Below are 230,686 nucleotides of genomic sequence, written 5' to 3'. Positions count from 1 at the left end.
ACCGTTTATAGGAGCTAAAGATTTTGAAACTTCACGTAGGTTTTACCGGGATTTGGGTTTTAATGAAGTTCTGCTTCCGCCTAAAATGGCTGTTTTTTCTTTGGGAGATTTCTCCTTTTATTTGCAGGATGCTTATGTCAAAGACTGGGTAGATAATAGCATGCTCTTTCTGGAAGTTGAAGATCTAGAACAGCACCTGACTGATGTAAAAGCGCTTCAATTACCACAAAAATATCCCGGAGTTCGGGTTTCAGAAATTGTGACTAATGATTGGGGAGCCGAGTTTTTTGTGCACGATCCTTCCGGAATACTCTGGCATATAGGAAGTTTTAAAAATTAAAATTTACCGTATAATCTCGTTTAGACATATTTGGTTAAGGATTAAATTTCCAGCCAAATAATCAAGGTTAAGAAAGGTATAGTATTAGTTTTGTAAACTTCAGTTTTGAGTGAAGCCTGATGTTTAAAGAAGAGTCTTTTTTACGATCTAAAGCTATTGCAATTGCAAGTCTCTTTATGGCGCTTGTTTATGTAGCAGCACCCTTACAAAAAGAGATGCTTACGCTGGTTCACGATCTGGAACATAAATTTGATCACGTAACTTCTAGCGATCACAATCACGATTTTTTAAATGCCGAGCAGCTTCTTGCAGAAGCGGGTCACGACCACCGTACTTTAGAATACATCAAACAGGTTTTAGAGCCTTTTAAAGATGATTTTCAGCAAGAAAAAAAAGAACAGGAGCCGGTTAAAATTGATAAACACCTTCCTGGCACACATTTTAAAACAGACTTAGCGACTCTTCAATTAAGAAAAGAGCTGGTAATCAAATTTATCGCTGCTACACATCAGCAGCTGGCACTCCACACACCATCACCACCTCCTAAACTGTAGTATTTCATATAATTTTTATCGCTAGCCGCTAATTTAAGGGGTTAGCCACGCTATGCTCTTTTTAAATGAAAAAGAAGATACAGCCTTATACAATTATGTTAATACACAAAAATATGAAATACAGTTTTTTACTGCTTTTTACGCTTTGCGCACACCTGAGTTTTGCTCAGAATTTTACTGGAAACATTCTAGATATTCAAAACAATCCTATTGAGAATGTAACTATTTACAACCTCAACACCGGGAAACATACACATACAAACGGCAAGGGCAATTTTATACTTCCTAATGCACATTTAAATGATTCGGTAGTAATCTCAAGACTTGGTTTTCAAACTCAAAAGCATGTTCTCACCAGAGAAATGCTTTTACAATCTCAGATACTCACAATCGTGGAAGCGAGCACTTCGCTAGATCAAATCGTACTTACTTCAAAGGTAAACACGCTAAGCAGCATAGTCGCTGTAGATCTGCAACTCAATCCGGTGAAATCATCACAGGAAATTCTTAGAAAAGTAGCCGGATTATTTATAGGCCAGCACGCCGGAGGAGGGAAAGCAGAACAGATTTTCTTACGCGGGTTTGACGTAGATCACGGTACCGATGTCGCGATAAGTGTAGAAGGGATGCCAGTAAATATGGTGTCTCACGCACACGGTCAAGGCTATGCAGATTTGCACTTTGTGATTCCTGAAACCATTCAAAATATCGATTTTGGTAAAGGCGCTTACTATGCAGATAAAGGGAATTTTAATACAGCCGGCTATGTAGATTTACGTTTAAAAGACCAACTTAACACAAATAGTATTTCGTTAGAAGCGGGCCACTTTAACACCTCCCGATTAACAGGAATGTTTAATCTTATTGATGAAAATGAGCATTCCGCTTACGTAGCTTCTGAGATATACTTAACCGATGGTCCTTTTGATGCGCCGCAAAATTTTAATCGGTTTAATGTAATGGGACGTTACGGGTATACTAATGCAAATAACGACAAGCTTACACTTACCGCGTCTCATTTTCAGAGCAAGTGGGATGCGTCCGGGCAAATTCCGCAGCGCGCGGTCGATCAAGGTTTGATAGGTAGATTTGGAGCAATAGACGCCACAGAAGGCGGGCAAACCAGTAGATCTAATCTTACCCTCAATCACATTAAAAATCTGGAACACGATGCGGTTTTAAAAACCAATGCCTATGTGTCTAATTATGACTTCGAGTTGTTTTCTAATTTCACCTTTTTCTTAGAAGACCCTGTGAATGGCGATCAGATTAAGCAACATGAAGATCGGTTTATTACAGGTTTACAAAGTGTTTATGAGCAGCGGGAGCTTCAGGTTTCTACTGCCACTACACTCGATTATCAAGCCGGTATTGGGTTTAGATATGATAATGTAGATGATGTAGAACTGGCACATACCCTCAACAGACAGATTACTCTAAACCGTCTCGCCTATGGTGATGTAGATGAGTTTAATGCTTTTGCATTTTTAAATACCGAATTTAAAACCGGTAAGTTCACGTTTAATCCTGCAGTACGATTAGACTATTTTAAGTTTGATTATTACAACAAGCTTACCGAAACTTACGATGCACAAAGCGAGTCTAAAGTTGCCTTTAGTCCGAAATTTAATACGGTCTTTTCTGTGAATCGTAATTGGCAGCTTTCTTTAAAAACAGGCATTGGTTTTCATTCTAATGATGCACGTGTAGTCATTGCAAATAGCGGAGAAGATATTTTACCAGCCGCGTACAGTGCAGATCTGGGAACTATTGTGAAGCCTACAGAAAAGCTTGCGCTTAACGCTACGTTATGGACGCTTTTTCTCGATCAGGAGTTTGTGTATGTAGGTGATGCAGGTATCGTAGAACCTAGCGGAAAAACACGACGTATGGGTGTAGAGTTGGGAGCGCGCTATCAGGTTCTCGACTGGTTGTATTTCTATGCAGACGGCAATTATACCCACGCCCGAAGTACCGAAGAGCCAGATGGAGCAGATTATATTCCGCTTGCGCCAAAGTTTACCTCTGCGGGTGGTTTTAGTGTAGAAAATCTAAATAGTTTTTCAGGTTCGTTAGGCTACAGATGGCTGGGCGATCGTGCGGCAAATGTGGATGATTCAATCACTGCGGAAGGCTATTTTGTAACCGATTTTAATGTGAATTACAATTGGAACAAATGGACATTAGGCGTGATTGTCGAAAACCTCTTTGACACCCAATGGAATGAGACCCAGTTTGCTACAGAAAGCCGACTCTTTAATGAGCCTGCGGCTGTAGAAGAGATTCATTTTACGCCGGGAACCCCTTTTTATTTAAGAGGAAAAATCACGTATCGTTTTTAATTCTATTTTAACCGGAGGAAGCCGCAAGGCTTCCTCCGGTTTTATAAACCCGAATGTATTTGACGTTTGGATTACCATTTCAGCAGATAATACTGGCCTATAAAGATTTTTAAGCCTAGATTTTTTTGGTTCGTTTTTTCATCAATGGAAAAAATGAACAAAGCCTCTTTTTAATGAGGTTTTATATTTCAAGTTTAAGATTATTTGATTTTAAACCACATCACTAAAACCAGGATGCGTTTTTGACGTTTGGATTACCATTTCAGCAGATAATACTGGCCTATAAAGATTTATCGTAAAATCTGAAATGCATGAGCGTAAAAATTTTAGACTGTTTGAGCTTAGGTATTTAGTTCTTTAAAAATCAGTTGAGCGAGTTTCTAAAATTTAGCGAGGGAATGATAGATTTAGATAAAGCTCTTTAAGCCTAGATTTTTTTGGTTCGTTTTTTCATCAATGGAAAAAATGAACAAAGCCCCTATTTAATGAGGCTTTATATTTCAAGTTTCAGGTTATTTGATTTTAAACTACATCACTAAAACCGGGATGCGGTTTTGACGTTTGAATTACCATTTATGCAGTTAATACTGGCCTATAAAGATTTATCGTAAAATCTGAAATGCGTGAGCGTAAAATTTTAGACTGTTTGAGATTATATATTTAGTTCTTTAAAAATCAGTTGAGCGAGTTTCTAAAATTTAGCGAGGGAATGATAGATTTAGATAAAGCTTTTTAAGCCTAGATTTTTTTGGTTCGTTTTTTCATCAATGGAAAAAATGAACAAAGCCCCAATTAATGAGGCTCTATATTTCAAATTTATAAGATTACTTGATTTAAAACTACATCACTAAAACCGGGATACGTTTTTGAAGTTTGAATTATCATTTATGCAGTTAATACTGGCCTATAAAGATTTATCGTAAAATCTGAAATGCTTGAGCGTAAAATTTTAGACTGTTTGAGATTATGTATTTAGTTCTTTAAAAATCAGTTGAGCGAGTTTCTAAAATTTAGCGAGTAAATGATAGATTTAGATAAAGCTTTTTAAGCCTAAATTTTTTTTTGTTTTTTCATCAATGGAAAAAATGAACAAATCCCCTGTTTAATCTATATTTCAAATTTGTAAAATTATTTGATTTTAAACTACATCACTAAATCAATAAACAACTGTTCTAAAGTATCTTCTAGATTTTCACTAAAACCGGGATGCGTTTTTGAGGTTTGTATTACTGAGCTTCTGGTAGCAGTAAGCCATCTAAAACGTTCTGAAGCTTCAAGCTGCGCAATAGGACCGCCAGACTTCTCCCCACAACTAATTGCTTTAAAAGCGCTGAGGTTTTTTTGTACCTGCTCGACATCAAGGTCTGGGCAAAAGGCAGCTAGTTTTTGAGTATCCAGCATGTATTTCATATTTACAAACCGCGGACTTTTGCAGTACAGGATTACGCCTACATTTATAAACTCTTCACGCTCTACCTGAGGTACAATGCGTATTACCGCGTACTCATATAAGTGCTTTCCGTGCATCTTGAGCAGTTTTAGTGAATACTTCGGCTTGTGCTAATCGTGCGGTTAAGAATTGAAAGTAGATCGCGCGAATTTCTTCGGCTGTCTGCTCATAACCTTCCCATTCGAGCCATTCTTGCGGGATGAGGTTTACGATATTTTGTAAAACCTGCGGTGTAAGTAGGCTCTTTAGTTTGAGATTTGCAGTATCCAGTTCGCTTGCCTGCGGAAGCAATACGTGATCTTTAACCAGTGCAAATGGAGTTTGTGCTCCTTTCTCCCAATTCGTAAAACTGTGGTGGAAGTACAGCGATGCGCCGTGATCGATTAACCACAATTCGCGGTGCCACATAAGCATATTTGTATTGCGAAAGGTGCGGTCGATGTTTGTCATAAATGCATCAAACCAAACGATTTCAGAAGCCAGTTGCGCATCAATTGTTGTTACTACGGGATCAAAGTTTATGGCACCTGATAAAAAGTGCAATCCGATGTTAAGTCCCTGGCTGCCTTTAAGTAAATCCTGAATTTCCTCATCTGCTTCGGTGCGGCCAAAGGCTTCATCAAGATGTGCAAAAACCACTTCCGGAACTTTAAAACCCAGTACGCGACCTATCTCACAACCTATAAGTTCTGCGATAAGCATTTTTACCCCGTGTCCGGCGCCTTTAAATTTTACGACATACTTAAAACCGTCATCGGCATCTGCGACCGCCGGTAGCGAACCGCCTTCCCGCAAAGGAGTAATGTACCGCGTAACATTGACGTGGCGAATTTCTGGAGTAGGAATCATCTGTTATTTATGAAGAAGCAAAAATAAACTTTTAGCAACGTATAGAAACCAATAAAAAAGAATGATATTTAGTACTTCATATACCTGTGCGAGAGGTAGTGGTATGTTAGAGAACACCATTTAAAAGTCAATCGTATTAGATATTAGAAAATATACTTATTTATGAAACATCTATTTACATTCTTGTTACTTACTATTTCCTTAAGTGGTTTTTCACAAAATCAGTCTGAAATGAATATAACGGCCTATGAGTCGTTACAAAAGGTTGATGACGAACTCAATAAGGTTTATCAAGATATTTTAAAAGAATATAAGCACGACACGCTCTTCATTAAAAACTTAAAAACTGCTCAGAAACTCTGGATACAATTTAGAGATGCAGAACTTGAAATGAAGTATCCCGCGTATGCAGGCAATCACTATGGGAGTATACAGCCAGTATGTAGCGCAAGTTATTTAGAAGCTTTAACCCAGGAACGAGTTGATACATTAAAGATCTGGCTTCAAGGTATAGAAGAAGGTGATGCCTGCGCCGGATCTGTAAAAACAAAATAGCGGATTTATCCCCTTTTTAAGTTATAAATCAGTTGATTATGGAAATCTGTACTGATTAAATTGGGGAATGCGGTAGATTTAGGAGTTAATTTTAAAAAGGTAATATATTATTGTCACTTAAAGATCAATGTAATATGTATTTCTTTGAAATAAAATTAGTTGTGCACGAGCTGAAACCAGCCAAATAAGCCAACGCTAAAAAAAACTAAAAGAGTTGTTTTTTTATCAACGCTCGAGCGCAATAGAAAAATTAAATATTGAATAAAAAAAAGAGTCTATTTTAATAGACTGAAACCAACCGAAAAAAATGGAGATAACCGAAAAGCTACTGATTGAATTACAAAACCGACTAAAAGTTGGTAGCCGAAGAGGAGTTCATTTAAATGCCATCCCAGCACGTTCGAGATATAAATTTGACCTAACGAGGTTATCTCATATAGACGAAAATCTTCCAGCAAATTTCATTAATGCCTTACTAACTGAATTACCACTAAAATTTAAAATTAGTTGGAAAGACAATGTTCCCGATTTGAATTCTCTTTTTGAAGACGACCAAACACAATTAGTAAAAATAACCAAGTCCTTTGAAAATCTAATAAATCAAACAGAGGCAATAGAATCGGAAAAAGGAATAAACACTTTCGGTTTTGGATTTCCCATACTTGTAAGACGAGACCAATCAGACAACAAATTAACGGTTGCACCTATCTTAATTTGGTCGTTAAGAATAAGAAGAACAAAAGAATTTAATACTTGGGAAATACTACGAACAGAAGATGACCCAATTTATATAAATGAGGTTTTAATTAATCATTTGCAAAATGATTCCAAAATTGAGATTAACCAAATTTCAACGGACTTATTAGATGATGGCTTAATTGACAAAAGTGAACTTGTGGATATTTGCGTAAATATCATTGAATCCATAAACAGTTCAATTCCAGGTGACCTTCGTGAAACATTTAAGGAAAAACTAAATAAAATAAAATCTATTCCAGAAAAGAAACATTATGAAAAGCTACCGTTAACATCTAATAATTCATTTATAGATTTTGGAGGACTATTTTCAATTTTTGAGGTTCAGAAGCAAAATATCATTCACGATTATACGAATTTACTAGAATTAAAAGGTGCAACAATTGACCTTGAGGATATGGTAGAACATACGTTTCAACCAATATCATCAGTCGAAACCGATCCTTCACAACAAGGAATTTTGCATTCTTTAAAAACTTCTCGGAATATTTTAATTCAAGGACCACCAGGAACAGGAAAAAGTCAATCGCTTACAGCGATTTTAGTAAATGCTTTAGAGAATCAAAAAAAGACAATTGTTGTCTGTGAAAAACGAACAGCTTTAGAAGTGCTTCACAATGCCCTAAATGAAAAAGGTCTTAATTATCAATGCGTTCTGCTAAAAGACATAGTTAAAGACAGAAAAGTTGCAGTTGATTCTGTAAGAGATAGAGTAGATAATTCCTCATATCGAAGATATAGATACACTCATTCTAAAGAAACTTTAGACAATATAATTGAAAAGTCAAAAAACTTAATTGATTCAATAAATAAGAGACATAAAAAATTAGGAGCAAATTTAGTCGGTAATAAAAATTGGACTCACATTGTTGGTTCATTATTATCAGAATTAAAAGACAATTTAGAAGACTACAATCTTGATTTAGCAAAAGAAACATTCAGTTATGAATCATCTGAACTAAATCAATTACTAGAGCTAATTAGAAAAGGACAAAATTTATATGAAGAATTTAAACCTCATCTAAACCTTTCTTTTATCAACCCTGTAAAATTAGTCGGAGACAATCCATTTATTATAGAACAGCAGATTGAAGAAGATTTTTCAATCTATAAAAAAGAGTTAAAAATAATATTAGATGACATTCCAAGCTATGAATTAGAATATTATAAAATTAGAAATGAACAGTTTAATTTGCAAAAAACTTCAATTTGTGATATTGAAAATTCTATTCAAAATATACTAACAAAGCATCAAGTAAACAACGACTTTTTCGATGAAGAAAAAACAAATGGATTTTTATTTAAAACTATTTCTATCTTCTCGAAAGAAAAGAAAACTACACTTACCGACCAACAAACAATAAATTCACTTTTTGAAGATTATTCCTCTAAAATTAATCATAGCAAAGACTTTGAAAGTATTGTCTTCTCTAATACAATTAAAGGGAATCAAGACATTCTTAAAAAATATAAGCAAATTATTCAGCGAATTAATAATGAATTTCAATCTAAAATTGAAAATGAGTACAAATTCCTAAATTTAATTAAATCAAATGAAAAGGAATTTGAAACAGAATTACTACAAACAATAAAAACAAATATTAGTAGTTTAAAGACGAAAATCAAAGAACAAAATTGGACTAAAAAAGAAATAAATGGAGATTCTCACAATGTTATAATTTCTCAAATTCAGGCTTTATTAGATTCAAAGGAGCAATTTTTCGCAAATGAAAACGACCTTTTTTCAATTGAGTTTAAGTGGTTTCAATTTTACAATTCATTATCAACAGAGAATAGACTAATAATTGACCAATTAAAGGAAAAAACAAATTGGAGAAAAACATTTTTGATTTTCTACCTTAATTCTATGCTTGTAAATTCTGCAAACACAGATTTACCAACTAATGATAACGACCATATTGAATTAGGGAAATCATTATCCGAACTTGAAAAAGAACAGATTAAATATATTAGAGAATATTGGTTTTCAAAACAAATAGATGCAACAAGAGAGTTTGATAATAAGCATCCAAGTTTAGCAGTTGAAAATTTATATAATAAACGAGCAGGTAAAAGACATAAACGACTATCCTTAAGGGAAATTGTAAAATTGGATATGGATTTATTCACTACTTTCTTTCCAATAATTCTAACAACACCAGACGTAGTAAGTAATCTCTTTAAAGGCAAAAATCAATATTTTGATATTGTTATGTTTGATGAGGCAAGTCAATTAAAGTTAGAAGATAATTTACCAGCACTTTTAAAAGGGAAGCAGATTATAATTGCAGGAGATGAACACCAAATGCCACCCTCGAATTATTTTAGCAAAATATTTGATGGTGCAATTGACGATGAGGATGAATTTGAAGATGAAATAGACAAAATTAAAAACGATATAAGTAATTCACTTTCGGATTGTGAGTCACTTCTTGATTTTGCTTCCGAATTAGGTTTTGAGAAAAAGCATTTAGACTTTCATTATCGCTCAAGACATCCTTACCTTATTGATTATTCAAATTATGCCTTTTATAATCAACGATTAAAACCACTTCCAAACAGTTTTGATTATGTTCCAATAAATTATGTTCCCGTTAATGGCACATATTCAGATAATTCTAATGATGCAGAAGCTGAAACAATTCTGTCAATAATTGATAACAATATTTCAAGACTTCCGAACGGAGAATATCCAACAGTTGGAGTAGCAACTTTTAACATCAATCAACGAAATCTAATTTTAGGTAAGATTAATGAAAGAAGAAAATTTGATAAATACAGAGACTTTAACGACAAAGTAATTGAACTCGAAGAGAATGGTTTTTTTGTTAAAAATTTAGAAAATATTCAAGGAGACGAAAGAGATGTAATTATTCTTTCAACCACTTATGGTATTAATAAAGAAGGGAAATTTTCCCAAAGATTTGGTTCAATAAATCATCAAAAAGGGTACAAGCTTTTAAATGTTATTGTTACAAGAGCAAAATACAAAGTTTATGTATGTTCTTCAATCCCTGAAGATATATTTTTAAATTACAAAGAGCACTTAATAAATGAAGGTTCAAATAACCGTAGAGGTGCTTTATACGCTTATTTAGCATATTCAAAAGCTGTTAGTGAACAAGATAACGAAGCAAGAGTTTCAGTTTTAAATACACTAGCAGAAAATTCCACGAAAAGCACTACGATTGAAAATTTAAATGATGATCTTGAATCACCATTTGAAGAGGAAGTTTATGAAGCTCTAATTGAACATTTTGAGGAAAAAAATATTATCCCTCAACTTCAATTTGCAGGTTTCAGAATTGATTTAGTTTACGACACGAAACATATTGGACTTCCAAAAATCGCAATAGAATGTGATGGTGCTGCTTATCATTCTAGCCAAGAAGCATATTTACACGACAGACACAGGCAAAAAATTCTTGAAGGACACGGTTTTGTTTTTCATAGAATATGGAGCACAAATTGGTGGAGAAACCCACAAAAGGAGACAACAAAATTAGTAGAATTTATAAAAAGTATTAAAAGCAGCAGTCCTTCAATTTTTGAAGATAAATCAAAAACAGGTCTAGCATTTACAGATAATATCACGATTATCGAAAATGAGCTTTCTAAGGTTTCCCCAAGCCTTAAAAAAGATTTAAAGGAAACTATTGAAGCGGTCAGTAAAAAAGAAGATGTTCAAACAACATTATTAAAAAAATCCATTACTGTTAATAGTAAAGTGAAAGTAAGATATTTAAATATTGATAAAGATTTGAAAGTTCATTTAGTTGACCAAGCTGTGTCAAAATTTGAAAAATCAAATGGTATTCAAAAAATAAATATTATGACACCTTTGGGTATTGCTTTAAAAGGAAAATCTGTTGGGGATACGGTTAAGATTGGGAACTTGGATAAGTTTGTTAGAATATTAGAAATTATGAATTAAGCCGGCGCTAAAAGGCCATGCACATTTGCAATTCGCACCAGCCAAAAATGTTAAAAAAGTATATCGCACCAATGATGATTGACAAACGGAATAAAAAAAGTATGAAAACGCAACATCTTGAATAAAAAATAAGAACTTGGTGTTGCGTTAAAACTAATTTTTGTTTACTCGTTTTCCGTTATTCTGAATGGGAGTTTATACTACAACCTTACTTTCCATACACAATAATCTCGACTCCGCTCGATGTGACCTTCTAAATTCTACAACGTTTCACTTCTATCAATTAACCATTAACGTATAACCCGCTTCCGCAATTCGCGTCTTTTAAAATACCGTAACGAAAAATAGAGCACTGCTGCCAGCGGTACCGCGATCATTAGATAACGCAAGGACATATCGAATGTCGTGTTTATTTCGCCCGAGGCAGAAATCGCAAAACTCCCTATAGAAGTGATGATGTAGAGCAAACCGCCCATTAGTCCGCCTGCGATACCGGCATTTCCCGGAAAGAAAATCATATTTTGGGTAAAGTAATTGGTAAACAAAAAGCCCGAGCAGATGTGAATAAAAAAGGCAAAACCGATTAGCAGCACCAGATTATCTACAAAGCCGGCGAGCGTGATAAACACCCCAATAATTACCAACTGTATTAGCGAGACCAACCGTATTTTTTTTGCAAAAGCTACCGGTGTAAACTTCTTACTTAGAATACCACCAATCATCCAGGAGAGTCCCAGAACCAGTGTGCAGTACCCAATTATCACCGGACTGTAATTAAAATGGTGTTCTACTACAAATGGCCCTGCGATGTTGAATACCATCACGACCGAATAGGCAAATCCCAAGACTAATATTCCTAAAATAAACCCCGGATTTTTGAGCATTGCCATATACAGTAGCGAGGTTTTCTTGAGGTTGAATTTTTTATAATTGCGTATGGTTTCCCCGCCAAAAGCGAGTTCGGCTCCAAAGAGTATCGCTGCATAAATTGCCAGGAAGTAAAAGTTAGACTGCCAGCCAAATTGCTCTTCGAGAAAACCACCCAGAAACGGAGCGATAATAGGGCCACACGACCAAACAATAGTAAAGAAGCTGAGGTAATGTTTTCTCTCTTTGTCGTCGTAGAGGTCTACAAAATAAGCACGTTTTGCAACCACAATAAACGCGGTAGCAATCCCTTGTACAATACGCAACAAGCTAATAACTGCGACTTCGTGGGTGAAGGTAACCGCAAGGCTGCTCAAGAGTAAAATAACAAGCGAAATCATTACTGGTTTACGCCGCCCAATACTGTCTGCCACAGGACCTACAAAAAGCTGAGCAAAACCATAACTTAGAAAAAAGCAGGTGAGCGTAAACTGGATACTTTGTTCAGAAACGTCAAGGTTACGCGCCATAGACGGAAACGACGGCAAATAGATATCGGTCATAAATCCCGATAAGGGAATAGACAGAAAGGTGATAATCGTAGCGATTTTCTTTCGGGATGCAGAGGCTTCGCGTAAGTGCATAGGAGAAATTTCCTTTTAAATTTTAAATAGCCAAAATTGAGTTGGTACTTATCTAAGGCATACTTTTTTGAAAAACATCACCTTAAATATTCAGAACGACCATACGATTTTCTAAACAGAATTAAAATTAAAGCTCCCCTCTTAAGATAGAGGGGAGCTTTGTTGTGTATTGAATTTAAACTTAAAGTCTTAGTGCTTTCCGTCTTTTATAAGATCTGGAAATTTTGCTTGAAAACGCTCTAATCTCGGGATCGATACGTTTTGAATGTATGGATTCTCCGGGTGTTTTCTTTCGTAATTTTGGTGATACCCTTCGGCTTCCCAGAATTTATCAAAAGGCTTTACTTCGGCAGCAATTTTAGCGTCTAGTTCTTTAGCTAATGCAGCTTTTTTCTCGTCTATAACTTTCTTTTCGGCATCGTTCTGATAGAAAATAATAGAGCGATACTGCGAACCTTTATCTGGCCCCTGACCGTTTACCTGTGTAGGATTCTGTGAACCAAAATACACATCTACGAGTTGGCTAAAACTTACCACACTAGGATCGTAAATAATCTTCACAGCCTCTGCGTGACCCGTTTTACCGGTATTGCTCTCTTCGTAAGTTGGGTTTTTTGTGTGTCCACCAGCATAACCAGAAATTGATTCTTTAACTCCTTTTACGCTTTCGTACACCGCTTCTACACACCAGAAACACCCACTTGCAAAATAAGCAGTCGCTTCTTGTTGTGAAGTAGCCGCTTCAACCTCATCTTTCGGTATAAATTTTAAAGCAGCAGAATTAATGCAGTAACGCAAGCCAGTAGGATCTGGTCCATCGTCAAAAACGTGACCTAAGTGTAAACCCGTTTCTTTCTCGATCACCTCATCGCGAGTCATTCCCAGACTATTGTCTTTTACCCAGATTACGGCATCTTCATTTATAGGTTTGGAGAAAGAAGGCCATCCGGTACCAGAGTCAAATTTAGTTTCAGAACTAAATAAAGGCTGCCCTGTAGCGGCACTTACATAAATACCTTCCTCGTGATTGTTGTAGAATTCATTTTCAAAAGGAGCTTCTGTTCCTTTCTTTACCATAATTTCATACTGCTTCTCGGTAAGTTGTGATTTCCACGCCTCGTCTGCTTTAGCGGCAGGAAACGATTCATTAAGCGCCATATCTGCACTTTCTGTCACTTCATTTTTACCTTGTTTGCCTTCTCCGCACGAAGTAAATAATAAACTCAATGCGATAGTCGCTGCAAGTAATGCTGAAAATAAAATTCTATTTTTCATACTCTTTTTTAATATAAACGATTCTTAATCGTTTTGGGTTTTCTGTTTTGACGTAATGGCTAAAGTGAACTTTCTTAATGGGTTCCTAAAGTTTAGCAAATATCTTACTGAATAATTTTTAGTGCACGTTTAGAGGCTTTTTTATTTCAGCGAATCAAGATAAGATCTAAAGTCTTGTGTGTCGTAATCTGCCATTCCCATATGGGTAAGGGCAAGATTGCCTTGCGCATCTATAAAAATCGTTGTGGGTAAGCTTCCGGTGTTGTACATCTCAGGAAGATCATTTGCAACCCGATAAATGGGAAAAGTGTAGCCTTTTTTTGCTTTAAAATCGCGTGCCTTTTGAAAGTCTGTATCAAATGAGACCAGCACAAAATTTACATCTTTATATTTATCTGCATAGAGATTAGCAATACCTGGCATTTCTGCAATACAGGGTGCACACCAGGTGGCCCAGAAATTCATAAAAATAGGTTTACCACTAAATGTCTTTAAAGAAACAAGTTCGTCTTGCTCGTTGTAAAACTGAACTTCAAAATCTGCTTTTGTGAGTTCGTTTTCTGAAGCATCTGTAGTTTCCTGAGCATACTCAATCTTAGGGTTAAAAATACCGGTTTTAAGCATTCCGCGTTGTACGAGTGCTAGTATTTGATTGTTGAGGCCGGTGCTGTAGAAAATTACAATAGCCCCAATAAACAAGGTGATTTTTAAAATTCGTTTGTGTTGGATTTTCATAAATAGTAGTAACTAAAAACGCAGCACAAGTTATGCGCTGCGTTTTAAAAATGCTCCTTAGGCAGCACTTATTTTTTTGAATAGAAGGTATCTGGTTTTGCTTCTTTACTTAATGAGCTGTTTTTAAAAGATACCGTATTGCGAGGTTCAGTTAATAGATCATTTTCTACCACATACCAAGAAATAGATTGAGGTAAGAGTACATCTTCTACATTTGTCCAGTTGTCATACGCGATATAATTTACGGCATCAGATTTTTCTTCTGCACCAAAAGTTGCTGTATAGCCTAACCAGCGCATTTTATAGGTTTCTGAATCATAGTATAAGTAATACTCATCGTTTGAAGACGAACCCACATTAGCTTCAAAGCTTATTTTAAAACCAGGGTACGCCACATCTTTCACTACCAGATCTGTAGTAGCATCGTAGATGATTCCTTCATCGGCAAGTACAAACGGCATTGCGTAGAAATAGAACATAAGATTGTGGTAGAAGTTAGGATTACCTTTATAAGTCTCTTCAGGATCGGTAAGCCAGGCTTGTGAACCGTCAAAACCCATTGTAGCAGAACCCATTTGAATTTGATCTTTGCGGGTTTCTAAATCTATGGTGTGCGTTTCATCTGTATTAGGTGATTTGTCAATCGTAAACTGAAGCGTTTTATAGGATTTCCAGTTATCTAGCCCGCCGTGAGCTTTCAGTATTTTCTCAAAAGCCACAGGATAACTTCTTGGTTCTTCTGCTGAGTCTTCGATTTCTGTGGTCGTTTCAGGTTGTGTATTGTTTTCTTTTTTTGAATTACAAGCCAGTGTAATGCTAAGAATAAAAAGGAGTAGAGCGTATTTCATTGTATATAGGTTGATTAGAATGTTTAGTCTTCGGTTCTAAAAATGGCTTACAACGACCCACTTATTTTATTTTGAATTTAATTCTGTAAACTGACAAAAGTCATAAAATAGGACGCTGACTACCGGTAATTTTACCCTGTAAATTACTAATAATTAAAATGATCTGGTATGAACGTGTTCTCAAAATTCCATTCTGATTTTACTGATAATGTGCTAGGATACTCTGCACTAGGTATCATTCTAAGTACCTGTTTAGGTTCTGCAGCAGTCTTTAGTGTGCTTCATTTTGGGCACGGAATGACTCAAATGCTAATTGTTATGCTCACGGTAATTTTGTGCAGCACGCATAATGCAGCTATCTTAACTGTACAAAAGCCTGAACTTATTTTTAAGTTACTAGGCGCAAGTATTGTATCGAGTATATTAATAATCGCAGGCAGCTTACTGATGTAACTATTTTATAGACTATTTATTAACCAAACCTCAGGATTTTAGCTTTACTATTCTGAGGTTTTCTTTTTTTACTGAACGCAAACGTGAAGCATCAACCGGCATAAATGATTGAGTTGTTTTGCCTAATTTTGAAGGTATGACAGATCATTCAGAATCCAGATGTGAAAATTGCATAATCAGAGAGTTGAATGCGCTTAAAGCTTTGAAAAAAGAAGAGCTTAAACAAATTTCTGATAGTAAGGTTAGCCGCACTATAAAAAAGGGAGAAGCTATTTTTAGAGAAGGCGAGCAGCTTAATGGGGTCTTTTGTGTACGCAACGGAGTTTCTAAGCTTTCAAAAATAAGTGAAAACGGTAAAGATCAAATTGTCAAAATAGCTACAAAAGGAGAGGTGATGGGGCAGCGTTCTCTTATAGCAGAAGAGGCGACAAACCTAAGCGCCGTAGCTTTAAACGATATGGAAGTCTGTTACATACCTAAAAGCAACATTACTCAGACGCTTACCGACAACCCGGCTTTTGTAGCTGCGATCTTGAAGCATATGGCTCAGGAGCTTAAGCAAGCAGATGATCTAATCGTGAATATGGCTCAGAAATCGGTAAATCAGCGTATAGCAGAAGTGCTTCTATATTTGGAGAAAAATTTTGGGTGTGATGAAGCCGGTTATTTTAATCTTGTTCTTTCTCGGGCAGACATTGCAGCGGTGGTAGGTACGGCTACAGAATTGTGTATACGTACATTAGCAAAAATGAAAAAGCAACAACTCATAGCGACCAAAGGGAAACGCATACGCATTCTTAATAAAGAGGGCTTAGTGCAACTTCAAAACGGAGGCAATTTCTAAACTACCGTGTAACTTCTTACGAATTTCAATTCTATAAAATCTGCCGTATCCCTTAGTGACAAAGAGCTCCCGTAAATACTGGTCAAAATGAATAAATAAAGTCTTTATTTTTATTTGTACTTAATCTAAATAATAATAAGTTTGCAACTCAATAACTATTGATGAAGCAAAAATTACTTTTTTTATTACTTGTTTTTCCGCTTTTGGCGTCTGCACAATATGACATAAGTGGTGTAGTAAAAGATGCAAATGGATATCTGGTTGCAAATACTACGGTTCAACTTAATCACGCAAAATATGGTCAGCGTGCAGTTACAAACGCAGCCGGAATTTATGTTTTGAAGAACATTGCTTCAGGAACTTATACATTAGAAGTTTCTTCAGGAGATTTTATAGGCTTTGAGCAGGTAACGGTAAAAAATGCTCCTTTACGTCATGACATTCAGCTTAAAAATGACAAAGATTACGAGCTTGACGAAGTTGCTATTAAAGGTGAATCGTTAAAAACCAAAATCGAGAAAAAAGGTTTTGCAGTTAACATCATCAATACCGAAGAAGCCAGCCAGCGTAACATACAAACTAACGAGTTACTCAATACCACAGTAGGTGTAAAGATTCGTCAAAATGGAGGGTTAGGTTCTAATGTAGAATATTCCTTAAACGGACTTTCAGGAAGTGCGGTGCGTATTTTTATAGACGGGATTCCTATTTCGACTTTTGGTTCATCTTTTAATTTAAATAGTATTCCACCCTCTTTAATTGAGCAGATCGAAGTGTACAAAGGAGTTGTGCCCGGTTATCTTGCAGATGATGCCTTAGGAGGAGCTATAAATATTGTTCTGGACAAAACTGCCAACACACATTTGAATGCTTCCGTTTCTTATGGATCGTTTAATACCTTTCAAGCAAGTGTAAATGGGTTGTACCGATTTGAAGATTCGGGCTTTACTGTTAAAGCTTCGGGTTTCCATAATTATTCAGATAACGATTATAAAGTTTCCGGTAGAAGTGTTGTAGTTGCAGGATTAGGAGGTGCTCAAACTCCTATCACAGCACGTAGATTTAATGATGCATACCGTTCAACCGGAGGAATGGTGCAATTAGGATTTACCAATGTAAACTGGGCAGATCAATTTTTTGTAGGCTTTACCGGTTCTGACGATTACAAAGAAGTACAGCACGGTGCATTTATGACGATAAGACCGTATAAAGGTCGTTTTCTGGAGTCTGACGCGACGCTTGCAAATCTTACGTACCAAAAGCAAGATTTATTCATAGAAGGTTTAGATCTTAATATAAATGGATACTACGGAAAACGTAACCGTCAGGTTAATGATACGGTAGCTGCAGCATATAGCTGGGCTGGTGAGCGTGCCATTGACTTTAGAGGTGACGAATTTGAATATACTTGGGGTTCTCAACAAGAGCCACCCCCTGGAGAACCAGGTCCTACGCTTTTAAAAATTAAGCGAAACGTAGCGTCTATACGTACGGGATTATCCTACGCGGTAAATGACAATCATCGGTTTTTACTTAATCACGTATATAGTGGGATTGACCGGGAAGATAGCGATGAGCTCTTATCCCTTTTAGAAAATACATTTATAGGTACTAGAGATTTACATAAGAATATTTACTCTTTTACCTATGAATTTAATGCCTTTGATGATAAGCTAGAAGCCAGTTTATTTGGTAAGCACTATCAGCAAAAATCAGTGAGTGTTGATCCTGCAATAGCAACCGATGCAAATGGTGATAGTCAACTTGTAGATGAGGTGGTGAGTAGTAACAAAACCTATGAGGGTTATGGGTTCGCACTTTCTTATGCGATTTTGCCTGAGCTAACCTTGCTTACCTCTGCAGAGAAAGCCATACGCTTGCCTAATGAGACCGAAATTTTTGGTGACGACGGCGATAATGTGGTTGCTAACTCCAGTATAAAGCCCGAGCAAAGTAATAATTACAATCTTGGTTTTAGATTTGGTTCGTTTAACATAAAGAAGCATCAATTTACGGTTTCTACAAACTTATTTACCCGAAATATAAAAGATCGAATTGGACTTCCTATTGAAAACTCATCTAATATAGACGACGAACTAACTGTCTACGTAAATCAGGGAAGCGGAACTTCTAAAGGCTTTGATGCGCAACTAAATTATAGCTATGACAGAAATTTTGGATTCAATTTTAATATATCACAATTTGATCTAAAAATAGAAAATCGCGGATCTCTGGTAGATGTGCCTAACACGCCTTTTCTTACTATGAATGGTAATCTTAGATATTCATTTAAAGATTTTATTCAGAAAGATGCTCGTTTAAATCTGTTTTACACCGTGTATTATACAGACGAGTTTTCTTACCTCGTACCCCAAGGATCAAACACTGTGGGAGACGAATTTTTTAAAGTACCGGAGCAATTACAGCAAGATTTTGGATTGAGCTACAGCTTTCCTAAAAACAACCTGGTAATGAGTTTTGATGTTAAAAACATATTTGACAAGCCGGTGTTTGATAATCTTTCGGTACAAAAACCGGGAAGAGCTTTCTACTTAAAACTAAACTATACAATCAATAAATTTTAATTACTAAAATAGAACTATAATGAAGCGCAATTTTTTCAATATCAAATATGTCGCGGCAGGAGTACTGCTAGCAGGTCTAATGGCATCTTGTAGTACCGATGATACTAACGAAGATACAGATCCCGGTACAGATCCTGTAGCAGAGTCACGATTCATCACCATTGCAGCTGCACGAATGGGTACAGACCCGGGAGATGGTAATGGAGGAACTTCTATTTTCTCGATTACGAGTGAGCAGGCAAAAGATCCTAACTTTTCTGTAGACGCTTTTAACAACGGGTTTACAGTACCTTCTAATAGAACGGCGCGTTTACAATCATCTGAAGATGGTAGCACAATTTTTAATATTAGTTATGCAGGGGATACCGGTGGTAACTATTCAAAATTTAAAGTAGAAGGTGGTCAGGTTTATACTAAGGTAGGTTCTGATATTAGTATAGAACCCTATGTAGGATCTGCACCACGATGGATTAAATTATTTGATGGAGACCAGACCGGAGCTGCGGTATATGTAAATACTGAAAATATTATTGATGACAATGATACGCCAGATATTGTTACAGATGACTTTTATGTGCGTACTGAAGCAACAATGGGTGTTGTAACCCTAGATTTAGAAAACTCGTTAATAAAGAATTTCGAAGAATCTACCCTTCGGTTATCTGCAGAGGAAGAAGCAGAAGGATATTATATCTCTAGAATAGATATGCCTACTTTAAATGCTGCAGGAGACAAACTATATATAGGAGCACGTTTGAGTAAAGTAAATCCTGAGACGACAGAAAGTGAGTCTGACTATGAGATTTTAGGATCTAAAACAATCGTGTTAGATTACCCATCATTATTAAATCCTACTGTTATTACTTCTAATGTAGGATTAGGTAACACAAATGGATACCGAAGTATCAACTCTTTTCTTTATGAAGGAAGTGTTTACCAGGCAAATCAAGGCGATCCTCAAGGTTCGCATATCTTAAAAATAAATGCAGACAATACGTATGATGATTCGTATGTATTTAATTTTGATGATGCATTAGGAATAAATGATGCATACATATTAGCGTGGAGACCAGCAGCTAACGGAAAAGCTGTTGTTGCTTATCGTCACGCAGGTTCTGCAGAAGGTGTTGCAGGAGCTCAGGGATTTTTTGCATTAGTAGATTTAGAAGCTAAAACAGCACAGAAAATTGATGCTATACCATACGATCCTGACTTTTACTTATTTCAATATCAAGGATTTGTAGTAGATGGTAATGATATCTATGTGACTCAGGCTCCCGTAGGTAAAAATGGAAATATTTATGTTATAGATACAGAAACCGGCGCAGTTACAAAAGGAGCTGAATTGGTAAACACTACAGGAAGTCACTTTATAGGTGTATTCTAGTAATAAGCTTTAGAAAAGTTAAAAAACCTCGTAGCAATACGAGGTTTTTTTAGGTCTTACTGAATGTTGAGATTAGTAATTCATAAAAAAAATGCCCGCTTTAGCGGGCATTTTTAGTTATCTAAATATTGAAAACCTTATTTGATTTCAGTAATAAAATCTTCTTTAGGAGTACGCACTTTTTTCATATTTACGAGCCAGTCGTTATCGGCATCGCGATAGCCTAAAGTAAGAAGAAGTGTGCTTTTGTAACCGCTATTCTCAAGATTTAAGAGTTCGTCAACTTTAGGAGGTAAAAAACCTTCAATAGGAGTAGCATCTACTTTTTGTTCGGCAGCTGCAGCAATAGCCATTGCAAAAGAAATATAACTTTGCTTAGCAGCGTGATCTGCCTGCCATTCTTTTCCTAAAGGCTCATATAAACCTAAGATGTTATTTTTATAGTCATCCATAGTAGAGTGTGGAAGACCGCGCTCGTCCATTGTATAATTAAAAACCTCAGAAACACGCTCGTCTGAGTATCCATCCCAGGCTGCAAAAACGAGCAAATGAGAACAATCTATAACCTGGCTTTGACCCCAGGCAACATCTTTAATCTTCGCTAGTAATTCTCGGTTAGATATAACAAACACCTTGTAAGGCTGTAATCCTGAAGATGAAGGAGCCAGTCGTGCAGCTTCTAATATATAGTCTAATTTCTCCTGCGGTATCTGTTCGCCATTCATTTTCTTAGCAGCGTAACGCCATTGAAGGTCTTCTAATAAACTCATTTTTCAGTTTTTTAATTTTTTGTAAAATTAGTGAAGGTAAGTGACATAGAATGATTCATCACAGAAAGTGTGCTGTTAATAATTGCCAATTAAATGGTTGAGGGGATTAAAATAATAAATCTGTCCTGTTCGAAGTTTTTTTGATGCCACATCCTTCAACAGATCTATTAAATTAAGGGTTAAACAATTTAAATTTTTTAATTTTTGAACGTTTGATCACTGTGTGAGGTTCATCTGAGGAGATGTAATCAAACTTTTTATCAATTAGCCAGTCCATCGTAAGAGTATCATTTACTGTACCCGAATTAAGAATTAAACCTTTTTGTTTTGCAAGTTTTATATATTCCGGATGCTTTTGCCATACTGGATATCTAAAATTAGCTCCTTTAATACCATTACGTTCTAGATCTTCAAGGGTTTTATTGTTATTGAGGTATTGCGTGTCTACCAGAGAATCACGTTTTACGAGTGATTTTAAGATTTCATAATCAAAGCTTATAAAAGTCACCATGCGTTGCGCCTTAAGGTTTGTAAAGGTTTTATATACTTTGTCTGCGATGTATAAACCACGTTCTTGACCTTGAGAAGAAGATTTAATCTCACAGAAAAAGCGAGTTGTAGTATTGTTACGTATCCCGGCTATTATAAATTCCCTTAGCGTAGGTAACTTTTCGCCGTTAGGCAAGTTGACTTTTATTAGATCTGCATAAAGTGTTTTTTCAATAGGCATTGAATGGTAATTGGGTCCATGGGTAATGACTAGTGAGTCATCTGCTGTCATATTTACATCAAACTCAGAACCTGCACATTTAAGTCGTATGGCTTCTCGAAATGCAGCTATAGAATTACCTGGTAGTCCTTTAGCCTTCCAAGCTCCCCGATGCGCAACTGCCAAGGTTTGCTTTTGAACACTTTTTAAAGAAGATTTTGTTGCACAATTAGTTAAGAATAGAGAAACCAAATGAATTAGAAATAGTGAAAACACGCATTTAAAAAAATCGGCTTTTAGGGATAGTAATTTTTTCATAGTAATGCGTGTTTACTCTAATTATCAAGTTCTAGAACAAGCTCTGGCTCATTTGTAGTGATATAATCAAAATCATTATTTATGAGCCATTCAATATCTTCAGCCTCATTTACCGTCCAGGTATTGAGGCGTATATTTTTTGCTTTCGCGGAAGCAATCCATTCTGGTTTTTTTCTAAAGACATCTATGTAATAATCCATACCCTCAATACCATCTTCGGCTAAAGCTTCTGGTGATTTTGAACCATCGAGGTACTGTACTTTAGCTTCCGGTCTCAGTTTTTTTATTGTTTTTAGAATGTCATAACTAAAGCTGATGTAGTAACCTATGTAATCTTCGGCATTGAGTTCTGCTACCAGTTCGACAACTTTATGAGCGAGTAATTCATTTTTACCGGCTATTGAAGATGGTTTGATTTCACAGATTAAAGCGGTAGAATCGTTTTGAGTCATTCCGGCTTTAATAAAGTCTTTTAAAAGGGGTAATGATTCCCCATTCTTAAGTTTCTGCTTTGCTAATTCTGAATAGGTGTTTTCTTCAATATTGAGCCCTGCATAGGTATTATCGTGTGTGACGATTAGGGTGCTGTCTGCAGTCATACGTACATCAAATTCAGATCCTGTACAGTTGAGTGCTATTGCGTATTTAAGTGCAGCAATAGAATTTTCGGGCAGGTTTTGAGTTTTCCAGGCGCCGCGGTGTGCAATCGCTCTATTTTCAGCAAAAACAGGTACTGTTGCTTTATTTTGTTGCTGGCAGCTTATTGCAATAAAACTTATCACATAAAAGAGAAATTTATGCATATCTTAATTTTAATAGGCTTGTAAACCCGGGTTTACAAGCCTTGATTTTTGTTCTTTAATTTAATTGTAGCCTTCATTTTGAGGGTAATTAGGACCTAATAAGTCTAAATCTATCTGGGCAATGGGGAAGTTTATAAAATGATCCATCCAGTTGATACGAGGATCTTTTGAGCCATTAAAGTTTGCCGGAAAATATTTACCATCGCCTGCATAGGTACGCATCTGGCGATTTATAACATTTTGTCCCATTCGCTTAAGTGTAAAAAAGCGTTGCCCTTCAAAAGCCAATTCACGTGCACGTTCATCTAAAATTGCTTGCTCGTCAGCAACGGTTAGATCTGCTGCTTTTGCTCTGTTTCTAACGGCGTTTATATATGGTAAAGGATCTCCATTAGAGCGCATAATTGCTTCTGCAGCTATTAAATAGGTCTCTGCAAGACGATAAACTAAAATATTACTGCGTTGTAGATACGATTCAGGATCGTCATCCTCCTGAGCATATTTTAAACACGAAGGATGTAATCTCTGGTAATAGCGCGCATAATCATTTCCTTCTGGGTCTGTGTCTGTAATAGGGCTGTATATGTCTATTTTCTCTCCAATATTATCTCCCGAAGTATAGAAATATTCCAGTCTTAAATAGGTGTCGTCATTACGGGTATCGTTAGGATCTTCATCAAGCAAGCCTAAAAGATATAGGTTAGGCAAGATACGTGAAAAGCCTCTACCGCCTTGTTCTACATTAGCTTCTATGCCGGGAATTTGAAAATACTGGGTTACGAAATTTGCGTTTATCATCGTATTGTCTCCGCCTCCTAAAACATCATTCTGAGACTGAACCACAAATAGTGCTTCAGCGTGATTGCGGTCACCTGCAAATACATCTGCAGTGTTTTCTACAAGGCTGTGTGGCCCTTCTTCAATAAGACTTACAGCTTGATTTTTAGCTTCGGTCCAATCACCCTGCCACATTGCAACTTTTGCTTTTACGTGTTTAGCAGTTCCTTTTGTTACGCGCCCAAAAGTATCTGTCCATTCCAGGTTATCAATGGCAAAAGTTAAATCACTGTTTAACAAAGCAAATACTTCGTCGTCTGTAGATTTTGCATCAATTACATTAAAAGCATTGTCAACAGTTGTAGATTCGGTCGTTACATAAATATTATTGTACATACGGTATAAATAGAAATAAGCCTCTGCTCTAAAAAATTTAGCTTCTGCTATAATCTTATTGCGTATCTCATCATCAACACCTTCAATAACCTCTGCTGCATTAATAATATCTGTCGCCTTATTAGCCAAGTTATAATAGTGCTTCCAAAATAGTGAAGAAGCAAAGTTAGCTCCTAAATCTACAGGAGAAACAGCACGCTCATATCTACCTATAAGCCCTAAATAACCAGATCTGTTAAAGGCAAGATCACTACGAGAAGGTATTAAAACACCACCCATATAATCTTCTATACTATTATCATAACGGTCTCGATTAATTTTATACAAGCTAACAACTCCAGATTTTAATCCTTCTTCAGTTGTGTAAATGTAATTAGAGTCAATTATAGTACTTGGTTGTTCTTCTAAGAACTCTTCACAGGAAACTGCAAAACCCAGAGTCATTATAAGCAACAAACAAAATTTAGTTCTGTTGTAAAAATCTTTAGTAGTCATAGTTCTTATTTTTAAAATTGAGCTTTTAAGCCAAATGTAAAACTGCGTGCGTCAGGGTAGCCAGTATCTGCATTAGAAAATGTATTTCTAATATTTACCTCAGGGCTGTATCCTATATAATCTGTATTTGTAAATACGTTTGTAGCAGTAAAGTAGAGTTTGATCATTTCGATATCTAATTTAGATACAATTGCATCTGGCAAGGTATATCCCAGACTAAGTGTTCTTAAACGTATGTAAGAAGCATCTTTTACAGCCAGCGAATTAAGATATTGCGGAGCGGCATCAAAATTAGGACGCGGATAGGATGTTGAAGGGTTTTCAGGAGTGTAGTAATCTACTTTAACCCCGTTTAATTTACTAGATAGTGTGCCGCCATTATTAAAATCAGATAAAAACGGATTTACCTTTGTAGCTCCTTCTACAGCATAAAAGTCTAATAACAAGTCAAAGCCTTTATAGGATACCGTTGTAGAAAGAGAGCCAAACCAATCTGGATTGCTATCTGTAAATACGCGATCTTCTGGAGTAATTTTACCATCTGGTTGCCCGGTAATATTTCCGTTTTCATCTACACCGTTAGTGTCTTTAATACGAATATCTCCCGGAGCTAGATTTGCTTGTGGGTTGGCAGATTCAGGATTTGCCTGTGGTGCATTTTCAAAATCGTCGCCTTCTTGAAATATACCATCAAAGGCATATTGTCTGATAACATTTGTAGATTGCCCTACATAATAGCCATAGGTATCATCTTGTAAAATATTATCGCCGTTACCATCTGTATATAGTTCTTTTATTTCGTTTTTATTGTTTGACCAGTTTGTTGAAACAGACCACTTAAAGTCTTCGGTGTTTATAAGGTTTGCTGTTAAGCTTAATTCTAAACCACTGTTCGACAGTTCGCCAGCATTAAAGTAGGTGAACTGGTATCCTGTAATAGAAGGAACTCCTCTGCGTAATAACAAATTCTTAGTTGTTGCCTCGTAGTAGTTTGCGCTTCCGTATAGAAATCTATTGAATAAGGAAAAGTCTAAACCAAAGTTAAGCGTGCTAATAGTTTCAAAGTCAAGGTTTGTATTAGGTAAAACTACTGATGGAGAATAACCGGAGAATGTTGTGCCGTCAAAAATATACGGTTGCCCATCTGCTGTAAAAAGAGAAGTGTATGGGCGGCTTAATGCATTTGCTAAAGCACCGTAACTAACCCTTAATTTTAGTTCTTGTATAGCTGTCACGTCTTGTAAAAACTCCTCCTGATGCAGTTTCCATGCAAAGGCACCTGCCGGGTTATACGTCCATTTATACCCATCTGCATTTACCGAAGAACCGTCTGCACGGTAAGTAGCTGTAAAAAGATATTTGTCAAATAAATTATAACGCGCTCTACCCATAAACGAAGCTGTTCTAATAGTAGATTTATCACGCTCAACAGTCACATTACCTATTGCATTTTGTATACCATCATAGCCAAGGCTTTCATTTGTAAAACCTCTTCCCGTTGTGCGGGTTTGGGTGTATTTATTCTCGTCTGCCGCCTGTACAAGGGTTAGGTTAAAATTGTTATTTTCGTTAATCACTTTATCGTAAGTCAAGATATTTTCGACAAAATAAGCCTCCCTAAGTTCATTTTGAACTCGTGCAATCCCGCGATCTGTCTCACCACTAGAATGTAGTGAAGATAAATAACTGTCACGCTCTGTATTTCTTCGGGTTAAAGAAGTTGTTAATTGATATCTCAATTCTGGTGTGATTTGCCAGGATGGAATCACATTGACAACATAATCATTTCCTTTCTCATCGTCGTCAGACTCTCTTAAATTCCATAGTGGGCTAGTAGCTGTACCTTCTTCTCCGCTAGGAAAACGTACAATTTCGCCAGTTTCATCATAAGCTCTACCTAAGGGTGAGATCGTAATAACATTTACATTTGCAGAGCGTTCTGTATCATCATTGAGTAGGTTTAAATCAAAGCGTACCGAAACTTTCTCATTTATTTTCTGATCTACATTTAGGCGTAAATTTTTACGTGTATAACTTGATGTGGGTATAATCCCTTCTTCCTTAAAGTAGTTAAAACTACCGTAGATTTTAGTAAACTCTGTACCCCCGTTAATGCCTATAAACTGGCTATTTACTGTGCCATTTCTCAACAATTCATCTTCCCAGTTTACAAACTCATTGTTGTTTATAGATTGTAATTCGATTTCTGAAAATATAGTTTCATCATCAAGATATTCTCCCGATGCATTATTTGTGCGTCTCGCTTCTCTACGTAGCTGTGCAAATTCCTGACCATTATACACATCAAAGTTGCGCTCTAGTTGACGTACAGTAGTATACCCGTGATAGGATACTGAAACTTTATTAGTCTTACCGCGTTTAGTAGTAATTAAAACCACCCCATTTACCGCTCTTGAACCGTAAATCGCCTGTGCTGAAGCATCTTTTAAAAACTCTATTGATTCTATATCATCTGCATTAATGTCTTCTATACCGCCATTTCTAACAACGCCATCAACTACATAAATACCACTTACATTACCTTCTATAGAACCGCGTCCTCTAAAAATAATTTCTGAAGTACCACCTGGCCTTAGAGAGCCTCCTCCTACATTTACTTCGAGACCGGCAATTCTACCGCGTAGCATCTCATTTACGTCTGAAGTAGGGGTTTGTGTTGCTTTGCTTAAATCTGTTTGGGCAACTGCACTAACAAGATCACTTTTTTTCTGAGTACCATACCCTACAACAATAACCTCGTCTAGCGCGTTATCATCTGGTTGAAGTGAAATATTAATTGTTGCATTTGTGATAGCGACATTCTGTGGTTTAAACCCTAGATACGTAATTACCAGTGTTGTTGCTTCTGCATCTACAGAGAGGCTAAAATTACCATCAAAGTCTGTAGTGGTTCCAGAAGACGTGCCCTGTAAAATAACATTCGCCCCCGGTAACGGCATATTAGTTGAAGCATCTGTTACTGTCCCTGTAATTGTTCTTTGATTTTGCGCGAGCAAGGTTAAAGAAGTAAATAGCATTAAGGAAAAGAACCACTTCACTTGTTGATTGCGAGTAAAATTTCTCATAGTGTTTCGTTTTTCGTTCTATGTTGTAAATGCCTAATTTTTTTTACAACTGATGAAATTGTTTTGGGTTTAAACAAATCTAATGTGAAGTGATTGTGTATTCTTCAAAAAACACCACGATAAAAAACGAACATCGTAAAAAACATCTATTTAATTGAATAATAACTAAGAATTAGAGCACGTATAATGCAGGTTTCTGGGCTAAGGTTAAATTTAGGTTACGTACTTAATATTTAGGTATTTAAAGACTTTGTAGTGGTATTGTCTAGGTGTTATTTCTTGATGTAGGGGTATTAAAATTTTAATATATAATTAACTAGGCTATCATCGTGATCAAGATTAAGTCTTTTACGTAATCTGTAGCGTTTTGTTTCAACACTTTTAGTAGATATGTTGAGTAATGGAGCAATTTCTTTTGAGGTAAGGTTTAAGCGCAAATAGGCACAAAAGCGCAAATCATTAGGGGTAAGATCTGGGTGTGCTTTCTTAATTTTATCTAGAAAGTCTTTATCTGCATTATTAAATGCTTGCTTAAAAAATTTCCAATCCTTATTGTTGTTGAGATGACTGTCAATCAAATCAATTGCGCCTTTAGGATCTGCGGTATCTTTATCTTTAAGTAGTTCTTTTTTAATTTTGCTAAGTACCTCATTCTTTTTAATAATACTCATCGTAGAGATTGCGAGTTCTCTGTTTTTATTATCAATATCCTGATTGAGTTTTTCATTTTGGATTTGCATAATTTTTTGTTGATTCTCGAGTTGCTCACGCTCTAATTTTTTACTGTAATATCTGCGGTAGGTTCTATGAGTAATTACGAGAATTACAATTAGAATCAATACATAAACAGCAAGCATATACCCAGATAATAACCAGGGACGCTCTACCGAAAACGTATAAGAGGCGGTATTTACAGATAATTCATTGCCAATTTTTGCACGTACTAGAAATTCATAATCACCAAAGGGTAAATTTTCAAAACTTACTACGCTATTGTGCGTCCATTCACTCCATTTAGATTGAAATCCCTTAAGTTGATATTGATAGTTTACATCAATGAACTTCTTGTATTGCGGCACGGCATATTTAAAGGTGAGCATGCCGTGTCTAAAATTAAGTACTCCGGGTATTCGTGACGACAGACGTTGTGTATGACCTTCTAAATCTGATGATTGTATGCTATTTATAAACAGTTTATTTGAATGGGTTTGTTCTACTTTTGAAATATCAATGGTTAGATATCCGCCAGAAACGCCTAATAGATATACATCCTGAGCAATTAAATTAATATTCTCATAACCCAGAACACCCTTCCTTAAAAAAGAAGGAATGGGGTACTGTGCAATTCTGGGTAGGTTTGTGAGATTGTCTGTTGAGACAAGACTAATGTTTTCTTTAGAAAATAACCATAAGCGGTCTTTTTTATCACTTATAAGTTTACCTGAGATATAGCCATAATCGTTATAGATAGAAGATAGTAATGAATCTTTTTTAAAACCTTCAGTTTGTGGTGAAAACGTGTAAACACCCTTTTCGGTTGCATAAAGAATTGAATTTTGGTACGATGTTAATGCCGAATTCTTTCCTACAGGTACATTATCTATGAAATTTTGTTCTGTGACAGCTGTTAGTGAATCATTAAGTTTGAGATTAAAGACTCCTTTGTATTCGTGACTTACCAGTAAATGTTGCTCATTTACAAATTCAAAATATCGCGATGAATTATTAAAGCCTTGTATTTTAGATATAAGTTTCCAACCTTGTGCCTCCTTTTTCAGCAAATAAAGACCATTGTAATTTCCTTGTAATAATATGTTTTGACGGTTTGCTATAGGCTTAAAGTCCCAACTTCCTAATTCATTAGCAATACGCGTGGCTTTCTTATTATTTAAGGTAAATGTTCCCAGATGATGCCCGCATAACAAATCTTCATTCTTATAATTATAAAAGCTTAATACCTGGCCGGCAGTGCCGGGTAGAAACTTAAATTGAGTAGCTTTCGAATTTAAGTCTTTGTAAAAAACACCTTGGTTCGTACCTAAATACAGGGTTTCTTTGAAGACAATTGAGGTGTAAACTGTACCTAATACACCTTCAAAATCTGAATATGATCGTACGGGAGAGTTTATATTAATACTATTGATACCATTATCAAGACCCGCCCATAAATTTGAGTCTTTATCTTCAAATAGAGAAAGTACGGTATTATTACCTAAGCCACTTTTTTGCGTGATTTTATATAAAAAATGACCGGTTTTGTCAAAGTATAAGAGACCATTGGAGATGGTACCTAAAACAAGACTACCATCACGTAGCTGCAGTGCAGAAAAGATGTTAATAGTATCTAATGCAGACTCCCCCGGAGTAACCCAGCGCGTTAATTTACTATCTTTAAAGTGAAAAAAACCAGAATTTCTAGTGATTAAGAGTAGCTGATTATTTTGAGACGAAATATTTATAATGCGATCAGAATTGAATTGCGTATCAGGAATAAGTAGTGATGGTTCGCCGCCTACAATTGTGTAGATTCCCTCATTAGCAACGTGATAATAAATAGATTTATTAACGATAAATACTTTATAAATAAGATTTTTACTCGGTATTATCTTAATTGTTTGAGTAGCTTCGTTAAAAAAATACAGCGCTCTGTTTGATTGAAAAACAACCCATTCATTATACTCTAAAATATTCCATACCTGCTCATCTTCTAGCATAGGGTTATTAAGTTTTGATGCAAGTGAGGTATAGGCGAGTGTGCCTAGATTAGTTTTTTCCCAATACCCAAATTCAGCAAAACAACCCGTATATATCTTAGCGTGTATCACATTTACAGAACGCATAATTGTGCTGTTAGGTGAATCGTATTTCGCCCATCGTTCGCCATCAAATTCTAGTAGTCCACCATTATTGGCAGCATAAATAAAACCATCCTTGTTCTGAGAAATCATCCAGTTTTGATTGTCTGCACTATAATCTTCTGTAGAGTAATTTAAAATAGGAGGCAGTTCCTGACTTAGTATTAAAGTCGGTATGCAAAATATAATTAGAAGTAGGAGCCGTTGCATTGTGGTATGTAAATATTGAGATTACATTAATTTAAGTAAATATATAATTATCTAAATGGCTATTTGCTAGATAGATTTTATTATAAAGTGAGTGAAAATGATTGGCGAAGATGAGAAAGTTACACTTCCACCACCAGAAGTGATGATGTGGGTTAACAGTTTAAATTTAAACTCTGCTATTGAACAAAGTATTACTCCTATTTTTCTGTGGATTTTTATTCTCTTGCAGAAAAGATAAAGACGATTATCTAGAGCAGACTATTAAGGATAGTGTATATTTTATTTTAATGAGGCACAGGATAAAATCAGTTCTTAAGCAAACCGAAAAGTAACTACAGAGAAAACACAGCGTGGCAAAATTAGCAACGGTAAAATTTTCTGAAACATTAAATTCTCTAAAGATTGATTATGAAGATAATGGTATAGGAGCCTCAAAAGAAGCATTGATTTTAAAAAATGGGCTCCATAATACAGAAAAGCGTATAAAAGCTATTGATGGAACTATTAATTTTGAATCACAAATAGGAAAAGGTTTTAAAGCCCTGATCCATATACCAAAATAAAAGTTCTGTATTATGTTCAAAAAAGTTCTGATTGCTGAAGACTTTCAAGGTGATAATAAAAGTATTGTTGATACGCTAAAAGAGAAATTAGGGATTCCATATTTGTATGAAGAATTATATTGTGATAAAGCTTACAATAGAATTAGCGTTGCATTACAAGAAAATGATCCCTTTGAGCTTCTTGTAACTGATTTATCTTTTAAAGAAAGTCATCTGGAACAAAAGCTTAATTCTGGGGAAGAGCTTATCGCTGCTGTACGTAAAATACAACCTGATATTAAGATTATTGTTAATTCTATGGAAGATAATCCGTCTAAAGTTCAGGCGCTTTTCAACCAACTAAACATTGATGGTTATGTGTGCAAAGGCAGACAAAGTTTAAACGAACTGGTGATGGCGGTGCAGCATGCAAATGAGAATAAGGCTTATACTTCTCCGCAAATTAATCTAAATGCAAACTCTAATGTTTTTCAGCTTGAAGAGCTAGATCTTATAGTTTTAAAAAGTCTTGCTGATGGTTATAGTAAACGAGAAATTAGAGAGCAGTTAATCAAGCAAAATATTAAGCCAAATTCTGAAAGCGCTATCGATAAACGCGTGAGTAAATTGTTTGTAGAGTTTGGTGTTAAAAACTCTACCGAATTAGTGGCTAAACTTATTCGAAAAGGAATCATTTAGATTAAGGTATTAAACGGAAGAATTACATATTCTTAAACCTAAATTGTACAAATACGGGTAAATGATCAGAAAGAGTACGCGCATTTTCTAGGTTAGAGCACGTCTTTACAAAATCAATAACTCCAGAATTAACGCATTGAATCTCTTTAGAATAGAAGATGTTATCTATAACATAGTTGAGGTAATCAAATTCTTTACATTGCATTTTTAACGTTGTCTTTTGATTATGGAGTGCTGTTAAAAAGCCTCTTTTTTTCAATGGATTGAAAACCTCTTCTTGCGTATTCATATTGAAATCTCCGGCAAGAAATACAGGTTCGTTTTGTGTATTTATTACATACTCTGCTAGTGCTTTTATCTCTCGCGCAGGATTTTGATTATAGGGTCGTGAATGAAAATTGATAATTGTAAATGGTTTATCTGCATAAAAAAACTGAAGTAAAAAGGGCTCCCGATCCACCTCCTCATCTAGCTGTTTAACTAGATTTCCTCTGTTTTTAATTTTGATTTGAGCTGTCTTCCAGATATAGGCATAACGCTCGGTTACATATTTAGGACTATTAGTAGGATCACTAATTACATAATCCCATTTTGCGCCTTTTCGGTTTAATACAGCTGCAAGTTTTGCGACTGCCTGAGCACCACCATAACCGGCAACAACTTCTTGTATCGCTACAATATCTACATCTCTTAAGATTTCTGCAATCTGGTTGAGTTCTTCATTGCTTTTGGTTTTACCAAAATCACGAATATTCCACGAGACTAGCGTAATATCATTTTGCTGTGCAGCAGCAAAAAGCGAGATAAAGAGGAAGTAGAGTACAAATAGTTGTTTGATCAAAATAGCAGTTTTATTCAGGCGAAAATAGAGCATTCTCAAGATTTCACTACGTATTTATATACACAAACGGGATGTAAGGTATAGTGCAGATTTAGCGATCCTGAATTTCTTTCCACTTTTCAAAATCAACTAAAGTTTCAGGGTTTGTAGGCGGATAAAGACCACGAATGCTAGCACCTTGTTTTACTCTTTCCATAACAAAATCTTCAAATAGTGTCATTTCAGCACAGGTCTCCGCAATTTCTTCAATAAGATGCTGAGGAATTACGATTACTCCGTCTCCATCACCTACGAGTAAGTCTCCGGGAAACACAGCAACATCTCCACAACTTATTGGTTCGTTGATTCCTATCGCCTGGTGCAAAGTGAGATTTGTAGGAGCCGATGGTCTACTATGATAAGAAGGAAAATCAAGAGCAGCAATTTCTGCACTGTCTCTAAATCCACCATCGGTTACGATGCCAGAACATCCTCTTTTAAATAGTCTGGTAATTAAGATTGAGCCTGCAGATGCTGCCCGTGCATCTTTGCGACTATCGATCACCAGCACAGAATGCTCGGGACAAGTTTCTACAGCTACCCGTTGTGGGTGATTAGGATCTCTAAAAACTTCTAAACCATTGAGATCTTCACGAGCGGGAATGTAACGCAGCGTAAAGGCGGTACCAATTAATTTCTTTCCCGAATGATGTAATGCACTAACCCCTTGAATACATTGATTTTTTAGACCTCGTTTAAATAATGCAGTCGCCAAAGTTGCAGTACTTATTAATTTAAATTTCTCTTGATAGTTTATTGAATGGTTGCTCATAAAATGGTGATAATTAAAAGAAATCTGCAGTTTTTTGACTAATTTTTTGGGGAACGCGTAAATATACATATATTTGGTAAACCAATTTGGTAAACCAGTATTTATGAATAGATTAATTTACTACATCGTTACCTTAATCCTAGCTATTGGCTATTCTGCTGATAGTCTGGCATTTCAGTCTGAAAAAATAGTTTCATCCATTGAAGAATTTAATACAGCAGTTGACAACGCAGAGCCGGGCTCTGTAATTGTTATGAAGGATGGAAAATGGAAAGACGTGGCCATAAAATTTACAGGAGAAGGAACTTCTAAAAGTCCTATTACCTTAAAAGCGCAAACTAAAGGAGGTGTTACCATCGAAGGTGAATCGTATCTGGAATTAGGAGGTAATTTTCTGATTGTAGAAGATTTATTTTTCACTAATGGTTATACGCCAACTAATACTGTTATTCAATTTAAAAGTGATAAACGTATTGCAAATAACTCTACAGTAAAAAATTGTGTGATCGAAAATTTCACACAGCCAGATAGAGATACAGATGATCATTGGGTAGAGTTTTGGGGTCGTAATAATGCATTAGATCATTGTTATATAGCCGGCAAATCAAACACCGGTCCTACGGTACGTGTTTATCTTAAAGGGAATGAGCATATAAACAACAGGCATCAAATTGTAAATAATTACTTTGGGCCACGTCCCAGAAAAGGCGGACCGCACGGTGAGACCTTACAGATAGGTGATAGTTATACTTCGATGACACCGTCGTATACAAATATTTCTCACAATCTATTTGATAGATGTAACGGAGAAGTAGAAATTATATCGAGTAAGTCTAATTTCAATACATTCTCAAATAACGTATTTTTTGAATCGGAAGGTTCGCTGGTTTTGCGCCACGGTAATTATGCTACTATAGACGCTAACTTATTCATAGGAAACGATAACTCAACAAACATAGGTGGAATTCGTGTTATCAATACCGGTCACTGGATTACCAATAATTATTTTTACAAGTTAACGGGAGAAGAATTTAGAGCACCACTTGCAGTTATGAATGGGATTCCTAAATCACCTCTTAATCGTTACAATCAAGTTACTGATGTGGTGGTTGCCTATAATACCTGGATAGATTGCGGTACACCGTGGAATTTTGGTGTAGGTTCTAATGTAGATCAAAGCGAAGTATTGCCAGCTTCTGAAATTAGATCTGCTCGTGCAGAGCGTATGCTTGTAGCAAATAACGTTATTTATAGTGATCGAGAAAGTGCAATAACCAGACGTTACGATTCTATAGACGGCGTAACTTTTAAAAACAATACCATAGGAGGAGCTGTTGTAAATGACATAAATGATACTGGCGTTTTATCAAACGCGATAACGATTGAGCAAAAAGGAGATATGCTTTTTATTCCTAAAGAAAAATTAGATGAAGTGCATATGGGTTTTGATTTTGAAACAATCAAAACAGATTTATTTGGAGCCTCAAGAGAAAATCAACCACGTGCAGGAGCTGTTGTAATTGCTCCTGAAAAAGGAAGGAAATTAGTAGATTTTTCAAAATATGGGCCTAACTGGTTTAAACCAAAAGAAGAGATTAAAAATATACCGGCTATTACGGTAAGCACTGCTAAAGCTCTTATTGAAGCTATAGAAAAAGGAGAATCTGGAGTTGAAATTTTACTTGAAAAAGGAGATTATGTATTTACAAAGCCATTAGACATTACTAAGAACATCACTTTGAAAGCTAAGAATGTCAAGCAGAAAGTCAAAATGTCTTTCAATACTGAGGATGCTGCATTTAAAATGCATCCAAACGGAAAACTTGCTCTAGAAAATATTAGTATAAATGGTACTAACAAGCAAGATGCTATACGTACGCTGGAAAAGCAAATGTCAAGTGCCTATAATATATTTATCACAAATTCTCAATTTGAAAATTTCAAGTCGATCTTACAGACTTCAAAATCTTCATTTGCAGATACTATTCAAATCAAAAATTCAAAATTCATCAATTTTCAAAATGGGATTCAGTTGGCTAATGAAACTGATGATACCGGAGAGTACAATGCAGAATTCTTAATTATTGAAAATTCAAACTTTGAAAACTTTCAGAATTCAGTGATTGATTATTATCGTGGAGGTTATGATGAATCTACAATAGGAGGAAATATGATTCTTACAGGCAATACTTTCAGTCTTTCAGGATTAGCAGACGATACTAAAATTCTTATCAAGAACAGAGGTATTGTTCACGTAACGGTTTCAGATAACACATTTAAAAATAATTCGGTAGACCTTATTGCTGTTCTGTGGGGAGAGAAAGGGCAAAAGCCGGTGAATAATAAAATTACAAACTCCGGTGAATTTAAGATCGTAGAGAACCTGGAGTTAAAATTAATGTACTAGAGAGTAACTATGAAAAATATCATCTTCTTTACTGCGCTTGTTCTCGTTAATTTTAAAAGTTTAGCACAACAGATTCCAAATAATCGAGTTCTGGATATTACAGAACTTTCTGAGTATTTAAATGAAGATACTAAACAAAAATTACAAGGCGATTCTAAAGTTATTTCTTCGGAAACCTTAGCCGCTTATTTTAGAGAGCAATTTTCTAATGGTTTCTTCTATAATTGGGAAAACAATGATGCACGCTTTGAAGAATATGCCGCGCTCTACGAGGAAAAAGATGGACATACAATACGAGCTTTAGATCATCAAAATAAATATAAGGCTAACACCGTGTGGCAGTTACCTTTTAATTATAAAAATGGAGAAGCGGTTGATGTTTATGCATTACGTCACTTAGCGAGACAACACAAAATGGTTGATGTTGCTATGCAATATTACTATACAGGTAAGGATACGCTGAAGGTAAATTACTTTAAAGAGCAGTTAAAATCATTGAATGCTGCTTTAAAGAACAATAAAGTAGAAACTATAGAAAGCGGCAATGGTATCTATGAAGTATTTAGGTCTGGATATAGAATTTTAAACTGGTTGCAAATACACAATCTATATTTAGGTTCTGAAGCATACTCAGATGAAGACCAGCTTCTTACGATAGCAACGTTACTGCAGCACGCTTCAGATTTATATGAAACGAATGATACATTTCAGGCAGGTAATCACCAGACGCGAGGGATGTCTGCATTAGCAATGTTGTCTATATTATTTAATGATTTTAAGGATGCTGATGCCTGGAGAGAAAGAGCTTTAGATCTATTAGAGCAGCATCTAAACAAGGAGATTAATAAAGACGGTTTTCAGTTTGAGCGCTCGGTACATTACCATATGAGTGATATTGAAAACTATTTTTATGTATATCAATTGGCTCAAAACAACAATGTGAAATTGAGTGCAAATTTTGAAAACAAGCTGCGCAATCTATTTTCAACACTTGTGAAAATTGGATATCCTGATAAATCTGCTCCTGTTTTTTCTGATGACACAGATACGCCTTGGGCAGAAAGTAATGATATATCAGGAACTTTGACCTTAGGTTACTTACTTTTTGAAGATCCTGAAATGGGTTATTTTGCAAAGAGCAATGTCTCCTCAAAGATTTATTGGTTTCTGAAAAAAGAACAACTAGATAAATTAAAAACTATAAAAAGTACTAAGCCATCTTTTGGTTCTCTACAATTACCAGAAACTGGCTATTATGTTATGCGAGGAGGCTGGGATAAAAACGATGCAATGCTTGTTATCTCAGCCGGTCTCGATGCAGAAAAACCAGATCACCAGCATGGTGATATGCTGGGGCTGCAAATTTTTGCGAATGAAAAAGTGATTCTACCAAATTATCAAGTTCGGTATTCCTTAGAGGATTTAGAATTATTTAAAAATTCTCAAGTAAAAAATGTGGCATTAGTAGATACTCTTTTACAAGGTGTAGATTACAAGTCAAATAAAGGAGGTAGTGGCTTCGGAAAATTTGGGAGCTTGCCTCAACCGAAAACATTGTTGTTTGATTCAACAGATTCCCTAGATGTATATATTGGCAAACATTCAGGTTTCGAAGAAAACGGAGTTGAATATTCTAGACAGGTGTTGTTTATTGATACAGATTTCTGGATAGTTAAAGATAATTTCAGTTCGGCTAATACGCATAACTATAAGCAAGTATGGCAGGGTCACTACACATTAGAAGAAGCTCCGCAGTTATTAAGAAGTTCGTTTGACAATGGCAGTGGATTAGACATTTATCAACTTCAAGAAGTGGATACCGTTTCATTAAGTGGAACAAGAGGAAAAGAATGGGCTATGCCAAAAGTGAATGATAGAACCGATTTTAGTTTTGTGACAGCTGTTGTTCCTTTTAAAACCTATCTAAATCGTATAGATGAAACAAGCTCAAAATTAAATATCAAAGACTGGTCTGTTATTTATACTCCAACAGCAAAAGCAGGCATCAAAACAATTCAACTTAATAGAGGAAATAAATCTTATTTTTTCAATGTCATAAACACAACCGTTAGCAACCTTAAATTTAATTTTATTGAACCTGCAGATGTTCTAATTGAAAAGGGTTTGCGGGGTATTACAATAAGATCGTTAAGTACAAAAGAAATTTCATTTACTTACCAAGATTCTGATAGTAATAAAACTGCAGTTATGAAGACTTTAAAAATGGGAGCTTCGATTAAAATCGAAATGAAGAAATAATATAATTATGAGCAAAGTATATATACAACTATTGATTTTCTGTATGTTTTTTAATGCTATAGGGCAATCAAAAAAGCAGGTTTATAATTTTGATAGTAGTTCACATCACGGTTTATTAATTACAAAAAAAGGCTTAGAGTCAATTAAAGAGAATCTGGGAACAATACCCTTGTTTGATAAATCATTAGCACAAACAAAAGCAGAGATAGATGCCATAATTGTTGAAGAGATAGAAGTCCCTATACCTAAAGACATGGCTGGTGGTTACACCCATACACAGCATAAAAAAAATTATGATGTAGTGCAAAAAGCAGGTGTTCTATTTCAAATATATGGAGATGAGAAGTATGCTACTTACATCAAAGATATGTTTATGAAATACGCTCAAATGTATCCAAAACTGCCATTACATCCAGAAACGCGATCTTATTCTAGAGGAAAGCTATTTTGGCAATGTCTGAATGATGCCAACTGGTTAGTGAATATGAGTCAAGGTTATGATGCGATCTATGACTGGTTATCTCCAAAGGACCGAAAGTTTTTAGAAACCAAATTGTTCAAACCTTTTGCATTATTTCTTTCCGTGGAGAATCAACAATTTTTTAACCGTATTCATAATCACAGTACGTGGGGTAATGCAGCTGTGGGTATGATGGGACTTGCAATGCGTGATAATCAATTAATAAATTATGCACTTTATGGCTTGCCAGAAGACAGTATTGATGCAAATGCGGTAGATAATGATGGCGGTCTAATTAAGAAGCCGGGACAAGATGCCGGTTTTATTGCAAATATAGAAGAGGCATTTTCACCAGATGGATATTATACAGAAGGACCCTATTATCAGCGCTATGCGATGTATCCTTTTTTAGCTTTTTCTGTGGCGCTAGAAAACACGGTGCCAGAACTAAAAGTACTTGCCTATAAAGATAGTGTACAAATTAAGGCAGTTTATGCATTAATAGATCTTACAGATTCTAAAGGCGGATTTTTTCCTTTAAATGATGGTCAAAAAGGAATGTCTTATTACAATAATGCCTTGGTCAATAGTGTGGATATTGCATATCATTATGGTTCTAAAGATCCTGAGTTGTTATCAATTGCAGAAATCCAAAATGAGGTAACCTTAGATGACGCCGGATTGGCTGTCGCATTGGGTCTTAAGCGGAATGAGATAGAACCCTATCAAAAAAGGTCTGTTAACTTTACTGACGGTCCTAAAGGTAATCAAGGTGGTCTCACAATACTACGTTCTAAAGAGGATAGTGATTTAGAATTAGTTTTCAAGTACAGTGCTCAGGGTAACAGTCACGGTCATTATGATAAACTTTCCTATTCCATATATGAGAATGGTGACGAGGTGTTACCTGATTATGGCTTAGCACGTTTTGTAAATATAAATTCTAAAAATGGTGGAGGTTATCTAAAAGAAAATACGACTTGGGCAAAACAGACCATCGCGCATAACACTGTTGTGCAAAATGAAACATCTCATTTTAACGGGGATTTCAAAACGGGAAGTTCATTTCATTCCCAACTTCACTTTCAGGATTTGAGTAATGATTTGATACAAATTGTAAGTGCCAGGGAGCATAATGCCTATGAAGGCACAGAAATGCTACGTACAGTAGCAATGCTGTCTCCGAAGGAAGGAATAAAACCAATCATTATTGACATATTTAAATTACAAAGTAAGGACGCTAATCAATATGATTTACCATTTTATTATAAAGGTCAGTTAATGGATTATTCTGTAAATCCTATTTCAGAATCTATACTTAAACCCTTAGGAGCGTCAAACGGCTATCAACATTTATGGAAAGAGGCGTCAGCAGTTACAAATTCAGATTTGAGTAAAGTAACTTGGTTGCATAATAACCTATTTTATACACTAAGCAGTAAGACACGGGTAGGAGACAGTTTATTATTTGTGAGGCAAGGAGCAAATGATCCAGTATTTAATCTAAGACGAGAGCCCGGCATCATTATACGGAAATCAAACGCGAGAGATGTTATCTTTGTTAATATAATAGAATCTCACGGAACCTATGATGCTGTAACTGAACGTGCAGAGAATACAGAATCAATAATTGATAAGATCGACATCATACAAAATACCGACACCTATACCGCTTTAGAAATCACTTATAAAGATGGTAATAGTAACGTATTAATAATATCAAATTTGAAGGCAGATTCTTCAGAAAAACATAGTTTAACCCTTAATGGAACTTCATACTCATGGGAAGGACCATATTATTTTATAAATCGATAAAGAGAATAGCATGAAAACATTTGGAGCAAGTAAAGAGTTTTTAATAGGAGATGAAATTGCCTGGGAAACTGTAGGAGAAGGAGTAAAAAGAAAAATTAAAGGATATGATGATACCATTATGATGGTGCAAGTAGACTTTAAGGAAGGTAGTATTGGGCCTATGCATGAGCATCATCATGCTCAAGTAACTTATGTTGTAAAAGGTCAGTTTGAAGTTACAATAGGAGAAGAGACAAAACTACTTAAAGGTGGCGACTCTTTTTACATACCACCTCACGTAATGCACGGAGCCGTGTGTAAAGAGGATGGGATGCTAATCGATGTATTTAGTCCTATTCGAGAAGATTTTATGTAGATAGTTTGTTTGGTTATTAAAAAACACCTTAGCAATTTTGCTAAGGTGTTTTTTTTTAAGACTATGTCTTTCTAAATATTCCCTATTCAAAATCTTCTTAATGTGAATTTAAATGATCTTTTTTATCAAAAACTAAAAATTTTAACATTAGGAGGTTTTTTTTATGGTTTAATTATATATATATTTGGGAAACCAATTTGGTAAACCACTTTGGAATACCAATGTAAATAAGTGGATATCAGCTTATTTATAAAGTAGTAATAATTTAAAGAATAAACCTTTTCTTATGAATGTTAAAACTATAACTACTGCGTTTATTATGTTTCTCTGTCAATTTGCATTAATTGCCCAAGAGAATTATATGGTACGTGGTACAGTAACTGCCGCCTCGGACAACAGTCCTGTTCCGGGAGTAAACGTATTAGTATTTGGAACAACCTCTGGGGTTGTTACAGATTTTGATGGTAATTATGAGATCTCTGTATCTGATGATTCACAACTTGTATTTTCTTATGTTGGTTTCGCTACGCAAACGTTATCGGTAGATGGAAGAAAGGAAATTAATGTAGCATTGGCAGACGATGCTCAAAATCTCGATGAGGTTGTAGTCGTAGGTTACGGTACCCGTAAAAAGAGTCACTTAACAGGTGCTGTTTCTAGTGTGGTTAACGAAGACCTGGATCAATTACCCGTATCTCGTGTAGATGATGCACTTGTGGGTCAAATTTCTGGGGTAAATGTACAGGCGACACAAGGGGAAGCAGGTTCTGCTCCAACTATTAGAATTAGAGGTACAGGGTCTCTTACCGGAAGCTCAGATCCTTTGATAGTTGTAGATGGTCTTGTTGTCGATAACGATTTCTTAGGGAGTTTAGATATGAGTGAGGTTGCATCATTTGATGTTCTTAAAGATGCTGCATCTGCTGCGATTTATGGTTCTCGTGGAGGTAATGGTGTAATTCTTATTACTACTAAACAAGGTAAAGAAGGTAAAACTGTATTTAGCTATCAAGGCTACACTGGTTTTAAAGAAGCGCGCCAGAGCGATTCTTACTATTTTTCTGTAGCTAAAACTGCCGCTGCAGAACTCGCCGCTACCGGATCGCTTTCCCCCAGAACTCAATATATTCAGCAAATAGGAATCGATCAGGATTGGCAGGATATTATTTTTGATGGAGGAATGATTGAAAATCATTCACTTAGTGCACGAGGAGGAAATGAGAATACAAAGTATAGTATCTCCTTAGGTTACTTACACGATGAAGGTGTTTTATTGACAGATGATTATAAGCGTTATAACTTGCGTTTAAAACTTGATTCTGATGTAAGTGATAAATTTAAGATAGGTGGTAACCTTGCTCCATCATATACAAACACGAGAAGATTTGATGGGTCTACACACGACATCTTACGTCAGCCGCCATGGTTACCAGTTTACCATGATGCAAATACAATTCAATATGTAGATCGTTCAGTTTATCCTGATGTTCAGATAGGAGATTATGCTGTACAAAGACATTTTGACAATTATGACTTATTTGGCGACGGAACATTAATTGATATTAGTGATACTTCAAATACCAATCCTGCTGCTAAAGTAATCGAGCGCGATCGTAATGATTACAAATTTAAGCTTAACGGAAACTTTTACGGAGAATACGAATTATACGATAATTTAAAATTAAGAAGTACTCTTTCTGGGGATTATCAAAGCACAAAACGTGACAGATGGCAAGGTGTCTTATCAAGTAGAAACGGTGCTGCAGACGCTAGTTATGAAGTATCTAATGAGACTCAAATTCACATTGCTTCTGAAACATTTTTAACTTATAACAAAAATTTCGGTGAACATGAATTTGATGCGCTTGCAGGTATCTCTTTTGAAAAGTGGGATTATTCTGGTGAGAGTTCATTAGGAACGGGTTATACTTCAGACTTAATACGTACGCTTACAGCTGCAACTGTATTAACAAATATTGACTCTTATAAATTTGCAGAGCGTTTTCAATCATATTTTGCACGGATAAACTACGCATATGCAGACAAGTATTTAGCTTCTGTAAGTTATAGAAGAGATGGTAGTTCAGTTTTTGGATCAGATAATAAGTATGGTGATTTCCCTGCGGTTTCAGTAGGTTGGGATATTGCTCAAGAAGATTTCTTAAAAGAAAGCAATACATTAAGCTCTCTTAAATTTAGATTTAGTTATGGATTTACAGGGAACAAAGATTTAGATACGGGTAGCGATATTATTGATCTATATCCTTCATTGCCTTTATTAGGACCTTCTTCTGCAACTATAGACGGAAGTTTACAATCTGCTTATATTGCTTTAAATATTGCAAACCCAGATTTACAGTGGGAGCGTTCTAGAGAATATAACCCAGGTCTTGATTTTGGAATCTTAAACAATAGAATTACAGGGTCTGTAGATTACTACAAACGTACCAGTGATCAATTATTACTTTTTAACCCGGTAAGTTCTACTACTGGTTTTAGAAATGCACTTGTTAATATTGGTGAAGTTGTAAATAGTGGTGTTGAATTTGAATTACGTACTCGTAATATTTCAACTCCTAACTTTCAATGGAGCACTACGATTCTTGCATCTATGAATGATAATGAATTAACCGATTTTGCAGATTCTAATGGTCAAATTCAAATTACAGATGATAAGCGTGCTGCAGAATGGATTAACCTTCAAGGCCAGCCAATATCTTCTTTCTACGGTTGGGTTGTAGATGAGGAAATCGCGTTAGAAAATTTACAACAGCCTTATTTTCCAATAGGAGGTGAAGCACAAGATGTATATGTAAAAGATTTAAACGGGGATGGTCTTATCGATGATGATGATAAAACAATATTAGGAAGTCCATATCCAGATTTAGTATGGAGTATATCTAATGATTTTAAAATAGGTAATGTAGATATTAGTTTCCTTTTTCAAGGAAGTCATGGTGCCGAAGTACGTAATATGGGTGACCAGTATATATTTAATCACTTTAATAGCGGTCAGGATTTCAATATTCAGACAACTCCTAATCAAGGATTTATTAAGGAAAAAATCTTTACAAACTCTATAGTGCAAGATGCATCGTACGTAGCATTAAGAAATGTAAACATTGGTTACAATTTCCCAAAAACACTTACTTCGAAAATAGGATTAACCGGAATGAGAGTTTATGCTGCTGGTCAAAACCTTATGTATCTAACTGCAGATGATTATACTGGTTTTAATCCAGAGTCTATAGATGATACATCACCTACAACTTACGGGTATCAGCGTGGTGGTTCTCCTATATTCAGAACAATATCTTTTGGTATTAATGCTGATTTTTAAGAATATAAAAAGCAAAAAGAACACGATTATGAAAAAAATATATCCATTTATTCTGCTAATTTTCACCGGACTCTTAATGTCTTGTGGAGATGATTTTCTGGAGCCACTTCCTGAATCTGCAGTATCTTCAGAAAGTTACTTTTCTAATGATGACGAGATTGAGTCTGGAGTGATAGGTATGTATGATGCAATTCAAGGAATTAATTCTAACAACCTAACAGACAATTTTAGTATTCAGAGAGAATATTATCTTACTGAAATGCGTAGTGATAATACACGTACTAAATCGAGCGAAGGGGAAGCTGCCCAGTTTGAAAGCTATACAGTTACAGCGAGTAACGGTATTGTAAGTAATTATTATATAAGTTTCTATGAGATTATCTACCGAGCAAATCTAGTACTGTCAAGTCTGGATGCCGCTTCACCAGAAATGGCTGCTTCATTTGAAGCTGAAGCAAAATTTGTAAGAGCATATGCATATTTTAACTTAGTTCGTTTATATGGCGATATTCCACTTATAGATCGTTTAATTGGTCCATTAGAACGTGAAATTTCATATACTCGAGTAGCAACTAGCGAAGTCTATAATCTTATTATTTCTGATTTGCAAACTGCTGTTTCTGGTCTTGATAATACATACAAAAACAGAGCGTCAAGAGCAGCTGCACAAACTTTACTTGCTAAAGTGTATTTAACACAAGGAACAAATTATGCGGAAGCACAAACGCTATTAGAAAGTGTAATAGGAAGCGGATTTTCACTTGAGCCCAATTTTAAAGATGTTTTCTATACTGAAAATAATAATGAAGTAATATTTGCAATAGGATATACTTCAGATCTTACTTCAGATAGTCAAAATATTTCTGCAGAATGGTTAAACTCTGTAGGTCGTACAAGTGGTGTAAACTATGTAACTGCAGATGCTCGTGAGGCATTAGATAATCTTGGCGGTAGCAGAACACCATATTCATACAGACAAGATGCAGCGCAGCCTACACAATATCAAGTTGCTAAGTACATCCCGAACGGAGATACAAATTTGGGAATTGCTCCTACAGCAAGTAACCCAGAATTAGCGGGTAATGACTGGATTATTCTGCGCTTTGCAGATGTGCTACTTATGCACGTGGAAGCGATTCTTGCAGATGGTCAACAAACTTCTGCAACTGCGGCAATAAATTCTTTTCAGCGTGTTAGAAATCGTGCAGGTCTAACGACTCCCGTTACTTCAATAACGAAAGAAGATTTACTTGCAGAGCGTCGTGTAGAATTAGCTTTTGAAAATCACCGCTTTTTTGACCTAGTTCGTTTTGGAGCTGCTCAACAAGTTCTTTCAGCATTTTCAGATGCAAACGGCTATAGTTTTAATGCTACAGATTTATTACTGCCTATTCCACAAAGAGAAATTAACCTAAGTAATGGTTTGATGTCTCAAAATCCAGGTTACTAAAATTAAAAAACTTATAAGATGAACACTATAAAACAAATAGCCGGTATAAACTTTTCAAAGTTTCTAGTTGCAGGTTGCATGCTATTCGGTTTAACAGCTTGTGATTTTGAGTACGATTTGCCAGAAGAGGGTTCTATAGAAGATCTTACGCCACCCGAAGCAAGTTTTACTGCTTCTCAAAGTGATGCCGATTTTCTAACCTATAATTTTGCAAATTTCTCAGGAAGTGCAACAACGTATGTCTGGGATTTTGGAGATGGTAATACAGCTACAACAGTAGATGCGGCAAATACATATCCAGATGAAGGCACTTATACGATTACTTTAACAGCATCAGATGCTTTAGGTAAATCAGACACTTTTACTTCAGAAATAACAATAGTAGAGCCAGAGGCGCCTACAGCAATTACACCAGTTATAGGGGCAGCAGATTTTCAAGATGGTCTAGATGTATGTGGTAGTGGTGATAGTAGAGATTGCTGGAGAATAAGTGGTGGAAGCATTCATCAGACAACATCAGATGGTCGCAATGGTACTCGTGGTGCAAAATACACTGCTGCTAGTTCAAACAGTCCTAGAGTTACTTATCAAGCGGTAACAGTTTCTCCAAATACAAAGTATATTTTAACGGCATATTATGCTATACAATCAGACGGAGATACGGTAAGAGGAACTGTCATTGACGGTCAATTATCTAACTATAGTGAATTTTCATCAGCTTCTTTATTGGGGCAGACTGTAGGAGATGTAAATGGAGGTAAAGGAAATTTCAACAGATTAGTTGTAGAATTTGAAACTGGAGCAAGTGGAGAGATCTCTATATTATTTGATTCAGGATCAAATGCAAGTGAATCTTATCTGGATGATGTTTCTATAATTCCTGCGGAATAAATCACTATTCGTTACTATGTACTTATATAAATACATACTTATTTTTGCAATACAGCTAGTAGGTGCCACTGCTTGTTCACAAGAGCATGGGCCTATGGTTGTAGAAGAGGAAGTAGTTTTAGATCAAAATCAAATAGATGAAGATCGTACAAAACTACCCGATATTGATCTCTCGCATTGGAAGGTTACAATTCCTGAAGGATCAGGAAAGGGAGGCGCCATTAGTGTAGAGCCACCAGAAATATTGAACTATGCGACAAATCCTGTCTTAAAACCATTTATGTACAATGATTCTACAGCAGGAGCACTGGTTTTTCACGCCTATCCTTCAAACGCGACAACTGCAAACACTAAATACAGTAGATCAGAATTGAGGGAGCAGATGGTTCCGGGTGATGATAATGTTAACTGGACATTTGCGCAGGGAGGGAAGTTGAAAGCCCGCATCGCCATGGAGGAAGTGACTAAAGATAGTGATGGCAAATACCACCGTGTAATTATTTTACAAATCCACGGGCGTCTTACTAATGAGCAGAAAGAACGTATTGGTCAATCTGATAACAATGCACCTCCAATTCTCAAGATTTATTGGCAGAATGGGAAAATTCGGGTCAAAACAAAAGTCTTAAAAGATTTAAATGCTTCTGATGAGGATATTCTCCATGAAGATGCTTGGGATGACGATGAAGGGCGCACCTTTGATCAGGAAGTTGGTTTTAAAAAATTCAATATTGAAGTAGACGTATCTGACGGAAAAATGATTGTAAGTCTTAATAATACAGAATTTGCCGTTTATGATGACATTCATATGAAGAAGTGGGGGGTGTTTGAAAACTACTTCAAAGCTGGGAATTATTTTCAATCCAGAGATGCGGGATCACATGCTAGTGTAAAATTCTATAAGTTAGAAGTTAGTCACTAAGAATTAAAATTCTAAGTATTTGTTTAAAGTTTGTTTATTAGTTTTTGGAGTCCGGTACCTAGCCTTAACACACCTAAAGTCAAGGCTAGGTTAATGGATTAACTTTTACTTTATAAATCGTTTTATAATACTTAAATTTGATAAACCAATCTGGTAAACCAGTTTAACCTTAAACTTTTTAATGTTTATGAAGATAGAAGCTTTAAATAAAACAGATAATAGAGGGTTACAAAATGATATCATTTCTAAGATAAGAGATCATATCAATTACAAAAATCTGGAGCCTGGTGATAAACTTCCATCAGAGCGCATGTTATCTGAAAAGTTTGAAGTTAGCAGAAGCGCGATTAGAGAGGCGATACAGTCATTAGAGTTTTATGGAATTTTAGAATCTATACCGCAAAGTGGAACATTTGTAGCAAAACTGGGAGTTACTGCATTAAATGGAATGATTAACGAGATTTTAAACCTCGAGAAACCTGATTTTAAATCATTAGTTGAAACCAGGATACTTCTAGAATTAAAGACGGTTAGACTAGCTGCTCAACGACGTACCGAAGAGCAATTAAAGCATATGAAGCAGGCACTTGACGCCTACACTGAAAAGGCCTTGTTAGGTGAGGATGCAGTTCAGGAAGATTTACTTTTTCATCTCGCAATAGCTAAAGCAAGTGGAAATCCAAGTTTAAATACGCTTATGCTAATTATTACTCCTGAAATCATTACAAATTTTGAGAAATATCATGTTTGTGGTGATGATCAAACATTTAAAGGTATTGAAGAGCATAAGTCTATTTTCGAGGCTATTAAGAATAAAGATGTTCAGCGAAGTAAAGAGCTTATGAAGGTTCATTTTAAAAGTCTTTATAAGTATTGCTATAACGTAGATTTATAAGAAGCTTTCAAGTTCTAGTAGTTTAAATACTGCGACTTCAAGCATTTATTTTACAAAATATAAATACTAAATTTTTGAGTATAAAAATTTAGCAAGGAATTTTTTTGCCAAATTATTAGGCAATTGTTATAAAATAATTCAAATATGAAAGTAAAAGGATTACGCTGGTGGGTTATCGGGTTGATCTGTTTAGCCACAGTAATCAATTATATAGACCGTACTGCCTTTGGGGTTATGTGGCCAGAAATGGGTAAGGATTTAGGTATGGACGAGTCTGATTATGCCATTATGCTTAATGTATTTATGATCACGTATGCAGCAGGTAAGTTTCTTTCTGGGAAATTATATGATATGATAGGAACACGTATGGGTTTTGTTGTTTCTATTACCGTGTGGTCTGTAGCTTCGATTTTTCATGCAGTAGCTAGAGGACTAATCTCGTTAACCATATTTAGAGCTTTATTAGGTCTGGGTGAAGCAGGAAACTGGCCGGGTGCTGTAAAGAGTAATGGAGAATGGTTTCCGGTAAAACAACGTGCAGTAGCGCAAGGAATTTTTAATGCTGGGGCTAGTTTAGGAAGTGTGATTGCTCCTGTTTTAATAGCTTTTTTATACGGTAAATTTGGGTGGAGAACTACCTTTATAATAATAGGTTTTCTCGGATTAATCTGGATTATTCCGTGGTTATTCATAAACAAAGCAAAGCCTAGAAAACATCCTTGGATTACAGAGGAAGAAAAGAAATTTATAACTCAGGGAAGTATCGAAAATGTTTTTGATATGGACGATGAGAAAGAAAAAGGCTTAAGTCTTGTTAAGATCCTAAGCTATAAAGAATCTTGGGGGGTTTTATCTGCCCGTTTTTTCATTGAGCCTATATGGTGGCTTTTTGTAGGCTGGATGCCTTTGTATTTACATTCAGAATATGATTTTAGTATTGAGCAAATAGGTTCTACAATCTGGATCTCTTATTTAGGAGGTATGGCCGGTAGTTTATTAGGAGGCTGGTATTGCGGAAAGCTTATGGAAACAAAAACTACAGATGCAGCTAGGAAAATAACAATTACCATAGGGGGTGTATTGATTTTCCTAGGTCTGCTCGGTATTATTTTCTTTGTTCAACCAGATAGTCCTATGTCATTTATTTACATAACAGGAGTGGTATTATTTGGATTCCAGTTTGCAATAGGTAATATTCAGACTTTATCAAGTGATCTTTTTAGAGGGCCATCGGTAGGTACATTAGCTGGATTAGCTGGTAGTGTAGGTGCTGTTTCGGTAATAATTATGAACTGGTTAATCCCTCAAATTACAGTTCAATCTTACGCTCCGGCGTTTATATTAATTGCGGTATTAGCACCGCTGGCAGTTTTATCGATATTGGTTTTAATCCGTAAGGTGAGACCTGTCGAAGTAGAATAATTTTAATACGATAATTAAATTTTAATAAAGATGAGTTTAAAAGAAAAAGTTGCAGTTGTTACAGGAGCTACAGGAGGAATAGGATTTGCCGTGGCAAAAAAACTAGGTGAAGATGGTTTTACAGTAGTTTTAAATGGTATTGATGATGAAGCGGGTTCAGAACGTATTGAAGAATTAAAAGCTTTAGGAATTAATGCTGCTTATTACGGTTTTGATGTAACCAGCGAAGATGCTGTTGCTTCTAATATAAAAGCAATAGGTGAAAAATATGGAAAAATCGATGTTTTAGTTAACAATGCCGGTGGATTAGGTGGTAGATCAAGGTTCGAGGAAATGACTACAGAATTTTATAGATCTGTAATGGCTCTTAACCTTGACTCTGTATTTTTTGCTTCAAGAGCTGCGATACCTTATCTGAAAAAAGGAGATAACGCTTCTATTATAAATTATACATCTAATGCAGCTTGGAATGCAGGAGGACCTGGAGCAGGTATTTATGGCACTTCAAAAGCAGGTGTACACGCAATTACTAGAGCATTAGCAAAAGATCTTGCAGAGTATGGAATTCGCGTAAATGCGGTATCTCCAGGAACTATTGATACACCTTTCCACGCTCAAATAAAATCGACTAAACCAGAGGTATTTGCTTCTTGGAAGAATAATATATTATTAGGTAGATTAGGTCAACCAGAAGATGTAGCATCAGTAGTTGCATTCCTTGCTGGTGATGGAGCTGCGTTTATAACTGCAGAGACAATACAAATCGGAGGTGGTCAAGCTTTAGGTATTTAATACCTGTTTTTTAAAATAAAAACAGAACTTTAGAATCTAAACTTAAAATATTAAAGTCGTCTTATGAAAAAGATAGTGACTTTTGGAGAACTTATGATGCGCCTGGCCACACAAAACAATGAACGGTTTGGTCAGGCGCGTTCTTTAGGTTTAACTTATGGGGGAGGCGAATTTAATGTAGCGGTATCACTCGCTAATTACGGGTTAAATGCACAATTTGTTACGCGCTTACCTAATAATGATTTAGGTAAAAGTGCCTTAGAAGAAGTTAATAGATTTCAAGTAAATACAGATCATATTTTGTTTGGAGGTGATCGTTTAGGTGTTTACTTTTTAGAACAAGGCGCCGGACTTCGCGCTAGTAGTGTTGTTTATGATAGGGCTAATAGTGCTTTAGCAACTGTAGAAACTAACACCTTTGACTGGCAGGCAATTTTTAAGGATGCAGATTGGTTTCATTGGAGCGGGGTAACTCCTGCATTATCTCAAACTGCTGCAGATGTAACTTTAGAAGCTATTAAAGTCGCTAAGTCAATGGGTGTCAAAATATCTTGTGATCTTAATTATAGATCTAAACTTTGGCAATACGGAAAATCACCAAGTGAAGTTATGCCAGAATTACTAGCATACAGTTCAGTGATTTTGGGAGATATCGATACAGCATATTTTATGCTCGGAAAGGAAAAGGTGAATCCAGACTATACAGCAACTAACGAACTTGCAAATTTATACAAGCCCTTATTTGAGCATTGCTCGAATCTCGATTACATTGCAACTAGCCTGCGTAATTCAGTTAATACATCTCATCAGCGCATCGGAGGGATTCTATTTGACGGAGCGCAATTATTTACATCAAAAAGTTACGAAGTATCTTATGTAGTTGACCGCGTAGGTAGTGGAGATGCTTTTATGGGAGGATTGATTTATGGTTTAAATGAATTACCAGCTCAGGAAGCCATTAATTTTGCCACTGCAGCTTGTGTGTTAAAGCATACCATACCAGGCGATTTAAATCGAGTTAGCGTTAACGAAGTAGAAAAATTAACAACTGGCGGTGGAGATGTTCAACGCTAAATTTATAAACTAATGAGTACTCATACACGCATCGAAGTAGCTTTGGCTTTAAAATCTAATGGTTTTGTGCCGTTATTCTATGATGAGAATATAGAAAATTGTAAAAAATTAATTACCGCCTGTTATTCGGGAGGTGCGCGTTTGCTAGAATTTACCGCGAGAGGAAATTTTGCTCATGAAGTATTTAATGAAGTATCAAAGTTTATAAAGTCTAATTATCCAGATATGTATCTTGGAGTAGGATCAATTACAGACGGGGCAGCTGCATCATTGTATATGCAAATGGGAGCAGATTTTATTGTAACTCCGGCATTGCGGGAGGATATAGCAGATGTTTGTAATAGGCGTAAAGTATTATGGTTGCCAGGATGTGGCTCATTAAAGGAAATTAATGATGCCGAAGCCTTAGGTTGTGAGATAATTAAGTTATTCCCGGGATCTATCTATGGACCTGATTTTGTTAAAGCAGTAAGAGGCCCGCAACCCTGGACTTCAATTATGCCAACTGGTGGTGTGACGCCAACTTCAGAAAATTTAAAATCCTGGTTTGATGCGGGGGTTACTTGTGTAGGATTGGGTTCTCAATTAATTGGGAAATCTTCTGAGGGTACTTACGATTATCAGGGTATTGAAACCAAAGTGAAGGAAGTAATTAAAATAATAAGTACACTTAGAAATTAGCTCTATTAATTTCTAAGTTTTTACCGTGATGATCAGTTTGTTTGTAGATCCATTCCTTTAAAATTTATACAGGTATTTCATTTTCTTTATTCGATCACATTTCTCCCTATAAAAAACTGTCAAAGTATTTTTATAACACTTCCCAGAATTTGCATTTTATATTTTTCAGTTTAAACCCAAAGTAAACTTCTACGGCCTTAATTTTAATTTCCGAAGAAAGATTCAAAATGACATTTTAAATGAGTTTTTGCAAGTGGATTTTAGAATTGCAGCTTCTCAATTTTGCATCTTTAAAATTGTTATTTTATATATTAAATTCGGCTACCACAACTATCTGTCAATGAACAGTAGTTTTAAGTGAGAGCGACATGGCATTAAGTGAAATAGCCCATAGACGTTGGTGACGTGTCTAATCCTTAAGACCGATTAATTATTATTTCGCTTTATTTGTTCTATGAAGAAGATAACTAGACTCATTGCTCAGTTAATTTTATGGGGTGTGGTATGGCTTGTTATGTGGCAGGGAGAGGATATTGCCTCCCCTTTTTTAAGAGAGAATTTACCTGCCTACATAATGCAAATTGTGGTACTCTCGCTATTGGTTTACGTGATAGCTCCTAAAGTACTATTCAAAAAAAAATACTTCCTATTCTTCGGTATAACAGTGGGTATTTTATTGCTTACGGCTTATTTGTCAAGTATAGTAGTGGTAGCCCCCAATTTAGACAGAATGCCACCACCACCGGGACGTGGGGGATTTCCTCAGTTTCATGAGCCACCATCTCAATTTTTTATTCATAGTTTAATGATTGCAATAGCCTATAGCATTGCTACCAGTATCGAGTTATTTATTTATGTTAACGAGAGGGAAAAGGAAACAATAAAACGTAAAAACGAGAGTCTTCAAACGGAACTAAAACTCCTTAAGTCGCAAATTAATCCGCACTTTTTATTTAATGCACTTAACAATATTTATTCAATGTCTATAATGCAATCTTCAAAAACATCTGAAAGCATTCTGGATCTTTCAAATATGTTACGTTATGTACTTTATGAATGTGAGCAACCTGAAGTTTTCTTAGAAAAAGAGATTGCGTATATTAAGGATTACATTAGACTTTTCACACTTAAAAGTAGTCAAGAATTTGATATCAAGCTGGATATAAATATTCAAAATCACAATTTAAAAATTGCGCCGATGATTTTGATACCGTTTATTGAAAATGCATTTAAGCACGGAAATATTGAAGCTCGAGCAGGTTCTTATATAATTATAGAAATTAATTCAGAATCAAACAAGATCAATTTTAAAGTTGAGAATAGCCTTCCTAAATCACCTAAACAAAAAGATAGCGTTGGCGGAATAGGATTAATAAATGTCAAGAAACGGCTAAATATTTTATATCCTAATACCCACGAGCTGAACATTGAAACTACCAATTCTAGTTATTCAGTACAATTAAATATTGAAGTGCATGAAAACAATTAGTTGTATTATAATTGATGATGAGGAGCTTGCTCGCACTCTATTGGCTACTTACGTTGCTAAACTGAGTCATCTCAAAATAAAAGGATCTTATGAAAATGCACTAGATGCTCTTCCCATTATAAAAAACGAACACGTGGATCTTGTGTTTCTTGATATACAGATGCCAGAAATACGTGGTACAGATTTCGCAAAATTACTTCCTGCCTCAACACAGGTTATATTTACAACTGCGTATTCAGACTATGCAATTGAGGGTTTTGAATTAAAGGCACTCGATTATTTACTTAAACCTATTCGGTTTGAGCGATTTGTTGATGCTGTTAATAGACTGGAAGTGTCTAAAACTTCTGAAGAAACAGATTTTATAACTATTAAATCTGGATATGATTTAAACAAAGTAAAACTCTCAGATATTCTGTATATAGAAAGTGAAAGTGAATACGTCATGTTTTATTTAAAAAACCGGAAGATTTTGAGTTACCTATCTCTCAAAAAACTAGAAAATACACTACCCTCACATTCATTTATGCGTGTTCACAGATCATTTATCGTAAATATAAATCACGTATCTGGTTTGAAATGTAGGGATTTGATAGTAGGAGAAAAGCATATCCCAGTGAGCACACGTTATTATGAACAAGTCAAAAATGAAATGTTTTAAAAGAGCTTGTATTAGTAAACGTGTTTAATTTTCACTAGGGAAAGTAGCTATTGATCTTTGGGAGGAATAGGTGTGTTATTTATAAGATCAGCCACCTGTTCGAGAGATTGCTCTAATAATTTTTCTATCTCGCGCTCGGTAGCTGCCTGCTCATATTTTTGAACGGAGACCGAGGCGTTTTTTATCTCATATAACAATTCTTTGCTTGTTTCGAGTTGTGTTTTGAGGAGTCCTAATTTTTCTATTCTTTGTTCTAATAGCAATCTCATTCTAGCGTTCATCGTTTTGTTTTAAGTAAAATTAAAAACGCAGACCGTCATTTTATGTCGTTGACAAGCTATCTTTATTAAAAATTTAGAGGATGAGCACATATCATAAAGTTTCAAGATTAGGCAAAATCATTAGTTTGGTTAAAAATAACATAGGCATCAGTCAGGCAGAAATTATGAAGGGTCTGTTTCCTGATGTTGATTCTAATCCTAAATCTAAAAGAACCTTAGAAAGGGATATAGCAGCTATTCGCAATGAATTGTTTATACCTATTGATTATAACCATTCACTTCAAGGATACATAATAGATGACAGTGCTTTAAATGAAACTTATGAGTTTTTAAAACTGGTAGAGTTTGCTAATGTAGGCAAGCTGCTGCAAGATGGAAAAACAGATTTACGCAAGTTTTCAGATATTGTAGAGCTAGATGATTCTTCCATTTTTAAAGGTATTGATTTAGTAAAAATCATAGTCACAGCTATTCAGCAAAAGCAAAATATTCAATTTAAGCATATTAATTATTGGGAGGGAAGTGAGAAAGAGTATTCAATAACCCCCTTGAAAATTAAAGAATATTTGAATCGCTGGTATGTGATAGGTGTACCGCATAAAATGAATGAAATACGCACTTTTGGTATCGACCGACTTAAAGATTTGACTATTACCAGCGGAAAAACGGTTAAGTATAAAGACTTTGAGGACCAACTCAATAACTTCCATAATATTATAGGGCTTAACTTTAATGAAGGAGACGGAAAAACTAAACTTATTAAACTAAAAGTTTATCATAAGCATTTAAAGTATTTACAAAGTCTCCCATTACATCGGTCGCAAAAAATCGAATGGGAAATTGGTGATGAGCACGGGATAGCCTCCTATAGAGTCGTACCTAATTATGAGCTAAAAATTCAGATTTTAAAAATGCACTGTTTTGCTGAAGTACTTGAACCCCTAGAGCTTCGGGAAGAGATTAAAGTTATGCTTCAGGAAGCTTTGGATCAGTATTAAAATTTTCATTACTGTCGCAAATTGACGGTCTCTACATTTACTTTTGATACAATAAATAAGTAAAGATCTAAAATTTTGGAGACTCATTTTTATTAAATTATATACGTTACTGTTATTATCGTTGGTAGCACAATAAATATGCCTTCTGATAGCTATGAAGTAAAATGTTGAAGCTAGTTTAAAGAATATTTTTTTGGCTTAAATGAGGAAATCTGTAAAGATTATAAATAAGTAAGTATTTAATTTGAAGTAATAATCTACTATGCTCCGGAGTACAAACCTACAGATTACCAAATCACGCTTTAAATTAGCGCTCGATTACGCGACCAATTTTTGTTATACCCGCAAGTGTGAATATGAGAATCAGCCGTATGCAGATCCTTTTTATAATTTGGAATATAAACTCGATACGCTGGCAATGGTGATGATCATAGAAGGTTTTTAGATAAGTGATTAAATAATTAAAATAAAATTATGAGTAAATCAGATAACTTTCAAGATGAAGTCGGTCTTCAAAACTTTTATAAAAAAGCAATTGTAGCATATGAACATCCTACTCCTGATAATGCTCAGGAGGCTTATGATGCGCTTATGGATATGCAAACACAAATGATTGATGAAGATCCAAAACGGTTTGAAGAAGTATTTCAGTTGTTACCCAATTCATTTGTAGAAATATACGCAGAGCAAGTAATTAAAGATATTCAAGAAGCTCCACTAATGTATTTGCTAAGTCATAATACTTTTTTTATGTTTTTTACGGAAGCACAGTATAGCTATTTGAGGGAACAATTAAAGGGATATGCTGATAATACAACTGCCTATAATTTTATTAGAGGTATTGACTATTTACTAGATGAATCCTATGAGATCGCATTGCACTATTTCAAAACAGTAGAAAATACATTAGGAGATTATTATTTAGCGGTTTGTTATTACAACTTAAGTAATTACCAAAATGCCATACGCCTCTTTCAGACTGTTTTAACAGATATTCAAGGAGTGCAAAAGAATGTACCGCAATTAAATGAGGACACAGATCTTCGACTTCTAAGCTATGATTTGTGTCAATATATTTTAAGTGCTGCAGTAAGTATTGGAGAGTATGAAACAGCTGAAGAAAACGGGGACGTCTTATTAACTCTTTTTGATTTAGAATCACTTGTAGCAATTACGGAAAGTTACACAGCTAAAATTGATGATAAGACTGATTTTGATATATGGGTAAATAACTACACAGTCGCTTTAGATAAGCAGACTAAGTATAAGAAAGCGGGGAAGTTCTTAGAACGTGTACAAAAGCTAAGACCCAATTCGATTTTGATTAAGTCGCTTCTCAATTCAGTTTTGGGTAAGATTAATCGACAGGAAACAGCTAATACAATTTTAGTTCCAATTCTTCATAAGAAAAGAGCTTTTGGAATCAATGATTTTGTTAGCGCCAACCGGTTGGCTCTTGAAAAAAATCTCGAAGATTTAATAGAACTGCAAATAAAATATGGGATGCAGGTTTTTGGTAAAGATTTAGAGGTTTATCAGGATAATGCCAGCTACGGTAAACAATATACAAATCCAAATATACAAGGGGTTATAGATCTGTTGCTAATAAATTTAAAAACCGATACGCTGTATGTTGTAGAGCTTAAAAGAAATGATGCGGGTGTTGAAGTCTACGAGCAGGTTAAGCGCTATATGACAGGATTAAAAGAAAGTACAAATAAAAAAATTAAGGGAATAATTTGTTTGCACAAAGCCACAGAGAATCTGATTGATTTAGTGAAAACAGATGATGATATATCTTTATTCACGTATCATTTTGAGTTTAAAAATTTGGGGTAACTCCTTTTAATATAATTATATGAGTGATTTTAATGAAATAGACTTGCAATTACTGCTCAATTCAACCGAAGTACTTATTGCAAAAAACAAAGCAAGACTGAAAGAGTCTGGAGAAGATTTTAATATTTTCAGTATTACCAAGATTGAGCGTTACGAGAATAATACCCATTCAGCAATGTTGGCAGAGCTTTTAAATCCTTATGGAACACATCATCAGGGGAATTGCTTTTTATTTTATTTTTTGACTATTATTAGAGGTTTAGTTTCTGATGAGCATCCCATTCATCGTAATTTGAAATCAACTCCAACTGTCTTTGTTGAATTTAGTATAGGTCCTATTTCTGAAGATAAATTACAGGGAGGCAGAATAGATATTTTATTAGTCTTCAATGATTTTAAATTGATTATCGAGAATAAAATTGATGCCGACGATCAAGAGATGCAGTTAGTGCGTTATAAAAATTTCAGTTCAGAGAATGATATTGTTCTTTATCTTACAAAATGGGATAAACAGGAGGCGTCAGAGAAAACTGTCGGTGACTTAAAGGCTGGTGTAGATTATCACTGTATAAGCTATCAATCAGAAATTTTAGAATGGTTAGAAATCACACTTAAAGCGCTTACTAATCAATATGTTATTGATGGTGTTAAGCAATATTATTTATTAGTAAAAAAGATAACCAACCAATTAGATACTAAATATATGGGTGAGTTTAATAGTTTGATTAGTAATAATTTAGAAGAGGCAAAGTATATCAAAGATAATTTTGATGCAGCTGAGCAACACGTTAGGGAGTTCTTTAGAGAGAACTTATTACAGCAGTTAAAAACGAAATTAGGTGAGAATGACTTTATTTCTGAAACTTGGGGGCATATTGACAAAGAAGAATCTGGAATTTCACTAAAACCTAGAATTCAGAATAAGTCAAGAGAGGCTGATATTTATTATTACATCTCGCCATTCACAAATAATGAAGGTGTGTTAAGCATAAGTATATGTAATTCAGTACTTAGTGAGTCAATTGCTTCAGAATTAAATTTAGAATGGTCTAAAATGGGCAAGGGAAATGCTTTACTATATCCCGTTGTTCAAAATTTAAAAGTGGATTTAACAAACCTTAAGCAAAAAGCTGAATTAGGCAGGCCAGAAATAAGAAAGAAATATTTAATTGACATGGTTGATCAAATATTAAAATTTATTGAGAAATACTCAGACAGCGTTGAAGAAGCTAATAACAAAACGATATGACACATACCCAAATAGCATTCTTGAAAAGCGAACTTTGGATACTCGCTTTTGGTGGAGCCTTGCAGCGTTCAGGGGTATATTTAAACGCCTATGCTGAAGAAAAGGAGCGTAATACTTTTAGAACAAACATGCGCAAATTTATTGAGCAGCAGATAATACCTCAGTATAAGAAAGATATAGTAAAAGATGCAAATCATTTAAAAATATTAATGCAATAATAGAAGAATCTTCAAGGTATAAGAGTATATTAAATACGGGTGCTATTAATCTCGGGATAGCCCAAAAATTACTTAACCTAGTACTCAAATACTACTGGACTTTAGGATGGATTAAGGAACCTCCTCATTTTCCTATTGACCGTATCATACAAACCAAACTACCTGCAAAAGCACGAATAACTTGGACTAAAATGACAAAACCTGAAGAATATCTAACAGTTATTGAAGCCGCTAGAGTTAAAGCTGGAGACCAATCTTTACCTGAGTGGGAATTAACCAATTTTATGAGACGCACTCCATGAATCTAAAAGCACTTCAGGACTTTCTAGACACCGCAGAAATACCCATAATAGAGCCCAAGCCCTTAACCTTTCTTGAAATTGCCAAACAGCCGCATTATGAGAATGTACTGTCTAATATCTACGCGTTCTTTTTTGATATAGAACAAGAACATGGTTTTGGAGACCTGTTTATAAACAGTTTGCTTCAACTTATACAGGAATCTGAGATAGGAAAGCAAAAACAAGCCTTACAAAGCTTTAATGATTTTTCTATAGAAACAGAATACAGTACAAAAAAAGGAGGTCGTATTGATCTGCTTTTACATAATGAACAGCAGGCGATCATTATTGAGAATAAAGTATATCACTTCTTAAATAATGACCTTGATGACTATTGGGAGAGTACACAAGAAAAGGGGCGTCACGAAACAGAAATTATCGGGATTATTCTCTCTTTAGAACCAATTTGTAGGATCAAGTGTAGAAAACCTGAAATAGTACTACATTTTATCAATATAACGCATCAAGAATTAATACAGCGTGTTTTAAGAAACAGTGGGGCATATTTCCTCAAAGCAAGTGATAAATATGCTGTTTACTTAAAGGACTTTGCTCAAAATATAATCAATATGAGTACACCAGATATGAAACCAGAGGAACTACAATTTTATAAAGAGAATAGGGATCAATTAGTACAAGCTAAAAAGTTTTTTGAGCGTTTTGAGGATTATATCAACAAACAAATAATTAGGGCTTTTGAAAATCTTGACCCTGAGCAAAATTATGTGAATCATAGTATAAGAACGAATACTAATCTCTTACATGTTTTTTCAAGACGCAATCCAGATTTAATGTTTACAATTGGTCATGCTGGGCTGTGGGATAATCCCAGTCACAGTATGAATGTTATCGTTGAACTTCAACGGGGAGCACTTGCAGATCGTTCCATATACAAGGCTATTCCATTTGAAGAATATGAAGATGGTAAAATTGCAAATAATTTTTATACCGAAAATGTCAAAAGTTGGTGCCATTTTGCTAAGGAAAACTATACTCAAGAGCAAATAAAGCTTGATAAATTAAGTGAGTTTTTAAGAGTAAAATTGGAAGAAGACCATTTATTCTCAATTTTCAAAAAGTTAGATGATTTTCTAACCCAATACAGATCCAAATCCTAACCCCACAATCCTTATATTTACGCCACGTATCAATTAATACCCCACAATGTTCGAACAAACATTTAAAAATATAGACGACATCTTATACACAGATGCCGGTGCAGATAGTGAAGCTGAATTGTATTGATACATCAAAGTTTATGCTTTGGGTGTGGTTGTGATATCACAAAAATATCTTCTAAAATCCCAAATATAACTGCTTTATCACAAATGAGAAAATTAGATAAATACAAGGCCTAATTTTGGTATAAGAAAAGTAGAAAAGCTCTCTTTAATTAATTTAATACTTTAATATTATGTCAAAATCAAGTGGCTTAAAGAATGCGCCAAGTACTACAGGAAAACCTTCAGGTAATGGAAGATCAAATAATCCTCCTGCGAGGACATCTGTTAATTCAGGATCTAAAAAATAAAAAATTAACTCATGTGCTACACTGTAAAAAATGTGCAGTATTTTAAATTTTAAATCATGACTAAAAAGAGCAATCACCAAGCTGATATTAAGAACTCTAATAAGGGAACAGACGGGACTAATAAGATCCACGATCAGAATCAGGGTAATAGAGGTAAACAACTAAACCTAAATCAGCAAAATAAAAAGTGAATCAACATAAACCCACCTTTATCAGGTGGTTTTTTTGATAACTTTATCTTACTATTCCCTGATACTCAAAAAATAACTTCACTTCCTCCTCAAAAACTTCCAGCGGCGTACGATGACTCATTTCGGCATGTAGATGCAAGTGATAATCAAAACCTAATTTAAGTTGTTGTCCTAAAAAAGTTAAGGTGTCACTGGGATCCACTACGGTATCTTTACCACCTAGTACCACTTGACCAAATCCAGAACTTGCAGCTTCAAATTTCGGGATATTTTGAGGAACCGAACGTTTTACTAAAGCCGGATTAAACAGTAAAACTGGTGTATTAAATGCGAGCCCCAGATGATATGCTGCAAAACCGCCCATACTACTTCCCATAACATAATCTATGGCCTCAGATTTATAATTTACGTAGGTCTGTTGAATAGCATCCGGATTATTTTTATAGTCCAAATCAGGAGCTATAACGGCTCCGTAAGATTCAAGAAAAGCTCTTTTAGAAGCGTTAAGCTTACTTTCGAGTCCGTGGAGGTAGAGTATGGTCATAATGTGTGATTAATTAATTTTAAATGTGCTTAAAAGGGATAGCGAATAAAGTAACATATTAAGGCAAGCAGTTACTCTGATTGCAATTTTATATGAATTAAATGAGCTTGCTATTTCCATTGCGGTCTTAGATTTATAGATTTTTGATGTTCATATATCTTTTAGAAAATAAGCGGCGCATCGAATTAATATTATAAAATCAAAGTTAAACGGAAATACCGCCAATAGGTGTCGCACTAATAGGTAAATATTATTTAAGCTATTTAAGTTAGAATGGTAGTTGGCCTTTAATTTCCAAAAGATAAAACCGGATCTTAAATACGGAAGAATGGGTTATCCTTGATGTGGGCTTATTTGAAGTGCAGCAGGTTTAACGCACGCATTAATTCTGGGAGGTAATTAAGAATCTTGATACGCAATCTTCGTTGAGCTTATTTATAAAACTTACGCAATTCCTATAAACAAAAAAAGCCCTTCTTTCGAAGAGCTTTTAGCGGTCTGGACGGGACTCGAACCCGCGACCCCATGCGTGACAGGCATGTATTCTAACCAACTGAACTACCAGACCAAATATTTTAAGAACTTTTGAAGATTAGAAGCGGTGATCATTTCCTTTCTTGCGGGTGCAAATATACACCCATTTTTTAAGTGTGCAAACAAAAAATGGAAATTTTTTAAAATTCTATAAAAACTGTTTTCGTTCGACGAGAAAAGTACTCAAGATAGGAGCAAAACCTTGCTGTATATCAGCAGCGACATATTTAATTTTATACTGTGCGCATCGCAGTTTAATAGTCTCAAAATAAGCATTTACCGCCGTGGAATATTCTTTCTTTATATTGTCTGAGTATACATCAATATGCTTTCCAGTCTCTACATCTTTAAAGCGTTTTGGCGAATTGTTAAAATTGAAATTTAATTCTGTAGCACTATCATACGTGTGAAAAAAGACCACCTCATGTTTATTATACTTCAAATGCTGCAAGGCTTCAAATGTTCTATCCTGCTCCATTTCATTTTGAAATAAATCACTAAATAGAAAGACCAGCGAGCGTCTTTTTAGTTTTTCAGCTATAAAATGAAGATTGGCATACGTATCTGTGATGCTAGCTGTATCTTTTGTAGAAAGAATTGTATTTAGTTGGTCGAGCAGCATATGATGGTGCCGTTCGCTTCCTTTTTCTGGCGCGTAGTATTCAAACTTTTCGGCATAAACACTTAATCCTACCGCATCTCTTTGTTTTTTCATTAACTGCATTATTGCTGCAGCTGCTAGTACTGAAAAAGCAATTTTATTGGGTTTATTTAATTCAGAATCACTTAATAGTGGATAATGCATACTACTGCTATTATCTAAAATTAAGTGGCAGCGTAAGTTTGTTTCTTCCTCGTAGCGCTTGGTATATAGCTTGTCTGTGCGTGCATACAGTTTCCAATCTATATGTTTTGTGCTTTCTCCAGAGTTATAAACCTTATGTTCTGCAAATTCTGCTGAAAAACCGTGAAACGGACTCTTATGCATCCCGCTAATGAACCCCTCAACTACCTGGCTAGCGAGAAGCTCCAGATTATTGAAACCCGAAATTGCATTAAGATGTGCCTGTAAATCCATTTTTTGAATATAAAAAAACCGGCAGTAAAATTAATTTATTGCCGGTTTTGAAGTTTTACTAGTTCTAGATGACGCCATCTACAATCCCATAGGCTACAGACTCATCTGCTCCCATCCAATGATCGCGATTAAAGTCTTTCATAACCTTGTCAAAGTCTTGACCACAATTATCTGCCAGTATTTTTGCGCTAAGCTCTTTAGTTTTTAAGATTTCTTGAGCGGTAATCTCGATATCACTAGCTTGACCGCGAGCACCACCACTAGGCTGGTGAATCATTACGCGAGCGTGCGGCTGAATAAAGCGACGACCTTTTTCGCCTACAGATAGTAAGATACTACCCATACTTGCAGCAAGACCTGTGCAAATTGTAGACACCGGACTCTTTATAGATTTGATTGTATCATAAATCGCAAAACCAGAAGTTACATAACCACCCGGGCTATTGATGTAAAACTGTATTTCATCATGACTTATCGCATCAAGATATAAAAGACGGTCTACAACGTGTTTTGCACTTTTGTCATCTACCTGTCCCCAAAGAAAAACTTTACGTTCTTCCAATAATTTTGCATCTATAAGATCCTGTGGTTTTCCTTTTTTATTTTCCATTTTATAATTTTTGTTTCAATAGCTTCTTTAGAAAGAAGCATATAAATTTCGGAACAATTTTTTTAATCGCCCTAACAAGTATAAACAATATGTTCAAAATATGCTTATAAAAGAACAGGCTGCAGTAATTAAGCCACTTCTTGATTCGTATAAAATAAAAAGGTCTGACTTAAAGCCAAACCTTTTTATTTTATATGAACGGGTAGTTTTAAGCTTCGCTTAATAAACCTTCTAAAGCTTCTGTGTAAGTGGCTTTAGGAGCAACCCCTACTTGGCGACCTACAACTTCACCGTTTTTAAACATTAAAACAGTAGGTATATTACGCACACCATATTTTGCTGCAAATTCTTGATTAGCATCAACGTCAACTTTACCTACAACGGCTTTGCCTTCGTATTCTTTACTAATTTCCTCAATAACGGGACCTACCATTCTACAAGGTCCGCACCAAGCTGCCCAAAAATCTACAAGTACTGGTTTATCAGATTGTAATACAGCTTCGTCAAATGTTGCGTCAGTTATTTCTAGTGCCATTTTATTTTTATTTAGGTTATTAATGTAAAATTAGTCAATTATTTATCTAAAGCTTACAATCAACGAATTAGATTTGACTATGATTTTATCAGTAATATCGATTCGATAATTAAATTTCAGCTTAGGCGGAGTTTAGATTTTTGAGCGTGCCCTCTAGTTTAGTCTTTTTGACTAAATGTCCTACTTATTGAAAAGGTTTTGCGTTAGGGATAGCAGCGTAAATCCTGATTATTGCTTTTGCAAACAAGCAGATTGCAGCGAAAAGCCCGACTTGCCAGGGTAACGCCCAACTAATTAATGTCATCTTATTTTTTTAAATGCTTCAGAATTTTTTTAAAGCAGTAGTGAGATAGGAGTAATAATATTTTCTGGGCGTGACCACAAGGGTCGGGCTATACATTGCAAGTCCGCGCTCGTTCCTCGCTGTGGGCTTTTCATTGCTATCCCTCACGCGTTACTCTTACTTTTCTACTAGGATTTGTTTTAAAAACTTCAATTTTTTTTGTGAATACTATTGAGCTATTAGCTTTTTTAATTTTTTTGAGTAGATGTCTATTTACAGAAAAGTTTTTTTGCGTTAGGGATAGCAGCGTAAATCCTGCTTGTTGCCTTTGCAAACAAGCAGATTGCAGAGAATAGCCCGACCCGTCAGGGTAACGCCCAACTTAATAATGTGATTCCATTTTATATACTTCAAGAAATTTTGGAGCATTAGTGAGATTGGAGTAATGATATCTTTTAGGGCGTGACCACAAGGGTCGGGCTATACATTGCAAGTCCGCGCTCGTTCCTCGCTGTGGGCTTTTCATTGCTATCCCTCACGCGGTATTCTTGCTTTTTCTTGGGTTAGTTTTTAGCGCTTCAGGTTATTTTATAAGTATAAATGAGCTATTAGCATTTCTAATCTTTTTGTCTAGATGTCTATTTACAGAAAAGGGTTTAGCGTTAGGGATAGCAGCGTAAATCCTGCTTGTTGCCTTTGCAAACAAGCAGATTGCAGCGAATAGCCCGACCCGCCAGGGTAACGCCCAACTTATAAATCTAATTACATAAAAGGCACCTAATTAAGTTTAAAATTAAACCGTTGTGCTTTGAGTTCATTTAATAACTCGCTACTTATTTTTACTTTCTTCTTACGGCTAGGCATTTGTAGTGCTATTTTCTCATCAGACTCAAAAACGTAAAAATGCAGGTTGTGATCCCCGCGATGATTAAACAACGTCTCCCGTAACTCATCAATACGACTGCTCTGCACCTCTTTTAGATCCAGATTTATAGTGAGCTTTTTACTAAAGGTTTCCATCACGTCTTGCAGTTGCATAAAGTTATTAAACTGTAAACGCGGATCGCCTTTTTTACCTGTATCACGGTTTACCCAACCTTCTTTAACAAAAACACGCATGTGTATAAATGAGTTTGGGATTAAAAAGTGTCTAAATTTAAGATACTCTTCTCCAAACATTCTAAACTCAAAAGACTCTTCAAAATCTTCTACAGTAAACATTGCCCAGCCTTTTCCGTTTTTAGAAACGCGGTGTTGCACATCAGATATGACACCACCTATCGTTAATTCCCGGTTTAAGTGATTGTCGAGATTGTTAAAATCTTTAATTTTTCCATTACAGAAGTTGGTCATTTCCATTTGAAAGTCATCAAGCGGATGTCCACTAATATAAATACCTACCACTTCTTTTTCTCTTCTTAACTTCTCCATAGTACCCCATTCTTCGCAAGGAGGAACTACAGGTTCTGGAATTTGCACATCACTGGCATCGCCAAAAAGACTCACCTGCGAAGAGTTTTCATTCTCTTGAAATTTAGCGCCATATTTCACCGCTTTTTCTAAGAAAGTGACACCATCTCCTTCATCTTTAAAATATTGTGCCCGGTGTGTAGTCGTAAAACTATCCATACCACCAGCGAGAGCAAGACTTTCAAAAGCTTTTTTGTTTGCAGCGCGTAGATCTATACGTTTAGCAAGATCAAATACTGACCGATACGGTCCATCTTTACGGTTGTCTACAATTGTTTGTACGGCATTTGCACCCACACCCTTAACGGCACCCATTCCAAAACGAACGGCGCCGCGATCATTTACCGTAAACTTTCTAAACGATTCGTTTACATCAGGTCCTAATACTTCCAGTCCCATCCGCTTACATTCTTCCATAAAGAAAGTTACTTGCTTAATGTCATTCATGTTGTTTGACAGTACCGCAGCCATATATTCGGCAGGGTAGTGGGCTTTACAATAAGCTGTCTGGTAAGCAATCCATGCATAACAAGTAGAGTGCGATTTGTTAAATGCATATGCAGCAAAAGCTTCCCAATCTTTCCATATTTTCTCTAATATAGGTCTCGGATGACCATTTTTCTCACCACCATCCAGAAATTGAGGTTTTAGTTTTTCAAGCAGAGCAAATATCTTTTTACCCATTGCTTTACGCAAAACATCGGCATCACCTTTACTAAACCCTGCAAGACTCTGTGATAAGAGCATCACCTGCTCTTGATAAACAGTAATCCCATAGGTTTCTTCTAGATATTCCTGCATAGCAGGCAAATCATATTGTATTTCCTCATCTCCGTGTTTACGGGCAATAAAACTTGGGATATACTCCATAGGACCAGGTCTATAGAGCGCATTCATCGCAATAAGATCTTCAAAAACCGTAGGTTTAAGAGCCTGCATATGCTTTTGCATTCCGGGAGATTCATACTGAAATATCCCTACCGTATCGCCTCGTTGAAAGAGTTCGTAGGTTTTTGCATCATCTAATGGGAAATTGTCTGGATCAAGATCAATCCCATGTTTATGCTTTACGAGCTTAACAGTATCTTTTATAAGGGTAAGGGTCTTTAGACCTAAGAAGTCCATTTTTAATAGCCCGGCTTCTTCAACGACAGAGTTATCAAATTGAGTTACATATAAATCGGAATCTTTTGCTGTAGATACGGGAACAAAATTTGTAATATCATCTGGCGTGATGATTACCCCACAGGCGTGAATACCTGTGTTACGTACCGAGCCTTCTAGCTGTCTTGCGCGGCGAAGTGTCTGGCCTTCGAGGTCATCCCCTTCAGCAAGATTTAATAGTTCGTTTACTTTTACGAGATCGTCAGAACGGAATTTCTTTTTAAGATCTACTTCACTTTGACCAAAAATTTTGGCCAGTTTAGACATATTGGGGATAAGTTTAGAAATGCGATCTGCATCTCCTAATGGAAGATCCAGTACACGAGCAGTATCTCTAATAGAAGATTTAGCTGCCATTGTACCGTAGGTGATAATCTGCGCTACTTGATTTGCTCCATATTTATTGATAACATAATCCATTACGCGGCTTCGTCCCTCGTCATCAAAATCGATATCAATATCGGGCATACTCACACGATCTGGATTTAAGAAACGCTCAAAAAGCAAATCGTATTTTATAGGATCTATATTGGTAATTCCCAAGCAATAGGCAACTGCAGAACCTGCAGCAGAACCCCGTCCCGGACCTACAGAAACATCCATATTTCGTGCTTCGCGTATAAAATCTTCTACGATCAAGAAATATCCAGGGTATCCTGTGTTTTCAATTACACTAAGCTCAAAATTAAGTCGCTCCTCAATTTCAGGAGTTAAATCTGGATACCGTTTTTTTGCACCTTCAAATGTGATGTGCTTTAGAAATTTATTTTCTCCACGTTTACCACCGTCCAGTTTGTCTTCTTCAAATCTAAACTCTTCGGGGATTGTAAATGCAGGTAATAATACATCACGCGCTAATACAAAGGCTTCAATCTTATCTACAACCTCACTTACGTTACTTATCGCTTCAGGAAGGTCTGTAAACAGCGCCTTCATTTCTTCGGCAGTCTTAAAATAATACTCTTCATTATCCAGACCAAAGCGATAACCACGGCCTCTCCCCTTTGGTGTTGCAACCTTCTCACCGTCTTTTACGCACAACAGAATATCGTGCGCAGAGGCGTCTTCTTTCTCGATATAAAAGGTATTGTTTGTAGCAACTAATTTTACATCGTGTTTTTTTGAAAATTCAACTAATGTCTGGTTTACACGGTCCTCATCTTCTTGACCGTGACGCATAATTTCAATATAGAGGTCATCTGCAAAAGTTTCTTTCCACCAGATTAAAGCTTCCTCTGCTTGTTTTTCACCTACATTTAAAATTTTGCTGGGAACCTCGCCATATAGATTACCGGTGAGTACAATAAGATCTTCTTTATAACGCTCCACAATTTTGCGGTCTATACGAGGAACATAATAGAAACCATCTGTATAAGCTAGCGATGCCATTTTTGCAAGATTGTGATAGCCGTTTTTATTTTTGGCTAAAAACACGATTTGGTATCCGTTATCTTTCTGACTTTTATTTGTGTGATCAAGGCATACATTGAGCTCAATTCCTACAATAGGTTTGATAACTGTTTCTGTAGGTTCTTCTCCCGCTGCAACAAGCTCTTCATTTTTTGCTAGAGCTCCTTTGTTATGATTAGTTATTGCTTTAACAAAATGAAAGGCTCCCATCATATTGCCCATATCACTTATAGCAACTGCTGGCATTTGCTGTTTTTTTGCAGCATTTACCAGATCTTGTACACTAGAAGTTGATTGAAGAATTGAGAATTGAGAATGATTGTGCAAATGCACAAAATCTACTTTGGCAAGCTGTTTCTTATTCTCTTTAATTTCTTCTTTAGAAATATCTGCCTGATCAACTTTCTGAAGCGTTTTCCGTATTTCTTCGGAAGCTTTCTTGAGGTTTATATGTTTAAGGCCTATAAATTGAATAGGTTGCGGATTTGCCTCCGAAAAATTTTCAAAATAACCAGCCGGGACATCTAATTCTTCTTGAGTAAATATGCGCCTGCGCACAAGCTCAAAAAAGCATCGCGTAGTTGCTTCTACATCAGCAGTTGCATTGTGCGCCTCAGAAAATGGCTTATTGAATAAGTAGAGATGAAGTTCTGTAAGAGTAGGTAATTTAAATTTTCCTCCACGTCCACCGGGTATTTGACACAGTTGTGCAGTGGTTTCAGTACAGGTATCTAAAACAGGTAAATCCTGAAGCAAATTTGTAACATCTAACCGATGAAATTCTGCTCCCATAATATTTACATCAAAGCCTACATTCTGACCGACAACAAATTTTGTTTTGTCTAAAGCGGCTTTAAATTTTCCTAAAACCTCTCCTAAAGCTAAACCGTCGCGTTGTGCTAATTCTGTAGAAATACCGTGTATACGTTCTGCATCAAATGGGATGTCAAAACCATCTGGGCGTATTAAATAATCCTCGTGTTCAATACAGTTTCCCATATCGTCATGTAGCTGCCACGCAATTTGTATTGCACGGGGCCAATTGTCAGAATCGGTGATGGGTGCATTCCAGTTCTTAGGTAAACCGGTAGTCTCTGTGTCAAAAATTAGGTACATCTCTGGTTCTCTTTGGGTTAATTTTCTCGGGAGTGGAAAATCTGAAAAGTTTAAAATTAGTGAAAAAGAGAGGCTTTCAAAAGTTAACTTTTGGGTTGTTGATAACCTTGATGTACCAAAAAAATCCCCTTGAGAAATTCTCAAGGGGATTTAATTATTTATTTTAAATTGGCTAATTCAAATAAATAGAATTTTATATTATGCCATTATTTTGAAAGCTTCCACTTCTTTAATGGCGCTTTTAATAGCTTTTAATTGTGTCGATAATATAGCTTCTGTAGTAGGTGGTAAGTGCGGCTCGCTTAGAATATTTTGATACTCTTCTACAGCATTATTTTCACCACGTATTGCTTCTTTTAAAATTGCTTCATCACTATTACTAGAAACCGTAGATTTTAAATTCATCCACGCTCTGTGAATATCTCCTGCTACGCTCGTACCTTTATCTGGGTCTTGACCGTAAGATTTGATTTCATTTTTAATATGATGTCCAAAATCATATCGCTGCTTAGCTTGACGATTAAAATATTCTTTTAACGGGCCATTCTCTGCAGCATCAGAGGCTAGTTTATAACCAGCTTCGGCATCATAATTCTTGGTAAGTAATTCGTTTAGTTTTTTCGTAATTTCTTCAGTAAACTTCATCTTCTTTCTTCTTTAAATTAGCGAAACTTTGATTTTCATTAGATGTGTTTCGATAACATCTAAAATAAGATGAGGTTAATCTGAATTTTAATTTCTAATTAGAAACTATTGAAAACAGATTAACCTCAATAATAATTTATGCTAGTGTTTCTAGACCTTTTGCATCTACAAGTGCATTTTGCACGCTATCGCGTTGCTTTGCGATTATATTTGTTGTAGATAATGGTAATTCACCATTTTTGATGATCTCATTATATTCCTCAAGAGCTGTTTTTTCTCCGCGTATTGCTTCCTCTAGAACTGCTTCATCCTTATCTGATGATAAAGCGGTCTTTAAATCCATCCACAAACGGTGTGCATCACCTGCAAGGCTAGTACCCTTATCTGGTTCTTGTCCCATTTGTCTTAATTCTTCTTTTAGTTCGTGGCCAAAATCGTAACGATCCTGCGCTCTACTAAGTAAATAGTTCTTTAAAGCAGGGTTAGCTACTTTCTCTGCAGCATTTTTGTAACCAGCTTCAGCATCGTAATTTTTTTCTAGTAATTCGTTGAGCTTTTTGCCCATTTCTTCTGTATAACTCATAATGATTTTTTTAGTTGATGTGGTAGATTTTATATCTAAACACACTTCAATTTAAAAAGTTATAATTCAGGATTTTTAGAATTAACAGGTTTTAACCGCATTTAAGTGATTTTAACACCGTAGTTAGGAAGATTTTTGTTAAAAAAATAACGCTCCATCGTAATGATGAAGCGTTATACTCACTTTATGATAGTGTATAGATTATATTTTAATCGCGTTTAAATGCAACGTCAATACGAGCAATTAAATCTGCATAGTGATAACGGGTTAAAGTATCTCTAGAATTGTTTTTACGTGAACTAAGATCCGCTCTTAATTGAGTTAGTTCACCGCGCATTAAAGGTAGAATGTCTGAAATTAAAATATCTTGTTCCCCATCTTCTAATTCATTTAAATAAGAGGTAGCGATGTCAACATATTTGCGCTGTAAATTTCTACGGTAGGCATCAGTTTGATTTCCTTGATAAAGTTCTTTGAAAATTCCTTTTCTCAAGTCGCTCATAAATGTAACCGGTGAATACGAATCATTACCATTCTTCTCATCGAGTTCAACCATTCTCGAAAGACGTTTGTCTGATAGTAAGTTACTAAGGGCGTAGGTTTGAACACTTTTCACTTGATCGATGGCGCCGTCTGATTCTATTCGGTCTAATATATTAGCATCTAGCAACCATTCTGGTGTAGTAAATGCATTTTCATTTAAAAAGGTTACAGCTTGTTTTTGAATGGCCTGCGGTACTTGTGTGTAAACAACTCCATCCTGATCTGCGGTCTTGATGGTTTCATACACACCACCTACATTAGTAATCACATGATTAATATAGCCGCGCCACAGGTAGTTAAGTTCTTTGTAAACTTCTTGAAGATCTGCATAACCATAACCATTCTTAGTTGTCCAGTCTATTAGATTAGGAACAACTTTTTTCAAATTTGCTAGTCCGTAAGTACTTGCTTTAATATTGTCATCTCCTAAACTCTCAGTTTGAGAATGTGGGTCTATACCATTAGAGCTTCCGAATTCATACCAAGGATTTCCTGCTTTTTCCAGAATCCACTTGTCAAGAGTAGGTTTCTCCTCAATAGAAGTTTTTGCTTCTGGGATATATCTGTAACCCCAGTTAATAGCATACAGATCATAAGGTCCCATCATACGTATGTAGCGAACGCCATCATCTCCTGGTTGAGCTACATAGTTAACACGAGCATAATCCATAATTGATGGAGTTAGACCGTATTTTTGAGTAAATGAAGCTACACGTAGTGAATCTGTAGGATACGCCGAACTAGCTTTCATATTATGTGGTAGGCCTAATGCGTGCCCTACTTCGTGAGCTATAACCATACGCATCATTTCTCCTATCTCTTTCTCTGGCGTTTCTAGCGTACGTGCAGCAGGGTTTTGTGCTCCCGCCTCTATCATGAAACGATTGCGATAAGAGCGCAAATGATTGTGATACCATATCACATCACTTTCTATAATTTCTCCAGTTCGTGGGTCTGAAACAGAAGGTCCTACAGCATTACGGGTAGTGCTTGCTACGTACCGAATTACCGAGTAACGCACGTCTTCAGGGCTAAATTCTGGGTCTTCTTCTTTTGTAGGTGGGTCTTTTGCAATCACGGCGTTTTTAAAACCGGCAACTTCAAAAGCTTTGTTCCAGTCTTCTATACCTTGTTTAAAATAAGGTCTCCATTTAAGTGGAGTAGCAGGATCCAGGTAATAAATAATAGGTTTTACCGGTTCTACCAGTTCTCCTCTCTTATAAGCCTCAATATCTTTAGGAACAAGTTTCCAGCGACGTATAATTCTATAATCATCTGCCTTTAACTGCTCGGAGTCATAATTATATTTTTTAGAAGTAAACCAGCCAACACGCTCGTCTGCTAATCTAGGAAGCATTTTATCTTCTGGTAATAAAACCATTGATTGATTCATCAATAATGTTAATGTCCCGGCTTGATCACGTTCTGGCGGCTCTTCTGTGTCATAGGTCATCACGTGCTTCACCTCAACATTATTAGGAAAAGAAGCTGCAGATTCTATATAAGTACGCGATGCATCTAGTTTTTTGATTTTGTATTCTTTGCGTAATCTTGATGATACCCCGTTGATAGCATCGATGTCCTTTGTGAAAAGGTCGGTTACTTCAATAACAGTACTTACAGAATCTTTACTTTTTGTCGCAATAGGAGCACTAAAAAGAATAGGGAAGAAATTATTTGCTTCTACAGATTTTGAAATAGGATTGCTTTCATCACTTTGATTTTCAAAACTGATAACTTTTAGGTCAATAAAATTTCCACGTTTAGACCAGCGAATTACTTGCTCATTTACTTTAGAGCCTGCATTTACATATCCACCACCAAATCCTGAAGGAACTTTAGCAATGCGACTTACCAGAAGTAAATCTTTACCCAGTAAAGAATCTGGGATTTCAAAATAGAGCTTTTCATCAATGGTATGAGTTGTGAAAAGCCCTTTATCTGTAAGTGCTTCTTTTGTAATTACCTTATCGTAAGGCTTAATTTTTGAGTCATTTTTTTCTGTGGTTTCGGTACCTGCGGAAGCTTTATTAGTAAGCTTTTGAGATTTGCAGCCATAGAGTAAAACACAGAGTAAGGGTAGTAGTGCGAGTTTTTTTAGCATCGTTTAATTTTAGATGCATAATTTACAGAATCATTACTAAATCTTAACTCAAAAAATTATTGAAAATTTGAATTCTTATTAATAGTAGTTTTTCAGAATAAACAAAAACGATTGCGCTGCTTCTCTAAATTTTCTTTTTGAATCTGGGTTTAATGACTTTTTATATTCTTTTCCAGTTTCTGCAAAGCCAAAAGTATAGGAGTTTATAAGTTTTGTGGTGAAAAAAGCTATTTCATCTTCAGAGATACGCGTTCGTAGATTACAAGCATATCCTTTATTTTGTTTTGCAATTTCAGAACAATTTTCCAGAACAAATGTTAGAGTAGTGCCATCTTTAAAATCTATTTTAAGGGTGTCGCCTACTTGTGTTGGTACAAGATCTTTGCGTGTGCCCAGAGTTAAAAAATGATCTTTTAAAATAGATTGAAATCCAAGACGCAGAGAATCATCATCTGTGAGGCTTATTTTATTGGCGCTATAAGTACGCGTAGCATTAAAATAGAGGCCCGTATTCTCACCATCTGTTTGATCAATACTAATTATAGAATGACCGCCCATAATATACTCGGTTCTATCTTTAAATTTTTGAGATTTTACAAGATAGTTAGGAGCGAATAAAACGTTATGTTTAAGACCGTTATCATTAGATTTTGATCTTTTAAAAAACTTAGAAAGCATAATGGAGTCAATTTTTTAAAGTAAAAAAAATAGCGCTATTATGTAGGGGAGTTTTGAAGTTACTTCAAAATTAGCCAATATAGCATCGGCTTTTAATAAAAAAGCCTCCCTTTGGGAGGCTTTGTACTCGGGACGGGACTTGAACCCGTACGAACTAATGTTCATTGGATTTTAAGTCCAACGTGTCTACCAATTCCACCACCCGAGCGTGGGCTTTCAATTAAACACTATTCAAAAATAGTGCGGTTTTAGAGCGAAAGACGGGATTTGAACCCGCGACCCTCACCTTGGCAAGGTGATGCTCTACCCCTGAGCTACTTTCGCAATTCATTAAACTGTCTCGCTTAATGCGGATGCAAATTTACAAGAATTCTTCAATCTACAAAGCAATTTTCAAAAAAAAATAAAACTTTTATCAAGCCTTATTTTTTTTGCTTCTTACAAGCATTCTTTTAATCTCATTTAATTTCATTAAAGCTTCTACTGGGGTGAGCGTATCTATGTCAATATGAAGTATTTCCTCTTTGATTTCTTCAAGTAACGGATCGTCAAGGTTAAAAAAGCTTAACTGCATTTCGTCTTCACTATTTTCAATTAAAACCTTTTGGTTTTCTTCCTTGCGGCTAGAATTTTCTAATTTCTGAAGCATTTTGTTTGCTCGATGCAATACCTGCTGAGGCATTCCTGCCATTTTAGCAACGTGTATACCAAAACTATGCGCACTACCTCCTGGAATTAATTTTCTAAGAAATAAAACATTATCCTTTAACTCCTTAACTGAAACATTGAAGTTTTTTATACGTAGAAATGTTTCACCCATATCGTTAAGCTCATGATAATGGGTGGCAAATAATGTTTTTGGTCTTGCAGGATGCTCGTGAAGGTATTCACTTATCGCCCAGGCAATTGAGATTCCATCATAGGTGCTGGTACCGCGACCTATCTCATCTAGTAAGACCAAACTTCTGTCTGAAATATTATTAAGAATACTCGCTGTTTCATTCATCTCTACCATAAAAGTAGATTCGCCCATCGAGATGTTATCACTTGCTCCCACACGCGTAAAAATTCGATCTACTAGACCTATGCGTGCCGCGCTTGCCGGAACAAAACTTCCTATTTGAGCCAGTAAAACAATAAGTGCGGTTTGCCTTAATATTGCAGATTTACCAGACATATTGGGACCGGTAATCATTATCATTTGCTGTTTATCGCGATCTAAGTAGGTGTCATTTGCTATATACGCTTCTCCCAGTGGTAATTGCTTTTCTATAACCGGATGTCGCCCATTAGTTATTTCTAACTCAAAAGTCTCGTCGATCGTAGGTCTTGCGTAATCATTTTCTTTAGCAAGACAAGTAAATGATCTAAGACAATCCAGTTGCGCAATAGTAGTAGCATTTGTTTGTACGGGATCTATAAACTGTGTGATCCACGTAACTAGTTGGTTAAAAAGTTGCTGTTCAATAGCTAAAATACGCTCTTCTGCTCCTAATATTTTTGCTTCATATTCTTTGAGTTCTTCTGTTATGTAGCGTTCTGCATTAACTAATGTTTGTTTGCGTATCCAGGTATCAGGAACTTTATCTTTATGGGTATTACGAACTTCAATATAATAACCAAAAACATTATTTGAAGCTATCTTTAAAGAGGTAATCCCGGTTTGCTCGGTTTCTCTGGCGAGCATTTTATCTAGATAATTTTTACCTGAAGTTGCAAGACCTCTTAGCTCATCTAATTCTTCGTGAAAACCTGTTGCAATTGTATTTCCTTTAAGAACATTCACAGGTGCTTCCTCGGTGAGAGTCTCTTTAATCTTAGCTCTTAAATGGTCTAAATTATTTATTTTTTCAGCTAAAATCTGAAGAGCTTCATTTTCTGAATTTTGAGCTAATGTTTTTATAGGAACCATAGCCTCTAGAGAATTCTTAAGCTGAATTATCTCTCGTGGAGTAACTTTTCCTGTGGCTACTTTTGAAATTAAACGCTCAACGTCGCCTATTTTCTTAATGTGTTGAGAAAGCTTATTATAAAAATCAGGTTTTTTTAAGATGTATTCTACAACTTCATGGCGCTCCTGTATTGGTGCAATTGACTTTAACGGTAGTGCCAGCCAGCGTTTAAGTAAACGACCGCCCATAGGCGATATCGTTTTGTCGATTACGTCTAATAAAGTTATCGACTTAGCTGAGGTGCCTTGATAGAGTTCTAGGTTACGAATGGTAAAACGATCCATCCAGACATATGCATCCTCTGCAATACGACCTATTCTTGAAATATGCTGTAATTTATGATGTTGTGTTTCACTCAAATAGTGAAGGGCAGCACCTGCAGCGATAATTCCTTCATCTATATCTTCTATACCAAAACCTTTTAGAGACTTGGTATTAAAATGTTTATTAAGACTTTCTCTTGCAAAATCAATTTTAAAAACCCAATCTTCTTGGTAGAAAATATGAAAATCGGTTCCGAAGCTGTCTTTGAAATCAGTTTTATTGCTTTTACTAATTAATAACTCACTAGGATTAAAATTCTGAAGCAACTTATCAATATAAGCGATATCTCCTTGGGTTGTTAAAAACTCACCGGTAGAAACATCTAAAAATGAAAGACCTATAAGGCGCTTTCCAAAATGTAATGCACCTAAAAAATTGTTAGTTTTCGCATTTAAAACTTCGTCGTTTAAAGCAACCCCCGGAGTTACTAATTCTGTAACTCCTCTTTTAACTATAGTTTTGGTTGTTTTAGGATCTTCTAGTTGATCGCAAATAGCAACCCTACAACCCGCTTTAACTAGTTTTGGTAAATACGTATTTAAAGAATGATGTGGGAAACCAGCTAGCTCTGTACGCTCGCCACCATTATTTCTGTTTGTGAGAATTATGCCAAGAATTCCAGCAGCTTTAACCGCATCTTCCCCAAATGTTTCATAAAAATCACCTACTCTAAACAATAGTAAAGCATCAGGATATTTTGTCTTTATCCCATTGTATTGCTTCATTAAAGGAGTGACAGTTTTCTCTTTTTTCTTAGCCATATAGCGTATTTGCCGTGTTAAATCTTAGCGAGGATAAATTTATAGAATATCAGCTCGATGTGCCTATATGCAGACTAAATGTTATTTGTTTTTTTCAACAATTACATTCAATTCTCAAACTTTATAAGATAGTTTAAATCATAAATTTGTTGAAAATGTATTTTTGCTGAATGAATAGAAAATTGAAGAATAGCGAACTGGATCGTAAGTCTGTTGACGAATTTATTAAGGCTGAGAAAACTCCCATAATTATTGTTTTGGATAATATTAGAAGTCTCAATAATATTGGTTCTGTTTTTAGAACGTCTGATGCTTTTCTTATTGAAGCTGTTTATTTGTGCGGCATTTGTGCGCAACCACCCAATAAAGAAATCACCAAAACTGCACTAGGAGCTACCGAAACCGTAAGCTGGAAATATTTTGAGAATACACTAGACGCAATAGCAGAGTTAAAATCGATGAATTTCAAAATCGCCTCAATTGAGCAAGCCGAGAACTCAGTTATGCTTGACAAGTTTGAGTATGTGGCCGGTTCTAAACTTGCAATAATTTTTGGTAATGAAGTTAAAGGTGTAAAACAGAGCGTGATCGATGTATCTGATGTTGTTATTGAAATTCCGCAGGTAGGAACAAAGCACTCTTTTAATATTTCAGTAAGTGCGGGTATCGTTTTATGGGATTTGTGGTCAAAGATGAATAAAGGTAATTAATATTATTATTAGAAATACAAATTGTTAAAGAATATAAAATTATATTAATACTTTCCTAAACTCATCGATGTTTGAAATTTATTATGTCATTTTTGCGTTACCGACTTAATAAAATCCCAACATAATGAACGTTAAAAATTTTGATTATGCATCCTATGAAAAAGGTGCAAAAGATGGGCGCAAGCTAGGAGTAATGCTAGGAATAGTAATTGGTCTGGCTTTTATGATCGCCTTGTTAAGTTTTATTTATTACTAATAAATAAACTAGCTATTTATCTGATTTAAAATCGATAAATAATCCGCTCTGTTTTGAACAAAATCGAGCTCAGAAATATCAATTATTTTAATTTTATCAGGGCTACTGTTTTTCATCATATTCAGATAGCCCTTATTTATTTTCAGAAGATAATTTTCTGAAATATCCTGCTCAAAAGTTCTTCCTCTCTTTTTAATGTTTTCTAGTAAACGCTCCGGATTTTGATATAGATATACATACAGATCAGGTCTGGCGATCTCTCTGTACATAATGCCGTGCAATTTTTTATAAAGGCTATATTCTTCTTCTGTAAGAGTTATGTTTGCGAATATTAGCGATTTATAGCAATCATAATCTCCTATCATAAAATCTTTAAACAAATCATATTGGCCTATATCATCCAGTAGTTGTTGATAGCGATCTGCTAAAAAAGACATTTCTAATGGAAATGCGTAGCGAGATTGATCTTCGTAAAATTTAGGAAGAAAGGGATTGTCTTTAAAACGTTCCAAAATAAGCTTAGCATTAAAATCTTCAGAAATCATTGTTGCCAATGTGGTTTTACCAGCTCCTATATTACCTTCAATTGCGATATAATTGTAAGCGCTTAAATTGTAGACTTCTTGCGGATTCTTAAGCCACCTCTGTTGCTTTTCGGGTGATTCTTTATCTGTAGTTTCTTTCAGTAACTGGCCTATTTCTTTTTTTAAGATAGGATGTTCGTATGATGTCGCTACATCATTAAGAGGAAACAAAACAAAATTGCGAAGATGCAATCTGGGATGTGGTACTTCTAGCTTTTGGGAATTGTAAATCTTATCGCCATAAAATAGAATATCGATGTCTATTATACGATTTGTGTAATTTGAGTCTGTAGAACGCGTGCGTCCAAGAGCTGCTTCAATTTCTAAGATAAGGTCAATAACAGTCTCACCTGCTAGGCGGGTTTGAATAGCAATAACACAATTGAGAAAATCTTCACCTTCAAATCCCCAGGACTTGGTTTTATAAACTGGAGATATTTGTGAAACACTTCCAATTTTTAGAAATATCTCATCGATGGCATTTTGGAGATTTTCAAATGAATTTCCTTGATTGCTTCCTAGAGATAAGAGTATGTTTTGTAGCGCTTTAATGAGTCTGTAATGTTAAATAATTTAAGAGCAATTTAAGTAAAAGCGATGTACATTCTGCTAATTTTGGCCACTAGAACCTAATAAATTCAAGAGTTTGACGCAAGCCTCAATAAGCCAAAGAGATGCAATGGCAGCTTACCGTATTTATTTTATTTTGGGAGCGTTATTTATTTGTTCTCTGGTGGTTTCTAACCTTATTTTTCAAAAGTTTTTTTATTGGGATTTTTTTGGATTATATCGTTTTGAAATTTCTGTAGGTATTTTGCCGTATCCCATAACATTTCTAATTACCGATTTATTAAGTGAGATTTATGGTAAAAAGAAGGCTAACCAAGTCGTGACAGCAGGTATTTTCGCTTCGCTTTTTTCATTACTTATTGTCTATACTTCTGCTGCGGTACCGGCAACTGCCTGGTCTCCGGTAAATGATGCTTTGTTTAATACGGTGTTTGGAGCTACAGCCGTTGCAGTTCTTGCCTCTATGCTGGCTTATTTATTTGCTCAGTATATAGATATTCAACTTTACCATTTTTGGAAGCGCTTGACTCGAGGTAAACATTTATGGCTACGTAATAATTTCTCAACTTTTTTTAGTCAGTTTTTAGATACGATAACAGTATTACTGTTACTGTGTAGTTTTGGAAAAATTGAATGGGAGAGATTTAGTGCTTTGTTATTGAGTGGTTTTTTATTTAAAGTACTTATTGCACTTTGTGATACGCCATTTATGTATTTAGGCGTTTATATATTTAGGAAGCGATTTAATCTTGCGCCTAATCAAGAATTAGGTTCAGAAATTGATAGGTTTCAACAAGAAGAAAAAATTTAGAACACATTATGAAAAAGATATTTAAAATAGTAGGAATCACATTGGTCGTTTTGATCGTGGCTCTCATTGCAGCTCCGTTTTTATTTAAGAGCCAGTTAGAAGATTTGTTAAAACGATCTATAAACGAAAATATTAATGCCACTGTGGCTTGGGAAGATTTTGATCTCACATTATTTTCAAGTTTTCCAGATGCTGCGGTGCAGGTAAAAAATTTCAGTATTGTAAATAAAGAGCCTTTTGCAGGAGATACTTTAGCCAGCGGTGAGTTACTTCAACTTGATATGGGAGTTATGCAGCTATTCAAAACTTCATCAGGAAATCCTATTGCATTAGATGCGATAAAATTGAACAGAGCTCTTATAAATATTAAGGTAGATAGTTTAGGTAACGCTAATTATGATATTGCTAAAGAAAGCGACACGCCAGAGCAAGATACTATAGCAGACAATAGCGGGAGTTTTAAATTTGATATTCAGCATTATGAGCTGAATGATTCTCGGATAAATTATTTAGATGAAAGCACTAAAACTTATTTAAGGCTTAGTGAGGTTAATCACGAGGGGACGGGTGACTTTTCTGCAGCTGTCTCAAATTTAGATACTAAAACGGAAGCCTTAGCTTCATTCAATTTTGATGGCGTTAATTATCTTAATAATAATAAGATAAAATTAGATGCGCTTATCGAGATGAATTTACCAGATCAGCGATATACGTTTAAAGAAAACGAATTGCTTGTGAATCAATTACCTCTGGTTTTTTCTGGTTTTGTACAAATAAATGAAACCAATAATGAACTAGCTCTTGCTTTTGAGACACCCTCAAGTGATTTTAAAAATTTCTTGGCTGTAATTCCTGAAGTCTATGCAAAAAATCTTGATGGTGTAACCACTACCGGTAATTTTACTGTAAACGGAAAAATTAATGGTATTGTAGATGAAACGCATATTCCTCAATTGGATATTCAAGTGAAATCAAACAATGCCTCTTTTAAATATCCTGATTTGCCTAAGACGGTAGAAGATATTGTAATTGATATGCAGATTTTAAATGAAACCGGAATTGTTGAAGACACTTACTTGCGTTTGGGCAATTTAAATCTTAGAATAGATCAGGATGTCTTTAATGCAAAAGGGCGAATAGATCGTTTAACCACAGATCCGTTAATTGATTTGGCTTTAAAAGGAAGGTTGAATCTGGCCAATCTTGAAAAGGCTTATCCACTGGAACTCGATCAAGACCTAAACGGAATGCTTACCGTAGATATGACCGCCAATTTTGATATGGAAAGTGTAGATAAAGAGCAGTATCAAAATATCAAAAGTAGCGGTACTGCAAATTTAAAAGATTTTAAATACGTATCTCCAGAGTTGCCTAATCCGCTTAATATTGCAGCGGCTAATGTGAAGTTTAATCCAGGAACAATTACCCTCGAGAACTTGACTGCACAAACAGGTAAGACAGATCTGTCTGCAAAAGGTACCATTGAAAATCTGATCCCATTTTTGCTTTCTAAGCAAGATTTAAAAGGGCGTTTTTCAGTTAATTCTCAAACAATCAGTTTAAGTGATTTTAGCGTGATAGAAACCGAAACTACCACTTCTGCAGAAGCTAAAACTAAAACAGCAACTTCTAAACAGGCATCAATAAAAATCCCATCATTTTTAGATGCAGGAATAGATTTTTCTGCCGGAAAAGTTCTTTATGATAATATTACTCTTTCTAATGTAAAAGGGAATATTACCATTAAAGATGAGACAGCTAGCTTAAATAATGTTCAGTCAGATATTTTTGGAGGAGCAATCGCATTGCAGGGAAATGTAAGTACAAAAAATGCAACGCCAACCTTTGGGATGGATCTCAATCTTAAAAGTGTGGATATAAGTAAATCTTTTGAAGGTTTAGAAATGCTTCAGCAATTTGCGCCTATTGCAAAGGCACTACAGGGTGCATTGAATACGACAATAAGTCTAAAAGGAAACTTGTCTGATGATTTAACTCCCGTTCTTTCTTCTTTAGGTGGTAATGCACTTGCTCAATTACTTACGGTGAAAGTTGATCCTGAAAAAATGAAATTACTTAATGCACTGGATGGAAAATTAGATTTTATTAATCTTCAAAGTATAGACCTTAGTAATTTAAAAACCCAACTGAGTTTTAATGAGGGTCTGGTAACGGTAAAGCCATTTGATTTTAATGTGAAGGGCATCAACGTAGGTGTTAGCGGAACACATAGTCTTGAGAATACAATTAATTACGTATTAAATTTAAAAGTACCGGGTACTTTCTTTGGTTCAAAAATCGGGAGTACATTGTCAAGTCTAAGCAATACCGATTTAGATAAGTACACAGTAGATTTACCGGTAAACTTATCGGGAAGTTTTACAAGTCCGCAAGTAAATGTAAATATGCAACAAGCAGTTACAAGCCTTACTCAGCAAATTGTAGCAACTCAAAAAGGAAAACTTCAACAGCAGGGTGAAGATAAAATTAAAGATGTTCTAGGAGGTTTGCTAGGTGGTAAAAAGACAGCTCAAGATACATCAGCGACTGTTAATAAACCAAAAGATTCAGTTGTGACTAAACCCACTACCACAACGGTGGTCAAAGATGTTCTGGGAGGTTTATTTGGTAAAAAGTCTAAAGCTGCAGATACTACTAAAACCGGAAATAATTAAGTGATTCTATATTGCATAAAAAAGCACCCATTGGGTGCTTTTTTTATTTGTACTTATTAATAAGGTTAGAAGCTTATCACTATAAATTCTGACCTTCTGTTTAATTGGTGTTGCTCTTCTGTACAATCAGAATTATTACCACAGTCATTTATTAATTCGGTTTCTCCGAAGCCTTTACCCGAAATTCTACTGGCATCAATTCCTCTACTTATAATATATTCTGCGGTAGAACGTGCGCGTTTATCAGACAGGCTTAGGTTGTAACTGTCATTTCCGCGGCTGTCTGTATGGGATCTTACTTCAATTACAAGGCTAGGATTGGTTTCCATTACGGCAAGAACTTTAACGAGCTCTATTGCGGCATCAGGACGTATATTGAAGCGGTCAAAATCAAAATATATAGGATTTAGTTTCAGCAGTTTGGCTAAATCATCTCCTTGATTAATTTTTGTAATTCTAGGCTCTAATAGTAAATCAACTACCATAGAATCTCCATTTGCTTTAGGAGTTGTTATCAACTGTTCTGCAGCATAATAATTAGGTTCTTCTGCTCTAATAAGTATCTCCTGATCACACAATGGGTTTAAGGAATATCTACCTTGTGCATCTACTGTCGTGGTTTCTATTGTCTTCCCATTTAGATCTACCACACTTACGGTTGCCGTAGGAATGGGTAATAAAGTTAACTTGTCTTTTACGATCCCGGTAACTGCGACTTCACAAACGGGTAGGGGTACCGGCGTTCTTGAAAATTTGAAAATATCGTCACTTCCCATACCAAAATATCTATTGGTAGAAAAATATCCGGTGTTGTTATATTCATCAACGATAAATCCAAAATCATCCTGCGGACTATTAATAGGCTTCCCTAAATTAATTACATACGCAACATCACCATTTTTTTTAGTAGCAACTACATAAATGTCTAAACCACCTAAGCCAGGACGGCCATCTGATGAGAAATAAAGATTTCCTTTTTTACTGATATAAGGAAAATTTTCTCGGCCTTCCGTATTAATGATAGGTCCGAGGTTTTTAGGTTCGCTGTACTCATTATCTCCTAAAATGTCAACCACCCAGATATCAGACAATCCCTCGCTGCCTGGCATATCTGAGGCGAAATATAATTTTCTATTATCAGGACTTAGCGATGGGTGTGATACCGAATAATTGTCATCGTTAAATGGTAATTCTTTGGGAGTACTCCAGGAACCATTCTGCTTTACAGATTTAAAAATCTTCAAGCGTATAGTTCCGCTTTTATCTGCTCGTTTTACACCTTGGCTAAAGTTATTACGTGTAAAATACATTGTATTTCCATCTGCGGTAAATGATGGAGAAGACTCATGAAAGCGTGTATTTATACTTTCAGCAAATTTTTCTACTTTTCCAAGATCACCCGTTTCAATATCTATAGGTGCTTGATAAAAATCTAAAAAGGGTTCGTTATTCCAGGTGTGAATATATTTTTTACCCGTTCCGGTATCTCTGGAGGACGAGAAAATAAGTTTATTCTCATAAATCATAGGTCCAAAATCTGAATAGCGCGAATTTGTTCTTCTTAGATTTTCAACCTCATATTCACTATCACTGTAGCTTATCTCTTCAAGATAGTCGGGTTCTTTATTAAAAAGTTCAGCACGCGAATCACCTCCTTTGAGACGACGAAATTCTTTCATCATCTCATCAGATTTATCGTACTGCTGAAGTGCTTTTAATGATTGAGCATACCTAAAAACATACTCAGGAGTTATAGTTTCGGGGTATTTATTAAATAACTTATCAAACCATTTAGCACTTTCTTCATATTTAGCATTGAAATAATATGAATCTCCGAGTTTTTGAAATAACTCTTCAGACTCATACCCCTCATTAGCTAGTCTCAAATAAATTTTTTGAGCATCTATAAAGGCGTAGCTCTCAAATTTTTTGTCTGCTTTGCTTAATTCCTTATCCTGCCCAAAAAAACAATAGGGCATTGCAAAAAGTACCGCCAGGGTAAATAACTGTTTCATTCTAACTCGCATATGACTGAGTTTTTTAAAAATTTAATCGGGGGACTTAGGAGGGGTTAAATATAACTAAAATTATACCAGTCAAATATACTATTACAAAGCTATTTTAATCGGGGTGTTTTAACTGTTTTTCAGATATTTAATGCGATAGTAGTTTAGTAGTAAAAGAGTTAAAAAAATCAACTTTTATAAATATAATTAATAAATAAACAGATTAATTTCTCGTTTGATATCTATCTTATATTTGCTTAAAATTAAATTATGATACTAGATAAAATAAAAAGTCGGAGATCTGTGTTTCCTAATCAGTTTAATGCAGAACCTATTTCTAAAGATAAAATAGTAACCTTACTTGAGGCTGCAAATTGGGCGCCTAACCATGCTAAAACCGAACCTTGGAGATTTAAAATTTTTAAAGATGACGCTCTTGAGCTTCTTACTGAAATATTAAGGTCGGGGTATACAAAAACAACTACTCCAGAAAATTTTTCAGAATTAAAATTGAATAAGAGCATTGAGAAGGTGATGCAAAGTGGAGCGGTTATCGCAATTTGCATGCAACGTGATCCTAAAGCACGTATACCAGAGTGGGAAGAAATTGCAGCAGTGGCTATGGCTGTTCAAAATATGTGGTTAACTGCAGGAGAATTAGGTCTTGGTGGTTACTGGAGTTCTCCAGGATTTATCTCAGAACTATCAGATGAACTACAATTAAGTGCAGGGGAGCGCTGCCTTGGATTTTTCTACGTGGGTTCTTTTAGCGGGCCTGCAAATGAAGGTGTGCGTACTCCTATTGAAGATAAAATCACCTGGAAGTAAAACTTGGTGTTGATAAAATGCAAAAACCCGGAAAGTACTTTCCGGGTTTTGCATTTTAAAATTCTATCAACTAGTCTAGAAAATCTAGAATAGTTTTAGTGATATAATCTATTTGTTCATCATCTAACTCTGTATGCATAGGTAGCGATATAACCTCTTCAACAAGCATATTTGTTACAGGAAAATCTGCTTCATTGTAACGTGAATCTGCATATGCCTTTTGTTTGTGAAGTGGAATTGGGTAATACACTCCACATGGGATATCATTTGCATTTAAATGCTTAACTAACGCATCACGATCAGAATTTTTTAATCTCAATGTGTATTGATGAAATACGTGACAGTCACAAACATCGCAAATCATAGGGACTGTGATCTTGTCGTGATGTGATAATTTTTGAGAATACTTTCTGGCAGCCTCTCTTCTTTTAGAATTATAACTATCGAGTAAGGGTAATTTTGCGCGTAATACTGCAGCTTGTATAGAATCTAATCTAGAATTTACACCTACCACGTCGTGATGGTAACGTTCATACATACCGTGATTTACAATCCCTCTAATGGTATGAGCAAGATCATCGTCATTAGTGAAAATGGCTCCGCCATCACCATAACAACCTAAATTTTTTGATGGAAAAAATGATGTGCTCCCTACGTGTCCAATGGCTCCGGTTTTTACAGTAGTGCCATCTTTTCGAGTGTAATTTGCACCAATTGCCTGAGCATTATCCTCTATTACATATAGATTATGCTCTTCAGCGATTTCCATTGTGGCATCCATATCGGCTACCTGACCAAAAAGATGGACTGGCACGATGGCTTTTGTTTTTGGAGTAATAGCACGTCGAATTGCATCTACATCAATATTAAAACCGTGTGGATTTACATCTACAAGTACCGGAGTAAGTTGCAATAATGCGATTACCTCTACGGTTGCTGCAAATGTAAAATCTGCTGTAATAACTTCATCACCAGGTTTTAGGCCAAGTCCCATCATCGCAATCTGAAGTGCATCTGTACCGTTTGCACAAGGGATTACGTGTTTTACGCCTAAGTACTCTTCAAGTTCTTTTTGAAAAGAATGAACTTCGGGACCATTAATAAATGCAGTTGTGTCTATTACTTCTTGAATAGAGCGGTTTACTTGCTCTTTTATAGGTTCGTATTGACCTTTAAGGTCAACCATTTGAATTTTTCTCATAGATTTTTATTCAGCAAAAAAAGCACGATGATTATCAAGGTTACAGATAATGCTTTAGCATTAAATCTATAAAATAATTAAGATGACTATTATCTAAAATCGGTTGCTTTTCTGGTTAGCAAAAATACAAAATAACAATCCGCTAAGCAATTCCTTTTTTGGCGTAAAACGCTATTTTTGCACGTTATGCAGCATATCTATTCTTTCTTAATTAGTGTATTTCAGAGGATCCTTCCTTTTATAGGGTTGTTTATTCCGAAGTTAAAAGAATTTTATACGGTTAGAAAAGATGTTTTTGCACAATTGAGCCAGAATATTGATTCAAGTGCAGATTATATATGGGTTCACGCAGCATCTTTAGGGGAGTATGAACAAGTGGTGCCTGTACTAGAAGAGCTTCAAGAAAAATACCCAACTTATAAAATAGTCCTAACGTTTTTTTCACCTTCTGGATATAATATAAAAAAAGATACTCCTTTAGCTGCGTATGTAACTTATTTACCGTTAGATACTAGACGAAATGCTAAGCAGTTTTTGAAAATATTAAAACCGAAACTTGCCATTTTTGTGAAATACGAGTTTTGGCCTAATTTTCTTCAGGAGCTTCATAAACAAGAGATTCATACTGTATTAGTTTCTGGTGTTTTTAGATTAAGTCAACCTTTTTTCAAATCTTATGGAAAGTGGATGCAGAAGTCACTTAATGCTTTTAATTATTTCTTTTTGCAAAATGTGGAGTCACTTGAGAATCTGGGTCAACTAGGTTTTACTACCGCAATTGTAAGTGGAGATACACGATTTGACCGTGTAAGTAGACAGCTTAATTATGATAATAGTTTAAAATTTGTTGAAGATTTTAAACAAGATAAATTAATGTTAGTGTGTGGAAGCACATGGAAAGATGATGAAGATTTATTAATTGACTTTATAAATGAGAAGCACGATATAAAAATCATAATAGCTCCTCATAAGATTAATTCTGAAAAGATTGAAGAGTTAAAAAAACAACTAGATGTGTCTGTAGTTAATTACTCTGAAAAGGAATTGTATGATTTAAAGGATATAGATGTTTTAATTATAGATACTATAGGTTTGCTAAATAAAATTTACAGTTATGCAGATGTTGCATATGTAGGTGGTGCAGTAGGGACAACGGGATTGCATAATGTTCTCGAGCCTGCTACATTTAATTTACCCATAGTTACAGGAACCCATATAGATCATTTTCCTGAGGCTATCGAACTACAACAATTGTCTGGTCTTTCTACGGTCAAAGACAAAACAGATGTACATATTATTTTAAATAAGTTTGTATTTGACTCCCAATTCAGAATTAAAACTGGAGCTATAGCAGGAGAATATGTGTCAAAAAATACAGGTGCGACAGAGACTATTATGAGTTATTTAGATCAAACACTTACTGCTTGATTTAAGTAAGATCTAAAGGGGAGCATTTCTTTATATATTTCAATTACTTTATCTTCAAAATCGGGTGCTGTTACAATTTTCTGGGTGAGATCATGTTGTACAGCAAATGTCTTTTTACGTAAAAGTTTAATATATCTATGCTCCTGACTATATCCCTTTGGTGAAGTCTTTAAACTATCACCATCATCTACTAAGTTGCCAAATATTTTTTTAAAGCTAGGTTTGTTTATGATTTCCAGAAATTCATCTCCATTATAATCTATTGCTTGCCTTATACTTTTTAGGACAGAGGATTTTGGTTTATAGAAACCGCCAGCTATAAAACTTTCGGTAGTGCCTAGATGAATATAAAAATCCCCCTGTTTAGTCTCTTGATCCAATCCTGCACCAAAATGATCTTTGTAAATAGGTTTATTAGGATGATAAAGTAAATTATTATTAATACGATTGATGGCTTGTTTTCCGGTTGTGTGGGTGTAATTGGGATCAACTTCTGCTAATCTGATGTCCATTTTATCGAGCCAACTTATATAAGAATCCCGTACCTCGTAATAATAATTACGATTTGCATCCATCCATTCTTTAGAATTGTTTTTCTGAAGTTCTCTTAAAAATGTATATAGTTTGTTGAAGTTCATTTTTTTGGCAAATATAACAGTGTCAGAAATTTCGCGTTATTATTTATTAACATTTAACTGAAAATTTAGAGATGTTGGCAATCATTTAAGTGAAATAAAAAAGTGACTGTTGTTAAAGAGAGTAGATTTGTTAGTTCAACCAAATGAGTATATTATGAAAAATGTAATCACAATTTTTGCTTTAAGTTTTATAGCTTTTAATTCGGTTTCTTGTAGAGAGGCAGAAGAAAAAGAAACTGTTGTCGTAAAAGAAGTGCAGGTGGAAAATACATCTAGCGATCGCGAAGGCATATTAGAGCGTACAGCAAAAAAAGTAGATAACGAAGTGAATAAAGAGATTGACCAAAAAATAGAAACAATCGGTGACGATAATTAATTTATATACTATGAAAAATTTAGGATTATTATCAATTCTTTTAGTAGCAACACTTTCATTCACTTCTTGTCGTGAGAAGACAGAAAAAGAAAAACTTGTAGAAGAAATGAAAGAAGATGGGGCGGTTATCGAAGAAACTGTCGATGATGATGGTGACTACAAACTGAAAATGGAGTCAGAAACAAAAGAGGTTAAAATAAAAGAAGACGCAGACGGCGACTCAAAGATTAAAGTTGACAACGATAACTAAATCTTAAATGCTTTAAAATAAAAAAGCCACACATAATATGTGTGGCTTTTTTTTATTTTAAAGTGCGCATTTGATTTTTTAAATCTAGCATTCCTTGTTGTAATTCTCTAAGAAGATTACTCTCTGATGGTGCGTCTAAATGAAAAGTAAGCTTACTATTCACCTGCCAGAGTTCTTGTATATCACTTACCTGTACTTCAAAAGGATGATATTCCTGATTAAGTGATATTAATAAAACTTTTGAAGGATCTGGAAGTTTCTGAAGTTTTTTCACAACTACAGCATCAGGCAATACAACAACATATACTTTATTATTTGTTGCTTCACCCATATTTACAGTAGCTTTTCCTAATACCCAATCTTCAGGCATAAAATTAGGCATCATACTATCTCCTTCTATTTGAAAACCTCTATATGTAGCGTTTCGGTATTGCGGAAGTGGTAAGTCAAAAGCGGGCAATTGTTGATACCAATCTACATCTTGAACATTGTGTGGATAACCGGCAGCGGCTTTTTGATTAACCATTACCAGATTTTCATTGTCATTGATATCTACGGTAACTACTTTAGGACTTACATCACCTTTACCAGCGTGAAGCAATTTCTGATTACTATACCCAAAAAGCCAGAGCGGATTGATATTGTATAGTCGTAAAAGCTCGGTTACAATTTGACCAGAAAGTTTGGTGCGTCCTCGCTCTATATCTGCTGTAGAATTTTTAATACCTAACGCCTCCGCAAATTCGGTTTGCGTTAGATTCTGTTCTTCACGTATTTGTTTGAAGCGGCGTACATCGCCTGTTACATCATTGATTCCCATATTGTAAATGTACTATTATTTGGAAAATATCCTAATTAAAGTTCGGAAAAAATCCTTTAAATAGGAAATATTCTTTAAATTCGTAAAAATTCCACGCTATGAATTTTGAAAGAATAAAAGAAAAATTATCCATACTTGCAGATGCGGCAAAGTATGACGTATCGTGCTCCAGTAGTGGTAGCAAACGTACAAACACAAATAAGGGATTAGGTGATAGTTCTGGTATGGGTATTTGCCATAGTTATACCGAAGATGGACGCTGTGTTTCCTTATTAAAAATACTACTTACAAATCATTGTATTTTTGATTGTGCCTACTGTGTAAGTCGCAAAAACAATGATATAAAACGTGCTGCATTTAAAATTCAAGAGGTTGTAGATCTTACCATAAATTTTTATAGGCGCAATTATATTGAAGGGCTGTTTTTAAGCAGTGGTATATTTCACAATCCAGATTATACCATGGAGCGATTGGTTTCCGTGGCAAAAAAACTGCGTTTAGAAGAAAATTTCAATGGCTATATTCATCTAAAATCTATACCGGGATGTAGCGATGAATTAATGCGCGAAGCCGGCTTATATGCAGACCGGCTTTCTATAAATATTGAAATTCCTACAGTTTCAGGTCTCAAATTACTTGCTCCAGAAAAAGATCACAAGGATTTTATTAAACCTATGGAAAAGGTAAAAAATGAAATAATTCAGTACAAAGCAGAGAAAAAGATTATAAAAAATACTCCGGTATATGCTCCTGCAGGACAAAGCACTCAAATGATTGTAGGTGCAACGGGGGAAAGTGACAAAGATATTATGTATTCTGCTGTGCATTATTACAGCACTTATAATATGAAGCGGGTATACTATTCTGGATACGTACCGGTTTTAGAAGATAATAGATTACCTGCTCTAGGGACTGAGGTGCCTATGCTACGCGAAAACAGATTGTATCAAACAGACTGGTTATTGCGCTTTTATGGATTTGATGTACGTGAATTATTAAATCAAAATCATCCTAATCTTGATATTGATATTGATCCTAAATTGAGTTGGGCTTTACGTAATATGCATATGTTTCCGGTAGATGTAAATACAGCAGATAAACAACTTTTAGCGCGTATTCCTGGTTTAGGCATGAAGTCTGTGCATAAAATTATAAATGCCAGAAAATACAGACGTCTTAATTGGGAGAATTTAAAAGCTATAGGTATAGCGATGAGTAGAGCTAAATATTTTATGGTTTGTAATTCTTCAAATTTTGAGAGTAGAGATTTAGAACCCGAGCGTATTAAGAGTATGATTTTACAATCTTCGCAAAGTAAATATCAGAAATTCTATAATCAGCAATTGTCTTTATTCAATTAAATGAAAAAGCAGACATTAATATATGATGGGAGTTTTGAAGGCCTGCTAACTGCTATTTTTCAGGTTTATGAAGAGCGATTAAATGAAGTAATTATAGTTGACGAGGTTCACTACGAGCCCGATTTTTTTTCTGAAGCAGTTACTGTATATACAGATGAAGGTAAGGCAAATAGAGTATGGGACAGACTTAAGGACTATAAAAATCTTAGTCAGTTAATTTATTGGTCATTTCTAAGCGAGATTGATGAGCGTGAGCGATATATACTTGAAGCATTACAATATGTTTTAAAAACTCAAAATGAAAATGATTATGGACACCCTGCTGTGTTAATGCTTTCGCAACTTACCAAAAAAGTAGGAAGAGAAAAGCACAGAATGGAAGCTTTCGTGCGTTTTAAAAGAACTAAAGAGGATTTGTATGTTTCTATTATAAGTCCAGATTTTAATGTCCTTCCTTTAATAGCCAAACACTTTAAAAATAGATATGCAGATCAGCAATTTGTAATATATGATACCAAGAGAGGGTATGGTATTTTTTACAATTTAGATTCAATAGCATTTATTGAGTTAGACTTTAATTCAAAGCAAGATTTAGAAAATGCAATGCACGAAGAAGAAACTAATTACGGTTTATTGTGGCAGAACTATTTTAGCAGTACAAATATTAAAAGCAGAGTTAATATGCGACTTCATAAACAACACGTACCTAAGCGCTATTGGAAATACTTAAATGAGAAAAATCCGCTTTAAAACGAATTTGATTACTTTAGTATAGATTATTACTAAATTAAATACACTATGAAACGAATATTATCAAACTTGTTGTTTGTCACTTTATTAAGTACAACCTATTCTTGCAGAGAAACTACTCAAGAAAAAACTGAAGACGCTCTAGAGTCAATAGGAGAAGATATTGAAAACGGTGCAGAAAATGCCGGGGATGCTATACAGGAAGGAGCAGACGAATTAAATGATGAGATCCAAGGAAATGATGATGTAATGGATGATGATGCTTAATTATATCTTAATTCAAAATCTGATTTTCTAAAATATTTCTTTAACCACTAACGTAAACGTTGTCGCTTTGAAAAGTTGAGAATTTGCTGCAATTATGTTAATTGAATTGTTGTATTCCTTGCGATATTTTTATCAAAACTATAATTCGATAAAAAATTTAATATTTTTTATGATATTGTGATTTTAAATTATATACTTTTGCGAGCAATTAACGCTAATTAAAATATTACCAATTATGAAAAAATTAATTTTTAGTGCTTTCGCACTTTTACTAATGGTTTCTGTTTCTGCTTGTCGCGAAACTACTGAAGAGAAAACTGAAGATGCAATGGAAAACGCTGCTGATGACATGGGTGATTCTATGGATGATGCTGGTGACGCTATAGAAGACGCTGCTGAAGATACAGGTGATGCTATCGAAGACGGAGCTCAAGAAGTAGAAGACGAAGTTGAAGGAAACGACGACATGTAATATCTTCTCAAGATAAGAAAAAGCCCCTTTTAGGGGCTTTTTTTATGTCTAATATTTTAGTTTCTTAAACCGCAGCACTACTCGTAACTGCATCACGGCTTACTTTCTTTACTAATCCTTGTAAAACTTTACCGGGACCCACTTCAATAAACTCGGTAGCTCCATCTGCTAGCATATTTTGAACACTTTGCGTCCATTTAACGGGAGCTGTAAGTTGAAAGAGTAAATTTTTCTTTATTTCAGCTGGGTCAGACACCGCTGTAGTACTTACATTTTGATAAATAGGGCAAGAAGGAGTATTGAATGTTGTATTCTCAATAGCGGTAGCAAGTTCTTCTCGTGCAGGCTCCATTAGCGGAGAGTGAAAAGCACCTCCTACCGGTAAGATTAGGGCACGTTTTGCACCTCTTTCCTTAAGGCGTTCACAAGCTTCTTCAACGGCACTTAATTCACCAGATATAATCAATTGACCTGGACAGTTATAATTGGCAGCAACAACAACTCCATCAACATCAGCACAAACTGCTTCAACAAGTTCATCTTCAAGACCTAAAATAGCAGCCATTGTAGAAGGAGTACTTTCACAGGCTTTTTGCATTGCTTGTGCACGTTTAGAAACAAGTTGAAGTGCATCTTCAAAACTTAAAACTTCGTTGGCAACTAATGCCGAAATTTCTCCAAGTGAGTGACCAGCTACCATTTCTGGCTTGGCACTTTCTCCTAAAGATTTAAACAATGCTACTGAATGAATAAAAATAGCTGGCTGGGTAACATTTGTCTGCTTTAACTCTTCTGCAGAGCCTTCAAACATAATTTTAGTAATGTCAAAACCTAGAATTTCATTAGCTCTATTAAATAAAGAGCGTGCAAGTTCTGAATTGTCATAAACATCTTTGCCCATTCCTGTAAATTGAGCCCCTTGTCCAGGGAATATATAAGCTTTCATAATTATATTTTTCAAAAAATTAGAATTGTAAAAATAAGTAATGACCAAGTACGAATATAATTTTAATACTACGATTCTACTCGGACTCACAACTATTGTGATAACCAATAAAAAAGGAGCTATTGAAGCTCCTTTTGTTATTATAAATTTAGAGATCCCGTTTCTCCTACATCCACTTTATCTCCTGTAACTGCTGCATATCCCATTTTGAGTAAGGATACAAATTTGTTGTTTTTAGTATCCCAATATTGAGCTTGAGATGGAGTAAATTTTATGGCAGTGAGATTAGGATCTTCAACGCCATCAAACCATGAATCATCTGTAGTTGAATACAGTTCTTCCAAAATTACCTTATCGCGAGTTACAAAAGCTTTTCCAAATACACTTAGAAATTGCATATCTGATGGCTTAGCGTACAGTAATTGCATATCTGCATCTTTAGCAATATTTGCATTGTGATCACTATCTGCTCCACTTAGAAACCAAATATTACCTACCTCATCTACTTTTTTTGTAGACATAGGTATTGCGTCAAGTGGTTTATTTGAAAGATTAGTAACCATCATAGCAAAGTCTATAGAGGTTGCTAAATCCTTTAGTTTATTAATTGCATCGGTGTTTGATAAATTTTCAGTACTCATAACTTTATTTTTTTATTAAAGTTAAGATTGTGAACCTTATCATATTGATAACAATATGCCAATAATTCTGTGTAATACGATAAAGTTTGTTAACCGAATTCAGTTATTTATAATCGGAAGAATAGTACGCTAATGGGTCTTTCTCTCGTAAGTTAAATACGAGAAAGAGTACTTATGCCGCTCGTCTTTATCGTGAAACTGAGTATTTACAAGGGACCAGTTTTCAGGATTAAGTTCAGGGAAAAAAGCATCTGCTTCAAAAGTATGATGAACTCGTGTTAATTCTATATGAGTAGCGTAGGGCAAACCAAGTTTGTAAATTTCACCGCCACCTATAATAAATAGATTGTCATCATTTTTAGCATAATCTAAAGCAGCCTCTATACTGTTTACCACTATAATATCTGCTCCGGCTTCATAATTTTCTTCTCTTGTGATAACAATATGAGTCCTGTTTGGTAATGGTTTGGGAAAGGTCTCAAAAGTTTTTCTACCCATTATAATGTGATGATGGGAAGTTAATTGCTTAAATCTCTTAAAGTCATCAGGAAGATGCCATACAAGATCATTGTCTTTACCTAATGCATTATTTTCTGCAGCAGCAGCAATCATTGTAATCATAGAGCTACGAGTTTAACGGAGTGTTAGGTCTTGTATAGGTTGTATTAGGTTCTATAATGGGGTGTTCTTGATCAACTTTAGATTGAAGTTGGGCAATTTTTGTTTTTTGCTTAGCGACAAGTTTGTCAAGTTGGTCATTTTCCCATTTTTTATTCATAAAGGATTTAAAAAGAAATACATTCAAAAAATGTATTAGAAAAAAGAAGAACCAAATCAATGTTCCCCATACAAACCAATCTATCTCAAGAGGTCTAAAATCTGCTCCAAAATCTAAAATTAAATTTAGGATGATTAAGAGTATTGCCCCAGCAAGAAAAATAACAAAATGTTTGAAAAGATTTTTTTTCTCTTTTACACGTAGTTGAGCGTATTCTATAAGCTCACGTTGATCACGATCAATTTTAGTAATTTCCTGCTTTTTTGAGAACATAAGATGAGGTAAATTGTTTACAAATCAAATTTACAAGATTTAATTGCAGATCTCACCTATGAAAAACTTAAAAAAAGAGTTTCCGGTTACTACAAATTACATTCATTTAAATACGGCAGCATCTGGTTTGCTATCAGAAACTTTGCTTGACTTTAGACAAAATCATGATCTTGATTACTTAGTAATGGGAAGCTTGCTGAAAAATGATCAAGATAAATTTTTAGATGGCGTACGTAAGAATGTAGGGAGCTATTTTAATTGTGACGCCTCTCAGGTAGGATTAGTCCCCAACTTTTCTTTAGGTTTTAATGCGGTGTTAGAAGCGCTTCCAAAAAATTCTAAAATTGCGCTGTTAAAAGAAGATTATCCATCAATTAACTGGCCGGTGCTATCACGAGGTTTCAAAACCTGCTATGCGATTATTGATGAAAATTTAGAAAATAATATACTTGAATGTGTGACAAAGGAAAAACCAGATTTTCTATGTCTTAGTCTCGTTCAATACATTAGTGGTATTCAAGTTAATTTTGGTTTTTTAAAAGAATTAAAACAAGCATATCCTAATCTTATAATTATTGCAGATGGTACACAGTACTGTGGTGTCGAGAGCTTTAATTTCAACGAAAGCGGTATCGATATTTTAGGAGCCAGTGCTTATAAATGGATGAATGCGGGGTATGGTAATGGCTTCTTTCTAATAAAAAATGAGGTAGCTTCCAATTTAAAATTAAAAACGACTGGTTTCAACTCTGTAAGGGGTGCATTTAAAGAAGAAGATGACTCGTTTATTGGCGGTCTCGAACCGGGTCATCTTGATACTCTTGCTCAAGGGAGTTTGCAGGCTTCTATTAAATTAATCAAACGTATAGGGCAAGATCAAATTACAAATCAAATTGATCTTCTTAAACAAAAGGCAATGGAAGTGTTTTCTGAAAAAAAACTATTGGACCCAATAATTTCTAAAAGAGGGCAACATTCTTCAATCTTTAACATTAAAGGAGATCAGAAACTCTTTAATAAGCTTATTGAGAATAACATAATCTGTTCACAACGAGGAACGGGTATTCGGGTTAGCTTCCATTATTTTAATTCAGAAGACGATTTAACGAAGCTTTCACGGTTAATTTAGCACGCAAGACTTATTTTTAATAATTATATTTATATAAAATAATAGTATATTCTCTTTAGATAACGTTTGCGGATTAAGTAATTAAAAAACAACACTTTAATTGTGTCTATTATTCGGAAAAATAAGTCTAAAAGTCTGATTCTTGGAAAATTATCAGTTATCATTTATAAATTTGGAGAAACTTAAAACTAATAGTTATGTCGATTACAAAACAATTCTTAAAATCAAAACCAGAATGTAAGGTAACATTTGTGGTAGAGAATGTAGATGCTAAGACAGTTGCTGTGGCAGGAGATTTCAATAATTGGGAAAAGGCTGAACTTAAAAAATTAAAAAACGGTTCTTTTAAGGGATCATTAAATATACCTGTAGATGCTTCTTATGAGTTCAAGTATGCTGTAGACCAAAATTGGATGACAGAGCCTGAAGCTGATGGTGCACGATGGAATGATTTTGCTGGTGCAGAGAACAGTGTTTTATCTTTATAGATTTTTTAAATGTTAGTGTTTACCTAAGGGTGAACACTAACATCTTTCCAGAAAGCTATGTGATTGGCTATATTTTTTGCTTTCATATTTGGTTTAGGATAATACCAGGCGGCGTCCTTGAGAATTTCCCCTTCAATTTTTATCGAGTAGTAGCTTGCAATGCCTTTCCAAGGGCAGATGGTATGCGTCTCTGAGTTTATTAAAAACTCTTTATTAACATCGTTAACAGGAAAGTAATGATTACCCTCTACGAGAATTGTCTCAGTACTTTCTGCTAGAACTACGTCTTTCCATGTTGCTTTCATTACGCTCTTGTTTTTAATTATTTTATTCGGAATATGTAATCGGTAAAATAATTTTTTGGATCAGAATATTGCTTTTCTACTACGAGTCCGGCCTCTTGCGCCAGCCAGTTTACAATCACATCATCATACTTTTGGGAAATTTCTGTGTGTATACTTTCCCAGGCTGAAAAATGAATATCAAGATCTAGATTTTGCAGGGTTACAGTTTGATCTTCGGTACTTACTAAAAAACTTTTTGTGGTTCCGTTTTCAGGATCATATACGGGCCAGTGATTAAATTTTTGCAAGTCAAAATTTGCGTTCATTTCTTCATTAATTCGAGAAAGAAGATTTTTATTAAATTCCTCAGTAACCCCTTGAGAATCATTGTAAGCATTTAAAATCACCTGAGGATCTTTTTTCTGATCAAAACCCATAAACAAAAGATCTTCCGGTTGCATAGACTTTCTAATCGTAGTCAAAAATTCGACGGCATATTTGTGTGGTAAATTGCCAATGTTTGAGCCAAGTACAACGATGACCATTTTACGGTCTTTTTGTTGTTCACTTAATTTCTTTAAAATATTAAAGTAAGTTCCCTGCTCGGTCTCAATATTTATTGAAGGCCATCTGTTTAAAACATCTTCTTCTAATTCATCAAGAACATTTTGACTAATGTCAATAGGCTTATAAGTAAAATCTCTCTTGGTCTCAATTAATTCTTGTAATAAAATTTTAGTTTTTTTACCATCTCCTGCACCTAATTCAACAAGATCAAAGCCTGCATCTCCAGAAAATAGGTTAGATATATCGGCTTTATTTTCTTCGATAATTGTGCGTTCACATTCAGTTAAATAATACTCAGGGAGAGCCATTATTTTTTGAAAGAGTTTATCACCCTTTTTGTCATAAAAATACTTTGAGGATAAATATTTAGGGAATGCTGTTAATCCTTCGTACACTTCTTCTTCAAAAGTGTTTTTAAACTTTGTCTCTTGGTTTGATTTCATCTTTTTATAGAATTAACGAGCAAGTCGCAGGCCGGTAAATTGCCATCTTAATTGAGGGTGAAAAAAGTTACGATAAGTAGGTCTAGTATGGTTATTTGATGTGGCTACAGAGCCGCCTCTCAATGTTTTCTGGCTAACCATAAATTTGCCATTATATTCTCCTAATGCTCCTGGAGCTTTAGTATAGTTAGGGTAGGGTAGGTAGGCACTTTCTGTCCATTCCCAGCGCTCTCCCCAGTCAAATTGCGATTGTGCAACTTCCCATTCAAATTCTGTAGGTAGTCGCAATCCTTTCCATTGCGCATATGCAAAAGCTTCATAATAAGAAATATGAGTAACGGGAGCCTCGAGATTTAATTTCTGCAAGCCATTCAATCCGTAGTATTCATAATGATTATCATTCTTGTGCCAATATAAAGGAGCTTTTATAGCGTTATCATTAATCCAAGCCCATCCTTCACTATGCCATAACAGAACGCTTTCATATCCTCCAGCTTCTATGAATTGTATATATTCTGAATTAGTAACTAATCTACTGCTAATTTCAAAAGAATTAAGATATACCTTATGCACACCTAATTCGTTATCATAGCTAAAGCCATCACCCTTGTGACCTATTTCATAAATACCCTCAGGTATAGAAAGCCATTCGGCAGGATTGGGATTCAGCTTAAATTCTTGAAATTCACTTGAATATGTTGGGAGTAATGGATTATTCCCTAGAATGTATTTAATGTCTGTGAGTAGTAGCTCTTGATGCTGTTTTTCATGGTGAATTCCTATCTCAATAAGTTGAGCAAGTTCATCGGTGTCATTTTCCTCAAGTAATGTTCTTAAAGCATAGGTAACATATTTGCGATATGCATAAACCTGATCAACCGTTGGGCGGGATAAATTGCCACGATCTGTGCGCACCACTCGAGCTCCCATACTCTCATAATAGCTATTAAATACAAAAGCAAAATGATCGTCATAGACCTGATAATCATCTTTAAATTTTTTCAGAATAAAATCTTCAAAGAACCAGGTGGTGTGTCCTAAATGCCATTTAGGTGGAGAAACATCTTCAATAGGCTGCACAACATAATCTTCAATTTGTAAAGGTTTGCAAATTGTTTCTGTATGCTCACGTGTTTCTAGTAAAAAGTCTAAAAGCGCAATAGAACTGGTAATCATAGCAATGAGGGATAACTTTTGGTTATTCTCAAAGTTACAATAATATTGTCTTGCTGTTTTTTAGACTTGCGTTAACAGGGCGTTAAAACGTAAAGGGCATAGAATATTTAATGGCTCGAGGACTTCCTCCAGCTTGACCTGGTGTCATTTGAGGAATAGCTAAGATATTGCGTTTAGCTTCTTCCTGTAACATTTTTGTTCCGCCTTTTACTCCAAGTATTTGAGGTTTGCCTTCTTCATTTATTACAAAATCCACAATTACTTTCTCCTTTACGCTTCCTTTCTTATAACCTTCTGGAAATTGAAAATTACTAATCACATGATTAACTAACTCTTTCTTGAAACAAGCTTTTTTCTCAATTGCGTTCCCAGTACAACCTGGCCAAATTGGAGGTATTTCTGTGATAGAGATCGAATTACCCGACACGGTAATTCCCTCCTGAGCATATGAAATTGAACAAATAGTGAGGAATAGCGTAAAAAAAATAGCTTTCATAATTATTAGTTATATGTTTAAATGGCAACCGCTCCTTTTATGTGAGGATGTGGATCATAATTTTCGAGTGTGAAGTCTTCAAACTTGAAATCAAAGATATCCTTGATAGTAGGATTAAGCTTTATTGTCGGTAAGGTGCGTATTTCTCGGCTCAATTGCAAGTTTAGTTGCTCAATATGATTATTGTAGATGTGCGCGTCACCAAAAGTATGAACAAAATCACCCGGTGCGTAATCACAAACCTGAGCAATCATCATTGTAAATAATGCGTAAGATGCTATATTAAAAGGAACCCCAAGAAATACATCTGCACTGCGTTGATATAACTGGCAGGATAGTCGTGGTCGCTTATCCTCGCTATTGGGGTCTGCTGGTGCAACATAAAACTGAAAAAAGGCGTGACAGGGAGGCAATGCTGCTTTCCCAGCTGCTACGTTTTCTGAAAATGACTTTGAAGTATCTGGAAGAACACTAGGATTCCAGGCGCTTACAAGCATACGTCTGCTGTTAGGATTTGTTTTAAGCGTCTCAATTACTTCTTTAATTTGATCGATCTCTTCGCTAGCCCAATTACGCCATTGATGACCATAGACAGGTCCTAAATCGCCGTTTTCATCTGCCCACTCATTCCAGATGCGTACCCCATTTTCTTGAAGATAACCCACGTTAGTCTCTCCTTTTAAGAACCATAGTAGTTCATATATGATAGATTTGAGGTGTAATTTCTTGGTTGTAACCATTGGAAATCCTTCACTTAAATCAAATCTCATTTGATAACCAAATACGCTCAAAGTACCTGTACCAGTACGATCACCTTTTTGGATGCCATTTTCAAGAATGTGTTTTGCAAGCGCATGATACTGCTTCATGGGGTCTAAATTTTATCGGTTTTCAAAAATAGGAATAGCAAATTTGAAAAATCGCTAATAAGTTAAAATTTTCTAAAATTTTATTAAGTAAAATAAGTACTTTTGAGCTTGATAACTTATTCGTATCATATGACTATTAATAATACAAAGACGTACTCATTTGCACAGGTTACTTTTTATGACACTTTTGTGCATTGTCTTTTTAATGAAGATCTCGAACTAGTTTCTAAAGAAAAGGCTTTAGAGATCGTAAATGCAGTTAATAAGTTTTATGGAAATCAGAAGTATGTTCTGATATCTGAACGCGGATTAAATACACAATTTGATTCTGAAATTATGGAATCTCTAGATCTTCATAAAATGAAAGGTCTGGCTATTGTTTCTCCTAACGGTGATGAGAGAAGACAGCAGCTCATTAAAGAGCAGAGTTATTTTGAAGGGTCGTTCGCATTCTTTGAAACTTTTGAAGCGGCTAAAGAATGGGCATTAACCTTTTAATTATCCAATAAGCATTCCGGCTAACGTAGCAGATAATAATGATGCTATCGTTCCACCTATAACCGCTTTTAGACCAAATTCTGAAAGCGTTTTGCGTTGTCCCGGTGCTAAAGATCCTATTCCTCCAATCTGTATACCTATTGATGCGAAATTTGCAAAACCGCATAACATATAAGTTGCCATTATAACAGACTTTTGATAGGTAAAGCTAATATCGTTTATAGGATTTTTAAGATCTGCTAATTGTATATATCCTACAAATTCACTGGCAGCAAGCTTAATTCCTAGAAGTTGCCCCATAAGCATAACATCTTCTGTTGCAACACCTATGAGCCACATTAAAGGAGCAAAAATAGTTCCTAAAATCGCTTCGATAGAGAAGCTCTCGTAAGGAGTATAAGCTGCTAAGAAGCTATTAAGAGTGGTTACTTCTCCTATTTTGTTGAAACCGTAATTTATCATTGCAATAAAAGCAACAAATACAAGTAACATCGCACCTACGTTAGCAGCAAGCTTGAGTCCTTCTGTTGTTCCTGTTGCAATGGCGTCCAGTATATTTGAACCTATTTTATCTGAAGATACTTCTACTCGCGCATCAATAGGTTGTTGCTGCGGGTAAAGCAATTTTGAAATAACAATAGCGCCTGGTGCTGCCATAACAGAAGCAGCTAATAAATGACGTGCAAATTCTAAACGGGCAACTGGGTCATCTCCTCCAAGAAATCCTATATATGCAGCTAGAACACCTCCGGCAACAGTGGCCATACCGCCTATCATAACTAAAAGTATTTCAGAACGAGTCATTCGCTCTAAATAGGCCTTAATCATTAATGGAGCTTCAGTTTGACCTAGAAAAATATTACCTGCAACCGATAAACTTTCAGCTCCAGAAATATTCATCAGCTTTGTAAGAACCCAAGCCATTCCTTTTACAACTATTTGTATAACACCTAAATAGAATAATACAGATGTAAGGGCTGAAAAGAAGATGATTGTGGGAAGAACTTGAAATATAAATATGAATCCATAGCTTTCGGTATCCATCATTCCGCCTAATAGAAATTCACTTCCAGCAGCAGTAAACTCTAAGATTTTGACAAAGATTTTACCTACGAACTCAAAAAGATTTTGAACAAATGCAACTTTCAATACACCGTACGCGAGTAAAAGTTGAGCGGTAAGTCCTACTCCAATGGTTTTCCAGTTTATAGCTTTTCTATTAGAGCTTAGCAGGTAAGAAATTAATAATAAAGAAACCATTCCTAAAACACCTCGCCACAAACTATCAAATGAAAATCCTGAATTGGGTATAAGGGTTTTTGCTTCAGCAACGGGTAAAATTTCTTCAACTGTCTGGCCAACCGCGCCATAAATAGAAATCAAAGAAATAAAGAGGTAAGAAAGTAATTTTCGCATCTATAGTTAATTGCGTTTAGAAATCTCGTCACGTATTTTTGCTGCTGCTTCATAGTCTTCTGCAGCTACTGCTTCATCAAGTGACGTGTTAAGTTCACTTAGTGACATTTTTTTATAATCGTTACTTTCTACAGGATCATCCTCAATAATAAGTTGATCTACCAGAACATCATCCTCAAATCCGTCTTGCTCAGACTCTGAACCTTTGAGGAAAATACCGGCTTTGTCTAAAATATTTTTATAAGTAAATATGGGCGCATTAAATCGCAATGCTAATGAAATGGCATCGCTGGTTCTTGCATCTATAATTTCTTCAATAGTATCACGCTCACAAATAATGCTACTGTAAAACACACCATCCACAAGCTTGTGAATAATTACTTGCTTCACGTTTATTTCAAATCGATCTGCGAAGTTTTTAAATAAATCATGGGTGAGTGGGCGTGGAGGCAAAATTTCTTTTTCAAGTGCAATTGCAATTGATTGTGCTTCAAAAGCACCTATAACTATGGGTAGTTTCCGGTCGCCGTCAACTTCACTTAGAATTAAAGCGTACGCGCCATTCTGTGTCTGGCTGTACGATATTCCCTTAATATTTAAACGCACTAAACTCATAAGTTGCAAAAATATAAAAAGGCTGTTTAAAAGAGGACAAGTATCCAAATTTAAACAGCCCTTTGAATTGCCGAAAGTACTAAATTATGAGTTATTAGCTTTAAACTCTTTTAGTTTTTCGTTAAGTCGGGGTACAATATCAAATGCATCACCTACAATACCGTAGTCTGCTGCCTTAAAAAACGGCGCTTCGGGATCAGAATTGATAACCACTTTTACTTTAGAAGAGTTAATTCCTGCCAGATGTTGAATAGCTCCAGAAATTCCAATAGCTATATATAAATTAGACGCAACAGGCTTGCCGGTTTGTCCTACGTGCTCGCTATGTGGTCTCCATCCCATATCAGAAACCGGCTTAGAACAAGCTGTCGCTGCTCCTAATATATCTGCCATTTCTTCAACCATAGACCAGTTTTCTGGACCTTTTAATCCGCGGCCACCACTCACAACAATTTCTGCATCTGCAATGGTAACCTTATCTTTTGCTTTGTCTACCGATTTAACTTCAACATCAAATTGTGCATCTTCTAAACTAGGTTCAAAAGATTCTTCTGAAGCATCTTTCTGCGATTCTTTGATTCCGAAGCTATTTTTTGAAAGACCTACAATTTTAATGTCGGTAGTAATTTCGGTATGATTGAAAGCTTTATTTGTAAACGCAGTACGTTTAACAGTAAATGGTGATGCGCTTTCAGGAAGAGCAACAACATTAGAAGCATATCCTGCATTTAAATCTATAGCAAGCAATGGTGCAAGATATTTTGCATTGGCACTGCTGCTTATTACAATTACCTTAGAACTTTCCTGGTTAGCTGCTTGTGCAATTGCTTTGGCGTAGGCATTTGCATTAAAAGCGTTTAATTTATCATTTTTGATATGCAATACTTTGTCTGCGCCATAGGCACCTAATTCTGAAGTATTATCTGCGTTAACAGCAATTGCTGTAACTGTAGTATTCATCATATCTGCTATGCCTCGCGCATAACTCACAACCTCATAGGAGGTTTTCTTAAACTTTCCTTCTTCTGCTTCTGTATATACTAAAACTGACATATTTTTAATTTTTTCTTTCCGGTTAATGAAAAGTAGTTTTTAATTCTTCTCGATTTTTAAATAGCTTTTGCTTCGTTATGAAGGAGATCTATAAGCTCATCTAAATTGTCTGGAGAAATTAATTTTACAGCACCTTTGGGAGCCGGCTTTTCAAATGAAACCGCTTTAGTTTCTGTAGAAGCTCCTTGTGGTTCTTTTACATCTAGAGGTTTCTTACGAGCCATCATAATTCCGCGCATATTTGGAATACGCAGATCACTTTCTTCTACAAGACCTTTTTGACCACCTATTACCAGAGGAAGCTTTGCGGTTACAGTTTCTTTACCACCATCAATTTCTCGTATGGCAGTTGCAGAGTCGCCTTCTATTTCAAGATTAATACAAGTATTTATAAAACTTGCACCTATTAAACTGGCAAGCATTCCTGGTACCATACCTCCATTGTAATCTATAGATTCACGACCGGCAATTATTAAATCGTAATTACCTTCTTTAGCAATTACACTTAGTTCTTTTGCCACTTGAAAACCATCTAGTGCTTCTGTATTTAAACGTATAGCAGAATCTGCGCCTATTGCTAGGGCTTTACGAAGTGTAGGTTCTGTTTCTGCGCCCCCTACATTTACAATATCTACGGTAGCATTTTGTTTTTCTTTAAACCACATTGCTCGGGTTAGCCCAAATTCATCATTAGGATTTATTACAAATTGAACACCGTTAGTGTCAAATTGCGTGTCATTGTCTGTAAAGTTGATCTTGGAAGTCGTATCAGGTACGTGGCTGATGCACACTAATATTTTCATATATAATTTCTTTTTAGAGTAACTATTTCGTTTGCGATACGAAAATAAGCATTAATATTTGAAATTTACTATGCGCGCATAACAAATTTTAGTTAAATCAAATTCTTTTAGGTTGATTTAATTGCTATTTTTGCTACCCCTTCAAATTTGGGGAATTTACTTGATTTAACTGTATTATTACATCCACTTTAATATATGAAAACAATACAATTTAGGGAAGCCATTTGCGAGGCCATGAGTGAAGAGATGCGTCGGGATGACACCATTTACCTTATGGGTGAAGAAGTAGCAGAATATAATGGTGCATATAAAGCATCTAAAGGTATGCTAGACGAGTTTGGTCCAGACCGCGTGATTGATACTCCTATCTCTGAGCTTGGTTTTGCCGGTATTGCCATAGGTAGTGCTATGAACGGTAACCGTCCTATTGTAGAATATATGACATTTAATTTCTCACTAGTTGGAATTGATCAGATTATAAACAATGCGGCAAAAATACGCCAGATGTCTGGAGGTCAATTTAATTGTCCTATCGTTTTTAGAGGTCCTACTGCTTCAGCAGGGCAATTAGGAGCAACACACTCACAAGCATTTGAAAGTTGGTTTGCAAATACTCCGGGACTTAAGGTTATTGTGCCTTCAAACCCAGCAGATGCAAAAGGTCTACTTAAAGCGGCTATACGTGATGATGATCCAGTTATTTTTATGGAGAGTGAGCAGATGTATGGTGATAAAGGAGAAGTTCCGGAAGGTGATTACCTTATTCCTATAGGTGTTGCAGATATCAAAAGAGCAGGTAAAGATGTTACTATAGTATCTTTTGGTAAAATTATTAAAGAGGCTTATACTGCCGCAGACGAATTAGAAAAAGAAGGAATATCTTGTGAAATTATCGATTTACGTACGGTAAGACCTTTAGATATTAATACTGTTCTTGAATCTGTGAAAAAAACAAATAGATTAGTAATTCTTGAAGAAGCTTGGCCTTTTGGTAATGTTTCTACAGAAATCACATATCAAGTACAAGAGCAAGCCTTTGATTATCTGGATGCTCCTATTGTAAAAATAAACACGGCAGATACTCCTGCGCCTTACTCACCGGGACTTTTAAAAGAATGGATTCCTAATAGTAATGACGTTGTTAAAGCTGTGAAAAAAGTACTTTACAGATAGACTGTTACAATTATCTTTGAAGCTTCATTAATCTCTGATTAATGAAGCTTTTTTTGTTAATAAAAGTTCCGTTTTGCGACAAATAGAACTTGTGCGGTAAAATTGCCGTATATATAGTACTAATTAGCCCTGTAAAAAGTGCTAGACGCTCCCCAAGAGAGACCTACTTATACCATTTATGAAGAGAATTTTAATCTTATTATTACTTGTCCTTCTTCCTGTACTAGCTATAGGTCAGACTAAGGCAGGAGGGATAGTTTATGATGATGCCGGTAGCCCTATACCTTTTGCAAATGTTGTGTTTGCAGGTTCTACAGAAGGAACAATTACTAATGAGGATGGACGTTTTTATATACAGTCAGATGCTACCTATACAGGTTTAAAGGTGTCTTTTGTAGGTTTTCAGTCTAAAGAAGTAGCGTTGCCGCAAAAGGTTAATTATGATTTAAAAATCACTCTTGGTGAAGAAACCGAAAGTCTTAGTGAGGTTGTAATTTATACAGGTAAACAATCTAAAAAGAACAACCCGGCAATAGATATATTGAGAAAGATCTGGGAAAACAAACGATCTAATGGCTTGAGCAATGTCAAGCAATACCAGTATGATAAATATGAGAAGGTAGAATTTGATCTTAACACTATTGATAGTGCATTGATAAATAGCAAAATCTTTAATAAGATGGAGTTTATTTTTGATCAGATGGACACTTCTAGAATTACCGGAAAGACCTATTTGCCCATTTTTATAAATGAACGTAGCAGTAAAGTTTACGGAGATAATATTCTGGGGAAAGAAAAAGAGGAATTAGAAGGCAATAGAAATAGTGGCTTTAGTACAAATCAAACTTTAATAGCTTTTATTCAAGAGCTCTATAATGAGTTTAATATATATGACAACTACCTTAAGTTTTTTGATAAGAGTTTTGTGAGTCCGTTGTCAACAACAGGTATCGACACCTATAACTATGTACTTGCAGATAGTACATTTATAAAAGACAAGTGGTGCTATAATATTATATATTATCCACGACGCTCTAACGAACTCACATTTAAAGGAGATTTTTGGGTAAATGATACAACCTGGGCAATTAAAGAAATAAATCTGCAGGTTAATAAAAGTGCCAATATCAATTGGGTTAAAGAGATCTACATTGAGCAGGAGTACGATGTGCTTAATGACTCGGTATTCTTAATAACGCGTGATTATTTTCTTTCAGATTTCTCTCTTCGGAAAAAAGAAGGAAGTCGTGGAATCTATGGAAAGCGCACTACACTTTATGACAACTATACATTTGATAAGAAACTAGATGAAAAAGTTTATGATGAGCGCGTTTCTAAATATGAAGAGGATGTATATACTAAAGGAGATGATTTTTGGGAAGAAAAACGTCTCGAACCTTTAAGCAAAGATGAAAAAGGGGTGTACGTAATGCTCGATTCGCTTAAGAAAGTTCCTAAATTTCAGCGTTTATATGATGCGGGAGCCGTTCTGGTAAGTGGATATTATGAATGGGATAAAGCAAATTTGGATATAGGTCCTGTATTTTCTGCTCTTGGCTTTAATGATGTCGAAGGATTACGAGTGCGCTTAGGTGCAAGAACTTATTTTGACCAAAACGATCCTTGGAGGCTAGAAGGTTTTGGCGCATATGGTTTTAAAGATGATAAATTTAAATTCGGTATTTCGGGTAAAATCCTGCTTGACAATAAAGCAAGACTTATAGTTTCTGGGGGATATAGACAAGATATTGAGCAAATAGCCGCAAGTCTAACAACTTCAACAGATGTATTAGGGAGAAATCTAGCTTCATCATCTTTAGTTACTGTAGGAAACAACGACCAACTTACGAGTCTCAAACTTGCCAACTTTGCAATTGAGGCAGAATTTTTAAAGAATTTGATTATACGTTCTGATATGTCATACAGAACATTAAAATCTGCATCACCAACATTTAACCTAGATTATTTTACAGACTTGTCACAAACAGAAATTGCCTCTGAAGTAAAGCAAACAGAATTTGTACTGAGTGCAATATTTGAACCGGGTAAACGTACCTCAGGATACGGGGTTGAGCGCACCACCAGTAATGAATGGTTTCCAACCCTATTTTTAGGTTATACTAAAGGAGTTGAAGGTCTCCTTGATAGTGATTTTGATTACGAGAAGCTTCAGTTCTCGTATCGTCAACCGTGGAGAATGGGTGGCTTAGGTACGTTTAGTTCTACAATCGAGGCCGGTAAAACCTTTGGTGAAGTGCCATTAGGCTTGTTGAGTGTTATTCCTGGTAATCAAAATCTATTTTCAATATACGGGACATTTCCGCAGTTAAATTATTATGAATTTGTAACAGATACGTATGCTACGCTTCACCTGGAACATAACTTTGGAGGAAGATTATTTGGTAAAATTCCACTACTTAAGAAATTAAACCTACGCGAGATAATTGGTTTTAGAGGTGCTTGGGGAGAAATTTCAAATGAAAACCAACTTATCAATGCTTCTAATATAAGATATATCGCGCCAGACTCTAAACCGTACTATGAATATAGCTTTGGAGTGGGTAATATTTTAAAAATACTTCGAATTGATTTTAATTTTAGAGGAAACTATTTAGATGTACCAGACGCACGTAAATTTGGAGTAACTGGAGCGCTGGAGTTTTCGTTCTAAAATCAAGCAATGTGATAGTGAGAGTATTAGTTTGATGTAAAAAGTAGTTTGCTGGTTAACTAGATGTTACTTTTAGAAGATTTGTTTGTCGTAGCTTCTCATTTGGTCTATTTTTGCAGCCTATTTTACGTAAAAAAACAATAGAAAAAATATATAATAGCATGACAACAGAGCAAATTTCAGCATTTGACGTTCTTATCGAAATACCGAAGGGTAGTCGTAATAAGTATGAGTATGATTTTAAGTTGAAAAAAATACGATATGACCGTATGATTTTTTCTTCAATGATGTACCCTGCAGATTACGGATTTATCCCACAAACATTAGCGCTAGATGGTGATCCTTTAGATGTTCTAGTTTTAGTTACAGAGCCTACTTTTCCAGGCTGTGTAATGGAAGTTAAGCCTATTGGTGTATTTCATATGACCGATGAAAAAGGTCCAGATGAAAAAATTATTTGTGTACCGGTAAGTGATCCTATCGCAAGTAGTACTAAAGATCTTAGTGAGTTAAACCCACACTTAATCAAAGAAATCGAGCATTTCTTTCAAGTTTATAAAGATCTTGAAAAGAAAAAAGTGGATGTAGGTGGTTTTGGAGATGTACACGAGGCAAAAGAAATTATCATTCAGTGTATAGATCGTTATAAGAATAGCGATATTCCTAAAGAAGATGTGAGTATAGATTAAGTTCGCAAGAATTTAATGACTTATATGAAAGACCGCTAATAAGCGGTCTTTTTTTATTGTATATTCTCTGTAAATATTCAATTTAATTATGTTAATCGCAATTTTACTACTTTAGCATTATTGTAGTAATAATTTAAAAGCTCATTTATGGAATCTAACATTATCTACGTGCCAATCGTTTTGGCGATCATTGGACTGCTTTTTATGTTTATCAAAATGGCTTGGGTCAGGAGACAACCCAGCGGAAATGAAAAAATGCAGGATATTTCAAAAAGCATCAAAGAAGGAGCTCTTGCATTCTTAGCTGCCGAATATAGGCTGTTACTCATCTTTGTTATTATTGCCTCCGGATTGTTGTTTGTGGTGTCGTATATGGTAGATACAACAAGCTGGATGATTGTTCCAGCCTTTATTATTGGTGCTTTTTTTTCTGCTCTAGCAGGAAATATAGGAATGCGCATTGCTACTGATGCAAATGCACGTACAGCAGAGGCTGCAAAATCAAGTTTGCCTCAAGCTCTGAAAGTAAGTTTTGGAGGAGGTACGGTTATGGGACTTGGAGTTGCAGGATTAGCCGTTTTAGGATTGAGTCTAATTTTTCTTTTTTTAATGGGAAGCTTTTTAACTGAAGGCGGCGATTTTTATAAAGAAATGACAGTAGTATTAGAAACGTTGGCGGGGTTCTCTTTAGGTGCAGAGTCGATAGCGCTTTTTGCTCGCGTAGGAGGAGGTATTTATACAAAAGCCGCAGATGTGGGAGCAGATCTGGTGGGTAAAGTAGAAGCCGGAATTCCTGAAGATGATCCTCGTAATCCCGCGACAATTGCAGATAATGTGGGTGATAACGTAGGTGATGTTGCCGGTATGGGTGCAGATCTTTTTGGTAGTTATGTAGCAACAGTGTTAGCAGCTATGGTTTTGGGTAACTATCTAGTGCGAGATATGTCTAGAGATAGTCAATTTACAGATGCTTTTAATAATATGGGGCCCGTTTTATTACCTATTGTTATTGCAGGAGTAGGAATTCTAGCTTCAATCATCGGGACATTTTTAGTGGGTATTAAAAATAATAATGCCAAAGAAAGCCAAGTTCAACGGGCCTTAGATGCCGGTAACTGGGTAGCTATACTATTAACCTTGGTTGCTAGTTATTTTCTTATTGACTGGATGTTACCACAATCTATGTCGATGCAATTTTTTGGAGAAGGGTATAAAGATATTCCTTCTTTAAATGTATTCTGGTCAGCTTGCATTGGTCTTGCGGTAGGTGCTCTAATTTCTATTGTTACGGCGCATTACACAAGTTTAGGGAAGGGGCCAGTTATGAGTATTGTAAAAAATTCTTCTACTGGAGCGGCAACAAATATTATTGCTGGTTTAGCTGTGGGTATGAAATCTACTTTTCTTTCTGTATTGCTATTTGCGGCTGCTATTTATGGGTCATATGAGTTGGCAGGATTTTACGGAGTAGCTTTAGCGGCTTCAGCAATGATGGCAACTACCGCAATGCAATTAGCTATAGACGCCTTCGGACCTATCGCAGATAATGCCGGCGGAGTTGCAGAGATGAGTAATCTCGATGATCATGTGCGTGAACGTACCGATATTTTAGATTCTGTAGGTAATACCACTGCAGCAGTAGGTAAAGGTTTTGCTATTGCTTCTGCAGCGCTTACAGCACTCGCACTTTTTGCTGCGTACGTTACATTTACGGGGATTGATGGTATTAATATATTTAAAGCTGATGTATTAGCCGCTCTGTTTGTAGGCGGAATGATTCCTGTTGTTTTTTCGGCATTAGCAATGCAATCTGTTGGTAAAGCTGCGATGCAAATGGTGCAGGAGGTACGCAGACAGTTTAGGGAAATTCCGGGAATACTAGAAGGTACAGGAAAACCTGAATATGGAAAGTGTGTTGAGATTTCTACTAAAGCTGCCTTAAGAGAGATGATTCTACCGGGATTAATAACAATAATTACTCCCATTTTGATGGGACTTTTATTTGGAGCTGAACCACTGGGAGGTTATATGGCGGGTGTTTGTGTCTCCGGAGTCATGTGGGCGATCTTTCAGAATAATGCTGGAGGTGCCTGGGATAATGCAAAAAAATCATTTGAAGCAGGTGTAGAAATCGAAGGTAAAATGTCTTACAAAGGTAGCGATGCACATAAAGCAGCAGTTACTGGTGACACGGTTGGTGATCCATTTAAGGATACATCAGGCCCTTCAATGAATATACTTATTAAACTTACCTGCCTAGTAGGGTTAGTTATTGCTCCATTATTAGCTACCGAAAATGATGAGGTTTTGGTTGATTCAAATCCTATTAATATTGAAGTAGATGTAGCTCGAACCAATAGCGATTTAGTACGAACTGAAAAGTCTGGAATAGCAGATGAACATATTTTAAATGCAAAACCCTAACAGCCACTTGAAATGTAGCAGAAGGAGATCTGAAAATAACGTATTTGTATCTATTAAAAATGAAGTTAAAAAACCGAGAATTCAAATAAAAGAATAACGTATCCTTAAGACAACTTTACCATTAAAATCCCGGCTAGCATGTCGGGATTTTATAATTTAAAGTTATGTTTAAAGATGTTTTACAGAGATTGAATCTTCACGAAAAAGACCCCTTGCAAATACATGGGTATCAAAGTTATGGTACCCATGAGCATATTTATTTGTTAGGTAGGGCGCTTGAAGATGAAGGTGTTAATTTAGAAAAAACCGGTTTTGTAAATGCATTTAAAAATGCCTACAGACAGTTTAGAAGCGATGAGCTCTCACACGCTAAGATCAAAGTTAAATTGCCAGATAATCGCGTTTTGTATGCTGTAACAGATGAAGAGGGCTATTTTAAGGTTGATGAAAAATTAGCAAATCTAAAGGATCTTACTAATGAGGAGGGTTGGCTACAATTGGAATTGGCTTATGACGATGAAAATCAAAAGCGATTAGTAACCAATGACAATAGGTTTGCTGCTCAAATGCTTATCCCGTCTGATAAAGCTGAATACGGTGTTATTAGTGATATCGATGATACTATGTTGAAGACAGGTGTAACATCACTTTTAAAATGGCGGGTAATTTTAAATACATTATTTAAAGGTGTGGGTAAACGTACGCCTTTTACAGGTGCTGCAGATTTCTATAAAAAATTACATTTGGGTAAATCTGGGAATGCATCAAACCCTATGTTTTATGTGAGCAATAGTCCGTGGAATTTATACTACTATCTGGAAGCATTTATCAAGAATAATAGTTTCCCAAAAGGCGCCATCCTATTGCGTGATTTTAGGACTCCTTTTGATCGAACGCCAAAACCTGAAAAACCACATAAACAACATGAAATCCGGAATATTTTAAAGACGTATCCAGATTTACAATTTGTTCTTATAGGAGATAGTGGTGAGCACGATGCTGATATTTATATAGAAATAGCCGAAGAATATCCAGAACGTATTAAAGCGATTTATTTGCGAAGTGTAACTCACGAAAAACGTGCTTTTAGAGTACGTGGCCTACTGGAAAAATTTGAAGTAACCCCAGCTCTACTCGTAAAAGATAGCACCGCTGCCGAAGATCATGCCAGAGAGCAAGGTTTAATTATCTAATTTTATTCTTTTTCTGCGTATTTATAATTTTCCTTATCAAAAAAATCAAAGGCTGGCAATGCTTCATTGGAATTAAACGCGTCAAAAAATGTTGCATTATCCCAGTGAGATCCAGTTCCCCATAGCGTACTTGAAGAGGAAGTAACCCAGGCTGGTTCCCAATAAATAACTCCAAGACCTCCTGCTTTTAGAACTTCATTTGTAAGCTTTATCAAGTAATTTTTCTGACCTTGAGGAGTTGCAGGAAAATTAGGAATTATAGCATCTTCTCCAAGAATATTCCCCGCAGCATCTATATTCTCAAGTGTATGTGAGTAAGCGGTTTCTACAATTACAATCTCTTTCTTATAAGTGGTTTTTAGAGAATCTATAGCGCGATGCAAATCACGTAATGCATAAGTTGACCATTTTGAATAATAAGAAAGCCCTATGATGTCAAAATCTGTTACGTCGTTTGTTTGTGCGTCTTTAAACCAATTAAGCGCATTTTCGGGTTGTGCTATATGAAGAACAATCTTTATTGCCGAATTTGATGATTGAGAAAAATCTCTCACAGCTTTGATACCCTTATTTAATAACAATGCATTTCGTCTCCAGTTGATTGTATCATTATTTTCAGAATCTTTAGCCTGAAGAATTTCAATATTGGTTTCATTACCAACTTGAACCCATTGTGGTTGCAGGTTTTCCTTAGCTAATTTTTTTAGTGTTTGATATGTGTAGTTGTAAACACTATCAGCCATTACCTGATCATCCTGGATTTCCTCCCACGCTTTAGGGCGTTCTTGTTTTTGAGGATCTACCCAGAAATCAGAATAATGGAAATCAAGTAAAACAGCAACTCCGGCATCGTGTGCACGTTTTATAGACCGTTTTACATCTTCAAAATTAGAATAAGGTGAATGTTCTGGATTATGCCATAATCGCAAACGAATAATATTTGCACCTTTTTCTGCGAAATAAGAATAAGGATCTATGGTGTCTCCTTCTGAAGTGAAAAATGCGCTCGCATCTTCAATTTCATTAACATACGATAAATCTGCTCCTAATATAGGAGCTTCCGGCTGTTGGATTTGGTTTTTTAAATCACTCTTATTGCAGCTCAAGAATGAAAGAGTTACCAAGAATAGACTAAGGAATAATTTCAGAAAAAAAATATTAATTCTAGAAGAGTCCATTTAATTCTGCATCTATTCTATTTATAATATCACCCAGATCTTCTGGATTGTCGACAAAATTTATGTCGTCTACATCAATAATGAGTAGATTTCCTTTGGTATAATCGTGAATCCACGCCTCATAACGCTCGTTTAATCTGCTTAAGTAGTCTATAGAAATTGAATTTTCATAATCACGACCGCGCTTGTGAATTTGAGCTACTAAATTGGGTATGCTGCTACGTAAATAAATAAGTAAATCTGGCGGATCAACAACGCTTTCCATCAAATCAAATAATGATCTGTAGTTATTAAAATCGCGATTAGTTAACAAACCCATAGCATGTAAGTTAGGAGCAAAAATAAATGCATCCTCATAAATTGTGCGATCTTGAATAATGGCAGTTTCACTATCTTTTATTTCAAGAAGCTGTCTAAATCGGCTATTTAAAAAGTAAATCTGAAGATTAAATGACCAGCGCTCCATCGAATTATAAAAATCATCTAGATAGGGATTGTCAACCACATCTTCAAATTGTGCTTGCCAGTTAAAATGTTTAGCAAGTAGTCGTGTAAGAGTGGTTTTTCCGGCGCCTATATTGCCTGCAATGGCTATGTGCATGAGTTAAAATTTAGGTAGGTTCAGTTTGTAGGTTGAGATTAAATCAGAATGGTAAAGATACAGGATTCCTGCATTCAAATAAAATGCTTTTATATCTTCCGGCAGGTATTTAATGGGTGACCAGTGCTTACTATTTATAGATCTAATAGAGAGTGTATCATCTATAATCGCTATCATTTCTCCTTTTGAATATTGAAAATCACCCAATTTATTGATAGGCTGCTTACTGAGTAAACTACCGTATTGATTGTATTGATATAGAGTATCTGTTGTACGTACCCAGCAGGTGTTATAATCATTTGTAATTGCTAGCGCATTTTGATTCTGAGGAGTAAAATCGATTATGAATGCATTATTTAAGTAATCATATAGTTCAAGACGTTGAGCATCTACATTAAATACCCATAATCGACGATCGCTGGCCGTGCGAGCGTGACTAATATTTCTAAAGTTTTCTAGTTCGTTAAATTGAATACGGGTTATTTCATTTAAGGTATTATCAAGAATTACTGCCGTATTCGTTTCAGCATAAAAAAGGGTGATTCTTAAGGGGTTTAGGAGATCAACATCGCTAATAGTTCCTAATTGTAAATTACTAAACTGAATGGTCGTGCCTGCATTTTCTTTATGTAATGTTTTATTCTTTATATAATATAAACTTTGATAAGTATCTACTCCCACAAAGGTGTCTGCCTGCAGTGAAATTTTCTTACCTAACTCTGATGCTGAGACTACGAGCGAGTCTTGTGCTATCAGAAATCCCGGGATAAACAAACAAATGATGAAAAGCAATCGCATTTGCGAAAATTACAAAAAAATAGAAGGTCCTAACTTTTAAATAGTCAAGTACTTCAACGAGTTAGTTAACATAAATTTTTATAGCGTTAAACCTTTAAGAAATTTAGAAGTCAAAGAGCGATAAACCATATGACTTATGAAAATTCAATCTTTAGTTCTCGCTTTTGTCTTTAGTATTTTAACTACTGCACTTAGCGCACAGACCTTTGATGGAGGTATTGCTACCTATCAATCCAAAACTTCTTTTGATATGGAAGGTTTTGGCGGTCGTGAAATTAGTGAACAACAAAAAAAGCAGTTTGCAGAACGAATAAAAAGTAGGTTAGAAAAGACCTTTACCCTGACTTTTACAAAGGACGAATCTATCTATGAAGAGGTAGAAAAATTAGAAACCCCGGGTGCGGGTGGTGGCGGTATGCGTTTTGGTGGTGGTTTCTCACAAGGAGGCGTTTATAAAAATATAGCAGAGAATGTCTATGCTCGCGAGAATGATTTGATGGGTAAAAACTTTCTTGTAAAAGATACGCTGTCAAAATTAGATTGGAAACTTGAGAAAGAAAGCAAAATGATAGGTCAATATGCAGCATTTAAAGCAACTGCAATACGTAAAACAGACCCAAATCCTTGGGAAGCTATGCGTCCAAGAAGAGGAGGTAGAGAAGAGGAAGAAAAAACTCAAGAGCCTACAGAAGAATTAATTACAGCCTGGTATACACCTCAAATACCGGTAAGTCAAGGTCCCGATGAATTCTGGGGTCTTCCCGGTCTTGTACTGGAAGTTACAGCAGGACGTACAGTTATACTTTGTAATAAAATTGTAATTAACCCTAAAGAGGGTATCGAAATTGATGTTCCTAAAAAAGGAGATAAAGTATCAAGATTAGAGTATGAAAAGATAGTTGCAGAAAAAACTAAAGAAATGGCAGAGCGCCTTGGCAATGGAAGACGTAATGGTCCCGGAGGACGCGGATAATAGAATTTACTTTTAACAATCAACCAACTTTATTTTGTACAATTAACAACCTCAATTAATGAAATATTTCATTGCCTTATTTCTGCTTATTACTTTATCTACAACTGCTCAAAGCGTACGCATTTCAGGAACAGTTAAAGACGATGCAGGAACTCCCCTAGAATTGGCTAACGTAATAGCTACCCACAGCGACACAGGAGAAATGGAGTCGTATGCTATATCTAATACCGCCGGTAAATTTCAATTTAATCTACCATCAGGATATAACTATTCACTGGTTGCTAGTTTTTTAAGACTTGCACCCACTACCCGCGAACTCAACATCGAGAAAGATGCAGATGATATTACTCTCGATTTTGTGCTTTTACCTGCAGAGAACCAACTGGACGATGTGGAAATTGTGTACGAGATGCCCGTTGTAGTTCGAGGAGATACCATTGTATATAATACCGATAGCTTTACCAATGGTACCGAGCAGAAGTTAGGGGATATTCTAAAAAAATTACCCGGAGTTACAGTTAGCGACGATGGAGAAATACAAGTAGAAGGTCAAACGGTATCTAAGGTAATGATAGAAGGAAAAGATTTTTTTGATGGAAGTTCAAAATTAGCTGTAAAAAATATTCCTGCAGATGCATTGAAGAAAGTTGAGGTTTTAAAGAACTTCAATGAGATTGATCAAATGAGAGGTTTAGGAAATGATCAAGATAACGTAGCAATAAACTTAAAATTAAAAGAAGGTAAAAAGAATTTTTGGTTTGGAGAGATTCAAGGTGGTTTAGGAGATGGCGAAAAAACCCGTTACTTGGGTAGTACAAAGCTGTTTTACTACAGCCCTAAAGGAAGTATTAATGTGATTGGAAATACAAATAATACCGGTGATGTGCCTTTCACTTTTAGAGACTATTTGAATTTTACAGGAGGATTTAGAAATTTTAATCAGCGTGGCGGTACCTCGTTTAATATTGCAGATAGCGGATTAAGCTTTTTAACTACCCAAAATAATAGAGCAAGTGAAATCTCTACAAACTTTGGTGCTGCAAACTTTAGCTATGAAGCATCAGACGCTTGGGATATAAGTGGTTTTGCATTGTTTAGCGATAACTCTACAGATTTTATTCAGCGTTCTTTACGTAATTATATTGCTACAGAAGCCACAGAAGTAAACACTGAAACAAGCGAACAGCGCAATCAACTCGGGATGGTAAAATTTAGTTCGATTTATAAACCAAATGATAAGCTTCAGTTAGACTATGATATTTTGGCAAAAAAGTCTGAACAAAGCGAGATGACCGATGCGCTTTCCATATTTACAGATTCAGGTAATGTAGTAACTAACCCTATTACCGAAGAAAAGGATAATAATCCTTTCAGCTTAAATCAAAATCTTAACGCTTACTATACCCTGGATGAGAAAAATATTTTTGCGGGATTTGTACAGCATTTATATCAAAAAGAAGATCCGTTTTATAGTGCCACTGTACAGCAGCAGCCTTTTACGCAAATCCTTCCGCTAGATACAAATCAATCAGATTTTGATATCAATCAGGATAAAATGATTGAGACCAATAAAATAGATAGTAAGATTGATTATTACTACGTGATAAATGATAAGAGCAACCTTAATTTAACTCTTGGTACCACGTTGAGCAGACAAAATTTTAACTCTAATATATTTCAAATTTTGGATAATGGGAGTTTAAACAATTTTGTAGGAGATAGTCTTAATAATGATGTTACCTATAAATTTAGTGATGTATTTGTAGGAGCACATTACAAATTTAAAACAGGCATATTTACATTTACTCCGGGATTAACCTTGCATAATTATACGGTATCATCAGAACAATTAGGGACTGAAACCAGTGAGAGCGAGTTTAAATTACTTCCAGATTTGTATGCAATAGCACAGTTTAAACAAAGTGAAAGTTTACGTCTGGATTACCAGATGACCGCAGATTATACAGATGTAAATAATTTTGCTGAAGGTTATGTGTTTAATAATTATAACCGAATGTTTAGAGGTAATAGAGAGATTGAAAATGCCATTTTTCATTCTGCACGATTAAATTATTTCAACTTCAATATGTTCAACTTCACAAATATTAATGGAGGGTTGAGCTATACAAAGCGTATAGATGCAATAAAAAGTCAAACAGCGATAGACCAGATAAATCAAGCGTCATCTCCTATTAATAGTAATTTTGTTGATGAGGTATTAAGTGCCAACGGTCGATTTCAGAAGACCTTCAGAAAATGGAAAGCAAATTTGAGCGGTAGCGTTTCATATAGCGAGCTTAATAATATTGTAAATGCGCAGCCTACATTATCTCAAAATTTTACCCAAAATTATCAAGGGAGTGTAGAGACTAATTTTAAAAACGCTCCCAACTTTGAAATTGGATATAACCGAAGTATAAATAACTACGAAAACGGTGGTTTAGAGCGTATTTTTTATACAGATCGCCCGTTTGCAAATGTGGATGTAAAATTTTTAAACGGCTTTACATTTACCGCAGATTGGAGTTATTATAATTATTATGATAAAGACGATACTACGCAGAACGAATATTCGTTTATCGAAGCCGGATTGCGCTATCAAAAGCCGGAAAGTAAATGGGAGTTCCGTTTAGACGGTACTAATTTGCTTAACGTAGACTCATTAAACAATGACAGTTTTAATGAGACCTATAGTACAACTACAGAGTATTTTGTACAGCCAAGAATTTTAATGGCATCCATAAAATACAATCTGTAAATCCTAATTAATTAGCGTTAGCAAGGATTAAAAAAACCCGTAAGGTTCTCAAGAACTAAACGGGTTTTTACTTTTTAATAGGTTAGGCTAAACTATAACTGAGCTTTATTGAATTTCATTTCATAGGCTTCAATGGCCTCTGAAATTTTGTCGACATTATCTGACGCTTTTTGATGAGCAGCTTCCATTGCTTTTTCAAGTTCCTTATCGGGATGCTGAAAAAGGTCTGTAATGACATGATTTATTTTATCGATAATGCTTTCCTGGCTATTCTTAATATCCTCCAGTTTGTGAAGCATTCTTTCCATTTCATCATACTTTGCTTGATCCATAATCTTTTAATTTTTATTAAAGATATAGGGATTGAAGCCTGAAAATGCCTCTTTTAACCTCACTTTACAAGTAATTAGGGGCTTTTTAACGGTTTCAATAATTAACTGGAGCTAATTAATATCCTCTATCGTGGGAGACCGTATTCATTAATTCTTCACCCTTTTGTAATCTTTTGTAATTCTTGGCAATTTGCGACGATACAGAAGCTGCATTGCTCATACTTGCAATATGTGGGGTGATAATGATATCCTTATTTTCCCAGAAAGAATGATCTTCAGGTAAAGGCTCTGTATTAAAAACATCTAATGCAGCACCACTTAATTGACCAGTTTTTAATGCTTCGGTTAAATCGTTTTCTACTAAGTGTCCTCCTCGGGCTACATTGATTAAATATGCGCCTTTAGGAAGTTTAGAAAATAATTCAGTATTTAAAATACCTTGAGTTTTTTCAGTTAAAGGAAGTAGGCAGACAAGAATTTCTGCTTCCGATAAAAACGCATCAAGTTCGTTCTGAGAATAACTAGTTATATTTTCAATTTCCTTTTTTGAGTGAGACCAGCCGGTTACTTTAAAGCCTATATTAGTTAGCATAGTTCCCACAGCTTGGCCTAGTGTTCCTAGTCCTAAAATCCCTACACAAACTTCTTTTGCTCTGCGGTATGGAGTAGGTTTCCAATTTGATTGATCTTGTAATGCCGAATAAACTTTTAAATTTCTAATATGATTTAGGCATAGTGCACTTACAAATTCTTGCATATCACTGGCGAGTTTGTCATCTACTACACGAGTAAGAGTCACATCTCCGGGTAATGATTTATCCTCAAATAAATGATCTACACCAGCACCCATTGATCCTATCACTTTTAGATTAGGGTAATCTGCAAAACTTCCTTGTGGAGCTTTCCAGGTAACAGCCATTGTAACCTCATCAGGATTTTCCACCGTCTCGGGAGTTACTACGGTGATTGAAGAATCGGCCTTTTTTAAAGCCTCGATCCACGGTTCATAATTTTTATCGTTACGTATAAGTAGTAATGCCATTATTTTTTTATCTAAAATTAAAAAATGCCATTCAAATTGAATGGCATTAGATAGTGTATTGTGAAGTATTTAAATTTTATAAGCCGAAAGCTTCTTTTACTTTATCTACATAATCCAGTTTTTCCCAAGTAAAGAGTTCAACTTTCTTTGTCACTCTACCACTGTATGGACTTTCAAATATTTTAGTGATTACCTGAGGATCTTTACCCATGTGACCATAGGCTGCAGTCTCTCTGTAAATAGGATTGCGCAATTTTAAACGCTCTTCAATGGCTGCAGGTCGCATATCAAAAAGCTCACGTACTTTTGATGCAATCTCACCATTACTCATACTCACTTTTTTGGTTCCGTAGGTATCAACAAAAATTGAAGTAGGCTCCACTACACCTATTGCATAAGAAACCTGAACCAAAACTTCGTCAGCAACACCGGCAGCTACAAGATTTTTTGCAATGTGTCTTGCTGCGTATGCAGCAGAACGGTCAACTTTACTAGGGTCTTTTCCTGAAAATGCGCCTCCGCCGTGAGCACCTTTTCCACCATAGGTGTCTACAATAATTTTACGACCGGTAAGTCCAGAATCACCATGTGGCCCACCTATTACAAATTTCCCAGTAGGATTTATATGATAGGTAATCTCGTCATTAAATAATTTTGCTAAATCATCTGTAAGTTCTGCCTTAACGCGAGGGATTAAAATAGAAATTATATCTTTTTTAATCTTATCTAGCATTTTTTCGTCCTCATCAAATTCGTCGTGTTGAGTAGAGACTACAATTGCAACGATTTTTTGAGGGATATTATCATCAGAATACTCAATAGTAACCTGTGCCTTTGCGTCTGGCCTTAGGTAGGTAATATCTTTATCTTCACGGCGCAGTTTTGCAAGTTCGATCATAATGCGATGCGATATATCTAAAGCTAGCGGCATATAATTAGCCGTTTCTTTAGTCGCATAGCCAAACATCATTCCTTGATCTCCCGCACCTTGTTCTTCTTTAGAAGCCCTGTCGACTCCTTGATTAATATCTTTAGATTGCTCATGGATCAATGAGATTACTCCACAGCTGTCACCACTAAATTGATATGCACCTTTAGTATAGCCTATGTCATTAATTACACCGCGCGCTATATTTTGAACATCTAAATACGTGTCACTTTTAACTTCTCCAGCCAGAACCACCTGCCCAGTTGTTACAAGTGTCTCGCAAGCAACTTTTGATTCTGGATCAAATGCTAGAAAATTATCTAAAAGCGTATCGCTAATTTGATCTGCAATCTTATCAGGGTGTCCTTCAGACACACTTTCTGAGGTAAATAAGTAAGCCATTCAAGCAAATTTTTCCCAATTAGGGTATTAAGTTTTAGGACGTACCTAAACTCAAAATTAGTTTTGATTTTTATAACTCCTGTGCTCCCACAGCGAATTGTTTTAAATCGAAAAAAGATTTGACGAGGGCTACTTCTGGTAGTTGTTTACTGCCTTTAGCATTTTTTTATACAGGTGTTTAGACTTGTATAAGAGGTTGCAATCAGTCAAATCTTTCCTCAATGAGTTCGCAAATGTATAAATTTAGAAGGTATTACAAAACGACTATTAAAATCTTATGAAAACTTTTCATTTTGTAAATTTAATAGGGTTTACTTGCATATCTGTAAAAGGTTTTGCAATCTTTACGCTCATAAAGTTCAAACACGTATTGAAATGTTATCAAGAAAGGCGGAGGGATAGACCCAATGAAGCCTTAGCAACCCTTCCTACGGGATGAAGGTGCTAAATTCTACAACAGCAATGTGCTGATGATAGATAACCTAACAAGCTATTTTTTCTGAATAGCTTATTTTTCTTAATAACATTTTTCTTGTAATTAGTGCCAGAGCGGCATTATTTGACTTTGGTTTAATTTATTTAATTCAAAAAAGAAAGATGAGTACTCAAAAATTTTCAACACAAGCTTTACACGCCGGTCACGACACTACTACAAATGGAGGTACACGAGCTGTGCCTATTTACCAGACCAGTAGTTATGTTTTTAATGATTCTGATCATGCTGCAGGATTATTTAATCTATCGCAACCCGGTTTTATTTATACACGTTTAAATAATCCTACAAATGATGTTTTAGAGCAACGTCTTGCTGCTTTAGAAGGTGGTATTGCAGCTGTCGTGACAGCCTCTGGAACTGCTGCAATTAACACAGCATTGCTTACACTTTTAAAGCAAGGAGATCATATTGTAGCCTCGAACAGTCTCTATGGAGGAACTTATAATTTATTGAGTGTTACGCTTCCCAGATTTGGTATAACAACCACGTTTGTTAATCCTGATGAGGTTTCAAACTTTGATGCTGCTATACAAGATAACACACGTGCTATTTTTGTAGAATCTTTAGGAAACCCTAAGCTTGATGTTTTAGATCTAGAAGGAATTTCTGCTACAGCTAAAGAACATAAAATTCCTTTAATCGTAGATAATACGGTTGCTTCACCTGCACTTTTAAATCCTATTGCGCACGGGGCAAATATTGTAATTCATTCCCTTACAAAATACATCAATGGAAATGGAACCTCATTGGGCGGGGTTATTATTGATGCAGGAACATTTGACTGGTCTAGCGGAAAATTTCCAGAGTTTACAGAACCTTCTGCCGGCTATCATGGATTAGTATATCATGATGTTTTAGGACCAGCGGCTTTCATTGCAAAAACACGTATTGAAGGATTACGAGATCACGGTGCAGCTTTGAGTCCGTTTAATGCCTTTCAAATAATTCAGGGATTAGAAACTTTAAAAGTCCGTATAAAGCAGCACAGTGAAAATGCACTGGAACTAGCAACTTGGTTAGAGGCACAACCCGAAGTTACTTGGGTTAATTATCCAGGATTAGCAAGTAGCAAATACAATGACTTAGCAAAAAAATACCTTCCACACGGGCAAAGCGGAATTGTAACTTTTGGTCTCAACAGTGGATTTGAAGGTGCAAAGACAGTTGCAGATAAAACAGAAATTTTTTCGCTTCTTGCAAATATTGGAGATACAAAATCATTAATTATTCATCCGGCGAGTACTACCCATCAGCAATTACCTGATGAAGCACAGGAAGCAACCGGTGTTACTAAAGATTTGATTCGTCTTTCTGTGGGTCTTGAGGATGTAGAAGATTTAAAAGCCGATTTAAAGGCAGCATTTGATCAAATTAAATAAGGATCACCGCTTTAATTTATAGATCGCCTGTCTTATAGATAGGCGATTTTAATACTACAATATACCCTAAAATGCTACACAAACTTGAAGTACTCAATTTCACAACACAATCAGGTTATCAATTAAACTTGCCATTGAGTTATGAGACGTTTGGTCAAGAACTGGGGACAGCACCGGTGATTTTAGTGAACCACGCTCTAACCGGAAATTCGCATGTAAGCGGTGATGAGGGCTGGTGGAATGAAATTATAGGTGAGAATAAATGTATAGATACAAATACGTACAGTATTCTTTCTTTTAATATTCCGGGGAATGGTTACGACGGATTCTTAATAGAAAATTATAAAGATTTTGTTGCACAAGATGTGGCGCGTTCTTTTCTAGAAGGACTCAAATTACTTAACATTAATGAGCTTTTTGCAATTATAGGAGGATCACTGGGAGGTGGTATTGCGTGGGAAATGATTGCGCTTCAACCCGATATTACAAAACATTTAATCCCGGTTGCATCAGACTGGAAATCTACAGACTGGCTTATTGCCAATTGCCAGATTCAGGAACAAATATTAAAAAACTCATCGCAGCCGGTTCACGATGCGCGTATGCATGCAATGTTGTGCTACCGAACGCCTGAGTCTTTTAAAAACAAATTTCAGCGCAGCACAAATGAAGACTTGAAAATTTTTAATGTCGAAAGTTGGTTAGACCATCACGGTCATAAATTGAAAGATCGCTTTCAGGTTGCAGCCTACCGCTTAATGAATCAGCTTTTAAAAACTATAGACGTGACACGAGGTCGCGAAGAGTTTAATGAGATTTTAAGCAAGGTTGAAGCAAATATTCATATCATCGGGGTGGACTCAGATCTATTTTTTACACCTGCCGAAAACAGAGAAACCTACAAGCAACTTGCCCAGCATAAAAACAATGTAACGTACGGAGAAATAAATTCGGTACACGGGCACGATGCTTTTTTGATAGAATTTGAGCAGCTCGAGCAATTATTGTATCCTGTTTTTAAAGAAGATTCAGCAAAACTGAAAATTTTAAAATTTGGCGGAAAGTCGTTAGCAAATGGTAACGGTTTAACTACTGTTCTTGAGATTATTCAATCAAAAGTGGCTAATAACGAGCGTATTGCTGTGGTGCTTTCTGCACGCGGTGGTGCAACAGATGAGCTTGAAGCTATCTTAGAAGCTGCTGCTTCAGGTTTAGCTATTGAGCATAGATTTGAGGCATTTAAAACCTACCAACAGCATGACTTTGATGTTGATTTATCTTCAGAATTTTCCGAATTAAAGCGTCTTTTTGAAGGTGTAGCATTACTAGGCGATTACAGCCGAAGGGTAAAAGATGAGGTGTTGTCTTTTGGAGAATTAATTTCAGTAAAAACGGTTACCCATCTTTTGCAAAAGCAAGGTGTTAATGCTCATTTTGCAGACACCAGAAAACTTATAACAACCAATGGTACTTTTGGGAATGCACAACCTAACGATACGCGCTCAAAAGAACAAGTAGTAAAGCATTTTGCTAAGTACAACGGGAATACGGTGCATGTTGTTACCGGTTTTATCGCAAGTAATGAAGATAATCAAACGACCACTTTAGGGAGAAACGGGAGTAATTATACGGCTTCGCTGCTAGCAAATTATCTCGACGCAGGCGAATTGCAAAATTATACCCACGTTGATGGTATTTTTACCGCCAATCCTGATATGGTACCTGATGCTCAGAAAATTGAGCGTTTGACGTATAGCGAAGCAAACGAACTAGCAAATTTTGGGACTTCGGTATTGCATGCAAAAACCATAATCCCCTTAATCGAGAAGAATATTCCCTTACGTATTTTAAACACCTTTAATGCAGATGATACCGGAACATTAATCACTGCACAAACTGAGCAGGAAGGTATTAAATCACTTTCTGTATTGAGTGAGATGGCGTTAATTAATCTGGAAGGCCGCGGACTGTTAGGTAAAGTAGGCGTTGATGCTCGTATATTTAGAGCTTTGGGAAACAGTGGCGTGAGTGTGAGTATTATTGCGCAGGGCTCTTCAGAACGTGGTATAGGCTTAGTCGTAGAATCTAAACAAGCACAGCAAGCTATCGCAGCATTGCGTTTTGAATTTGAAGCAGATTTTCAAAATCAAGATGTAAACCGTATTGAAATTATAGACGAGGTTGCCGTGATATCTATTATTGGGCAAGACTTAAGCACCTTTCACAAACCGTATAGCGAACTGATAAAAAATGGTATTGTGCCGTTACTTTTTAATAATACAGTAACCGGAAGAAATGTGAGTGTTGTTGTGCGTAAGCCCCAATTAAATAAAGCTATTAATGTTGTTCACGGGGAAATTTTTGGCATTGCAAAGAAAATAAATGTGGCCATTTTTGGACAGGGATTAGTAGGTGGTACTCTAATTAATCAGATTCTTGCTTCTGCAGCGACAATCCAAGAGCGCAAAGGGATTTCATTAAATATTTTTGCTATAGCGAATTCTAAAAAAATAGGGCTGGATAAAAATGGGGTTACAGAAGATTGGAAATCACACTTTGATACACATGCAGTAGAGGGCGGAGTCGAGGAAGTTATCGCTTTTGCTAAGGCAAATCACCTTGCTAATTTGATCGCAATAGACAATACAGCGAGTGCTGAGTTTATTACAAATTATATTGATCTTGCTAAAAATGGTTTTGATCTGGTTTCCTCAAATAAAATTGCCAATACGGTAGGTTTTGATTTTTATCAAAAGTTACGCAGGGTTTTAGATGAAAATCAAAAACGCTACTTGTACGAGACTAATGTAGGTGCAGGGCTACCACTAATCGATACGATACGCTTATTGCATCTCTCCGGAGATAATATTACACGTATAAAGGGAGTGTTTAGTGGATCGTTAAGTTACTTATTCAATACGTTTTCTATAGAAGATCGAAGTTTTTCAAATGTACTCCAGGAAGCAATAGATAAAGGTTTTACAGAGCCTGATCCGCGAGAAGATTTGGGAGGCAATGATGTAGGACGTAAACTGTTAATTTTAGCTAGAGAACTCGACTTACACAAAGAACTCAGCGATGTAAATATCGAGAATTTAATTCCAGATCATTTGCGGGATGGGTCGGCTTCAGATTTCTTAGGCAGTTTAAAAGAATTAGATGCTGTTTTTGAATCGCGCAAAAAAGCTTTAAAAGAGGATGAGGTTCTGCGGTATGTTGGCGACCTTTACGGAGATTTATCAAAAGAAGATGGCGGTACACTTGAAGTGAAGCTAGTGACTGTTTCAAAAAATTCTGCTTTAGGCCAGGTAAAAGGCAGCGATAGTATTTTTGAAATTTATACAGAGTCGTATGGCGAAAATCCGTTAGTGATTCAGGGAGCAGGCGCTGGGGCTGCTGTTACTGCCAGAGGAGTTTTTGGTGATATATTGAAACTTGCAGAGCGCAACAATTAAAAGTTTAAAAGATAAAACATCTAGTATGAAAGTTATTCTTGAAAGAAAAAATAGCGATTACCTGTTTGAAGCCAAAGGTGCTTCGGGAAATACAGTAATGATAGATAATAAAACTGTTGATGAAGTACATGGTAGTAGCCCAATGGAATTACTCCTAATGGGAGTAGGCGGATGCAGCGCTATTGATATTATTTCAATATTAAAAAAACAAAAACTAGAGATTGATTCCTACCGTGTTGAGGTAGAGGGTGATCGTAAAGAAGTAGGAGGCGCAAAACCTTTTGAAGCTATGCGCGTTTTAGTTTATCTAGAAGGAGATATCCCGGCAGAAAAGGCATTGCGAGCAGCAAAGCTAAGTTTTGAAAAATACTGTTCGGTTTCAATAACCTTACAAGCGGGTGTTGATATCACTTATAAAGTTTTTCTGAATGGTGAAGAAGTTGCGTAGACTTTAAACAGCCAAGAGTATAAAGAGGGAGAAGCAAGATGTAGTGAAAGTGATTAATATTTCAGAGACAACGAGTTAGTATCCTACGACAACCAGATTATAGAAATGGAATTTGATCAGCATTTTGAGGATTATAAATCTCACAGTTATAGTCTAATATCTAATAGAACAATGAGCAAGCATTTTGAAACCGAAGCAATACGTACCCAATTAAACCGAAGTGAATATTTAGAGCATTCTGTGCCGTTATATTTAACCTCGAGTTTTGTATTTGAAGATGCAGAAGATATGCGGGCATCATTTACCGAAGAAAAGGAGCGCAATATTTACAGTAGGTTTACAAATCCTAATACCAGCGAATTTGTAGATAAGATTTGTAAGCTGGAGGGAGCCGAATCGGGTTATGCATTTGCTACGGGAATGGCTGCTGTTTTTTCAACTTTTGCAGCTCTTTTAGATAGCGGAGATCATATCGTATCTGCTAGATCGGTTTTTGGGTCTACACATTCGCTATTTACCAAGTACCTCCCAAAATGGAATATTGAAACTTCCTATTTTAATGTTAGTGAAGTTGATAAGGCAGAAAGCCTCATAAAGCCTGAAACTAAAATCCTTTATGTAGAATCACCTACAAATCCTGGGTGCGATGTGCTGGATCTTCAGTTTCTGGGAGATTTAGCTAAAAAACACAATTTAATTTTTGTTGTCGATAACTGTTTTGCGACACCCTATTTACAACAACCTATAAAATTCGGTGCAGATTTGGTGATTCATTCGGCAACCAAAATGATTGATGGTCAAGGTCGGGTTCTAGGCGGAGTTACCGTAGGACGCTCAGATTTAATTCGTGAGATCTATTTATTTGCGCGTAATACAGGACCTGCATTGTCTCCGTTTAATGCCTGGGTTCTTTCAAAAAGTTTAGAAACGTTACACGTACGTGCAGATCGGCATTGTGAAAATGCCTTGAAGGTAGCTGAATTTTTAGAAGGTCATGAGCATATCAATATGGTAAAATACCCCTTTTTAAAGTCGCACCCACAATATGAAATCGCCAAAAAACAAATGCGTTTAGGAGGCAATATTGTGGCTTTTGAAGTAAAAGGAGGAATAGATGCCGGTCGTAACTTTTTAAATGCGATTAAAATGTGTTCGCTTTCAGCAAATTTAGGAGATACACGTACAATTGTGACGCATCCTGCATCTACTACGCATAGCAAACTTGCAGAAGAAGACCGTCTTGAAGTAGGTATTACAGATGGTTTAGTACGCTGCTCGGTAGGTCTTGAGCATGTAGAAGACATAATTGCCGATTTAGATCAAGCCTTAAGGGCATAGAATTCTAACTTTTTATCTACTTTTAGGCTGTGTTATCAAAAAAGACGAAGTACGGTTTAAAGGCGTTAGCCTATGTTGCAAAGCATAAGGGAGAGGATCCTGTGCAAATAGGAGCAATCGCAAAAAGTGAAAATATCTCTCAAAAATTTCTGGAGAGTATTATGCTTACGCTACGTAAAGCCGGTTTTCTTGGCAGTAAAAAAGGTAAAGGTGGCGGATATTACCTGAGACGACAACCAGAAGATATTAAGATGGTTGAAGTTATGCGTATCCTGGAAGGTCCGGTTTCTTTAGTTCCCTGCGTGAGTTTAAATTTTTATGAACGTTGCGATGATTGCCCAGATGAGACTACATGTTCTGTGCATAGCCTTATGGTACAGCTACGCGACAGTAATCTTTCCGTTTTAAATAAAAACACTTTAGCAGATCTCATCAAGGAATAGTTGCAGAATTCTCTTTTTATTCCTTAAAAGCTGAAAATCACTTAAAAGTTTCAAAAAACTACCTAAAAGATTTGGTCATAATAAATGCGGGGTCTACTTTTGCTTTATAATCCTACTATTCCGATAGGATTTAAATAAAAAGATGATTTTAGAAATTGAGATATGATTTTAGATCAGGTATATAGCGAGACTAAGAAAGAAAAACCAAAAAAGGCTTCTTTTAATAAAGACGTTTCTTCAGAGAAACCGGCTCGCAGCATTGTAAAATCTATTAGTTGGAGAATTGTGGGTACAATAGATACTGTTCTAATATCTTGGGTAATAACCGGTACGTTAGCTCTGGCATTTTCGATAGGAGCTGTAGAGCTTGTGACAAAAATGGTATTATATTTCTTTCATGAACGTATTTGGAACACTATAAACTGGGGGAAATAATGAGTTATTCAACTGAAAAATTACAGCAGCTTAATTTAGAATTAAGAGATAAATCTCCTGTAGAGATTGCAAAATGGGCAGTAGAAAATGCTCAAAATGCTGTTGTTACAACAAATTTTAGACCCTATGAAGCTGCGATTTTATATGCAGCAAGCGAGGCTAAAAAAGATATTCCTGTGGTGTGGTGTGATACGGGTTACAACACACCTAATACATATAGACACGCTGAAGAAGTCATTGAGCTACTTAAATTAAATATTGACTTATACGTGCCTAAGCAAACCACATCGCATCGTGATATTGTTATGGGTATTCCGCAAATTGACGATCCGTTACATAAAGTGTTTACAGAGCAAGTGAAACTGGAACCTTTTAAACGAGCAATGGCAAATCACAAACCAGACGTCTGGTTTACTAATCTAAGAAAAGGTCAAACGGCCCATCGTGATAATCTTGACATATTAAGTCAGGGAGCAGACGGTATTTTAAAAGTGAGTCCGTTTTATTATTACAGCGATGATGAGTTAGACATCTTTTTGGAGGAGAATAATTTGCCTAACGAACATAAATATTTTGATCCAACAAAAGTTTTGGAGAATCGGGAGTGTGGCTTACACGCCTAAAACAAGTATATAATGAGTAAGATTTTAAAAACAAATGCACTAGAAAGCGAAGCTATTTACATCTTTAGAGAAGTTGTAGCTCAGTTTGAAAATCCGGTATTGTTATTTTCAGGGGGAAAAGACAGTATCACATTAGTGCGTTTAGCGCAAAAAGCATTTTATCCCGGAAAAATTCCTTTTCCATTACTACACGTTGACACCGGACACAATTTTCCCGAAACAATAGAATTTAGAGATCGTCTTGTAGAAGAGTTGGGTTTAAATCTAATTGTGCGTAATGTACAGGATGCTATAGATTCTGGTAAAGTGACAGAAGAGACCGGTAAATACTCAAGCCGAAATATGCTTCAGACTACAACACTTCTCGATGCAATAGAAGAATTTAAATTTGATGCATGTATAGGTGGGGCACGTCGGGATGAAGAAAAAGCCCGGGCTAAAGAACGCATATTTTCAGTACGTGATGATTTTGGACAATGGGATGAGAAAAACCAGCGTCCCGAGCTTTTTGATCTTTTAAATGGAAAGATTGAAATAGGGCAAAATGTACGTGTTTTTCCTATATCAAACTGGACCGAACTTGATGTGTGGAGCTATATTGAGCAGGAGCAAATTGAAATTCCATCTATATACTTTTCGCATAAGCGTAAAACTTTTGTGCGTGACGGCTTGATCTGGAGTGCGTCTAAGTATGTATATCGAGAAGAAGATGAAGAAGTATTAGAACGTATCGTACGTTTTAGAACTGTAGGAGATATGACTTGTACTGCGGCAGTGGAGTCTGAAGCAGATACTATAGAACGAATAGTAAATGAGATTAAAGTTTCTACAATATCAGAACGTGGGGCGCGTATAGACGATAAGCGCTCTGAAGCTGCAATGGAAAAACGTAAACAACAAGGATATTTTTAGACCTTAGAAGGCAGTCTAAACAACAATATTAATAGCAATACAATTACAAAGTGGAAGTTCTAAAAATAGCAACAGCAGGAAGTGTAGATGACGGTAAAAGTACCTTGATAGGGCGCTTGCTTTACGATTCTAAGTCATTAACAGATGATAAATTAGAAGCCATTGAGCGTAATAGCAAAAAGAAAGGATACGATTACCTTGATTTTTCTCTTGCGACAGATGGTCTGGTTGCAGAACGCGAGCAGGGAATAACAATTGATGTGGCTCATATTTATTTTTCTACAAAGAAGAAAAGTTACATTATAGCAGATACACCTGGTCACGTAGAATATACGCGTAACATGGTAACGGGAGCGTCACAGGCTCAAGCATCGATTATATTAATAGATGCGCGTAAAGGTGTTATTGAACAGACCTACCGCCATTTTTTTATAAATAATTTGTTGCGTGTAAAACACGTAATTGTGGCTGTAAATAAAATGGATCTCGTTGATTATGATCAACAGGTTTTTGAAAACATCAAAGCAGATTTTGAAAAGCTTAATGCTCAAAGTAGCTATGATGAACAGCAAATTACATTTATTCCCATTAGCGCATTAAAAGGGGATAATGTTGCTAAAAAGACAAATACAATGTCTTGGTATGAAGGAGTAAGCGTTCTGGATTATTTAGAGGATCTTAAACCGGAATATGATGAATTAACAGCAGCTCGTTTTCCCGTACAAACGGTAATACGTCCCAAAAAAGATGAATTTCATGATTACCGGGGTTATGCTGGTAAAATTTATGGAAGTAGCCTCAAAGTTGGAGATGCGGTAACGGTTTTACCTTCGTTAACTTCATCAAAAATTAAAACCATAGAGTTTTTTGATAAACACTATGAAGAGGCAGTTGCAGGAAGTTCAGTATCTATCACGCTAGAAGATGATATTAATGTTACCCGGGGAGACGTATTAGTAAAATCTGACGAGGTTCCTCAATCATCTAAAACCTTAAAAGCTGCAGTGTGCTGGATGGATGGAAAAGCGCTGGTGCCAGGAGCGAAATATGAAATTCAACATAATTCAAATAGAATCTTAGCTAAAATAGATAGTATCGAAGGTATTATTGCAACCGATTATTCTGGTGAGGATACCAGTAAAAACCAACTTTCATTAAATGAGATTGGTAAGGTTAATTTTAAATTGAGTAAAAATTTATTCTACGACAATTATGCAGATAATAAAGCCGGCGGTTCTTTTATATTAATTGATACACAAAGCAATACTACAGCCGGAGTAGGTTTTATCGGTTAATTTACAATACTATAATTGAAGGCGACTTTTCGCTTTCTTTTTTACTAAAATCCTATAAAACCCATAGGATTTAAATGAATATAAAAATTGTGCTATGCAAAGCTTCAGAACAGAAATTGAAAATCCAGTTGTCGAGAAAGACATTATAGAGCTAGAGAGAAAAATAAGGCTTTTTAAAGATGGTAAAATTGATGAAGAGCGTTTTAGAAGTCTTCGTCTTGCTCGTGGCGTTTATGGTCAACGTCAGGAAGGTGTTCAAATGATACGTATAAAACTACCGTATGGTAAAGTTACAAGTGAACAGCTTTTCAGAATTTCTGATGTTTCTGATGAATATTCAAGAGGGAAATTGCATATCACTACACGCCAGGATATACAAATTCATTATGTGAGTCTAGACCGCACTCCAGAACTTTGGGCAGAACTTGAAAAAAGTGATGTTACATTGCGTGAGGCTTGCGGAAACACCGTGCGTAACGTGACGGCAAGTCCAGATGCGGGGATTAATCCTAACGAGGCTTTTGATGTCTCGCCTTATGCACACGCTACCTTTCAGTTTTTTCTTAGAAATCCTATTTCTCAAGAAATGGGTAGAAAATTTAAAATGTCTTTTTCATCAACAGATGATGACTCCGCTTTAGCATTTATACACGATCTGGGTTTTATACCTAAAATCAAAGACGGCGCACGTGGCTTTAAGGTAATGCTTGGTGGTGGCTTGGGATCGCAGCCGCGACACGCAGATACGCTACACGAATTTTTACCTGTAAATGAGTTGATACCGCTTATCGAAGGTGTGTTACGTGTATTTGATCGTCACGGTGAACGTGCAAGACGTCTTAAAGCTAGGATGAAATTTCTAATAAAAGATCTTGGTGTTGAAGGGTTTATGAATCTTGTAGCAGAAGAGCAAAAGGCACTTTCATACAAAACATTTGAGATTGACACTGCCGAATTTGAACACGCAATTGCAGCACCTTTAGCCGAGGCTCCACAGATAGTTGTTGAAGACACTAAAGCCTTTGAAGCCTGGAAAGCAACAAATGTATTTAAGCAAAAACAAAACGGCTTAGTAGCTATAGGTATTAAAGTTAGATTAGGAGATTTCTCTACTGAAAAAGCGCGTGCTCTAGGAAGTTTAATTAACAAATATGCAGGTGATGAACTGCGATTTACCTTGCGTCAAAATATTTTATTAAGACATATTCCTGAAGCAGCCCTATCTTTTTTCTATACCGAATTAGATAAGCTTGGTTTTGCTCGCCCGGGATACGAGACCACCACAGATATTACTGCATGTCCCGGTACAGACACGTGTAATTTAGGGATTGCAAGTAGTACCGGTATTGCAGATAAACTGGAAGACGTTTTAGTAGCAGAATATCCCGAATATTTAAACAACAAAGAAATTACCATAAAAATAAGTGGTTGTATGAATGCGTGTGGGCAGCACAATATGGCACATATAGGTTTTCAGGGGATGTCTGTACGTACGCCAGACAAGCTTGTGGCACCGGCTCTTCAGGTTTTATTAGGAGGAGGAGTTTTAGGTAATGGTCAAGGGCGCTTTGCAGATAAAGTTATCAAGATACCCAGCAAAAGAGGTCCGCAGGCATTACGCGCTATACTAGATGATTATAAAGAAAACGCTGGAAACTTAGACTTTTTGAGCTATTATGACGAGAAAGGGCAGCGCTATTTTTATGATTTTCTAAAATCATTTTCAGATACAGATAACCTTGTACCCTCAGATTTTATAGACTGGGGAAATGATGAAAAGTATATTCAGGAAGTAGGTGTAGGTGAGTGCGCGGGTGTAGTAATCGATCTAGTTCAAACTTTATTACTCGAGGCAAAAGATAAATTAGGAAGCGCTATAGAGTCTTTTGAAGAAATGAGATGGGCAGATAGTATTTACCATACCTATGCGAGCTTAGTAAATGGCGCAAAAGCAATTTTACTTTCTGAAAACGTAAAAACAAATACACAAGCAAATATTATCGCTGAATTTGACGAAACTTTTAAAGATAATTCGACACTTTCCGTAGCTGGATCTTTTGCCGATTTGGTTTATCAAATTCAAAATAACGAACCTTCTAAAGAGTTTGCAGAATCTTACCTTTCTGATGCAAATGCCTTTTTTGAAAGAGCAGATCTTTTTAGAAAAAATCAACTTGCACATGCTAACTAATAATCCAAAATTAACAGTTGTAGGAGCAGGACCCGGGGATATTGAGCTATTTACTTTAAAGGGTGTAAAAGCCTTACAAAGTGCAAATGTAGTTTTGTACGACGCTTTAGTAAATCCAGAGCTTCTCGATTATGCCCAAAATGCAGAACTTATCTTTGTAGGGAAGCGTAAAGGATGTTACGCTTATCAACAGGAGCAAATAAATGATTTAATTATTTCTCGGGCGAATAGCCACGGTCACGTAGTACGATTAAAAGGTGGAGACCCGTTTATTTTTGGGCGTGGAGCAGAAGAAATGGAAATCGCTGCCGCCGCCGGATTAGAAGTTGCCATGGTACCGGGAATTTCATCGTCATTAGCTGTTCCTGCGTATCAAAATATACCACTTACAAAAAGGGGGAGTGCTGAAAGTTTTTGGGTAATTACCGGGACCACAAAAGATCATAAACTATCTAATGATGTAGCTCTTGCTTCTCAATCTTCGGCCACCGTGGTAATTTTGATGGGAATGAGTAAACTAGGTGAAATCGTAAATCTTTTTACCGCTAGTGGTAAAAAGGAGGTTCCTGTGGCGATAATTCAAAATGGAACTACCGCAGAGGAGCGCATAGGAATAGGAACGATTAAAACAATACAATCTGTTGTAGAAGCGTTAAAACTTACAAATCCATCAATTATTGTGATAGGAGAGGTGGTGAGACATCGTGCACAATTGCTAAATTTGCAGTTAGAATATAATGCAGTATGATAATTGATTCCCAGGAAAATAACACGTTATATCCGGTTTTTCTTAAAGTTAGAAATTTACAGATTCTTATAGTAGGTGGTGGTAATGTGGCTTTAGAGAAGCTTACATTTCTTACAAAATCAAGCCCCGATGCGGTTGTGGAGATGGTAGCACCATTCTTTAGACCAGAAACTTTAGAATTAGCAAATAAGTATAATGTAAAGGTTACTCGTAAGCGTTTTACCCGATCGATGCTAAAAAAGCGACATGTAGTAATTGCAACTACAGATAGCCCGGCAGTAAATAAGAGAATTTACAGAGCGGCCAGAAAGCGCTTTTTACTTTGTAATATTGCAGATGTGCCAGAGCTGTGTGATTTTTATATGGGTGGTATTGTAACCAAAGGAAATGTGAAAATAGCTATTTCTACAAATGGGAAGTCACCAACTACTGCTAAGCGTTTGAGACAGTTTTTTGAAGAGGTTATACCAGAAAACATTGATGATCTGGTTCAAAATCTCAATGAATATAGAAAAACCATTAAAGGAGATTTTGAAGAAAAGGTAGAAACCTTGAATGAGTTTACAAAAGGATTGATTTCCAAAAATTAAAGATAAAGTTGAATGATGAGCTGCTTAAGCTCAAAGAATTAAGAAGATGATAAAAACAGATATACTTATAATTGGAGCTGGACCTACAGGATTATTTACCGTTTTTGAAGCAGGTTTATTAAAATTGAAGTGTCACATTATCGATGCTCTTGCACAACCTGGCGGACAATTATCAGAGATTTATCCTAAGAAACCTATTTACGATATTCCGGGTTTCCCTGAGGTAATGGCAGGAAAACTTATAGATAATCTTATTGAACAAGGAAAACAGTTTCAACCTGGATTTACTCTAGGTGAACGTGCTGAAACGATAGAAAAGCAAGATGATGGTAGTTTTATTGTAACTACAAATAAAGGCACTCAGCATCATACTAAGGTGGTTGCAATCGCGGGAGGTCTGGGGAGCTTTGAGCCTCGTAAACCCTTAATTCCTAATATTCATGAATTTGAAGATAAGGGTGTTGCTTACATGATTAAGGATCCTGAAGTTTACCGTGATAAGAAAGTTGTTATTGCTGGTGGTGGAGATTCTGCTCTTGACTGGAGTATTTATCTGGCTGATATCGCAAAAGAGGTAACCCTAATTCATCGTCGTAACGAATTTAGAGGTGCATTAGATTCTGTTGAAAAAGTTAGAGAATTAAAGTTACTCGGTAAAATAAACTTAATCACTCCGGGAGAAGTCGTAGGTCTTGCAGGTATTGAAAGACTTGATCAGGTGGTAGTAGAAACTCCAGATGGTGAGGTTACTCTTGAAGCAGATGCATTTATTCCTTTATTTGGTCTTTCACCTAAACTAGGACCTATAGGAGATTGGGGATTAGAAATTGAGAAGAATGCTATAAAAGTTAATAATGCACTGGACTATCAAACAAATATTCCTGGTGTTTTTGCAATAGGTGACGTTAATACGTATCCCGGAAAATTAAAATTAATTCTTTGTGGTTTTCACGAAGCGACTATGATGTGCCAAGCAGCATACCAGATTGTCAATCCTGGTAAGCGCTATGTGATGAAATATACTACTGTAAGTGGTATTGATGGTTTTGATGGTACACGTAAGGAAGCAGAGAAAGCAGTTGTACAAGCGATAGATTAAGAAGCGCTACGCAATTTAGATTTAAGGCTCAGCATTGTATTTTTGGTTAATGGCTTTATTAAAAAGTCAACTACCTGAATATAATTCTGAGCCTTTTGCTTATCTAGCTCACTTGTACTGGAGGTTACGATTACCACCTTTGTGGTATTTTGACTTTGAGTTAAAGAATCAAGAAATTCCCAGCCACTAATTTTTGGCATATTTAAATCTAAGAAAATGATATCTGGCTGATGCTCTTCAAGCTCTACTAATGCTTTTTCAGGTAATGTGTAATCGATAACATCTGTTGCCAGTTGGGTTATTTCAATTAGTTTCTTGTTAATGAAATTCGCCATTTGTTGATCATCTACGAGCATTATTTTAAAAGGATCACTCATCGTTATTCCCTATAGTTTTTCCGTAGTATTCAATTTCTTGTTCACTCTTAGCAACGACATTTTTAAAAATAGCGTCAAGTTCTAATGAAGACTCACATAATTTTGGTAAAATCTCATTGCGTAACCCTTGCTCATCATAATAATCTGCTATTTCAAGAAGACCAAGTATTCTACACAGTGGTTCCCTAAGATTATGTGCATTAAGCCGTGATAACTCTAGGATTTTTTTATTTTTAAAACGCAACTCGCGAGTGCGTAGTTCTATGACATTCTGCTGGTTACTGTTTATCTGCTCAATTTCTTTGTTTTTGAGCGCTATCTGCCCTACGGCCTCTTCAAGTCTTTTGTTTTTGAGAATTATCTCCTGATTTAAACAAATCTGTCTATACTTTGAAGTTAATGTGTCCACAAGTAAATGCAAGATGTCTACATCACTATAACTAAATTGCGTTTGGTCATCAGCAATAAGAGATACGCAAACTTTATAATTTGTATAGGGTAAATACCATCCCCAAAGTTGACCGTTATTTAAAGGAACGTGGTTAATATAACCAGGTAATTCTTCAGATGAGATTGCGTTAGAAAAAGGAATTTGATCCTGAAGCAATTTCTTTTCATAGTCTAAAATATCTTCCTGATTCTTATGAGCCCAGATTTCATTTTTTATAAATGTGTAGCCTGTGACAGTATCTTTGTCGAGAAGGATAATTCTGAATATTTTGAAATTGAAAAGGTACTTTAAATTCCTGCTTACCACAGTACTCAAATCTTCAAGGTTATCAACCCTGCTGAGACTTCCAGAAAATTTAGAAAAGGCCTCGTAGGCAATGCGGTACTTTGCGGCAGCTAGATTCAAAAAAAAAGTATTAGGCTTGAGCTTCCATCAACTCATTGTCAATCTTAATTCCTGCAACATCTGCCAGAGTATTGAGCATATTTACAAGATCTGCTTGAGCCATTAACTCCTGTATTTCTGAATCATCAAAACCAGCCTGACGCAGTTGTTCAAAATCCTGATCGGTAATTTGATCGTGGTTTAAAGCAGCTTTGGTTACAATTTTAATTGCCGTACGATAACTTTCTGGTATTAACGGACTTTCTAAATCATTAGTAACTCTAAAGTTTTCGTTTTCACTAATCATCGCACTCATACTGTCTGCAAAAATACCGTGAGCTTGAGCGCAGTATTCACAGTTACGTTCTTTAGATACGTTATAGATGATTAATTGCTTCAATACATTAGGAATATCTCCCTGCATTAAAGTAGATTTTAACTTAGCCCAATTTCCTTTTAGTAAAAGTGGATTTGCACCCTGACATTTAATCCAGTTGAGTACAAATGGTATTTGTAACGTTCTTTTTGTATCGTCATATATTGCTTTAACTTCTTCTGAAGCCTCTTCATAAGAAACAATTTTAAAGCGGGAATTTGAGAGCGTATTGTTGCTAATCATAGATGGGTAAATGGTTTTATTAAGATAGTGAATTTGGGGTCACAAAATTAGTTTAAAATAGTGCTTATACAATCTTGATTATCAATAAAATGTATAATTTTAGAAAATATTAACTCCTTGTTTCTGACATTTAAACTGCTAAATAACTCTCTTTAGCGCAATTATTATTTCGTTATTTTAATTAATGATGAATATTAGTTGTTTAAAATTTATGTATTCTCAAGTTGTTTTATAATCTTTGCAGCCGAGTTCATTATTTATTTAAGTTATCAAGAAAGGCAGAGGGATTAGACCCATTGAAGCCTTAGCAACCCTCCCCTGGAGAAGGTGCTACGTTCTACTCTTTTGATTAAGGGATAGATAACAAAAAAACAAGCCATTCTGGCTTTCCGTTTTATATTCTTGATACTTTATTTATTGCAGGTCTCTCTATTCAGAGAGCGATTGATCAATGAGCTTTTTTAAAGTTTAAAAAAGTATGAGTCAGAATAAACTATATACCGTTTTACAAGAGAGAATTCTAGTTCTTGATGGTGCCATGGGCACTATGTTACAGCGCTACAAATTTTCAGAAGAAGATTTTCGGGGAGAACGATTTAAAAATTGGGAAAGCCCGGTTCAAGGCAACAATGACTTGCTAAGTTTAACCCAGCCCGAAGCCATCGCAGCTGTACACGCTAAATATTTTGAAGCAGGTGCAGATATTGTAGAGACAAACACCTTTAGCGGTACAACTATAGCCATGGCAGATTATGGGATGGAATCTCTTGTGTATGATTTAAATTATGAATCAGCTAAAATAGCCAAATCAGTAGCAGATAAGTTTACGGCAAGTGAGCCTAACAAACCCCGATTTGTAGCAGGAGCAATGGGACCTACAAATAAGACAGCAAGTATGTCTCCAGATGTGAATGATCCCGGATATAGAGCTATTTCTTTTGATGAATTACGTATAGCCTATAAACAACAAGCCGAAGCACTGGTTGATGGGGGTGTTGATATACTTCTAGTAGAAACCATATTTGATACACTTAACGCTAAAGCTGCTTTATTTGCAATTGAAGAACTAAAAGAAGAACGAGATATTGAAATTCCGGTGATGGTGAGTGGTACGATTACCGATGCTTCAGGGCGTACGTTATCTGGACAAACAGCCGAAGCTTTTTTAATATCTATAGGTCATATGCCACTACTTTCTGTTGGTTTTAATTGTGCTTTAGGAGCAGAGCAGTTAACTCCTTATCTCGAGATCGTTTCTGGTAAGTCTGACTTTGCTATCTCTGCATATCCTAACGCAGGACTACCCAATGCTTTTGGAGAATATGATGAAACAGCAGAAGAGATGGCTTCTCAAATTAAAACATACCTAGACAAACAACTTGTTAATATAGTGGGTGGCTGTTGTGGTACCACTCCAGAGCATATACGAGCAATTGCCAATCTGGTAAAAGATTATAAACCCAGACCACTTCCGGCTTTTGCAAAACGTGAAGCAGCATTATAATATATCCTATGATTAATACACCAGAAGCAACGGATAATATTGAGTTTAGACCATTAAAACTAAGTGGTCTCGAACCCTTGATTATTACTCCCGAAAGCAATTTTGTGAATGTAGGAGAACGTACAAATGTTGCTGGATCTCGTAAGTTTTTACGTCTTATAAATGAAGAGAAGTTTGATGAAGCTCTGGCTATTGCAAGAGAGCAGGTAGATAATGGAGCTCAAATCATTGATGTTAATATGGACGATGGTCTTATTGACGGAAAGAAAGCAATGGTGACGTTTCTAAATTTAATTGCTGCAGAGCCAGACATTTCAAGAGTTCCTATTATGATAGATAGCTCAAAGTGGGATATTATTGAAGCAGGTCTACAAGTTGTGCAAGGAAAGTGCGTTGTTAATTCAATAAGCTTAAAAGAAGGAGAATCCGAATTTATAGCACATGCAAAAAAGATTAAGCGCTATGGTGCTGCAGTAGTAGTTATGGCATTTGACGAGGTGGGACAGGCAGATAATTATGATAGACGCCTAGAAATAACAAAACGCAGTTATGATATTTTAGTAAACAAGGTTAATTTTCCTCCAGAAGATATCATTTTTGATCTTAATATTTTTCCCGTCGCTACGGGAATGGACGAGCATAAACTCAACGCCATAGATTTTATAGAGGCTACACGCTGGGTGAAGAATAATCTGCCTTATGCAAGTGTGAGTGGTGGTGTAAGTAATGTATCCTTTAGTTTTAGAGGAAATGATACGGTGCGTGAAGCTATGCACTCGGTATTTTTATATCACGCAATAAAAGCAGGAATGAATATCGGTATTGTAAATCCGTCTATGCTGGAGATTTATGATGATATTCCTAAAGAATTACTTACTCACGTTGAAGATGTTATTTTAAACAGAAGGGATGATGCAACAGAGCGACTTTTAGATTTTGCGGAAAGTGTAAAGGGAACTTCAAAAGAGAAATTTGTTGATCTTGCCTGGCGAGAAGAACCACTGCAAAATAGAATTACTCGAGCATTAGTTAAGGGGATAGACGCGTATATTCTTGAAGATATTGAGGAGGCACGATTGACATCAGAAAAACCGCTACACGTCATAGAAGGACATTTAATGACCGGAATGAACGTTGTGGGAGATTTATTTGGAAGCGGAAAGATGTTTCTTCCGCAGGTTGTAAAGTCTGCACGGGTGATGAAAAAAGCAGTTGCTTATTTACTGCCGTATATCGAAGAAGAAAAACTTAAAAATCCGCCGCCAGCAGATGAGAAAGCAAAATCTAATCTGGTATTGATGGCAACCGTGAAAGGGGATGTACACGACATAGGGAAAAATATTGTGAGCGTCGTTTTAGCGTGTAATAACTACGAGATAATAGATATGGGCGTGATGGTGCCTCCAGAGAAAATTATCGCAACGGCAAAAGAGCGTAACGTAGATATTATAGGTCTTAGTGGTTTAATTACGCCTTCTCTGGACGAGATGGTATTTTTGGCTAAAGAAATGAAGAGACAGAATTTTACGGTACCGCTTTTAATAGGTGGTGCAACGACGAGTAAAGCGCACACAGCCGTAAAAATCGATCCCGAATACCCTGAAGCTGTGGTGCATGTTAATGATGCATCCAGAGCGGTAACTGTAGTTGGAGATTTACTGAATCCCGAATCCAGATTAAAGTATAAATCTGACATTAAAGAAGATTATGCACTTTTTAGAACACGCTTTCTTACCCGCGGAAAAAAACGTGACTTTCTAAGTATAGAGCAAGCCAGAGCTAACAAATGGAAACTTAACTGGGATAATTTTGAAGCTTATAAACCTAATGATTTAGGTATACAGGTAGTAGAAGAATTTGATCTCAATAAGCTTGTGGATTATGTTGACTGGTCTCCATTTTTTAGAAGTTGGGATCTGCACGGTAAATACCCAGAAATTCTTGATGATGAGGTGGTGGGCGCACAAGCACAAGAACTTTTTGCAGATGCTAAGAAGATATTAGAAAAAATTCTAAGCGAGAAGTTGCTCACTGCTAAAGCTGTTTTTGGTCTTTTTAAAGCAAATACAATAAATGACGATGATATTGAGATTGTCACATCAAATTTAAGCGGAGAGCAACAAGAGTTTATTTTTAGAACCCTGCGTCAACAAAGTAAAAAAGCATCGGGTAAACCCAATATTGCACTTTCAGATTTTATAGCTCCAAAAGAAACCGGCAAGCAAGAGTATATGGGATGCTTTTGTGTAACGGCTGGTTTTGGAACACAAGAGTTAGCTGCAAAATATGAAGCAGAGCACGATGATTATAACAGCATTATGGTAAAAGCACTGGCAGATCGTTTTGCAGAGGCTTTTGCAGAATATCTACATAAAGAAGTACGTACTAAACACTGGGGATATGCTAGTGAGGAGGCGTTGAGCAATGCCGAATTAATTAAGGAACAATACAAAGGTATACGGCCTGCCCCGGGATATCCTGCGTGCCCAGATCACTTAGAAAAACTCACGATTTGGGATGTTCTAGATGTTCATAAAAATATAGGCGTAGAGCTTACCGAAAGTTTGGCTATGTGGCCTGCAGCTTCGGTAAGTGGTTATTATTTTGCAAATCCTGAAGCACGTTATTTTGGCTTAGGAAAAATTAAAATGGATCAGGTTAAAGATTTTGCAGAGCGGAAAAATATTGAAGTAAGAATGGCAGAAAAATGGTTAAATCCTAATATTTCTGACGATTAGAATGCGCTAGGGATTGAGCTCTTGCCGGAGCTCGTTGAAGCGGGAGCGAATACAGCGACGAGCGAAAGCCCGACCCAACGGGTAGCGCCCAAAAAATAAAATAATTGTTCAATTAAAAATACCTGAGAAATTCTGTAAAACGAATTAGGGAATATTATGAAAATTACAGAACACATTAAAGCAGCAAATGGAAAAACCTTATTCTCTTTTGAATTAATTCCACCTCGTAAGGGTAAAAGTATCCAGGAGCTTTATAATAACATCGATCCATTAATGGAATTTAAGCCTCCATTTATTGATGTAACTACGTCTCGTGAAGAATATATTTATATAGAAAAAGATGGTCTTTTAGATAAGAAAGTAACGCGTATGCGTCCTGGTACTTTAGGTATTTGCGCTTCTATTAAGCATAAATATAATGTAGATACCGTTCCACATGTACTGTGTGGTGGCTTTACAAAAGAGGAGACCGAATATTTGCTTGTAGACTGCCATTTCTTAGGAATTCATAATGTTATGGCTTTACGCGGTGATGCAATGAAAGAGCAGCAATATTTTGAAGCTACAGATGGTGGTCACGAGTATGCGCTAGGACTTGTAGAGCAGATTGCAGAAATGAATAAAGGGCGTTACTTAAACAATGTTGTTGAAACTTCAGACTGTTCTAATTTCTGTATAGGTGTTGCTGGTTATCCTGAAAAACACCTAGAAGCTCCATCTTTAAAAACAGATTTGAAGCGACTGATTCAAAAAGTAGAAGCAGGTGCAGATTATGTGGTTACACAGATGTTTTTTGATAATAAAAAGTATTTTGAATTTGTAGATCTAGTACGGGCAGAGGGTATAGATATCCCTATAATTCCAGGAATTAAACCTATTGCTGTCAAGCGTCACCTTCAATTATTACCGCAGGTTTTTAAAATTGATCTTCCGCAGGATTTGATAGATGCAGTAGACGATTGCAAGTCAAATACAGAGGTGAGACAAGTAGGGATTGAATGGGCGATACAACAATCTAAAGAGCTTATGGATGGCGGCGCTCCTGTACTTCATTACTATTCTATGGGTAAAAGTGATAATGTACATGCAATTGCTTCTGCACTTTTTTAAGTGACTCCAGATCTTAAATAAATGCATACTTTTGCCGACATTCTATTTTTCAATGAAATATAAATTACTGTTTTTGTTAGTATGTTCTTTTTCGGCATTTAGCCAGGAGATAGAGCAGAAACCCTATAGTTTAGATGCCAATTTTTTTTACGGTACAATTTTACAGCACAATAAAGATCTAGCTCATTTAATTACAGGACATCCTACCGGTGTTATTTTAAGCTACAACCGCAGAACATATGGTTTTAATGACTGGGAAGCGCGTTACAATTATCCTGATTACGGTTTTTCTTTTATAGCTCAAGATCAAAAAAATGAATTTTTAGGAGAGAATTACGGTTTATACGGTCATTTTAATTTTTATGCACTTAATAGAAAATTAATGTTGCGTGTAGGTCAAGGGGTGGCAGTCACTACAAAACCTTTTGATATTGATAAGAATTTCAGGAATAATGCATACGGCTCTACATTGTTGAGTTCGACTTATATTATGATGAACTACAAGCAGCCTAACATCATAGATAAAATAGGATTGCAAACAGGGATTTCCTTAATTCATTATTCTAATGCCAATGTGAAATCTCCTAATGCAAGTACAAATTCGTTTACATTTAACCTAGGTCTTAACTATCAGTTGTCTGATGAAGAGGCGTTTCCTGGATATATTCCAAAAGTAAAAAGCAGGTATTCTGAACCTATTAAGTGGAATCTTGTTTTACGAAGTGGGGTAAATGAGAGCGATTATATAGGCCTTGGACAGCAACCTTTTTTAATAGTTTCCTCGTTTATTGATAAAAGAGTGTCGCATAAAAGCACTTTACAACTGGGAGTAGATCTTTTTTTGAGTCCGTTTTTGAAAGATCAAATAGAGTACGAGAGTATTGCGTTGAAGCAATATAATACGCAGGGAGATGAAGATTGGAAACGTGTAGGGGTGTTTGCCGGTCATGAGCTGCGTCTTAATAAAAATGCTTTTGTCACTCAGCTAGGTTATTATGCGTATTACGATTATGATTTTGAAGGAAGAGTTTATTTTAGAGGTGGTTTAAAGCGTTATTTTACTCCAAAGATATTTGGGGCTGTCACCTTAAAATCTCACGGTGCTAAAGCTGAAGCCGTAGAATTTGGAATAGGTATTAGACCTTAATTTAATAATAAACAGTCCACTTCTTAAATTTCTGAGATTTAAAATCTTTTAGAAGATAGGTTAAACTATCTGCCAGTTTCTTTTTATTTTTTATAAGTAAAACGTTGTTAGTGTCCTTCATAAGAGACTTAAAACGTTCTAGCTGCCCTGATTCATTTATAGGCAAATAATTTTCTTTCCATTTTTGAGTTGTCTCAAATCGTATGTCTCGTTGCGCTTCAAAATTAGAATCGTAAATAGTTATTACTTGTTCTCCAAGATAAAATGGAGCAGAGGAAAGTAGATTATCATAAACCAGCACTTTATAATCTTCATTAGTGCGCTGCTTGTTAATAAACGTATATTCTGGTTTTAGAGCATTAATAATAAAGCTATTTTGACTACTAAAAGCGGTATAAATAAGTACAAGAAAACAGAGCGTCCCTGTGATTAAATAAAGAGATTGTGTAGTAGGATTAGCTTTAAATCTATAAATCATAACATATCCAAATGCCAGAATACCCAATAATAAGCTGATTGAAGATAACCAACTGAAATCCAATTGAGGAATAAAAGGAAAAACTAATACAGCTACCAGCAGGATAGAAAGTGATACTATGAATACGTAGTAATACTCTATTTTATCTGTACGGGAATGATTAATAAAAATGCTTCCGAAGTACATAGCCAAAAATGGATATAAAGGGAGTATGTATAAAAGCAGCTTTGAAGAAAATAAAGAGAATGTAATTAATATCGAAAGTGCTGTAAAGCCTGCGACTTTTGACGGTTTATCAACTTGTAAGGTTTTTCTTTTTTTGCAAATAGTGATAACCACAGGCACAATCCAGGGTAATGCTAGAGCAGGTGCAATAAGAGCATAAAACCAAAAAGGTTTTGCTCTGTGAAAAGTTTCAGCATTTATACTTCGATTTATAATCTGTTCCTGAACAAAGTAATCCCACAGTTCGGGTTTATGGTAAATTATTAGCGCAAACCAAGATCCCGAAACGATAACTAAGGTAATTAGCCCCAGAACGGAATGTATTGAAAAGGCAGGTTTTTCTTTATTAATGATTTTGTAGCAGATCACAAATAGCATAACAGGTAAGAAAGCTACAGGCCCTTTTGTCAAAAATGCCAATCCTAATACTATATAAAAAAGATAAAGCCGTATTTTCTTTTCCTTAAGTTTAAACTGAAGCCAGAAATATATACTCCAAATTATAAAAGTGTTTAAGTAAATATCTGTGGTGAGGTTACGTGCTGCGATAAGAACAATAGGAAAACTAAAATATATAAGTGCTGAAGCTATGGCTACCTTTTCATCTTTAAACCATAGCAATACTATTTTATATATAAGTATAATTTGAAGCAGGAGTGCTACGCTTAGGAAGAAGCGAGCACCATATTCATTAAAGCCAAAAATTTTATACCCTATGGCTGTAATCGCATAGGTAATAGGTGGCTTGTGATAATGCCCTATATTAAGTAAAGAAGGATGAAGATAATTATTGCTTATGGCCATCTCTCTGCCTATCTCGGCATATCTGGCTTCACTACTTTCAGTAAGTCCCCAACTTCCTTGATCCAAATTTAAAACGCAAAATAGTATAAGAAGAATAAGGTAAAATGACTTTTTCAAAATCGTATTTTAAGATGCCTCAAAATTGTAATTTTTTATCGGTTTTACTAAAAAAGAGATTGATAAATTCGGGAGATACGATTTTAGCACACTTGTACATTTGATAAAATTTAGGCTACCTACTGCATTTAGCGTAATTTGCCGCACGATAAAATTAAAGACACATTTTATCTTAAAAGTTTTAGTTATGAGATTTTTCATTGGGCTCTTGGTTTTAGTACTTGTTTCCTGCGGTTCAGATAATATAGGTGACTGTTTTGATTCACAAGGTGATATTGTAGAAGTTACTTACGAGTTACCCGCATTTACTCGATTACGAAGTGAAACTGATGTCATTGTCTATTTAAAACAAGGTCCTGTTCAAAAAGTGGTTTTGAAAACAGGAGAAAATATGCTGAGTGATGCCCAAATAGAAGTAATTGACGGCGACCTTCTAAGACTTAAAAACAATAAGCGATGTAATCTTGTACGAGACTACGAGAATTTTGTAGTGTTTGTGACAACTCCTAACCTTACTGAAATACGTAATGCGTCTGGTCAAGATATCATAGGAGAGGGAGTGCTTGAGTTTCCTTCTTTAACCTTAGTTAGTGATACATCTTTTGATTCTGAAGGTGGTCCTGCACAAAAAAGCGGTAATTTTCACTTAGAGGTAGAATCTACAAATATGGTAATACGCGCTAATGGTAAAAGTGTTTTCTACCTAAGCGGAAGCACTCAAAATTTAAATGCAAATTTTGCCAATGAAGGTCCTAGATTAGAATCTAGAGATTTATTGATTCAAAATTTTGTGTTCTCTCAAACATCTGCAAATAAAATGATTGTTAATCCGCAGGCCAGTATTAAAGGAAGTATTTTTGGTACAGGAGATGTTATTTCTGTCAACAGACCACCTGTTGTTGAGGTAGAAGAACTTTACACCGGCCGTCTTATTTTTGAAGACTAACTTCACTTTATGAAACACATTTTATTGGGTTGCTTATGTATATTTACTTTAGGGCTTCAAGCTCAGGATTTTGATTTTACAGGAGAGAAAAAACCCATTACTTTAGATGCTTCTTATTTCTACGGAACAATTCTAGAACACAATCCAGATATAAATCACCTCATCACTGGGCATCCTACTGGAATGATTTTAAGTTACAACCATAAAACATATGGTTTTAATGAATGGGAGCGTCGCTATAATTACCCCGATTATGGTTTTTCAATGATTTACCAAGATTTAGATAATGAGTTTCTGGGAGAAAATCTGAGTCTTTACGGTCATTTTAATTTCTATTTCCTAAACCGAAATGCCTATTTTAGAATAGGACAAGGTGTGGCATTAGCTGGAAAGCCCTATGATGCCGAAACCAATTACCAAAATAACGCATACGGCACAAGATTGTTGAGTTCGACTTATATAGCGCTTCAATATAATAAGCAAAATATATATAAAGGTTTTGGTGTAAATGCGGGATTTACCGTGGTTCATTATAGTAATGCTAATTTACGAGCGCCAAATAACAGTACAAATACGTTTGCTTTTAATGTGGGAGCAAACTACAATTTAGATCACGAGGAATTTCCGGAGTACATCCCTGAGGGAGAACGCACAAAATATACAGAACCTGTTCATTACAACTTGGTACTTAGAGGAGGTGTCAATGAAAGTGACATTATAGGACAAGGTAGATTTCCGTTTTTTGTTGTTTCGGCATTTGCAGACAAACGTATTAATCACAAGAGTACTTTAGTGGCAGGTACAGATGTATTTTTTGCTTATTTTTTCAAGGAGCTTATAAAGTTGCAAGCTGCCTCTTTTCCAGAGCTTGAAGTAGACGGCGATGAAGATTGGAAACGTGTAGGTTTGTTTGTAGGTCACGAGTTGCGCTTTAATAAAATAGCATTTGTATCTCACTTAGGCTACTATATTTATTATCCTTATGAATTTGAGAATCGTTTATATAATCGACTGGGACTAAAGCGCTATTTTTCTGAAGATGTGTTTGCCTCTGTTACTGTAAAAGCTCACGGTGCAAAAGCAGAAGGTGTCGAATTTAGTGTAGGATATCGATTTTAAACTAACTAGGTGCAACTTAGGTATTTCGGTCTAAAATTGTATTTTCACAGTTAATACATGATGGTGAAATTAAGACTTCTTTTAGCGTTTGTTTTGTGCTTCACAAGCTGTAAAGATCTGGAAACTCAGAAAGTTTCTTCAGATGAATTAGTGCAGGAAGAGCTCAAAACAATTAAAATGAATGAGGTAGAAGAATACCCTTCTTTTGCCATTTGTGATTCGCTTAAAAATCAAGAATTACGATATCAATGCTTTAAAACACAATTAGCACTTAATTTCCAACGCCAGCTTTCAAATAAACCTATCATTGTAGAAACTGAATTAAATGATACAATCTGGCTGTATCTTAGTATAAGTGAAGTAGGGGATTTAAAGATAGAGCGTGTAGAAATCCCAGATACAATTGCACTACAACTTCCTGAACTAGAACTTTGGCTAAAGGATAGTTTAGACTCGTTACCTCGAATTACACCTGCTAATAAGCGCAGTATCCCTGTAAAGACAGCATTTAAAATGCCTGTTTTAGTTAAAGTAGATTAGTCTTTACTTCTTAAAGGATCTACCCTTCCATTCAAATTTCCCAAACTGACTCCAAACTGCAATATAGAGGGTGAAAAAAGGATGTAAAAAAAGCACAACAAAATAATATTTTAAGGGTTCAGTTTGTTTAAAAAGTCTTGCAGTTAAATAGATTAGACAAAAGTCTATGAATAATTTTATTAGGACTATATACCCAATGTCTTTCAGAAAAAACAGACTTGCGATACTGGCAATATTTCCTGTTAATACAAGAAGAGAAGTGCCTATTGCCAAGACACTTGTATAAGCCGATGCTTTTGATGCCCAGCGCTTACGTTGCTGTGAGAGTTGGCTAAATGTAGTTTGTGCGTTTGAGTAAACTAAGGCATCCTTACTTTTCATATAAACAACAGAATCTACGCTGCGATCTGCAAATTTCTGAAGGAGAAACAAATCATCTCCACTCGCAATGTGATTGGTGTTTTGATAACCATTAAGTTTTAAAAATTCGTGTTTTGAGAAAGCCAGGTTTGCGCCATTGCACATAAATGGTTTGTTGAGACCAAAACTTCCTATCGTGGCCCCCTGTAAACTTAAAAAGTCTAATTGCTGAAACACATTAAGAAATCCTTGTTGCGAAAATAATGTTACTGGTCCCGCTATAAATTTTATTAATGGTTGCTTAGCCTTAAAGTCGATTGCATGTAACCAATTTTGAGGAATGCTACAATCTGCATCTGTGGTAACAATCCAGTCAAAAGCAGATAAGGAAATGCCTTTGGTAAGTGCATCTTTCTTGGGTGATCCTGAAAAGCGTACACTATCTACTACTTTTAAATTTAGAGAATGACATTCTTTAAAATTTTGAATAACCTGTAGTGATTGATCGCTCGAGTCATCATTAATTAGCAGAATCTCGTATAAAGACTTCGGGTAATCGAGAGCAAAAAGAGAATTGAGAAGTCGCTCCAGATTTTCAGCTTCATTTCTAAATGGGATTACTATAGTGAACCCAGTAGAAGGTTTGTTATCTATGTTTTGTTCTGAAACCTTATATGTAGGGAGGATTAAAAATCCGTAGCAGAAGAATGCTATAAGAATAACATAGAGGATTAGGCAAGCTTCTAGAAGGATCACGCTTATTATGTTTAGCTTTGTGTTTGCTTCAAAGATGTAAAAAAATAAGTTTGAAATCAGAAAAAATCATTTTAGGTATCGATCCGGGAACCACAATTATGGGGTTTGGTCTTATACGCGTAGTAAATAAGAAAATGGAGTTTATGCAACTCAACGAATTGATGTTAAAAAAGTATGATGATCCTTACGTTAAACTCAAACTTATATTTGAACGTACTATAGAATTAATAGACACTTATCATCCTGATGAGATGGCTCTTGAAGCTCCGTTTTTTGGTAAAAATGTGCAATCGATGCTAAAGCTGGGACGAGCTCAGGGAGTTGCTATGGCTGCTGGATTGTCACGACAGATACCGGTAACCGAATATTTACCTAAAAAGATTAAAATGGCAATTACCGGTAATGGAAATGCCAGTAAAGAGCAAGTAGCAAAAATGCTTCAGAGTTTGCTAGGTCTTAAAACACTGCCTAAAAATCTGGATAGTACAGATGGTCTCGCAGCAGCTGTTTGTCATCATTTTAATTCAGGTCGAGTTGAGGTTGGTAAAAGTTACACAGGTTGGGATGCTTTTGTAAAGCAAAATGAAAAACGTGTGGTTTCTGCTAAACCGGCAAAAGGTCTTTAATACTTATGTATGGATAAAGTTTTTGTAAATGAAACAGGTAACGCAACTCCTGAGTCTAAGCAGTTAGGGCTCTACATTCATATACCCTTTTGCAAACAGGCGTGTCATTATTGTGATTTTCATTTTTCTACTTCATTAGGCAAAAAGAAGGAACTTGTTGATGCTCTTTGTAAAGAACTCGTTTTGAGAAAAGATGAAATTGCAGGAGTCGTACAAACTATATACTTTGGAGGTGGTACTCCTAGTTTATTAAATGCTGAAGAGCTAGAACAAATCTTCACAACAATAGCAGCTAATTTTAATATAGGAAAGAATCCTGAAATTACGCTAGAGGCAAATCCAGATGATTTAACCGAAGAAAAATTAGTGATCTTTGCTAATTCAAAAATCAACCGACTAAGCATAGGTGTGCAGTCCTTTTTTGAAGAAGATTTAAAGTTGATGAATCGTGCACATAACGCGACTGAAGCCGTAAAATCGCTTGAACTTGCAAAAAAATACTTCGATAATATTTCAATAGATCTCATTTATGGTATGCCAGAAATGAGTGACGACCGCTGGAAAAAAAATCTAGATCAGGCTATTGCTCTAGATATTCCTCACATCTCCAGCTATGCGCTTACCGTAGAGCCTAATACTGCACTTTATAAGTTTATTGAAAAAGGAGTTGTCAAACCCGTAGATGACGCTGTAGCTCAAGCTCATTTTGAAATTTTAATCGATCGTATGCAGCTGGAAGGTTTCGAGAATTATGAATTTTCAAATTTTGGAAGACAAGGTTATTTCTCTCAGAACAACACGGCTTATTGGACCGGGAAATCGTATTTAGGTATAGGACCTTCTGCACACAGTTATGATGGTTCTGTGCGTAGTTGGAACATAAATAACAACCCAAAGTATATAGAGGAAATTCAGTCTAATAAATTACCTATCGAGCGCGAATCATTATCAGTTACAGATAAATATAACGAGTATGTAATGACTGGTTTGCGTACCATTTGGGGTATTTCTCTTGATCACATTAAAATAAACTTCGGAATAAAATATAAGGAGTATGCAGTAGAGCAGGCAAAAAAACACATTGAAGCGCATTTATTATTTGTTGATGGGGAGCGTATACTCGTTACAAAAAAAGGGAAATTTTTGAGCGATGGTTTGGCAAGTGACTTGTTTTTAATTAACCTTTCCTAACTTTATTGGAAACTTATAAGTAGTACTATTTATTCAGAACATATGCGGGCAAAAGTAGAAATCGATAATAGAGAATATGCGGTAGATTTTTCAAAACCCATAGACATAAGCATTCCGTTAGTAAACGGAGCAATAAATCCTGTTGCATGGTATCTGGATGCTCCTAAAATAGAACCTGTAAAAGAAGGAAAATGGATAGCTGCCGTAGCGCAGGGAGCTGTTGTTAATTTTAATAATATTTATTTTAACCCACATGGACATGGAACGCATACCGAATGTGTGGGTCACATAACCGAAAAAGTTCACAGCATTAATCAAAGTTTAAAGACCTTTATGTTTAGTGCAGAAGTGATCACTTTAATTCCAGAAGCTCAGGGAGAAGATCTTGTTTTTACAAAAATGCAAGTGGCAAAAACTCTTGGCAGCAAACGACCTCAAGCCTTAGTGCTGCGTACCTTGCCCAATACGTCTAGTAAAAAAAGCAGAAAATGGTCAAATACAAACTGGCCTTATCTTCTAGATGAAGCGGTAGGTTATCTTAGAGAATGTGGGATTAAGCACTTGCTTTTAGACTTGCCTAGTGTAGATAGAGAAAAAGATGAAGGGGCACTCGCTTCTCATAAGGCATTTTGGGATGTAAATGGAACGTTGCGAATGGATGCAACAATCACAGAGATGATTTTTGTGCCGCACACCGTGTCTGATGGTTCCTACTTGCTTAACCTGCAGATAGCATCTTTTGAAAATGACGCAGCACCTAGTAAACCGGTATTATATGCTTTGGAATAATGAATAATTTCACTAGAGATTAAAGACGTTCAAATAGTCTAAAATAGGTTTTAAGAAAATGCGTCTAAGCTAAATTACAAACTAGCCTTATCTTTGTTTTTATGGAATATTTATTCATTGGATTAGCTTTAGGAAGTGTAATCGCCTATTTCGTTTTTAATCGCTTTAATAAAGGTCAGCGTAAGCAGGATGCCCAGCAACAGTCGGTTGTTTTGATGGAAAAGATACGCAACGTCTGTAAATTCATAACAGTTGAGGGTGATTTTTCAGAAATCTATCATTACCAAAATGTAAAAGATAAGTGGTTAAATCTTTTTCTCGGAAGTAAAAAAGCGCTCGTGCTTATAGATGCCAAAGCATATATTGGTTTTGATCTTACCAAAATTAAAATGCATCCAGATATTCCAAACAGGACGATTATATTAACAGACTTTCCACAACCCGAATTATTAAGTATAGAAACAGATTTTAAGTACTATGATAAAAAGGAAGGTTGGGCAAATCCATTTACTTCAACAGATTTAACTGAAATTAATAGAGAAGCAAAACAGCAAATAGTAGATAAAGTACCGCAAAGCGGACTTTTTGCTGAGGCATCAAAGCAAGCTTTAAGTACTGTTGCCTTAATGGAAAACCTAGTGCAAACCATAGGGTGGAAGCTCGACTACAATGCGCTTCAGAATTCCGTAGAGCAACCTAAAATAGCATCAAAAAATGAATACTAGAAAATGGAGTGTGCAACTCGCTGATGAAGCAGGTATTGCCACCCTCAATAAACTGGCTCATATTATATGGCCAATTACATTTAAAGATATTTTAAAGCCGGCGCAAATAAGCTATATGCTTGAGTTGATGTATAGCATAGATTCTTTAAAACAGCAGCAGGAGCAAGGCTGCAGACTCTATATCCTTTCTGCAGACGATGAGCCTATAGGTTACTTGTCTTTAGAGCACGAGACAGGAACTTCTCGCCTACAAAAAACAGATCTGACAAAAGTGCATAAGATTTATGTATTACCTGCCTACCACGGTACCGGAGCAGGGAGATTTCTTATGGATTTTGCTCTGGATGAAGCACGACGATATAAAAGCTCTGGAGTTTTTTTAAATGTTAATCGATATAATAAAGCAACAGGTTTTTATGAGCATTACGGTTTTAATATCGCGTATAGCGAGGATATAAACATTGGCGATGGCTACCTGATGGAAGACTATGTAATGTATCATCCTTTTATTTAATAAATGCTGAATGAGGATGGATATAGAAAGCTATCGCGAATATTGCATCAATAAAAAAGGTGCATCAGAGACATTTCCATTTGATGAGGATACGCTTGTCTTTAAGGTTATGGGCAAGATGTTTGCCTTAAGTAGTCTCACCAGTTGGGAAGAAGGTCAACCACGGATTAACTTAAAATGTGACCCAGAAAAAGCATTGCAATTACGTACAGATTACCCGGATAGTATTTTCCCGGGATATCATATGAGTAAAGTGCACTGGAACACAATTGTAATGAATGGAGAACTAAACCCAAAACAGTTAAAAGAATTTATAGATGATAGCTACACGCTAATCATTAGCAGTCTAAGCAAAAAGCTTAGAGAAGAATTAAAAAGTAGTGATTAGGGGCTTAGTTATCTTGATTATATAGATATTAATAACGAGCTGCCAGAACGCAAAATAATTAATAAAAAATCTTGAAGCTGTGATTTGTACAAGCTTCCAAACCTATGCAAAATCCTAGAGAATCATATTTGGACCTCATAGAAACCTATACAGGTGAATTAGAAAAAATAAAATCAAAATTAATGCAAAGCAGCATGTTGAGGCTTGCAATATTTCTTGCAGCAGCATTTGCAATATATTTTTTCTGGTCTAATTCACAAATAGTAATTGGAATAGTAATAGCAGTGATAATCTTGTTTCTAATTCTAGTTTCAAGACACTCTAATCTTCAATATAAGCGTGACTTTTTTCAGCAATTAATTCAGATTAATGAAACCGAATTAAAAGTTTTAGATAGGCAATTTCACGATCTCCCAGATGGGGAGAATCATAAGAATCCACAACATCCATTTAGTCTTGATATTGATTTATTTGGTCGGGGCTCTTTTTATCAATATATCAACAGAAGCGGCTTAAAAAGTGGCGAACGGAAGTTGGTAGAACTACTTACTGCAAATAGTATATCTAATATAGAGCAAAAACAAAAGGCCATACGCGAACTTGCAGATAATCTAGAGTGGCGCCAAAATTATCTGGCCACTGCAGCTCTGGTAAAAACTACTACATCTTCAGAATCAATTATCAAGTGGTTGAAAAATTATACTGGCTTTGCACCACGTATGATGAAGTGGTTGCCTAACCTTTTTTCGGCCGTATCTCTGGTATTATTTATTTTAATGTATTTCGATTTTATACCAGAAAGTGTATTGATAGGGTGGTTTTTTCTAGGTCTTATTATCACCGGTATTTATGTAAAAAAAGTAAACAGCTTATGGGATAATTCGGGCAAAGCACAATCTACATTTGAGCAGTATTATAAATTGATGCTTCTTTTAGAAAAACAGGAGTTTAAATCAGAATACCTAAAAGCGCAACAGCAGAAGATTAAATCTGAGAAAGCTAATGCATCTGGAGTTATTAAGCAGTTTTCAAAAATGCTGGGAACGTTAGATCAGCGTTCTAATTTACTGGTAGGAACTTTTATGAATGCGTTTTTTTTATCAGATCTAAGACAAGTATATAAGATAGAACAATGGATAAAAACAAATGCAGATAAGGTAGAAGAATGGTTTGATGTTATTGCCTTCTTTGACTCTCAAAACAGTCTGGGAAATTTTAGTTTCAATCATCCACAATACACATATGCAAAAATCACAAATACGGGGACGACTTTTAAAGCAACTGGTTTAGCACATCCGCTATTAGACCCTAAAAAAGCTGTTACAAATGATTTTGAAATTGATAACAAGCAATTCTTTATCATCACAGGAGCTAATATGGCAGGCAAGAGTACCTTTTTACGCACCGTATCTCTAAGTATCGTAATGAGCAATGTGGGGCTTCCAATATGTGCAGATTCTGTAACATATACTCCCATAAAATTGATAACAAGTATGCGCACCAGCGATTCACTTACCGATGATGAATCCTATTTCTTTTCAGAATTAAAGAGGCTTCAATTCATAGTAAATGCAATTAAAAGCGATACCTACTTTATCATTCTAGATGAAATTTTAAAAGGAACAAACAGCACCGATAAAGCTATAGGCTCCCGTAAATTTATCGAAAAGCTTGTAGGCTCGCATTCTACAGGTATAATTGCAACTCATGATCTTAGTCTTTGCGAGGCAGCAGATGATCTGGATCAGGTAAAAAACTATTACTTTGATGCGCAGATTAAAGATGACGAACTATTTTTTGATTATACGTTTAAGAAGGGTATTTGTCAAAATATGAATGCTTCTTTTCTCCTTCGGAAGATGAATATTATAGACGCTTAATATGGATTCATTAACTCAAATTGTTTTAGGTGCTGCAGTGGGTGAGGCGGTTCTAGGGAAAAAAGTGGGGAATAAAGCCATGCTTTATGGAGCAATTGCAGGTACGATTCCAGATCTAGATACGATCGTAGGTGAATTTCTCGATCCCTTGACAGCTATTGAGATTCATAGGGGAATTAGTCATTCTATAGTCTTTAGCCTGTTAATGGCACCCATATTGGGGTGGATTGTAGCAAAAATTCACAGAAAAGAAATAGCTACCTGGCAAAATTGGTCTTGGTTGTTTTTCTGGGGTTTAGTAACGCATCCATTGCTTGATGCGCACACAACTTGGGGAACTCAGTTGTTTTGGCCATTTGATTTGCGACTCGCTTATCAAAATATTTTTGTGATAGATCCGCTTTATACAGTGCCTTTTCTATTTTTTTTAATCTTGGCTTTACGGCTCCCTAAAACATCAGAAAAACGCAGAAAGTGGAACCGCCTCGGTCTTATTGTAAGTACGTCTTATATGGTTCTCACCTTACTATTAAAATGGATAAGTTTTGGCAAGTTTGAGCAGGCTTTAGCAGATCAAAATATACAATATGCAGAGTTAGATACACGGCCTGCAGCTTTCAATACCATACTATGGTATGCTAATATTGATGCCGGAGACAAGTATCTTTTAGCAGATTATTCTTTTTTTGATACACAACCCATAACATTTAGAGAAGTACCTAAAAACCACAATTTGCTTGGAGAACTTGCAGCATCTAAAACCGTAAAACGTCTTGCAAAGATTGCCGAAAACTGGTATGCCATCGAAGTGAGAAATGGAGATTTTTACTTTAATGATTTACGTTTTGGAACTTATGATCTGGAAGCGAAAGATTTAAAGTTTGTATTCAGCTATAAATTGATTCCAAACTCAAACGGAGCACTCAAAATACAAGAAGCAGAGCGCGATCCGGAGGCTATGAAAGAAGTCTTAACCGGTCTCTGGTCTAGAATATGGGGAAATTAAAATTGCGAGAACTTAAAATAAATACATACAATTATGCACTACAAATTATCTGAAATCACATCAAAAGAAATAATGCCGGGATATAACGGTAAACTGGTTCATACACAAAACACATCGTTGGCTTTTTGGGAAGTACAAGAAGGTGCTGAGGTTCCTGAGCATAGTCATATGAATGAACAAATCATGCATGTTATAGAAGGTGAATTTGAATTTACTTTAGACGGAGAAACAAAGGTGTATTATTCTGGAGATATCGTAGTGATTGCTCCACATTTAAAGCATAGCGGTAAGGCTCTTACTCCTTGTAAACTTCTGGATGTATTTAGTCCTACCCGAGAAGAATACAGATAAGGTTTAAAATTTATTCTAGAAATTTTGATAAGTAGATAAGCAATTAAAACGACCAGATCATGAATATAGATTTAAGCGGTAAAAAGGCACTAGTAGGTGGGAGTACTTCCGGAATAGGAAAAGCAATTGCATTACAATTAGCAGCGAGTGGCGCTAGTGTAACGCTGATGTCTAGATCTAAAGAAAAGCTAGAAGCTGTAAAGGAACAATTGCCATTAATTAAAGGTCAACATCACCAGATTTTAGTTGTAGATTTTACAGACTTTGAGTCGTATAAAAATATTATCACAAAATACTTTGAGAATAATCACATAGATATTCTGGTAAATAATACACAAGGTCCTGCCTCTGGGACTGCATTAGATAAAGAGGTTTCAGATTATCAGCAGGCTTTTGATTTGTTATTCAAAACCGTTGTTTTAACCACAGAATTAGCTTTAAACGGAATGCGCAACGCACAATGGGGTCGTGTGATTAATGTAGCTTCGGTGTCTGTAAAAGAACCTTTATCGTATTTAGTTTTGTCTAATAGCATACGAGCTGCAGTTGTTACCTGGGCAAAAAGTCTCGCTTCAGAAGTAGGTCAAGACCAAATCACAGTAAACAGTATTCTCACCGGGTATTTTGATACCGAACGTATCACATCGCTCAATGCACAAAAAGCCCAGGAACAAGGTGTTTCAGAAGAGGAAGTCTTAAAACAAATGGAAGCAAAAGTACCGGTACGCCGTATCGGTAAACCGGAGGAATATGGCTTTTTAGTTTCCTTTTTAGCTTCAGAGCAGGCTTCTTATATCACAGGAACGCAAATTCCTATAGACGGTGGTTTACTAAGTAGCTTGTAAATAAATAGAATATTAAACCCGAGAGCTGTTAATACGTACTTAGCTGCTAGGATTAGAGTTTAGCTAACTGCTTTTTTTCAATCCACGAAATATTAGATTTTGTAAAAAGTAAATTAGTTTCGCTTTTATGAAAACGCGCTTTTGAATTAGTAAAATCAAGAGTGTAGTTTTCATTTAAGTCTGTAGATTCGGTAGTAAAAAAGATATACTTACCTTCTTGTCGCCACGTTCCTTTACCATACTGGTTTTCTTCCTTGCAAATTTTACAAATAAGTTTTCGGTAAAAATGAAATTCAAATCTACCGGCAGGATTAAGTGTTAACTCATAAACGATTACTCCACCATCATCAATATTAATAATTTGATTGTAGTTTCCTGAAAAATTTTGAGCTTGAGCACAATAGCTCATGAAGATGAAAGCAACATAAAGGAAGTAGTTCATAGTAGAAGTTTAAAAATCAGCATCAAAAAGTATTCCAATTAGGCAACACGTTTTTTATAGGCTCGCGGACTTATACCTTTTTGTTTTTTGAAATAACGATTAAAATTAGAAACCGAATTAAAACCACAACTGTAAGCGATAGTTGCGATAGCCTCTTGATCTCCAGTAGTGCGTAGCATTTGACAAGCGTGTTCTATACGCAACTCGAGCAAAAACTGATTGAAGGTTTTATTAGTTCGTTCTTTAAAAAACCTACAGAAAGCAGTTGGACTCATTACGGCGATCTCAGAAATTTCTGAAAGGCTAATGCGTTCTCTAAAATGAGTTAAGCAATAATCAAATACGGTGCTCATACGCTGCCCTTCAGTATCTGTATAGTTGGAGTTTTTAGTAAAATTAGAAAGGAGTTCTTTTTTAGCGTTATTTAAATGATAAAGCAAACGCATAAAACCCATAAAACGTTTGAGGTTAGCATTATTTTTTATGATTAGAAACTCTTTCAATAATCGATCGTTACTGTCTAAAACCTTAAACCCCGAGGCAGCCTTTTTAAAGAAAGAATTAAAATCTTTTAACTCTTCAGTTTCAAAAAAAGAAGTGCCGAAACCTTCCCGGTTAAAAAATACAGTAAGCATATGTGAAAGGTGCTCGGCATTTGCATCGCTTCTAAATACGTGAGGCAAGTTTCCGCCAAAAACTAAAATATCACCCGTGTTAAAGCGAGATATAGTATCGCCTACAAGCAGTTTACCACTGCCAGAAACAATATAACTTATCTGTATTTCGGGATGTTGATGTAATTGATCGTAAAACGAGGGTTCAAGATCTTCTTGAAAGATGAGCGCGTTATTATCCGATTTGGGTATTTTAAAAGGTAAAACTTTCAATTCGTAATATTTGACGTGAAATTCTGTTAAAAATGAGTAATTAGGTTAATATATGCAAACTTCTGGCTAAAAACTACAAAATCAATTCTTAGAAAGGCTGTTACTTTTGTTTAAGTAACAAACATCAGAAACTATGCAAATTAATTGGGAAGGCGTGATGCCGGCAGTAACCACAAAGTTTACAGCAGACGATAAATTAGATCTTGATTTATTTGAAATTAATATTAAAGCACAACTTGACGCCGGTGTGCACGGTATTGTTCTAGGTGGTACGCTTGGTGAAGCAAGTACATTAACAGACGAAGAAAAGAGCATCTTAACACGTAAAACTGTAGAGATCGTAGCTGGCAGTGTTCCCGTGATGATGAATATTGCCGAGCAAACTACAAAAGGAGCAATTGCAGCAGCAGCTCAGGCAAAAAAAGATGGTGCAAATGGTTTAATGATGTTGCCTCCTATGCGCTACAAAGCAAATGATGCAGAAACTGTGGCTTATTTTAAAGCAGTTGCGCAAAGTACTAGCTTGCCTATAATGGTTTATAATAATCCTATAGATTACAAGATAGAAGTAACACTTGATATGTTTGAAGACTTACTACAAGAAGCAAATATTGTTGCTGTTAAAGAGTCTACCCGCGATATTTCTAATGTAACGCGAATTAAAAATCGTTTTGGTGATCGTTTAAAAATTATGACCGGTGTAGATACACTGGCTCTTGAGAGTTTATTGATGGGAGCAGACGGCTGGGTTGCCGGCTTGGTTTGTGCATTTCCGGCAGAGACGGTTGCTATTTATGAATTGCAAAAAGCAGGACGTATTGCAGAAGCCTTAGAAATTTACCGATGGTTTTTGCCGCTTTTAGAATTAGATATAGATGCCCAACTCGTGCAAAATATTAAACTTGCTGAAGTGCATACAAATATAGGTTCTGAACACGTGCGTGCACCGCGTCTTCCTTTATCTGGAGCACGCCGTGAAGAAGTACTTAATATTATTAGGCTTGGGTTAGCGAGCCGGCCTAAATTGCCAGATTACAAAAATTTAAGTACAAGTGCTTCTGTATAACAATTGCGTAACCTAAATTGGTAAACAAATGAATTTGAAGTAAATGGCATAATTTTATGATTAGCTATTAAAACTGTAAAACCGAGAGGTTCTGAACTGAAATCACAGTTATATGGCTTATAAAAACCATCTACACGAATTATATAGAACTGATTTATAAAGATTTTAATCAGATACTTGATTAAACAAAAAATAGAGCTAAAAGAAATTGAACACAATGATCACAGGTAAAAATTATATTGGGAGTAAAATTTCTGCGGAAGGCAACGTAAAATATACTACTACAAACCCAAAATTAAATACGGAAAACGAGTGGATATTTACTGAAGCTAGCGAAGCTGAAGTTGATGCTGCTGCTACATTAGCTGCTGAAGCTTTTGAAGTGTATAAAAATAAAACCGATGCCGAACGTGCTCTTTTTTTACGTCAAATTGCCATAGAGATTGAAGACTTGGGTCAACAACTTATCAATGCATACACTACAGAATCTGGTCTTCCGGAAGGTAGAGCAATGGGAGAGCGTGGTCGCACAATAGGTCAATTAAATGCGTTTGCATCGCTTTTAGAGCAAGGTGACTGGGTACAGGCAACATTAGATTTAGCAGATCCTAATCGTACACCTGCACCTAAACCCGATTTACGTAAAATGCAGATTGCGATGGGTCCCGTAGCTGTTTTTGGTGCGAGTAATTTTCCGTTTGCATTTTCAACAGCAGGAGGGGATACGGCAAGTGCACTTGCAGCGGGTTGCCCGGTAATTGTAAAAAGCCATCCTATGCACGCTGCTACTGGTGAGTTAGTTGCTTTGGCGATTATTAAAGCAGCTCAAAAAACCGGAATGCCGGAAGGTGTGTTTTCTAATTTAAATAGTAAAGGAATAACTGTAGGCGAGCAACTTGTAAAACACGCGGCAATTAAAGGTGTTGGTTTTACAGGAAGCATAAAAGCGGGTAAAGCATTGTGCAAGATTGCTGCAAACCGAGAAGAACCTATTCCGGTTTATGCAGAAATGGGAAGTATTAATCCAGTAGTTCTCTTACCAGAAGCACTAAAAGCAAGTGGAGAATCCTGGGCTCAAAAATATGCAGCGAGTATAAATATGGGAGCAGGTCAGTTTTGTACAAATCCCGGACTTATTCTGGGTATTGCAAGTACTGAGTTAGATAACTTTGGGAAGCATTTAGCTTCGGGTATAGATGAGCAGGCAGCAAGCTGTATGCTACATCCTAATATTCATTCGGCTTACGAGACTAGTAAACAAAAAATGCTTGATGCCCCAGAAACCGAAGTTCTCGCAGTAAAACTGGCTACATACGGTGCAAACGATGGGAAGCCTACACTTGTAAAAGTAAGTGGAGAGGCTTTTTTAGAAAATAAAGATTTACATACTGAGGTTTTTGGACCTTTTTCGATGCTGGTTGCTTGTGATTCACAAACCCAGTTAGTGGAAGTCTTAAATCAATTAGAAGGGCAGTTAACAGGTTCCTTGATAGGTGATAGTTCTGAGGTTACCAAATACAGTAAAGTTATTGATGCATTACGCTCCCGAGTAGGAAGAATACTTTTTAATGGCGTTCCCACGGGCGTTGAGGTATGTTCCGCAATGCATCATGGTGGTCCTTTTCCTGCTTCCTCAGATTCTAAATTCACCTCTGTAGGGAATGACGCTATCTATCGATGGGTGCGTCCTGTTTCTTACCAGGATTGGCCACAAGAGATTTTACCAGCCGCCTTGCAAGATGATAACCCATTAGGGATTTTACGCAAAGTAAATGGAGTTTATACTAAAGCATAAATTTTTATAGGTGAGACTGAGCCTGCCAAAACCTTTGAAAAGCTCTGTAATTAGAGAAATTACTTTTTAAAACCCATAAGCCTATGAAACAATACCTTCTACTTGCTATACTTGTTTTAAATTTTGCAACTGCAAGGGCGCAGCAAGCTATTTCTTTAGATAGTATAGTTAGTGAATATCAGCAGCATCGTGATTACGATAGAAAGGAATTTCCATTAGGAAGGTACGATGAGCAATTACCAAAAGAACGTGCTGATTTTGCAACAGGCTTACTTAGTAAGCTCGATAAAATTACGGTTTCAGACTTAAGTAAAGGGGAGACGATTTCCTATAAATTACTGCGTTTTGTATTACAGGATCAGATTGATGAATACAGCTATAAAATGTATCTCAATCCGTTGCAAGCCGATCAGGGTTTTCATTTAGATCTTAATTATCAAGTACGTCCTATACGTAGTTATGAGCAGGCAAAAGAATATCTGGATCGGTTAAAAGCCATCCCATATTTTACCGATAGTCAGTTTAAACTAATGCGAAAAGGTCTGGAGCAAGGCATCGTTCAGCCCCGAATAATTTTTAAAGGATACGAGGCTTCGTACGACACGCATATTGTAGATAATCCGTTAGAAAGTTATTTTTATTCGCCTTTTCTGGATTTACCAGATAGCTTTTCGCAAAAGCGAAAGGACTCCTTATTGATTGCTGCTGAGCAAATAATTAGTAATGATGTAATACCAAGTTTTAAAAATATTAAAACCTTTTTTGAAACGGAATATCTTCCCAATAGCCGTGAGACGATTGGAGTTTCAGCACAACCCGGTGGAGCAGACTTCTATCAAAATCGAATAAATTTTTACACCACGTCAAAAGCATATACAGCAAAATCTATTCACGAGCTGGGGCTTCAAGAAGTGGCGCGTATAAAAACGCAAATGAAGGAGATAATTAAGGAAGTTGGTTTTACAGGATCGTTTGCAGAATTTCTTCAGTTTTTACGTACCGATAAGCAATTTTATGTAACTACCGGAGATGCGCTTTTAATGCACGCCCGGGATATTGCGAAACGTATTGATAATGAGTTGCCGGCATATTTTAAAAAACTTCCGCGTCAACCGTACGGAGTGATCAAAGTGCCCGATGCTATTGCTCCAAAATATACAACCGGCCGTTATAGCGGAAGCTCTATTAACGGGACTCAGGCAGGGCATTATCTGGTAAACACCTATAAACTTGATAGTAGAACTCTTTATACATTGCCAGCATTAACTGCACATGAGGCTGTGCCGGGTCATCATTTGCAAGGAGCACTTAATCAGGAATTAGGTGATAGCATTCCGCAGTTTAGAAAAAACTTATACCTCTCTGCATACGGAGAAGGTTGGGGTTTATATGCTGAATTTTTAGCAGATGAGATGGGGATTTACAGAACGACGTATGAGAAATTTGGTCAGCTTACTTATGAGATGTGGCGGGCTTGCCGACTCGTAGTTGATACCGGTATACATGCAATGGGCTGGTCACGACAAGAAGTGGTAGATTATATGTCACAAAACACAGCACTTTCTATTCATGAGATTAATACTGAAACAGATCGTTACATTGGCTGGCCGGGGCAAGCGTTAAGTTATAAAATAGGCGAACTAAAAATACGCGAATTGCGAGAACGCGCTAAAAAAGAATTAGGAGAAAAGTTCAACATTCGGGATTTTCACGAGGTTATTTTAGGTGCTGGTACGGTAACACTGCCTATTCTTGAAGAGCAGGTTGATGCGTACATCGATAAGACCATAAAAAGTTAAACAGACTTATTAGAAATACTTGCAACGAGTAGATATGTCTGCTCATTGAGCAGATTAATACACTTTTCTAACAACCATTTAAATTGACTGTCAATGGCCGTACATACGTTTGAATGTATAGATGCACATACCTGTGGTAATCCCGTGCGGGTGGTAAAATCAGGAGGTCCTGCTTTAATAGGCGAGACCATGAGCGAAAAAAGACAACACTTTTTAAAAGAGTATGATTGGATTCGTAAGGGATTGATGTTTGAGCCTCGCGGTCATGACATGATGAGCGGTAGTATTTTGTTTCCGCCTCATAATCCTAAAAATGACTTTGCCATTTTATTTATTGAAACCAGCGGATGTTTACCTATGTGTGGTCACGGTACAATAGGCACCATAACAATTGCCATTGAGAAAGGATTGATTACACCTAAAATCCCGGGAAAAATACGAATGGAAGCTCCTGCAGGACTCGTAGAAATTGAATATCAACAGACTGCAGATAAGGTAGATTGGGTAAAGCTAACCAATGTAAAAAGTTATTTGGCAGCTCGAGATTTGACAATTATTTGTCCTGTGTTAGGCGAACTTAAATTTGATGTTGCGTATGGTGGAAATTACTATGCGATTGTTGATCCGCAGAAAAATTTTAGCGGAATTCAGGATTTTTCAGCTTCAAAAATTATTCAATTAAGTCAGGAGTTGCGCCAGCGAATAAATCTTAAATATCCCGATCATTTTATACATCCTGAAAATACAACTATACGAGATGTGAGTCATATATTATGGACAGGAACTCCTATAGATCCTGCCTCATCGGGTAGAAATGCAGTTTTTTATGGAGATAAAGCAATAGACCGATCACCTTGTGGTACAGGAACTTCAGCACGTATTGCACAACTTCATGCGCGCGGTCTCTTGCAGCCGCAAACCGATTATGTTCACGAAAGTATCATAGGTTCAAAATTTATAGGTAGGGTAGAGGCAGTAACTACTTTAGGAACTTTTCCTGCAATAATTCCTAGTATAAAAGGATGGGCGCGTATTTACGGGCATAACACATTGACTATAGATACCGAAGATCCCTATGCGCTCGGGTTTCAGGTAATTTAAAATCAAAAAATCGATTAGGTAAGGAACCATTTGAAAATAAAACATCAATTAATATGAGTAAAAAATGTGTGGTTGTTGGTGGAGGAATTATTGGACTTTCTTGTGCGTATTATTTACAGAGAGCAGGTCACGAGGTTACGGTTATTGATCAAGGTAACATGGAAGGTGGAGCATCTTACGTGAATGCTGGATATTTGACACCTAGTCATATTATTCCACTTGCAGCACCGGGTGTGATGAAGCAAGGTATAAAATGGATGTTTAGCAGTAAAAGTCCGTTGTATATTAAGCCGCGTTTAGATCCTGAATTTGTAAAATGGTCTTTAGCGTTTAATAAGTCGTGTTCTGCAGTTAATGTAAACAAGGCGATACCTGCGATTCGGGATATTAATTTGCTGTCGAGAGATTTGTATTCAGACATAAAACAGGTAGAAAATTTTTCATTTCAATTAGAGAAAAAAGGCTTGTTGATGCTGTGTCAAACAGATTATATGCTAGAAAAGGAAGCTCATATTTTAGAATTAGCAACTCGGGAAGGTTTACCGGCAAGATTGCTTTCTGCGGAAGAAGTACAGCAAAAAATGCCAAATGCAACGCTTAATATAAAAGGTGCCGTGTTTTACGAGTGTGATCAACATACTACACCCGGCGAATTTATGACAGAGTTAAAAAGTTTACTTGAAAAGAAAGGAGTTACTTTTTTAAAGAATGAGCAGGTAATTGATTTTGAACTGAGTGAAAATAAAATAAATATCGTCAAAACGCTTAATGGGAAAAGTGTAAAAGCAGATGAGGTGGTGCTCGCAACCGGCGCCTGGGCGGGTTTTTTAAACAAGAAACTAAATCTGAATATTTTGATGCAGGCCGGTAAAGGATATCGCATTAATTCAACATTAGAAAATGGGATCACATTACCATCAATTTTATGTGAGGCTAAAGTTGCAGTTACTCCTATGAACGGCTTTACACGTTTTGCAGGTACTATGGAAATCGCCGGTATTAATCATAGGATTAATAAAACCCGCGTTGAAGCCCTTGCAGAAGCAGTGCCTAAATACTTTAAAAATGTATTGATAACTAAGCAAGAAAAAGCAGAAGCGCAATGTGGTTTGAGACCTGTAACGCCAGACGGATTGCCTTATATAGGTAAAACTTCAAAATGGAAAAACCTTACACTTGCAACTGGTCATGCGATGATGGGATGGAGTCTGGGACCAGCTACCGGGCTTTTAGTTTCTGAAATTATTGATGCTAAAAAACCTGCGTTAGATATGAGTATATACAATCCCGACAGGCAATTTTAAAACTTGAATTTCCCTTCTCTAGGAGAAGGGAAATTGAATAAGTAGCAATTAATTAGAGTAATTTACTTTGTTTTTTATAGAAGGCATCTTGCTGTTTCTGCATAAGATCTCGTGCCATTTTCTTTTTGTAGTTGTAGAGTTCGTCTTCTTGAGCCAGATCGCCATAAACCTTATCATTTACCACATTATCTGCATCAATTAAATTCTTACGCTGATTTGCTTTTTGGGTTACCCATGATGTTAGTTCGCCCTCTGCATCGGCCAGTCTCAAATCATATTCGCCTCTTGGAGAAATAAGCTTAGCAAAAATAGGAGTTGTTTCAATAGCTAGAAAGAGCAGGAAAATGAAAAATGAAGGGATCCATGGTAATTCATTCAAAGCTTCGATGCGTGCCATAAGGCCATCAAAATTGTCTATTATAGGCTGTGTTTCTGCAACACGTGTTTCATAGGTTGCAACAAGATCGTTTTTTTCGATTTCTATGGCCGCAATCTTGTCTGCATTAGATTCTTTCAACAATTTTAAATCTGCTAAAGCAGCATCGTGTTTATCTCTTTTTTCCTTGTAAACAGGTCCTTTCCCTAATCGGTTTGTACCTGCGGTACCTTCAGCTTCTGTGATATAAGTTGTGTAAAGATCATTTACTTCTTGTTCCTTCGCTACAATTTGATTTTTAAGTTCTTCTATTTGATTATCTAAGAGCGTAACTGCTGGAGTAAACTGTTCTCCAATTTGAATTTGATTTGCCAGGGTTAGATCATTTTTTTGTTCAAGTAGAACGCGATCAATTTCTTTCTCAAATATTTTTAATTCAAGAGGTTTTGAAATTACAATTGCAATAATTAATGCTAGAATTAATCGGGGCAATGCCTGTAAAAATTCGTCTAAAATGCTCTCGCGTTTCTTAATTGTCGAAACAATAAAACGATCTAAATTAAATATTAAAAGGCCCCAGATAAAACCAAAACCTACTGCAATGGGTATTGAATCAAATACGGTATATAGCGCATAGCCCGATGCTACAAATGCCATTAAAGCAGTAAAGAAAACCGTAGCTCCTATACCGGCATATTTATTTTGCTCTCCGGGAGCACAAGTATCTAGCAAGGCGTGATCAGCACCAGAACAAAGGATGAAGAATTTTTTAAGCATAATGTGATGATTGATGAATTATCCTAAACGTAAAACATTAATATATAGTATGCAACAAAGATTACATGTGCTGGGATTGTAGTTTATAACTTGTAAAATATATGAGTTACGCTTTGATTTGTGTATATGAGCGATAAAAAACGTAGTTTATCGTTTTAGTTGAGTACTTTTGAAGGTCTATGAATATCCAAATCCCTACTATTATGCTTAAAAATTACCTATTATTTATACTTTTTTTACCTAGTTTACTAGCTGCTCAAATAGGTATTGGTACAACTTCACCAGATCCTGCAAGTATACTAGATGTTACTTCTACAACACAAGGTGTTCTGTTTCCTAGAATGACCACTGCTCAAATGAACGCTATTAGTAGCCCCACAAAAGGACTTACTATTTTTAATTCTGTAACAAACAGCTATTATTATAATGATGGCAGCGTCTGGGTAGAGCTTGAAGGTGCCGTCAAAAGAGATAATTACAAACTAGTGAAAACAATCGCAGATCTTTCTGATGAACTTACATTAGGTGGAGGATCTCAATATTTATTAAAAACCAATTTCCTATATGAGATTAACGGAAATGTAACTGTAAATTTTCCTATTAATCTAAATGGAGCCTATGTTGAAGGGGTAGACACGGGGAGTGATATATTAGTAAATAATACCTCTGGCTCCTTATTTACCGGATCTGGAGGCGGCAGTATAAGAAACCTTACCATTAATGGAAATAAGAAACAAATATTTAATATAACAGGAGGTACGCTCGTGGCAAACAATGTTATTTTTAGCAGTGCTTCTTCCTTGGGTAGACTAACCGGATTAGACCTGGTGTTTTTTAGTATTTCACAGTATGTAAATAATACGACCGGTTTTGCTGTGTCTAATATTGGTTCTTTTTTTATGAACAATACGTTCTGGACAGCTACCAATCAAGGAACGTTTATGACCTTGACCGGGACATTTAATAATTTGCAAATGGCAAATGGTCGTGTGGTAGCAGACTCTGGGGAAACTGGTTTAAATGTAAATGCAAATCCTATCGTTACTAATTCAGCTTTACTGAGTGGCTTGAGTTTTGTAGGTGATGGAAGATTGGTAAATGGTTATACTGCAGCTAATACTTTCTCGGGGTATAATTTTTCAAAGCAATGGGATGTGAATTGTGAGGGTATTCCTGTTGAAACAGACGGTAATGCCTCTGCAAATTTTTATTCTACGAGTGGTTTAACTACTGGGTTTACACAGTCTATTTCTAATGATACTGGTGTAGAAATACAAGGGAACGGTGCTTTCGCTGCTCAAAATCTTTTTAGGTTTACAGCTAGTGGTGGTAATAATCGTCTTACATATACCGGAAGAAAAGGTCGTAATTTTCAATTGACAGCATCGCTGTCTGTACGTGTTTCAGATGCTGCAACTAATTTTTATGCTTTTTTATTCGCTAAAAACGGAGTGTTAATAACAGAATCCAATGCAGTAGTTTTAATAACCAGTGATACCCAGATACAAAATGTTGCCCTGTCAAGTGTAGTTAACTTAGAGGCTAATGACTATATCGAGGTCTTCGCACGTAGACTTACAGGAAGTGGAGATGATGATTTAATTATTTTCTCAGAAAATGTTTCAATTAAGTAGAGTTAAGAAAAAAAATGCTCAAATAAGCTTTAAGCTTATTTGAGCATTTTTTATCTAATTGTCTTTTATGATAAGATCAGGAGTTCCTTTTCCTTTATTTTCATTGAGGAGTATTTGTAGATCTTTTTTCCTATTCATAAGGGAAAGCGCCGCATCATAAGAAATCTTTTTACCGTTGTAGTAAGCAGTTCCGTTATTTTCTTTTAGCGTATTAATCATAGCTGTAGGTCCGGGTGCTTGAGGAAGTTCACCAACTTTAGGAGGAGCAGGTGGCGCTAGCGTTTCCTTTTTAAAAGTATATCCATTGATTTTAAAATCTTGTATCTTTTTAAATACTTTATGTGCCTGACTTTCAGAAACACCCTCTGGTAAATGAAATACTACACCACGTGGTTTCTCATTCGTGTCCTGAGTCCAGCCTTTGAAATTACTTTTAATAAAATAATTTGCTTTAGAAATCGTTGTTTTTTGACCTTCTATTTCTATAGCTTCTGTATTTGATAATTTTATATTTAATAGATTGTATTTGTCATTAGTAAATGTAGCAGGATCTGCTGGCGGTGGAGGCGGAGGTGGAAGTTGACCCTGAGGCACAGCTGGAGCTGGCGGTGGTGGAGGCGGGATCAACTCCCGTGTTGGATTGGTTTTATAAAGCTTGGTTTTTTTGAATTCTTTTGAAAGCGCACTTATAACTTTATCAACACCGTTTTTAGCTTGTAAACGGGTAGAATAGTTCACCATGTCAGAATTCGTCCAGTCTTTTGTGATCTCATTTATAGTTTTAACGAAATTTTCAATGGAAGTAGATACCCCATTTACCCATACCGATTCATCTTCAACACGTATTTTTAAAGTCATAAGTTCTTGGTTTTTCCAAGTTTGAATAGATGTAGCTGTTGGTGTATTTTGTTGCTCAGCAACTACAGGTATTTCCTTAAGCTGCACTCCCTCTTTTGGAACTGGCTTCGCCACAATTTCCTGATTAAAGCAATACACACAGAGTGTGAGAACGGGCACAAATAGTGCGAGACGGGTGGTCAGTTTTTTGACCGAGCGGGTTTTTGATAACATAATGATTCGTTTTTTAGTTAATGAATAATTAATCGGGCTTGATAATGCGGTATGATGACTACCACCCGAATAGGTAAATAAAAGATTTGTGTAATTTTTAATATCAGCTTCCTCTTTTAATGCGGCCTTATCAGCGAGAAATTCGTGGTTTAGCCGAATGCTATTTTTGATTAAAATAAATAGTGGATTAAACCAAAAGACTACCTGCAAAATCTCTATAAAAAGAATGTCCCAGCTGTGCTTCTGACTTACATGTGCCTGCTCATGCGCTAGAACTTCTGGAGCGATCGCATTATTTTTAAAGTCGGTTTTGGGTAAAAAAATATAGTTTAAAAATGAGTGCGGAACTACCTTTTCTAAAAGCAGTACATTAATATGCGATTTGGTATTTACGCGTTCATTGTGTGTGACTTTTTCGCGTAATTTGTATAGATTGATTAAGAATCTAAAGCCAAAAATGAGAACGCCTACTGTGTAAATTGTACCTAAAATAATAGGTGTCCAGTTTATATGTTTTTCAGACGGAGTAGCAAACTCTGTCAATTCAAAATTGTCAGATGCTACAGTCTCATTTATCAATTGTGGTTCAACTTCTACAGAGTAGCTTAAGGTAATTAGAGGTAATACAAGCGCTATAACCAAGCAGCCCAACAAATAAAAACGTTTCAACTCATGTGCGGCTTGTTGCTCTAAAGCGATCTTGTAAAACCCCCAGAGAATTAACAAACACAATACCGATTTTATAATATAGGCTATCATTTTCTTTCCTCTTTTAAGCGTTCATCAATCAGTTTTTTGAGATCTTCAAGCTCTTCTTGCGACAAATCTGTTTCCTTGGTAAAAAACGATGCAAACTGTGCAGCAGAGTCATTAAAGAAATTTTTAATCATCCCGTTTACTTGTTTTGAGAAATACACCTTCTTTTTAACTAGCGGAAAATATTCTCGCGACCTGCCATATTGCACATAGTCAACAAAATTTTTATCCTGCATACGTTTTAGCAACGTAGCAATCGTAGTAGTCGCCGGCTTAGGATCTGGATATGCATCGATGAGATCTTTCATAAATGCTTTTTCTTGTTTCCAAAGCAGTTGCATTAATTGTTCTTCGGCATTTGAAAGTGTCATATTCTACGAATTGAGATTGTGTTCTACAAATGTAGAAATAAATTTTAATTCTACAAGTGTAGAGCATTATTTTTTATTTTTTGAAATTTCGGCGATTTTTATTCGGTTAAGAAAGAGCCCTCAAAAAACCGGGCTTTCGGCAGTCGCTTTTTTGCAGAAAGGCAAAATGAGCTTCAACAAAACCTCAATCCCTATCGCATTGATGTTTAACTCTAGGGGTTAGGTTTAGTGATATTGCGTTTTAAGTAATCATAGCTAATCAATAAATCTATCTTTGCGTTCTAAATAAATTAACAATGAGCCTAGAACAAGATTTAAGAGATCGTAGCGGAAATGTATGTGAGTTATGCACTAGCACAACCGATTTAGATATATATGCAGTACCAGATTCTTCAGAAAACACCTCAGCAGACACTCATATTTTTGCTTGCGGAACATGCAGAACTCAATTACAAGATGAAGAACAAATAGAAGCAAATCACTGGCGATGTCTTAATGATAGTATGTGGAGTCAGGTCCCAGTGGTACAAGTGGTTGCTTATCGTATGCTTAATCAATTAAAGGCTCAGGGATGGCCTCAAGATTTACTTGATATGGTGTATATGGAAGATGAGGTTAAAGAATGGGCTCAAGCAGGTATTGCAGATGATTCTTCAAAAGGGTTGATTCACCGCGACAGCAATGGGGTTATTCTTGAAGCAGGAGACTCTGTAGTATTGATTAAAGATCTTAAAGTTAAAGGTAGCAGTATGGTTGCTAAGCAAGGTACAGCAGTGCGCCGTATTTCATTAGATCACGAAAATGATAAATACATAGAAGGCAAAGTAGATGGTCAACAAATTGTATTAATTACAGATTATGTGAAGAAGCTGTAAGCGTAATTTTTAATAAGAGATTACACATAAATGCCTGACTGTTGTTTACATAAATAAAATAACAACTCCTTAAGATGTGATGTGTATTAAGCATAGTATCTTTCTAAAATGGAGCAGAAAAAGGAAAAACTAGCGCGTTTTGGTATGGTTTCTAAAGGCGTTGTTTATGCGCTAATAGGTTCGCTTACTACGATGGCTGCATTTAATTTAGGAGGTTCAAAAAGCGGACAGCAAAATGCACTTCAGTTCATACGCGAGCAACCCTTTGGTAAAGTATTGCTTATTATTCTGGCTATAGGTTTGTTTGGATACACCTTTTACAGATGGTTTGAGGCACTAAAGGGTGCTGAAGAGCCTTGGAGTAATTACAAAGGTTTTGTAAAAAGAAGCGGATATCTTATTAGCGGAATTTTTTATGGAGCATTAGGTGTAACTGCCTTGAAAATGGTTCTTGTAGGTAATTCGGGCTCTGGTGGCGACTCTTTAATTTCAACCATAATGTCTAAGTCATACGGTCCCTATTTATTAGGTTTTGTAGCATTTTGTATCGCCGGAAAAGCAATTTTTCAAACGTATAAAGCCTACTCGGGTGAGTTTAGAGATGACGTTAATGAAAGCAAATTAGGTCCCAAAGGAAAGAAAATACTAATACGGGCGGGTGAGATAGGTTTCACCGCACGCGGAATTGTATCTGGAATAGTGGCATTCCTATTATGTAAAGTTGCCTTAGGTAATTCTGGATCCTCAGGTAGTAAGGTAGCAGCGTTTGATTTTTTACAGGATACACTAGGTGGAGTGGCTATGGGTGTTGTGGCTTTAGGACTTGTCGTTTACGCTGTATTTATGTTTATACAAGCTAAATATGCACAGATTAAAATATAATCTTATATATCTTAAATAGAAAAGAGCCTTAAGGCTCTTTTTTTGTGTCTAATAATAAAATTTTGCGGGAGGGATTGCAGCGGCATACTTTGTGAAGACTTTTTAGTCATTACAAAGATATAGCGTAAAGCCCGACCCCAATTTTAATTGGGGTCACGCCATTACTATTAGATTACTTCTCTTCAGATTTTAATTTTGTAAACTCATGATAAAAATGAGGAATTGTCTCAATACCTTTTAAGAAATTCCAAATTCCAAAATGTTCATTGGGAGAGTGAATTGCGTCACTGTCGAGGCCAAATCCCATTAAAATAGTTTTACTATTTAATTCTTTCTCGAAGAGAGAAACGATAGGTATGCTTCCTCCACTACGTTGTGGTATTGGCGTTTTTCCAAAGGTTTTTTCATAAGCTTTTTCTGCTGCTTTGTAACCTATATGATCTATGGGGGTCACATAAGCTTGTCCGCCGTGATGTGGAGTCACTTTTACACGTACCCCTTTTGGAGCGATACTTTCAAAATGGTTTTTAAACAAATCGGTGATTTTTTTCCAATCTTGATCAGGTACTAATCGCATGCTTATTTTAGCAAATGCTTTGCTGGCAATCACGGTTTTTGCGCCTTCACCTATATAACCGCCCCATATACCATTTACATCTAGAGTAGGGCGTATACTATTGCGCTCATTTGTGGTATAACCTGCCTCTCCATAAACAGATTCGATATCTAAAGCTTTCTGATAATTCTCTAATGAAAAGGGTGCTTCAGCCATTTTATTGCGCTCATCTGCACTTAATTCTTCAACATCGTCGTAAAACCCGGGTATAGTGATATGATTGTCTTCATCATGAAGTGAAGCGATCATCTTTGTAAGCACATTAATAGGATTTGCCACAGCACCACCATACAATCCACTGTGTAAATCGCGGTTGGGACCAGTAACTTCTACTTCTACATAACTCAAACCACGAAGCCCGGTTGTAATACTAGGTGTATCTTTTGCAATCATACCTGTATCAGAGATAAGAATTACATCATTTGCAAGTTTTGTTTGATTGCGGGATATAAACCAGCCAAGATTTTCACTTCCTACTTCTTCTTCACCCTCTATCATAAATTTTACATTGCAGGGCAAGTCGTCGTTTTGAGTCATATACTCAAGAGCCTTAACGTGCATATACATCTGCCCTTTATCATCACAAGCTCCTCTGGCAAAAATTGCACCTTCAGGATGTAAATCTGTTTTTTTGATTACAGGCTCAAATGGAGCACTATCCCATAAATTTAGAGGATCTGGTGGCTGCACATCATAATGGCCGTAAACCAGAATTGTAGGTAGATTTTTATCTATTAATTTCTCCCCATAAACAATAGGGTAACCCGGTGTCTCGCAAACTTCAACAGTATCGCAACCTGCTTCCTTAAGACGCTCTGCAACCGCATCTGCGGTATTAAAAACATCATCTCTATATGATTTATCTGCACTAATAGATGGAATTTTTAATAAATCTATCAGTTCGTTTATAAATCGTTCTTGGTGTTTATCTACGTAGTTTTTAGCGTCTTTCATAGTGTCAAAATCGTGTTTGAGTAAAAATAAGAATATGATTGTAAAATTTATCTCAAAAAATACAATTCATATTAAAAATCTTTTCTATATTTGCACTCGCATTTTCAGATATGGAAGTGCAAGCTTTTAGCAGAAGTCCTAAGTATGTTAAAAGTAGTATGCAGGCGTGGTGGAATTGGTAGACACGCTAGACTTAGGATCTAGTGCCGCAAGGTGTGGGAGTTCGAGTCTCCCCGCCTGTACAAAGTAAAAAACCTCTTGTGAAAACAAGAGGTTTTTTTATGCTTACTACTTAAATATTCTGATTGCCGAGGTGATAGCCACAGTTTGTAGACCAATTACAAAAAAAACCGACTTGTCAAGTCGGTTTTCTTACTACAGATTATTAGGGATTTCTATAGTGTCTTTCTTTTGTACTGCAGAACGATAAATAAATGAGTCCCGCTAACACTATAAAGCCTGCAATGTAACCTGAAGGAAAAACAGAAGCTTCTTCAGTTGTTTGTTCTATAAATTCGTTGTCACGTGTTACTAAAGTTAGTTTATGATCTTTTTCAGCATTTAAAGTAAATTTCGTCTTGATAAAATTCTGCTTAAAAAGAAATAATGAATTTTGATTTCTGTAAATATCCTTAAAGATGGTATTTGTAAGGTCTACTTGCTCAATAGTATTAGGAAGGCCGTGTACTTCAAATACCACCTTTGTTTCGTGTCCCAGTTGAACCATGCCTCCGGTTAATTCTATTGAGATGTTTTTATTCAAAAGCAACTCAAAATTCTTCTTAATATGTTGTAACACCTGAGCTCTAAACTCTTCTGGGGTTTGATAAGGAGTTTCAGTATAATGTAACTGAATCTCTTGTTGAAATGCCGTTAATGAGGCACTTACCTGCAGTATCCAGCTCGAATCATCTTTCTCGATTAGAACCGTACTTGACGTATTTGTTTGATGTGCAAAACCAGATATCGACACGAATATCAGGAATAAATAAAGAATTAATTTTCTCATCATTACAGTGTATTAAATTGCATAAGCTCCCTTGAGCCCATTTATATAGTTATTAGATCCGGCAGCATCTACGTGGTAGTGGTAACCGCGTACCGTGTCACTATGACCTCTTAAATCATCGAGATCTGTTGCTGTATTTCCATCACCATCTTCCAGTTCGTAAATTCCTATACCGTCAAGTGCATAGCCTATTAAAGCCGCGTGCCCGTCAGACTGACTCACTTTTGTGCTAAATCCCGTGGCTGCGTGATAATGATACCCTTGATGTGCATTAATATGACCTCCGGCATCATCAAATGGCGCAAGGGTGTATGCGTCTAAAATATTATCTGTAGGTGCCGGTGCAGAAAATTCTATCCCATTAAGTGCGATTCCTCGAGTAGAAGGGGCGCTATTACCCGGGCCACCAGGTCCCGAAGAAAATAGTGTCGCAGTATTTTGTAGAACTGGTGTTATGGGAATTAAATAAGATTGTGAGACATCTGTAATGTAAGAAGGCAAGCACTCTACGCAAAAATTCTCATATTCTTCACCTACATTAGGATTAGCTGCATTTAAACAGTCTTCTTCAGTTTTTGTGACATATACCTCACCTTGATCGTTATACATTAACCAATTTGAATCGTTGTAAAGGGTTGCCATATTCTGAATAAAGGCACCATCAACATCATAAACTTCTCCATTTTCAAGCCAGATACCACCTGCGCTCTCATCATCTGTAATTGATGTAGGGCACCACGGTCCTATTTGATGATCTGTAGGGGTGCTGCTGGTCACAATCTCGTAGCAATCTGTAGAAGAGCCATCAGATAAGGTGCAGGGTACGATTGTTATAGTTACTGCATCTGAAACAAAATTAGATAACGCAACATCTTGCGTAGTTTCAGTACTGGCTTGCGCGTCTGATTTATCGTCACTAGAGCAGGATGTACAGCTAAAGAAAGTTAATGATAGAATTAATACAGCCGCTAACATTTGAATTCTGAATAATTTAATTTTCATAGGTGTAGGTATTTAGAAATTTGAAATATTTGTGTGGAATGATTGGTTATCAAATAAAATAAGCTTCATAATTACTTACGAAGCTTATTTCTAATCAAATCAAACTAATCAAACAATTCTTAATATTTATTTGCGATCTCTCTGGCCTTTATCTTTAGGCTTAGGCGCTTTTTTAAATTCTTTTTCAGAAATAAAACCGTCTTTATCGGTGTCTATTTTATCAAAATCTTCTTTTAATGGTCCTTTTAATTCTGCTTTAGAAAGTTTACCATCTTCGTTTTTATCTAAGTCTTTTAAAAGCTGAGCATATGTAGGTGGCTCTTTGCGTTCTCTTTTTTGATCTTGTGCGTTAGATAATGTTACAGAACCTATGCAGCATAAGATGACTAATACGGCTTTTTTGATGTTGTTACTTTTCATATTATTTTTTTTAAAGTTTCTTATTTGATAGTAAAGATGAACAATACATGTGTATAAAAAACAGGCATTCAACGGGTGGCAGGAGATTTTCAGTGAATGCAAAAAAACATTCGGTAAGCACTTTTATACGATTTAGTTTTTTACTATAAAATTGAAGTTTGTATGGAAATACTGTGGGTTGATAAACGGAATTGTAGATGTGTAGTGCTGGTTATTGAGTGGCGGGAGATTGCAAAAAAAAAAAGACCAGCAAACGCTAGTTTGCTGGTCTTTTTATACTGATGCTTATGGGTTGGTTAGCTTAAATGCTCTTTAAAGAAAGCAATCGTTCTGCTCCATGCAAGTTCTGCAGCTTCCTTATCATAGCGTGGAGTTGTTGTATTGTGAAAACCGTGATTAACATCTGGATAAAAAAATACGCCATATTCCTTATTAAATTCTTTAAGCTTAGCTTCATATTCTGGCCAGCCACCATTAATACGCTCATCTAAACCGGCGTAGTGTAGTAATAATGGCGCGTTGATGTTGTCGATTTCTTCAGTAGGTTGCCCTCCGTAAAACGGAACTGCTGCCGCTAGATCAGGAACGTTTACCGCCATCATATTTGAAATTGAACCACCAAAACAAAATCCTACCACGCCTACATTTCCATTGCAATCTTCATGATTTTTTAAATATTCATAGGCAGCAATAAAATCCTGAAGCATCTCACCGCTATCACGCTTACGTTGCAGTTCACGACCCGCATCATCGTTACCAGGATAACCTCCTAACGGACTCAATGCATCGGGTGCAATAGTAATAAAACCATCTAGAGCTGCTCTGCGGGCTGTATCTTCAATATAAGGATTGAGTCCGCGATTTTCATGAACGACAACAATACCTCCAAGTTTTTGAGTTGCATCTTTCGGTTTGGAGAGTAATGCTTTGATAGCTCCTCCGCCTTTAGGCGAATCATAAGTGATAAATTCTGAATCCAGATTAGGATCATTTTTATCTATGAGCAAAGTGCTCTCATAATCTGGCATTAGAAAACTCAATAAAGCAGGAACTGTAACACTACCTACTGCAAACATAGAAAGCTTTTCAACAAATTGTCTGCGCTCTAATTTGTTATGTGCATATGCGTCGTATAAATCAAATACATCTTGTTTAATATCTTCTTTTTTCAGCATACTCATAACAAACAGGATTTAGTTAAACATATCTTTTATTGGGTAATGTACATTACAGCAGAATCTTCTATATATTTTGAAGGATTAAAGACTGCATTAAAGTTAGCATTTACTTGGTCTATACTGCTTTGTAATTCTTTAATTTTTGAACGAAATTCTTCTGCAAGCAATTCATTTTTAGAAAATTGTACTATAAGTTCGTTGTACTTCGCAATATTGCTTTTCATTCGTAAGGTAAGCATCCCAAATCGCTGACGCAGCGATTGTGTTTTTACCATAAAACGCTCTACTTCGGTGAGCCACTCTTTATTGTGCTCTTTTTCCATAGCCCCAATTTTTGTATTTATGGCTCTTCTAAAATTATTTTTTAAAGTCTCACGCTCGCTGTCTAGTGTAGCATTTTGATACTGCTTTACCATAGCCATATTTAGCCCGTAATACGTTGCCTGCTCTTCTAAAAGTCGGTTGTATTCATTCTCAAGTTTATTCAACTCATCATTTATACTTCTCCATTCATTATCAATAATGCTTTGTTGTTGGCTAAACTGGCTGGCTGTATTTAATACATTAAGCATCGCTGGTGTTTTATCTCTTAAATCTCTACTTGCACCACCTACTATTTCTATTGCAGAGGTGATTCCGGTAGAAAATGTTTGATAAAGAGAACCATATAACGGTACATTACTCGCCGGTTTGTTAAGTACAGTGAGACTATTATTTATTAGATCTAACCAGTTGTCTTTTCCTTTTTTACGCTCATACCAGTCTTGATATTCTTTAAACCAACTTTGGTAGGCCGAATAATTTGTAGGATTGTTTATCGCTGCTATTTTACTGAAAAATTCTTGAGATGATAAGAGTAAGTTGCTGGGTTTGATATCTCTGTGAATACTCATCAACTCGGTAAAAGCAAGTTGACCGTTGAGCTTAAGCTGAATTTTTCTAGAGTTTTCAAGAAGGGTAATTCTATTTTCTTGTTTAGAAATAATACTATCTAAACTCCCTAGACGCTGGCTGGTACGGTTAGGGTTAAGGTCTGAAAATTCACCTTGAAGTGATTTTAATTTTATTGCATTGTCCTCTAATTGCTTATTAAGATTAAGTAATAGGGAGTCACGCTCCTTAATAATCTGTGCAGATACCTGATCTTGTGCCGAGCTTGGTAGGGCAACAAGAAAGCAAATTGCTATAACTAATATGTGTTTTCTATAATGCATACAATGAAAAGTTTGAGCCAAAAATAGCAAAATAACTTATGCTATTATGTTAACTATTTACTATGTAGAATTAACCATTCTTAAATGATTGAATAATTGATTAAGAGCTGAATACGCGTTATTATGTATTTAAATTGCTCGATAAGTATTTGCTTAGATATTTTTTTAAATGCTTAATCGTTCTCTTTTTACAGTGATCAATCTTTTAAAATAGAACACATATTCTCATATTTGTAAGAATAATTTTTATTAAGTGAATAGCTGGTAGGCTATATCACTTATTGGTTTACAGTTTCTTCATTTTTGAAGTTCACTAATAAAAATACTATGCATACAGGACAATTTTTTAAACTCAGTTTACTTCTTGCCACCTTCTTTGTTTTCTGCGAAACAAGTGCACAGAAATATGAAATACCTCTTATTCCGCGTCCTTCAGAATACGAATTTCAATATGGAGATTTTGAGTTGAATGAAAGAACCCAGTTTTATGTAGACACCTCAAATTACCGCGCTGTTGATGTGGCAGATTATTTTCAGTCTCGTATCAGAACCGTAAGTGGGATGAAAGTTCCTATAAAGCCACTTTCAGAATTTAATCAATATATGACTGGAGTCGTGGTTTTCCGCTTAGATTCATTAGCGCAATTAGGAAATGAAGGATATGAACTCGACGTAGCAAGATATCAAGTAAATATTACTGCAAAAGAGCCTGCAGGTTTATTTTATGCTATTCAAACGATACGACAACTGTTGCCGGTAGAATTTGAACACGATCAAATTCTAAGAGGTTTTGAATGGAAGATTCCTGGAGTTCATATTAAGGATGTTCCTAAATACAAGTGGCGCGGACTTCATTTAGACACGGGGAGGCACGTGAGTTCTGTGTCGTTTATAAAGAAGTACCTTGATAATATGGCTTTGCATAAACTCAATACCTTTCATTGGCATCTTACAGAAGACCAGGGATGGAGATTAGAAATTAAAAAATATCCGCGTCTTACAGAAGTTGGTGCTTTTCGAGATTCTACTTTATTAGGACGTTATGGATCTAACAAATATGACGGAAAGCGATACGGAGGTTTTTATACTCAAGAAGAAGCCAGAGAGATCGTAGAATATGCGAGAGGTTTATTTATTACAGTTGTTCCAGAAATCGAAATGCCGGGTCACGCAACCGCTGCAATTGCTGCTTATCCAGAATTAGGAAATACCAATAGAGCTGTAAAACCGGTTACTACCTGGGGAGTATTTCCAGATATATTTAATGTAGAAGAAAGCACGTTTAATTTTCTTGAGGATGTACTATCTGAGGTAATCGATATTTTTCCATCAGAATATATTCATATAGGAGGAGATGAAGCTCCAAAAGATCAATGGAAAAATTCGAGAAGAGTACAGGCAAAAATGGATTCGCTAGGATTAAAAGATGAACACGAGCTGCAGAGTTATTTCATTAAACGTATTGAGTCGTATCTAAATGATAAAGGAAGGCAAATTATAGGCTGGGATGAAATTTTAGAAGGTGGTCTCGCTCCTAATGCTGCTGTGATGTCCTGGCGCGGAGAAGAAGGCGGTATTGCCGCTGCAAAAAGTGGACATCAGGTGGTTATGAGTCCTAATTCTCATCTTTATTTTGATCACGCACAAGGAGATGTAGAGCAAGAGCCTTTGAGTATAGGAGGTTATCTTCCTTTAGAAAAGGTGTATTCTTATGACCCTACGCCGGCGGTTTTAAACGCTAGAGAGCGTGAATATATTTTAGGCGCTCAAGCTAATCTCTGGACCGAATATTTGCCTACAAATGCTAGTAGATGGTATATGTTGCTTCCGCGGGTAAGTGCTTTGTCTGAAGTGGTATGGAGTGGGAAAGAACATAAAAATTGGAGCAGTTTTAAAAATCGTCTTCCCGGTCAGTTTAAACGTTATGAAGCTATGGGTTTGCCGTATGCCAAAACAATTTTTGACATCGAAATTAATGCAAAGTATGATGAGAAACATAAAAATTATAGGGTAAACCTGCATAAGCAATGGGATGGGATACTTTTCTTCACTACAGATGGAAGTGCACCTACCTCTAAATCAAAATTATATAGTAAGCCTTTAGAGCTGAAGCCGGGAACTACCATACGTGCAGGACTTTTTAAAAACGGAAAGTTACAAGGCAAAATTACTTCTGAAACACTAAAAGATCCCAAAGCTAAGAACTAGTTTATGCACGTATCCTATATTAAAGAAGCTTGCATTACGTCTAAAGCTGAAGCAATAACTGCAGCATTAAAAGGAGCTAATCGATTGGAACTTTGTGTCAACTTAGAATGTGGTGGATTAACCCCGTCTTCTTCAATTATTAATGAAGTAATGGCTCAGGTACAAATTCCTGTTCGTGTTATGATTAGACCACGAAGTGGTGATTTTATATATAATGATGCGGAAATAGAGCAAATGAAAGCGAGTATAGCTAGTTGCAAAACAGCTCAAGTTGAAGGAGTAGTTTTTGGTGTTTTAAATGAAGATAAGACATTAAATATGGAAGCTATAAAAGAGCTTTCAGAATATGCACAACCATTAAAAATTGTAATTCACAAAGCTATCGATGCATGTGAAGATCCGGTGGTTGCACTTAAATCTTTGCTTAGGCTTTCATTAATTGATACGGTACTAACTTCTGGAGGTAGCGAAACTGCAGAAGATGGGATTTCCATATTAGCACAAATGATTAAAATCGCTGGTTCTAAAATAGAAATTATGCCCGCTGGGAAAATTACGGAGCATAACCTTACAAAACTGCATAGCCACTTAGCGGCTAATGCATATCACGGTAAACTAATCGTGGGTGCTTTAAACTAAAGTAAGCTTGATTCCCATTTCTTGAATGCGATCTGCAAGCGCAGAAGAAAGATCTTTATCGGTTATAATCTCGCTTATATCATCAAGATTACAAATCTTAGCTAAACTGCGTTTTCCAAATTTTGAAGAATCTGCCAAAATAATAGTTTTTTGGGCAGCCTGCATCATTTTCTGATTGAGAATAGCTTCTTCAATATTTGTGGTCGTGCAACCATAATCTAAATCAATGCCATCAACACCCATAAAAAATTGGTTAGATGAAATATGATTTAAGATATGCTCTGCATAATGACCGGTAACAGAGGCAGAGCGGTGTCTTATATTTCCTCCTAGTTGTATAATGTCTATGTCTTTGTGTTTTATAAGCTCAATCGCTACAAGCAAAGATGAGGTAATTACATTAAGTTTTCCCTTTGGTTTTATTGCGCTACCGAGTTGCTGTACGGTTGTACCGCTTGCAATTATAATCGAGTCATTTTCTTGAATACGGGAGGCAGCAGCCTCTGCAATCATAGATTTTTCGGTAGCAGAAATAGTTGCTTTTTCAGATACATCTCGCTCATTCATATAGGGGTTTTCTAATGAGGCACCGCCATGTGTTCTGTATAAAAGCCCTTTATCTTCTAAAAGTTTCAAATCTTTTCGAATTGTTACCGCAGATACGTCGAGAAGTTCGCATAATGCTGCAACTTTTATATGTTTTTCGGTTTTTAAATGATCTAAAATTAATTGGTGTCGCTCCATAATACTAGTATACACAATATTTAGCAAGATTCTAGCAAATATAATAGATCGTTTGTAAAGTACAACTTCGTTTCGCTTTCGTTTTATTTCGTTTTATTAATTTTAAGTCAATTTAAACGAAACTTTAACTTTCATTCACATTCGTTTTATTTCAATATCTATATATTTGAGAGAACTAATTATAGTAACACGTTATGGAGGAGAATATTTTTAACCGCGAACACCTAGTAAATTCATTACCCAATACTTCAAAATGGGATGTAATTATAATAGGTGGAGGTGCAACAGGACTAGGAGTTGCAGTTGATAGTGTTACTCGAGGTTATAAAACTTTATTGTTAGAGCAAGTTGATTATGCTAAAGGTACGTCAAGCAGAAGTACAAAATTAGTTCACGGTGGCGTACGGTATTTAGCCCAGGGAAATATTGATCTTGTGCGTGAAGCACTTCACGAGCGCGGACTTCTGGAAAAGAATGCGCCGCATCTCGTAAAAAATCAAAGTTTTGTCATTCCTAACTACAGATGGTGGGAAGGAATTTATTACACAATAGGTTTGAAAGCATATGATTTTCTAGCAGGAAAATTAAGCTTGGGGAAATCTACACATATCAATAAAACTAAAACAGTAGAGCGATTATCTACACTACGTAAAAAAGGGCTGTACGGGGGTGTTGTTTATAAAGACGGTCAATTTGACGACTCGCGATTGGCAATTAATCTGGCTCAAACTGCTATTGAAAATGGAGCAACTTTATTAAATCATTTTAAGGTTACAGATCTCATTCAAGATCCTACGGGTAAGATAACCGGAGTAAATGCTCAGGATACTGAAACCTCTAGAGAGTATTCATTTGCAAGTGATCTCGTAATTAATGCAACCGGGGTTTTCTCTGATGAAATTTTAAAAATGCAGAAAAAAGATGCCCGCAAATCAATTGTACCTAGTCAAGGTGTGCATTTAGTTTTTGATAAATCTTTCTTGCCGGGTGACGATGCGATTATGATTCCTAAGACAGATGATGGGAGAGTTCTGTTTGCTGTGCCCTGGCACGATAAAGTACTGGTAGGTACGACAGATACAAATCTTGATGATCATAGCTTAGAGCCACAGGCACAAGAACAAGAGATAGAATTTATTCTTAAAACATTCAATAATTATCTCGATAAGCCGGTAAAACGCTCTGATGTACGTAGCATTTTTGCAGGTTTACGTCCACTTGCTGCACCCAAAGATGATTCAGAAAAAACAAAAGAAATATCACGAAGTCATAAAATTATTGTGTCAGAATCTGGTCTTTTAACTATTACAGGTGGAAAATGGACCACTTATCGCCGTATGGCTCAGGATACAATTAATAAAGCAATTAGTTTAAAAAAGCTTCCTAAGAAAACCTGTCAAACTAAAGACCTTGCAATTCACGGAGCAAAACCTACCGAAGACAGAAGTAGTCATTTATATATTTATGGTACAGACCAGGAGGCATTAGCTGCACTTACCGCAAGCAATCCAGAGTTAGGTCAAAAATTACATCCGCGCTTGCCTTTTACAAAAGCAGAAGTAGTATTTGCTGCACGTAATGAAATGGCGAGAACAGTAGAAGATGTGTTAGCCAGAAGAGTGAGGGCTTTATTTTTAGATGCAGACGCAGCTTTAAGTATGACTGAAGAAGTAGCTGACCTTTTAGCGAAAGAGTTGAATAAAGACGAGGTCTGGAAGCAGAATCAAATCCAACAGTTTAAAAAATTAGCAAGCCAGTATTGCATTGATGCAAGTCCGGTTTCAGCATAATAACTAACAACCAATTCCCCTAGCTTTTTTGTGAGGGGATGATAATCAATAAAACCACAGTAGTATGGAGCAGTATATATTATCACTAGATCAGGGAACTACAAGTTCACGCGCAATCGTTTTCGATAAGAAAGGGAAAATTGTTTCAATAGCTCAAAAAGAGTTCAACCAGCATTTTCCAAAACCGGGTTGGGTAGAACACGACCCTCAGGAAATATGGTCTACTCAAGCAGGTGTAGCAGCAGAGGCTACTGTGTCTAAAGGTTTAAACGGAAAAAATATTGCAGGAATAGGTATTACTAATCAACGGGAAACGGTTGTCGTATGGGATCGTAAAACCGGTGAGCCGGTTTACAATGCGATTGTATGGCAGGATAAAAGAACTGCAGATTATTGTGACGAACTTAAAGAGAGCGGTAAATCTGAGATGATTCAGGAAAAAACAGGACTCGTAATCGATTCTTACTTCTCAGGTACAAAAGTAAAATGGATTCTTGATAATGTTGAGGGCGTTCGGGAACGAGCAGAGGCAGGAGATTTGGTTTTAGGAACTATTGATACCTGGCTTATCTGGAAATTTACAAAAGGAGAATTGCACGTTACTGATGTGACTAACGCAAGCCGAACACTCTTATTTAACATCAATACCATGGAATGGGATGATGAGCTTTTGGATTTATTCGGAATACCAAAAAGTATGTTGCCCGAAGTAAAAGATTCTAGTGAGATTTATGGCCATACAAAAACTACTGTTTTCGCTTCTAAAATACCGATAGCAGGTATTGCAGGGGACCAAATGGCAGCACTTTTTGGACAAATGTGTACAAAGAAAGGTATGGTTAAAAGTACTTATGGTACAGGATGTTTTATGCTAATGAACATAGGAGATAAACCTATTATTTCAAAAAATAATCTGTTAACTACTGTAGCGTGGCGTATAGATGGCAAAACCGAATATGCTCTCGAAGGAAGTATTTTTATAGGTGGAGCAGTAGTTCAATGGTTGCGCGACGGTCTGGGAATTATTAAAAAATCTAAGGATGTTGAACAATTAGCTGCCTCAGTAGATTCCACAGAAGGAGTTTATTTTATTCCTGCTTTTGCTGGTATGGGAGCACCTTATTGGAATCAAAAAGGTAAAGGAACTATATTCGGAGTTACCAGAGGAACGACTGATGCCCATATTGCTCGAGCAGCAATAGAATCTATCGCTTACCAAACAATGGATATTTTAAAAGCGATGCACGCAGATTCTGATATTGAAATAAAAGAATTGCGAGTAGATGGAGGCGCGTCTGTAAATGATACGCTTATGCAGTTTCAGGCAGATGTTTTAGATTCTGTAACAATCAGACCTAAAATTATTGAAACTACAGCATTAGGTGCAGCTTATCTGGCGGGACTTGCAGTAGGCTTCTGGGACAGTAAAGAACAGATTCAGGAAATGTGGGAAGAAGACAAGCGTTTTGAACCCGTGGATGATAAATCAAAAGTAGAAGATGGAATCCAAGGATGGTATAAAGCGATTAAAGCTCTAGAATACTGGACTACACTTTAATAGCGCGATATGACACCATTTATAGCAGAAATTATAGGAACAGCCTTATTAATACTATTGGGCGGAGGTATTGTCGCAAACGATATACTTAATAAAACAATCGGTAAGGGTAGCGGTTGGATGGGAATTACCACAGCTTGGGGATTGGCTGTATTTGTGGGTGTAGTAGTAGCCGGCCCTTATAGTGGAGCACATTTAAATCCGGCAGTTACATTAGGATTAGCAGTAGGAGGCTTGTTCCCTTGGGCAGATGTACCCACTTATATTGCTGCAGAATTTATAGGCGCAATGATAGGTTCTTCTTTGGTTTACGTTATGTATAAAGATCACTTTGACGCTACTGAAGATCCTACGGTTAAGAGAGCGGTTTTTTGTACAGCGCCGGCAATTCCGAATACATTTAGGAATATGATGAGTGAAATCATTGGGACCTTCGTTTTGGTTTTCTGTGTATTCTATTTTTCAGAAGCTGAAATTAGCGACGGCTCAGGAACTAAAGTAGGATTAGGTTCTATAGGAGCTATTCCTGTTGCCTTTGTAGTATGGGGAATCGGTTTATCACTGGGAGGAACAACAGGATATGCCATAAACCCGGCGCGTGATTTAGGTCCGCGTATTGTACACGCATTGCTGCCTATAAAGGGAAAAACGCATAGCAATTGGAGTTATTCCTGGATACCCGTTTTGGGGCCAATTATTGGTGCAGTTATAGCGGCATTGCTGTTTTTAATATTAGGGTAAACACATAGAACTTTATTATGAAAATCATTAAATCGATAGTCGCGTTGTTATGTATTTGTACATTTCAATCGCTTGAAGCGCAGGAGGACGTACGTGCATCTGAACTGGAAATTGTAGATTCTACGGCAAATGATTACAAACCTTTTGATTTTAATTTACAATTAAAAAATATGCATTTGTGGAAGGGACTACGAGTAACTGATGCTCCTATGACCGCCGCAGATATCAATTATACTTCTAGAGATGGCCGGTTTAAAGCAGGTCTTTGGGGTGGAGCCGGATTTAATGGGTACTACTCAGAGTTTGACTATTATGTTTCCTACACGGTAAATGGTTTTTCGGTTTCTGTATGGGATATTAATAATTCAAGTGATTTTCCGAATGCTAAAATATTTGATTATGACCGAAGTACAACTTCTCATTTTATAGACGTCACCGTTGGATATGAATTTGACCAACTTCCTCTAAAATTATCCTGGAGTACATTGGTTCAAGGTAGAGATACTTATGTAAATAGTGCTGGTCAACTGCGCAATGCATTTTCAAATTATGTAGAAGCCAGTTATACGGTTTTAGAAAAGAAAGATTGGTCGTTGAGTTTGTATGCAGGAGGTGCTTTTTCCTTTGCCAGTGAAGCCCACTTTTATGGTGACAAGCCTAATTTTACAAATTTGGGTGTTATTTATGCTAAAGAGATTAATGTTTTTAATAGTTATATAATTCCGGCTTCAGCAACTGCTATGTGGAATCCAGAGCAGGAATATGGAGCAATACAAGTTGCCTTGACCTTATTTTAAAGTGTTTTTAGCAACCCTATTTTGACTGAAATTAACGAGAAGCAATAGAATTATCAGGTTCTTTGAAGGGATACTTTCTAGTGGGAATAGAAACAACTAGTTTTGCCAAAAATTAAAGTATGAAAGCAAAGCCCGAGGCACGATTAGAGTTGACAGAAGCAGAAATGCGTGATTATGGTTATAAAGTTATTGACTCGATCATTGCTCATCACCTCAATCAAGAAGATAAAAAGCCGGTATCGCTTGCAAGTCGTAAAGAAATGGATTCTCTCCTAGAAGAAGATATTCCTGAACACGCCACAGCGGTAGATAGTGTTCTGGAGACCGTGATGGAAAAAGTAATGCCATATACAAACCTATTAAGCCATCCTAAATTCTTTTCTTTTGTACCGGGACCTAGTAATTATGTAAGTGCAATTGCAGATACCCTGGCTACGGGATTTAATGTTTTTTCAGGAGGATGGGTTGCCTCTCCTGCGGCGGCAGAGCTAGAGATTTTAACCGTTAACTGGTTGCTAAATCTGTATGGATTTCCGCAGAAAAAAGGAGGAGGTATTTTTACCAGCGGTGGTTCTATGGCAAATTTAACCGCTTTAGTTACGGCTCGTAATATTAAGTGTGGAGATGATTTTTCTAAAGCAGTTATTTATTTATCAGATCAGGCACATTCTTCAAATATAAAAGCCATTCGCGTAATAGGTTTCAGAAAAGATCAAATACGCATCATTCCTACTGATGGAGAATTTAAGTTTAGCTTAAACAAGCTTAAAAATGCAATTAATAAAGATAGACTAGCAGGTCTTGTACCTTTTTGTTTATTGGCTTCTGCTGGTACAACAAATACAGGTACTGTAGATCAACTTCAAGACCTTGGGGCAATTGCAAAAAGTGAAAATTTATGGTTTCACGTGGATGGTGCTTATGGTGGAGCAGCAATTTTAGCAAAGAACGGAAAGCAACTTTTAAGAGGTATTGAAAAAGCAGACTCGCTAACAGTAGATCCCCATAAATGGTTTTATCAGCCCTATGAAATGGGTTGTTTACTCGTGCGTAATCACAAATGGTTGAGTGGGACATTTACAGAAAAGCCAGAATACTTAAAAGATATAGAAGGCAATAGTTCTGAAATTAATTTCTACGATCACGGCATACAATTAACCAGACGTTTTAGAGCACTTAAATTTTATATGAGTGTAAAAACGTTTGGGTTAAAAGCGTTTCGAGAAGCGGTACAATACAATTTTGATCTGTGCGAAGAAGTAGAGCGTATACTACGTAAATCGCCAAAGTGGGAAGTTGTTTCTCCCGCGACTTTAGCGATTATAAATTTTAGATACAACCCGATAGATCAAAATCTTTCTGAGCAGGAACTCGATAAATTAAATTCAAGAATTTCTGAAAAAGTTGTTTCATCCAGAGAAGCTATGCTGGTAACCACAATCTTAAACAAACAAACGGTTTTAAGAATGTGTTTAATAAACCCAAGAACTACTTTAGCACACGTTCTAGAAACTATTGAATTATGTGAAAAAATGGCAGAATAATTATTCTGCCATTTTCTCTGCGATAATTTCTGGAGTAATTTTTGAATTTGCTCCTTTTTGACCGGCTACAAGTGCACCTAATGCGCAGGCAAAAGCTAAAGCATCGTCTGGCGAACTCTTTTCTAAAAATAATTGGCAGATTAAACCAGCTAGAAAGGAATCCCCCGCACCTACAGTATCTACAACTGTAGTACTATAACCAGCGTGAGTGTGTAAACTACCGTCTTTATATAAAACTGCTCCTGCATCGCCGCACGTAATGCAAATAATATTAGTATTAGTAAGCTTGCTTATTATCTCAAGCTGGTCCTCCATCACTTTGCTTTCTATCTCTAAATGAGCAGCAATTTCAATGAGTTCTTCATCATTCATTTTGATCATTTGCGCTTGTTTCATAAACTGAACCAGGTGCTCTAGTTTATAATGTGGTGCTCTAAGATTTACATCAAAAATTGCAAATTTTGTCTGCGGAAGCAATTCTTTTAGTGTAGTACGTGTAGTGCTATTGCGAGCAGCGAGTGAGCCAAAAATAAACAAGTCTGCATGCGCAACAGCCTCTTGATTTGCCTGTGTAAGTTTAATATTATCCCATGCAACCGGACTTTTAATTTTATAAGAAGCGCTTCCTTGCTCATTGAGGGAAACCAGAACCTTGCCAGTTTCTAATTCGTCATCTTCTTGAATAAGGTCTTGGTTGAGGTTAAATTCATCAATTGCGGCGCGTGTTTCTTCGGCGAGACCATCTGTCCCAAGGCGGCTTATCATACGCATAGAAGCACCTAAACTTTTCATTCTCAAACATAAATTAAGTGGAGCGCCTCCCAGTGATTTTCCATCTGGAAATACATCCCATAAAATTTCGCCAAAGCTTATTGCGGTAAGTGATTGTTTCATTCTAGTTTAATAATTTATCTTCTAATTCTTCGAGTGAGATGCCTTTAGTTTCCGGCATCATAAATTTTGTAAATAGCAATTGCAGAACCATCATGCCTGCAAAAAACGCAAAAATAGGCCAGGGATTGTCTTTAAAAATCCCATCCTCTCCATCTAAAAATACGGGTGTTAGTAACGTGATTAAAGCCGCAAAAACCCAGTGTGTTCCAGTACCCCACGATTGACCGTAAGCGCGTACTTTATTCGGGAAAATTTCAGAAATAAAAACCCAAATAACAGCACCTTGTCCTATAGCGTGAGAGGCAATAAACATTAGAATAAATGCTAGTAAAAGTGTTGAATCTGCACTCGTATAAAAGCACCACGCCACACTGGCAAGACTTATGATATAGCCTAACGATCCTATAAACATAAGTGTGCGTCTGCCTAATTTATCGATTAGACCTAAACCTACAAATGTAAATAAGAGATTTATAACCCCTATTGAAATAGAGCTGAAAAGTGAATCTTCGGTCGCTAACCCCGCTTTAACCAAAATTTCTGGAGCATAGTACAGTATAAAATTGATACCAGATACCTGGTTAAAAAATGCAATTAGAAATGCGAGAATTAATGGTTTTTTAAATCGCTTTGTAAACAGCTTAACTTCATCTGAAGTTTTAGCTAGTTCGTTCTTTATATGATCAATTTTTTGTTGGGCTTCGGCACTGGGATAAACCCGATTTAGAATGGTAAATGCTTCTTTCTCTGCTTTATGTTTATGTAAAAGCCATCGCGGACTTTCAGGAACGCCCAGCACCAGCAAAATATATAAAATGGCAGGGATACTTTCAACTCCCAACATCCATCTCCAGTCATTTGAACCTTGAAAACCTTCTAGCAGGTAATTTGAAAAGAATGCGATTAAAATACCAAAGACGATATTAAACTGGTATAAAGCAACAAGTTTGCCTCTGTTTGATGCAGTAGAAATTTCAGAAATATAGGTGGGAGCAGCTACAGAAGAGGCACCTACGCCTACACCGCCAATAAACCTAAAGAACGAAAATAGATAAGGATCATGGGAGAGCGCAGAACCCATTGCCGATATTAAATAAAGTATACCAATCCAAAATAATGTCTTTTTCCTTCCGAAACGATCACAAGGAATACCTCCTGTGAGAGAACCCAAAACTGTTCCCCACAATGCCATAGACATAATAAAAAGACCGTGAAACAACGGAGATAAATTCCATAATTCCCGTACAGGTAAATTTGCGCCAGAAATTACAACGGTATCAAAGCCAAAGAGAAAACCGGCAAGAGCAACTGTGATCGACCATTTTTGGACTGCTTTCATGGATTAGAATGTTACCGTTAATTACCAGATAGAAGGTATGTGCGTAATATTTAACTCCGTAATTTCATCCTCTGTAGCTAAGCTGAAATTTGTGTAAGGTTCATTAGGGAAAAACTGGGCTGTGAGTGCATTAGAGCCACCATCTGCAAAAAATTCTATTGATGAGGAATCTAAATATATGGCAAAATCACTAACCGTATTATCTTTAAAAATTGCCGGAGCTTTCATTAATGGAGAAGCAAATTTATCTGAAAAAGAAACCTGCCCACTTTTACTGCGGTCTAAACTATATTCTTTTGTAGTTGCATCATAATTGATAGTAAGAAATTCGCCTTTGGTGTTACTAAGCTTTAATTCAAAATTGGATAGCGGTTTAGGCAGTTTGAAAGATATCTTTGATTGATTTAAGTTTGGATCTGTAAACTTTGTAACGTCAGATTCTTTTTTAATTTCTGGAGAACTAGTATGTAGACCCGCTGTTAATTCGGGTAGGGGGTTGTTTGATAAAAAGTAATCAGTTGTTTTATGTAATTCAAGTTTACGAGGCAGGGTCATTGCACTTCGCCAAGCTTCAGTAGGAGTTTCTTGCCCATATTCCCAATTACTCATCCATCCTATAAATATGCGCTCTTCCTGCGGTAAATTGTTATAAGTGATTCCTGCATAATTATCACGACCTAAATCGATCCACTTTTCATCTTGTTGATCTGATGTAAATATTTTTCCGTCAAAATCACCTACAAAATATTGTGTACCAGATCCACCATTGGGAGCGCCTGGATTTATACTTATAAACAGGATCCATTTTGTTTCTCCCGTTTCAGCAATCGTTAGCGGAAATAAATCTGGACATTCCCATACGCCTCCGTGAGCCCCACGATCTCTACCAAATTCGCTTAAATACGTCCAGTCTATTAAATTATCTGAATTATAAAACATCGCATAATCCCCGGCAACTAATATTAAAATCCATTTTTGAGTACTCGTATCCCAGAAGACTTTAGGGTCTCTAAAATCTACCAATTTATCGGTATTGGGAACAACAGGATTATTTTTATACTTGGTAAATGTTTTGCCATTATCAAGACTATAAGCAATACCTTGATATTGATAATCTGTGGTTTTAGCTTCGGCTCCTTTGGGATCGTGGTAGGTGAACATGGCTACTAATGGCGGATTTTCTATAGTGCCTAATCCGGATGTATTTAAAGAATCTACTACAGCACTGCCTGAAAATATATAGCCTAGAGAATCTGGAGCCAATGCTACAGGTTCATTTTCCCAATCTTTTAAATTTTTACTTGTTGCGTGCCCCCAATGCATAGGACCCCAAATTGAAGACTCTGGGTGATACTGAAAGTACAAATGATACGTTCCATTATGGTAAACGAGTCCGTTAGGATCATTCATCCAATGTGCTTCGGGAGAATAATGATATTGTGGGCGAAAATTTTCGTTGTATGTCATCTCTGTAGTATCTTTAGGCTGTGTAATTGACTTGTTATTTTCCTTACACGAAATAAGTGTTATGAATAATACGGATAAAATGGCTATCTCTTTCAATGTTAGACGTTTTAGATTAATCATAACAAATTTATAACGATGGGAAATTAATAAATATAAGTTTAACTTAATCGATTTAGTTCGTTAGTTTTGTAAAAATTTTAGAATTAAGTATTGATACTAGGTAAAATCGAATATAAATTATATTAGGATTTAAGATATGAAAAGAAAACTGACTCTCAAACTAATAGCAAAAGAACTAGGGGTGTCTATTTCTACGGTTTCAAAAGCCTTACGAGATAGTCCCGAGATAAGTGAAGAAACACGTGAGAAGATAAAAGCATACGCAAAATTATATAACTACAAGCCTAATAATATTGCACTTAGCTTAAAGAATAGAAGAACAAATACAATAGGAGTAATTATACCACAGATTGTACATCATTTCTTTACGACTGTTATTAGTGGAATAGAGCAGGAAGCCCGTGACCGTAATTACAATGTGATTATTTGTTTATCAAACAATGGTTTTGATAAAGAAGTAGAAAATATGGAGCTTTTAGCAAATGGAAGTACAGATGGTTTTATACTTTCGATTTCTAAAGAAACGATGCTTAAAGAAGATTATCATCACTTAAATGAAGTAATTGAGCAAGGTATGCCGGTAGTTATGTTTGACCGCGTTGTTGAGGGTATTTCTTGTGATCGTGTACTTATTGATGACAAAGCTGGAGCAAAAAAAGGGGTTAGTCATATGATACGCACCGGATGTCGTAAAATTGGAATAATCACTTCTGAAGATTACATAAGTGTAGGCCGTTTACGTACTGAAGGTTATCTAGACGCGCTTGATGATTATGGAATTGCAGCAAACGATAATCTTATATTAAAGTTAGATAATATAGATGATCTAACTGAAGAATCAAAAAAACGTATTGAAGAGTTTGTAACTAAAAATGACTTAGATGGGATTTTTACTGTTAACGAATTTTTTGCAGTACACGCAACTCGTGTACTTACTAAGTTAGGGAAAAAGATTCCTGAGGACGTTTCTATAGTTTGTTTTACAGACGGTCAATTGTCAGAAAATATGATACCTAGCCTAACAGCTGTAAGTCAGCATGGAGAGGAGATGGGACGTAAAGCAGCTTCTATTTTAATTGAAAAATTAGAACGTGAAGATAGCGAGACTGCACCGTATGATACCGCATATATAGATACCAGTCTGGTAGAAAGAGAATCAACCCGAAAATTAAACCGATAGCACAAAATGCAAAAAAAAGGATTTATATTCGATCTTGATGGAGTGATCGTAGATACAGCAGGCTTCCATTATCTTGCCTGGAAAACCCTAGCCAATGATTTGGGTTTTGAATTTACAGAAGAACAAAATGAGCGATTTAAAGGTGTAAGCCGTGTTCGTTCATTAGAAATATTATTAGAAATAGGAAAGAGAAAAGCAACTCAAGAAGAAAAAGATGGGTGGCTAATATCTAAAAACGCAGAATATCTGGGTTATATTGAAAAAATGACCAAAGAAGATATTTTGCCAGGAGTTTTAGACGTGCTTAACTATTTAAAGGAAAAAGAGATACCTATGGCTCTGGGATCTGCGAGCAAAAATGCGCAGCCTATCTTAAAACGTGTTGGACTTTTTGATATGTTTGACTTTATCGTAGATGGTAACCACGTAGAAAAAGCAAAGCCAGATCCCGAGGTATTTACTATGGGAGCAGAAGAATTAGAAATCGACTATAAAAACATAATAGTTTTTGAAGATTCTATCGCTGGTGTGCAGGCTGCTAATAGTGTAGACATGGTAAGTGTAGGAATTGGTGATGCAAGTGTGCTACATGAAGCCGATTATATATTTAAAGATTTCACAGAAATCAGTACAAACTTTTTAGATCAACTAATCAACGCTTAAATAAATGAATCAAGATTATATCATACCCGCACCGTGGGCAATTTTAGAAGAAGGATTTGAAAAAGAGCATGTAAAATCTTCAGAAAGCTTATTTAGTATAGGTAATGGCGCAATGGGACAACGCGCAAATTTTGAAGAAGATTATAGCGGAAAAACGTTTCAGGGAAGCTATATAGGAGGTGTATACTATCCAGATAAAACACGTGTAGGCTGGTGGAAAAACGGCTACCCTGAGTATTTTGCTAAAGTACTTAATGCGCCAAGCTGGATAGGAATTAAGGTTGTAGTTGATGGTGAATCACTTGACCTTAATACCGTAAAATCTGTAAAAGATTTTAGAAGAGAGCTTAATATGAAAGAAGGCTGGTTAGGTAGAAGCTTTGAAGCCGAACTTCAAAATGGAACTAAGCTGAAAGTAGAATCTAAACGATTTTTAAGCTTAGAACACGACGAGCTGGGAGCTATTAATTACGAAGTAACACCATTAAACAGAGATGTTAGTATAAGCTACGAGCCATATTTAGATAGCGGTATTACAAATGAAGATACAAACTGGGATGATAAATTCTGGAATACTCTAAGTGTAGAAGAGCAAGGAAATAAGGCATTTATAACTGCGCATACAATGAAAACATTATTTCACGTATGTACTGCAATGTCAAATACATTTACCGTAGATGGCAAAGAAATTTCTCTTACTTTAAAAACAAATAAATCTGAAACGTACATAGGTCACGTTTATGAAACAGATATTCGGGAAGGGGAGACCTTTGCTATTCAAAAATATGCAGGGTACATAACTTCATTACATCACGATAAAGATTCTTTGAAAAACGCGGCTAATGCTGTTTTGGATATAGCATTAAATAAGGGTTTTAAGAATTTACTAAACAAGCAGAAAGAAGATTGGGCAGATATCTGGTCTATGGCAGATATTGTTATTGATGGGGATGTAAAAGCACAACAAGGTATTCGTTTCAATATATTTCAGTTAAATCAGACGTACTTAGGTAAAGATGCGCGTCTTAATATTGGACCCAAAGGATTTACCGGAGAAAAGTATGGTGGATCTACCTATTGGGATACAGAAGCGTATTGTTTACCATTTTATATGGCTACAAAAGATCAGGAAGTGGCACGTAATCTGCTTACCTATCGCTACCAGCATCTAGACAAAGCAATTGAGAATGCTCAAAAACTAGGTTTTAAAGATGGTGCTGCATTGTACCCTATGGTTACTATGAATGGCGAAGAATGCCATAATGAATGGGAGATTACTTTTGAGGAAATTCACCGTAATGGGGCAATGATTTTTGCTATAAGTAATTATGTGCGTTACACAGGTGATTACAGTTATATTCCGGAGAAAGGGTTAGAGGTAATTATTGCAGTGGCACGATTCTGGAAACAACGTGCAACTTGGTCTGATAAAAAAGAGCAATATGTAATCTTAGGAGTAACAGGACCTAACGAATATGAGAACAACGTAAATAACAACTTCTATACAAACTATCTGGCTAAATGGTGTTTAAAATACGCCAGTGAGCAGGTAAAGAAAGTGGCTAAAGATTACAATTCAGATTATAAGCGTATTGCAGATAAAACTTCAGTTTCTACAGAAGAGTTAAACACGTGGTTAGAAGTTTCTGAAAAGATGTACTTACCTTTTTCTGAAGAAAATGATATTTACCTACAGCAAGACGGATTCTTAGATAAAGAATTAGTAACTGTTGCAGATCTTGATAAAGCAGAAAGACCTATTAATCAAAAATGGAGCTGGGATAGAATTCTTAGATCACCCTATATTAAGCAAGCAGATACATTACAAGGTTTCTATGTCTTTGAAGATCACTTTACAGAAGAAGAATTAAAAAAGCATTTTGATTTTTACGAGCCGTTTACCGTACACGAATCTTCTTTAAGTCCGTGTGTTCACGCCATACAAGCCGCTAAGCTCGGCCAAATGGATCAAGCTTATGAGTTTTACTTGAGAACATCTCGTCTTGACCTTGATGATTACAACAAAGAAGTTCACGAAGGTTTACATATTACAAGTATGGCCGGTACGTGGATGAGTGTTGTAGAAGGTTTTGGAGGTATGCGTATTAAGAATGATATGTTATCTTTTGACCCCAAAATGCCAAGTGCGTGGGATGGTTTTTCTTTCAAACTTAATTTTAGAGGTCAGATATTAAAGGTTTCTGTATCTAAAGGAAAACATACATTTAGTTTAGATAAAGGTTCAGATTTGACACTATTATTAAATGGAAAAGAAATAAGAGTTGTAGCAGGTCAGATGACTGAAGCTTAATTGAATATCACTATCTTAAAATCCCTATAACCGTTTCGGTTATAGGGATTTTTATATTGTAAAATTTTATAAATGTATATTTAAATACTAATTATAATTACTCCTTTATTATGGATGAAACGTTGACCTATTGTATATCGGTGTTTACAGGTTTTTTTGCTATAATGAATCCACTTTCTAACATTCCTATTTTCTTATCCTTGACCGAAGGTGCCAGTAAAGAAGAAAAACAACGGGTTAACAAGAAAGGTATTCTGGTAGCATTCATAATAATTGCAGTGTTTACAGTACTCGGAAAATTTATCTTCCAAATTTTTGGGATAACAATTCCTGCATTTAAAATCACTGGAGGATTGCTGATTTTCTTCGTAGGTTTTGATATGCTTCAGTCTCGAAAATCTGGAGTAAAACATCTTAAGGAAACTAACTTTGATGAGAATATAGCAGTATCTCCACTTGCCATACCTATACTAGCTGGTCCTGGCACTATTGTTACAGCAATGAACTTTACCTCAAACACTTCCTACGTAAACATAGGCTTAGTGATTTTGATTTTCGGATTAATGTGTTTGCTAACTTATATAACGTTTAGTCTTAGCGATTTTATTGCAGCTAAAATAGGAGATAATGTTATCTCGGTTATCGGGAAAATTATGGGTCTTATAATCGCCATTATAGGAACTACGATGGTTATACAAGGCCTTAAGCTTACGTTTGATTTTCTAAATTAGATCAATTTAAATACCTAAAACATTTTCAAGGAGTAGATTTTTCTACCACTGGTAAATAGATATCTGCTTTCCAATCTAAATCATTTCCACCCATATTTGGGTTGTTAAAAAATACCTCTATGGGTTTCTTTTCTATATCCAGATTGTTTTTACGTGCATAGGAAAGTATTGCATACCACGCTCGATCTGAAGTTAAATAATTTCCATTGTAAACAGCGTGAATTGATTTTTTTGGGAATAACTTTTTATATTTAATTTCATCAGTAATCGGCAAATTTTCTGACTGAATTATTGGAAAGCAAAAATTATAAGATATACTATCATTTTCCACATTCCAATCTGTAATTTCTACAATTGGAGAGCCGTTAAAAGTCACATCATTAGCAGCAAGAATATCGCCTATATACCCATAATTCTTCATCATACCCATCGCTTTCTCCCGCTGAAGACCTTTAAGAGAAATATAAGCGCAGTAGGTAGCTGGAGAATCCTCGATGCCGGTCACCTCAACATTAATCTGACTTAAATGGGTAGTTAGTAGTTCAAAAAAAGAGGTTATCTCTTGCGCGTTTTTTGTTTTAAAATCTGTAGTCGTAAAGGGCAATGTAATTCTATTATACAGACTATTATTTAAATCTTTAATGCCCACACTTACCTTTGTAATGGAGTCATTTATTTCATAAAACCGATATGTATAATTAACTACTGAATCATTAAAAGTACGCTGCTGGACGAGTCCGTCGAGCCCATACTGTGCAATAATTTTACTGTCTTCGAGTTCATAATCCCAGATTTTTACGGTTTGTATAACTGTTCCGGGAGTTGTTTTGACTTTAAAATTTACTGTAAAATCGCTGGGTTTTATAAAGAGATACCAGCAGAGTGCAACGATTAGCAAAGTGATAACTACAAAAAGTAATTTTCTCATAATTAATTAGCTGCTTGAGCAGTATCTGTTTTAAGATTTAGATTTTTAACGATATAATTACCTATTTGACGGCCTTGTTTAAGTCCCTCTTCAATAGCGGCGCGGTAATGAATACCTCCATAAAGTCTGCTCATTGCGGCTTCACTTGATGCAGTTCTAAAGGATGTGAAATTGCGAACGGGTAAGCCATATGCAACCTCGGTATCATCTTCAAAGCTAAAATCATCTCCATAAATCTGGGTAAGAACCTCTGCAGCTGCACCAGATACTACAGAATGACCACTACTGTATTCAGGAAATGGAGGCGTTTGTAAAACCGGTGCCCAGCTATCATCTATATATTGATTTATTAATGTTTCTGGGCGTATAAGATTACTACGGTATTTCTCATCCCAGCAGCTTATAAAACCATCAAACAAAGCGATAGAGGTTTTTGTATAAGCGTGCACAGTTTCCATTAAATTAGAATTTGTTTTCTGTGTCGCAATTTTTACAATACCAATCCAATGACCACCAGGCGTTATTTTTTTTGTTGCAAACATTAAGTGACCTTTATGAGTAGATACGTATGGATTACAATCCCAAAATTGCGCTATTGCCATCTTTTCAGAATCATCACCTTCAGAAGTCATAGCATTACGCACATCATAAACTTCTATTAGCTGTTTATAAAACTCAGAATCTTTTTCCATAGAAAATTCAGGAGGAGGTAGTGGTTTAAATTGTGAAGCAGAGTCAATAACAAAAGGCCTTATTTTCATCCAGTGTGGTTCTATACCATCCATATAGGCAGGAGGTGTAGGTTGCCAACGAGATGGATTGTCTGGATTTACAGAAAACTTAGGCATAGTACGGGTTTGTTTGTACATATCTCCATCCATCCAGGACTTTATATGATCGGCAACTTTTAATCCGTATTCTTTTGATGCATAAAGTTCGGTAGGATTTTGTTTTTCCCAAGACGTATATAAACTATCTCTTAGCGCAGTTATCTTGTCTTCAGAAAAGATAAGAGTCTTAGCTATTTCCATCTGGGCTATAAGTGCAGCAAGATCATAGTTAACCGGTGCATCGGCAGATGCTTGCGGTGCTGGTTTTAAACCTGTGAGTTTTCCTGCCAGTGATTTATAATCTTTGTTTTTCTGAACCAAAACCTCGTAGGCAGCTATATTAGAATACGCATAAATACGACTTGCAACAGGAGGAGAAAAAATATCGTGAATTATAACTTCTGTTACTTTATCTACAGCATTATTATAATCATTAGGTGTAATAACAATTGGTTTTTCTTCTTGAGAGCACGACCAAATGGAAAGAGCTAAAAGAAATAATATCGTAGGGTATTTGTACATAGTTAAAAGCTAATTTTTAATAGATTTTCCTATTTGATAAAGCTGGACTTTACCATTATTAGGTGTCGCAATTAGATAATTTCTATTTTGAAATAGAATTGTATTTAGATGTCTTATTGATTTCTGAGCAAAATCTAATCCAAGTTTATCTCCGGTGATTATAGTTTTTTCATCTTTAATTAATGCTCCTGTAAAACTATCTAATCTTCCGTGAAATGGTTGTACTCCAAAGTAATTACCGGCAGCAAGTATCTCATCTGCACCATCATTGTCAAAATCGAATTTACAAAAAGTCATTATAGGAGCGACTTGAAAATCTCTATTAAAAGGAACAAATGTATAGGAGCCAGAATCGTTACGTAAATATCCCGATTTGAGTGTATTTACTTTGAGCTTTTTGCTGGATTTGAGTTGATTCTCACTTAAAATTTCTTCGATAGTCTGGCCAGCAAAGCTTCTATAGGTACTGTATTTTTTACGTAAACTTACAAGCTGTGAGGCTAATGCATCTAATCCTAAAAGTGGATAATAGCTTTCATTTTTTTCTGTAACAACAAGTGTTTCCGTTTGACCATTGGCGTCAAAATCACTGTAATACATCAACATAGGAAATTCATCCGAAGCCTTAAATTTGCTGTTCTCTCCCCAGTTTCCTAATAAATAATCTGTATCGCCATCGTGGTCAATATCAAAGGCTATAATACTCTGCCATAAACCATTTAAATCACCCTTTATCTTATCTTGTTTAACCAGTTTATCGCCCGTATTTTTAAGAAAGATAGGATGCATCCATTCACCAGTGACGATAAGGTCTTTTTTACTGTCTCCATCAAAATCATCCCATATAGCAGACGTAACCATACCTAGTTCTTTAAACTCTTGCGCTATTGCAAATCTGCCGTTTTTATTTTCTAGCAAATACGATGTAGGTAGTTTACCAAAACTTCCCGTTATACTTTGAGAGCCTACAAACACATCAAGATCTCCATCTGCATCATAATCGTGTACAGCAAGAACAGATGTATTTTCAAAAAGCTGGGGTAGGTTAGCCTTAGTAAATTCTGATTTATTATTTAGATAGAGAGCGTCTAACAAGGGTTTTGATTTATTTGAAAAATCACCTCCTGCCGTAGCAGTAAATAAATCATTAGCTCCGTTTTTGTTAAAATCTGCTATAAGAGCGGCGACTTCTTCATTAATAGAATCGTTTTGAATGGTGCTGATTTTGGATTTTACAAACGAAGAATCAGTTTGCATAAATATCTGAGAAGCGATAAATTTTGAACCTCCAAAGAAAATATCATCCATACCATCTCCATTGAGATCACCTATCGCAACGGCAGGACCGCGATCTCCTACTTGATATGGAATAAGTTTTTCCCTGTCAAAATCGGAGTAGGCATCTTCACGATGAGTAAAATCTAAGCCGGTACTGTCCTTTATTTTTAAAAATAAAGGACGTTGTTTACTTAGAAGCGTCTTGTAATTAAATGCTCTTGTGTTTGATTGCTGAACTAACAGTGATTGATTAACTTCAATATTTGTCAATAATTGAGTGGTGCGGTCTGGCCAGATGATGCGTACCGAATCTATCATTTCAATATCCTTAAACCCAAAATGAAGTATAGGTTCTGAAGAAGCTTGAAATCCACGTACAGTATACAGTTCTTTAAACTGTTTAATACCACCTGCGTATGCATAAACTTTTGCACCTATGGCAAAAGGATTAGCTGTATTTGATTTTAGTCTTACTTTTAAATAATTGCTTTTTTTATTTGTTTGATTTACATACAGTGTTGGCGAACTATTGAGGTTATTTGTAATTAAATCTAGATCACCATCATTATCAAAATCCCCATAAGCTGTAGCTCCAGAAGCAAGAGTGTCATTTGCTATCCAATTTGAAGACCGATTTTTAAATACAAGTTCTGAGGTACCTTCAAATATATAATTGTGCGTTTTTCCACTAGGCATTTTCTCCAGCGCTTTTTGATCTATAAGTCCGGTGTTGCTTATTTTATTCTGAATTTGCTCACTTGATACAAATTTTATGTAATCTAGATCATTAGGACGTTTAGGAATACCATTAGAAATGAACAAATCTTGCTCCATATCTTGATTAAAATCCCCAAAAAGTGCACTCCAGCTCCAATCTGTAGCAGCTACGCCACTCAATAGTCCAGATTCTTGATAATTGCCTCCTTCACGATTTATGTAAAGCATATTACGCGTAAACTGGTAGTGATAACCATATTTATCTGTGCGTAGGCGTTGAGTTTGAATATTGTCATCCCCTTCTGAAGATTTTAGAACGTGCTCATCTTCAGATAGCATATCTAGAGAAATAAGATCTGGCCATCCATCGTGATTTAAATCGGCTACATCACTACCCATTGAGAATCGTGTTGTATGTCCAAAATGGTTTTTTAGATCTTCAGTAAAGGTACCATCTCCATTATTTAGATAATAATAATCATCCTCGTGAAAGTCATTACCTATATAAATATCGGGGTAGCCATCTAAGTTAAAATCAGAAACTGCGATACCCAGACCATAACTATTTATTCCCCCATAAATACCGGCTTCTTCGCTTACATCGGTAAATGAGCCACCATCATTTCGCATGAGCCTATCTCCGGTTTGCGCATTGCGTTCATAGCGTAATTCGGCTTTGCCAAAAGAATTTTGTGTATGTACCGCGTGATTTAATATGTAAATATCAAGATCACCATCAAGATCATAATCTAAAAATGCAGCAGATGATGAAAAGGTATCTGAATCTAAGCCATACTTTTCTGAAGATTCTGTAAATGTATTGTCTCCATTATTAATGAATAGTTCGTTATGACCGTCTAGACCATTAAGACCTACTACTGCGCAAACATAAATGTCTAGGAAACCGTCACCATTTACATCACCCATTATTGCAGACGTATTCCAGTCACTAATACCAGCTACGCCGGCTTGCTCTGTAATGTTCTCAAATTGAAGATTACCCTTGTTGAGGTAGAGTTCATTTTTAACCTGATTTCCGGAGAAATAAATATCTGGTAGACCATCATTGTTAATATCACCTACAGCAACCCCGCCGCCATTATAAAAATAGAGGTAATCAAGAATATTCATATCCTCATTAGGAGTAAGCGTATTTTTGAAACTAATGCCTGCTTTTTCGATATCTGGATTTGTAAATAATTCGGGTTCTTTAGAACAAGAAATTAAAACAAAAACCAAAGAAAGCGCTTGAATATATTTATTCATCAATTTTAAAAATCTTAGGTTTTTCATTATTAATAGCTGCGATTATAAAACTGTTTCCTGCTTTATCTTTAAACTTAGCAAGATGCTTTACCTCGCCTTTTATAAAGAAACCGCTATCATTATAGTTTTGCCATTTGTAATTAGCATCACCATTGTTAAGCAACACACTACCATAATTAGCATCAAGTTGTGAGTATTGCGGTTTATATTCAAAATTATTGCCTGCCATTATTAAATCTGCTAGGCCATCTTTATTAAGATCTGCTGTAATGATATCGCAAACACAAGATAACTGAACTTGATAGGGTAGTGGTTTTAAAGTGAAATTACCCTTGCCATCATTAATTGCTAGCATCGATTGTGAGTAGTAAACCGTCTTCTTTATCGAATTTTCAAGGCTCTCTGCAGAAAAAATACCATCTATAGAACGTTGCGCATAATCTGAAGCTTTCAAGTTTTGCTTTTTCAACGAACTCATTTGCGAAGTGATTTCTTTTTTCTGGTGAATAGGGAAATCTTTTCCGTTTTTACGTATTGTAGTTATTTGTTCGATCGTACCATTGTTGTCAAAGTCGTTTATATACATCACTAACGGACTATCTGTTGTAGGTTGATAATGCAAATTTTGACCTTCGTTACCAAGAATTAAGTCCATATCCCCATCATTATCTAAGTCTGCAGCTTTAATTGAACTCCACCATCCTGTATGATCACTCAATTTATTAGTTATTCTAGAGAGTCTTTTTCCAGAATTTTTAAACAGAATAGGACTTCCCCATTCTGAAGTGGTGATCAAATCTTTTTTATTGTCCCCATCTATATCAAGCCAGATTGCCGAAGTAATCATACCGGCATCTTTTGTGTCGTATGCAAGGCGTTCTGTGGCATTTACAAATTTGCCATCTCCTACATTCTCTAAAAATAAATGTGTAGGATCTATACCATAAACACCTACGACACTACGGGAACCTATAAAAACGTCTATGTCGCCATCACCGTCAAAATCTTCTGGAGCAACTACACTCATATTTTGAAAAGCAGAAGGCAACTCATTTTCAGACTTTTTGAAATTGCCTTTACCATCATTAAGGTAAAGACGTGGTTTAAACACTTCTTTCCTGCCCACTTCGTTACCTCCCGATGCTACGATTAAGTCTAAGTCACCATCTCCATCTGCATCAAGAAAGCTTGCAGCAGTGTCTTCATAAAAATTATCTTGATCAAAAACAGGTTGCTTTTTAATTGCAAGCTTACCCGTACCTTGATGTAAATAAATAATTCCTGGCTGCCCCTTAGCGCCACCTAAAAATATATCCTCATTACCATCATTATTGACATCGCCTACAGCCAGAGCAGGACCTTCTTCAGATAATTTTTTATAGATCATTCCCTCATAATCAAAATCGTTGTATGTGTTTTCTGGACTAGAGATTAAAGAGTTGCTTGTGAGTTCTGAAAGAAGTGTTTTAATCTTTTTATTTTTCTGCGGAATAAAAACTTCGGTGGCTTCAGCTTCATCTAATTGTAGGGTTTGATCGGCTTTGACTGAAGTAAAAAGCTGAGTTTTATCATTAGGCCACAACACGCGCATAGAATCTATATGGGTCGCCTCACCAATCCCTATTGTCATTGGATATTCCATCGAAGACTGAAAACCGCGTACAGGATATAATTCTTGTAAAATGATTTGATCTTTAATAAAAAGCTTTATCGAGGCTCCAATCGCAAACGGATTTTTTTCTCCTCCTTTAAATTTCAGTTTGATAAAATGATTTTCGGTTTCCTTTTCAGCATTATTGCGAAACAAAAACGATTTCATATTCACATTGTTAACAACAAGATCAAGATCACCATCATTATCTAAATCGGCGTAGGCACTCCCATTAGACATACTTAGCGTATCAAGACCCCATTCTAATGCTGCGTTTTTGAAGGTAAGATCTTTGTTGTTTTTGTAGGCGTAATTAGATAATGGCTTTTTTGGCATTTTGTTTATAATAGAATCAATTGCTTGCCTTTTACCGGTGAGTGCCATGTTTTGAATAATCTCATCAGCAAAAAAGTCAACAAAATCCAGATCTGTAAGATCGTGATTGATACCATTAGTAACATATATATCTCGATAACCATCATTATCAAGATCTACAAGCAAACCGGCCCAACTCCAGTCTGTAGCGTCTACGCCGCTGTAATAGGCAGTTTCAGAAAAAGAACCATTTCCGTTATTTACTTGTAATGTGTTTTGAATAAACTGCTGGTAGAAGTCTTTACTTTGTTTGAGTTTGTACACATTATAATTGTCAAATTCCATTACAGATTTTACACGTTCTTCTGGTTCGGGAAGCATATCGGTAATAAAAATATCCTGAAGACCATCATTATTTATATCTGCCATATCAACTCCCATAGCCGAAAGTGATAAATGCGAGGTCCAGTTTTCAATTTCTTCTATAAAAGTTCCATCTTTTTGATTTATGTATAAGTAATCGCGCTCATAAAAGTCATTAGAGATGTAGATATCTGGCCATAAGTCATTGTTTATATCTGTAATCATAACTCCCAAACCAAAACCTATGAGACTGCCGTAAATACCGGCTTCCTCACTTACATTTGTGAAAGTGTCTCCATCATTACGCATAAGTAAATCACCCACACCCTTAAAAATATCCGGAACGTTCTCCCAGTCTTCTGCACGGGTATCTCGCTGCTCTGCGTAGCCTAACCCACTTACGGGTACATTACTATTATTTAAGATATATACATCCAGATCTCCGTCTTTATCGTAGTCAAAAAATGTAGCTTGTGTAGAGAACCCAGATTTTGCCAGATTATATTGTGCTGCTTTTTCAGTGAATGTTGAATCCCCGTTGTTTATATATAAATCATTATCGTGATTATCACCTTTCATGTTTCCGGCATTACTCACATAAATGTCTAATAATCCATCACCGTTAACATCTGCCATTACTACACCGGTAGACCACGGTTTGTTACCGCCCACTCCTGCTTTGTCTGTAATATCCTCAAATTTAAAATCTCCTTTGTTTAGGAAAAGTTTGTTTGAGCCCATATTTGCAGTCATATAAATATCTGCAAGACCATCATTGTTTATATCACCTATTGCTACCCCGCCACCATTATAAAAATTGCGGTATTTAAAAATGTTGAAATCCTTACTGTTCGTAATTGCATTTGTGAAATCAAAACCTGTATCCTGAGGATCTAATAAACTGAATAACTTAGGAGTTTCAGGAAGACGATCTTTCTGCTCATTGTCTTTTGAATTACAAGAGCAAACAAGTAAACAAAAGCTTAATAGGTATATGGTATGTTTAAAATTCATTTATTTCTCTTTTCTTAAGAATATAGGGGTGTCGTTATTTCTTCCAATGATGTAGTATGTACTATCTTTTATTGTGATCGATGTGTGACTGCGGGAAGATCCTTTAATAATAATATCATGTTTTTTTGTAAACTTAAAATTGCCTTTCCCGTCATTAATTAAAATTATTCCGGTTGAGGCATCTTGACGACCTAGTTGGGTGCTTATTTCACTGTCATTGCCTAGTAATAATATATCGGTATACCCATCAGCATTAAAATCGTCTGTTAATATTGATTTGGTACTTGAAATTTGTGCCATAAATGGAAGATTATGCGCTTTAAATTCAAGATTCCCTTTGTTTTCAAAATAAGTAGTATTTAGAGTATAAGCATATTTTTTATCAGCTTTTTTCAAACTTTCATTAGAAAACAGATCCTCTATACTTGCCTGGGCGAAGGTATTATAACTCAGGAATTTCTTATTAAGAGGAGGAATTTGTTTTACAAGTTCGTCTTTTGTAGCTAGAACTGTTTGAGTGCCTTTATAAAAATAAGTAATTATGGGGTCTATTTTTCCATTGGCATCAAAATCAAATCTATAAAGAGTAATAGGTTCTTCTGCAGATGCAGCTAGTCTCGTGTTAAGTCCCCAATTACCTACAACAAGATCTAGATCACCATCATTGTCAAAATCTTTAGCGGCAATCGTGTTCCATAAACCATTTGAATTTTTAAAACTGGAGTTTGAACTGCGTTTTAAAAATTGACCTGTATTTATGAAAATTTGAATAGGCATCCAATGGCCGCATACAATAGCATCCTTAAATCCATTACCGGTAAGGTCTGTCCAGATAATATCTTTTATGTTTCCGAAGTTAGAAAATTCAGGAGCATATGATTGAGTAATATCTTTAAAATTCCCGTTCCCATCATTTTGAAAAATATAGCTTTTAGGTGTTGCTCCAAATTCTTGAGGAACTAAGTCACTGGTGATTGCTAGATCTAAATCGCCATCATTATCCAGATCAACAGTACGTATTTGAGATGCATTAATATATAAATCTTTAAAAGCATCTTGACTTTTTCTAAATCCCGTTTCTGAATTTAAATAGAGTCTGGGAGTTAATGCTTTCCCTTGGGTAAATTCGTTTCCGCCACTAGCAATTAAAACATCTATTAGTCCGTCGCTATTCGCATCAAACAAAGCTACTGCCGTGTCCTCATTAATTGCATCAGATTGAGAATCGGGTAGAGGCGCATTTATAAATTCTCCATTGGGTTTCTGAAGGTAAATTTGAGTTTCCTGACCTTTTGCTCCCAGAATGATAAAATCTTCAAGAGCATCAAGATTTAAGTATCCAGCTCGTACTTGTGGACCTGTATTTGTATTTGCGTACGGAATTAAAGCATCTCTACTAAACTCAATAGAACTACCATCATTATGTTTAAAATCTACTTTAGGTAATGAATTTGAAATTGTAAGTTCTGAATTTTGAGAGTTACGATTAACGCTATCAACTGCATTTTTCTCGTAAAAGGTTAATACTTTTTTTAATGCGACATTCTTTAGCTTCTGCATTTTTCCTGAAGGCCAGGTAATACGCATAGAATCAATTCTGCGGGTGTTTCCCGGAGCTATAAATAAAGCCGGCGGAACGGCTGATAAATATCCTCGAGTTGTATAATTTTCTAAAACTTGAGTTTTACCATTCACAAAGGTGGTGACTTTTGCACCTATTCCGAATCTATTAGCAGAGTCGCTTCTAAGATTTATAGTTATGCCTTTTGAGTAGGTAGTGTCTTGCGCAGTCCTATTTTCTAGTATGTATGCCTTTTCATTAATATTATTGACCACTATATCAAGATCCCCATCATTATCCAGATCTGCATACGAAGCACCATTACTAAACGATAAATTTGCTGCCGTCCAATTTTCAGTAACATTTTCAAAATTGCCATTGCCTTTATTTTTATACATATAATTAGCAACGTGCGTAGCTGGTATTTTTTCTATGAAATCCATCTCTTGCTGACTCAGAGATTTCCCCAAGCGCTTTTGAATAGATTCATTAGATATAAAATTTACAAAATCCATATTGTTAGTTGCGCCCAGAATTCCATTTGCGATGTAAATATCTTTATGTCCGTCATTGTCAAAATCTGCAATTAACGGACTCCAAGACCATTCTGTAGCTGCGATGCCACTTTGAAATGCAGATTCTGCAAACCTGTTTTTCCCAAGATTTATTTGTAAAGCATTTTGCATAAACTGATGGGTATACCCATTTCGCAACTGATTTTGATAAATGGGATATGCATATTCTGTACCTGAAGATTTCAGTGTCTGTAGATTTTCAGGAAGCATATCTAAGCTTAAAATATCTACAAGGCCATCATTATTTATATCTGCAATATCAGAACCCATCGAAAAATGGGAGGTATGACCCAAAATGTTTGAGGTGGTATTTAATTCTTTAAACGTGCCATCTTGCTGATTCACGTAGAGATAATCGTTTTCAAAAAAGTCATTTGCGATATATAAATCGGGATAATTATCATTATTTATATCACCTACAGAAATACCCAAGCCATATCCTATTTTACTGGATAAAATTCCTGCTTGACTTGTAAAATCTTTATAGTAACCATTTTCATTTTTATAAAACCGATCCCCATTTAAGGTATCCGGTTGATTGCGAATTATCGCACGACCGTAATTTGCATTAGGATGTACTGAATGATTGAGGAGATATACATCCAGATCTCCATCACTATCATAATCAAAGAATGCCGATTGAGTAGATAAACCTGAAAAGTTTAAACCATAAGCTTCTGATTCTTCTTTAAAAGTGGGGACTCCATTTACAATCCCTTGATTTACATAGAGTTTGTTGTGACCTCTGAGATTTAAATGACCACTTACGGTGCAAACATAGATGTCTAAGAGACCGTCTGAATTAATATCAACCGTGGTAACACCAGTGTTCCAAGTATTGGAAAGGTCTATGCCTGCGTGTTTTGAAATATCTTTAAATTTTAGATTTCCAGTATTTAGATAAAGTTTATCTGAAACTTGATTACCAGTAAAATAAATGTCTGGAAGATTGTCATTATTAAAATCTGCAACTGCAACACCTGCTCCATTATAGAAATAGAGGTAATTAAGAATATTGAGTTCTGGTGAATTTTTTATTTCGTTATTAAAATCGATTCCAGAATCGATCACTTTATTCAATTTGTAGGATTCTTGTGTATTAGTACAAGAATTGAAACATGCACACCATACAATTAAAATGTAAAAACGCACTTGTTGCATATTGAGAAGGACTTCAAATTTTAGGGAATTTACTAATTTAAAAGAGAGGACCATTTTAGGATCCTCTCTTTTATTTAGGCTATAAATATTAATTATTAGTAACCTGGATTTTGAGTAAGATTTGGATTTAAGATTAACTGATTTGCCGGTATAGGAAATAGGTTACGAGTTTCATTACCTACTTCAGAAGCAGCTTTTAGTTCCCAATCTCTAGTATATTGACCAAAACGGATCATATCATTTCTTCTCCAGAATTCTGCATATAATTCACGTCCTCTCTCATCAAGAATATCTTGCTCAGTAACAGATGTAAATGGTGTTGCTTTACGTAGGTTACGTAACACATTCATCATAGCTGTAGGATCTTGTCCCGCTCTAAACATAGCTTCAGCTTTCATTAAATAAGCATCAGAATATCTAAAGAATATCTCGTGTTCTGTTTGCGCTCCAAATCTTGGATTGTACTTAATCACACGAATTCCTGTAGTTTCTGAATTATTAATAAGACTAGAATTACCGTTACCGTCGACAAAATTACGCTCAAACTTTAATGGTCTTCCAGATCGTGCATTTAATGCTTCCCCTTTGTCACCATATTGCTGACCAATTAAGAAACCAAATCCTATACTAGAACCATCAGCGATACCATTATTGTTATCATCAATACCTCCGTCAACTTGACTTACTGGTAATCCAGAATTAGGAACAAAACCTCTACGCTCTTCTTGACCAGATCCAGGAGCATTAGTATTAGGATCTCCTTCAAATAGGTCATAATATTCAGCAAGAGTTGCAAATCCATTCCATCCTCCTCCTACCATCTCTGGAGAGTTGTTATAGTGAAGACCATTCCAAATTCTGTTTCCTACAGCCGTAGGTATGAACCAGATCGTTTCATTATCAAGTTCATTTTTAAAAATATCAAAATAACCCTCAACAAGTCCATAGCCATCACCTTCAATATCTTCAACTAAAGAGATAACCTGATTCATATCTGCTGTATTAGGTTCACCGCCTACATAGATATGCTTATTCAATAAAACTTTAGCTAATAAATAACGTGCAGAAGCTTTAGACGCTTTTGTAAGTGGAGAGTCACTAGCCCCAACACCTGTACCAGGTCCTACTGTAGGTAATCCTGCAATTGCATCTTCTAGATCTGATACTATTTGATCAACCGCTTCTTGTCCTGAAATTACAGATGGATCTACAAACGGAGTTGCAGTTACATCACGTATTGGAATCTGACCGTAGTTGTCTAAAATAACAAACATACCCAATGCTCTTAAAAATGAAGCATTAGCCTTCAATTGTGTGTCACCCTGCGTTAAGTCTGATAAAACCTGAGCTGCTCTAAAGTGAGTATTGTTCCATTGATTCCATACATTCTCAATGTATTGGTGACTAGATCTCCAGTCGTGCTGGTGTAATTGTCTCCAAATACCATTATCTCCCCAGTCTGAACCTCTTGTAGGAACTAAAGATGCATCTGTGGTAACTTCACTTAAAGCGTAAAGATTTGCCTGATCTCCTATTTGCCCTCTTAATGAATTGTAGATGTCATCTACAAATGATTGTGGATCTGTAACCCCTTGAAACGAGGCGTCATTAGCATCTTGAAAAACCGAGTCTGTTTGCTCAATCTCAAGATCTGTACACGAAGTTAGAATTGCAGCGACTGCAAAGGCCGATAAGAAGGTCTTTGAAAATCGATTAAATTCTCTATAATTTTTTCTCATAATTTTTTTTTTAGAATGTTGCATTAATACCAAAAGTCACAGTTAAAGGTCTTGGATATGAAGCATAATCAATACCAGCTGTAGGAATTGCAGAAGCATTTAATTGACCAGTACTTACTGAAATTTCAGGATCTAAACCACTGTAATCAGATATTAAAAATAAATTTTGACCTGTTAATGAAAAACGCATAGAGTCTACAAAGGCATCTTCTCTTACTGGTACATTATATCCAAAAGATACTGTTTGCATACGTATAAAGTCACCTTTCTCTAAAAAGCGAGTAGAAACAGCTACTGTAGAACCTGCATTCTCTGTAGTGCTAGGTACATTTTGAGTTACGTTTTTCTGTATTAGTAATGCACTTTTTGTAAAAAATGCATTTGCAGTTGCATTATACACAGAGAAACCAAATTGACCAGTTAAGTATGTAGATACATCAAAGTTTTTGTATCTCGCATTTAACGATAAACCAGCATTAAAATCTGGAACAGCATCTTCACCTACAAAGAATTTATCTGCATCAGGATCACCTACGCCGTTTCCATCAAAATCAAAATAAGTAGGATTTCCATCACCGTCAAAACCGGTAAATTCTGCCATATAATAAGAGAATAGAGGTTGACCAGCTTGTAATCTTTGTGCAAAAGCATTAGTTAACCCGTTTCCGTTAATAGGTCCTGCATTAATAGGTACCGGAACATCTTTAACTTCGTTGCTGTTATATGAAATATTGAAATTACCTGAGAAATCCCAATCTTCAGTTTCAATAAAACCATAGTCAATAGAAAATTCAACACCAGAGTTTACAATAGAACCATTATCAAGATTTCTAAAAATTGTACCAGATCCAGGGGCTGCTAATTCAGTAGTAAGCAATAAATCTTTAGTCTCTTTGCGGTAAACATTTATCGTTCCATTTAATCTGTCATTATTAAAACCGAAGTCAAGACCTACGTTTAAATCTGTTGTTGATTCCCATTTCAAATCTGGATTAGGGAATCCTCCTGCAATTGATGTACCTGGTCGTGGTAAAACATTTAAGTCATTACTTATAGCTCCACCCGCGGCAACGGTTCTAAAAATAAATAAACCATATCCTAAACCTTCTTGGCTACCTACAGTACCTGCAGCAAGTCTCAATTTTAAAGTAGAAAATGCATCCCCGATAAAATCTTCTTTGTGCAACTGCCAAGCAAATGCTCCTGAAGGGAAGTATCCATATCTTTCATTCTGACCAAAAGTTGATGAGCCATCCGCTCTAAAAGTACCTGTAAACAAGAATTTGTCAAATAAAGTTACATTAGCTCTTGCGAAGTAGGATTGTAGTTCATCTGTATTATCATAAGAGTAGTTAAGAACATATGCAGGCATCAATTGTGTAAATGATGTAGGCAAAGTTTCAGATAAAGAGATATCTGGGAATAGTCTGTTTAAATACGAACCATCATTTCCATATCCAAAAACAGAGTAAGAACCATCAATTAAATTATCGATTGTTTTGTATGTACTTTGTAATTGATCTCCTATTTGATCTAAATTATTAGTTGTAAAGCCAGCACCTTCAGATCCAAAACCATCTCTTGCAAATTCCTGGTAAGAGTAACCCCCAACTAAATCTAAAGCAACATCGCCAAATTCCTTTTTGTAGCTAATTGTTGCTTCTAACAATTTGTTGTCTTGATTTGCAGTATTGTAGTTTCCACGGCCAATATTTGTAACCCCATTAAGACCAATAACTGACGGAGCAAAAACTGAAGTTGTTTCTGCATCTACCTTATCATAACCAGCAGTTACTTTAGCATTTAATCCATCTACAATTTCGTAATCTGCAGAAACATTAACTAAAAATCTGTCTGTCTCAGAAAGACCTTGAAAGTTTGCTAACAAACTAGCTGGATTCAAAACATTTCCACCTGGATCAAAAGTAGGATCAATAGGGAAAGTAGGATTTGCAGTAATAGATGCTCCAATAAGATCTCCAGTAGAACCCGCGCTTCCTGAAATAGGAGCAAACTCATCATTCACTCGAGATAAAGTTGCCTGTGCACTTAAAGTAAGTTTGTCATCTAATAGACGCTGAGTAATATTTAACCTACCCGTAATACGTTCTTGTGAACTTTTATCTACAATACCTTTTGTGTCTCCATAACTTACAGAAGCTCTTACGTTACCCGTATTATAACTTTTAGCATAGCTTAAGTCATTTTTTGTAGAGAATGTATTGCGTGTATAAAAATCTTGAAAATCTGAATTTGCGCCAAAATCAGCAAGTGTACGATCACCACCCACACTTGTGATGGCATCTAAAAATTGGTTACGCTCTAATAAATCATATCGAGTTGCTGGAGTAGAGAAACTTGTAGAAGTGTTGAATTCAAATCTACCGTTAGTAGCTCCACGACCTCCTTTAGTTTGTATGATGATAACTCCATTTGCACCTCTTGAACCATAAATAGCAGTTGCTGAGGCATCTTTTAAAATAGAGATGCTTTCAATATCGTTAGGATTTAAGAAACTTAACGGGTTTCTAGAAGCAGTTGCTCCTAAACCAGCAGCATTTCCTCCCGGTGCACCACCTGTAGTTAATGGAACACCATCAATTACAAATAACGGGTTGTTACCAGAACGTATAGAGTTTGTACCACGTATACGTACAGAAATTCCTGCACCAGGCTCACCTGATGATTCCGAAATTTGCACCCCGGCTGTTTTACCTTGAATAAGTTGTTCTGGAGATTGAATTACACCTTGCTGAAAATCTTCAGATGTAACAGATGATACAGATCCCGTAGCATCTTTTACAGTTGTTGTACCGTAACCAATAACTACAACTTCTTCTAAGGCAGCCGCATCTTCTTGAAGGGTTACATTAATTGTAGATTTTCCATTAACAGCTACTTCCGTTGCTGAAAACCCAACATAACTAAAAATTAATGTGCTACCTGCAGCTACATTATTAATAGTATAGTTTCCGTCAAAATCTGTTGTAGTACCATTTGTCGTCCCTTTTACGAGAACGTTTGCGCCCGGTAAGGGACCATTGGGCTCAGATACTGTTCCCGATACTGTTTGCGCATTTGCTATACCTGCCAGTAAAAGCGAAGCGCAAAAAAGTATACTTCTAAGTATAAATTGCTTCATAAAATTAATTTTAAATTATTTTAGTTTTTAAAAGATTCTGGTTGTTAAATTTATAGAAAAAAATGAATAATATCAGCTACTACAACGTTTAAGTTGCGAAATCGTTGTAGTTGAGAACAATAAATTTAATCAGCTAATTGATAATTTATTAAGGATTAATTAATAATTTGATAATATCTCCTCTTATTTTTGTGAATTATTGAATGTTTCTAGGGATTGTCAACTTTAGCTTCAGTAATTAGTGAGATCATTTAGTGTTGTAATTGCAGATACTTATTGCTGAATATTTTAATAAAATGTAACCATATGTGTTCATTTTTAGATTTTAAACGTCAGATTTCAGAAATTTTCTACCAAAAGCTCTTCAAATTAAATTTCAAGAAGGTTCTTATAAAATCAATAGTTTCTGGTTCTCAATCTTTTTTAAGCATATCTATTTCCTGACACTTATCTTTGCAAATATGAATTATGATGTAGTTGTTATAGGTGGTGGTGCTGCCGGTTTTTTTACAGCAATTAACCTTGCAAAACAAAACCAGAAGCTTTCTGTTGTCATTGTGGAGCGTGGAGCTCAAGTACTGGAAAAAGTTAAGATTTCTGGAGGTGGCAGATGTAATGTCACCCACGCAATATTTGAACCTAAACCTCTTACTGAAAATTATCCTAGAGGGCAACGCGAACTATTAGGCCCTTTTCACACCTTTCTTTCTGGGGATACAATAGCCTGGTTTGAAGAGCGTGGGGTGCCATTAAAAATCGAAGACGATGGCAGAATGTTTCCTGAAAGTAATAGTTCGCAGACAATTATTAATTGCTTTTTAGAGGAAGCTAAAATTTATAATGTCGAGATTAAAACAAAATGGCCGGTAATTAATATAGAGAATGAGGGGGGCAACTGGGAATTACACAGTAAAAATGAAAAGCTGAATAGCAAAGTGGTGGTTGTAGCTACAGGAAGTAATCCTAAGATGTTGAGTCTACTCCAAAATAAAGGCATTGCTATTACACGGGCAGTACCTTCTTTATTTACATTTAATATAAATGATAAACGTATAAATGAGCTTGCAGGATTGTCGACTTTAGCTGAAGTAAGTCTGGAAATCCCAGCTGAACTTAATGCTAAGAAAAAGGCTTATTTAAATCAAAATCTCAAATATATTAGAGGACCCGTTCTTATAACGCACTGGGGTATGAGTGGTCCAGGTATATTGAAGCTTTCTGCTTGGGGAGCTCGTATATTGAACGAGCTTGATTATAAGTTTAATCTATGTGTGAACTGGTTGCCAGATTTTGAATCTGAAGTTTTACATGAGCAACTGCGAGATTATAAAGTTGAATTAGCAAAACAAACGTTGCATAAATGGTCACCGTTTGATTTACCAAAGAGATTGTGGCAAAGTCTTCTAGACGCATCAGGTGTTAACCACGAAAAAAAGTGGGCAGATATCACAAAAATTGACATTGAGAATTTAGTGAAGCAGTTACAAAACGGAATATTTCAGGTTGATGGAAAAAGCACCTTCAAAGAAGAGTTTGTTACAGCAGGTGGCGTTAATCTTAAAGAAATTGATTTTAAAACTTATCAATCTAAACAACATACTAATCTCTATTTAGTAGGAGAGGTTTTAGATATTGATGCGGTTACCGGTGGTTTTAATTTTCAAAGTGCGTGGACGGGAGGTTTTATTGCCGCCAATGCGATTGCAAATAGCTTTTAATTTAATCTCCAGATTTCAAAGTTTAGTGCTGCAGCATAAATTACCCAGAGGATATAGGGAATAAGTAAATAGGCAGCAGTGTTATTAACAACTTTAAACCATTTAAAGGTAAAGAGCAGCAATATAAATAGACCTATAATTATAAGGAGTGCGGGTAAAACAAGTTGCAATCCAAAGAAGAAGATAGACCAGGAAGCATTTAAAAGCAACTGAAAACCGAAATGATAGAGAGCCGTCTTTACCCATTTATGGTAAAAGCCTCCATCCCATACTAGACCAGCAGCTATACCCATTACAATATATAAGATCGTCCAGACTGGTGCAAAGAGCCAGTTTGGCGGCGTAAAAAATGGTTTTGCTAATGTAGGATACCATGTTTGCACACTACTTTGTGTAGCTACAGAACCTATAAATCCTATTAAAAGACATATAGATATAGCTATTAAAATACGTTTAGCTTTCTTTGAAATCATAGGCATAATTCTTAAGACTAATTTATAAAAATATTTCTTAGAGCTAACTCTTTAAAATGTGTAAGAAGCCTTTAAGAAGTTTTTATATTTGCGCTATGACAAGTACAAAGTTTTTACCTGCAGATTATACTCAGAATTTATCAAGCACATCGTTTAGTTATGCGTCGCCAAGTAATATCGCATTAATAAAATATTGGGGTAAGCAAGGGATTCAAATACCTAAAAATCCTTCTATTAGTTTTACATTAGATACGTGTAGAACAACCACAACATTACATTTTGAAAAGCGAGATAATCATAAGGAGGATTTTGAGGTAAAGGTAATTTTAGACGGAAAGCATAAGCCTGGGTTTGAGGCTAAAATCCATCAATTTTTTAGTCGTATTCTACAGTTTATGCCATTTGTAAAAGAGTATAAGTTTATTGTAGAAACAACCAATAGCTTTCCGCATAGTTCTGGGATTGCATCTTCTGCAAGTGGTTTTAGTGCTATAGCATTGTGTCTAATGGAAATGGAGCGCGAGATGCAGCCAGGTCTTACCGATACTTATTTTACTCAAAAAGCGTCGTTTATTGCTCGATTAGGTTCTGGGAGTGGTTGTCGTTCTCTTGAAGGTCCTCTTGTGGTTTGGGGAGAGCATTCAGAAATTGAAGGAAGCAGTGATATTTATGGAGTTTCATATCCCTATGAAGTTCATGAGAATTTTAAAGATTTTCAAGATGCGATACTTCTGGTAGATCAAGGTGAAAAACAGGTGAGTAGTACCGTAGGTCACAACTTAATGCATAATCATCCGTATGCAGAGAGTAGATTTAATCAAGCGCATGAAAATCTCGCAAAGCTTATTCCTATCTTAAAAAATGGTGATCTAGATAGCTTTATACATATTGTGGAGAGTGAAGCGCTTACGTTACATGCTATGATGTTAACGAGTTCGCCTTACTTTATCTTGATGAAGCCTAATACGCTTAAAATTATAGAGGAAATCTGGGAGTATCGTAGAGAAACTGGTATCCCATTATGCTTCACATTAGATGCCGGGGCGAACGTTCATGTATTGTTTCCGAAAAACTATAAAAATGAAGTTCAGGATTTTATAAAATCTTCACTTAGTGAATATTGTCAGAATAATAGGTATATTTTTGATAGTGTGGGAACTGGAGCAATAAAGTTGTAACTTTGCAGTCGATTAACTTAGATTATTCTATGAAAGGACCATTATTTTATTCAAAAATTCTTTTGTTTGGTGAGTATGGGATTATTAAAAATTCTAAAGGCTTATCAATACCTTATAATTTCTATAATGGCGCTCTTAAAGTAGATGAAAATCCTAGTGAAGAAGCAATAAAATCAAATGAAAGTTTAGGTCGCTTTGCTTCATATTTGGAGACTTTACAGGTTGATCAGCCAGATCTTGTTCAATTTAATATTGAAACTTTAAAGGCAGATGTAGCCGAAGGGATGTATTTTGACAGCACCATACCTCAGGGTTATGGAGTGGGAAGTAGTGGAGCTTTAGTAGCATCTATCTATGACAAATATGCACTTGATAAAATCACAATCTTAGAGAATCTTACTCGTGATAAGCTGCTTAAGCTGAAATGCATTTTTGGTCAAATGGAATCTTTTTTCCACGGAAAATCTTCTGGTCTTGATCCATTAAATAGTTATTTAAGTCTGCCTATTCTTATAAATAGTAAAGACGATATAGAACCGGCAGGAATTCCTTCGCAAACTATAGATGGTAAAGGAGCTGTATTTCTTTTAGATAGCGGAATGGTAGGAGAGACTGCACCTATGGTAAACTTGTTTATGGAAAACATGAAACAAGAAGGTTTTAGAAAAATGCTTAAAACGCAATTTGTAAAACATACTGATGCTTGTGTAGATGATTTTCTAAAAGGTGATGTTAAGTCACTTCTAAGTAATGTAAAGCAGTTGTCTAAAACTGTATTAGGTAATTTTAAGCCTATGATTCCTGCGAGTTTTCATGATCTATGGAAGCAAGGGATAGAGTCTAATGATTTTTATCTGAAACTTTGCGGCTCTGGAGGAGGAGGTTATATTTTGGGCTTTACCGAAGATATCGAGAAAGCACGAAAAGCCCTAGACGGTCATAAGCTGGAAGTGGTTTACAACTTCTAATTACACATTTCCTATAAAATGTAGAATATGTCTCGCATAAGTCGAAGAAACAAACTTTTACTTCTTAAATTTTTAAGTTTGTTTTCGGTGGTGAGAGGTTATAATATTCTCATAATTGTACTCGCACAATATTTAGCATCTATATTTATTTTGTCACCAGATATCCCACTCGGGGATGTGCTTTTTGATGTAAATCTTTTTTCTATAGTACTGGCGTCTTCCTTAGTTATTGCAGGAGGATATATCATCAATAGCTTTTATGATAGTGAAAAAGACTTAATAAATAGACCGCATAAAACGCGACTGGATCATATGGTAAGTCAAAATAAAATATTGACGCTGTATTTTATTTTAAATTTTTTAGCAGTAGTGGTGGCAAGTTCGGTGTCTTTTTTTGCCGTCCTTTTCTTCTCAGGTTATATTTTCGGAATATGGTTTTATTCGCATAAACTCAAGAAAATACTCTTTTTTGGTAACCTTACTTCAGCCTCATTAGCTCTCATTCCCTTTTTTGCAATCTTTATTTATTATAGGAATTTTGACAAGGTCATATTTGTACACGCTACCTTTCTGGGGCTAATAATTATTATGCGTGAGCTTATTAAAGATTTAGAAAATATAAAAGGAGATGTAGCACTTGGTTATAAAAACATACCTATAGTGTATGGGGAGCGTGTGACTAAATTTGCAATTACATTTCTAATCATTCTTACGATTTTACCTACATATCTTTTAGTTACTAACTTTGATGTAGGTCTTATGCGCTATTACTTCTACGGAAGTTTTTTCTTATTACTTATTTTTTCATACTGGCTCTGGTGGTCTCGTGCAAAAATGCATTATGTTTTATTGCATAATATTTTAAAATTTATTTTGGTCCTGGGTGTATTTAGTATTCTTTTAATAGATACAGACTTAGTGCTTAAAAGAATTTTATAATGAAAAAGCCACCGCAATGCGGTGGCTTTTCTGGCTAATTCAAATAAATAAGAGGATGCTTATCCTTTTTTAATTTTGAATGGTAGGTGGAAAATGCGGTTACCCGTGATTTCTATTTCAGCTTTTTTATAGTTAAGTCTGCTTTTAATATAATTTTCTAATTGTGCATTTTCTGTAGACACATTAAGCACAACTATGGTATTTTTAGAAGTAACCATAAATTGAATCGTACTCTCTAATAAGTCTTCGTTTAATTCTAGTTCAGGAACACCAAGTAGGTTGATAATTTGAGTTCTTAATTTTCCACTAGTAGTTTCTGGTTTTGGGTCTGCTGCGGCAGATACTGCTGCAAAATTGAATACCGCTAAAAATAAAAGGATTTGTACTTTTTTCATGACTTTTTGTTTTTAAGATTGATGTGTCAAATGTACAGCCCTATAAGATGTTTTTCTTCAATAGAGCAGTTATCAAATAAGGACTAAATCTTTCCTTTTGAGTTAATTAAGTGTTTGTTTACGTTATGTATACAAATACTAAAACCCACTCTAGATTCTAAATTTTATTAGATGATTATCAGTGCTAACTGGTTTTTTGTGTCAATTAGTTTGTAAAAATGAAGCAGTATTCAGATATCAATAGATTGCTGCTATATGAATATGAATTTAAGGTTAATTGAGGCTACTTTTCTCTCAGCTAATTGGTGTTTTGAGGCCATTTTATATACTCTGTTTTCGCTATTTAAATATGTATCTTTGCAAAAATTTATAATTATGAGCAGACATCAAGAAAGCAGTAGAGACGGGAAAGCGTCTGGTCGCGGATCTAATAATTTACGTAGTAAAAGTAATGCTAGGGGCAATGCTCCTATAAAGAGAAAAACAGGAGCTTCTGCAGATAAAGCAGCAAGTGCAGCAAAAGGTTCTTCACAAAAGAATAAAGATAAAGACGGTATTCGTCTTAATAAGTATATATCTAATAGTGGTGTTTGCTCTAGGAGAGAGGCAGACATGTATATAGCTACAGGTCAGGTTTCAGTAAATGGAGAAATCATTAATGAAATGGGCTACAAGGTGAAGTTAGATGATGATGTACGCTTTGACGGTACGCGCATTAATCCGGAGCCAAAAGCATATGTATTATTAAATAAACCAAAAGGGTTTTCAGTTACCACGAGTAATGAAAAAGGAATGACGGTAATGGATCTTGTTGCACCGGCAACAAAATCACGTATTCAGCCTGTAGGTCGATTAGGTCGCAATGCAACCGGACTTATTTTATTTACTAATGATGAAAAGTTAATGCAAAAATTGACTAATTCTAAAGCAGGACTTCCACGCTTGTTTCATATAGAATTAGACAAAAACCTTAAAGCAGAAGATTTAGAAAAAATCTCTAAAGGATTGAGTGTTGATGGTAAGAAAATATTTGTAGAAGACATTAGCTACGTAAACGGATCTCCTAAAAAAGAAATAGGTTTAAAATTACGCAATGTAGGAAGTAGTGTGATTCGTACTATTTTTGAACATCTGGAGTATCAAGTGGTTCGTGTAGATTGTGTAACGGTTGCTTCGTTAACTAAGAAAGATCTTCCACGCGGTAAGTACAAGCATTTAAGTCAGCAGGAAATAAACAATCTAATGATGCTATAAGTGTCATTTTTATAATAGTTTAGTAATTCAATATTTAAATTATAATCTAAAACTGTTTAATTTTAAAAAACTAATTCAGGTAAAACATAAGTCTTTTACAATACCTTAAGATTTTCCGTCGTTTTATCTCGATTTCTTTTTTTACATTTCACACTTTAAACTATTTGATGAATACGAAATATATAGATCTCATAGATCAATCCTTTTATTTTCCTCAGGAAGATTTTAAACTTGAGGACAACCACTTACAATTTCACGATATAGATTTGATGGCATTAGTTGAGCAATATGGTGCTCCACTAAAATTTAGTTATTTGCCTAAGATATCTGATAATATCAACAGAGCCAAAACCTGGTTTAGAGATGCAATTCAAAAGCATAATTATAAAGGGAATTACAATTACTGTTATTGTACAAAGAGTTCACACTTTAAGCATGTTCTTGATGAGGCTTTAAAAAATGATATTCATATCGAGACTTCATCGGCCTTTGATATTGATATTGTAAATAAGCTTAAAGAAAATGGAAAAATTACAGATGAGACTTTTGTTATCTGTAATGGCTTTAAAAGGGATCAATACATCGAGAATATTACAAACTTGATGAATAATGGACATAAAAATTGTGTGCCTATTATAGATAACTATGAAGAGATGAATCTTTTATCTGAAGGGATAAAGGGTGACTTTAAAATAGGAATTCGTATTGCATCTGAAGAAGAACCTAAATTTGAGTTTTATACATCTCGACTAGGAATAGGCTATAAAAATATTATACCTTTTTACGAAGATCAGATCAAAAATAATGATCAGGTTGAGTTAAAAATGCTTCACTTCTTTATCAATACTGGTATACGAGATACTGCTTACTACTGGAATGAATTAAATAAGTGTCTTAAAGTATATACACGTCTTAAGAAGATCTGCCCTAGCTTAGATAGCTTAAATATAGGTGGAGGTTTTCCTATAAAAAATTCCTTAGCTTTTGACTACGATTATGCCTATATGGTTGATGAAATTATCAATCAGATAAAAATTACTTGTGAAGAGGCAGATGTTGTAGTACCTAATATTTTTACCGAGTTTGGTAGTTTTACTGTAGGAGAGAGTGGAGGTGCTATTTACGAAGTGCTATATCAAAAGCAACAAAATGACAGAGAGAAGTGGAACATGATAAACTCATCGTTTATCACCACTTTACCAGATACGTGGGCAATTAGCAAGCGTTTTATTTTACTTCCTATAAACAGATGGGAAGAAGAATATGAGCGTGTATTACTAGGAGGTCTTACGTGTGATAGTGATGATTATTACAATAGTGAACAGCATAGTAATGCTATTTACTTGCCTAAATACAAGAAAGATAAACCATTATACATCGGCTTTTTTAATACCGGTGCCTATCAAGAATCAATAGGTGGATATGGTGGTCTGCAGCATTGCTTAATTCCGCAGCCAAAACATATTCTGATTGACAGAGATGAAAATGGTAACTTAACAACCCGTATATTTAACGAACAACAAAAAGCAGAACAATTGCTCAAGATTTTAGGTTATGAATACAACTAAAAACTATGCCGGCATCCCTGATGAATTTGCCAAACTTGAAACCTCAAAAATAGTTCTAATACCGGTACCTTATGATGGTACTAGTACTTGGGGAAAAGGAGCTGATAAAGGTCCTCAGGCCTTTTTAGATGCTTCTGAAAATATGGAGATTTATGATATTGAGACCGATACAGAGGTGTATCAGCAAGGTATCTATTTAGCTCCGGCAATTACAGAAGACAGTTCTCCAGAAGCACTCGTTTCTGAGGTGCACAAGGTTACTAAAGACTTTATAAAGCGCAATAAATTTGTTACGCTTTTTGGAGGTGAACATTCAGTTTCGATAGGTGCTATTCGTGCATTTAATGAGCTTTTTGATAACCTTACAGTTGTTCAGATTGATGCTCATGCAGATTTGCGTCAAGAGTACATGGGAAGCACGTGCAATCACGCTTGCGCAATGTATGAGGCGAGCCAGAATACAAATTTAATTCAGGTAGGTATCCGTAGTATGGATGTACTTGAAAAAACGGTGATGGATGAGGATAAAACCTTCTTTGCTCACCAAATGATCCAAGATGAATACTGGGTAGATAATGTGATAGACTTATGTACAGACAATGTATTTATCACGTTTGATCTAGATGGTTTAGACCCATCAATAATGCCTTCTACAGGAACACCAGAACCGGGCGGTTTATTCTGGTATGAAACAATGGATTTCTTAAAGCGCCTTTTTGCTGAAAAGAATGTGGTAGGTTTTGACCTTATGGAACTATGCCCTAATCCTAATGATAACTCTTCAGACTTTTTAGCAGCAAAACTTTATTATAAAATGCTAAGCTACAAATTTGAAGGGCAGGATATAGAAGAGAATTACGATAATAGTTACGTTGCAAAACCAGGTAAGGGTAGCGTAAATAAATTTGATTTAAATGACGATGAAGACTAAGGGAGCAATCTCTCAATTTATAGAGAAATATTATTTACACTTCAATTCAGCTTCTGTTGTTGATGCAGCAAAGGCTTATGAAGAGCAGTTAAACAATGGAGCAAAAATGCTTGTTTCTCTTGCAGGTGCTATGAGTACTGCAGAGATAGGGAAAATTTTTGCAGAAATGATTCGCCAGGACAAAGTACAAATTATATCATGTACTGGAGCAAACCTGGAAGAAGATATTATGAATCTCGTAGCACATTCTCATTATAAGCGTGTGCCAAACTATCGCGATTTAACAGCTCAGGATGAATGGGATTTGTTAGAGAAAGGTTTAAACCGTGTTACCGATACATGTATCCCAGAAGAGGAAGCTTTTAGAAGATTGCAAAAGCATATTCATAAAATATGGAAAGATGCAGATGATGCCGGCGAGCGTTACCTGCCGCACGAATTTATGTATAAGATGTTGTTAAGTGGTGTTCTTGAAGAATATTACGAGATAGATCTTAAAGATTCGTGGATGTATGCAGCTGCAGAAAAGAACTTACCTATAATCTGCCCGGGTTGGGAAGATAGTACAATGGGTAACATCTTTGCTTCTTATGTACTTAAAGGAGAGCTTAAAGCGACTACAATGAAATCTGGTATTGAGTATATGACTTTCTTAGCAGACTGGTACACAGATAATAGTGCAAATGGTATAGGCTTCTTTCAAATAGGTGGTGGTATTGCGGGAGATTTCCCAATTTGCGTTGTGCCTATGCTTTATCAGGATATGGAGCGTGAAGAAACTCCTTTTTGGAGTTACTTCTGTCAGATTTCTGACTCTACAACAAGTTACGGTTCTTATTCTGGAGCAGTACCTAATGAGAAAATCACTTGGGGGAAACTAGACATTAATACGCCTAAGTTTATTATAGAAAGTGATGCGACAATTGTAGCGCCACTTATATTTGCTTATTTATTAGATATGTAAGCATCTGTTGTAAAGAATAATAAAAGCCTCATAATATTTTATATTGTGAGGCTTTTTTGTGTTTTTATAGATTCTTTAGTCAACAAAAACTTGTGTTCTTTAGAATTGCTTTAGAAGTAATGCTTATTTTCGCAAACTTATTTATTACTATGTCTTATAGATTAACCGTAGTGGTTCCTGTGTATAATGAAGAAGAAAATTTACTTCGGGTAGAACAGGTATTTCGGGATTATTTTAAAATTGCAGCAGTTCCTACTCAAGTACTTTTTGTTAATGATGGATCAAAAGACGGAAGTCAAGATCTAATAGAACAAATTTGCAATAGAGGAGAGGGCTTTAAGTTTATAGCCTTTGAAAAAAATTGTGGTTTAAGTGCCGCGATTAAAGCTGGTTTTGATGCCACAACTACACCTTTAGTAGGATACATAGATAGTGACCTTCAGACCACGCCAGAAGACTTTAATATACTGCTTCCTTATATAGGTGAGTATGATCTCGTAACAGGTCATCGTGCTGATCGCAAAGACTCATATGTGAAAAATATGTCGAGTGCGATAGCAAACAATATACGTAGAGCATTTACTAATGATGGAATGGATGACACTGGTTGTCCTTTAAAAATAATTAAAACGGAATATGCAAAGCGTATTCCTATGTTTAGAGGGCTTCACCGTTTTCTTCCTGCGATGATTATGTTGCAACAAGGCAAAACTGTACAAGTTCCTATTCGGCATTTTCCAAGAGTTGCGGGTACTGCAAACTTTGGAGTTTGGAATCGATTATTAGGTCCGTTAATGGATTGTTTTGCTTACCTGTGGATGAAGAAGAAGTACATAAATTATACAATAGCAAAAAAATCGAATGACTAGTCCGTACTGGATTTATACGATAGGCTTTCTTGCTCAGCTAATGTTTTCAGGAAGATTGGTAATACAATGGTTTTTATCTGAAAAACAAAAGCGAGTATTGACACCGTCAACGTTTTGGTGGTTGAGTCTTGGTGCATCATTTTTACTTTTTGTATATGGTTATTTGCGAGATGATTTTGCCATAATGCTAGGTCAGACACTTACTTATTTTATATATATACGTAATCTTCAATTGCAAGGGCAATGGTTGAAATCGCCTAAAGTTATTCGCTGGTTTTTATGGATTTTTCCTGTCATTATAGTCATTTACGCATATAATAATGGGGATTATGATATAGATAAACTTTTTAAAAATGAAGATATACCGCTCTGGTTGTTGATTTTAGGAAGTGTAGCTCAATTAATATTTACATTACGTTTTATCTATCAATGGATCTATTCTGAGCGCAATAAAAAATCAACACTACCACTTGGCTTTTGGTTGCTAAGTTTAGTTGGCGGACTTTTAATTCTTATCTATGCTTTTTTTAGAAAAGATCCCGTCCTGATCGTAGGTCACGTAATGGGAGTTTTTATTTATTTTAGAAATATGCGTTTAGCAATAGGTATTGATAAAGAATGAAAATTGAAGAAAAATATTATCCATTTATAGTAGTTCTTACCTGCTTATTATTGTTCTTTCCTCATCTTGATATTTTGTATGCAAATATAATGGAGGCTCGTAATTTTAATACAGCCCGAGAGATGCTGCATTTTGATAACTGGATTTTCACCACGATGAATGGAGAAGCTCGTTATGAAAAACCACCATTACCTACATGGTTAAGTGCTTTTTCCGGAGCTATTTTTGGTATAAATAAGCTTTGGGCTTTGCGATTACCTTCAGCTATTGTAACCACTTTATTAGTTTATTTCAGTTATTTATTTTCAATTAAAAGATTACAATTACCTGCTAAGCAAGCGCTATATGGAGCTCTAATCGTTGCGACTTCTTTTTATGTAATCTTTGCAGGGCGCAATGGAACATGGGATATTTTTGCCCACGCTTTTATGCTGTTAGGGATTTACTTCTTATTTCAGTTTTTTTCTACTGATATTAAAAAGTATACCAGCGCAATACTTGCAGGCTTATTTATTGGTCTTTCTTTTATGAGTAAAGGGCCGGTAAGTCACTTTGCGTTGTTGTTACCCTTCTTAATTTCTTACTTATTTATTTTCAGAATAAGATCATCTCGGGGGAGAACATTTCCGTTTATGATTCTTATAATTATCGCCTTAGCTCTTAGTTCGTGGTGGGCACTTGCTTTATACTTTGGTGATACAAATACAGCAGCCAGCATCGCTAATAAAGAAGCTACTGCCTGGGCAAATCATAATACCCGACCATTTTACTATTACTGGAGTT

The 230,686-nt window shown here is 35.9% G+C and carries 193 protein-coding genes, 4 tRNA genes and 2 riboswitches (2 of these 199 only partly in view); of the genes, 116 read left to right on the top strand and 81 right to left on the bottom strand.

The window, feature by feature from the left end; genetic code table 11:
- The 3 genes from ABVM53_RS05400 to ABVM53_RS05390 form a co-directional block, all read left to right on the top strand.
- Nucleotides 1–340, top strand: partial view of a glyoxalase gene (locus ABVM53_RS05400; protein ID WP_405330290.1) — the 3' portion only. The gene continues 26 nt to the left of window position 1, outside the view; only the last 340 of its 366 coding nucleotides appear in the window; its start codon lies off the left edge, out of view; it ends in the stop codon at nt 338–340.
- 119 nt (nt 341–459) lie between these two features.
- Nucleotides 460–894 (top strand): hypothetical protein, encoded by a 435-nt coding sequence (locus ABVM53_RS05395; RefSeq protein WP_405330288.1) that lies wholly within the window; start codon nt 460–462, stop codon nt 892–894.
- 113 nt (nt 895–1,007) lie between these two features.
- Complete coding sequence (locus ABVM53_RS05390; RefSeq protein ID WP_405330286.1) at nt 1,008–3,236, top strand: TonB-dependent receptor; 2,229 nt, start codon at nt 1,008–1,010, stop codon at nt 3,234–3,236.
- Between the two features lie 1,143 nt (nt 3,237–4,379).
- Here ABVM53_RS05390 and ABVM53_RS05385 read toward each other — a convergent pair.
- Together ABVM53_RS05385 and ABVM53_RS05380 are read right to left on the bottom strand one after the other, a co-directional pair.
- Nucleotides 4,380–4,763 (bottom strand): DUF3037 domain-containing protein, encoded by a 384-nt coding sequence (locus ABVM53_RS05385; RefSeq protein WP_405330284.1) that lies wholly within the window; start codon nt 4,761–4,763, stop codon nt 4,380–4,382.
- Nucleotides 4,741–5,535, bottom strand: a complete 795-nt coding sequence (locus tag ABVM53_RS05380) for a HipA family kinase (RefSeq protein WP_405330282.1) — start codon at nt 5,533–5,535, stop codon at nt 4,741–4,743. Before ABVM53_RS05380 ends, ABVM53_RS05385 begins: the two co-directional genes overlap by 23 nt.
- Nucleotides 5,536–5,697: 162 nt before the next feature.
- Between ABVM53_RS05380 and ABVM53_RS05375 the strand changes: the two genes are divergently transcribed.
- Both ABVM53_RS05375 and ABVM53_RS05370 read left to right on the top strand, forming a co-directional pair.
- A complete protein-coding gene (locus tag ABVM53_RS05375) occupies nt 5,698–6,090 on the top strand; it encodes a lysozyme inhibitor LprI family protein (RefSeq protein ID WP_405330280.1) in 393 nt (130 codons plus the stop codon).
- A 307-nt stretch (nt 6,091–6,397) separates the two neighbouring features.
- Nucleotides 6,398–10,780 (top strand): AAA domain-containing protein, encoded by a 4,383-nt coding sequence (locus ABVM53_RS05370; protein WP_405330278.1) that lies wholly within the window; start codon nt 6,398–6,400, stop codon nt 10,778–10,780.
- A gap of 290 nt (nt 10,781–11,070) precedes the next feature.
- On the opposite strand, the gene ABVM53_RS05365 is transcribed toward ABVM53_RS05370, so the two are convergent.
- The 4 genes from ABVM53_RS05365 to ABVM53_RS05350 form a co-directional block, all read right to left on the bottom strand.
- Nucleotides 11,071–12,291, bottom strand: a complete 1,221-nt coding sequence (locus ABVM53_RS05365) for an MFS transporter (RefSeq protein ID WP_405330276.1) — start codon at nt 12,289–12,291, stop codon at nt 11,071–11,073.
- A 189-nt stretch (nt 12,292–12,480) separates the two neighbouring features.
- On the bottom strand, nt 12,481–13,449 hold the full coding sequence (locus tag ABVM53_RS05360; RefSeq protein ID WP_405330850.1) for a bifunctional methionine sulfoxide reductase B/A protein: 969 nt from the start codon (nt 13,447–13,449) through the stop codon (nt 12,481–12,483).
- A 258-nt stretch (nt 13,450–13,707) separates the two neighbouring features.
- The gene (locus ABVM53_RS05355) at nt 13,708–14,301 is read right to left on the bottom strand and encodes a TlpA family protein disulfide reductase (RefSeq protein WP_405330275.1); all 594 of its coding nucleotides are present in this window, start codon (nt 14,299–14,301) and stop codon (nt 13,708–13,710) included.
- Nucleotides 14,302–14,369: 68 nt separating this feature from the next.
- On the bottom strand, nt 14,370–15,149 hold the full coding sequence (locus ABVM53_RS05350) for a DUF6503 family protein (RefSeq protein WP_405330273.1): 780 nt from the start codon (nt 15,147–15,149) through the stop codon (nt 14,370–14,372).
- A 168-nt stretch (nt 15,150–15,317) separates the two neighbouring features.
- Between ABVM53_RS05350 and ABVM53_RS05345 the strand changes: the two genes are divergently transcribed.
- The 4 genes from ABVM53_RS05345 (at nt 15,318) to ABVM53_RS05330 (ending at nt 20,418) form a co-directional block, all read left to right on the top strand.
- A complete protein-coding gene (locus tag ABVM53_RS05345) occupies nt 15,318–15,602 on the top strand; it encodes a hypothetical protein (protein ID WP_128757864.1) in 285 nt (94 codons plus the stop codon).
- Nucleotides 15,603–15,738: 136 nt separating this feature from the next.
- The gene (locus ABVM53_RS05340; protein WP_405330271.1) at nt 15,739–16,446 is read left to right on the top strand and encodes a Crp/Fnr family transcriptional regulator; all 708 of its coding nucleotides are present in this window, start codon (nt 15,739–15,741) and stop codon (nt 16,444–16,446) included.
- A 161-nt stretch (nt 16,447–16,607) separates the two neighbouring features.
- Nucleotides 16,608–19,031, top strand: coding sequence for a TonB-dependent receptor domain-containing protein (locus ABVM53_RS05335; RefSeq protein WP_405330270.1), 2,424 nt, complete (start codon nt 16,608–16,610; stop codon nt 19,029–19,031).
- Nucleotides 19,032–19,050: 19 nt separating this feature from the next.
- On the top strand, nt 19,051–20,418 hold the full coding sequence (locus ABVM53_RS05330) for a hypothetical protein (protein ID WP_405330268.1): 1,368 nt from the start codon (nt 19,051–19,053) through the stop codon (nt 20,416–20,418).
- A 137-nt stretch (nt 20,419–20,555) separates the two neighbouring features.
- Here the strand turns inward: ABVM53_RS05330 and ABVM53_RS05325 are convergent, their stop codons facing one another.
- From ABVM53_RS05325 to ABVM53_RS05300, 6 genes are all read right to left on the bottom strand, one after another.
- Nucleotides 20,556–21,188, bottom strand: a complete 633-nt coding sequence (locus ABVM53_RS05325) for a nitroreductase family protein (protein ID WP_405330266.1) — start codon at nt 21,186–21,188, stop codon at nt 20,556–20,558.
- Nucleotides 21,189–21,360: 172 nt separating this feature from the next.
- The gene (locus tag ABVM53_RS05320) at nt 21,361–22,215 is read right to left on the bottom strand and encodes a glycerophosphodiester phosphodiesterase family protein (RefSeq protein ID WP_371455786.1); all 855 of its coding nucleotides are present in this window, start codon (nt 22,213–22,215) and stop codon (nt 21,361–21,363) included.
- Between the two features lie 17 nt (nt 22,216–22,232).
- Nucleotides 22,233–23,018, bottom strand: a complete 786-nt coding sequence (locus ABVM53_RS05315; RefSeq protein ID WP_405330264.1) for a glycerophosphodiester phosphodiesterase — start codon at nt 23,016–23,018, stop codon at nt 22,233–22,235.
- 60 nt (nt 23,019–23,078) lie between these two features.
- The gene (locus ABVM53_RS05310) at nt 23,079–24,686 is read right to left on the bottom strand and encodes a RagB/SusD family nutrient uptake outer membrane protein (protein ID WP_405330262.1); all 1,608 of its coding nucleotides are present in this window, start codon (nt 24,684–24,686) and stop codon (nt 23,079–23,081) included.
- Nucleotides 24,687–24,697: 11 nt separating this feature from the next.
- Nucleotides 24,698–27,772 carry a SusC/RagA family TonB-linked outer membrane protein gene (locus ABVM53_RS05305; protein ID WP_405330260.1) on the bottom strand — a complete coding sequence of 1,025 codons (3,075 nt, stop codon included), beginning with the start codon at nt 27,770–27,772 and terminating at the stop codon, nt 24,698–24,700.
- A gap of 293 nt (nt 27,773–28,065) precedes the next feature.
- The gene (locus ABVM53_RS05300; RefSeq protein ID WP_405330258.1) at nt 28,066–30,837 is read right to left on the bottom strand and encodes a triple tyrosine motif-containing protein; all 2,772 of its coding nucleotides are present in this window, start codon (nt 30,835–30,837) and stop codon (nt 28,066–28,068) included.
- A 97-nt stretch (nt 30,838–30,934) separates the two neighbouring features.
- Here ABVM53_RS05300 and ABVM53_RS05295 point away from each other — a divergent pair, with 97 nt between their 5' ends.
- The 3 genes from ABVM53_RS05295 (at nt 30,935) to ABVM53_RS05285 (ending at nt 32,078) form a co-directional block, all read left to right on the top strand.
- The gene (locus ABVM53_RS05295; protein ID WP_405330256.1) at nt 30,935–31,075 is read left to right on the top strand and encodes a hypothetical protein; all 141 of its coding nucleotides are present in this window, start codon (nt 30,935–30,937) and stop codon (nt 31,073–31,075) included.
- A 112-nt stretch (nt 31,076–31,187) separates the two neighbouring features.
- Complete coding sequence (locus ABVM53_RS05290) at nt 31,188–31,400, top strand: hypothetical protein (protein ID WP_405330255.1); 213 nt, start codon at nt 31,188–31,190, stop codon at nt 31,398–31,400.
- A 12-nt stretch (nt 31,401–31,412) separates the two neighbouring features.
- Nucleotides 31,413–32,078: a DNA-binding response regulator gene (locus tag ABVM53_RS05285; protein ID WP_405330253.1), complete on the top strand. Its 666-nt coding sequence runs from the start codon at nt 31,413–31,415 to the stop codon at nt 32,076–32,078.
- 22 nt (nt 32,079–32,100) lie between these two features.
- On the opposite strand, the gene ABVM53_RS05280 is transcribed toward ABVM53_RS05285, so the two are convergent.
- Both ABVM53_RS05280 and ABVM53_RS05275 read right to left on the bottom strand, forming a co-directional pair.
- A complete protein-coding gene (locus ABVM53_RS05280; RefSeq protein WP_405330251.1) occupies nt 32,101–32,919 on the bottom strand; it encodes an endonuclease/exonuclease/phosphatase family protein in 819 nt (272 codons plus the stop codon).
- A gap of 91 nt (nt 32,920–33,010) precedes the next feature.
- Nucleotides 33,011–33,730 (bottom strand): ribonuclease activity regulator RraA, encoded by a 720-nt coding sequence (locus tag ABVM53_RS05275; RefSeq protein WP_405330249.1) that lies wholly within the window; start codon nt 33,728–33,730, stop codon nt 33,011–33,013.
- A 103-nt stretch (nt 33,731–33,833) separates the two neighbouring features.
- On the opposite strand from ABVM53_RS05275, the gene ABVM53_RS05270 reads away from it, so the two are divergent.
- From ABVM53_RS05270 to ABVM53_RS05200, 15 genes are all read left to right on the top strand, one after another.
- The gene (locus ABVM53_RS05270) at nt 33,834–36,137 is read left to right on the top strand and encodes a chondroitinase-B domain-containing protein (protein ID WP_405330247.1); all 2,304 of its coding nucleotides are present in this window, start codon (nt 33,834–33,836) and stop codon (nt 36,135–36,137) included.
- 9 nt (nt 36,138–36,146) lie between these two features.
- Nucleotides 36,147–38,396: a heparinase II/III family protein gene (locus ABVM53_RS05265; RefSeq protein ID WP_405330245.1), complete on the top strand. Its 2,250-nt coding sequence runs from the start codon at nt 36,147–36,149 to the stop codon at nt 38,394–38,396.
- Nucleotides 38,397–38,403: 7 nt separating this feature from the next.
- Nucleotides 38,404–40,671, top strand: coding sequence for an alginate lyase family protein (locus tag ABVM53_RS05260; RefSeq protein ID WP_405330243.1), 2,268 nt, complete (start codon nt 38,404–38,406; stop codon nt 40,669–40,671).
- A 10-nt stretch (nt 40,672–40,681) separates the two neighbouring features.
- Nucleotides 40,682–41,026 (top strand): cupin domain-containing protein, encoded by a 345-nt coding sequence (locus tag ABVM53_RS05255; protein ID WP_371455798.1) that lies wholly within the window; start codon nt 40,682–40,684, stop codon nt 41,024–41,026.
- A 286-nt stretch (nt 41,027–41,312) separates the two neighbouring features.
- A complete protein-coding gene (locus ABVM53_RS05250) occupies nt 41,313–44,366 on the top strand; it encodes a SusC/RagA family TonB-linked outer membrane protein (protein WP_405330241.1) in 3,054 nt (1,017 codons plus the stop codon).
- A gap of 28 nt (nt 44,367–44,394) precedes the next feature.
- Complete coding sequence (locus ABVM53_RS05245) at nt 44,395–45,816, top strand: RagB/SusD family nutrient uptake outer membrane protein (protein WP_405330239.1); 1,422 nt, start codon at nt 44,395–44,397, stop codon at nt 45,814–45,816.
- Between the two features lie 18 nt (nt 45,817–45,834).
- A complete protein-coding gene (locus tag ABVM53_RS05240; protein ID WP_405330238.1) occupies nt 45,835–46,707 on the top strand; it encodes a PKD domain-containing protein in 873 nt (290 codons plus the stop codon).
- Nucleotides 46,708–46,723: 16 nt separating this feature from the next.
- Entirely contained in the window at nt 46,724–47,629 is a 906-nt protein-coding gene (locus ABVM53_RS05235) for a polysaccharide lyase family 7 protein (protein WP_405330236.1), read from the top strand.
- A gap of 187 nt (nt 47,630–47,816) precedes the next feature.
- Nucleotides 47,817–48,524 carry a FadR/GntR family transcriptional regulator gene (locus tag ABVM53_RS05230; RefSeq protein ID WP_405330234.1) on the top strand — a complete coding sequence of 236 codons (708 nt, stop codon included), beginning with the start codon at nt 47,817–47,819 and terminating at the stop codon, nt 48,522–48,524.
- A 144-nt stretch (nt 48,525–48,668) separates the two neighbouring features.
- Entirely contained in the window at nt 48,669–49,946 is a 1,278-nt protein-coding gene (locus tag ABVM53_RS05225) for an MFS transporter (protein ID WP_128757849.1), read from the top strand.
- A gap of 30 nt (nt 49,947–49,976) precedes the next feature.
- Entirely contained in the window at nt 49,977–50,738 is a 762-nt protein-coding gene (locus ABVM53_RS05220) for an SDR family NAD(P)-dependent oxidoreductase (protein WP_371455804.1), read from the top strand.
- A 63-nt stretch (nt 50,739–50,801) separates the two neighbouring features.
- Nucleotides 50,802–51,812 carry a PfkB family carbohydrate kinase gene (locus ABVM53_RS05215; RefSeq protein WP_405330231.1) on the top strand — a complete coding sequence of 337 codons (1,011 nt, stop codon included), beginning with the start codon at nt 50,802–50,804 and terminating at the stop codon, nt 51,810–51,812.
- 12 nt (nt 51,813–51,824) lie between these two features.
- On the top strand, nt 51,825–52,493 hold the full coding sequence (locus ABVM53_RS05210) for a bifunctional 4-hydroxy-2-oxoglutarate aldolase/2-dehydro-3-deoxy-phosphogluconate aldolase (protein ID WP_405330229.1): 669 nt from the start codon (nt 51,825–51,827) through the stop codon (nt 52,491–52,493).
- A gap of 454 nt (nt 52,494–52,947) precedes the next feature.
- On the top strand, nt 52,948–53,982 hold the full coding sequence (locus ABVM53_RS05205; protein WP_405330228.1) for a sensor histidine kinase: 1,035 nt from the start codon (nt 52,948–52,950) through the stop codon (nt 53,980–53,982).
- On the top strand, nt 53,969–54,643 hold the full coding sequence (locus ABVM53_RS05200; RefSeq protein WP_405330226.1) for a LytR/AlgR family response regulator transcription factor: 675 nt from the start codon (nt 53,969–53,971) through the stop codon (nt 54,641–54,643). Before ABVM53_RS05205 ends, ABVM53_RS05200 begins: the two co-directional genes overlap by 14 nt.
- Before the next feature lie 47 nt (nt 54,644–54,690).
- Here the strand turns inward: ABVM53_RS05200 and ABVM53_RS05195 are convergent, their stop codons facing one another.
- The gene (locus ABVM53_RS05195; protein ID WP_405330224.1) at nt 54,691–54,924 is read right to left on the bottom strand and encodes a hypothetical protein; all 234 of its coding nucleotides are present in this window, start codon (nt 54,922–54,924) and stop codon (nt 54,691–54,693) included.
- A gap of 80 nt (nt 54,925–55,004) precedes the next feature.
- Between ABVM53_RS05195 and ABVM53_RS05190 the strand changes: the two genes are divergently transcribed.
- From ABVM53_RS05190 to ABVM53_RS05165, 6 genes are all read left to right on the top strand, one after another.
- Nucleotides 55,005–55,922, top strand: a complete 918-nt coding sequence (locus ABVM53_RS05190) for a helix-turn-helix transcriptional regulator (RefSeq protein WP_405330222.1) — start codon at nt 55,005–55,007, stop codon at nt 55,920–55,922.
- Nucleotides 55,923–56,184: 262 nt separating this feature from the next.
- Nucleotides 56,185–56,367: a hypothetical protein gene (locus ABVM53_RS05185; RefSeq protein ID WP_405330220.1), complete on the top strand. Its 183-nt coding sequence runs from the start codon at nt 56,185–56,187 to the stop codon at nt 56,365–56,367.
- Between the two features lie 29 nt (nt 56,368–56,396).
- Nucleotides 56,397–57,761, top strand: a complete 1,365-nt coding sequence (locus ABVM53_RS05180) for an endonuclease NucS domain-containing protein (protein WP_405330218.1) — start codon at nt 56,397–56,399, stop codon at nt 57,759–57,761.
- A gap of 19 nt (nt 57,762–57,780) precedes the next feature.
- Entirely contained in the window at nt 57,781–59,010 is a 1,230-nt protein-coding gene (locus tag ABVM53_RS05175; protein WP_405330215.1) for a PD-(D/E)XK nuclease family protein, read from the top strand.
- Nucleotides 59,007–59,228 (top strand): hypothetical protein, encoded by a 222-nt coding sequence (locus ABVM53_RS05170; protein ID WP_405330212.1) that lies wholly within the window; start codon nt 59,007–59,009, stop codon nt 59,226–59,228. The genes ABVM53_RS05175 and ABVM53_RS05170 overlap by 4 nt, the downstream gene beginning before the upstream one ends.
- A gap of 298 nt (nt 59,229–59,526) precedes the next feature.
- Nucleotides 59,527–60,687, top strand: coding sequence for a PD-(D/E)XK nuclease family protein (locus ABVM53_RS05165; protein ID WP_405330209.1), 1,161 nt, complete (start codon nt 59,527–59,529; stop codon nt 60,685–60,687).
- A 647-nt stretch (nt 60,688–61,334) separates the two neighbouring features.
- Here the strand turns inward: ABVM53_RS05165 and ABVM53_RS05160 are convergent.
- The 13 genes from ABVM53_RS05160 to mutS form a co-directional block, all read right to left on the bottom strand.
- A complete protein-coding gene (locus ABVM53_RS05160; RefSeq protein WP_405330206.1) occupies nt 61,335–61,835 on the bottom strand; it encodes a YqiA/YcfP family alpha/beta fold hydrolase in 501 nt (166 codons plus the stop codon).
- A 494-nt stretch (nt 61,836–62,329) separates the two neighbouring features.
- Nucleotides 62,330–62,403, bottom strand: a tRNA-Asp gene (locus ABVM53_RS05155).
- 114 nt (nt 62,404–62,517) lie between these two features.
- Nucleotides 62,518–63,447, bottom strand: coding sequence for a DUF58 domain-containing protein (locus ABVM53_RS05150; protein WP_405330203.1), 930 nt, complete (start codon nt 63,445–63,447; stop codon nt 62,518–62,520).
- A 64-nt stretch (nt 63,448–63,511) separates the two neighbouring features.
- Nucleotides 63,512–64,057, bottom strand: coding sequence for a ClpP family protease (locus ABVM53_RS05145; RefSeq protein WP_128758107.1), 546 nt, complete (start codon nt 64,055–64,057; stop codon nt 63,512–63,514).
- Between the two features lie 208 nt (nt 64,058–64,265).
- Nucleotides 64,266–64,616, bottom strand: coding sequence for a thioredoxin (trxA, locus tag ABVM53_RS05140; RefSeq protein WP_371457763.1), 351 nt, complete (start codon nt 64,614–64,616; stop codon nt 64,266–64,268).
- A 1,036-nt stretch (nt 64,617–65,652) separates the two neighbouring features.
- Entirely contained in the window at nt 65,653–70,035 is a 4,383-nt protein-coding gene (dnaE, locus tag ABVM53_RS05135) for a DNA polymerase III subunit alpha (protein ID WP_405330199.1), read from the bottom strand.
- Between the two features lie 198 nt (nt 70,036–70,233).
- On the bottom strand, nt 70,234–70,680 hold the full coding sequence (locus tag ABVM53_RS05130; protein WP_128758109.1) for a PA2169 family four-helix-bundle protein: 447 nt from the start codon (nt 70,678–70,680) through the stop codon (nt 70,234–70,236).
- 136 nt (nt 70,681–70,816) lie between these two features.
- On the bottom strand, nt 70,817–71,263 hold the full coding sequence (locus ABVM53_RS05125) for a PA2169 family four-helix-bundle protein (RefSeq protein ID WP_128758110.1): 447 nt from the start codon (nt 71,261–71,263) through the stop codon (nt 70,817–70,819).
- A 208-nt stretch (nt 71,264–71,471) separates the two neighbouring features.
- A complete protein-coding gene (locus tag ABVM53_RS05120; RefSeq protein WP_405330194.1) occupies nt 71,472–73,910 on the bottom strand; it encodes a zinc-dependent metalloprotease in 2,439 nt (812 codons plus the stop codon).
- A gap of 78 nt (nt 73,911–73,988) precedes the next feature.
- Entirely contained in the window at nt 73,989–74,588 is a 600-nt protein-coding gene (locus ABVM53_RS05115) for a hypothetical protein (protein WP_405330191.1), read from the bottom strand.
- Between the two features lie 124 nt (nt 74,589–74,712).
- Nucleotides 74,713–74,796, bottom strand: a tRNA-Leu gene (locus ABVM53_RS05110).
- Nucleotides 74,797–74,840: 44 nt separating this feature from the next.
- A tRNA-Gly gene (locus tag ABVM53_RS05105) sits at nt 74,841–74,912 on the bottom strand.
- Nucleotides 74,913–75,003: 91 nt separating this feature from the next.
- A complete protein-coding gene (gene mutS, locus ABVM53_RS05100) occupies nt 75,004–77,625 on the bottom strand; it encodes a DNA mismatch repair protein MutS (RefSeq protein ID WP_405330188.1) in 2,622 nt (873 codons plus the stop codon).
- A 170-nt stretch (nt 77,626–77,795) separates the two neighbouring features.
- On the opposite strand from mutS, the gene ABVM53_RS05095 reads away from it, so the two are divergent.
- Nucleotides 77,796–78,335: an RNA methyltransferase gene (locus ABVM53_RS05095; RefSeq protein WP_371457738.1), complete on the top strand. Its 540-nt coding sequence runs from the start codon at nt 77,796–77,798 to the stop codon at nt 78,333–78,335.
- A 124-nt stretch (nt 78,336–78,459) separates the two neighbouring features.
- On the top strand, nt 78,460–78,591 hold the full coding sequence (locus ABVM53_RS05090) for a tetrahydromethanopterin S-methyltransferase subunit G (protein ID WP_206633804.1): 132 nt from the start codon (nt 78,460–78,462) through the stop codon (nt 78,589–78,591).
- Nucleotides 78,592–78,599: 8 nt separating this feature from the next.
- Here the strand turns inward: ABVM53_RS05090 and folK are convergent, their stop codons facing one another.
- Nucleotides 78,600–79,709 carry a 2-amino-4-hydroxy-6-hydroxymethyldihydropteridine diphosphokinase gene (gene folK, locus ABVM53_RS05085; RefSeq protein ID WP_405330849.1) on the bottom strand — a complete coding sequence of 370 codons (1,110 nt, stop codon included), beginning with the start codon at nt 79,707–79,709 and terminating at the stop codon, nt 78,600–78,602.
- Between the two features lie 145 nt (nt 79,710–79,854).
- Between folK and ABVM53_RS05080 the strand changes: the two genes are divergently transcribed.
- Both ABVM53_RS05080 and ABVM53_RS05075 read left to right on the top strand, forming a co-directional pair.
- Nucleotides 79,855–80,556: a queuosine precursor transporter gene (locus ABVM53_RS05080; protein WP_405330848.1), complete on the top strand. Its 702-nt coding sequence runs from the start codon at nt 79,855–79,857 to the stop codon at nt 80,554–80,556.
- Nucleotides 80,557–80,564: 8 nt separating this feature from the next.
- The gene (locus ABVM53_RS05075) at nt 80,565–83,231 is read left to right on the top strand and encodes an AsmA-like C-terminal region-containing protein (protein WP_405330185.1); all 2,667 of its coding nucleotides are present in this window, start codon (nt 80,565–80,567) and stop codon (nt 83,229–83,231) included.
- Nucleotides 83,232–83,296: 65 nt separating this feature from the next.
- Here the strand turns inward: ABVM53_RS05075 and ABVM53_RS05070 are convergent, their stop codons facing one another.
- Nucleotides 83,297–85,246, bottom strand: coding sequence for an OmpA family protein (locus ABVM53_RS05070; RefSeq protein WP_405330183.1), 1,950 nt, complete (start codon nt 85,244–85,246; stop codon nt 83,297–83,299).
- A gap of 261 nt (nt 85,247–85,507) precedes the next feature.
- Here ABVM53_RS05070 and ABVM53_RS05065 point away from each other — a divergent pair, with 261 nt between their 5' ends.
- Complete coding sequence (locus ABVM53_RS05065) at nt 85,508–86,065, top strand: nitroreductase (protein WP_405330180.1); 558 nt, start codon at nt 85,508–85,510, stop codon at nt 86,063–86,065.
- A 70-nt stretch (nt 86,066–86,135) separates the two neighbouring features.
- On the opposite strand, the gene ABVM53_RS05060 is transcribed toward ABVM53_RS05065, so the two are convergent.
- The gene (locus ABVM53_RS05060; RefSeq protein WP_405330177.1) at nt 86,136–87,266 is read right to left on the bottom strand and encodes a DegT/DnrJ/EryC1/StrS family aminotransferase; all 1,131 of its coding nucleotides are present in this window, start codon (nt 87,264–87,266) and stop codon (nt 86,136–86,138) included.
- Between the two features lie 186 nt (nt 87,267–87,452).
- Between ABVM53_RS05060 and ABVM53_RS05055 the strand changes: the two genes are divergently transcribed.
- Complete coding sequence (locus ABVM53_RS05055) at nt 87,453–88,694, top strand: 3-deoxy-D-manno-octulosonic acid transferase (RefSeq protein WP_405330174.1); 1,242 nt, start codon at nt 87,453–87,455, stop codon at nt 88,692–88,694.
- Here ABVM53_RS05055 and ABVM53_RS05050 read toward each other — a convergent pair.
- Nucleotides 88,676–89,332 (bottom strand): DUF2461 domain-containing protein, encoded by a 657-nt coding sequence (locus tag ABVM53_RS05050; RefSeq protein WP_405330171.1) that lies wholly within the window; start codon nt 89,330–89,332, stop codon nt 88,676–88,678. The two genes, ABVM53_RS05055 and ABVM53_RS05050, sit on opposite strands and share 19 nt — an antisense overlap.
- 154 nt (nt 89,333–89,486) lie before the next feature.
- Between ABVM53_RS05050 and ABVM53_RS05045 the strand changes: the two genes are divergently transcribed.
- Together ABVM53_RS05045 and ABVM53_RS05040 are read left to right on the top strand one after the other, a co-directional pair.
- Nucleotides 89,487–89,708 carry a hypothetical protein gene (locus ABVM53_RS05045; RefSeq protein ID WP_371457730.1) on the top strand — a complete coding sequence of 74 codons (222 nt, stop codon included), beginning with the start codon at nt 89,487–89,489 and terminating at the stop codon, nt 89,706–89,708.
- Nucleotides 89,709–89,718: 10 nt separating this feature from the next.
- On the top strand, nt 89,719–89,958 hold the full coding sequence (locus ABVM53_RS05040) for a hypothetical protein (protein WP_405330168.1): 240 nt from the start codon (nt 89,719–89,721) through the stop codon (nt 89,956–89,958).
- 52 nt (nt 89,959–90,010) lie between these two features.
- On the opposite strand, the gene ABVM53_RS05035 is transcribed toward ABVM53_RS05040, so the two are convergent.
- Nucleotides 90,011–90,778, bottom strand: a complete 768-nt coding sequence (locus tag ABVM53_RS05035; RefSeq protein WP_405330165.1) for a S24 family peptidase — start codon at nt 90,776–90,778, stop codon at nt 90,011–90,013.
- Nucleotides 90,779–90,876: 98 nt separating this feature from the next.
- On the opposite strand from ABVM53_RS05035, the gene ABVM53_RS05030 reads away from it, so the two are divergent.
- The 4 genes from ABVM53_RS05030 (at nt 90,877) to ABVM53_RS05015 (ending at nt 93,628) form a co-directional block, all read left to right on the top strand.
- Nucleotides 90,877–92,139, top strand: a complete 1,263-nt coding sequence (locus ABVM53_RS05030; protein ID WP_405330162.1) for a putative DNA modification/repair radical SAM protein — start codon at nt 90,877–90,879, stop codon at nt 92,137–92,139.
- Nucleotides 92,140–92,889, top strand: coding sequence for a TIGR03915 family putative DNA repair protein (locus tag ABVM53_RS05025; protein WP_405330159.1), 750 nt, complete (start codon nt 92,140–92,142; stop codon nt 92,887–92,889).
- A gap of 48 nt (nt 92,890–92,937) precedes the next feature.
- Nucleotides 92,938–93,156, top strand: coding sequence for a hypothetical protein (locus ABVM53_RS05020; protein ID WP_405330157.1), 219 nt, complete (start codon nt 92,938–92,940; stop codon nt 93,154–93,156).
- A 235-nt stretch (nt 93,157–93,391) separates the two neighbouring features.
- Nucleotides 93,392–93,628, top strand: coding sequence for a hypothetical protein (locus tag ABVM53_RS05015; RefSeq protein WP_128758128.1), 237 nt, complete (start codon nt 93,392–93,394; stop codon nt 93,626–93,628).
- 64 nt (nt 93,629–93,692) lie between these two features.
- Here ABVM53_RS05015 and fabD read toward each other — a convergent pair whose 3' ends face one another.
- The 4 genes from fabD to ABVM53_RS04995 all read right to left on the bottom strand — a co-directional run bounded on the left by fabD (nt 93,693) and on the right by ABVM53_RS04995 (nt 96,266).
- The gene (gene fabD / locus ABVM53_RS05010) at nt 93,693–94,574 is read right to left on the bottom strand and encodes an ACP S-malonyltransferase (protein ID WP_371457724.1); all 882 of its coding nucleotides are present in this window, start codon (nt 94,572–94,574) and stop codon (nt 93,693–93,695) included.
- 140 nt (nt 94,575–94,714) lie between these two features.
- Entirely contained in the window at nt 94,715–95,215 is a 501-nt protein-coding gene (locus ABVM53_RS05005) for a pyridoxamine 5'-phosphate oxidase family protein (protein WP_405330153.1), read from the bottom strand.
- Between the two features lie 129 nt (nt 95,216–95,344).
- Nucleotides 95,345–95,836, bottom strand: a complete 492-nt coding sequence (locus tag ABVM53_RS05000; RefSeq protein ID WP_405330150.1) for a dihydrofolate reductase — start codon at nt 95,834–95,836, stop codon at nt 95,345–95,347.
- Nucleotides 95,837–95,840: 4 nt separating this feature from the next.
- A complete protein-coding gene (locus tag ABVM53_RS04995) occupies nt 95,841–96,266 on the bottom strand; it encodes a 2TM domain-containing protein (RefSeq protein WP_405330148.1) in 426 nt (141 codons plus the stop codon).
- 58 nt (nt 96,267–96,324) lie between these two features.
- Between ABVM53_RS04995 and ABVM53_RS04990 the strand changes: the two genes are divergently transcribed.
- Both ABVM53_RS04990 and ABVM53_RS04985 read left to right on the top strand, forming a co-directional pair.
- Nucleotides 96,325–97,395: an aminotransferase class V-fold PLP-dependent enzyme gene (locus tag ABVM53_RS04990; RefSeq protein WP_405330145.1), complete on the top strand. Its 1,071-nt coding sequence runs from the start codon at nt 96,325–96,327 to the stop codon at nt 97,393–97,395.
- Between the two features lie 197 nt (nt 97,396–97,592).
- On the top strand, nt 97,593–97,883 hold the full coding sequence (locus tag ABVM53_RS04985; RefSeq protein WP_405330143.1) for an isoamylase early set domain-containing protein: 291 nt from the start codon (nt 97,593–97,595) through the stop codon (nt 97,881–97,883).
- A 23-nt stretch (nt 97,884–97,906) separates the two neighbouring features.
- On the opposite strand, the gene ABVM53_RS04980 is transcribed toward ABVM53_RS04985, so the two are convergent.
- The 5 genes from ABVM53_RS04980 to ABVM53_RS04960 form a co-directional block, all read right to left on the bottom strand.
- On the bottom strand, nt 97,907–98,188 hold the full coding sequence (locus ABVM53_RS04980; RefSeq protein WP_405330141.1) for a DUF427 domain-containing protein: 282 nt from the start codon (nt 98,186–98,188) through the stop codon (nt 97,907–97,909).
- Nucleotides 98,189–98,205: 17 nt separating this feature from the next.
- Nucleotides 98,206–99,177, bottom strand: coding sequence for an L-histidine N(alpha)-methyltransferase (locus ABVM53_RS04975; protein WP_405330138.1), 972 nt, complete (start codon nt 99,175–99,177; stop codon nt 98,206–98,208).
- 12 nt (nt 99,178–99,189) lie between these two features.
- A complete protein-coding gene (egtB, locus tag ABVM53_RS04970) occupies nt 99,190–100,353 on the bottom strand; it encodes an ergothioneine biosynthesis protein EgtB (protein WP_405330135.1) in 1,164 nt (387 codons plus the stop codon).
- Between the two features lie 82 nt (nt 100,354–100,435).
- Nucleotides 100,436–100,849, bottom strand: a complete 414-nt coding sequence (locus tag ABVM53_RS04965; protein ID WP_128758138.1) for an energy transducer TonB — start codon at nt 100,847–100,849, stop codon at nt 100,436–100,438.
- A gap of 17 nt (nt 100,850–100,866) precedes the next feature.
- Entirely contained in the window at nt 100,867–101,718 is an 852-nt protein-coding gene (locus tag ABVM53_RS04960) for a thymidylate synthase (RefSeq protein ID WP_405330132.1), read from the bottom strand.
- 102 nt (nt 101,719–101,820) lie between these two features.
- Between ABVM53_RS04960 and ABVM53_RS04955 the strand changes: the two genes are divergently transcribed.
- Nucleotides 101,821–102,216: a hypothetical protein gene (locus ABVM53_RS04955; protein ID WP_405330129.1), complete on the top strand. Its 396-nt coding sequence runs from the start codon at nt 101,821–101,823 to the stop codon at nt 102,214–102,216.
- On the opposite strand, the gene ABVM53_RS04950 is transcribed toward ABVM53_RS04955, so the two are convergent.
- The 4 genes from ABVM53_RS04950 to ABVM53_RS04935 form a co-directional block, all read right to left on the bottom strand.
- The gene (locus tag ABVM53_RS04950) at nt 102,217–103,632 is read right to left on the bottom strand and encodes a NupC/NupG family nucleoside CNT transporter (protein WP_371457714.1); all 1,416 of its coding nucleotides are present in this window, start codon (nt 103,630–103,632) and stop codon (nt 102,217–102,219) included. It abuts the gene before it with no gap.
- A 6-nt stretch (nt 103,633–103,638) separates the two neighbouring features.
- On the bottom strand, nt 103,639–104,247 hold the full coding sequence (locus tag ABVM53_RS04945) for a bifunctional nuclease domain-containing protein (RefSeq protein WP_405330126.1): 609 nt from the start codon (nt 104,245–104,247) through the stop codon (nt 103,639–103,641).
- Between the two features lie 84 nt (nt 104,248–104,331).
- On the bottom strand, nt 104,332–105,300 hold the full coding sequence (locus tag ABVM53_RS04940) for an electron transfer flavoprotein subunit alpha/FixB family protein (protein WP_371457712.1): 969 nt from the start codon (nt 105,298–105,300) through the stop codon (nt 104,332–104,334).
- A gap of 56 nt (nt 105,301–105,356) precedes the next feature.
- Nucleotides 105,357–106,103, bottom strand: coding sequence for an electron transfer flavoprotein subunit beta/FixA family protein (locus ABVM53_RS04935; protein WP_405330123.1), 747 nt, complete (start codon nt 106,101–106,103; stop codon nt 105,357–105,359).
- Between the two features lie 195 nt (nt 106,104–106,298).
- Here ABVM53_RS04935 and ABVM53_RS04930 point away from each other — a divergent pair, with 195 nt between their 5' ends.
- The 5 genes from ABVM53_RS04930 to ABVM53_RS04910 all read left to right on the top strand — a co-directional run bounded on the left by ABVM53_RS04930 (nt 106,299) and on the right by ABVM53_RS04910 (nt 114,253).
- Nucleotides 106,299–107,276, top strand: coding sequence for a pyruvate dehydrogenase complex E1 component subunit beta (locus ABVM53_RS04930; RefSeq protein WP_128758145.1), 978 nt, complete (start codon nt 106,299–106,301; stop codon nt 107,274–107,276).
- Between the two features lie 178 nt (nt 107,277–107,454).
- On the top strand, nt 107,455–109,947 hold the full coding sequence (locus ABVM53_RS04925; RefSeq protein ID WP_405330120.1) for a DUF5686 family protein: 2,493 nt from the start codon (nt 107,455–107,457) through the stop codon (nt 109,945–109,947).
- A 161-nt stretch (nt 109,948–110,108) separates the two neighbouring features.
- The gene (locus tag ABVM53_RS04920) at nt 110,109–110,636 is read left to right on the top strand and encodes an inorganic diphosphatase (RefSeq protein WP_371457710.1); all 528 of its coding nucleotides are present in this window, start codon (nt 110,109–110,111) and stop codon (nt 110,634–110,636) included.
- A 147-nt stretch (nt 110,637–110,783) separates the two neighbouring features.
- Complete coding sequence (locus tag ABVM53_RS04915; protein WP_405330116.1) at nt 110,784–113,060, top strand: sodium-translocating pyrophosphatase; 2,277 nt, start codon at nt 110,784–110,786, stop codon at nt 113,058–113,060.
- Between the two features lie 164 nt (nt 113,061–113,224).
- Nucleotides 113,225–114,253, top strand: a complete 1,029-nt coding sequence (locus ABVM53_RS04910; protein ID WP_405330113.1) for an App1 family protein — start codon at nt 113,225–113,227, stop codon at nt 114,251–114,253.
- A gap of 2 nt (nt 114,254–114,255) precedes the next feature.
- Here ABVM53_RS04910 and ABVM53_RS04905 read toward each other — a convergent pair whose 3' ends face one another.
- The 3 genes from ABVM53_RS04905 to ABVM53_RS04895 are packed head-to-tail and all read right to left on the bottom strand — an operon-like array spanning nt 114,256 to nt 116,830.
- Entirely contained in the window at nt 114,256–115,359 is a 1,104-nt protein-coding gene (locus ABVM53_RS04905) for an arabinogalactan endo-beta-1,4-galactanase (RefSeq protein WP_405330110.1), read from the bottom strand.
- A 58-nt stretch (nt 115,360–115,417) separates the two neighbouring features.
- Nucleotides 115,418–116,032 (bottom strand): deoxynucleoside kinase, encoded by a 615-nt coding sequence (locus tag ABVM53_RS04900; protein ID WP_128758150.1) that lies wholly within the window; start codon nt 116,030–116,032, stop codon nt 115,418–115,420.
- Nucleotides 116,033–116,035: 3 nt separating this feature from the next.
- Nucleotides 116,036–116,830: a hypothetical protein gene (locus ABVM53_RS04895; protein ID WP_405330106.1), complete on the bottom strand. Its 795-nt coding sequence runs from the start codon at nt 116,828–116,830 to the stop codon at nt 116,036–116,038.
- A 136-nt stretch (nt 116,831–116,966) separates the two neighbouring features.
- Here ABVM53_RS04895 and ABVM53_RS04890 point away from each other — a divergent pair, with 136 nt between their 5' ends.
- Together ABVM53_RS04890 and ABVM53_RS04885 are read left to right on the top strand one after the other, a co-directional pair.
- Complete coding sequence (locus tag ABVM53_RS04890) at nt 116,967–117,803, top strand: GLPGLI family protein (protein ID WP_405330103.1); 837 nt, start codon at nt 116,967–116,969, stop codon at nt 117,801–117,803.
- 58 nt (nt 117,804–117,861) lie between these two features.
- A complete protein-coding gene (locus ABVM53_RS04885; RefSeq protein ID WP_405330100.1) occupies nt 117,862–120,561 on the top strand; it encodes a carboxypeptidase regulatory-like domain-containing protein in 2,700 nt (899 codons plus the stop codon).
- A gap of 92 nt (nt 120,562–120,653) precedes the next feature.
- Here the strand turns inward: ABVM53_RS04885 and ABVM53_RS04880 are convergent, their stop codons facing one another.
- The 3 genes from ABVM53_RS04880 to metK all read right to left on the bottom strand — a co-directional run bounded on the left by ABVM53_RS04880 (nt 120,654) and on the right by metK (nt 123,265).
- Nucleotides 120,654–120,893, bottom strand: coding sequence for a hypothetical protein (locus ABVM53_RS04880; protein ID WP_405330098.1), 240 nt, complete (start codon nt 120,891–120,893; stop codon nt 120,654–120,656).
- Between the two features lie 115 nt (nt 120,894–121,008).
- Entirely contained in the window at nt 121,009–121,935 is a 927-nt protein-coding gene (locus tag ABVM53_RS04875; RefSeq protein ID WP_405330095.1) for a 2-hydroxyacid dehydrogenase, read from the bottom strand.
- 76 nt (nt 121,936–122,011) lie between these two features.
- Nucleotides 122,012–123,265 carry a methionine adenosyltransferase gene (gene metK / locus ABVM53_RS04870; RefSeq protein WP_371457701.1) on the bottom strand — a complete coding sequence of 418 codons (1,254 nt, stop codon included), beginning with the start codon at nt 123,263–123,265 and terminating at the stop codon, nt 122,012–122,014.
- Nucleotides 123,266–123,640: 375 nt separating this feature from the next.
- Nucleotides 123,641–123,749, top strand: a riboswitch (SAM riboswitch).
- A gap of 113 nt (nt 123,750–123,862) precedes the next feature.
- Between metK and ABVM53_RS04865 the strand changes: the two genes are divergently transcribed.
- From ABVM53_RS04865 to ABVM53_RS04805, 13 genes are all read left to right on the top strand, one after another.
- On the top strand, nt 123,863–125,140 hold the full coding sequence (locus ABVM53_RS04865; RefSeq protein WP_405330091.1) for an O-acetylhomoserine aminocarboxypropyltransferase/cysteine synthase family protein: 1,278 nt from the start codon (nt 123,863–123,865) through the stop codon (nt 125,138–125,140).
- Between the two features lie 71 nt (nt 125,141–125,211).
- Entirely contained in the window at nt 125,212–128,595 is a 3,384-nt protein-coding gene (thrA, locus tag ABVM53_RS04860; RefSeq protein ID WP_405330089.1) for a bifunctional aspartate kinase/homoserine dehydrogenase I, read from the top strand.
- A gap of 25 nt (nt 128,596–128,620) precedes the next feature.
- Nucleotides 128,621–129,043 carry an OsmC family protein gene (locus ABVM53_RS04855; RefSeq protein WP_128758159.1) on the top strand — a complete coding sequence of 141 codons (423 nt, stop codon included), beginning with the start codon at nt 128,621–128,623 and terminating at the stop codon, nt 129,041–129,043.
- Nucleotides 129,044–129,214: 171 nt separating this feature from the next.
- Entirely contained in the window at nt 129,215–130,381 is a 1,167-nt protein-coding gene (locus tag ABVM53_RS04850; RefSeq protein ID WP_371457698.1) for a PLP-dependent aspartate aminotransferase family protein, read from the top strand.
- A gap of 29 nt (nt 130,382–130,410) precedes the next feature.
- Nucleotides 130,411–130,824: an Rrf2 family transcriptional regulator gene (locus tag ABVM53_RS04845; RefSeq protein WP_128758161.1), complete on the top strand. Its 414-nt coding sequence runs from the start codon at nt 130,411–130,413 to the stop codon at nt 130,822–130,824.
- A 162-nt stretch (nt 130,825–130,986) separates the two neighbouring features.
- On the top strand, nt 130,987–131,259 hold the full coding sequence (locus ABVM53_RS04840; RefSeq protein WP_371457697.1) for a DUF2061 domain-containing protein: 273 nt from the start codon (nt 130,987–130,989) through the stop codon (nt 131,257–131,259).
- On the top strand, nt 131,259–131,882 hold the full coding sequence (locus ABVM53_RS04835) for a phosphoadenosine phosphosulfate reductase family protein (RefSeq protein WP_405330083.1): 624 nt from the start codon (nt 131,259–131,261) through the stop codon (nt 131,880–131,882). Before ABVM53_RS04840 ends, ABVM53_RS04835 begins: the two co-directional genes overlap by 1 nt.
- A 12-nt stretch (nt 131,883–131,894) precedes the next feature.
- The gene (gene cysD, locus ABVM53_RS04830) at nt 131,895–132,794 is read left to right on the top strand and encodes a sulfate adenylyltransferase subunit CysD (protein WP_405330081.1); all 900 of its coding nucleotides are present in this window, start codon (nt 131,895–131,897) and stop codon (nt 132,792–132,794) included.
- Nucleotides 132,795–132,844: 50 nt separating this feature from the next.
- Nucleotides 132,845–134,089, top strand: coding sequence for a sulfate adenylyltransferase subunit 1 (locus ABVM53_RS04825; RefSeq protein ID WP_405330079.1), 1,245 nt, complete (start codon nt 132,845–132,847; stop codon nt 134,087–134,089).
- A gap of 94 nt (nt 134,090–134,183) precedes the next feature.
- Complete coding sequence (locus ABVM53_RS04820) at nt 134,184–136,280, top strand: nitrite reductase (protein WP_405330076.1); 2,097 nt, start codon at nt 134,184–134,186, stop codon at nt 136,278–136,280.
- Entirely contained in the window at nt 136,270–137,028 is a 759-nt protein-coding gene (cobA, locus tag ABVM53_RS04815; RefSeq protein ID WP_405330073.1) for a uroporphyrinogen-III C-methyltransferase, read from the top strand. The genes ABVM53_RS04820 and cobA overlap by 11 nt, the downstream gene beginning before the upstream one ends.
- Complete coding sequence (locus tag ABVM53_RS04810) at nt 137,025–137,618, top strand: bifunctional precorrin-2 dehydrogenase/sirohydrochlorin ferrochelatase (protein WP_405330070.1); 594 nt, start codon at nt 137,025–137,027, stop codon at nt 137,616–137,618. Before cobA ends, ABVM53_RS04810 begins: the two co-directional genes overlap by 4 nt.
- A gap of 46 nt (nt 137,619–137,664) precedes the next feature.
- Nucleotides 137,665–138,717 carry an NAD(P)/FAD-dependent oxidoreductase gene (locus tag ABVM53_RS04805; RefSeq protein WP_405330067.1) on the top strand — a complete coding sequence of 351 codons (1,053 nt, stop codon included), beginning with the start codon at nt 137,665–137,667 and terminating at the stop codon, nt 138,715–138,717.
- On the opposite strand, the gene ABVM53_RS04800 is transcribed toward ABVM53_RS04805, so the two are convergent.
- Genes ABVM53_RS04800 through ABVM53_RS04790 form a run of 3 tightly spaced genes read right to left on the bottom strand, consistent with a single transcriptional unit; the run spans nt 138,714 to nt 140,548 of the window.
- Entirely contained in the window at nt 138,714–139,094 is a 381-nt protein-coding gene (locus ABVM53_RS04800; protein ID WP_405330064.1) for a response regulator, read from the bottom strand. The two genes, ABVM53_RS04805 and ABVM53_RS04800, sit on opposite strands and share 4 nt — an antisense overlap.
- The gene (locus ABVM53_RS04795; protein ID WP_405330061.1) at nt 139,087–139,950 is read right to left on the bottom strand and encodes a hypothetical protein; all 864 of its coding nucleotides are present in this window, start codon (nt 139,948–139,950) and stop codon (nt 139,087–139,089) included. Before ABVM53_RS04795 ends, ABVM53_RS04800 begins: the two co-directional genes overlap by 8 nt.
- Before the next feature lie 10 nt (nt 139,951–139,960).
- A complete protein-coding gene (locus ABVM53_RS04790; protein WP_405330058.1) occupies nt 139,961–140,548 on the bottom strand; it encodes a carboxymuconolactone decarboxylase family protein in 588 nt (195 codons plus the stop codon).
- 263 nt (nt 140,549–140,811) lie between these two features.
- Nucleotides 140,812–140,915, top strand: a riboswitch (SAM riboswitch).
- 111 nt (nt 140,916–141,026) lie between these two features.
- On the opposite strand from ABVM53_RS04790, the gene ABVM53_RS04785 reads away from it, so the two are divergent.
- The 4 genes from ABVM53_RS04785 (at nt 141,027) to ABVM53_RS04770 (ending at nt 147,047) form a co-directional block, all read left to right on the top strand.
- The gene (locus ABVM53_RS04785; protein ID WP_405330056.1) at nt 141,027–142,052 is read left to right on the top strand and encodes a homocysteine S-methyltransferase family protein; all 1,026 of its coding nucleotides are present in this window, start codon (nt 141,027–141,029) and stop codon (nt 142,050–142,052) included.
- Between the two features lie 8 nt (nt 142,053–142,060).
- Entirely contained in the window at nt 142,061–144,790 is a 2,730-nt protein-coding gene (gene metH, locus ABVM53_RS04780) for a methionine synthase (protein ID WP_405330053.1), read from the top strand.
- A 156-nt stretch (nt 144,791–144,946) separates the two neighbouring features.
- Nucleotides 144,947–145,900, top strand: a complete 954-nt coding sequence (metF, locus tag ABVM53_RS04775) for a methylenetetrahydrofolate reductase [NAD(P)H] (RefSeq protein WP_128758175.1) — start codon at nt 144,947–144,949, stop codon at nt 145,898–145,900.
- Between the two features lie 52 nt (nt 145,901–145,952).
- Entirely contained in the window at nt 145,953–147,047 is a 1,095-nt protein-coding gene (locus tag ABVM53_RS04770; RefSeq protein WP_405330049.1) for an acyloxyacyl hydrolase, read from the top strand.
- 1 nt (nt 147,048) lies between these two features.
- Here ABVM53_RS04770 and ABVM53_RS04765 read toward each other — a convergent pair whose 3' ends face one another.
- Nucleotides 147,049–148,671 (bottom strand): ArnT family glycosyltransferase, encoded by a 1,623-nt coding sequence (locus ABVM53_RS04765; protein ID WP_405330046.1) that lies wholly within the window; start codon nt 148,669–148,671, stop codon nt 147,049–147,051.
- 187 nt (nt 148,672–148,858) lie between these two features.
- Here ABVM53_RS04765 and ABVM53_RS04760 point away from each other — a divergent pair, with 187 nt between their 5' ends.
- From ABVM53_RS04760 to ABVM53_RS04750, 3 genes are read left to right on the top strand one after another with little or no spacing between them, the layout of a single operon-like run.
- On the top strand, nt 148,859–149,617 hold the full coding sequence (locus ABVM53_RS04760; RefSeq protein ID WP_405330043.1) for a head GIN domain-containing protein: 759 nt from the start codon (nt 148,859–148,861) through the stop codon (nt 149,615–149,617).
- Between the two features lie 9 nt (nt 149,618–149,626).
- Nucleotides 149,627–150,736, top strand: coding sequence for an acyloxyacyl hydrolase (locus ABVM53_RS04755; protein ID WP_405330040.1), 1,110 nt, complete (start codon nt 149,627–149,629; stop codon nt 150,734–150,736).
- Nucleotides 150,737–150,796: 60 nt separating this feature from the next.
- Nucleotides 150,797–151,276, top strand: a complete 480-nt coding sequence (locus ABVM53_RS04750) for a hypothetical protein (protein ID WP_405330037.1) — start codon at nt 150,797–150,799, stop codon at nt 151,274–151,276.
- 3 nt (nt 151,277–151,279) lie between these two features.
- Here ABVM53_RS04750 and ABVM53_RS04745 read toward each other — a convergent pair whose 3' ends face one another.
- Nucleotides 151,280–152,392, bottom strand: coding sequence for a glycosyltransferase (locus tag ABVM53_RS04745; RefSeq protein ID WP_405330034.1), 1,113 nt, complete (start codon nt 152,390–152,392; stop codon nt 151,280–151,282).
- A 50-nt stretch (nt 152,393–152,442) separates the two neighbouring features.
- Here ABVM53_RS04745 and ruvC point away from each other — a divergent pair, with 50 nt between their 5' ends.
- From ruvC to ABVM53_RS04695, 10 genes are all read left to right on the top strand, one after another.
- Nucleotides 152,443–153,018, top strand: a complete 576-nt coding sequence (gene ruvC / locus ABVM53_RS04740; protein ID WP_128758182.1) for a crossover junction endodeoxyribonuclease RuvC — start codon at nt 152,443–152,445, stop codon at nt 153,016–153,018.
- Between the two features lie 9 nt (nt 153,019–153,027).
- A complete protein-coding gene (hemW, locus tag ABVM53_RS04735) occupies nt 153,028–154,209 on the top strand; it encodes a radical SAM family heme chaperone HemW (RefSeq protein ID WP_405330030.1) in 1,182 nt (393 codons plus the stop codon).
- Between the two features lie 42 nt (nt 154,210–154,251).
- Nucleotides 154,252–154,998, top strand: coding sequence for a cyclase family protein (locus ABVM53_RS04730; RefSeq protein WP_405330027.1), 747 nt, complete (start codon nt 154,252–154,254; stop codon nt 154,996–154,998).
- A 101-nt stretch (nt 154,999–155,099) separates the two neighbouring features.
- Nucleotides 155,100–155,723: a DUF4230 domain-containing protein gene (locus tag ABVM53_RS04725; RefSeq protein WP_371457676.1), complete on the top strand. Its 624-nt coding sequence runs from the start codon at nt 155,100–155,102 to the stop codon at nt 155,721–155,723.
- Complete coding sequence (locus ABVM53_RS04720) at nt 155,713–156,237, top strand: GNAT family N-acetyltransferase (RefSeq protein ID WP_405330024.1); 525 nt, start codon at nt 155,713–155,715, stop codon at nt 156,235–156,237. The genes ABVM53_RS04725 and ABVM53_RS04720 overlap by 11 nt, the downstream gene beginning before the upstream one ends.
- 16 nt (nt 156,238–156,253) lie before the next feature.
- Complete coding sequence (locus ABVM53_RS04715; protein ID WP_405330022.1) at nt 156,254–156,625, top strand: MmcQ/YjbR family DNA-binding protein; 372 nt, start codon at nt 156,254–156,256, stop codon at nt 156,623–156,625.
- A 104-nt stretch (nt 156,626–156,729) separates the two neighbouring features.
- Nucleotides 156,730–158,505 carry a MutS-related protein gene (locus ABVM53_RS04710; RefSeq protein ID WP_405330019.1) on the top strand — a complete coding sequence of 592 codons (1,776 nt, stop codon included), beginning with the start codon at nt 156,730–156,732 and terminating at the stop codon, nt 158,503–158,505.
- Between the two features lies 1 nt (nt 158,506).
- Entirely contained in the window at nt 158,507–159,511 is a 1,005-nt protein-coding gene (locus ABVM53_RS04705; RefSeq protein ID WP_405330016.1) for a metal-dependent hydrolase, read from the top strand.
- Nucleotides 159,512–159,544: 33 nt separating this feature from the next.
- A complete protein-coding gene (locus ABVM53_RS04700) occupies nt 159,545–159,862 on the top strand; it encodes a cupin domain-containing protein (RefSeq protein WP_405330013.1) in 318 nt (105 codons plus the stop codon).
- A gap of 59 nt (nt 159,863–159,921) precedes the next feature.
- Nucleotides 159,922–160,707, top strand: coding sequence for an SDR family oxidoreductase (locus ABVM53_RS04695; RefSeq protein ID WP_405330010.1), 786 nt, complete (start codon nt 159,922–159,924; stop codon nt 160,705–160,707).
- A 52-nt stretch (nt 160,708–160,759) separates the two neighbouring features.
- On the opposite strand, the gene ABVM53_RS04690 is transcribed toward ABVM53_RS04695, so the two are convergent.
- Entirely contained in the window at nt 160,760–161,149 is a 390-nt protein-coding gene (locus ABVM53_RS04690) for a hypothetical protein (protein WP_405330007.1), read from the bottom strand.
- Between the two features lie 38 nt (nt 161,150–161,187).
- Nucleotides 161,188–162,036: an AraC family transcriptional regulator gene (locus ABVM53_RS04685; protein ID WP_405330004.1), complete on the bottom strand. Its 849-nt coding sequence runs from the start codon at nt 162,034–162,036 to the stop codon at nt 161,188–161,190.
- Nucleotides 162,037–162,169: 133 nt separating this feature from the next.
- On the opposite strand from ABVM53_RS04685, the gene ABVM53_RS04680 reads away from it, so the two are divergent.
- The 5 genes from ABVM53_RS04680 (at nt 162,170) to ABVM53_RS04660 (ending at nt 169,101) form a co-directional block, all read left to right on the top strand.
- Nucleotides 162,170–163,102, top strand: a complete 933-nt coding sequence (locus ABVM53_RS04680) for a dihydrodipicolinate synthase family protein (protein WP_405330001.1) — start codon at nt 162,170–162,172, stop codon at nt 163,100–163,102.
- A 217-nt stretch (nt 163,103–163,319) separates the two neighbouring features.
- Nucleotides 163,320–164,897 (top strand): aldehyde dehydrogenase (NADP(+)), encoded by a 1,578-nt coding sequence (locus tag ABVM53_RS04675; RefSeq protein WP_405329998.1) that lies wholly within the window; start codon nt 163,320–163,322, stop codon nt 164,895–164,897.
- Between the two features lie 83 nt (nt 164,898–164,980).
- Nucleotides 164,981–166,696: a DUF885 domain-containing protein gene (locus ABVM53_RS04670; RefSeq protein ID WP_405329995.1), complete on the top strand. Its 1,716-nt coding sequence runs from the start codon at nt 164,981–164,983 to the stop codon at nt 166,694–166,696.
- Between the two features lie 93 nt (nt 166,697–166,789).
- Entirely contained in the window at nt 166,790–167,797 is a 1,008-nt protein-coding gene (locus ABVM53_RS04665) for a 4-hydroxyproline epimerase (protein WP_405329992.1), read from the top strand.
- Complete coding sequence (locus ABVM53_RS04660) at nt 167,746–169,101, top strand: NAD(P)/FAD-dependent oxidoreductase (RefSeq protein WP_405330847.1); 1,356 nt, start codon at nt 167,746–167,748, stop codon at nt 169,099–169,101. Before ABVM53_RS04665 ends, ABVM53_RS04660 begins: the two co-directional genes overlap by 52 nt.
- 52 nt (nt 169,102–169,153) lie before the next feature.
- On the opposite strand, the gene ABVM53_RS04655 is transcribed toward ABVM53_RS04660, so the two are convergent.
- Nucleotides 169,154–170,254, bottom strand: a complete 1,101-nt coding sequence (locus tag ABVM53_RS04655) for a DUF4407 domain-containing protein (protein WP_405329989.1) — start codon at nt 170,252–170,254, stop codon at nt 169,154–169,156.
- 179 nt (nt 170,255–170,433) lie between these two features.
- Between ABVM53_RS04655 and ABVM53_RS04650 the strand changes: the two genes are divergently transcribed.
- Nucleotides 170,434–171,888 carry a cell wall anchor protein gene (locus ABVM53_RS04650; RefSeq protein ID WP_405329986.1) on the top strand — a complete coding sequence of 485 codons (1,455 nt, stop codon included), beginning with the start codon at nt 170,434–170,436 and terminating at the stop codon, nt 171,886–171,888.
- Between the two features lie 54 nt (nt 171,889–171,942).
- Here ABVM53_RS04650 and ABVM53_RS04645 read toward each other — a convergent pair whose 3' ends face one another.
- Both ABVM53_RS04645 and ABVM53_RS04640 read right to left on the bottom strand, forming a co-directional pair.
- A complete protein-coding gene (locus tag ABVM53_RS04645) occupies nt 171,943–173,685 on the bottom strand; it encodes a M56 family metallopeptidase (protein WP_405329983.1) in 1,743 nt (580 codons plus the stop codon).
- 29 nt (nt 173,686–173,714) lie between these two features.
- Nucleotides 173,715–174,086, bottom strand: coding sequence for a BlaI/MecI/CopY family transcriptional regulator (locus tag ABVM53_RS04640; RefSeq protein ID WP_405329980.1), 372 nt, complete (start codon nt 174,084–174,086; stop codon nt 173,715–173,717).
- Between the two features lie 296 nt (nt 174,087–174,382).
- Between ABVM53_RS04640 and ABVM53_RS04635 the strand changes: the two genes are divergently transcribed.
- Nucleotides 174,383–174,961, top strand: coding sequence for a PhnA domain-containing protein (locus ABVM53_RS04635; protein WP_405329977.1), 579 nt, complete (start codon nt 174,383–174,385; stop codon nt 174,959–174,961).
- Between the two features lie 108 nt (nt 174,962–175,069).
- Nucleotides 175,070–175,843: a DUF1206 domain-containing protein gene (locus ABVM53_RS04630; RefSeq protein ID WP_405329974.1), complete on the top strand. Its 774-nt coding sequence runs from the start codon at nt 175,070–175,072 to the stop codon at nt 175,841–175,843.
- A gap of 172 nt (nt 175,844–176,015) precedes the next feature.
- Here the strand turns inward: ABVM53_RS04630 and ABVM53_RS04625 are convergent, their stop codons facing one another.
- A complete protein-coding gene (locus ABVM53_RS04625) occupies nt 176,016–177,413 on the bottom strand; it encodes a dipeptidase (RefSeq protein WP_405329971.1) in 1,398 nt (465 codons plus the stop codon).
- A 160-nt stretch (nt 177,414–177,573) separates the two neighbouring features.
- Here ABVM53_RS04625 and ABVM53_RS04620 point away from each other — a divergent pair.
- Nucleotides 177,574–177,655, top strand: a tRNA-Leu gene (locus ABVM53_RS04620).
- A gap of 143 nt (nt 177,656–177,798) precedes the next feature.
- On the opposite strand, the gene ABVM53_RS04615 is transcribed toward ABVM53_RS04620, so the two are convergent.
- The 5 genes from ABVM53_RS04615 to ABVM53_RS04595 all read right to left on the bottom strand — a co-directional run bounded on the left by ABVM53_RS04615 (nt 177,799) and on the right by ABVM53_RS04595 (nt 182,236).
- On the bottom strand, nt 177,799–178,425 hold the full coding sequence (locus ABVM53_RS04615; RefSeq protein WP_405329969.1) for a DUF6702 family protein: 627 nt from the start codon (nt 178,423–178,425) through the stop codon (nt 177,799–177,801).
- Nucleotides 178,426–178,434: 9 nt separating this feature from the next.
- Entirely contained in the window at nt 178,435–179,424 is a 990-nt protein-coding gene (locus tag ABVM53_RS04610; protein WP_405329966.1) for a YHYH protein, read from the bottom strand.
- Between the two features lie 126 nt (nt 179,425–179,550).
- Complete coding sequence (locus ABVM53_RS04605) at nt 179,551–179,844, bottom strand: EF-hand domain-containing protein (protein ID WP_128758220.1); 294 nt, start codon at nt 179,842–179,844, stop codon at nt 179,551–179,553.
- A 296-nt stretch (nt 179,845–180,140) separates the two neighbouring features.
- On the bottom strand, nt 180,141–181,025 hold the full coding sequence (locus ABVM53_RS04600; RefSeq protein WP_405329962.1) for a dienelactone hydrolase family protein: 885 nt from the start codon (nt 181,023–181,025) through the stop codon (nt 180,141–180,143).
- A 29-nt stretch (nt 181,026–181,054) separates the two neighbouring features.
- Nucleotides 181,055–182,236, bottom strand: coding sequence for a hypothetical protein (locus tag ABVM53_RS04595; protein ID WP_371457589.1), 1,182 nt, complete (start codon nt 182,234–182,236; stop codon nt 181,055–181,057).
- Nucleotides 182,237–182,563: 327 nt separating this feature from the next.
- On the opposite strand from ABVM53_RS04595, the gene ABVM53_RS04590 reads away from it, so the two are divergent.
- Nucleotides 182,564–184,444, top strand: coding sequence for a beta-N-acetylhexosaminidase (locus ABVM53_RS04590; RefSeq protein WP_405329957.1), 1,881 nt, complete (start codon nt 182,564–182,566; stop codon nt 184,442–184,444).
- A 3-nt stretch (nt 184,445–184,447) separates the two neighbouring features.
- Entirely contained in the window at nt 184,448–185,083 is a 636-nt protein-coding gene (locus ABVM53_RS04585) for a copper homeostasis protein CutC (RefSeq protein ID WP_405329954.1), read from the top strand.
- Here ABVM53_RS04585 and ABVM53_RS04580 read toward each other — a convergent pair.
- On the bottom strand, nt 185,075–185,827 hold the full coding sequence (locus ABVM53_RS04580; protein ID WP_128758224.1) for a DeoR/GlpR family DNA-binding transcription regulator: 753 nt from the start codon (nt 185,825–185,827) through the stop codon (nt 185,075–185,077). The genes ABVM53_RS04585 and ABVM53_RS04580 overlap by 9 nt on opposite strands.
- A gap of 194 nt (nt 185,828–186,021) precedes the next feature.
- Between ABVM53_RS04580 and ABVM53_RS04575 the strand changes: the two genes are divergently transcribed.
- The 5 genes from ABVM53_RS04575 to ABVM53_RS04555 all read left to right on the top strand — a co-directional run bounded on the left by ABVM53_RS04575 (nt 186,022) and on the right by ABVM53_RS04555 (nt 192,257).
- Nucleotides 186,022–187,617: an FAD-dependent oxidoreductase gene (locus tag ABVM53_RS04575; RefSeq protein WP_405329951.1), complete on the top strand. Its 1,596-nt coding sequence runs from the start codon at nt 186,022–186,024 to the stop codon at nt 187,615–187,617.
- 64 nt (nt 187,618–187,681) lie between these two features.
- On the top strand, nt 187,682–189,175 hold the full coding sequence (gene glpK, locus ABVM53_RS04570; RefSeq protein ID WP_405329948.1) for a glycerol kinase GlpK: 1,494 nt from the start codon (nt 187,682–187,684) through the stop codon (nt 189,173–189,175).
- Nucleotides 189,176–189,184: 9 nt separating this feature from the next.
- Entirely contained in the window at nt 189,185–189,916 is a 732-nt protein-coding gene (locus tag ABVM53_RS04565; RefSeq protein WP_128758227.1) for an MIP/aquaporin family protein, read from the top strand.
- A 17-nt stretch (nt 189,917–189,933) separates the two neighbouring features.
- Nucleotides 189,934–190,713: a hypothetical protein gene (locus tag ABVM53_RS04560; RefSeq protein WP_405329945.1), complete on the top strand. Its 780-nt coding sequence runs from the start codon at nt 189,934–189,936 to the stop codon at nt 190,711–190,713.
- Between the two features lie 119 nt (nt 190,714–190,832).
- The gene (locus ABVM53_RS04555; RefSeq protein ID WP_405329942.1) at nt 190,833–192,257 is read left to right on the top strand and encodes a pyridoxal phosphate-dependent decarboxylase family protein; all 1,425 of its coding nucleotides are present in this window, start codon (nt 190,833–190,835) and stop codon (nt 192,255–192,257) included.
- Here the strand turns inward: ABVM53_RS04555 and ABVM53_RS04550 are convergent, their stop codons facing one another.
- Genes ABVM53_RS04550 through ABVM53_RS04540 form a run of 3 tightly spaced genes read right to left on the bottom strand, consistent with a single transcriptional unit; the run spans nt 192,258 to nt 196,077 of the window.
- A complete protein-coding gene (locus tag ABVM53_RS04550; RefSeq protein ID WP_371457581.1) occupies nt 192,258–193,151 on the bottom strand; it encodes a carbohydrate kinase in 894 nt (297 codons plus the stop codon).
- Between the two features lies 1 nt (nt 193,152).
- On the bottom strand, nt 193,153–194,490 hold the full coding sequence (locus tag ABVM53_RS04545) for a sugar porter family MFS transporter (RefSeq protein ID WP_371457580.1): 1,338 nt from the start codon (nt 194,488–194,490) through the stop codon (nt 193,153–193,155).
- A 21-nt stretch (nt 194,491–194,511) separates the two neighbouring features.
- Entirely contained in the window at nt 194,512–196,077 is a 1,566-nt protein-coding gene (locus tag ABVM53_RS04540; RefSeq protein WP_405329937.1) for a glycoside hydrolase family 32 protein, read from the bottom strand.
- Between the two features lie 136 nt (nt 196,078–196,213).
- Here ABVM53_RS04540 and ABVM53_RS04535 point away from each other — a divergent pair, with 136 nt between their 5' ends.
- The 4 genes from ABVM53_RS04535 to ABVM53_RS04520 all read left to right on the top strand — a co-directional run bounded on the left by ABVM53_RS04535 (nt 196,214) and on the right by ABVM53_RS04520 (nt 200,962).
- Nucleotides 196,214–197,257, top strand: coding sequence for a LacI family DNA-binding transcriptional regulator (locus ABVM53_RS04535; protein WP_405329935.1), 1,044 nt, complete (start codon nt 196,214–196,216; stop codon nt 197,255–197,257).
- A gap of 6 nt (nt 197,258–197,263) precedes the next feature.
- On the top strand, nt 197,264–197,920 hold the full coding sequence (gene pgmB / locus ABVM53_RS04530; protein WP_405329932.1) for a beta-phosphoglucomutase: 657 nt from the start codon (nt 197,264–197,266) through the stop codon (nt 197,918–197,920).
- 4 nt (nt 197,921–197,924) lie between these two features.
- Nucleotides 197,925–200,231, top strand: coding sequence for a glycoside hydrolase family 65 protein (locus ABVM53_RS04525; protein ID WP_405329929.1), 2,307 nt, complete (start codon nt 197,925–197,927; stop codon nt 200,229–200,231).
- A gap of 110 nt (nt 200,232–200,341) precedes the next feature.
- Nucleotides 200,342–200,962 carry a MarC family protein gene (locus tag ABVM53_RS04520; protein WP_128758236.1) on the top strand — a complete coding sequence of 207 codons (621 nt, stop codon included), beginning with the start codon at nt 200,342–200,344 and terminating at the stop codon, nt 200,960–200,962.
- Between the two features lie 25 nt (nt 200,963–200,987).
- On the opposite strand, the gene ABVM53_RS04515 is transcribed toward ABVM53_RS04520, so the two are convergent.
- The 7 genes from ABVM53_RS04515 to ABVM53_RS04485 all read right to left on the bottom strand — a co-directional run bounded on the left by ABVM53_RS04515 (nt 200,988) and on the right by ABVM53_RS04485 (nt 218,024).
- Nucleotides 200,988–201,890, bottom strand: a complete 903-nt coding sequence (locus ABVM53_RS04515) for a GyrI-like domain-containing protein (protein ID WP_405329925.1) — start codon at nt 201,888–201,890, stop codon at nt 200,988–200,990.
- 2 nt (nt 201,891–201,892) lie between these two features.
- Complete coding sequence (locus tag ABVM53_RS04510) at nt 201,893–203,242, bottom strand: vanadium-dependent haloperoxidase (protein WP_405329922.1); 1,350 nt, start codon at nt 203,240–203,242, stop codon at nt 201,893–201,895.
- A 9-nt stretch (nt 203,243–203,251) separates the two neighbouring features.
- Nucleotides 203,252–206,503, bottom strand: coding sequence for a VCBS repeat-containing protein (locus ABVM53_RS04505; RefSeq protein WP_405329919.1), 3,252 nt, complete (start codon nt 206,501–206,503; stop codon nt 203,252–203,254).
- Nucleotides 206,496–209,846: a VCBS repeat-containing protein gene (locus ABVM53_RS04500; protein WP_405329916.1), complete on the bottom strand. Its 3,351-nt coding sequence runs from the start codon at nt 209,844–209,846 to the stop codon at nt 206,496–206,498. The genes ABVM53_RS04505 and ABVM53_RS04500 overlap by 8 nt, the downstream gene beginning before the upstream one ends.
- Entirely contained in the window at nt 209,847–213,053 is a 3,207-nt protein-coding gene (locus ABVM53_RS04495; protein WP_405330846.1) for a VCBS repeat-containing protein, read from the bottom strand.
- 185 nt (nt 213,054–213,238) lie between these two features.
- Nucleotides 213,239–214,882: a RagB/SusD family nutrient uptake outer membrane protein gene (locus ABVM53_RS04490; protein ID WP_405329913.1), complete on the bottom strand. Its 1,644-nt coding sequence runs from the start codon at nt 214,880–214,882 to the stop codon at nt 213,239–213,241.
- A gap of 10 nt (nt 214,883–214,892) precedes the next feature.
- The gene (locus tag ABVM53_RS04485) at nt 214,893–218,024 is read right to left on the bottom strand and encodes a SusC/RagA family TonB-linked outer membrane protein (RefSeq protein WP_405329911.1); all 3,132 of its coding nucleotides are present in this window, start codon (nt 218,022–218,024) and stop codon (nt 214,893–214,895) included.
- A 461-nt stretch (nt 218,025–218,485) separates the two neighbouring features.
- On the opposite strand from ABVM53_RS04485, the gene ABVM53_RS04480 reads away from it, so the two are divergent.
- Nucleotides 218,486–219,742, top strand: a complete 1,257-nt coding sequence (locus tag ABVM53_RS04480) for an NAD(P)/FAD-dependent oxidoreductase (RefSeq protein WP_405329908.1) — start codon at nt 218,486–218,488, stop codon at nt 219,740–219,742.
- Here the strand turns inward: ABVM53_RS04480 and ABVM53_RS04475 are convergent.
- Nucleotides 219,739–220,215, bottom strand: a complete 477-nt coding sequence (locus ABVM53_RS04475) for a TspO/MBR family protein (RefSeq protein ID WP_405329905.1) — start codon at nt 220,213–220,215, stop codon at nt 219,739–219,741. The genes ABVM53_RS04480 and ABVM53_RS04475 overlap by 4 nt on opposite strands.
- Nucleotides 220,216–220,310: 95 nt before the next feature.
- Between ABVM53_RS04475 and ABVM53_RS04470 the strand changes: the two genes are divergently transcribed.
- The 3 genes from ABVM53_RS04470 to ABVM53_RS04460 are packed head-to-tail and all read left to right on the top strand — an operon-like array spanning nt 220,311 to nt 223,300.
- The gene (locus ABVM53_RS04470) at nt 220,311–221,393 is read left to right on the top strand and encodes a diphosphomevalonate/mevalonate 3,5-bisphosphate decarboxylase family protein (protein ID WP_405329902.1); all 1,083 of its coding nucleotides are present in this window, start codon (nt 220,311–220,313) and stop codon (nt 221,391–221,393) included.
- A 29-nt stretch (nt 221,394–221,422) separates the two neighbouring features.
- Entirely contained in the window at nt 221,423–222,361 is a 939-nt protein-coding gene (locus ABVM53_RS04465; protein WP_405329899.1) for a mevalonate kinase, read from the top strand.
- Nucleotides 222,362–222,388: 27 nt separating this feature from the next.
- A complete protein-coding gene (locus ABVM53_RS04460; RefSeq protein WP_405329897.1) occupies nt 222,389–223,300 on the top strand; it encodes a geranylgeranylglycerol-phosphate geranylgeranyltransferase in 912 nt (303 codons plus the stop codon).
- 59 nt (nt 223,301–223,359) lie between these two features.
- Here ABVM53_RS04460 and ABVM53_RS04455 read toward each other — a convergent pair whose 3' ends face one another.
- Entirely contained in the window at nt 223,360–223,695 is a 336-nt protein-coding gene (locus ABVM53_RS04455) for a hypothetical protein (RefSeq protein ID WP_371457564.1), read from the bottom strand.
- A 375-nt stretch (nt 223,696–224,070) separates the two neighbouring features.
- Between ABVM53_RS04455 and ABVM53_RS04450 the strand changes: the two genes are divergently transcribed.
- The 7 genes from ABVM53_RS04450 to ABVM53_RS04420 all read left to right on the top strand — a co-directional run.
- Entirely contained in the window at nt 224,071–224,949 is an 879-nt protein-coding gene (locus ABVM53_RS04450; RefSeq protein WP_405329894.1) for a pseudouridine synthase, read from the top strand.
- Between the two features lie 167 nt (nt 224,950–225,116).
- Nucleotides 225,117–226,517 (top strand): arginine decarboxylase, encoded by a 1,401-nt coding sequence (locus ABVM53_RS04445; RefSeq protein WP_371457563.1) that lies wholly within the window; start codon nt 225,117–225,119, stop codon nt 226,515–226,517.
- Entirely contained in the window at nt 226,504–227,448 is a 945-nt protein-coding gene (gene speB / locus ABVM53_RS04440) for an agmatinase (protein WP_128758252.1), read from the top strand. Before ABVM53_RS04445 ends, speB begins: the two co-directional genes overlap by 14 nt.
- Nucleotides 227,438–228,412, top strand: coding sequence for a deoxyhypusine synthase family protein (locus tag ABVM53_RS04435; RefSeq protein ID WP_128758301.1), 975 nt, complete (start codon nt 227,438–227,440; stop codon nt 228,410–228,412). Before speB ends, ABVM53_RS04435 begins: the two co-directional genes overlap by 11 nt.
- Nucleotides 228,413–228,561: 149 nt before the next feature.
- Nucleotides 228,562–229,281: a glycosyltransferase gene (locus ABVM53_RS04430; protein WP_371457562.1), complete on the top strand. Its 720-nt coding sequence runs from the start codon at nt 228,562–228,564 to the stop codon at nt 229,279–229,281.
- The gene (locus ABVM53_RS04425; protein WP_371457561.1) at nt 229,274–229,903 is read left to right on the top strand and encodes a lipid-A-disaccharide synthase N-terminal domain-containing protein; all 630 of its coding nucleotides are present in this window, start codon (nt 229,274–229,276) and stop codon (nt 229,901–229,903) included. The genes ABVM53_RS04430 and ABVM53_RS04425 overlap by 8 nt, the downstream gene beginning before the upstream one ends.
- Nucleotides 229,900–230,686 carry the 5' portion of an ArnT family glycosyltransferase gene (locus ABVM53_RS04420; protein WP_405329888.1) on the top strand. Its footprint extends 854 nt past the window's final position, so the window shows 787 of its 1,641 coding nt (coding positions 1–787); the start codon lies at nt 229,900–229,902; its stop codon lies beyond the right edge, outside the window. Before ABVM53_RS04425 ends, ABVM53_RS04420 begins: the two co-directional genes overlap by 4 nt.

The sequence above is a fragment of the Leeuwenhoekiella sp. LLG6367-2.1 genome (assembly GCF_045055775.1).
In the GTDB taxonomy this organism is placed as follows: domain Bacteria; phylum Bacteroidota; class Bacteroidia; order Flavobacteriales; family Flavobacteriaceae; genus Leeuwenhoekiella; species Leeuwenhoekiella aequorea.
The sequence above is the reverse complement of the archived record's forward strand: the minus strand, read 5'-3'. Positions and strand labels throughout refer to the sequence as shown.

Coding starts and splice junctions, on each gene's coding strand:
- ABVM53_RS05395 (WP_405330288.1), top strand. CDS start 460: ATGTTTAAAGAAGAGTCTTTTTTACGATCTAAAGCTATTGCAATTGCA.
- ABVM53_RS05390 (WP_405330286.1), top strand. CDS start 1,008: ATGAAATACAGTTTTTTACTGCTTTTTACGCTTTGCGCACACCTGAGT.
- ABVM53_RS05385 (WP_405330284.1), bottom strand. CDS start 4,763: ATGCACGGAAAGCACTTATATGAGTACGCGGTAATACGCATTGTACCT.
- ABVM53_RS05380 (WP_405330282.1), bottom strand. CDS start 5,535: ATGATTCCTACTCCAGAAATTCGCCACGTCAATGTTACGCGGTACATT.
- ABVM53_RS05375 (WP_405330280.1), top strand. CDS start 5,698: ATGAAACATCTATTTACATTCTTGTTACTTACTATTTCCTTAAGTGGT.
- ABVM53_RS05370 (WP_405330278.1), top strand. CDS start 6,398: ATGGAGATAACCGAAAAGCTACTGATTGAATTACAAAACCGACTAAAA.
- ABVM53_RS05365 (WP_405330276.1), bottom strand. CDS start 12,291: ATGCACTTACGCGAAGCCTCTGCATCCCGAAAGAAAATCGCTACGATT.
- ABVM53_RS05360 (WP_405330850.1), bottom strand. CDS start 13,449: ATGGCGCTTAATGAATCGTTTCCTGCCGCTAAAGCAGACGAGGCGTGG.
- ABVM53_RS05355 (WP_405330275.1), bottom strand. CDS start 14,301: ATGAAAATCCAACACAAACGAATTTTAAAAATCACCTTGTTTATTGGG.
- ABVM53_RS05350 (WP_405330273.1), bottom strand. CDS start 15,149: ATGAAATACGCTCTACTCCTTTTTATTCTTAGCATTACACTGGCTTGT.
- ABVM53_RS05345 (WP_128757864.1), top strand. CDS start 15,318: ATGAACGTGTTCTCAAAATTCCATTCTGATTTTACTGATAATGTGCTA.
- ABVM53_RS05340 (WP_405330271.1), top strand. CDS start 15,739: ATGACAGATCATTCAGAATCCAGATGTGAAAATTGCATAATCAGAGAG.
- ABVM53_RS05335 (WP_405330270.1), top strand. CDS start 16,608: ATGAAGCAAAAATTACTTTTTTTATTACTTGTTTTTCCGCTTTTGGCG.
- ABVM53_RS05330 (WP_405330268.1), top strand. CDS start 19,051: ATGAAGCGCAATTTTTTCAATATCAAATATGTCGCGGCAGGAGTACTG.
- ABVM53_RS05325 (WP_405330266.1), bottom strand. CDS start 21,188: ATGAGTTTATTAGAAGACCTTCAATGGCGTTACGCTGCTAAGAAAATG.
- ABVM53_RS05320 (WP_371455786.1), bottom strand. CDS start 22,215: ATGAAAAAATTACTATCCCTAAAAGCCGATTTTTTTAAATGCGTGTTT.
- ABVM53_RS05315 (WP_405330264.1), bottom strand. CDS start 23,018: ATGCATAAATTTCTCTTTTATGTGATAAGTTTTATTGCAATAAGCTGC.
- ABVM53_RS05310 (WP_405330262.1), bottom strand. CDS start 24,686: ATGACTACTAAAGATTTTTACAACAGAACTAAATTTTGTTTGTTGCTT.
- ABVM53_RS05305 (WP_405330260.1), bottom strand. CDS start 27,772: ATGAGAAATTTTACTCGCAATCAACAAGTGAAGTGGTTCTTTTCCTTA.
- ABVM53_RS05300 (WP_405330258.1), bottom strand. CDS start 30,837: ATGCAACGGCTCCTACTTCTAATTATATTTTGCATACCGACTTTAATA.
- ABVM53_RS05295 (WP_405330256.1), top strand. CDS start 30,935: ATGATTGGCGAAGATGAGAAAGTTACACTTCCACCACCAGAAGTGATG.
- ABVM53_RS05285 (WP_405330253.1), top strand. CDS start 31,413: ATGTTCAAAAAAGTTCTGATTGCTGAAGACTTTCAAGGTGATAATAAA.
- ABVM53_RS05275 (WP_405330249.1), bottom strand. CDS start 33,730: ATGAGCAACCATTCAATAAACTATCAAGAGAAATTTAAATTAATAAGT.
- ABVM53_RS05270 (WP_405330247.1), top strand. CDS start 33,834: ATGAATAGATTAATTTACTACATCGTTACCTTAATCCTAGCTATTGGC.
- ABVM53_RS05265 (WP_405330245.1), top strand. CDS start 36,147: ATGAAAAATATCATCTTCTTTACTGCGCTTGTTCTCGTTAATTTTAAA.
- ABVM53_RS05260 (WP_405330243.1), top strand. CDS start 38,404: ATGAGCAAAGTATATATACAACTATTGATTTTCTGTATGTTTTTTAAT.
- ABVM53_RS05255 (WP_371455798.1), top strand. CDS start 40,682: ATGAAAACATTTGGAGCAAGTAAAGAGTTTTTAATAGGAGATGAAATT.
- ABVM53_RS05250 (WP_405330241.1), top strand. CDS start 41,313: ATGAATGTTAAAACTATAACTACTGCGTTTATTATGTTTCTCTGTCAA.
- ABVM53_RS05245 (WP_405330239.1), top strand. CDS start 44,395: ATGAAAAAAATATATCCATTTATTCTGCTAATTTTCACCGGACTCTTA.
- ABVM53_RS05240 (WP_405330238.1), top strand. CDS start 45,835: ATGAACACTATAAAACAAATAGCCGGTATAAACTTTTCAAAGTTTCTA.
- ABVM53_RS05235 (WP_405330236.1), top strand. CDS start 46,724: ATGTACTTATATAAATACATACTTATTTTTGCAATACAGCTAGTAGGT.
- ABVM53_RS05230 (WP_405330234.1), top strand. CDS start 47,817: ATGAAGATAGAAGCTTTAAATAAAACAGATAATAGAGGGTTACAAAAT.
- ABVM53_RS05225 (WP_128757849.1), top strand. CDS start 48,669: ATGAAAGTAAAAGGATTACGCTGGTGGGTTATCGGGTTGATCTGTTTA.
- ABVM53_RS05220 (WP_371455804.1), top strand. CDS start 49,977: ATGAGTTTAAAAGAAAAAGTTGCAGTTGTTACAGGAGCTACAGGAGGA.
- ABVM53_RS05215 (WP_405330231.1), top strand. CDS start 50,802: ATGAAAAAGATAGTGACTTTTGGAGAACTTATGATGCGCCTGGCCACA.
- ABVM53_RS05210 (WP_405330229.1), top strand. CDS start 51,825: ATGAGTACTCATACACGCATCGAAGTAGCTTTGGCTTTAAAATCTAAT.
- ABVM53_RS05205 (WP_405330228.1), top strand. CDS start 52,948: ATGAAGAAGATAACTAGACTCATTGCTCAGTTAATTTTATGGGGTGTG.
- ABVM53_RS05200 (WP_405330226.1), top strand. CDS start 53,969: ATGAAAACAATTAGTTGTATTATAATTGATGATGAGGAGCTTGCTCGC.
- ABVM53_RS05195 (WP_405330224.1), bottom strand. CDS start 54,924: ATGAACGCTAGAATGAGATTGCTATTAGAACAAAGAATAGAAAAATTA.
- ABVM53_RS05190 (WP_405330222.1), top strand. CDS start 55,005: ATGAGCACATATCATAAAGTTTCAAGATTAGGCAAAATCATTAGTTTG.
- ABVM53_RS05185 (WP_405330220.1), top strand. CDS start 56,185: ATGCTCCGGAGTACAAACCTACAGATTACCAAATCACGCTTTAAATTA.
- ABVM53_RS05180 (WP_405330218.1), top strand. CDS start 56,397: ATGAGTAAATCAGATAACTTTCAAGATGAAGTCGGTCTTCAAAACTTT.
- ABVM53_RS05175 (WP_405330215.1), top strand. CDS start 57,781: ATGAGTGATTTTAATGAAATAGACTTGCAATTACTGCTCAATTCAACC.
- ABVM53_RS05170 (WP_405330212.1), top strand. CDS start 59,007: ATGACACATACCCAAATAGCATTCTTGAAAAGCGAACTTTGGATACTC.
- ABVM53_RS05165 (WP_405330209.1), top strand. CDS start 59,527: ATGAATCTAAAAGCACTTCAGGACTTTCTAGACACCGCAGAAATACCC.
- ABVM53_RS05160 (WP_405330206.1), bottom strand. CDS start 61,835: ATGACCATACTCTACCTCCACGGACTCGAAAGTAAGCTTAACGCTTCT.
- ABVM53_RS05150 (WP_405330203.1), bottom strand. CDS start 63,447: ATGGATTTACAGGCACATCTTAATGCAATTTCGGGTTTCAATAATCTG.
- ABVM53_RS05145 (WP_128758107.1), bottom strand. CDS start 64,057: ATGGAAAATAAAAAAGGAAAACCACAGGATCTTATAGATGCAAAATTA.
- dnaE (WP_405330199.1), bottom strand. CDS start 70,035: ATGTACCTAATTTTTGACACAGAGACTACCGGTTTACCTAAGAACTGG.
- ABVM53_RS05130 (WP_128758109.1), bottom strand. CDS start 70,680: ATGAAGTTTACTGAAGAAATTACGAAAAAACTAAACGAATTACTTACC.
- ABVM53_RS05125 (WP_128758110.1), bottom strand. CDS start 71,263: ATGAGTTATACAGAAGAAATGGGCAAAAAGCTCAACGAATTACTAGAA.
- ABVM53_RS05120 (WP_405330194.1), bottom strand. CDS start 73,910: ATGCTAAAAAAACTCGCACTACTACCCTTACTCTGTGTTTTACTCTAT.
- ABVM53_RS05115 (WP_405330191.1), bottom strand. CDS start 74,588: ATGCTTTCTAAGTTTTTTAAAAGATCAAAATCTAATGATAACGGTCTT.
- mutS (WP_405330188.1), bottom strand. CDS start 77,625: ATGGCTAAGAAAAAAGAGAAAACTGTCACTCCTTTAATGAAGCAATAC.
- ABVM53_RS05095 (WP_371457738.1), top strand. CDS start 77,796: ATGAATAGAAAATTGAAGAATAGCGAACTGGATCGTAAGTCTGTTGAC.
- ABVM53_RS05090 (WP_206633804.1), top strand. CDS start 78,460: ATGAACGTTAAAAATTTTGATTATGCATCCTATGAAAAAGGTGCAAAA.
- ABVM53_RS05080 (WP_405330848.1), top strand. CDS start 79,855: ATGGCAGCTTACCGTATTTATTTTATTTTGGGAGCGTTATTTATTTGT.
- ABVM53_RS05075 (WP_405330185.1), top strand. CDS start 80,565: ATGAAAAAGATATTTAAAATAGTAGGAATCACATTGGTCGTTTTGATC.
- ABVM53_RS05070 (WP_405330183.1), bottom strand. CDS start 85,246: ATGAAACAGTTATTTACCCTGGCGGTACTTTTTGCAATGCCCTATTGT.
- ABVM53_RS05065 (WP_405330180.1), top strand. CDS start 85,508: ATGATACTAGATAAAATAAAAAGTCGGAGATCTGTGTTTCCTAATCAG.
- ABVM53_RS05060 (WP_405330177.1), bottom strand. CDS start 87,266: ATGAGAAAAATTCAAATGGTTGACCTTAAAGGTCAATACGAACCTATA.
- ABVM53_RS05055 (WP_405330174.1), top strand. CDS start 87,453: ATGCAGCATATCTATTCTTTCTTAATTAGTGTATTTCAGAGGATCCTT.
- ABVM53_RS05050 (WP_405330171.1), bottom strand. CDS start 89,332: ATGAACTTCAACAAACTATATACATTTTTAAGAGAACTTCAGAAAAAC.
- ABVM53_RS05045 (WP_371457730.1), top strand. CDS start 89,487: ATGAAAAATGTAATCACAATTTTTGCTTTAAGTTTTATAGCTTTTAAT.
- ABVM53_RS05040 (WP_405330168.1), top strand. CDS start 89,719: ATGAAAAATTTAGGATTATTATCAATTCTTTTAGTAGCAACACTTTCA.
- ABVM53_RS05035 (WP_405330165.1), bottom strand. CDS start 90,778: ATGGGAATCAATGATGTAACAGGCGATGTACGCCGCTTCAAACAAATA.
- ABVM53_RS05030 (WP_405330162.1), top strand. CDS start 90,877: ATGAATTTTGAAAGAATAAAAGAAAAATTATCCATACTTGCAGATGCG.
- ABVM53_RS05025 (WP_405330159.1), top strand. CDS start 92,140: ATGAAAAAGCAGACATTAATATATGATGGGAGTTTTGAAGGCCTGCTA.
- ABVM53_RS05020 (WP_405330157.1), top strand. CDS start 92,938: ATGAAACGAATATTATCAAACTTGTTGTTTGTCACTTTATTAAGTACA.
- ABVM53_RS05015 (WP_128758128.1), top strand. CDS start 93,392: ATGAAAAAATTAATTTTTAGTGCTTTCGCACTTTTACTAATGGTTTCT.
- fabD (WP_371457724.1), bottom strand. CDS start 94,574: ATGAAAGCTTATATATTCCCTGGACAAGGGGCTCAATTTACAGGAATG.
- ABVM53_RS05005 (WP_405330153.1), bottom strand. CDS start 95,215: ATGAGTACTGAAAATTTATCAAACACCGATGCAATTAATAAACTAAAG.
- ABVM53_RS05000 (WP_405330150.1), bottom strand. CDS start 95,836: ATGATTACAATGATTGCTGCTGCTGCAGAAAATAATGCATTAGGTAAA.
- ABVM53_RS04995 (WP_405330148.1), bottom strand. CDS start 96,266: ATGTTCTCAAAAAAGCAGGAAATTACTAAAATTGATCGTGATCAACGT.
- ABVM53_RS04990 (WP_405330145.1), top strand. CDS start 96,325: ATGAAAAACTTAAAAAAAGAGTTTCCGGTTACTACAAATTACATTCAT.
- ABVM53_RS04985 (WP_405330143.1), top strand. CDS start 97,593: ATGTCGATTACAAAACAATTCTTAAAATCAAAACCAGAATGTAAGGTA.
- ABVM53_RS04980 (WP_405330141.1), bottom strand. CDS start 98,188: ATGAAAGCAACATGGAAAGACGTAGTTCTAGCAGAAAGTACTGAGACA.
- ABVM53_RS04975 (WP_405330138.1), bottom strand. CDS start 99,177: ATGAAATCAAACCAAGAGACAAAGTTTAAAAACACTTTTGAAGAAGAA.
- egtB (WP_405330135.1), bottom strand. CDS start 100,353: ATGATTACCAGTTCTATTGCGCTTTTAGACTTTTTACTAGAAACACGT.
- ABVM53_RS04965 (WP_128758138.1), bottom strand. CDS start 100,849: ATGAAAGCTATTTTTTTTACGCTATTCCTCACTATTTGTTCAATTTCA.
- ABVM53_RS04960 (WP_405330132.1), bottom strand. CDS start 101,718: ATGAAGCAGTATCATGCGCTTGCAAAACACATTCTTGAAAATGGCATC.
- ABVM53_RS04950 (WP_371457714.1), bottom strand. CDS start 103,632: ATGCGAAAATTACTTTCTTACCTCTTTATTTCTTTGATTTCTATTTAT.
- ABVM53_RS04945 (WP_405330126.1), bottom strand. CDS start 104,247: ATGAGTTTAGTGCGTTTAAATATTAAGGGAATATCGTACAGCCAGACA.
- ABVM53_RS04940 (WP_371457712.1), bottom strand. CDS start 105,300: ATGTCAGTTTTAGTATATACAGAAGCAGAAGAAGGAAAGTTTAAGAAA.
- ABVM53_RS04935 (WP_405330123.1), bottom strand. CDS start 106,103: ATGAAAATATTAGTGTGCATCAGCCACGTACCTGATACGACTTCCAAG.
- ABVM53_RS04930 (WP_128758145.1), top strand. CDS start 106,299: ATGAAAACAATACAATTTAGGGAAGCCATTTGCGAGGCCATGAGTGAA.
- ABVM53_RS04925 (WP_405330120.1), top strand. CDS start 107,455: ATGAAGAGAATTTTAATCTTATTATTACTTGTCCTTCTTCCTGTACTA.
- ABVM53_RS04920 (WP_371457710.1), top strand. CDS start 110,109: ATGACAACAGAGCAAATTTCAGCATTTGACGTTCTTATCGAAATACCG.
- ABVM53_RS04915 (WP_405330116.1), top strand. CDS start 110,784: ATGGAATCTAACATTATCTACGTGCCAATCGTTTTGGCGATCATTGGA.
- ABVM53_RS04910 (WP_405330113.1), top strand. CDS start 113,225: ATGTTTAAAGATGTTTTACAGAGATTGAATCTTCACGAAAAAGACCCC.
- ABVM53_RS04900 (WP_128758150.1), bottom strand. CDS start 116,032: ATGCACATAGCCATTGCAGGCAATATAGGCGCCGGAAAAACCACTCTT.
- ABVM53_RS04895 (WP_405330106.1), bottom strand. CDS start 116,830: ATGCGATTGCTTTTCATCATTTGTTTGTTTATCCCGGGATTTCTGATA.
- ABVM53_RS04890 (WP_405330103.1), top strand. CDS start 116,967: ATGAAAATTCAATCTTTAGTTCTCGCTTTTGTCTTTAGTATTTTAACT.
- ABVM53_RS04885 (WP_405330100.1), top strand. CDS start 117,862: ATGAAATATTTCATTGCCTTATTTCTGCTTATTACTTTATCTACAACT.
- ABVM53_RS04880 (WP_405330098.1), bottom strand. CDS start 120,893: ATGGATCAAGCAAAGTATGATGAAATGGAAAGAATGCTTCACAAACTG.
- ABVM53_RS04875 (WP_405330095.1), bottom strand. CDS start 121,935: ATGGCATTACTACTTATACGTAACGATAAAAATTATGAACCGTGGATC.
- metK (WP_371457701.1), bottom strand. CDS start 123,265: ATGGCTTACTTATTTACCTCAGAAAGTGTGTCTGAAGGACACCCTGAT.
- ABVM53_RS04865 (WP_405330091.1), top strand. CDS start 123,863: ATGAGTACTCAAAAATTTTCAACACAAGCTTTACACGCCGGTCACGAC.
- thrA (WP_405330089.1), top strand. CDS start 125,212: ATGCTACACAAACTTGAAGTACTCAATTTCACAACACAATCAGGTTAT.
- ABVM53_RS04855 (WP_128758159.1), top strand. CDS start 128,621: ATGAAAGTTATTCTTGAAAGAAAAAATAGCGATTACCTGTTTGAAGCC.
- ABVM53_RS04850 (WP_371457698.1), top strand. CDS start 129,215: ATGAGCAAGCATTTTGAAACCGAAGCAATACGTACCCAATTAAACCGA.
- ABVM53_RS04840 (WP_371457697.1), top strand. CDS start 130,987: ATGATTTTAGATCAGGTATATAGCGAGACTAAGAAAGAAAAACCAAAA.
- ABVM53_RS04835 (WP_405330083.1), top strand. CDS start 131,259: ATGAGTTATTCAACTGAAAAATTACAGCAGCTTAATTTAGAATTAAGA.
- cysD (WP_405330081.1), top strand. CDS start 131,895: ATGAGTAAGATTTTAAAAACAAATGCACTAGAAAGCGAAGCTATTTAC.
- ABVM53_RS04820 (WP_405330076.1), top strand. CDS start 134,184: ATGCAAAGCTTCAGAACAGAAATTGAAAATCCAGTTGTCGAGAAAGAC.
- cobA (WP_405330073.1), top strand. CDS start 136,270: ATGCTAACTAATAATCCAAAATTAACAGTTGTAGGAGCAGGACCCGGG.
- ABVM53_RS04810 (WP_405330070.1), top strand. CDS start 137,025: ATGATAATTGATTCCCAGGAAAATAACACGTTATATCCGGTTTTTCTT.
- ABVM53_RS04805 (WP_405330067.1), top strand. CDS start 137,665: ATGATAAAAACAGATATACTTATAATTGGAGCTGGACCTACAGGATTA.
- ABVM53_RS04800 (WP_405330064.1), bottom strand. CDS start 139,094: ATGAGTGATCCTTTTAAAATAATGCTCGTAGATGATCAACAAATGGCG.
- ABVM53_RS04790 (WP_405330058.1), bottom strand. CDS start 140,548: ATGATTAGCAACAATACGCTCTCAAATTCCCGCTTTAAAATTGTTTCT.
- ABVM53_RS04785 (WP_405330056.1), top strand. CDS start 141,027: ATGAGTCAGAATAAACTATATACCGTTTTACAAGAGAGAATTCTAGTT.
- metH (WP_405330053.1), top strand. CDS start 142,061: ATGATTAATACACCAGAAGCAACGGATAATATTGAGTTTAGACCATTA.
- metF (WP_128758175.1), top strand. CDS start 144,947: ATGAAAATTACAGAACACATTAAAGCAGCAAATGGAAAAACCTTATTC.
- ABVM53_RS04770 (WP_405330049.1), top strand. CDS start 145,953: ATGAAATATAAATTACTGTTTTTGTTAGTATGTTCTTTTTCGGCATTT.
- ABVM53_RS04760 (WP_405330043.1), top strand. CDS start 148,859: ATGAGATTTTTCATTGGGCTCTTGGTTTTAGTACTTGTTTCCTGCGGT.
- ABVM53_RS04755 (WP_405330040.1), top strand. CDS start 149,627: ATGAAACACATTTTATTGGGTTGCTTATGTATATTTACTTTAGGGCTT.
- ABVM53_RS04750 (WP_405330037.1), top strand. CDS start 150,797: ATGGTGAAATTAAGACTTCTTTTAGCGTTTGTTTTGTGCTTCACAAGC.
- hemW (WP_405330030.1), top strand. CDS start 153,028: ATGGATAAAGTTTTTGTAAATGAAACAGGTAACGCAACTCCTGAGTCT.
- ABVM53_RS04730 (WP_405330027.1), top strand. CDS start 154,252: ATGCGGGCAAAAGTAGAAATCGATAATAGAGAATATGCGGTAGATTTT.
- ABVM53_RS04725 (WP_371457676.1), top strand. CDS start 155,100: ATGGAATATTTATTCATTGGATTAGCTTTAGGAAGTGTAATCGCCTAT.
- ABVM53_RS04720 (WP_405330024.1), top strand. CDS start 155,713: ATGAATACTAGAAAATGGAGTGTGCAACTCGCTGATGAAGCAGGTATT.
- ABVM53_RS04715 (WP_405330022.1), top strand. CDS start 156,254: ATGGATATAGAAAGCTATCGCGAATATTGCATCAATAAAAAAGGTGCA.
- ABVM53_RS04710 (WP_405330019.1), top strand. CDS start 156,730: ATGCAAAATCCTAGAGAATCATATTTGGACCTCATAGAAACCTATACA.
- ABVM53_RS04705 (WP_405330016.1), top strand. CDS start 158,507: ATGGATTCATTAACTCAAATTGTTTTAGGTGCTGCAGTGGGTGAGGCG.
- ABVM53_RS04700 (WP_405330013.1), top strand. CDS start 159,545: ATGCACTACAAATTATCTGAAATCACATCAAAAGAAATAATGCCGGGA.
- ABVM53_RS04695 (WP_405330010.1), top strand. CDS start 159,922: ATGAATATAGATTTAAGCGGTAAAAAGGCACTAGTAGGTGGGAGTACT.
- ABVM53_RS04690 (WP_405330007.1), bottom strand. CDS start 161,149: ATGAACTACTTCCTTTATGTTGCTTTCATCTTCATGAGCTATTGTGCT.
- ABVM53_RS04680 (WP_405330001.1), top strand. CDS start 162,170: ATGCAAATTAATTGGGAAGGCGTGATGCCGGCAGTAACCACAAAGTTT.
- ABVM53_RS04675 (WP_405329998.1), top strand. CDS start 163,320: ATGATCACAGGTAAAAATTATATTGGGAGTAAAATTTCTGCGGAAGGC.
- ABVM53_RS04670 (WP_405329995.1), top strand. CDS start 164,981: ATGAAACAATACCTTCTACTTGCTATACTTGTTTTAAATTTTGCAACT.
- ABVM53_RS04665 (WP_405329992.1), top strand. CDS start 166,790: ATGGCCGTACATACGTTTGAATGTATAGATGCACATACCTGTGGTAAT.
- ABVM53_RS04655 (WP_405329989.1), bottom strand. CDS start 170,254: ATGCTTAAAAAATTCTTCATCCTTTGTTCTGGTGCTGATCACGCCTTG.
- ABVM53_RS04650 (WP_405329986.1), top strand. CDS start 170,434: ATGAATATCCAAATCCCTACTATTATGCTTAAAAATTACCTATTATTT.
- ABVM53_RS04640 (WP_405329980.1), bottom strand. CDS start 174,086: ATGACACTTTCAAATGCCGAAGAACAATTAATGCAACTGCTTTGGAAA.
- ABVM53_RS04635 (WP_405329977.1), top strand. CDS start 174,383: ATGAGCCTAGAACAAGATTTAAGAGATCGTAGCGGAAATGTATGTGAG.
- ABVM53_RS04630 (WP_405329974.1), top strand. CDS start 175,070: ATGGAGCAGAAAAAGGAAAAACTAGCGCGTTTTGGTATGGTTTCTAAA.
- ABVM53_RS04625 (WP_405329971.1), bottom strand. CDS start 177,413: ATGAAAGACGCTAAAAACTACGTAGATAAACACCAAGAACGATTTATA.
- ABVM53_RS04615 (WP_405329969.1), bottom strand. CDS start 178,425: ATGATGAGAAAATTAATTCTTTATTTATTCCTGATATTCGTGTCGATA.
- ABVM53_RS04610 (WP_405329966.1), bottom strand. CDS start 179,424: ATGAAAATTAAATTATTCAGAATTCAAATGTTAGCGGCTGTATTAATT.
- ABVM53_RS04605 (WP_128758220.1), bottom strand. CDS start 179,844: ATGAAAAGTAACAACATCAAAAAAGCCGTATTAGTCATCTTATGCTGC.
- ABVM53_RS04600 (WP_405329962.1), bottom strand. CDS start 181,025: ATGAGTATGCTGAAAAAAGAAGATATTAAACAAGATGTATTTGATTTA.
- ABVM53_RS04595 (WP_371457589.1), bottom strand. CDS start 182,236: ATGCATTATAGAAAACACATATTAGTTATAGCAATTTGCTTTCTTGTT.
- ABVM53_RS04590 (WP_405329957.1), top strand. CDS start 182,564: ATGCATACAGGACAATTTTTTAAACTCAGTTTACTTCTTGCCACCTTC.
- ABVM53_RS04585 (WP_405329954.1), top strand. CDS start 184,448: ATGCACGTATCCTATATTAAAGAAGCTTGCATTACGTCTAAAGCTGAA.
- ABVM53_RS04580 (WP_128758224.1), bottom strand. CDS start 185,827: ATGGAGCGACACCAATTAATTTTAGATCATTTAAAAACCGAAAAACAT.
- ABVM53_RS04575 (WP_405329951.1), top strand. CDS start 186,022: ATGGAGGAGAATATTTTTAACCGCGAACACCTAGTAAATTCATTACCC.
- glpK (WP_405329948.1), top strand. CDS start 187,682: ATGGAGCAGTATATATTATCACTAGATCAGGGAACTACAAGTTCACGC.
- ABVM53_RS04565 (WP_128758227.1), top strand. CDS start 189,185: ATGACACCATTTATAGCAGAAATTATAGGAACAGCCTTATTAATACTA.
- ABVM53_RS04560 (WP_405329945.1), top strand. CDS start 189,934: ATGAAAATCATTAAATCGATAGTCGCGTTGTTATGTATTTGTACATTT.
- ABVM53_RS04555 (WP_405329942.1), top strand. CDS start 190,833: ATGAAAGCAAAGCCCGAGGCACGATTAGAGTTGACAGAAGCAGAAATG.
- ABVM53_RS04550 (WP_371457581.1), bottom strand. CDS start 193,151: ATGAAACAATCACTTACCGCAATAAGCTTTGGCGAAATTTTATGGGAT.
- ABVM53_RS04545 (WP_371457580.1), bottom strand. CDS start 194,490: ATGAAAGCAGTCCAAAAATGGTCGATCACAGTTGCTCTTGCCGGTTTT.
- ABVM53_RS04540 (WP_405329937.1), bottom strand. CDS start 196,077: ATGATTAATCTAAAACGTCTAACATTGAAAGAGATAGCCATTTTATCC.
- ABVM53_RS04535 (WP_405329935.1), top strand. CDS start 196,214: ATGAAAAGAAAACTGACTCTCAAACTAATAGCAAAAGAACTAGGGGTG.
- pgmB (WP_405329932.1), top strand. CDS start 197,264: ATGCAAAAAAAAGGATTTATATTCGATCTTGATGGAGTGATCGTAGAT.
- ABVM53_RS04525 (WP_405329929.1), top strand. CDS start 197,925: ATGAATCAAGATTATATCATACCCGCACCGTGGGCAATTTTAGAAGAA.
- ABVM53_RS04520 (WP_128758236.1), top strand. CDS start 200,342: ATGGATGAAACGTTGACCTATTGTATATCGGTGTTTACAGGTTTTTTT.
- ABVM53_RS04515 (WP_405329925.1), bottom strand. CDS start 201,890: ATGAGAAAATTACTTTTTGTAGTTATCACTTTGCTAATCGTTGCACTC.
- ABVM53_RS04510 (WP_405329922.1), bottom strand. CDS start 203,242: ATGTACAAATACCCTACGATATTATTTCTTTTAGCTCTTTCCATTTGG.
- ABVM53_RS04505 (WP_405329919.1), bottom strand. CDS start 206,503: ATGAATAAATATATTCAAGCGCTTTCTTTGGTTTTTGTTTTAATTTCT.
- ABVM53_RS04500 (WP_405329916.1), bottom strand. CDS start 209,846: ATGAATTTTAAACATACCATATACCTATTAAGCTTTTGTTTACTTGTT.
- ABVM53_RS04490 (WP_405329913.1), bottom strand. CDS start 214,882: ATGAGAAAAAATTATAGAGAATTTAATCGATTTTCAAAGACCTTCTTA.
- ABVM53_RS04485 (WP_405329911.1), bottom strand. CDS start 218,024: ATGAAGCAATTTATACTTAGAAGTATACTTTTTTGCGCTTCGCTTTTA.
- ABVM53_RS04480 (WP_405329908.1), top strand. CDS start 218,486: ATGAATTATGATGTAGTTGTTATAGGTGGTGGTGCTGCCGGTTTTTTT.
- ABVM53_RS04475 (WP_405329905.1), bottom strand. CDS start 220,215: ATGATTTCAAAGAAAGCTAAACGTATTTTAATAGCTATATCTATATGT.
- ABVM53_RS04470 (WP_405329902.1), top strand. CDS start 220,311: ATGACAAGTACAAAGTTTTTACCTGCAGATTATACTCAGAATTTATCA.
- ABVM53_RS04465 (WP_405329899.1), top strand. CDS start 221,423: ATGAAAGGACCATTATTTTATTCAAAAATTCTTTTGTTTGGTGAGTAT.
- ABVM53_RS04460 (WP_405329897.1), top strand. CDS start 222,389: ATGTCTCGCATAAGTCGAAGAAACAAACTTTTACTTCTTAAATTTTTA.
- ABVM53_RS04455 (WP_371457564.1), bottom strand. CDS start 223,695: ATGAAAAAAGTACAAATCCTTTTATTTTTAGCGGTATTCAATTTTGCA.
- ABVM53_RS04450 (WP_405329894.1), top strand. CDS start 224,071: ATGAGCAGACATCAAGAAAGCAGTAGAGACGGGAAAGCGTCTGGTCGC.
- ABVM53_RS04445 (WP_371457563.1), top strand. CDS start 225,117: ATGAATACGAAATATATAGATCTCATAGATCAATCCTTTTATTTTCCT.
- speB (WP_128758252.1), top strand. CDS start 226,504: ATGAATACAACTAAAAACTATGCCGGCATCCCTGATGAATTTGCCAAA.
- ABVM53_RS04435 (WP_128758301.1), top strand. CDS start 227,438: ATGAAGACTAAGGGAGCAATCTCTCAATTTATAGAGAAATATTATTTA.
- ABVM53_RS04430 (WP_371457562.1), top strand. CDS start 228,562: ATGTCTTATAGATTAACCGTAGTGGTTCCTGTGTATAATGAAGAAGAA.
- ABVM53_RS04425 (WP_371457561.1), top strand. CDS start 229,274: ATGACTAGTCCGTACTGGATTTATACGATAGGCTTTCTTGCTCAGCTA.